This is a genomic window from Parasphingomonas frigoris (assembly GCF_036663815.1).
In the GTDB taxonomy this organism is placed as follows: Bacteria; Pseudomonadota; Alphaproteobacteria; order Sphingomonadales; family Sphingomonadaceae; genus Sphingomonas.
Map to the genome: position 1 here is coordinate 279504 of NZ_JAXOJQ010000003.1, position 219357 is coordinate 498860.

General features: G+C 66.8%; 242 protein-coding genes, 2 tRNA genes and 2 riboswitches (2 of these 246 running past the window's edge). Of the genes, 128 read left to right on the forward strand and 116 right to left on the reverse strand.

Going from position 1 to position 219357, the window contains the following annotated elements; genetic code table 11:
- From U1872_RS11575 to U1872_RS11610, 8 genes are all read right to left on the reverse strand, one after another.
- Positions 1-935 carry the 5' portion of a flagellar hook-length control protein FliK gene (locus U1872_RS11575; RefSeq protein ID WP_332793051.1) on the reverse strand. It extends 265 nt beyond the left edge of the window, so the window shows 935 of its 1200 coding nt (coding positions 1-935); its start codon is at positions 933-935; the stop codon falls past the left edge of the window.
- Between the two features lie 40 nt (positions 936-975).
- Positions 976-1401, reverse strand: coding sequence for a hypothetical protein (locus U1872_RS11580; protein ID WP_332793052.1), 426 nt, complete (start codon positions 1399-1401; stop codon positions 976-978).
- Between the two features lies 1 nt (position 1402).
- Positions 1403-2731, reverse strand: coding sequence for a FliI/YscN family ATPase (locus U1872_RS11585; RefSeq protein WP_332793053.1), 1329 nt, complete (start codon positions 2729-2731; stop codon positions 1403-1405).
- A 127-nt stretch (positions 2732-2858) separates the two neighbouring features.
- On the reverse strand, positions 2859-3611 hold the full coding sequence (locus tag U1872_RS11590) for a FliH/SctL family protein (RefSeq protein ID WP_332793054.1): 753 nt from the start codon (positions 3609-3611) through the stop codon (positions 2859-2861).
- Positions 3604-4611 (reverse strand): flagellar motor switch protein FliG, encoded by a 1008-nt coding sequence (fliG, locus tag U1872_RS11595; protein ID WP_332793055.1) that lies wholly within the window; start codon positions 4609-4611, stop codon positions 3604-3606. The genes U1872_RS11590 and fliG overlap by 8 nt, the downstream gene beginning before the upstream one ends.
- A complete protein-coding gene (gene fliF / locus U1872_RS11600) occupies positions 4608-6356 on the reverse strand; it encodes a flagellar basal-body MS-ring/collar protein FliF (RefSeq protein ID WP_332793056.1) in 1749 nt (582 codons plus the stop codon). Before fliF ends, fliG begins: the two co-directional genes overlap by 4 nt.
- Positions 6357-6359: 3 nt before the next feature.
- Complete coding sequence (fliE, locus tag U1872_RS11605; RefSeq protein WP_332793057.1) at positions 6360-6722, reverse strand: flagellar hook-basal body complex protein FliE; 363 nt, start codon at positions 6720-6722, stop codon at positions 6360-6362.
- On the reverse strand, positions 6719-7993 hold the full coding sequence (locus U1872_RS11610; protein ID WP_332793058.1) for a sigma-54 interaction domain-containing protein: 1275 nt from the start codon (positions 7991-7993) through the stop codon (positions 6719-6721). Before U1872_RS11610 ends, fliE begins: the two co-directional genes overlap by 4 nt.
- 248 nt (positions 7994-8241) lie before the next feature.
- On the opposite strand from U1872_RS11610, the gene U1872_RS11615 reads away from it, so the two are divergent.
- Positions 8242-9276 (forward strand): flagellin N-terminal helical domain-containing protein, encoded by a 1035-nt coding sequence (locus U1872_RS11615; RefSeq protein ID WP_332793059.1) that lies wholly within the window; start codon positions 8242-8244, stop codon positions 9274-9276.
- A gap of 164 nt (positions 9277-9440) precedes the next feature.
- Here the strand turns inward: U1872_RS11615 and U1872_RS11620 are convergent, their stop codons facing one another.
- The 3 genes from U1872_RS11620 to U1872_RS11630 all read right to left on the reverse strand — a co-directional run bounded on the left by U1872_RS11620 (position 9441) and on the right by U1872_RS11630 (position 12395).
- Entirely contained in the window at positions 9441-10454 is a 1014-nt protein-coding gene (locus U1872_RS11620; RefSeq protein ID WP_332793060.1) for an inorganic phosphate transporter, read from the reverse strand.
- Positions 10455-10466: 12 nt separating this feature from the next.
- On the reverse strand, positions 10467-11531 hold the full coding sequence (locus U1872_RS11625; protein ID WP_332793061.1) for a DUF47 family protein: 1065 nt from the start codon (positions 11529-11531) through the stop codon (positions 10467-10469).
- Between the two features lie 174 nt (positions 11532-11705).
- The gene (locus U1872_RS11630) at positions 11706-12395 is read right to left on the reverse strand and encodes a murein L,D-transpeptidase catalytic domain family protein (protein WP_443025374.1); all 690 of its coding nucleotides are present in this window, start codon (positions 12393-12395) and stop codon (positions 11706-11708) included.
- A 349-nt stretch (positions 12396-12744) separates the two neighbouring features.
- Between U1872_RS11630 and U1872_RS11635 the strand changes: the two genes are divergently transcribed.
- Complete coding sequence (locus U1872_RS11635; protein WP_332793062.1) at positions 12745-13296, forward strand: GNAT family N-acetyltransferase; 552 nt, start codon at positions 12745-12747, stop codon at positions 13294-13296.
- A gap of 70 nt (positions 13297-13366) precedes the next feature.
- Here the strand turns inward: U1872_RS11635 and U1872_RS11640 are convergent, their stop codons facing one another.
- From U1872_RS11640 to U1872_RS11650, 3 genes are read right to left on the reverse strand one after another with little or no spacing between them, the layout of a single operon-like run.
- Entirely contained in the window at positions 13367-14653 is a 1287-nt protein-coding gene (locus U1872_RS11640) for an arsenic transporter (protein WP_332793063.1), read from the reverse strand.
- Positions 14653-15078 carry an arsenate reductase (glutaredoxin) gene (gene arsC / locus U1872_RS11645; protein ID WP_332793064.1) on the reverse strand — a complete coding sequence of 142 codons (426 nt, stop codon included), beginning with the start codon at positions 15076-15078 and terminating at the stop codon, positions 14653-14655. Before arsC ends, U1872_RS11640 begins: the two co-directional genes overlap by 1 nt.
- Positions 15075-15428, reverse strand: a complete 354-nt coding sequence (locus U1872_RS11650; protein WP_332793065.1) for an ArsR/SmtB family transcription factor — start codon at positions 15426-15428, stop codon at positions 15075-15077. The genes arsC and U1872_RS11650 overlap by 4 nt, the downstream gene beginning before the upstream one ends.
- Positions 15429-15501: 73 nt before the next feature.
- On the opposite strand from U1872_RS11650, the gene U1872_RS11655 reads away from it, so the two are divergent.
- Entirely contained in the window at positions 15502-16299 is a 798-nt protein-coding gene (locus tag U1872_RS11655; protein WP_332793066.1) for a DUF72 domain-containing protein, read from the forward strand.
- Here U1872_RS11655 and U1872_RS11660 read toward each other — a convergent pair.
- Genes U1872_RS11660 through hemC form a run of 3 tightly spaced genes read right to left on the reverse strand, consistent with a single transcriptional unit; the run spans position 16296 to position 18974 of the window.
- The gene (locus U1872_RS11660; RefSeq protein ID WP_332793067.1) at positions 16296-17339 is read right to left on the reverse strand and encodes a hypothetical protein; all 1044 of its coding nucleotides are present in this window, start codon (positions 17337-17339) and stop codon (positions 16296-16298) included. The genes U1872_RS11655 and U1872_RS11660 overlap by 4 nt on opposite strands.
- A gap of 31 nt (positions 17340-17370) precedes the next feature.
- The gene (locus U1872_RS11665) at positions 17371-18057 is read right to left on the reverse strand and encodes a uroporphyrinogen-III synthase (protein ID WP_332793068.1); all 687 of its coding nucleotides are present in this window, start codon (positions 18055-18057) and stop codon (positions 17371-17373) included.
- Positions 18054-18974 (reverse strand): hydroxymethylbilane synthase, encoded by a 921-nt coding sequence (gene hemC / locus U1872_RS11670; RefSeq protein WP_332793069.1) that lies wholly within the window; start codon positions 18972-18974, stop codon positions 18054-18056. The genes U1872_RS11665 and hemC overlap by 4 nt, the downstream gene beginning before the upstream one ends.
- A gap of 83 nt (positions 18975-19057) precedes the next feature.
- Between hemC and tsaD the strand changes: the two genes are divergently transcribed.
- The 3 genes from tsaD to U1872_RS11685 are packed head-to-tail and all read left to right on the forward strand — an operon-like array spanning position 19058 to position 21590.
- The gene (tsaD, locus tag U1872_RS11675) at positions 19058-20089 is read left to right on the forward strand and encodes a tRNA (adenosine(37)-N6)-threonylcarbamoyltransferase complex transferase subunit TsaD (RefSeq protein WP_332793070.1); all 1032 of its coding nucleotides are present in this window, start codon (positions 19058-19060) and stop codon (positions 20087-20089) included.
- The gene (locus U1872_RS11680) at positions 20086-21057 is read left to right on the forward strand and encodes an NAD(P)H-dependent glycerol-3-phosphate dehydrogenase (protein ID WP_332793071.1); all 972 of its coding nucleotides are present in this window, start codon (positions 20086-20088) and stop codon (positions 21055-21057) included. Before tsaD ends, U1872_RS11680 begins: the two co-directional genes overlap by 4 nt.
- The gene (locus tag U1872_RS11685; protein ID WP_332793072.1) at positions 21054-21590 is read left to right on the forward strand and encodes a DUF1697 domain-containing protein; all 537 of its coding nucleotides are present in this window, start codon (positions 21054-21056) and stop codon (positions 21588-21590) included. The genes U1872_RS11680 and U1872_RS11685 overlap by 4 nt, the downstream gene beginning before the upstream one ends.
- Before the next feature lie 58 nt (positions 21591-21648).
- On the opposite strand, the gene U1872_RS11690 is transcribed toward U1872_RS11685, so the two are convergent.
- On the reverse strand, positions 21649-21828 hold the full coding sequence (locus U1872_RS11690) for a DUF1674 domain-containing protein (RefSeq protein ID WP_332793073.1): 180 nt from the start codon (positions 21826-21828) through the stop codon (positions 21649-21651).
- Positions 21829-21923: 95 nt separating this feature from the next.
- On the opposite strand from U1872_RS11690, the gene U1872_RS11695 reads away from it, so the two are divergent.
- Genes U1872_RS11695 through purH form a run of 4 tightly spaced genes read left to right on the forward strand, consistent with a single transcriptional unit; the run spans position 21924 to position 27290 of the window.
- Positions 21924-23198 (forward strand): RsmB/NOP family class I SAM-dependent RNA methyltransferase, encoded by a 1275-nt coding sequence (locus U1872_RS11695; protein ID WP_332793624.1) that lies wholly within the window; start codon positions 21924-21926, stop codon positions 23196-23198.
- Between the two features lie 45 nt (positions 23199-23243).
- A complete protein-coding gene (rpe, locus tag U1872_RS11700) occupies positions 23244-23906 on the forward strand; it encodes a ribulose-phosphate 3-epimerase (RefSeq protein WP_332793074.1) in 663 nt (220 codons plus the stop codon).
- Position 23907: 1 nt separating this feature from the next.
- The gene (locus U1872_RS11705) at positions 23908-25668 is read left to right on the forward strand and encodes a heparinase II/III family protein (RefSeq protein ID WP_443025387.1); all 1761 of its coding nucleotides are present in this window, start codon (positions 23908-23910) and stop codon (positions 25666-25668) included.
- A 56-nt stretch (positions 25669-25724) separates the two neighbouring features.
- Positions 25725-27290: a bifunctional phosphoribosylaminoimidazolecarboxamide formyltransferase/IMP cyclohydrolase gene (purH, locus tag U1872_RS11710; RefSeq protein ID WP_332793075.1), complete on the forward strand. Its 1566-nt coding sequence runs from the start codon at positions 25725-25727 to the stop codon at positions 27288-27290.
- Between the two features lie 81 nt (positions 27291-27371).
- On the opposite strand, the gene U1872_RS11715 is transcribed toward purH, so the two are convergent.
- Both U1872_RS11715 and polA read right to left on the reverse strand, forming a co-directional pair.
- Complete coding sequence (locus U1872_RS11715) at positions 27372-28862, reverse strand: lipopolysaccharide biosynthesis protein (protein ID WP_332793626.1); 1491 nt, start codon at positions 28860-28862, stop codon at positions 27372-27374.
- Positions 28863-28957: 95 nt separating this feature from the next.
- A complete protein-coding gene (polA, locus tag U1872_RS11720; RefSeq protein ID WP_332793076.1) occupies positions 28958-31714 on the reverse strand; it encodes a DNA polymerase I in 2757 nt (918 codons plus the stop codon).
- A 160-nt stretch (positions 31715-31874) separates the two neighbouring features.
- On the opposite strand from polA, the gene U1872_RS11725 reads away from it, so the two are divergent.
- Complete coding sequence (locus tag U1872_RS11725; protein ID WP_332793077.1) at positions 31875-32201, forward strand: hypothetical protein; 327 nt, start codon at positions 31875-31877, stop codon at positions 32199-32201.
- 6 nt (positions 32202-32207) lie between these two features.
- Here U1872_RS11725 and U1872_RS11730 read toward each other — a convergent pair whose 3' ends face one another.
- The 3 genes from U1872_RS11730 to U1872_RS11740 form a co-directional block, all read right to left on the reverse strand.
- Positions 32208-33311 carry a serine hydrolase gene (locus U1872_RS11730; RefSeq protein ID WP_443025375.1) on the reverse strand — a complete coding sequence of 368 codons (1104 nt, stop codon included), beginning with the start codon at positions 33309-33311 and terminating at the stop codon, positions 32208-32210.
- A gap of 150 nt (positions 33312-33461) precedes the next feature.
- The gene (gene nadB / locus U1872_RS11735; RefSeq protein ID WP_332793079.1) at positions 33462-35048 is read right to left on the reverse strand and encodes an L-aspartate oxidase; all 1587 of its coding nucleotides are present in this window, start codon (positions 35046-35048) and stop codon (positions 33462-33464) included.
- 112 nt (positions 35049-35160) lie between these two features.
- On the reverse strand, positions 35161-36087 hold the full coding sequence (locus U1872_RS11740; protein ID WP_332793080.1) for an ABC transporter ATP-binding protein: 927 nt from the start codon (positions 36085-36087) through the stop codon (positions 35161-35163).
- A 211-nt stretch (positions 36088-36298) separates the two neighbouring features.
- On the opposite strand from U1872_RS11740, the gene U1872_RS11745 reads away from it, so the two are divergent.
- From U1872_RS11745 to U1872_RS11775, 7 genes are all read left to right on the forward strand, one after another.
- Positions 36299-36532, forward strand: coding sequence for a zinc-finger domain-containing protein (locus tag U1872_RS11745; RefSeq protein ID WP_332793081.1), 234 nt, complete (start codon positions 36299-36301; stop codon positions 36530-36532).
- A gap of 18 nt (positions 36533-36550) precedes the next feature.
- The gene (gene tldD / locus U1872_RS11750) at positions 36551-37981 is read left to right on the forward strand and encodes a metalloprotease TldD (protein WP_332793082.1); all 1431 of its coding nucleotides are present in this window, start codon (positions 36551-36553) and stop codon (positions 37979-37981) included.
- Between the two features lie 98 nt (positions 37982-38079).
- The gene (locus U1872_RS11755) at positions 38080-39027 is read left to right on the forward strand and encodes a DUF5996 family protein (protein WP_332793083.1); all 948 of its coding nucleotides are present in this window, start codon (positions 38080-38082) and stop codon (positions 39025-39027) included.
- An 18-nt stretch (positions 39028-39045) separates the two neighbouring features.
- The gene (locus U1872_RS11760) at positions 39046-39624 is read left to right on the forward strand and encodes a pyridoxamine 5'-phosphate oxidase family protein (protein WP_332793084.1); all 579 of its coding nucleotides are present in this window, start codon (positions 39046-39048) and stop codon (positions 39622-39624) included.
- Positions 39621-39824: a putative signal transducing protein gene (locus tag U1872_RS11765; RefSeq protein WP_332793085.1), complete on the forward strand. Its 204-nt coding sequence runs from the start codon at positions 39621-39623 to the stop codon at positions 39822-39824. Before U1872_RS11760 ends, U1872_RS11765 begins: the two co-directional genes overlap by 4 nt.
- Before the next feature lie 145 nt (positions 39825-39969).
- Positions 39970-40308 (forward strand): P-II family nitrogen regulator, encoded by a 339-nt coding sequence (locus U1872_RS11770; protein WP_133191315.1) that lies wholly within the window; start codon positions 39970-39972, stop codon positions 40306-40308.
- A gap of 26 nt (positions 40309-40334) precedes the next feature.
- Positions 40335-41753, forward strand: a complete 1419-nt coding sequence (locus tag U1872_RS11775; RefSeq protein ID WP_332793086.1) for an ammonium transporter — start codon at positions 40335-40337, stop codon at positions 41751-41753.
- 95 nt (positions 41754-41848) lie between these two features.
- On the opposite strand, the gene U1872_RS11780 is transcribed toward U1872_RS11775, so the two are convergent.
- The 10 genes from U1872_RS11780 to U1872_RS11825 form a co-directional block, all read right to left on the reverse strand.
- Complete coding sequence (locus U1872_RS11780) at positions 41849-42334, reverse strand: protein tyrosine phosphatase family protein (protein WP_332793087.1); 486 nt, start codon at positions 42332-42334, stop codon at positions 41849-41851.
- Positions 42335-42350: 16 nt separating this feature from the next.
- A riboswitch (ZMP/ZTP riboswitch) is annotated at positions 42351-42430 on the reverse strand.
- A gap of 5 nt (positions 42431-42435) precedes the next feature.
- Positions 42436-42606: a hypothetical protein gene (locus tag U1872_RS11785; RefSeq protein ID WP_332793088.1), complete on the reverse strand. Its 171-nt coding sequence runs from the start codon at positions 42604-42606 to the stop codon at positions 42436-42438.
- An 18-nt stretch (positions 42607-42624) separates the two neighbouring features.
- Positions 42625-44211 (reverse strand): GMC family oxidoreductase, encoded by a 1587-nt coding sequence (locus U1872_RS11790; protein WP_332793089.1) that lies wholly within the window; start codon positions 44209-44211, stop codon positions 42625-42627.
- Between the two features lie 24 nt (positions 44212-44235).
- Positions 44236-45129 carry a sterol desaturase family protein gene (locus U1872_RS11795; protein WP_332793090.1) on the reverse strand — a complete coding sequence of 298 codons (894 nt, stop codon included), beginning with the start codon at positions 45127-45129 and terminating at the stop codon, positions 44236-44238.
- 58 nt (positions 45130-45187) lie between these two features.
- On the reverse strand, positions 45188-45589 hold the full coding sequence (locus tag U1872_RS11800; RefSeq protein WP_332793091.1) for a hypothetical protein: 402 nt from the start codon (positions 45587-45589) through the stop codon (positions 45188-45190).
- 10 nt (positions 45590-45599) lie between these two features.
- Complete coding sequence (locus U1872_RS11805) at positions 45600-46034, reverse strand: protein tyrosine phosphatase family protein (protein ID WP_332793092.1); 435 nt, start codon at positions 46032-46034, stop codon at positions 45600-45602.
- A gap of 26 nt (positions 46035-46060) precedes the next feature.
- The gene (locus U1872_RS11810; RefSeq protein WP_332793093.1) at positions 46061-46729 is read right to left on the reverse strand and encodes a DUF4272 domain-containing protein; all 669 of its coding nucleotides are present in this window, start codon (positions 46727-46729) and stop codon (positions 46061-46063) included.
- Positions 46730-46841: 112 nt separating this feature from the next.
- Positions 46842-48608 carry a DNA helicase RecQ gene (recQ, locus tag U1872_RS11815; RefSeq protein ID WP_332793094.1) on the reverse strand — a complete coding sequence of 589 codons (1767 nt, stop codon included), beginning with the start codon at positions 48606-48608 and terminating at the stop codon, positions 46842-46844.
- On the reverse strand, positions 48609-48935 hold the full coding sequence (locus U1872_RS11820) for a type II toxin-antitoxin system PemK/MazF family toxin (RefSeq protein ID WP_332793095.1): 327 nt from the start codon (positions 48933-48935) through the stop codon (positions 48609-48611).
- A gap of 9 nt (positions 48936-48944) precedes the next feature.
- Entirely contained in the window at positions 48945-49175 is a 231-nt protein-coding gene (locus tag U1872_RS11825) for an antitoxin MazE-like protein (RefSeq protein ID WP_332793096.1), read from the reverse strand.
- 128 nt (positions 49176-49303) lie between these two features.
- Here U1872_RS11825 and U1872_RS11830 point away from each other — a divergent pair, with 128 nt between their 5' ends.
- Positions 49304-49573, forward strand: a complete 270-nt coding sequence (locus tag U1872_RS11830) for a GNAT family N-acetyltransferase (protein WP_140850671.1) — start codon at positions 49304-49306, stop codon at positions 49571-49573.
- 3 nt (positions 49574-49576) lie between these two features.
- On the opposite strand, the gene U1872_RS11835 is transcribed toward U1872_RS11830, so the two are convergent.
- Positions 49577-51400, reverse strand: coding sequence for an ABCB family ABC transporter ATP-binding protein/permease (locus U1872_RS11835; protein ID WP_332793097.1), 1824 nt, complete (start codon positions 51398-51400; stop codon positions 49577-49579).
- A gap of 95 nt (positions 51401-51495) precedes the next feature.
- On the opposite strand from U1872_RS11835, the gene U1872_RS11840 reads away from it, so the two are divergent.
- Entirely contained in the window at positions 51496-51726 is a 231-nt protein-coding gene (locus tag U1872_RS11840) for a hypothetical protein (RefSeq protein WP_332793098.1), read from the forward strand.
- Between the two features lie 75 nt (positions 51727-51801).
- Here U1872_RS11840 and U1872_RS11845 read toward each other — a convergent pair whose 3' ends face one another.
- The 5 genes from U1872_RS11845 to crtY all read right to left on the reverse strand — a co-directional run bounded on the left by U1872_RS11845 (position 51802) and on the right by crtY (position 57173).
- Positions 51802-52575: a metallophosphoesterase family protein gene (locus tag U1872_RS11845; protein ID WP_332793099.1), complete on the reverse strand. Its 774-nt coding sequence runs from the start codon at positions 52573-52575 to the stop codon at positions 51802-51804.
- A 177-nt stretch (positions 52576-52752) separates the two neighbouring features.
- Positions 52753-53766 carry a phytoene/squalene synthase family protein gene (locus U1872_RS11850; RefSeq protein WP_332793100.1) on the reverse strand — a complete coding sequence of 338 codons (1014 nt, stop codon included), beginning with the start codon at positions 53764-53766 and terminating at the stop codon, positions 52753-52755.
- Positions 53763-54344, reverse strand: a complete 582-nt coding sequence (locus tag U1872_RS11855) for an LOG family protein (RefSeq protein ID WP_332793101.1) — start codon at positions 54342-54344, stop codon at positions 53763-53765. Before U1872_RS11855 ends, U1872_RS11850 begins: the two co-directional genes overlap by 4 nt.
- A 124-nt stretch (positions 54345-54468) precedes the next feature.
- Entirely contained in the window at positions 54469-55974 is a 1506-nt protein-coding gene (locus tag U1872_RS11860) for a phytoene desaturase (protein ID WP_332793102.1), read from the reverse strand.
- Complete coding sequence (gene crtY, locus U1872_RS11865; RefSeq protein WP_332793103.1) at positions 55971-57173, reverse strand: lycopene beta-cyclase CrtY; 1203 nt, start codon at positions 57171-57173, stop codon at positions 55971-55973. Before crtY ends, U1872_RS11860 begins: the two co-directional genes overlap by 4 nt.
- Positions 57174-57288: 115 nt before the next feature.
- On the opposite strand from crtY, the gene U1872_RS11870 reads away from it, so the two are divergent.
- The 6 genes from U1872_RS11870 (at position 57289) to thiC (ending at position 63918) form a co-directional block, all read left to right on the forward strand.
- Entirely contained in the window at positions 57289-58086 is a 798-nt protein-coding gene (locus U1872_RS11870; protein WP_332793104.1) for a sterol desaturase family protein, read from the forward strand.
- On the forward strand, positions 58010-58447 hold the full coding sequence (locus U1872_RS11875) for a DUF2141 domain-containing protein (RefSeq protein ID WP_332793105.1): 438 nt from the start codon (positions 58010-58012) through the stop codon (positions 58445-58447). Before U1872_RS11870 ends, U1872_RS11875 begins: the two co-directional genes overlap by 77 nt.
- Positions 58448-58554: 107 nt before the next feature.
- Positions 58555-59391 (forward strand): MipA/OmpV family protein, encoded by an 837-nt coding sequence (locus tag U1872_RS11880; RefSeq protein ID WP_443025388.1) that lies wholly within the window; start codon positions 58555-58557, stop codon positions 59389-59391.
- A 190-nt stretch (positions 59392-59581) separates the two neighbouring features.
- The gene (locus U1872_RS11885; RefSeq protein WP_332793107.1) at positions 59582-60667 is read left to right on the forward strand and encodes a ferritin-like domain-containing protein; all 1086 of its coding nucleotides are present in this window, start codon (positions 59582-59584) and stop codon (positions 60665-60667) included.
- Between the two features lie 42 nt (positions 60668-60709).
- Positions 60710-61756 carry a ferritin-like domain-containing protein gene (locus U1872_RS11890; RefSeq protein WP_332793108.1) on the forward strand — a complete coding sequence of 349 codons (1047 nt, stop codon included), beginning with the start codon at positions 60710-60712 and terminating at the stop codon, positions 61754-61756.
- A gap of 87 nt (positions 61757-61843) precedes the next feature.
- Positions 61844-61954, forward strand: a riboswitch (TPP riboswitch).
- Between the two features lie 41 nt (positions 61955-61995).
- Positions 61996-63918: a phosphomethylpyrimidine synthase ThiC gene (gene thiC, locus U1872_RS11895; protein ID WP_332793109.1), complete on the forward strand. Its 1923-nt coding sequence runs from the start codon at positions 61996-61998 to the stop codon at positions 63916-63918.
- A 68-nt stretch (positions 63919-63986) separates the two neighbouring features.
- Here the strand turns inward: thiC and U1872_RS11900 are convergent, their stop codons facing one another.
- The 9 genes from U1872_RS11900 to U1872_RS11940 all read right to left on the reverse strand — a co-directional run bounded on the left by U1872_RS11900 (position 63987) and on the right by U1872_RS11940 (position 73490).
- Entirely contained in the window at positions 63987-64769 is a 783-nt protein-coding gene (locus U1872_RS11900) for a class I SAM-dependent methyltransferase (protein ID WP_332793110.1), read from the reverse strand.
- A 26-nt stretch (positions 64770-64795) separates the two neighbouring features.
- Positions 64796-67312 (reverse strand): DNA topoisomerase (ATP-hydrolyzing) subunit B, encoded by a 2517-nt coding sequence (gene gyrB / locus U1872_RS11905; RefSeq protein ID WP_189676450.1) that lies wholly within the window; start codon positions 67310-67312, stop codon positions 64796-64798.
- An 85-nt stretch (positions 67313-67397) separates the two neighbouring features.
- The gene (locus tag U1872_RS11910) at positions 67398-68237 is read right to left on the reverse strand and encodes an SPFH domain-containing protein (protein ID WP_332793111.1); all 840 of its coding nucleotides are present in this window, start codon (positions 68235-68237) and stop codon (positions 67398-67400) included.
- On the reverse strand, positions 68230-68481 hold the full coding sequence (locus U1872_RS11915) for a hypothetical protein (RefSeq protein WP_332793112.1): 252 nt from the start codon (positions 68479-68481) through the stop codon (positions 68230-68232). Before U1872_RS11915 ends, U1872_RS11910 begins: the two co-directional genes overlap by 8 nt.
- Before the next feature lie 203 nt (positions 68482-68684).
- Positions 68685-69461: an OmpA family protein gene (locus U1872_RS11920; protein WP_332793113.1), complete on the reverse strand. Its 777-nt coding sequence runs from the start codon at positions 69459-69461 to the stop codon at positions 68685-68687.
- A gap of 85 nt (positions 69462-69546) precedes the next feature.
- Complete coding sequence (gene recF / locus U1872_RS11925; RefSeq protein WP_332793114.1) at positions 69547-70596, reverse strand: DNA replication/repair protein RecF; 1050 nt, start codon at positions 70594-70596, stop codon at positions 69547-69549.
- A 58-nt stretch (positions 70597-70654) separates the two neighbouring features.
- The gene (locus U1872_RS11930) at positions 70655-71443 is read right to left on the reverse strand and encodes a Coq4 family protein (protein ID WP_332793115.1); all 789 of its coding nucleotides are present in this window, start codon (positions 71441-71443) and stop codon (positions 70655-70657) included.
- 81 nt (positions 71444-71524) lie between these two features.
- Positions 71525-72652, reverse strand: coding sequence for a DNA polymerase III subunit beta (gene dnaN, locus U1872_RS11935; RefSeq protein WP_332793116.1), 1128 nt, complete (start codon positions 72650-72652; stop codon positions 71525-71527).
- Positions 72653-72812: 160 nt separating this feature from the next.
- Complete coding sequence (locus tag U1872_RS11940) at positions 72813-73490, reverse strand: outer membrane protein (RefSeq protein WP_332793117.1); 678 nt, start codon at positions 73488-73490, stop codon at positions 72813-72815.
- 137 nt (positions 73491-73627) lie between these two features.
- On the opposite strand from U1872_RS11940, the gene U1872_RS11945 reads away from it, so the two are divergent.
- Together U1872_RS11945 and U1872_RS11950 are read left to right on the forward strand one after the other, a co-directional pair.
- A complete protein-coding gene (locus U1872_RS11945; RefSeq protein ID WP_332793118.1) occupies positions 73628-74296 on the forward strand; it encodes a histidine phosphatase family protein in 669 nt (222 codons plus the stop codon).
- Positions 74296-74769 carry a hypothetical protein gene (locus U1872_RS11950; protein ID WP_332793119.1) on the forward strand — a complete coding sequence of 158 codons (474 nt, stop codon included), beginning with the start codon at positions 74296-74298 and terminating at the stop codon, positions 74767-74769. Before U1872_RS11945 ends, U1872_RS11950 begins: the two co-directional genes overlap by 1 nt.
- 55 nt (positions 74770-74824) lie before the next feature.
- On the opposite strand, the gene U1872_RS11955 is transcribed toward U1872_RS11950, so the two are convergent.
- Positions 74825-75223, reverse strand: coding sequence for a GFA family protein (locus U1872_RS11955; protein WP_332793120.1), 399 nt, complete (start codon positions 75221-75223; stop codon positions 74825-74827).
- Between the two features lie 113 nt (positions 75224-75336).
- Between U1872_RS11955 and rlmN the strand changes: the two genes are divergently transcribed.
- A complete protein-coding gene (rlmN, locus tag U1872_RS11960; protein ID WP_503654685.1) occupies positions 75337-76545 on the forward strand; it encodes a dual-specificity RNA methyltransferase RlmN in 1209 nt (402 codons plus the stop codon).
- A gap of 116 nt (positions 76546-76661) precedes the next feature.
- Entirely contained in the window at positions 76662-77417 is a 756-nt protein-coding gene (locus U1872_RS11965) for a TSUP family transporter (RefSeq protein ID WP_332793121.1), read from the forward strand.
- Here the strand turns inward: U1872_RS11965 and U1872_RS11970 are convergent.
- From U1872_RS11970 to U1872_RS11980, 3 genes are read right to left on the reverse strand one after another with little or no spacing between them, the layout of a single operon-like run.
- Positions 77408-77770, reverse strand: a complete 363-nt coding sequence (locus U1872_RS11970; RefSeq protein WP_332793122.1) for a cytochrome C nitrite reductase — start codon at positions 77768-77770, stop codon at positions 77408-77410. The genes U1872_RS11965 and U1872_RS11970 overlap by 10 nt on opposite strands.
- The gene (locus U1872_RS11975) at positions 77767-78966 is read right to left on the reverse strand and encodes a molybdopterin-dependent oxidoreductase (RefSeq protein ID WP_332793123.1); all 1200 of its coding nucleotides are present in this window, start codon (positions 78964-78966) and stop codon (positions 77767-77769) included. The genes U1872_RS11970 and U1872_RS11975 overlap by 4 nt, the downstream gene beginning before the upstream one ends.
- A complete protein-coding gene (locus tag U1872_RS11980; RefSeq protein ID WP_332793124.1) occupies positions 78959-79549 on the reverse strand; it encodes an NADPH-dependent FMN reductase in 591 nt (196 codons plus the stop codon). Before U1872_RS11980 ends, U1872_RS11975 begins: the two co-directional genes overlap by 8 nt.
- A gap of 263 nt (positions 79550-79812) precedes the next feature.
- Here U1872_RS11980 and U1872_RS11985 point away from each other — a divergent pair, with 263 nt between their 5' ends.
- Genes U1872_RS11985 through U1872_RS11995 form a run of 3 tightly spaced genes read left to right on the forward strand, consistent with a single transcriptional unit; the run spans position 79813 to position 83917 of the window.
- The gene (locus tag U1872_RS11985; RefSeq protein WP_332793125.1) at positions 79813-81957 is read left to right on the forward strand and encodes a transglycosylase domain-containing protein; all 2145 of its coding nucleotides are present in this window, start codon (positions 79813-79815) and stop codon (positions 81955-81957) included.
- Between the two features lie 44 nt (positions 81958-82001).
- The gene (locus tag U1872_RS11990; protein WP_332793126.1) at positions 82002-83003 is read left to right on the forward strand and encodes a threonine aldolase family protein; all 1002 of its coding nucleotides are present in this window, start codon (positions 82002-82004) and stop codon (positions 83001-83003) included.
- Entirely contained in the window at positions 83000-83917 is a 918-nt protein-coding gene (locus U1872_RS11995; protein WP_332793127.1) for a DMT family transporter, read from the forward strand. The genes U1872_RS11990 and U1872_RS11995 overlap by 4 nt, the downstream gene beginning before the upstream one ends.
- Here U1872_RS11995 and U1872_RS12000 read toward each other — a convergent pair.
- Together U1872_RS12000 and U1872_RS12005 are read right to left on the reverse strand one after the other, a co-directional pair.
- Positions 83827-84663 (reverse strand): Rossmann-fold NAD(P)-binding domain-containing protein, encoded by an 837-nt coding sequence (locus tag U1872_RS12000; protein WP_332793128.1) that lies wholly within the window; start codon positions 84661-84663, stop codon positions 83827-83829. The two genes, U1872_RS11995 and U1872_RS12000, sit on opposite strands and share 91 nt — an antisense overlap.
- A gap of 83 nt (positions 84664-84746) precedes the next feature.
- On the reverse strand, positions 84747-86348 hold the full coding sequence (locus U1872_RS12005) for a M20/M25/M40 family metallo-hydrolase (protein ID WP_332793129.1): 1602 nt from the start codon (positions 86346-86348) through the stop codon (positions 84747-84749).
- 104 nt (positions 86349-86452) lie between these two features.
- Here U1872_RS12005 and pepN point away from each other — a divergent pair, with 104 nt between their 5' ends.
- Entirely contained in the window at positions 86453-89056 is a 2604-nt protein-coding gene (gene pepN / locus U1872_RS12010; protein WP_332793628.1) for an aminopeptidase N, read from the forward strand.
- Between the two features lie 3 nt (positions 89057-89059).
- Here pepN and U1872_RS12015 read toward each other — a convergent pair whose 3' ends face one another.
- The 3 genes from U1872_RS12015 to pabB all read right to left on the reverse strand — a co-directional run bounded on the left by U1872_RS12015 (position 89060) and on the right by pabB (position 92412).
- Positions 89060-89197 carry a hypothetical protein gene (locus tag U1872_RS12015; RefSeq protein ID WP_332793130.1) on the reverse strand — a complete coding sequence of 46 codons (138 nt, stop codon included), beginning with the start codon at positions 89195-89197 and terminating at the stop codon, positions 89060-89062.
- A gap of 177 nt (positions 89198-89374) precedes the next feature.
- Positions 89375-90574, reverse strand: coding sequence for a pyridoxal phosphate-dependent aminotransferase (locus U1872_RS12020; RefSeq protein ID WP_332793131.1), 1200 nt, complete (start codon positions 90572-90574; stop codon positions 89375-89377).
- Between the two features lie 53 nt (positions 90575-90627).
- On the reverse strand, positions 90628-92412 hold the full coding sequence (gene pabB / locus U1872_RS12025; protein WP_332793132.1) for an aminodeoxychorismate synthase component I: 1785 nt from the start codon (positions 92410-92412) through the stop codon (positions 90628-90630).
- 80 nt (positions 92413-92492) lie between these two features.
- On the opposite strand from pabB, the gene U1872_RS12030 reads away from it, so the two are divergent.
- Positions 92493-93164, forward strand: coding sequence for an MBL fold metallo-hydrolase (locus U1872_RS12030; protein WP_332793133.1), 672 nt, complete (start codon positions 92493-92495; stop codon positions 93162-93164).
- A gap of 3 nt (positions 93165-93167) precedes the next feature.
- Here U1872_RS12030 and U1872_RS12035 read toward each other — a convergent pair whose 3' ends face one another.
- Entirely contained in the window at positions 93168-93605 is a 438-nt protein-coding gene (locus tag U1872_RS12035) for an MAPEG family protein (RefSeq protein ID WP_332793134.1), read from the reverse strand.
- A 202-nt stretch (positions 93606-93807) separates the two neighbouring features.
- Here U1872_RS12035 and rpmF point away from each other — a divergent pair, with 202 nt between their 5' ends.
- The 5 genes from rpmF (at position 93808) to U1872_RS12060 (ending at position 96847) form a co-directional block, all read left to right on the forward strand.
- Positions 93808-93987, forward strand: coding sequence for a 50S ribosomal protein L32 (gene rpmF, locus U1872_RS12040; protein ID WP_176497702.1), 180 nt, complete (start codon positions 93808-93810; stop codon positions 93985-93987).
- Positions 93988-94028: 41 nt separating this feature from the next.
- A complete protein-coding gene (gene plsX / locus U1872_RS12045) occupies positions 94029-95060 on the forward strand; it encodes a phosphate acyltransferase PlsX (RefSeq protein ID WP_332793135.1) in 1032 nt (343 codons plus the stop codon).
- Positions 95061-95068: 8 nt separating this feature from the next.
- Positions 95069-96046: a beta-ketoacyl-ACP synthase III gene (locus U1872_RS12050; protein WP_332793629.1), complete on the forward strand. Its 978-nt coding sequence runs from the start codon at positions 95069-95071 to the stop codon at positions 96044-96046.
- A 94-nt stretch (positions 96047-96140) separates the two neighbouring features.
- Positions 96141-96440 carry an integration host factor subunit alpha gene (locus U1872_RS12055; RefSeq protein ID WP_332793136.1) on the forward strand — a complete coding sequence of 100 codons (300 nt, stop codon included), beginning with the start codon at positions 96141-96143 and terminating at the stop codon, positions 96438-96440.
- An 8-nt stretch (positions 96441-96448) separates the two neighbouring features.
- Complete coding sequence (locus U1872_RS12060; protein ID WP_332793137.1) at positions 96449-96847, forward strand: MerR family transcriptional regulator; 399 nt, start codon at positions 96449-96451, stop codon at positions 96845-96847.
- Here U1872_RS12060 and U1872_RS12065 read toward each other — a convergent pair.
- The 8 genes from U1872_RS12065 to hisN form a co-directional block, all read right to left on the reverse strand.
- A complete protein-coding gene (locus tag U1872_RS12065) occupies positions 96844-98415 on the reverse strand; it encodes a peptide chain release factor 3 (protein ID WP_332793138.1) in 1572 nt (523 codons plus the stop codon). The two genes, U1872_RS12060 and U1872_RS12065, sit on opposite strands and share 4 nt — an antisense overlap.
- A 17-nt stretch (positions 98416-98432) precedes the next feature.
- Entirely contained in the window at positions 98433-99320 is an 888-nt protein-coding gene (locus tag U1872_RS12070; RefSeq protein ID WP_332793139.1) for an aldose 1-epimerase family protein, read from the reverse strand.
- 149 nt (positions 99321-99469) lie between these two features.
- Positions 99470-101833: a phenylalanine--tRNA ligase subunit beta gene (gene pheT / locus U1872_RS12075; protein ID WP_332793140.1), complete on the reverse strand. Its 2364-nt coding sequence runs from the start codon at positions 101831-101833 to the stop codon at positions 99470-99472.
- On the reverse strand, positions 101830-102906 hold the full coding sequence (gene pheS / locus U1872_RS12080; RefSeq protein WP_332793141.1) for a phenylalanine--tRNA ligase subunit alpha: 1077 nt from the start codon (positions 102904-102906) through the stop codon (positions 101830-101832). The genes pheT and pheS overlap by 4 nt, the downstream gene beginning before the upstream one ends.
- Before the next feature lie 174 nt (positions 102907-103080).
- Positions 103081-103446 (reverse strand): 50S ribosomal protein L20, encoded by a 366-nt coding sequence (gene rplT / locus U1872_RS12085; protein WP_133191094.1) that lies wholly within the window; start codon positions 103444-103446, stop codon positions 103081-103083.
- A 17-nt stretch (positions 103447-103463) separates the two neighbouring features.
- The gene (rpmI, locus tag U1872_RS12090) at positions 103464-103667 is read right to left on the reverse strand and encodes a 50S ribosomal protein L35 (protein ID WP_010184218.1); all 204 of its coding nucleotides are present in this window, start codon (positions 103665-103667) and stop codon (positions 103464-103466) included.
- A 124-nt stretch (positions 103668-103791) separates the two neighbouring features.
- Positions 103792-104130 carry a ribosomal maturation YjgA family protein gene (locus U1872_RS12095; protein WP_332793142.1) on the reverse strand — a complete coding sequence of 113 codons (339 nt, stop codon included), beginning with the start codon at positions 104128-104130 and terminating at the stop codon, positions 103792-103794.
- A gap of 38 nt (positions 104131-104168) precedes the next feature.
- Positions 104169-104951: a histidinol-phosphatase gene (gene hisN / locus U1872_RS12100; RefSeq protein WP_332793143.1), complete on the reverse strand. Its 783-nt coding sequence runs from the start codon at positions 104949-104951 to the stop codon at positions 104169-104171.
- Positions 104952-105188: 237 nt separating this feature from the next.
- Between hisN and U1872_RS12105 the strand changes: the two genes are divergently transcribed.
- From U1872_RS12105 to ung, 6 genes are all read left to right on the forward strand, one after another.
- The gene (locus U1872_RS12105) at positions 105189-106019 is read left to right on the forward strand and encodes a GGDEF domain-containing protein (protein WP_332793144.1); all 831 of its coding nucleotides are present in this window, start codon (positions 105189-105191) and stop codon (positions 106017-106019) included.
- The gene (locus U1872_RS12110) at positions 105986-106198 is read left to right on the forward strand and encodes a hypothetical protein (protein ID WP_332793145.1); all 213 of its coding nucleotides are present in this window, start codon (positions 105986-105988) and stop codon (positions 106196-106198) included. The genes U1872_RS12105 and U1872_RS12110 overlap by 34 nt, the downstream gene beginning before the upstream one ends.
- Before the next feature lie 397 nt (positions 106199-106595).
- Positions 106596-108062: a S41 family peptidase gene (locus tag U1872_RS12115; protein WP_332793146.1), complete on the forward strand. Its 1467-nt coding sequence runs from the start codon at positions 106596-106598 to the stop codon at positions 108060-108062.
- 193 nt (positions 108063-108255) lie between these two features.
- Positions 108256-108384, forward strand: coding sequence for a hypothetical protein (locus U1872_RS12120; RefSeq protein WP_268249508.1), 129 nt, complete (start codon positions 108256-108258; stop codon positions 108382-108384).
- Between the two features lie 2 nt (positions 108385-108386).
- Positions 108387-108689 (forward strand): alkylphosphonate utilization protein, encoded by a 303-nt coding sequence (locus U1872_RS12125; protein WP_332793147.1) that lies wholly within the window; start codon positions 108387-108389, stop codon positions 108687-108689.
- A 7-nt stretch (positions 108690-108696) separates the two neighbouring features.
- Complete coding sequence (ung, locus tag U1872_RS12130; RefSeq protein WP_332793148.1) at positions 108697-109398, forward strand: uracil-DNA glycosylase; 702 nt, start codon at positions 108697-108699, stop codon at positions 109396-109398.
- A gap of 23 nt (positions 109399-109421) precedes the next feature.
- Here ung and U1872_RS12135 read toward each other — a convergent pair whose 3' ends face one another.
- The 7 genes from U1872_RS12135 to U1872_RS12165 form a co-directional block, all read right to left on the reverse strand.
- Positions 109422-110477, reverse strand: a complete 1056-nt coding sequence (locus U1872_RS12135; protein ID WP_332793149.1) for a sensor histidine kinase — start codon at positions 110475-110477, stop codon at positions 109422-109424.
- Positions 110474-110923: a response regulator gene (locus U1872_RS12140; RefSeq protein ID WP_332793150.1), complete on the reverse strand. Its 450-nt coding sequence runs from the start codon at positions 110921-110923 to the stop codon at positions 110474-110476. The genes U1872_RS12135 and U1872_RS12140 overlap by 4 nt, the downstream gene beginning before the upstream one ends.
- Before the next feature lies 1 nt (position 110924).
- On the reverse strand, positions 110925-112448 hold the full coding sequence (locus U1872_RS12145) for a sensor histidine kinase (RefSeq protein WP_332793151.1): 1524 nt from the start codon (positions 112446-112448) through the stop codon (positions 110925-110927).
- A gap of 115 nt (positions 112449-112563) precedes the next feature.
- A complete protein-coding gene (locus U1872_RS12150; RefSeq protein WP_332793152.1) occupies positions 112564-113301 on the reverse strand; it encodes a 3'-5' exonuclease in 738 nt (245 codons plus the stop codon).
- Positions 113302-113367: 66 nt separating this feature from the next.
- Complete coding sequence (gene pgmG / locus U1872_RS12155; RefSeq protein WP_332793153.1) at positions 113368-114765, reverse strand: phosphoglucomutase/phosphomannomutase PgmG; 1398 nt, start codon at positions 114763-114765, stop codon at positions 113368-113370.
- A gap of 63 nt (positions 114766-114828) precedes the next feature.
- Entirely contained in the window at positions 114829-115080 is a 252-nt protein-coding gene (locus U1872_RS12160; protein ID WP_332793154.1) for a J domain-containing protein, read from the reverse strand.
- Entirely contained in the window at positions 115080-115874 is a 795-nt protein-coding gene (locus U1872_RS12165) for a division plane positioning ATPase MipZ (RefSeq protein WP_332793155.1), read from the reverse strand. Before U1872_RS12165 ends, U1872_RS12160 begins: the two co-directional genes overlap by 1 nt.
- 103 nt (positions 115875-115977) lie before the next feature.
- Between U1872_RS12165 and panC the strand changes: the two genes are divergently transcribed.
- Both panC and U1872_RS12175 read left to right on the forward strand, forming a co-directional pair.
- Positions 115978-116829 (forward strand): pantoate--beta-alanine ligase, encoded by an 852-nt coding sequence (panC, locus tag U1872_RS12170; RefSeq protein WP_332793156.1) that lies wholly within the window; start codon positions 115978-115980, stop codon positions 116827-116829.
- Between the two features lie 75 nt (positions 116830-116904).
- Positions 116905-117201, forward strand: coding sequence for a hypothetical protein (locus tag U1872_RS12175; protein ID WP_332793157.1), 297 nt, complete (start codon positions 116905-116907; stop codon positions 117199-117201).
- 3 nt (positions 117202-117204) lie between these two features.
- On the opposite strand, the gene topA is transcribed toward U1872_RS12175, so the two are convergent.
- The 4 genes from topA to plsY form a co-directional block, all read right to left on the reverse strand.
- Positions 117205-119850, reverse strand: coding sequence for a type I DNA topoisomerase (topA, locus tag U1872_RS12180; RefSeq protein ID WP_332793158.1), 2646 nt, complete (start codon positions 119848-119850; stop codon positions 117205-117207).
- Positions 119851-120099: 249 nt separating this feature from the next.
- Positions 120100-121995: an ABC transporter ATP-binding protein gene (locus U1872_RS12185; RefSeq protein WP_332793159.1), complete on the reverse strand. Its 1896-nt coding sequence runs from the start codon at positions 121993-121995 to the stop codon at positions 120100-120102.
- Between the two features lie 206 nt (positions 121996-122201).
- On the reverse strand, positions 122202-123311 hold the full coding sequence (gene dprA / locus U1872_RS12190; protein ID WP_332793160.1) for a DNA-processing protein DprA: 1110 nt from the start codon (positions 123309-123311) through the stop codon (positions 122202-122204).
- Between the two features lie 13 nt (positions 123312-123324).
- A complete protein-coding gene (plsY, locus tag U1872_RS12195; RefSeq protein WP_332793161.1) occupies positions 123325-123918 on the reverse strand; it encodes a glycerol-3-phosphate 1-O-acyltransferase PlsY in 594 nt (197 codons plus the stop codon).
- Positions 123919-124052: 134 nt separating this feature from the next.
- On the opposite strand from plsY, the gene murI reads away from it, so the two are divergent.
- Both murI and hemA read left to right on the forward strand, forming a co-directional pair.
- Positions 124053-124847: a glutamate racemase gene (gene murI, locus U1872_RS12200; RefSeq protein ID WP_332793162.1), complete on the forward strand. Its 795-nt coding sequence runs from the start codon at positions 124053-124055 to the stop codon at positions 124845-124847.
- Positions 124848-124917: 70 nt separating this feature from the next.
- Complete coding sequence (gene hemA, locus U1872_RS12205; RefSeq protein WP_332793163.1) at positions 124918-126159, forward strand: 5-aminolevulinate synthase; 1242 nt, start codon at positions 124918-124920, stop codon at positions 126157-126159.
- Between the two features lie 274 nt (positions 126160-126433).
- Here the strand turns inward: hemA and U1872_RS12210 are convergent, their stop codons facing one another.
- The 6 genes from U1872_RS12210 to U1872_RS12235 all read right to left on the reverse strand — a co-directional run bounded on the left by U1872_RS12210 (position 126434) and on the right by U1872_RS12235 (position 131063).
- A complete protein-coding gene (locus U1872_RS12210; RefSeq protein WP_332793164.1) occupies positions 126434-126874 on the reverse strand; it encodes a DUF3429 domain-containing protein in 441 nt (146 codons plus the stop codon).
- Positions 126871-127539 (reverse strand): class I SAM-dependent methyltransferase, encoded by a 669-nt coding sequence (locus U1872_RS12215; RefSeq protein WP_332793165.1) that lies wholly within the window; start codon positions 127537-127539, stop codon positions 126871-126873. The genes U1872_RS12210 and U1872_RS12215 overlap by 4 nt, the downstream gene beginning before the upstream one ends.
- Complete coding sequence (locus U1872_RS12220) at positions 127536-128801, reverse strand: BtaA family protein (protein ID WP_332793166.1); 1266 nt, start codon at positions 128799-128801, stop codon at positions 127536-127538. The genes U1872_RS12215 and U1872_RS12220 overlap by 4 nt, the downstream gene beginning before the upstream one ends.
- A gap of 272 nt (positions 128802-129073) precedes the next feature.
- Positions 129074-129628, reverse strand: a complete 555-nt coding sequence (locus U1872_RS12225; RefSeq protein ID WP_332793167.1) for a fasciclin domain-containing protein — start codon at positions 129626-129628, stop codon at positions 129074-129076.
- 86 nt (positions 129629-129714) lie between these two features.
- A complete protein-coding gene (locus tag U1872_RS12230; protein WP_332793168.1) occupies positions 129715-130473 on the reverse strand; it encodes an anti-sigma factor in 759 nt (252 codons plus the stop codon).
- Complete coding sequence (locus U1872_RS12235; protein ID WP_332793169.1) at positions 130470-131063, reverse strand: sigma-70 family RNA polymerase sigma factor; 594 nt, start codon at positions 131061-131063, stop codon at positions 130470-130472. Before U1872_RS12235 ends, U1872_RS12230 begins: the two co-directional genes overlap by 4 nt.
- A gap of 138 nt (positions 131064-131201) precedes the next feature.
- On the opposite strand from U1872_RS12235, the gene rpiB reads away from it, so the two are divergent.
- The 6 genes from rpiB to U1872_RS12265 all read left to right on the forward strand — a co-directional run bounded on the left by rpiB (position 131202) and on the right by U1872_RS12265 (position 134757).
- On the forward strand, positions 131202-131654 hold the full coding sequence (gene rpiB, locus U1872_RS12240; RefSeq protein WP_332793170.1) for a ribose 5-phosphate isomerase B: 453 nt from the start codon (positions 131202-131204) through the stop codon (positions 131652-131654).
- Positions 131651-132964: a serine hydroxymethyltransferase gene (glyA, locus tag U1872_RS12245; protein WP_332793171.1), complete on the forward strand. Its 1314-nt coding sequence runs from the start codon at positions 131651-131653 to the stop codon at positions 132962-132964. The genes rpiB and glyA overlap by 4 nt, the downstream gene beginning before the upstream one ends.
- A gap of 1 nt (position 132965) precedes the next feature.
- A complete protein-coding gene (locus U1872_RS12250; protein WP_332793172.1) occupies positions 132966-133220 on the forward strand; it encodes a hypothetical protein in 255 nt (84 codons plus the stop codon).
- 3 nt (positions 133221-133223) lie between these two features.
- Positions 133224-133685 (forward strand): transcriptional regulator NrdR, encoded by a 462-nt coding sequence (nrdR, locus tag U1872_RS12255; protein ID WP_332793173.1) that lies wholly within the window; start codon positions 133224-133226, stop codon positions 133683-133685.
- Positions 133682-134419: an RNA methyltransferase gene (locus U1872_RS12260; protein ID WP_332793174.1), complete on the forward strand. Its 738-nt coding sequence runs from the start codon at positions 133682-133684 to the stop codon at positions 134417-134419. Before nrdR ends, U1872_RS12260 begins: the two co-directional genes overlap by 4 nt.
- 71 nt (positions 134420-134490) lie before the next feature.
- Entirely contained in the window at positions 134491-134757 is a 267-nt protein-coding gene (locus U1872_RS12265; RefSeq protein ID WP_332793175.1) for a hypothetical protein, read from the forward strand.
- Positions 134758-134767: 10 nt separating this feature from the next.
- On the opposite strand, the gene U1872_RS12270 is transcribed toward U1872_RS12265, so the two are convergent.
- Positions 134768-135070: a chorismate mutase gene (locus U1872_RS12270; protein WP_332793176.1), complete on the reverse strand. Its 303-nt coding sequence runs from the start codon at positions 135068-135070 to the stop codon at positions 134768-134770.
- A gap of 207 nt (positions 135071-135277) precedes the next feature.
- Between U1872_RS12270 and rpsD the strand changes: the two genes are divergently transcribed.
- On the forward strand, positions 135278-135892 hold the full coding sequence (gene rpsD, locus U1872_RS12275; RefSeq protein WP_332793177.1) for a 30S ribosomal protein S4: 615 nt from the start codon (positions 135278-135280) through the stop codon (positions 135890-135892).
- A gap of 60 nt (positions 135893-135952) precedes the next feature.
- Here the strand turns inward: rpsD and U1872_RS12280 are convergent, their stop codons facing one another.
- Complete coding sequence (locus tag U1872_RS12280) at positions 135953-136216, reverse strand: alpha/beta hydrolase family protein (RefSeq protein ID WP_332793178.1); 264 nt, start codon at positions 136214-136216, stop codon at positions 135953-135955.
- Between the two features lie 5 nt (positions 136217-136221).
- Positions 136222-136476, reverse strand: a complete 255-nt coding sequence (locus tag U1872_RS12285) for a hypothetical protein (RefSeq protein ID WP_332793179.1) — start codon at positions 136474-136476, stop codon at positions 136222-136224.
- 179 nt (positions 136477-136655) lie between these two features.
- Here U1872_RS12285 and U1872_RS12290 point away from each other — a divergent pair, with 179 nt between their 5' ends.
- From U1872_RS12290 to U1872_RS12305, 4 genes are all read left to right on the forward strand, one after another.
- A complete protein-coding gene (locus tag U1872_RS12290; RefSeq protein WP_332793180.1) occupies positions 136656-138263 on the forward strand; it encodes a M28 family metallopeptidase in 1608 nt (535 codons plus the stop codon).
- A 3-nt stretch (positions 138264-138266) separates the two neighbouring features.
- Positions 138267-139241, forward strand: a complete 975-nt coding sequence (locus U1872_RS12295; protein ID WP_332793181.1) for an agmatine deiminase family protein — start codon at positions 138267-138269, stop codon at positions 139239-139241.
- Between the two features lie 78 nt (positions 139242-139319).
- A complete protein-coding gene (gene aguB, locus U1872_RS12300; RefSeq protein WP_332793182.1) occupies positions 139320-140183 on the forward strand; it encodes an N-carbamoylputrescine amidase in 864 nt (287 codons plus the stop codon).
- Between the two features lie 50 nt (positions 140184-140233).
- Entirely contained in the window at positions 140234-140800 is a 567-nt protein-coding gene (locus U1872_RS12305) for a DUF4337 domain-containing protein (RefSeq protein WP_332793183.1), read from the forward strand.
- A 21-nt stretch (positions 140801-140821) separates the two neighbouring features.
- Here U1872_RS12305 and U1872_RS12310 read toward each other — a convergent pair whose 3' ends face one another.
- Positions 140822-141484: a uracil-DNA glycosylase gene (locus tag U1872_RS12310; protein WP_332793184.1), complete on the reverse strand. Its 663-nt coding sequence runs from the start codon at positions 141482-141484 to the stop codon at positions 140822-140824.
- A gap of 23 nt (positions 141485-141507) precedes the next feature.
- On the opposite strand from U1872_RS12310, the gene folK reads away from it, so the two are divergent.
- Positions 141508-141984, forward strand: coding sequence for a 2-amino-4-hydroxy-6-hydroxymethyldihydropteridine diphosphokinase (gene folK, locus U1872_RS12315; protein WP_332793185.1), 477 nt, complete (start codon positions 141508-141510; stop codon positions 141982-141984).
- A gap of 36 nt (positions 141985-142020) precedes the next feature.
- Positions 142021-142096: transfer RNA gene (locus tag U1872_RS12320), tRNA-Lys, on the forward strand.
- Positions 142097-142427: 331 nt separating this feature from the next.
- Here U1872_RS12320 and U1872_RS12325 read toward each other — a convergent pair.
- The 12 genes from U1872_RS12325 to U1872_RS12380 all read right to left on the reverse strand — a co-directional run bounded on the left by U1872_RS12325 (position 142428) and on the right by U1872_RS12380 (position 147645).
- A complete protein-coding gene (locus tag U1872_RS12325) occupies positions 142428-142619 on the reverse strand; it encodes a helix-turn-helix transcriptional regulator (RefSeq protein ID WP_332793186.1) in 192 nt (63 codons plus the stop codon).
- A 432-nt stretch (positions 142620-143051) separates the two neighbouring features.
- Entirely contained in the window at positions 143052-144125 is a 1074-nt protein-coding gene (locus tag U1872_RS12330; RefSeq protein ID WP_332793187.1) for a tyrosine-type recombinase/integrase, read from the reverse strand.
- A complete protein-coding gene (locus U1872_RS12335; protein WP_332793188.1) occupies positions 144122-144313 on the reverse strand; it encodes a hypothetical protein in 192 nt (63 codons plus the stop codon). Before U1872_RS12335 ends, U1872_RS12330 begins: the two co-directional genes overlap by 4 nt.
- Positions 144310-144729, reverse strand: a complete 420-nt coding sequence (locus U1872_RS12340; protein WP_332793189.1) for a hypothetical protein — start codon at positions 144727-144729, stop codon at positions 144310-144312. Before U1872_RS12340 ends, U1872_RS12335 begins: the two co-directional genes overlap by 4 nt.
- On the reverse strand, positions 144713-145078 hold the full coding sequence (locus U1872_RS12345; RefSeq protein ID WP_332793190.1) for a hypothetical protein: 366 nt from the start codon (positions 145076-145078) through the stop codon (positions 144713-144715). Before U1872_RS12345 ends, U1872_RS12340 begins: the two co-directional genes overlap by 17 nt.
- Positions 145079-145131: 53 nt before the next feature.
- The gene (locus U1872_RS12350; RefSeq protein ID WP_332793191.1) at positions 145132-145530 is read right to left on the reverse strand and encodes a hypothetical protein; all 399 of its coding nucleotides are present in this window, start codon (positions 145528-145530) and stop codon (positions 145132-145134) included.
- Positions 145527-145685, reverse strand: coding sequence for a hypothetical protein (locus U1872_RS12355; protein ID WP_332793192.1), 159 nt, complete (start codon positions 145683-145685; stop codon positions 145527-145529). The genes U1872_RS12350 and U1872_RS12355 overlap by 4 nt, the downstream gene beginning before the upstream one ends.
- On the reverse strand, positions 145682-145942 hold the full coding sequence (locus tag U1872_RS12360; protein ID WP_332793193.1) for a hypothetical protein: 261 nt from the start codon (positions 145940-145942) through the stop codon (positions 145682-145684). The genes U1872_RS12355 and U1872_RS12360 overlap by 4 nt, the downstream gene beginning before the upstream one ends.
- On the reverse strand, positions 145942-146220 hold the full coding sequence (locus U1872_RS12365; RefSeq protein ID WP_332793194.1) for a hypothetical protein: 279 nt from the start codon (positions 146218-146220) through the stop codon (positions 145942-145944). The genes U1872_RS12360 and U1872_RS12365 overlap by 1 nt, the downstream gene beginning before the upstream one ends.
- Before the next feature lie 98 nt (positions 146221-146318).
- A complete protein-coding gene (locus U1872_RS12370) occupies positions 146319-146705 on the reverse strand; it encodes an HIRAN domain-containing protein (protein ID WP_332793195.1) in 387 nt (128 codons plus the stop codon).
- Positions 146684-146941, reverse strand: coding sequence for a hypothetical protein (locus tag U1872_RS12375; RefSeq protein WP_332793196.1), 258 nt, complete (start codon positions 146939-146941; stop codon positions 146684-146686). Before U1872_RS12375 ends, U1872_RS12370 begins: the two co-directional genes overlap by 22 nt.
- Before the next feature lie 17 nt (positions 146942-146958).
- Positions 146959-147645: an XRE family transcriptional regulator gene (locus U1872_RS12380; protein WP_332793197.1), complete on the reverse strand. Its 687-nt coding sequence runs from the start codon at positions 147643-147645 to the stop codon at positions 146959-146961.
- A 92-nt stretch (positions 147646-147737) separates the two neighbouring features.
- Between U1872_RS12380 and U1872_RS22865 the strand changes: the two genes are divergently transcribed.
- The 41 genes from U1872_RS22865 to U1872_RS12580 all read left to right on the forward strand — a co-directional run bounded on the left by U1872_RS22865 (position 147738) and on the right by U1872_RS12580 (position 181790).
- A complete protein-coding gene (locus tag U1872_RS22865; protein ID WP_443025376.1) occupies positions 147738-148028 on the forward strand; it encodes a helix-turn-helix domain-containing protein in 291 nt (96 codons plus the stop codon).
- A gap of 38 nt (positions 148029-148066) precedes the next feature.
- Positions 148067-148498 (forward strand): phage regulatory CII family protein, encoded by a 432-nt coding sequence (locus tag U1872_RS12385; protein ID WP_332793198.1) that lies wholly within the window; start codon positions 148067-148069, stop codon positions 148496-148498.
- Positions 148495-148791 (forward strand): hypothetical protein, encoded by a 297-nt coding sequence (locus tag U1872_RS12390; protein ID WP_332793199.1) that lies wholly within the window; start codon positions 148495-148497, stop codon positions 148789-148791. The genes U1872_RS12385 and U1872_RS12390 overlap by 4 nt, the downstream gene beginning before the upstream one ends.
- Positions 148781-149464: a hypothetical protein gene (locus U1872_RS12395; RefSeq protein WP_332793200.1), complete on the forward strand. Its 684-nt coding sequence runs from the start codon at positions 148781-148783 to the stop codon at positions 149462-149464. The genes U1872_RS12390 and U1872_RS12395 overlap by 11 nt, the downstream gene beginning before the upstream one ends.
- Positions 149461-150063: a ComEA family DNA-binding protein gene (locus tag U1872_RS12400; protein WP_332793201.1), complete on the forward strand. Its 603-nt coding sequence runs from the start codon at positions 149461-149463 to the stop codon at positions 150061-150063. The genes U1872_RS12395 and U1872_RS12400 overlap by 4 nt, the downstream gene beginning before the upstream one ends.
- Positions 150060-150323, forward strand: coding sequence for a hypothetical protein (locus U1872_RS12405; RefSeq protein ID WP_332793202.1), 264 nt, complete (start codon positions 150060-150062; stop codon positions 150321-150323). The genes U1872_RS12400 and U1872_RS12405 overlap by 4 nt, the downstream gene beginning before the upstream one ends.
- Positions 150323-151153 (forward strand): DUF6551 family protein, encoded by an 831-nt coding sequence (locus U1872_RS12410; RefSeq protein ID WP_332793203.1) that lies wholly within the window; start codon positions 150323-150325, stop codon positions 151151-151153. Before U1872_RS12405 ends, U1872_RS12410 begins: the two co-directional genes overlap by 1 nt.
- A complete protein-coding gene (locus U1872_RS12415) occupies positions 151146-152225 on the forward strand; it encodes a phage Gp37/Gp68 family protein (protein ID WP_332793204.1) in 1080 nt (359 codons plus the stop codon). Before U1872_RS12410 ends, U1872_RS12415 begins: the two co-directional genes overlap by 8 nt.
- The gene (locus U1872_RS12420; RefSeq protein WP_332793205.1) at positions 152222-152821 is read left to right on the forward strand and encodes an MT-A70 family methyltransferase; all 600 of its coding nucleotides are present in this window, start codon (positions 152222-152224) and stop codon (positions 152819-152821) included. The genes U1872_RS12415 and U1872_RS12420 overlap by 4 nt, the downstream gene beginning before the upstream one ends.
- Positions 152818-153069, forward strand: a complete 252-nt coding sequence (locus U1872_RS12425; RefSeq protein WP_332793206.1) for a hypothetical protein — start codon at positions 152818-152820, stop codon at positions 153067-153069. The genes U1872_RS12420 and U1872_RS12425 overlap by 4 nt, the downstream gene beginning before the upstream one ends.
- Positions 153070-153120: 51 nt before the next feature.
- On the forward strand, positions 153121-155979 hold the full coding sequence (locus U1872_RS12430; RefSeq protein ID WP_332793207.1) for a phage/plasmid primase, P4 family: 2859 nt from the start codon (positions 153121-153123) through the stop codon (positions 155977-155979).
- A 182-nt stretch (positions 155980-156161) separates the two neighbouring features.
- Positions 156162-156713 (forward strand): hypothetical protein, encoded by a 552-nt coding sequence (locus U1872_RS12435; RefSeq protein WP_332793208.1) that lies wholly within the window; start codon positions 156162-156164, stop codon positions 156711-156713.
- 155 nt (positions 156714-156868) lie between these two features.
- Complete coding sequence (locus U1872_RS12440) at positions 156869-157225, forward strand: HNH endonuclease (protein WP_332793209.1); 357 nt, start codon at positions 156869-156871, stop codon at positions 157223-157225.
- A 94-nt stretch (positions 157226-157319) separates the two neighbouring features.
- Positions 157320-157886 carry a hypothetical protein gene (locus tag U1872_RS12445; RefSeq protein WP_332793210.1) on the forward strand — a complete coding sequence of 189 codons (567 nt, stop codon included), beginning with the start codon at positions 157320-157322 and terminating at the stop codon, positions 157884-157886.
- Positions 157886-159646 carry a terminase large subunit gene (locus U1872_RS12450; RefSeq protein WP_332793211.1) on the forward strand — a complete coding sequence of 587 codons (1761 nt, stop codon included), beginning with the start codon at positions 157886-157888 and terminating at the stop codon, positions 159644-159646. Before U1872_RS12445 ends, U1872_RS12450 begins: the two co-directional genes overlap by 1 nt.
- The gene (locus U1872_RS12455; RefSeq protein WP_332793212.1) at positions 159646-161028 is read left to right on the forward strand and encodes a phage portal protein; all 1383 of its coding nucleotides are present in this window, start codon (positions 159646-159648) and stop codon (positions 161026-161028) included. Before U1872_RS12450 ends, U1872_RS12455 begins: the two co-directional genes overlap by 1 nt.
- Positions 161029-161030: 2 nt before the next feature.
- Entirely contained in the window at positions 161031-161744 is a 714-nt protein-coding gene (locus tag U1872_RS12460) for an HK97 family phage prohead protease (protein WP_332793213.1), read from the forward strand.
- 13 nt (positions 161745-161757) lie between these two features.
- A complete protein-coding gene (locus tag U1872_RS12465) occupies positions 161758-163014 on the forward strand; it encodes a phage major capsid protein (RefSeq protein WP_332793214.1) in 1257 nt (418 codons plus the stop codon).
- A 90-nt stretch (positions 163015-163104) separates the two neighbouring features.
- Complete coding sequence (locus tag U1872_RS12470) at positions 163105-163656, forward strand: hypothetical protein (protein WP_332793215.1); 552 nt, start codon at positions 163105-163107, stop codon at positions 163654-163656.
- Positions 163657-163658: 2 nt separating this feature from the next.
- On the forward strand, positions 163659-163853 hold the full coding sequence (locus tag U1872_RS12475) for a hypothetical protein (RefSeq protein WP_332793216.1): 195 nt from the start codon (positions 163659-163661) through the stop codon (positions 163851-163853).
- Positions 163853-164413, forward strand: a complete 561-nt coding sequence (locus U1872_RS12480) for a head-tail connector protein (protein WP_332793217.1) — start codon at positions 163853-163855, stop codon at positions 164411-164413. The genes U1872_RS12475 and U1872_RS12480 overlap by 1 nt, the downstream gene beginning before the upstream one ends.
- Positions 164410-164739: a phage head closure protein gene (locus U1872_RS12485; protein WP_332793218.1), complete on the forward strand. Its 330-nt coding sequence runs from the start codon at positions 164410-164412 to the stop codon at positions 164737-164739. The genes U1872_RS12480 and U1872_RS12485 overlap by 4 nt, the downstream gene beginning before the upstream one ends.
- Positions 164739-165188 (forward strand): HK97-gp10 family putative phage morphogenesis protein, encoded by a 450-nt coding sequence (locus tag U1872_RS12490; RefSeq protein WP_332793219.1) that lies wholly within the window; start codon positions 164739-164741, stop codon positions 165186-165188. Before U1872_RS12485 ends, U1872_RS12490 begins: the two co-directional genes overlap by 1 nt.
- A gap of 4 nt (positions 165189-165192) precedes the next feature.
- On the forward strand, positions 165193-165363 hold the full coding sequence (locus tag U1872_RS12495) for a hypothetical protein (RefSeq protein ID WP_332793220.1): 171 nt from the start codon (positions 165193-165195) through the stop codon (positions 165361-165363).
- A gap of 5 nt (positions 165364-165368) precedes the next feature.
- Complete coding sequence (gene gp17 / locus U1872_RS12500; protein WP_332793221.1) at positions 165369-165779, forward strand: tail completion protein gp17; 411 nt, start codon at positions 165369-165371, stop codon at positions 165777-165779.
- 14 nt (positions 165780-165793) lie between these two features.
- Entirely contained in the window at positions 165794-166237 is a 444-nt protein-coding gene (locus U1872_RS12505) for a hypothetical protein (protein WP_332793222.1), read from the forward strand.
- Positions 166237-166641, forward strand: coding sequence for a hypothetical protein (locus U1872_RS12510; RefSeq protein ID WP_332793223.1), 405 nt, complete (start codon positions 166237-166239; stop codon positions 166639-166641). The genes U1872_RS12505 and U1872_RS12510 overlap by 1 nt, the downstream gene beginning before the upstream one ends.
- Complete coding sequence (locus U1872_RS12515; RefSeq protein ID WP_332793224.1) at positions 166638-166907, forward strand: hypothetical protein; 270 nt, start codon at positions 166638-166640, stop codon at positions 166905-166907. The genes U1872_RS12510 and U1872_RS12515 overlap by 4 nt, the downstream gene beginning before the upstream one ends.
- Before the next feature lies 1 nt (position 166908).
- On the forward strand, positions 166909-169257 hold the full coding sequence (locus tag U1872_RS12520) for a phage tail tape measure protein (protein WP_332793225.1): 2349 nt from the start codon (positions 166909-166911) through the stop codon (positions 169255-169257).
- Positions 169257-169934, forward strand: coding sequence for a hypothetical protein (locus tag U1872_RS12525; RefSeq protein ID WP_332793226.1), 678 nt, complete (start codon positions 169257-169259; stop codon positions 169932-169934). Before U1872_RS12520 ends, U1872_RS12525 begins: the two co-directional genes overlap by 1 nt.
- On the forward strand, positions 169931-170563 hold the full coding sequence (locus tag U1872_RS12530; RefSeq protein ID WP_332793227.1) for a hypothetical protein: 633 nt from the start codon (positions 169931-169933) through the stop codon (positions 170561-170563). The genes U1872_RS12525 and U1872_RS12530 overlap by 4 nt, the downstream gene beginning before the upstream one ends.
- Positions 170563-170952 (forward strand): DUF6950 family protein, encoded by a 390-nt coding sequence (locus tag U1872_RS12535; protein WP_332793228.1) that lies wholly within the window; start codon positions 170563-170565, stop codon positions 170950-170952. Before U1872_RS12530 ends, U1872_RS12535 begins: the two co-directional genes overlap by 1 nt.
- Positions 170949-172991, forward strand: a complete 2043-nt coding sequence (locus U1872_RS12540; protein ID WP_332793229.1) for a phage tail protein — start codon at positions 170949-170951, stop codon at positions 172989-172991. The genes U1872_RS12535 and U1872_RS12540 overlap by 4 nt, the downstream gene beginning before the upstream one ends.
- A 104-nt stretch (positions 172992-173095) precedes the next feature.
- A complete protein-coding gene (locus tag U1872_RS12545; RefSeq protein WP_332793230.1) occupies positions 173096-175387 on the forward strand; it encodes a sialate O-acetylesterase in 2292 nt (763 codons plus the stop codon).
- A 30-nt stretch (positions 175388-175417) separates the two neighbouring features.
- Positions 175418-176251: a hypothetical protein gene (locus U1872_RS12550; protein WP_332793231.1), complete on the forward strand. Its 834-nt coding sequence runs from the start codon at positions 175418-175420 to the stop codon at positions 176249-176251.
- Positions 176252-176325: 74 nt separating this feature from the next.
- Entirely contained in the window at positions 176326-176859 is a 534-nt protein-coding gene (locus U1872_RS12555) for a hypothetical protein (protein ID WP_332793232.1), read from the forward strand.
- The gene (locus tag U1872_RS12560) at positions 176856-177257 is read left to right on the forward strand and encodes a hypothetical protein (RefSeq protein WP_332793233.1); all 402 of its coding nucleotides are present in this window, start codon (positions 176856-176858) and stop codon (positions 177255-177257) included. Before U1872_RS12555 ends, U1872_RS12560 begins: the two co-directional genes overlap by 4 nt.
- 39 nt (positions 177258-177296) lie before the next feature.
- Positions 177297-177833, forward strand: a complete 537-nt coding sequence (locus U1872_RS12565) for a lysozyme (RefSeq protein ID WP_332793234.1) — start codon at positions 177297-177299, stop codon at positions 177831-177833.
- Complete coding sequence (locus tag U1872_RS12570; RefSeq protein ID WP_332793235.1) at positions 177830-178258, forward strand: hypothetical protein; 429 nt, start codon at positions 177830-177832, stop codon at positions 178256-178258. The genes U1872_RS12565 and U1872_RS12570 overlap by 4 nt, the downstream gene beginning before the upstream one ends.
- On the forward strand, positions 178239-178487 hold the full coding sequence (locus U1872_RS12575; RefSeq protein WP_332793236.1) for a hypothetical protein: 249 nt from the start codon (positions 178239-178241) through the stop codon (positions 178485-178487). The genes U1872_RS12570 and U1872_RS12575 overlap by 20 nt, the downstream gene beginning before the upstream one ends.
- Positions 178488-178550: 63 nt before the next feature.
- A complete protein-coding gene (locus U1872_RS12580; protein WP_332793237.1) occupies positions 178551-181790 on the forward strand; it encodes a BNR-4 repeat-containing protein in 3240 nt (1079 codons plus the stop codon).
- Positions 181791-181820: 30 nt separating this feature from the next.
- Here the strand turns inward: U1872_RS12580 and U1872_RS12585 are convergent, their stop codons facing one another.
- Genes U1872_RS12585 through U1872_RS12595 form a run of 3 tightly spaced genes read right to left on the reverse strand, consistent with a single transcriptional unit; the run spans position 181821 to position 183421 of the window.
- The gene (locus U1872_RS12585) at positions 181821-182921 is read right to left on the reverse strand and encodes an acyltransferase family protein (RefSeq protein ID WP_332793238.1); all 1101 of its coding nucleotides are present in this window, start codon (positions 182919-182921) and stop codon (positions 181821-181823) included.
- A gap of 51 nt (positions 182922-182972) precedes the next feature.
- Positions 182973-183203 carry a peptidase S24 gene (locus tag U1872_RS12590; RefSeq protein ID WP_332793239.1) on the reverse strand — a complete coding sequence of 77 codons (231 nt, stop codon included), beginning with the start codon at positions 183201-183203 and terminating at the stop codon, positions 182973-182975.
- Positions 183200-183421 carry a hypothetical protein gene (locus tag U1872_RS12595; RefSeq protein WP_332793240.1) on the reverse strand — a complete coding sequence of 74 codons (222 nt, stop codon included), beginning with the start codon at positions 183419-183421 and terminating at the stop codon, positions 183200-183202. Before U1872_RS12595 ends, U1872_RS12590 begins: the two co-directional genes overlap by 4 nt.
- A gap of 126 nt (positions 183422-183547) precedes the next feature.
- Between U1872_RS12595 and U1872_RS12600 the strand changes: the two genes are divergently transcribed.
- The 6 genes from U1872_RS12600 (at position 183548) to U1872_RS12625 (ending at position 190124) form a co-directional block, all read left to right on the forward strand.
- Positions 183548-183712 (forward strand): hypothetical protein, encoded by a 165-nt coding sequence (locus U1872_RS12600; RefSeq protein WP_332793241.1) that lies wholly within the window; start codon positions 183548-183550, stop codon positions 183710-183712.
- A 204-nt stretch (positions 183713-183916) separates the two neighbouring features.
- Positions 183917-185215, forward strand: a complete 1299-nt coding sequence (locus tag U1872_RS12605) for an NRAMP family divalent metal transporter (RefSeq protein ID WP_332793242.1) — start codon at positions 183917-183919, stop codon at positions 185213-185215.
- A gap of 134 nt (positions 185216-185349) precedes the next feature.
- Positions 185350-186207, forward strand: a complete 858-nt coding sequence (locus tag U1872_RS12610) for a D-alanyl-D-alanine carboxypeptidase family protein (protein ID WP_332793243.1) — start codon at positions 185350-185352, stop codon at positions 186205-186207.
- A 75-nt stretch (positions 186208-186282) separates the two neighbouring features.
- Complete coding sequence (locus U1872_RS12615; protein ID WP_332793244.1) at positions 186283-186981, forward strand: phosphatase PAP2 family protein; 699 nt, start codon at positions 186283-186285, stop codon at positions 186979-186981.
- A gap of 159 nt (positions 186982-187140) precedes the next feature.
- A complete protein-coding gene (locus tag U1872_RS12620) occupies positions 187141-189321 on the forward strand; it encodes a TonB-dependent receptor (RefSeq protein WP_332793245.1) in 2181 nt (726 codons plus the stop codon).
- A 77-nt stretch (positions 189322-189398) separates the two neighbouring features.
- Complete coding sequence (locus U1872_RS12625; protein WP_332793246.1) at positions 189399-190124, forward strand: carbon-nitrogen hydrolase family protein; 726 nt, start codon at positions 189399-189401, stop codon at positions 190122-190124.
- Here U1872_RS12625 and galE read toward each other — a convergent pair.
- Positions 190121-191116 carry a UDP-glucose 4-epimerase GalE gene (galE, locus tag U1872_RS12630; RefSeq protein WP_332793247.1) on the reverse strand — a complete coding sequence of 332 codons (996 nt, stop codon included), beginning with the start codon at positions 191114-191116 and terminating at the stop codon, positions 190121-190123. The two genes, U1872_RS12625 and galE, sit on opposite strands and share 4 nt — an antisense overlap.
- Before the next feature lie 88 nt (positions 191117-191204).
- Here galE and msrA point away from each other — a divergent pair, with 88 nt between their 5' ends.
- Positions 191205-191750, forward strand: a complete 546-nt coding sequence (msrA, locus tag U1872_RS12635) for a peptide-methionine (S)-S-oxide reductase MsrA (RefSeq protein WP_332793248.1) — start codon at positions 191205-191207, stop codon at positions 191748-191750.
- A gap of 9 nt (positions 191751-191759) precedes the next feature.
- Here the strand turns inward: msrA and U1872_RS12640 are convergent, their stop codons facing one another.
- Positions 191760-192734: an L-threonylcarbamoyladenylate synthase gene (locus U1872_RS12640; RefSeq protein WP_332793249.1), complete on the reverse strand. Its 975-nt coding sequence runs from the start codon at positions 192732-192734 to the stop codon at positions 191760-191762.
- 63 nt (positions 192735-192797) lie between these two features.
- Between U1872_RS12640 and U1872_RS12645 the strand changes: the two genes are divergently transcribed.
- The gene (locus U1872_RS12645; protein WP_332793250.1) at positions 192798-194510 is read left to right on the forward strand and encodes an acyl-CoA dehydrogenase family protein; all 1713 of its coding nucleotides are present in this window, start codon (positions 192798-192800) and stop codon (positions 194508-194510) included.
- A gap of 10 nt (positions 194511-194520) precedes the next feature.
- Here U1872_RS12645 and U1872_RS12650 read toward each other — a convergent pair whose 3' ends face one another.
- The 4 genes from U1872_RS12650 to U1872_RS12665 form a co-directional block, all read right to left on the reverse strand.
- A complete protein-coding gene (locus U1872_RS12650) occupies positions 194521-194913 on the reverse strand; it encodes a type II toxin-antitoxin system VapC family toxin (protein WP_332793251.1) in 393 nt (130 codons plus the stop codon).
- On the reverse strand, positions 194910-195167 hold the full coding sequence (locus U1872_RS12655) for a type II toxin-antitoxin system Phd/YefM family antitoxin (RefSeq protein WP_332793252.1): 258 nt from the start codon (positions 195165-195167) through the stop codon (positions 194910-194912). Before U1872_RS12655 ends, U1872_RS12650 begins: the two co-directional genes overlap by 4 nt.
- Positions 195168-195270: 103 nt before the next feature.
- On the reverse strand, positions 195271-195627 hold the full coding sequence (locus U1872_RS12660) for a GntR family transcriptional regulator (RefSeq protein WP_332793253.1): 357 nt from the start codon (positions 195625-195627) through the stop codon (positions 195271-195273).
- A 40-nt stretch (positions 195628-195667) separates the two neighbouring features.
- The gene (locus U1872_RS12665) at positions 195668-196246 is read right to left on the reverse strand and encodes a nitroreductase family protein (protein WP_332793254.1); all 579 of its coding nucleotides are present in this window, start codon (positions 196244-196246) and stop codon (positions 195668-195670) included.
- A 118-nt stretch (positions 196247-196364) separates the two neighbouring features.
- Between U1872_RS12665 and U1872_RS12670 the strand changes: the two genes are divergently transcribed.
- Both U1872_RS12670 and U1872_RS12675 read left to right on the forward strand, forming a co-directional pair.
- On the forward strand, positions 196365-198158 hold the full coding sequence (locus U1872_RS12670) for a peptide MFS transporter (protein ID WP_332793255.1): 1794 nt from the start codon (positions 196365-196367) through the stop codon (positions 198156-198158).
- A gap of 16 nt (positions 198159-198174) precedes the next feature.
- Positions 198175-198876, forward strand: a complete 702-nt coding sequence (locus U1872_RS12675) for an NnrU family protein (RefSeq protein WP_332793256.1) — start codon at positions 198175-198177, stop codon at positions 198874-198876.
- A 158-nt stretch (positions 198877-199034) separates the two neighbouring features.
- On the opposite strand, the gene U1872_RS12680 is transcribed toward U1872_RS12675, so the two are convergent.
- Both U1872_RS12680 and U1872_RS12685 read right to left on the reverse strand, forming a co-directional pair.
- A complete protein-coding gene (locus U1872_RS12680; protein ID WP_332793257.1) occupies positions 199035-200027 on the reverse strand; it encodes an aldo/keto reductase in 993 nt (330 codons plus the stop codon).
- Positions 200024-201310 (reverse strand): dicarboxylate/amino acid:cation symporter, encoded by a 1287-nt coding sequence (locus tag U1872_RS12685; protein WP_332793258.1) that lies wholly within the window; start codon positions 201308-201310, stop codon positions 200024-200026. Before U1872_RS12685 ends, U1872_RS12680 begins: the two co-directional genes overlap by 4 nt.
- Before the next feature lie 70 nt (positions 201311-201380).
- Between U1872_RS12685 and glmM the strand changes: the two genes are divergently transcribed.
- From glmM to folP, 6 genes are all read left to right on the forward strand, one after another.
- Positions 201381-202721, forward strand: a complete 1341-nt coding sequence (gene glmM / locus U1872_RS12690; RefSeq protein ID WP_332793259.1) for a phosphoglucosamine mutase — start codon at positions 201381-201383, stop codon at positions 202719-202721.
- Between the two features lie 199 nt (positions 202722-202920).
- Positions 202921-203145 carry a DUF1272 domain-containing protein gene (locus U1872_RS12695; protein ID WP_332793260.1) on the forward strand — a complete coding sequence of 75 codons (225 nt, stop codon included), beginning with the start codon at positions 202921-202923 and terminating at the stop codon, positions 203143-203145.
- The gene (thiD, locus tag U1872_RS12700; protein WP_332793261.1) at positions 203142-203957 is read left to right on the forward strand and encodes a bifunctional hydroxymethylpyrimidine kinase/phosphomethylpyrimidine kinase; all 816 of its coding nucleotides are present in this window, start codon (positions 203142-203144) and stop codon (positions 203955-203957) included. The genes U1872_RS12695 and thiD overlap by 4 nt, the downstream gene beginning before the upstream one ends.
- Before the next feature lies 1 nt (position 203958).
- A complete protein-coding gene (gene rnhB / locus U1872_RS12705) occupies positions 203959-204582 on the forward strand; it encodes a ribonuclease HII (protein WP_332793262.1) in 624 nt (207 codons plus the stop codon).
- A 153-nt stretch (positions 204583-204735) separates the two neighbouring features.
- Positions 204736-205863, forward strand: coding sequence for a site-specific DNA-methyltransferase (locus tag U1872_RS12710; RefSeq protein ID WP_332793263.1), 1128 nt, complete (start codon positions 204736-204738; stop codon positions 205861-205863).
- Positions 205864-205968: 105 nt separating this feature from the next.
- On the forward strand, positions 205969-207030 hold the full coding sequence (folP, locus tag U1872_RS12715) for a dihydropteroate synthase (RefSeq protein WP_332793264.1): 1062 nt from the start codon (positions 205969-205971) through the stop codon (positions 207028-207030).
- A gap of 24 nt (positions 207031-207054) precedes the next feature.
- Here the strand turns inward: folP and U1872_RS12720 are convergent, their stop codons facing one another.
- Both U1872_RS12720 and U1872_RS12725 read right to left on the reverse strand, forming a co-directional pair.
- Positions 207055-207411, reverse strand: a complete 357-nt coding sequence (locus U1872_RS12720) for a hypothetical protein (protein WP_332793265.1) — start codon at positions 207409-207411, stop codon at positions 207055-207057.
- A gap of 98 nt (positions 207412-207509) precedes the next feature.
- Positions 207510-208934, reverse strand: coding sequence for a sigma-54-dependent transcriptional regulator (locus U1872_RS12725; protein WP_332793266.1), 1425 nt, complete (start codon positions 208932-208934; stop codon positions 207510-207512).
- A gap of 200 nt (positions 208935-209134) precedes the next feature.
- Here U1872_RS12725 and U1872_RS12730 point away from each other — a divergent pair, with 200 nt between their 5' ends.
- The 8 genes from U1872_RS12730 to U1872_RS12765 all read left to right on the forward strand — a co-directional run bounded on the left by U1872_RS12730 (position 209135) and on the right by U1872_RS12765 (position 214128).
- Complete coding sequence (locus U1872_RS12730; RefSeq protein WP_332793267.1) at positions 209135-209263, forward strand: aa3-type cytochrome c oxidase subunit IV; 129 nt, start codon at positions 209135-209137, stop codon at positions 209261-209263.
- Between the two features lie 2 nt (positions 209264-209265).
- Positions 209266-210387, forward strand: coding sequence for an NAD(P) transhydrogenase subunit alpha (locus tag U1872_RS12735; RefSeq protein WP_332793268.1), 1122 nt, complete (start codon positions 209266-209268; stop codon positions 210385-210387).
- A 9-nt stretch (positions 210388-210396) separates the two neighbouring features.
- The gene (locus U1872_RS12740; RefSeq protein WP_332793269.1) at positions 210397-210645 is read left to right on the forward strand and encodes a type II toxin-antitoxin system HicA family toxin; all 249 of its coding nucleotides are present in this window, start codon (positions 210397-210399) and stop codon (positions 210643-210645) included.
- Positions 210642-210857, forward strand: a complete 216-nt coding sequence (locus U1872_RS12745) for a type II toxin-antitoxin system HicB family antitoxin (RefSeq protein ID WP_332793270.1) — start codon at positions 210642-210644, stop codon at positions 210855-210857. Before U1872_RS12740 ends, U1872_RS12745 begins: the two co-directional genes overlap by 4 nt.
- Before the next feature lie 18 nt (positions 210858-210875).
- The gene (locus tag U1872_RS12750) at positions 210876-211184 is read left to right on the forward strand and encodes an NAD(P) transhydrogenase subunit alpha part 2 (protein WP_332793271.1); all 309 of its coding nucleotides are present in this window, start codon (positions 210876-210878) and stop codon (positions 211182-211184) included.
- 108 nt (positions 211185-211292) lie between these two features.
- A complete protein-coding gene (locus tag U1872_RS12755; protein WP_332793272.1) occupies positions 211293-212789 on the forward strand; it encodes an NAD(P)(+) transhydrogenase (Re/Si-specific) subunit beta in 1497 nt (498 codons plus the stop codon).
- A gap of 207 nt (positions 212790-212996) precedes the next feature.
- The gene (locus tag U1872_RS12760) at positions 212997-213959 is read left to right on the forward strand and encodes a hypothetical protein (protein ID WP_332793273.1); all 963 of its coding nucleotides are present in this window, start codon (positions 212997-212999) and stop codon (positions 213957-213959) included.
- A gap of 93 nt (positions 213960-214052) precedes the next feature.
- A tRNA-Val gene (locus U1872_RS12765) sits at positions 214053-214128 on the forward strand.
- Positions 214129-214385: 257 nt separating this feature from the next.
- Here the strand turns inward: U1872_RS12765 and U1872_RS12770 are convergent.
- The 4 genes in view from U1872_RS12770 to hsdR are tightly spaced (at most 5 nt apart) and all read right to left on the reverse strand, a layout consistent with a single transcriptional unit that may run on beyond the window.
- Complete coding sequence (locus tag U1872_RS12770; protein WP_332793274.1) at positions 214386-215516, reverse strand: SIR2 family NAD-dependent protein deacylase; 1131 nt, start codon at positions 215514-215516, stop codon at positions 214386-214388.
- Positions 215517-215521: 5 nt separating this feature from the next.
- Positions 215522-217267, reverse strand: coding sequence for a restriction endonuclease subunit S (locus tag U1872_RS12775; RefSeq protein ID WP_332793275.1), 1746 nt, complete (start codon positions 217265-217267; stop codon positions 215522-215524).
- Entirely contained in the window at positions 217264-218733 is a 1470-nt protein-coding gene (locus U1872_RS12780) for a type I restriction-modification system subunit M (RefSeq protein ID WP_332793276.1), read from the reverse strand. Before U1872_RS12780 ends, U1872_RS12775 begins: the two co-directional genes overlap by 4 nt.
- A protein-coding gene (hsdR, locus tag U1872_RS12785; RefSeq protein ID WP_332793277.1) for an EcoAI/FtnUII family type I restriction enzme subunit R crosses the window boundary here: on the reverse strand, positions 218730-219357 show its 3' end. 1721 nt of this gene lie beyond the right edge of the window; the window shows 628 of its 2349 coding nt (coding positions 1722-2349); its start codon lies beyond the right edge, outside the window; its stop codon occupies positions 218730-218732. Before hsdR ends, U1872_RS12780 begins: the two co-directional genes overlap by 4 nt.

Here is a 219357-nt window from a genome sequence, read left to right on the forward strand (position 1 = left end):
CTGCGCACCGAGACGTCGACGCTGCCCAGCGCATCGGGGACAAGGCGGATTCGCGTGTCGCGCGCGGTGGCGGCATCGCTGGCCTCGTCGCGCAGCGTCGCGATCTGGTCGATCATCTTCTGCAAGCCATGATCCTGCGTCAGGTCGAGCGCACTGCCCGCGCTGTCGCTTGTGGCGAGCACGGTCGCGCGCTCGGCATTGGCGATCGGCGCGGCGAGGCCGAGCACGCCGGGTGCGGCGGGTTCCTGCTCGGCGCGTTGCAGCGACCGATCGTGCCACGCGCTCGCCGCCATTGCCGCAGCGAAGAGCTGCCCGGCGGGTTGTGGGGTGGCGCTCACCGCCATCGCCGGGGGCGCATCGGCAATGCTGGCGAGCGCGACGGGGGCGTCGGGCGCTGCCACGTCGTGTCCCGCGGTCGCTTCGAGGCGCGGCGCGCGGGCGAGCGCATCGGCGATCAGCGTGTCGAGCGACGGATCGGCCTTGGCCGGTGGCAGCGGCGGGGCTGGCGCATCGGTCGGCGCGGGGGCGCCCGGGGTGGCGAGCGGCGTTGTCGGCAGCGAGGGCGTGCCGGGCGATACGGTTGCCGCTGCCGTCGCGCCGCCGGTGGCGATCGGCTGCGCCGGCGTTGGGGTGGCGACTGCCGGCGGTGTCACGGGAAGCCAGGCGGCCAGCGCGAGCGTCGGATCCGGGTCGGGCTCGGCTGGGTCGGGCTCGGCCGGGTCGGGCAGTGCTGGGTCGGGCAGGGGTTTGCCGTCGTCGGCAACCGCTTGCCGGTCGGCGCCCGGCGTCGGCGCGGCGTCTGCAGTGGCGTCACGCGCATCGAGAAACGCGCTGAGCGTCTGACCGAAGCGTCCCGACGGGGCTTTGTGCGCCAAAACCGCGGGTGGCGGCATGACGGTTGCAGCGCTGGACAGGCTGGATGGCGAATCGATCATTGCGGCTCCGGACGGGCCCCAACCGGCCCTTGCGCGGAGATCAGCAAGGATCGTGCCGGATCTTCCGGGTCGGCGGTGCCGCTTCCATTTCGCGGATCGCCTTGATCACCGCGGTGGCATCGGCGCGCGCGATCAGTTTCTCGACGGCGCTCTGGTCGCGGCGGGCTTCGCGCGTCGCTTCGACCGCGCGCGCGGCGGTGGCTTGCGCGGCGCGCAGCCGGCCTTCGGCGGCCTGCGCCGACTGGTGCAGCCGCTCGCGAAAATGCGCCGCCGCGACGAGCGAGAGGCCGGCGACGGGAGCAGGCGCCGGCGCCGGCGCGACACCGGCGGCGAGCTGCGCGATGCGTCCCTGCAACGCCGCTTCGCTCGCGGTGCGATCATGCGCGCGCGCTTCCTCGGCCTGGACCAGCCCGAGCTGGAGCGTGCGGACGCGCAGGATGCGCTCGAGCTTGGTCGGCTTGGCCATCTCAGTCGGCGCCGAATACGCCGATCAGCTCGACCGCGGCGTCGGCCAGCGAGACCATCTCGTCGGGGTCCTGCTTGATATATTCCATGATCGCGGGGTGGCAGGCGATCGCGGTGTCGATCGCCGGATCGGCGCCCGCGCGATAGGCGCCCATCAGCACGAGATCGCGATTTTCCTCATAGGTGGCGAGGTGGCGGCGCAGCGTGCGCGCGGCTTTCAGGTGCGGCTTGTCGACGATGTCGGTCATCACGCGGCTGACCGAGGGGCCGATGTCGATCGCGGGATAGACGCCGCGCTCGGCGAGCTGACGCGACAGCACGACGTGGCCGTCGAGGATCGAGCGTGCCGAATCGACGACCGGATCGTTGCCGTCGTCGCCATCGGCGAGCACGGTGTAGATCGCGGTGATCGATCCGCCCGAATGGACGTCGGTGCCGGCGCGTTCGATCAAATTGGGCAGCATCGCGATCGCCGAGGGCGGATAGCCGCGCGCGCTCGCGGGTTCGCCGAGCGCCAGGCCGATCTCGCGCCCGGCATGCGCGACGCGGGTCAGCGAATCCATGATCAGCAGCACCTTCTTGCCTTCGGCGCGAAACGCCTCGGCAATCGCGTGGGTGCGCAGCGCGCCGCGGATGCGCAGCACGGGGGAATGGTTGGCGGGCACGGCGATGACGACCGCACGTTTGCGCGCCTCGCCCGCGACCTTGGTCTCGAGGAAGTCGGCGACTTCGCGGCTGCGCTCGCCGATCAGGCCGATGACGATCACGTCGGCCTCGGCGGCGCGGACGATCATGCCGAGCAGCACCGACTTGCCGACGCCCGAGCCGGCCATGATGCCGATCCGCTGGCCCTGCCCGACGGTGAGCAGGCCGTTGATTGCCCGCACGCCGACATCGAGCGGATGGAGCACGCGACCGCGATCGAGCGGCGACTGCGCCTTGCCGGCCAGCGGCCAGCGGCCTGCGGCGCGGATCGGGCCAAGCCCGTCGATCGGCTTGCCGGCGCCGTCGACCACGCGGCCGAGCAACGCGGCGCCGACTTCGGCCTCGCCGGGCGGGCCGGTCGGGCGCACTGGGGCTTGCGGCAGCAAGGCGGCCGGGCCGCCGAGGTTCATCAGCAGCGTGCGGCCGTTGCGGAAGCCGATCACTTCGGCCTCGACGCCGGCATGGCGATCGCCGACCTGGCAGACGGTGCCGACCGGGAGCGTCAGTCCGACCGCTTCCATCAACAGCCCGTCGAACGAGGCGAGCCGGCCCGACACCTTGGGGGCGGGGGCGAAACCGGGCAGGCCGAGCGAATCGAGATAATCGCCGGTGAAGCGGTTCAGCATTTTTCTCCCCTCCCTGGAAGGGAGGGGGCGGGGGTGGGTCGGCCTGAGGCGGGCGTGGCGTTCGATAACGGGCCGACCCACCCCCAGCCCCTCCCTTCCAGGGAGGGGAGCGATACCGTGAAACCCATCACGCCTCCGGCACCGCGACGCGGTCGATCGCGTGCGCCAATTGCTCGAGCCACAGGTCGGGGCCGTCCTCGATGATCGTCGAGGCGCTCTCGAGCTGGAATGCGCCGCGCGCGATGGCGTCGTCGCCCACCGCGAAGATCTGCCGCGGCAGCTTGCCCTCGAGCAAGGCGACGTCGTCGGGGTGGACGTGGAGGATCGCCGATTCGGCGGCATCGCTGAGCAGGTCGGTCGCCGCCTCGATCCGACGTGCGAGCAGGTCGGGCGCGATGCCGACTTCGCCGACCAGCCGGGTGACGAGGTACAGCACGGTCTGGCGCAAGCGCCGCGCGACGGCATCGCGATCGATCCGGTCATCGGCCTGCAGCGCCTGCGCGAGCGTGGCGAGCAAGGTGCGGTCACGCTCGCCGGTCACCGCGATCTCGCTGAGCGCCGCTTCGACGCCAGCGGCATAGCCGTTGGCGTGCGCCACCTCGATCGGGTCGACGAACGGTGCGGGCTGGTTCGCCGTGCTCGGGTCGAACGGATCCCAGCCTTCGGTCGGGTTGCTGTCGGGGTCGGCCGGGGCGAAGTGGCGTGGGCCGCTTTCGCCGACGCCCGCACTCGACGCCTGCGGCGCGAACGACACCGGGCCGCGCGCGACACGGTCGCGCAGGTCGGCGGGGGCGAACCCGACGCGCGGCGCGAACGCCGCTTTGAGCGCTTCGGCGACGCCCTGGCCGCGCGCGGAAAAGCCTGCGGTGAACTCAGACATAATCGTCTTCGCCCGCACCCATCTGGATCGTGCCGTCCTTGGCGAGGTTGCGCGCGATCTGGATGATCACCTTCTGCGCCTCGAGCACTTCGGAGAGCTTCATCGGCCCGCGCGCTTCCATCTCGTCGCGGATGCCGTCGGCCGCGCGGCTCGACATGCAGCCGAGGAAGCGCGCGCGGATGCTCTCGTCGACGCCCTTCAGCGCGCGCGTGAGGATGTCGCTGTCGATGTTGCGGATCAGCGTGCCGAGGTTCTTGTCGTCGAGCTCGAGCAAATTGTCGAACACGAACATCGCTTCCTCGATCGCCTTGGCCACGTCGCGGTCGATCTTGAACAATTTGGGCATGACGCGCAGTTCGGTCGCCTTGCGTCCGCTCGACAGGATCTTGGCGGCGTCCTTGGTGCCGCCGAGCGTAACGCCGGCCTGCGCCTGTGACGAACCAGTGCGGTTCGCGAGCATCGTCTTGAGCGTCTCGACCGCCTCGGGTGTGATCGGCCCCAGCCGGGCGAGCCGGTGGAGGATGTCGGGCTGCACCGCGTCGGGCATCAGCTCGAGCACTTGCGCGCCAACCGCGGGATCGAGATTGGCGATCATCACCGCGGCGATCTGCGGATGCTCCTTCTCGATCATCGCGGCGATCTCGCCGGCGTCGAGCCAGTCGAGCAGGTCGAGCTGGCACGATTCCTGGGCCGGCACGATCCGCGCGAGCACGCTGTCGGCTTTCTCCTGGCCGAGCGCGCGCGTCATCACCGCTTCGATCCGCGGGCGCGGGTCGAAACCGATCGCGGTGCGTTCGCGGGCCTTGCCGACGAAATCGTCGAGCACGCCCTCGACCTCGAGCTCGCTGACGTCGGCGACGGCGAACATCGCCTTGCCGAGCTGGCGGACTTCCTCGGGATCGAGCTTCTGCAGGATCGCGGCGGCTTCCTCCTCGCCGACGAGCATCATCAGGACGGCGGCGCGTTCGACGCCGGTATAGATACGGGCTGGTGCGTTCATGACTTGATCATGTCCCGTACGGCGAGCGCGGCGCGCGCCGGATTGTCGCGGGTGAAGCCGCGCACCATGCCGATCCGGTCGTCATAGTTGCGGGCATTTTCGAGCGCGTCGATGCTGACCGGCTGGTCGCTGCGTGGCGGCGGGATCTGGCCGCCGTCATAGCCGTCGCGAGCGCCGATCTCGCGGCCGAGCGCGGCGCGCGGCTGGGCGGTATCGTCGCGTTTCTTGAGCAATGCCGCGGCCAGCGGCCGCACTCCGAGGAACAGGACGAGCAAGGCGATCACCAGGGCGGTCACGTTGCGCGCCACCACCGGCAGCCAGCCGGCATCATACCATGGCTGCTTGTCGTCGAGCGCGGTGGCGCCGGCGAACTTGCGGCTGATCACGGTGACCTGGTCACCACGGCCCTGGCTGTAGCCGACCGCGGTCTGGACGAGCTGCGTGATCTGCTGGATCTCGACCGTGCTGCGCGGCTTGCCGGTTTCAGGATCGCGCAGCAGCACCGCGACCGACAGGCGCGTGATCGTGCCGGGGGCGGTGCGGCTGACCGAGACTTCCTTGCCGAGATCGTAGGCGCGTGAATATTGGTCGCTCGCCTTGAGCGCATCGCTGACCGCGCCGGCCGCGGCCGCCACCACCGGGCCGGTCGTCCCCGGCGCCGTGACGCCAGATCCTGCGGCGGGCGACGGCGTGGGGGTCGGCGTCGGCTGCGGCGCGCTGAGCGTCGAGGCGGGCGGCGGCGTGTTCGACAGCGCGCCGGGGATCCCGCCGGGCGCCTGCCCCTCCTTGCCATTGCCGGTCCACTGGCCCTGCTCGACACGCAGCACGCCCTGCTTGTCGTAGCTTTCCTTGGTTGCCTGCGTTTCGTTGAGGTCGACGTCGGCCTGCACTTCGGTGGTGAAATTGCCCGCGCCGATCAGCGGGGTGAGCATCTGCACGACCTGTGCGCGATACTTCTCCTCGACGCGGCGCTGGAAGGCGACGCGCTCGTCGCTGGCGATGCCGAGCGCGCTCTGATTGTTGCCCTTGGTCAGCAGGCCGCCCATCTGGTCTACGATCGTCACGCCCTCGGGCTTCATGCCCGGCACCGACGAGGCGACGAGATTGACGATCGAGGAGACCTGCGCGTCGCCGAGCGAGCGGCCCGGCTGCAGCTTGACGATCACCGAGGCCGATGGCGCGGCATTGTCGCGCACGAACACCGACTGCTCGGGCGTGGCGAGATGGACGCGCGCTTCGGCGACGGCATCGATTTCCTGGATCGAGCGCGCGAGCTCGGTCTCGCGCGCCTGGCGCAGGCGCTCGCCCTCGACCGCGCGCGAGACGCCCATCGGGAGATTGTCGAGGATCGCGTAGCCGCCAGGTGCCGCCTTGGGCAGCCCCTGGCCGGCGAGCAGGATGCGCGCGCGCGCATAATCGTCCTCGTTGACGGTCAGCGATCCGGTGCCCGCGTCGATCTTCGAGGTGATGTTGGCGGCTTGCAGCGCGGCGGTGACCGACGCCTTGTCGGCATCGGCGAGGCCGGCGAACAGCACCTTCTGCGTCGGGGTGGCGAGCATCATCCAGGCGAGTGCGGCGGCGCCGATCAGGCCGACGAGCAGCGCCATCGGCAGGCTGCGGCGCACCGCGGGCTGCGCGAGCAGGCCCTGCAGCTGGTGGAGCGGGTTGGCGAAGCGTTCGGGCACCATGGCGGCGAGCCCGGAACCAGTCGACCCTTGCGGAGCGGGGGTGAGAGCGTTGCTCATCGATTATACCGGCATGCTCATGATGTCCTTGTACGCGGACAGGAGTTTGTTGCGGACCTGCAGCGTCGCCTCGAAGCCGACCGAGGCCTGCTGACGGGCGAGCATCACCTTGGCGATGTCGATCGTCTCGCCGCGCTCATAGCTTTCGGAGAGCTTGCTCGCCTCGACCTGACCCTGGTTCACGCTCTTCAGCGCATCTTCCATCGTCGTGGCGAAATTGGCGGGCCTGGCCGGCGCCGCCGGCGCCGCGGCGCCCGCGGTGCCGGCGCGGGCGAGCGCCTGGTTGCGTTCGAGGATCTGCGCGCGCAGCGCCATCACCCGGTCGACGCCCATCGCGCCACCACCACCGATTGCGTCGATGCTCATGCCCAGGCTGCCCGGTTGGCGGCGAGGACGATGTCGTCACCCTGTTCGCGCGCCTTGGCCAGACGGTAGCGCAGCGTGCGCTCGGAAATGCCGAGCCGCTTCGCCGTCTCGATCCGGCTGCCGTTGCAGGCGGCGAGCGTCTCGCGGATCGCCTGGAATTCGTGCATCTGGACGATATTGCCGAGCGTGACGGGTGCGGGCTGATCGTTGGCGGCGACCGCGGCGAGCGCGCTCGGCCGGTCGAATACGATGTGCTCGGCCGAAATCGTGTCGCCCCCGGCGAACAGCAAAGCGCGCTGAATGACGTTTTCGAGCTCGCGGACATTGCCGGGCCAGTCGTGGCGCAGCAGCAGGTCGATCGCCGACATGTCGGGCCACGGCACGATCGCGCGCGTGCCGGCGTGGCGCAGGATCAGCGTCGCGGCGAGCGCGGGGATGTCCTGCGGGCGATCGGCGAGCGGCTTGGTGGTCAGCGGAAAGACCGAGAGGCGATAATAGAGATCGGCGCGGAAGCGGCCGGCGGCGACTTCGTCCTGCAGGTCGCGATTGGCGCAGGCGATCACCCGGACGTCGATCGGCTGCGGCGTGGTCGCGCCGATCGGGACGATCTCGCGCTCCTGCAACGCGCGCAGCAGTTTGGCCTGGAGCGACAGCGGCAACTCGGCGACTTCGTCGAGCAGCAGCGTGCCGCCGTGCGCGGCGCGGAAGAAGCCTTCGCCGGTCGCCGATGCACCGGTGAAGGCGCCCTTCTGGTGACCGAACAACAAAGCCTCGAGCATCGTCTCGGGCAGTGCCGCGCAATTGATCGCGATGAACGGGCCCGCCGCGCGGTTCGACTTGAGGTGGATCGCGCGCGCGAGCACCTCCTTGCCGGTGCCGGTCGGGCCGTTGATCAGGACGGTGATGTCGGCGGCGGCGACGCGATCGGCGAGCGCATAGAGGGCGAGGCTCTCGGGGTCGGCGGCAGTCGGCATTTCGGGTTCGGCGAGCAGTGCGCGGACGAAGCCGGCGCCGACCGCGGCGTCGCGGCTGTCGAAGGCGACACGCGCCGGGCTGCCGTCGCGCGCGGGGATAATGGAGCGGCCGTCGCTGCCCAGCACGACGGTGCGTGCGGCGGCGGGCGGGGTCTCGCCTTCGGCGACCAGATAGAGATCGTCGCGCGCGAGCTTGCCGGCCTCGAGCGATCCGATTGCGAAGCCCTGCGCGCGCAGCGTGGAGACCAGCGCATAATGCTGGCGGAGTATCGCGGCTGACGGAACGATGGATCGCATGGAAGTCCCCCTGAACGAGCCTCCAATTGCCGTATTTTTGGTAAATGAGTGGTTAAGGATGTTGCCGGAGCGGCAAACTTTGACCGCCGCTAGGCGAAAGTGGCGGAAAGTTCCGAAAAAGACGCAAAAAAAAGCAGCGGTTTCGCAAAAGCGCTTAATCGCCGGCGCGACCGGTCGTTACCACCCTTGGCGGCTCGGCTCTCCGATAGGGGGCGGCGGGATTGCCGACCAAGATGGAGATTAGTACCATGACCGTTATCGGAACCAACGTTTCCGCCCTGAAGGCGACCAACGCTTCGAACTCGGCGAGCGCCGCGCTCGCGACGAGCATCGAGCGCCTGTCGACCGGCAAGCGCATCAACTCGGCCAAGGACGACGCCGCCGGCCTCGCCATCGCCTCGTCGCTGACCTCGCAGATCAAGGGCCAGACTCAGGCGATCCGCAACGCCAACGACGGTATCGCACTCGCCCAGACCGCCGATGGCGCGCTCGGCGAAGCAACCAACATCCTGCAGCGTATCCGCGAGCTGGCAGTGCAGTCGGCATCGGGCACCTATGGCGCCGACGATCGTACCAACATGCAGACCGAAGTCACCGAACTGCAGAAGCAGCTGACCAACATCTCGGCGACCAAATATAACGGCGTTTCGCTGTTCGGCGCCGCGCAGGCGATCAATATCCAGACCGGTTCGGGCTCTGCCGACAAGGTGGCCCTCAACATCAGCGCGCTCAATCTCGCAACCGTCAGCGGCGCGGTGACGGGCGCGACCACGGCGACGACCTCGACGATCGGTGCGGACGCGACGGCAGATCCGCGCTTCGGCACAGTCCACACCGTCACCCAGGAAGACGTCGCATACGGTGCGAAGTTCGGTGGTGGCGCGACCGCTGCGACCGCATCCGACATCGGCACGAACAAGACGCTGGCCAGCGGCGATCTGATCTACACGCCAGCGCAGCCGGGCGGCGGCATCTCGGGCGGCGTCTCGGTGACGACGACGGCGAGCGCGACCACGGCGCTCGACACGCTCGACACCGCGCTCAAGGCGGTCAACACGACGCGCGCTTCGCTCGGTGCCGGTCAGAGCCGTCTGACCTCGGTCGTCAACACGCTCACTTCGAGCGTCGCCAACCTGACCGATGCACGCAGCCGGATCGAAGACGTCGACTTCTCGACCGAAACGACCAGCCTCGCCAAGGCGCAGATCCTCAGCCAGGCTTCGACCGCGCTGCTCGCGCAGGCGAACCAGAGCCAGCAGGGCGTGCTCAAGCTGCTCGGCTAACACCTGACGGGCCCTGGCACCTGACCCCCTATCCAGGGTGCCGGGGCCGAGCGGGCCATCCCCTTCCCCGGCGGGGGACGGTCTACGGAAAACCCCGGTCCCCCGTCAGGGTGGCCGGGGTTTTTCGCATGGCGGCGGCGGCGCGAGGTGCCGCGTCGGACGGCTTAGAAGAAGGTCGTCAGCAGATAGAAGGCCGCGCCGACCGCGGCCGAGGCGGGGATCGTGATGATCCACGCGACCAGCACGTTCTGCGCGACACCCCAGCGCACCGCCGAGGCGCGCCGCGCGACGCCGGCGCCGATGATGCAGCCGGTGATGGTATGCGTGGTCGACACCGGAATGCCGAGCAGCGAGGCGGCGAACACCATGATCGAGCCGCCGAGCGAGGCGCTGAAACCCTGGTGCTGCGACAATTTGGTGATGCGCGATCCCATCGTCTCGATGATCTTCCACCCGCCGGTCAGCGTGCCGAGCCCCATCGCGACATAGCAGCTGATCGCGACCCAGTGCGGCACTTCGAACTCGCCCGTGTAATAGCCGGTCGAGAAGAGCAGCACGGTGATGATGCCCATCGTCTTCTGCGCATCGTTGAGCCCGTGGCTGAGCGAATAGGCGCCCGACGACATCAGGTGCAGCGCACGGAACGAACGCTCCGCGGTGCGATTGCTCGCGCGCGCGAACAGCCAGCTCGACACCAGCATGATCAGCATCGACAGGATCATGCCGAGCACCGGCGACAGCACGATGGCGATCAGCGTCTTGTTGAGCCCGGCCCACTGCACCCCGGTGATCCCGGCATGCGCCACGCCCGAGCCGATCAGCCCGCCGACCAGCGCGTGGCTCGACGAGGAGGGAATGCCTTTTAGCCAGGTGACGACGTTCCAGAACATCGCCCCGACCAGCGCGCCGAACACCACCCCGGGGGTGATCAGGTCCTGCGCGATCAGCCCCTTGCCGATCGTCGAGGCGACGGCGTGGAGGCTGGGGAAGGTGATCGTCAGGAAATAGGCGGCGAAGTTGAAGAAGCCGGCGAACAGCACGGCATGGACGGGCTTGAGCAGCCGCGTCGAGACGACGGTCGCGATCGAGTTGGCCGCATCGTGCAGGCCGTTGAGGAAATCGAACGCCAAGGCGACCGCGATGAGGCCGATCAGCAGGGGCAAGGCGAGGGAATGCATCTGTCGGATCGCTCAGGCGTGATCGATGACGATGCCGTCGATCTCGTTCGCGACATGCTCGAACGCATCGACGATCCGTTCGAGATGCTTGTAGACTTCGCGCGCGACGATGAAGCCGAGCGTATCGGTCGTCCCCAACTCCTTGAACGCGCGCTTGACGCCGGCGGTGTGGATCTCGTCGGCATGGCTCTCCATCCGGACGAGTCGTTCGGTCAGTTCGTGCAGTCGCGCGCCGTTGCGCCCGACATCGCGCAGCAGCGGCATCGCCTCGGCGGTGAGCCGCGCGGCGTCGACGATGATCGCCGCCATGTCGCGCATCTCGGGTTCGAAGCCGCGCACTTCGTAGAGGTCGATTGCCTGGACGGCGGCGTGCATCTCGTCGATCGAATCGTCCATCGCGCCGATCAGACTGGTGATCGCGCCGCGATCGAACGGCGTGAGGAAGGTGCGGCGCACCGTCAGCAGGACTTCGCGGTGGATGTCGTCGGCATCCTGCTCGCGCTCGATCACCTCGCGGATATGGTCCGACGCCGCGCCCGATCCGTCGTGCATCAAGCGCGCGACCGCGTCGGCGCCGGCCATCACCGCGACGGCGTGGGCCTCGAACAGCTCGAAGAAATTGCCAGTACGCGGCAGGAGACGCTGGAACCAAGCGAACATCGGACTGACTTTCGATTTCTGGGCTACGGTTGCCATCATACCTTGGCGGCTGGCGGCGGTCTTGAAGCTGGTGGGGCCAAAGGAGCGGATCAGGTCGCGCAAATCGGCTTCGTCGACCGCGTCCGCCGCCTCGGGCAGGACGAACCAGCGCCGTTCGCGTTGCGATTGCTCCTTCCAGGCATCGAGCTCTCGCGTGACCGCGAGCGGAAACACGTCGACGTCGAGCATCAGCGACGCGCCGTTGCGACGACGCTTCCGATAGCGATACGATCCCAGCGGTGTCGGGCAGACCAGCCCGCTCACGCCGGCCTCTTCCTCTGCCTCGATCGCGGCGGCGGCGTGCGGGAGCGAACCCGGCATCGGATTGCCCTTGGGAATGACCCAGCGCTTGCTCTCGCGCGAGGTGACCAGCAGCACCTCTACGGGCGCATCGATTGCGTTTCCATCGGTGCGATAGGGCAGGGCGGCGATCTGGCGGATGGGACACGACCTTTCTATGCCGGCCCCGTACAAGAGCCAGCCGCTGCCGCCAACCCACCCGCGCGCTTTCCTCGCGCGGTGCCCGCGGCGTGGCCCGCCGCCTGGCGCGCGTCAGATCTTGGCGGAGTAGACCATCCGGCCGGGCCCGAGGCGATCGAACACCTGCGCGAGATCGCGCTCGCCGACCGCAAAGCAGCCCTGGCTGCGGCCGAGTTGTTCGTGGAGGGCGAGCATCTCGGGATTGGCGTACCAGGCCGAGTGGATCACCAGCGCGCGCTCGAGCGCATTGTTGTTGGAGGGCTCGAGCCCGATCAATCGCTGCGACAGGCCATGTTTGCCGACATAATAATCGGCGGTGAGGAAAGCGCCTTCCGACGAAGCGTTCGACCCTGGTGTGTTCGAGAAGCGATGCAACCAGCCGCTATGGTCGGGATCGGACCCGCTGCCATGCGCGACGCGCAACGCCTGTGGCGTGCCACCGGCGAGATCGACCAGGTAGAAGCGCGGCTGCGCCGATGGCGCGTCGAAATCGGCGATCGCGATCCGGTCGCGACGCGGGATGGCGGTGCCCAGCCGATCGAGCGCGGTCAGCGCCTGCCGCAGCAGGGCAGGCCGCAACACGCCCGGGCGTGCAAGGGTGAGCGGCGAAAAGGCCGCGCGGAAGCCACGCGGGTCGGCTCCGTCTGCCACGGTCGCGGCGCTGACCAGCGATGGCAGGACGGTCGCTCCAATCGCCGCGGTGGCGACCCGCGCGCTCGTCTTGAGAAAGGCGCGGCGCGCCAGTATCGATTCGTCTTGCACCACGATAGCGTTTCGCTCTCGCCCGGCGTCGGCATGACAGCGCGGGGCCCCATTAGAATTATAGTCCAATGCCCGCGGCGGGGTAGCGGCTCGCGGTTCGCTTCGCCGTGCCCAGCGCGCACCCCGGCGCACCGCCGGGCGCGCCACGTCGCGAATCGACCTCGGCGCCATGCTCAAGGGACGCGCACATCCTGTTGCCGCGCGCCGAGTCGCGCGCGGCACCGGTGGTGCGGCACCCTGGCAATGCTCCGGGAATCCGTAATGTCCGAGGCTGGCCCTGCGCGCTGCGAAGCGTAGATGCGGGATCGGCCGGTGCCGGGTGGCCCCAGCCATCGCGAAAGGTCGTCCGATGAAGTCGCCGAGCCAGCGCCTCAGTACCCGCACGGGGTTTGCGTTCCACGTCCGCCCAGCGCGGCCCGACGACGATGGGACCGTCGCCGAATTCTTCACGCACGTCACGCGGCAGGACCTGGAGTTCCGCTTTCTTGCGCAGTTGAACGAAGTCGGCGCGAGCCAGATCAGCGCGCTGACGCATGTCGATCACCGCTGGTCCGAGAACTTCCTCGCCTTCACCGAAGACGGGGCGATGATGATCGCGACCGCGATGCTCGCCTGCGACGCGCGCTTCGATCGTGGCGAGGTCGCCATCGCGATTCGCAAGGATTTCAAGCAGCACGGTATCGGCTGGGCGTTGCTCGCCCATATCGCGCGCTTTGCGGATGCCAAGGGCGTGAGGACGCTCGAAGCGATCGAGAGCCGCGAAAACCATGCCGCGATCGAGGTCGAACGGGACATGGGCTTCACTATCGAACCCTATCCGGGCGACAGCACGCTGCTGCGGATCAGCCGCCGGCTCGACGTCGACGGCTTGCCCCCCGGCATCGCCAGCGCGGCGGTGTGAGCCCGGCTTGCGGTCCAAGACCGCCGCCGTGATCGTACCACACTGCGGGCCGGTTCGAGAAGCGGAGCGGTCAGGCCAGCGTCAGGCGCAGCGCCAGCGCCGCCAGCGTGACGAGCAGCACGGGCACGGTCAGCGTAACTCCGACCTTGAAATAATAGCCCCAGCCGATCCGTACGCCCTTTTGCTCGAGCACGTGGAGCCACAGCAGTGTGGCGAGCGACCCGATCGGGGTGAGCTTGGGCCCGAGGTCGCAGCCGATGACGTTGGCGTAGATCATCGCCTCGCGGACTGCGCCGGTCGCATGGCTCGCCTCGATCGACAGCGCGCCGACCAGCACCGTTGGCATGTTGTTCATTAGCGATGATAGTATGGCGACAGTAATGCCGGTGCCGAATGCCGCACCCCAGACGCCGCCGGTCGCCGCGAGATCGAACAGGCGCGCGACCTCGCGCGTGAGCCCGGCGTTGCGCAGGCCGTAGACGACGAGATACATGCCGAGCGAGAAGATCACGACCTGCCACGGGGCGCCGCGCAACACCGCGCCCGTCGCGATGACCTTGCCGCGGGCGGCGACCGCGAGCAGCAGCAGCGCGCCCGCCGCCGCGACCGCGCTGATCGGCACGCCGAGCGGATCGAGCGCGAAGAAGCCGACCAGCAGCAGGCCGAGCACGAGCCAGCCCGCGACGAAGGTCGCGCGATCGGTGATCGCCGCCGCCGGTTCGCGCAGGCAGGCAAGGTCGTAGCTGCGCGGGATGTCGCGGCGGAAATAGAGCGAGAGGACGAGCAGGGTGGTCGCGATCGATGCGAGATCGACCGGCAGCATCACGCGGGCATACGTGCCGAAGTCGAGCCGGAAGACATCGGCCGAGACGATATTGACGAGGTTTGAGACGACCAGCGGCAGGCTGGCGGTGTCGGCGATGAACCCCGCCGCCATCACGAAGGCGAGCGTCGCCTTGGGGCCGTAGCCGAGCGCGCGCAGCATCGCGAGCACGATCGGGGTGAGGATCAAGGCGGCGCCGTCATTGGCGAACAGCGCCGACACCGCTGCGCCGAGCAGCACGACCAGCGCGAACAGCCGCCGGCCGTGCCCGCCGCCCCAGCGCGCGACGTGCAGCGCCGACCATTCGAACAGGCCGGCGGCATCGAGCAGCAGGCTCGTGACGATGATCGCCACAAATGTCGCAGTGGCGTTCCAGACGATGCCCCACACGATCGGCACGTCGGCCAGCGTGACGACGCCGGCGAGCAGCGCCACCACCGCTCCGCCCGTCGCGCTCCAGCCGATCGGCAGCCCGCGCGGCTGCCAGATGACGAGCGTGATCGTCGCGACGAAGATCAGCAGCGCTGCGATCATCACGAAACGCGGCGGCCGTCGGTGTCGATCACGGCTTCGCCATCTTCCTTGGCAAAAGCGCCGATCTGCGGGTGGGGCAGGATGTCGAGCACCGCCTCCGACGGGCGGCACAGCTTGACCCCCAGCGGCGTGACGACGAGCGGCCGGTTGATCAGGATCGGATGCGCGATCATCGCGTCGATCAGCGCATCGTCGGACAGCGCAGGATCGTCGAGGCCGAGCGCGGCATAGGGCGTGCCTTTCGTGCGCAGCAGCGCGCGCGGCGTGATCCCGGCGCGCGCGACCAGATCAACCAGCTCGGCGCGGGTCGGCGGCGTCTTGAGATACTCGATCACCCGCGGCTCGGCGCCGCTGTTGCGGATCAGCGCGAGCACATTGCGGGAGGTGCCGCAGGCGGGGTTATGGTAGATCAGGATAGCGGTCATACGGGCTCCGGTTCGGCAGCGAGTTCGGCGGCAAGGTCGTCGAGCAGGGGTGCGCACAGATCGGGGCGGCCCTGGCAGCAGTCCTTGACGAGGAACAGCATCAGGTCGCGCAGCACCGCGACCTGCGCATGCTGGATCATCTGCCGCCCGCGCTTTTCGGTCACGACCAGCCGCGCGTTGACGAGCACCGCGAGATGCGTCGACAGCGTGCTCTGGCTGAGCGCCGTGGCGGCGACGAGCGCTCCGGTCGACAGCCCGTCGGGCGCGTGCGCGACGAGCAGGCGGAACGTGGCGAGCCGGGTCGGATGGGCGAGCGCGCCGAGCGCGGAAAGGGCATCGGCGGTGATCATCCATCGGGATTATCCGATGCTTTCGGAGCGGTCAACCGTCGATCCGAACGGCCGTCTGGGCTAAGCCGCGCGGATGACGAAGAGCGAGATCCGAATCGGCATTGGCGGCTGGACCTACGAACCGTGGCGCGGGACCTTCTTTCCCGAGAAATGGCCGCACAAGCGCGAGCTCGACTATGCCGCGGGCAAGTTCAGCGCGATCGAGGTCAACGGCACCTATTATTCATCGCAGAAGCCGGCGACCTTCGCCGCGTGGGCCAAGGCGGTACCCGATGACTTCGTCTTCGCGCTCAAGGCGTCGCGCTATTGCACCAATCGCAAGGTGCTGGCGGAGGCTGGCGAGTCGATCGCGCGCTTCACCGGGCAGGGGATCGTCGAGCTGGGCGACCGGCTCGGTCCGATCCTGTGGCAGTTCATGGCGACGAAGGCGTTCGACCCGGAGGATTTCGGCGCGTTCCTCGAGCTGTTGCCGCGCCATCAGGACGGCATCGCGCTGCGCCATGCCGTGCAGGTGCGGCATGCGAGTTTCCACGTGCCCGAATTCGTCGCGCTCTGCCGCGCTGCCGGGGTGGCGATCGCCTATGCCGATTCGACCGATTATCCTGCGCTCGCAGACGTCTCGGGCGATTTCGTCTACGCCCGGCTCGAGGCCGCGGTCGAGGAGGAGCCTGCCGGCTATGCGCCCGCGGCGCTCGACCGCTGGGCGGAGGTCGCGCATGGCTGGGCGGCGGGCGAATCGCCGACCGGGCTGCCTTATGTCGCCAAACCTGCGGCCAAGGCTCCGCGCGATACCTTCGTCTTCTTCATCAACGGCGCCAAGGTTCGCGCGCCGCACGGCGCGATGGCGCTGATCGAGCGGATCGGCCGCTAGCGGGTCGGCGCGGCAGCCGCCGGAGCGGTGGCGGTCGGCGTCGGCGCGGGGCTCTCGGCGGAATCGTCGCTGGCGGCCGGCAGCGGCTCGACCAGCGCGGCGGTCGCTGCGACACCCGGCACCTGGACCGCGGCGGTCTCGATCGTGTCGAGCGCGCGGCGCGCGTCGATGTAGCGCCGCGCGGCGCTGGTCCAGCGCTCGGCCTGCGCGGCACCGGGGGTGCGCGAAACCTCCGCCAGCGCGGCCTCGACCTGACCGGCTTCGAGCAAGCGCCGTGCCCGCGCGACCCGGTCAACCGGGAGCGGCGACGGCGTCCCCGCGCGCCGCAGCACGACGAGGTTGCCGAGTTCGGTGCGCAGGCTCTGCCACCAGCCGACGCTGGCGGCGCCGGTCATCAGTTCGGGCGCGACGCCATCGAGCCCGGCGCGCAAATCCTCGAGCGTGACGGGATCGCGCGCCGCCCGGACGATGGTCGCGACCGCGGCGGGGCGTGTCGCGCCGAAGCGTTCGCGCACCTGGCTTTCGAGAAAGCCGAGATTGAGCCCGCGATCGATCGCGCGGCGCGCGGCGAAGGCCACCATCAAGCCCTCGCTGCGCGTGGCATAGCCCGCCGCGCGCTGCGAATCGCGATCGATCGCGGCCGCGCGGGCCTCGAGATCGTCGATCTTCGCGGCGAGTTCGGCTTCGCGGCTCGACACCGCGGCGAGATCGATCGTCGCCGCCGGCACCGCGGTCTTGCTCGGCAGGATCACCAGCGGGGGTTGCCCGTTGCTGACCGGGAGCGTCACCGTCGCGGTCTTGCTATCGCTCGGCGCGAGGTATCGCGTGATGATGAAGGCGGCGAGCGCAACGCCGATCAGAAAGGTGAGCAGGCCGAGCGCGATCCCGGCGCGCCAGCTGATGCCCCTTGCCGCAGGCGGCGGCGGTGCCGGGGTATAGGGCGGCAAAAGGCGTGGCGGCGGCCGGTCGACAGGCGCCGAATCGACGCTGGCGAGTCCGGGCGATACGGCATCGGGAACCGGAAGGGCGGGGTCGTCCATTCGCACCTTATCGGGGCGGCGGGCCGGGCGGTCAATCGCCGGTCGTTACGGGGAGCGTCCGCACGGCGGCGAACAGCGCATCGTCGTCGGGCGCCGTAGCGGTCGCGATCGCGCGCCAGCCCGATCCGGCAGCCGCCATGATGGCGGGGCTGAACGCCGCGAGCGCGACCGCCGAGCGATCGATCCCGGCGTTCGCGAGCAGGGCACCGAGACGCCGCGCCGCGCGCGCCGAGTGCAGCAACGCTGTCGTGCCCGTCAGCTGCCGCGCCGCGTCCGAAGCGAGGGCGATTTCTGCGCTTTCGTAGACGGCGACGATGCTGGCGACGATCCCGCCGACCTCCAACGTGCGATCGCGCCCGGTCAGGTGCAGGGCGTGGCGCACGCCCTGCGCCGCCGCGAGCGCAACGATATCGGCGCTGTCGCCGCTCCCGCTTGCCATGACGTCAAACCCCGCCGCGCGCGCTGCGGCGGCGGTATGCGCGCCGACGGCAAGCACCGGGAGCGTCTGCAAGCCTGCGAGCGCCGGTCCGCCGAAGCGCAGCGCATTGGCGCTGGTGAGCAGCAGCGCATCGTACGCGGCGAGATCGGGCACCGCCCACGGCATCGCCTGCACCGCGAACAGCGGCAGCGACAGCGTCGCGAACCCCGCGGCAGCGGCGCGCGCGCAGGTCGCGGCGTTGCCGGGCTCGGGGCGCAGCACCGCCAGCGTGCGAGTCACGCCGCGAACAGCCGCCGCACCGTCTCGGGCGCCCGCGCGAGCAGATCCGCCGCGACCCGATCGGCGAAGGTGCCGTCGCCCACCACTCCGCGCATCTCGCCGGTCACATGCGCGCTGCCATCCTCGGCGAACAATTCGGCGCGCAGCAGGATGCTGTCACCATCGAGCGTCGCCAGCGCAGCAACGGGGGAATGACAGTCGGCCTGGAGCGCGGCGAGCAAGGCGCGCTCGACCAGCACGCACAGATGCGTCGCTTCATGGTCGATCGCCCCCAGCCAATCGCGCACGCGGGTGTCGTCGGCGCGCGCCTCGATCCCGACCGCGCCCTGCGCCGGCGCGGGGAGCATGACGTCAGTCTCGATTCCGACCCCGACGTCGGGGCGGCCGAGCCGGTCGAGCCCCGCCGCGGCGAGCATCGAGGCATCGACTTCGCGCGCCGCGACCTTGGCGAGCCTGGTATCGACATTGCCGCGAAACAGCACGGTCTCGAAATCGGGGCGCAGCCGCTTCAATTGCGCGACGCGGCGTGGCGAACTCGTGCCGATCACCGCGCCGGGGCGCAGCGCTGCGATGCTGGCGGCGCCGATCAGCCGATCGCGGACATCGGCGCGTGGCAGCATCGCGGCGATCGCGATCGCGCTCGGCCGCACCGTCTCGACATCCTTCATCGAATGCACCGCGAAATCGATCGCGCCCGACAGCAGCGCCCGGTCGAGTTCCTTGGTCCACAACGCCTTGCCGCCGATCTCGGCGAGCGCGACGTCCTGGACGCGGTCGCCGGTGGTCTTGATCGGCACGATCTCGATCGCGTCGATCTGCCATCCATGCGCGGTGCACAGCGCATCGCGCACCATATTGGCCTGGACGAGCGCGAGCGGCGATCCGCGCGTGCCGAGTTTGAGCTGGGGGTGCGTCACGAAACCGTCTCTCCCTTTTCGTGCCACTGTGGCGAAGCGTCCCGGCTTCGACAAGCCGTGCGCAAGTGGCTAAAGGCCTGCACATGGCATTGATCCTCGGCCTTGAATCGAGCTGCGACGAAACCGCGGCGTCGCTCGTCACTTCCGACCGCCGCGTCCTCGCGCACCGGCTCGCCGGGCAGGAGGCGGCGCATCGCCCGTTTGGCGGCGTTGTCCCCGAAATCGCCGCGCGCGCGCATGTCGAGGTGCTCGCCCCCTTGGTGGAGGCGGCGCTCGCCGATGCTGGCGTCACGCTTGCCGATGTCGATGCGATCGCGGCGACCGCCGGGCCTGGGCTGATCGGTGGCGTGATGGTCGGGCTCGTCACGGGCAAGGCGCTCGCGCATGCCGCGGGCAAGCCGCTGATCGCGGTGAACCATCTCGAGGGCCATGCGCTCTCGCCGCGGCTGTCGGATCCCGATCTCGATTTTCCCTATCTGCTGCTGCTCGTCTCGGGCGGGCATTGCCAGTTGCTGCTGGTCGAGGGGGTCGCGCGCTATCGCCGGCTCGCGACGACGATCGATGATGCCGCCGGTGAGGCGTTCGACAAGACCGCCAAGGTGCTCGGGCTCGGTTTCCCGGGTGGGCCCGCGGTCGAGGCCGCCGCCGCGCGCGGGCGTCCGATCGTGCCGCTGCCGCGGCCGCTCAAAGGCTCGGCCGAACCGCATTTCTCGTTTGCCGGGCTGAAGAGCGCGGTGGTGCGCGCGCATGATGCCAAGACCTGGGCGGTCGACGACATCGCCGCTTCGTTCCAGGCGGCGGTGGTCGATTGCCTGCTCGACCGTACGATCCGCGCGCTCGAACACGCCGGCGATGCGACCGCGTTGGTCGTCGCGGGCGGGGTTGCCGCCAATACCGCGGTGCGCACCGCGCTGAGCGGGCTGGCGAGCGAGCACGGTCTGCGCTTCGTCGCGCCGCCTTTGTGGCTGTGTACCGACAATGCTGCAATGATCGGCTGGGCGGGCGCCGAACGCTTTGCCGCCGGCCTGACCGATCCGCTCGACATCGCGCCGCGGCCCCGCTGGCCGCTCGATCCGGGCGCCGAGGCGGTGCGTGGGGCAGGGGTGAAGGCATGAAGATCGGAGTCATCGGCGGCGGCGCGTGGGGCACTGCGCTGGCGCAAGTGTTCGCGCAAGGTGGGCACGCGGTGCGGCTATGGGCGTTCGAGCCCGACGTGATCGCCGAGATCAACGCGCATCACACCAACGCTCGCTTTCTCACGGGTGTCACGCTGTCGTCGCGAATCGAGGCGAACCAGGACATAAGCTGGATCGGCGAAACCGAGATCGTGCTGATCGTCACCCCCGCGCAGCATATGCGCGGGATCGTGCGCGACCTGCCGAAGCATGGCCAGCCGCTATTGCTTTGTTCAAAAGGCATCGAAGCCGGGAGCCTCAAGCTGCTGAGCGAAGTCGCCGCCGAGGAAAATGCCGGATCGCCGATCGGTGTGCTGTCGGGGCCGACCTTTGCAGGAGAGGTCGCGCGTGGCCTGCCTACCGCAGTGACTCTGGCGATGGCCGACTTGGCGCGGGCGCAGGCGATGGCCGAACAGATCGCCTTGCCGAGCTTCCGGCCTTATGCTTCGGATGACGTCATCGGCGCGGAGATTGGCGGCGCGGTCAAGAACGTGCTGGCGATCGCGTGCGGCGTGGTCGAGGGCGCGGGGCTCGGGCAGAATGCGCGCGCCGCGCTGATCGCGCGCGGGTTTGCCGAGATGACGCGCTTCGGCGTCGCGCGCGGGGCGCAGGTCGAGACGCTGAGCGGGCTGTCGGGGCTCGGCGATCTCGTGCTGACCTGTTCGTCGACCGCGTCGCGCAATTTCTCGCTTGGGCTTGGGCTGGGGCAGGGCAAGCGCGCCGCTGATTTGCTGTCCGATCGGCTGACCGTCGCCGAGGGCGCCTTCACCGCGCCGGTGCTGCGCGAGGCGGCGGCCGAGGCTGGCGTCGCGATGCCCGTGGTCGAGGCGGTGTGTGCCTTGCTCGACGGCGCCGAGGTCCAGGCGGTGATCGGCGCGCTGCTCGCCCGCCCGCTGACGCGCGAATGATGCGCTGGGCGGCATTGCTCAAGGGGGTCAATCTCAACGGGCGCAAGCTGCCGATGGCCGATCTGAAGGCGCTGGTCGAAGCGCTCGGCTATCGTGACGTCACGACGCTACTCGCCTCGGGCAATGTCGTGTTCGCGTGCGACGAGATCGATGGCGCCAAGGTCGAGGCGGCAATCGAGGCGGCGTTGGAGGTGTACGGCCTCAAGACCGACGTGGTCGTGCGCAGTGCCGTCGATTTGCAGGCGATCCTCGCTGCCAATCCCTTTGCCGAAGCGACGCTCGCGCGGCCGAATCATGTCGTTGTGCTGTTCCACCGCGACTCGGTGCCCGTCGATCGGCTCGACGCGCTGCCCGAAGTCTATCACGGCCGCGAGACGCTCGTTGCGCGGGGTCGCGAGCTCTATGTCGATTATGTCGACGGGATCGGTGAGTCGAAGCTCCCGCAGGCGATGGCGAAGCTCAAATTTCCCAAGCTCGCCACGGCGCGCAACTGGAATACCGTGGTGAAGCTGGCGACGTTGCTCGCCACCTGACTTCGTCACCCCGACTCAAGGCCGGGGTGACGGTTGGAGGTCAAAACAGGCGCCCCGCTCAGAAATCGATCGCGATGCCCTTCATTTCCCAATCGCCATAACGCGTCGGGTCGAGCCCGTCGGGGTCGCCCTTGGCGCTCTGGCCCTTGGGCGCGAGCGGGACGGGATCGGGTTCGGGCACCGGCGGACTCTTGCTGAGATAGGCGGGTGGCTTCACATGCGGCGGGCGAACGGCCATGGAGTGTCCTTGATGCACGACAGGTGCGCCCCCGCTACATCGGCGGCCTTTAGACAGAGTTCAAGCTTTTGACCCTTCCGCCGCCGCGCCGCTACATGCCCAAACCCGAACCGGTCGACCCGCCCGGCGTCCCCGCACGCCGGGCCGCGCTGCGTTTGCTCGACGCCGTCTTGCGCCAGGGCCTCCCGCTCGAAGCTGCGATCGGCCGCGCCACCGCCGGGATCGAGCGCAGCGACGACCGGGCGCTCGCGCACGCGATCGCCGCCGAAGTGCTGCGCCGCCTGCCCGACCTCGACGCGCTGATCGATTCGGCGACCAAGACGCGGCTGCCCGATGACGCCAAGGCGCGCTTCGCGTTGCGTATCGCGCTCGTCCAGGCGCTGTCGCTCGGCACGCCGCCGCACGCCGCGATCTCGACCGTGCTGCCGCTCGTCGACGGCGGTCCGCGCAAGCTCGTCCACGGCGTGTTCGGCACGCTGATGCGCGGCGGCGACCAATTGCCCGAGCAGCCGACGCTGCCCGATCCCGTCGCGATCCGCTGGCACGCCGCGTGGGGCGACGACGGCATCGAGGCGGCCGAGCGCGCGATGGCCGCGCCGCCGCCGCTCGACCTGACGCTCGCCGACCCCGCGACGACCGACGCGATGGCCGAGACGCTCGGCGGCGTGTCGCTGCTGCCGGGGCACGTCCGCTTGCCCTCGGCGCATGTTCCCGAACTTCCCGGTTTCGAAGAGGGCAGCTGGTGGGTGCAGGACATCGCCGCCTCGCTTCCAGCCCGGCTGCTCGGCAAGGGCCCGGGCACCGTTCTCGACCTGTGCGCCGCGCCGGGCGGCAAGACGATGCAGCTTGCGAGCGCCGGTTGGAGCGTCACCGCGATCGATTCGTCGGAAAGTCGTCTGGCGCGACTTCACGAAAATCTCGAGCGCACCCACCTTGCCGCGACGGTGATCACCGCCGACCTGCTGCTGTGGTCGCCGCCCGCGCCGGTCGACGCGGTGCTGCTCGATGCGCCGTGCAGCGCGACGGGCATCTTTCGCCGCCACCCCGACGTGCTCCACCGCGTGCGCCCGTCGCAGATCACCGAGCTGGCCGCGCTGCAGGGCAAACTGCTCGCGCGCGCCGCCGATTGGGTCAGGCCTGGCGGCACGCTCGTCTTTGCGACCTGTTCGCTCGAACCCGCCGAGGGCGAGGCGCAGCTCACCAAATTCCTTGCCGCGCGGCCCGACTACAGTCTCGTCCCCGTGACGCAAGACGAACTGCCGGCGGGGATCGTCCCCAACCCCGGCGGCTGGGTGCGGACCTTGCCCGGCATGATCGATCCCGGCGGCAATGACGGCTTCTTCATCGCGCGCCTGCGCCGACAGGGTTAAGCGCTGCTTGCCCACGCCTGCGACCATGCTAGAGGCTGAACGACCATGAGCCAGCTTCCCGTCCGTATCGCCCCGTCGATCCTCTCCGCCGATTTCGCCAAGCTCGGCGAGGAGGTCCGCGCGATCGATCTCGCCGGCGCCGACTGGATCCACGTCGACGTGATGGACGGGCATTTCGTCCCCAACATCTCGATCGGGCCGGGCGTGGTGAAGGCGATCCGCCCGCATACGACCAAGCCGCTCGACGTCCATTTGATGATCGCGCCGGTCGACGCCTATCTCGAGGCGTTCGCCGAGGCCGGCGCTGACACGATCAGCATCCATGTCGAGGCCGGCCCGCACACGCATCGCAGCCTTCAGCACATCCGCCAGCTCGGCAAGCGCGCGGGCGTCGTGCTCACGCCGCAGACGCCCGCCAAGGCGCTCGACTATCTGCTCGAGGAAGTCGATCTGGTGCTGGTGATGAGCGTCAATCCCGGTTTCGGCGGGCAGGCGTTCATCGAAAGCTCGCTGCGCAAGATCGAGGCGATCCGCAAGATGATCGACAAGGGCGGCTACACCGTCGATCTCGAGGTCGATGGTGGGATCGACCACGCCACGGCGCCGCGCGCGATCGCCGCCGGGGCCGATGCGCTGGTCGCGGGCACGGCGACCTTCCGCGGCGGACCCGATGCGTACGCCGCCAACATCGCAGGCCTGCGTGGCTGAGATCGGCGATCGCTCGAATCCCGAAAGTCCGGCGCCGCCTGGCGACGGCGCGTTGCGCGACAGCATCGATGAGGGCAAGCGCCTCATCCGCCTCGGCGGGGACAAGGGCCTGTCGCTGGCCGAGCGGCTCTCCGAACGGTTTCACAGGCTCACCTGGAGCACCCCGATCCACGGCATGCGCCTCAAGGGCCGCCATCCGCTCAAGCTGATCGCGGTTCCCGACGATCCCTTTCTCGGCGACGCCAAGCGCGGTACCGCGCTGCTCGGCGGCACGCTGACTTTCCGCGGCGAAGCTCGCGAGATCGCCGCGCTCGATCTCACCAAACCCGATTTCTCGCGCGCCTTCAGCGAATATCTCCACAGTTTCCTATGGCTGCGCGATCTCTCGACCGTCGCCACGCGCGCGCAGGCGACCCCGGTGGCCGAGGCGCTGATGCGCAAATGGCTCGCAGTCCATGCCGAAAAGGTCAGCGAGCCCGCGTGGCGCGCCGATCTGTGGGGGCGGCGCATCCTCGCCTGGACGGCGCATGCCCCGCTGATCCTCTCGTCGGCTGATCTCGTCTATCGCAGCAGCGTGCTCAACACGCTCGCGCGCGGGGCGCGGCATATCGACCGCGGCGCCGACAAGGTCGCGCCGGGCGCACCGCGCGTCGCGGCGCTGTGCGGCGTGGTCGCGGCAAACTTGCTGATCGCAGGAGGCGATGCACGGCGCGGCGCAGTCGAGGCGGCGCTCGCCAAGGCGCTCGCCGCATCGATCTACGAGGATGGCGGCAACGTCGCGCGCGCGCCCAACGCGCAGGTCGATCTCGTCATGCTGCTCACCGCACTGCGCGACGTCTATGCCGCGCGGCGGCTCGAAGCGCCGGCGAGCATCGACGCTGCGCTCGCCAGCCTCGTTCCGGCGCTGCTCGGCGTGTGTCACGGTGACCGCGATCTCAGCAGCTGGCAGGGCGGCGGCCCGATCGGGGCCGAGACGCTCGACCAGATCATCGCCGCCTCGGGCGTGCGGACGCGCCCGCTGCGCCAGGCGCGCGACTGGGGCTATCAGCGGCTCGCTGCGGGGAGCGCCGTCGTGATCCTCGATGCGGCGCCGCCGCCGATCGCGCGGCTGGTCGAGGGCGGCTGCGCCTCGACGCTGGCCTTCGAACTTTCCGACGGGCGCCATCGCATCGTCGTCAATTGCGGCGGCGCGCGGACCGGGATCGCCCAGCTTCCGGCCGCGCTGAGCGAGGGGCTGCGCACCACCGCGGCGCATTCGACGTTGATCGTCGGCGACAGCAATTCGACCGCGATCCACGCCGACGGCACGCTCGGGCGCGGTGTCGGAGAGGTTGAGCTGGCGCGGCAGGAAAGCGATACCGGCAGCCGGATCGAGGCGAGCCACGACGGCTATGCCCGCCGCTTCGGCTTCCTCCATCGTCGCCAGCTGGTGCTCGCGCGCGACGGTCGCGAACTGCGCGGCGAGGACATGCTGCTCCCCGCGACCAAGCGCCGCAAGCTCGCCGCGACGGGCTTTGCGATCCGCTTCCATCTCGGGCTCGGCATCCAGGTCTCGCCGACCGCTGATGGCCTCGCGGCCCTGCTGCGGTTGCCCGGCGGCGGACTGTGGCAGTTCCGCTGCCGCGGCGGAACGCTGGCGGTCGAGGAAAGCGTGTGGATCGACGCCGAGGGGCGTCCGCACGCCACGATGCAGCTCGCCGTCACCGGCGAATCGCCCGCCGGCGGGGCGAGTGTCAGCTGGGCGTTCAAGCGCGCTGGTTGAATTTTGGAGGGTGAGCGGGCAGGGGACGCGCAAACGTCCCCCGGAGCCTGTACATCATGACCGAGATCCCCATCCGCCGCGCGCTGCTGTCGGTGTCCGACAAGACTGGCATCGTCGATCTCGCGCGTGAGCTCGCCGGCCGGGGTGTCGAGCTGGTCTCGACCGGGGGCACTGCCAAGGCCTTGCGCGACGCCGGGCTCAAGGTCCGCGATATCAGCGACCTCACCGGTTTCCCCGAGATGATGGACGGTCGCGTCAAGACGCTCCACCCCAATGTCCATGGCGGGCTGCTCGCGGTGCGCGATGACGCGGCGCATGTCGCGTCGATGGAGGAACATGGGATCGGCGCGATCGATCTCGTCGTCGTCAATCTCTACCCGTTCGAGGCGACCGTCGCCAAGGGCGCCGAGCGCGACGAGGTGATCGAGAATATCGATATCGGCGGTCCGTCGATGGTGCGCTCGGCCGCGAAGAACCACGCGTTCGTCGCGATCGTCACCGATCCGGCCGATTATGCATTGGTGTCGGGTGGCAGCACGACTCTCGCCGACCGCCGCAAGCTCGCCGCCAAGGCCTATGCCACCACCGCCGCCTATGACGGCGCGATCGCGACATGGTTCGGCACCGTCGACCAGGGCGAGGCCTTCCCCGAAACGCTGCCGATCACGCTCAAGCGCGGTCCCGAGCTCCGCTATGGCGAGAATCCGCACCAGTCGGCGGCCTTCTACACCGCGGGTGGTCCCGCCGCGCGCGGCATCGGCCAGGCACGGCAGGTGCAGGGCAAGGCGCTGAGCTACAACAATCTCAACGACGCCGATGCCGCGCTCGATCTCGTCAGCGAATTCCGCGACGCCGCGCCGACCTGCGTCATCGTCAAGCATGCCAATCCGTGCGGTGTCGCGACGGGCGCCTCGCTCGCCGAGGCCTATGCCACCGCCTTCGCCTGCGACACCGTTTCGGCGTTCGGCGGGATCATCGCGCTCAACCGTCCGCTCGACGGCGCGACCGCACGCGCGATCGCAGGGATCTTTACCGAGGTCGTCGTCGCGCCCGATGCCGACGAGGAAGCGCAGGCGATCTTCGCCGCCAAGAAGAACCTGCGCCTGCTGCTGACCGGTGAACTGCCCGATCCCGCGCGTGGCGGTCTCCTCGCCAAGGCGATCACCGGTGGCTGGCTCGTCCAGACCCGCGACAATGCCAGCAACCCCGAGCTGAAGGTCGTCACCAAGCGCGCGCCGACCGAGCAGGAGCTGATCGACTGCCGCTTCGCCTGGACGATCGCCAAGCACGTCAAGTCGAACGCGATCGTCTATGCCAAGGACGGCAGCACGGCGGGGATCGGCGCGGGGCAGATGAACCGGCTCGAATCCGCCCGCATCGCCGCGTGGAAGGCGAAGGACGCCGCCGACAAGGCCGGCTGGCCAACGCCGCGCACGATCGGGTCGGCGGTCGCCTCGGACGCCTTCTTCCCGTTCGCCGACGGCCTGCTCGCAGCGGTAGAGGCGGGGGCGACCGCGGTTATCCAGCCGGGCGGCTCGATCCGCGACGACGAGGTTATCGCGGCCGCCGACGCCGCCGGCCTCGCGATGGTGTTCACCGGGGTGCGCCACTTCCGGCATTGAGGCGCTTCATCCCAAACCGCGCTTCCCCGGCACAGGCCGGGGCCCAGGCGCGGAGGTCGTGGTAGGTAAGCAACGCGCTCGCTATCCGGCGTGTCGCTCCTGGCCCCCGGCCTGTGCCGGGGAAGAGTCGGGCAGTGCGGTGACGTCCGGCAAGGCGGCCGTCTCGCCCGGCTTCCGCCGGAACAAGGCGCGGTCCTCGGGGCCCGCCGCCCAGCGGTACAGCACGAAGAGATAGATCCCCGCCATCGCCGGCTCGCCGATCGCGAGCTGCGCCCATTCGAAGCGGTGCGGCAGCGTGGTGAAGAAGAAGCCGACCGCGCTGGTCGCGAGCACCGCCCACAGCATCGGCCAGCGCCACCCTGCCACCCCCGCCCCGAGCAGCCGCGACAGATAGGTCGACTTGATCACCGAGGTGATCGCGACCGACACGAACAGCGCCACCGCCGGCCCCGCTGCCTGGAACGCGACCGGCCAGCCGACCCACTGCATCGCGAAAATCAAGGCGAAGCTCAGCGCGACCTGGAACAGCAGCATCCCGATCGAGATCGCGACGTTCTGGACGCGCGCGATGTAGACCAGCGCCGATTCGCACACTGCGCCGGTCGACGCCGCGGCCTCGGCCCAGAGCAGGAAGGCGAGCGCCGCCGTGCCCGCGACGAATTGCGGGCCGACCGTGCCCATCACCGCTTCGCCCGGGATCGAGCCCATCAGCGCGAGGCCGGTCTGCGCGGCGAGGATCCAGAAGCCGACCTGTCGCACCTGGCTTGCCACGCCCGCGGTATCGCCGCGCGCGAGGCTCGAGGTGATGACGGGGCCAAGGATCGGGTCGAAGCTGGTCTTCAATTTGCCCGGGATCGAGGCGACCTGCTGCGCCATCCAGTAGATGCCGACGATGCGCGGCTCGAACATCAGGAAGAGAATCGAGCGGTCGACGTTGCGCGTGCCCCATTCGAGCGCATCGGCGCCGGCGAGCGGGGCATTGCGGCGAATCAGCGCGAGCGTCCGGCCCGGGTGGAGCCGCCAGCCATGCGGGCGGCCATAGCTGCGCATGAACGGGACGATCGACGCGAGGAGCGCCGCCGCCATCGACAGCATGTAGGCGAGCACCAGCCCGTCATGCGGCGCGACCGGATAGAGCACGCCCGCAGCGATCGAGATCGTCCACGGCTCGATCACCGCGCGCGCGGTGACCGTCGCCTGGACGTTGCGGCGATAGGCGAGCGCGGCGAGCATGATGTCCGACCAGGCGCTCGCGACGATGATGCACGGGAGCAAGCGTTCGAGCGCCGACGGGTTGCCGCCGTGGAACATTACGTCGGGCATCAGCAGCAGGATCCCGCTGGCGCACGCCGAGGCGATCGCCGCGACCACGAGGCAGTCCCACACGATCTGGACGTGCGGCCGGTCGCTCTGCGCGATCGCCTGCGCCAACCCGCGCTTCAAGCCGAAGGTCGCGAGCAACGCCGCGACTTCGACGAACAGGACGGCGCGGGCGAAGGTGCCGAGCGTGTCGGGCCCGTACAGCCGCCCGGCGATGAAAAGGAACGGCAGCCGCGCGACGAGCCGCATCATGAAGCCGATGATGTTGGTGCGCCCGCCCTTGGCGAGCGCGTCAATCTCGTCGGTGGTCCGTCCGTCGGCGCGGTCCACCGAGCCCCCAGCGATGGTCAATGCGCCGCGCCCCAGCTCAGTCCCGTACCGATCTCGATGCCGAGCGGAACGCTCAGCACGATCGCGGGCTCGGCAGCGGTCGCCATGACCTGCTCGATGATCGGCCTGGCCGCGGCAACGTCGCCCTCGGGCAGTTCGAACACGAGTTCGTCATGCACTTGCAGCAGCATGCGCACATGCCCCAGCCCGGCGGCTTCCAGCGCGGGCCCCATCCGCACCATCGCACGCTTGATGATGTCGGCTGACGTGCCCTGGATCGGCGCGTTGATCGCGGCGCGCTCGGCGCCCTGGCGTTCGTGCTGGAGCTTCGACTTGATCCGCGGGAAGTGCGTCTTCCGCCCGAACAGCGTCGAGGTGTAGCCGGTGTCGCGGACGAACTCGGTGGTTGCGGCGATATAGTTGCGGATGCCGGGGAAACGCTCGAAATAGCGATCGATCATCGCCTGCGCCTCGTCCGCGGTGACGTCGAGCCGACCCGCCAGACCCCAGCGGCTGATGCCGTAGAGGATCGCGAAATTGATCGTCTTGGCGCGTCCGCGCGTATCGCGATTGACCTCGCCGAACAGCTCCATCGCGGTCAGGCTGTGGATGTCGGCACCCTCGGAGAAGGCCTGCTTCAGCGCGGGGACATCGGCCATGTGCGCGGCGAGCCGCAGCTCGATCTGCGAATAGTCGGCGGCGAGCAGGACGTTGCCCGGCTCGGCGACGAACGCATCGCGGATCTGGCGGCCGATCTCGGTGCGGATCGGGATGTTCTGTAGGTTCGGATCGGTCGACGACAACCGCCCGGTCTGCGCGCCGGTCAGCGAATAAGAAGTGTGGACGCGCCCCGTCGCCGGGTTGATCTGCGCCTGGAGCGCATCGGTATAGGTCGATTTGAGCTTCGACAGCTGGCGCCACTCGAGCACCTTCGTCGCAATGTCCTTGCCGGGCGAATCCTTGTCGGCGGCGATGCGTTCGAGCTCGGTCACGTCGGTCGAATAGACGCCCGACTTGCCCTTGCGCCCGCCCTTGATCCCCATCCGCTCGAACAGCACGTCGCCCAATTGCTTGGGGCTGCCGATCGTGAAGGCGCCGCCCGCGAGCGCGTGGATCTCGACTTCGAGCGCGCCGATTTGCTGCGCGAAATCGTTCGACAGGCTGCTGAGCTTGGCGGCGTCGACCTTGATGCCGTGCATTTCCATCTGCGCGATGACGGGCGCGAGCGGGCGGTCGACCATTTCGTAGACGCGCGTCGCGCTCTCGGCGACGAGCCGCGGCTTGAAGCGCCGCCACAGCCGCAGCGTGACGTCGGCATCCTCGGCGGCGTAGCGCGTCGCAGCATCGAGATCGACTTCGTTGAAGCTGCGCTGCGACTTGCCGACGCCGACCACGTCCTTGAAGGCGATGCAGCTGTGCGAGAGGTGCGTCGCGGCAAGTTCGTCCATGCTGTGACCATGCAGGCCCGCATCGAGATCGAAGCTCATCAGGATCGTGTCGTCATGCGGCGCAACGCCGACGCCGAGGCGCCCGAGCACGATCATGTCGTATTTGAGGTTATGCCCGATCTTGAGGACGGCTGGGTCCTCGAACAGCGGCTTGAGCTTGGCGAGCGCAATGTCACGGTCGAGCTGCACCGGCGTTTCGGCAAACAGCCCCGATCCGCCATGCGCGAGCGGGACGTAGCACGCCTTGTTCGGCTGCAGCGCCATGCTCACCCCGACCAGTTCGGCGCGCGTCGCGTCGATACCCGTCGTCTCGGTGTCGATCGCGATCCACCCCTGGTGCCGCGCCGCGGCGATCCAGCTGTCGAGCGCGGCTTCGTCGACCACGGTCTCGTAGCCGTCATGGTTGCACGGCGGGTCCTGCTCGGTCGGCACCGATTTCGGCGCAGGCACCGGCGCATCGGCAACCGCCGACAGCTTGGCGAGCAGCGAGCGGAAGCCGTGATGCTCAAGGAAGGCGCGCAAAGGGGCGTCGGGAATGCCCTTGAGTTCGAGTTCGTCGAGCGGCTCGGGCAGCGCGACGTCGCATTTCAGCGTGACGAGCTCCTTCGACAGCCGCGCCATCGCAGCATGTTCGATGAGGTTATCGCGCAGCTTGCCTGCCTTCATCCCCGGCGCGGCAGCGAGCACCGCTTCGAGATCGCCATGCTCGAGGATCAACTTGGCGGCGGTCTTCGGGCCGACGCCGGGAACGCCCGGCACGTTATCGACGCTGTCGCCCATCAGCGCGAGCACGTCGCCGAGCTGCGCGGGCGTGATGCCGTGGAATTTCTCCGCGACATGCTCGGCGCCCAGCCGCCGGTTGTTCATCGTGTCGTACATGTCGAGCCCGGGCTCGATCAGCTGCATCAGGTCCTTGTCGGACGATACGATCGTGACTTCCCATCCCTGCGCCAAAGCAGCGCGAGAATAGCCGGCGATGATGTCGTCGGCCTCCAATCCCTCGGTCTCGATGCATGGTAGCGAGAAGGCGCGCGTCGCGTCGCGGATCATCGGGAACTGCGGGACAAGATCCTCGGGCGGCGGCGGGCGGTGCGCCTTGTACTGATCGTACAGCTCGTTGCGGAAGGTCTTCGACGATTTGTCGAGGATCACCGCCATATGTGTCGGGCCATCCGCGGCATGGACTTCGTCGGCGAGCTTCCACAGCATCGTCGTATAGCCATAGACCGCGCCGACCGGCTCGCCATGCTTGTTGGTGAGCGGGGGAAGGCGGTGATAGGCACGGAAGATATACCCCGAGCCATCGACAAGATAGAGATGCGGCATGCGGCGGGGATAGCCCAAGCTTGGGGAAGGACAAAGCCCCCGTATCGCCCCGCAGGATTTCGCTGCGACGAGCCGATTCCCTGGCAGCGTGGTGTCTCCGCACGGGGATGACTCGTCGCGCGCAAACCGTTACGATCGCGGTACGAATGGGAGCCGATCCATGCGCTATACGATCGATGTGCTCAATGTCCGGCGCGAAGACCGCGATCCGATGCGCGCCGTGATCTTCCAGCAAGCGCCGACCCCCGCGAATCCGATCTTCTCGGGCGCGTGGCGCATCGCGCACGATCGGGTTGCGAACGGTGAGCCCGTCTTGCCGATTCCCGGCATGGCGCCGATCGCCGCCTCCTATGGTTGGAGCGGCTATACCCCGGAGATGTTGCGCAACCCCGGCCCCGGCCCCGGCCCCGCTTTCGCCGGCACGGCACAGACGACGCTCGTCTTCACCATCACCGCCGCACCCGATCGCGCGAACGATTCCGACTGACGGTGCTCAGCCGCGATGGTTCGCGACGACGCTCGCCACCACCGCCTGCATCAGCGCCTGGCGCGCCGGGATCGGGCGCGGCGTATCGCCGATCATGATCGCGATCGCGTAGCTGCTGCCATCGGGCGCCATCAGCAGCCCGACGTCGTTATAGCCCGCGGTCCGCCCGGCGAGATCCTGCCCGGTGCCGGTCTTGTGGCCGAAGCTCCAGCCCGGCGGCACGGCGCCGCGCATCCGCTGCTTGCCGGTATGCGACGATTCCATCGTCCCGATCAGATAGTCGGTCGATTCGCGCGACAGCAGGTCGCCGCGCTTGAGCCTGGCGAGCGCGCCGGCGATCGCGACCGGGGCCGCACCGTCTGGCGGATCGGCGACATAGCGGTCGAACGCGGCGATGCGGTCGGCGCGCGGCAGGCGATCCCGCGCACGCTGGAAGCCGCCGCCGAAAGCATAGTCCGGTTGCCAGACGAGCCCTGCGGTCTGGCTCTGCAGCAGCCGCTCGCCCGGGCCGAAGCGGATGTCGCCCAGGCCCTTGCGCTGGATGAAATCGCGCACCGAATTGGGCCCGCCGACGTAGCGCAGCAGGCGATCGTTGGCGGTGTTGTCGCTCATCGTCAGCGCGCGCTGGAGCAATTCGCCGACGGTCGTCGGATAGCCCTGATCGCCCTTGATCAGCGCGGCGATCGGCTGGTGGAACAGCGTGATGTCGTCGCGCCGCAGGACGATCGGGTCGGTCAGCCGCAGCCGCCCGCGGTCCTTATAGTCGAGCACCGTCATCGCCACCCACAGCTTGCTCACGCTCTGCTGCGGCAATCGCTGGTCGCCGCCGCTGTCGACCGACCAGCCTTGCTCGACGCTGCGCACCGCGACCCCGACGCGGCCGTCGAAGGCGCGCACCAGCGTCGCGACATTGGCAGCCAGCGCCGGGGGGGGCGCCACGACGCGGGGCCTCGTCGGTGCGACGACGACCGGCACCGTCGCAAACGGGTACGAGACCGCCGGCGCGGGGCGCGCGACATGGACGTTGGCGTCGTAGCCACAGGCGCACAGCGCAATTGCCAGAAGCAAGGCCGCCGCGGGCTTGGGAAAGCGATAAGGAAGGATACGCAACACCGAGTTAGACCCCAATTCTTGTCCCGCACTCAACCTCGGCGATAAGGCCACAATGTGGTTGCGGAATTCCTGTCGCAGCATCGTGCGACAAAGCGCGCGGTGGGCACGACAGAACGATATGAGCGGCGCATTGGCTAGTCCGTTAGTCTACGGTGTCAAAATGGTATCGACCGCGTTGGGGAGCAAGTCCGGGTAATCGAGCGTGTAGTGCAGCCCGCGCGATTCGTGCCGGTGGAGCGCGGAACGAACGATCAACTCGGCGGTCTGGAGCAGGTTGCGCAGCTCGATCAGGTCGGGCGTGACGCGGAAATGCCCGTAATAATCGTTCACTTCATCGGTCAGCATGCGGATGCGGTGCTGCGCGCGTTCGAGTCGCTTGGTGGTGCGCACGATCCCGACATAATTCCACATGAAGCGCCGGATCTCGGTCCAGTTCTGCTTGATGACGACCTCTTCGTCCGAATCCTCGACGCGGCTTTCGTCCCACGCGCGGATCGGCGGCGGGGCGGGGAGGTCGTCCCAATGCTCGGCGATATGGTTGGCGCACGCCTCGCCGAACACGAAGCATTCGAGCAGCGAGTTTGACGCGAGGCGGTTGGCACCGTGGAGCCCGCTCTCGCTGCATTCGCCCGCGGCATAGAGGCCGGGGAGGTCGGTCCGCCCGTCGAGATCGACCACCACGCCGCCGCAGGTGTAATGCTGCGCGGGCACCACCGGAATCGGATCCTTGGTCATGTCGATGCCGAGGCCGAGCAGCTTTTCGTAGATGTTGGGGAAGTGCTCGCGGATGAACGCCTCGCCCTTGTGGCTGATGTCGAGGTGGACATAGTCGAGCCCGAGCCGCTTGATCTCGTGATCGATCGCGCGCGCCACGACGTCGCGCGGCGCGAGTTCGAGGCGGGGGTCGAAATCGGGCATGAAGCGATAGCCCGTCTCTGGGATCAGCAGATGCCCGCCCTCGCCGCGGACGGCTTCGGTGATCAGGAAGTTCTTGACCTCGAGATTGTAGAGGCAGGTCGGGTGGAACTGCATCATCTCCATGTTCGAGACGCGGCAGCCCGCGCGCCACGCCATCGCGATGCCGTCGCCGGTCGCGCCGCGCGGCGCGGTCGAGAAGAGATAGGTGCGGCCCGCGCCGCCGGTCGCGAGGATCGTCGCGCGTGCGGTGTAGACTTCGACGCGGCCGGTTGCGCGGTTGACGGCGTAGACGCCCCACACATGGCCGGCGCCCGAATAGCGCTCCTCATGCTTGCCCGTCGCGAGATCGATCGCGACCATGTCGGGGACGAGCGTGATGTTGGGATGCTCGGTCGCGGCGCGCTGCAGTGCTTCCTGCACCGCCCAGCCCGTTGCGTCAGCGACATGGACGATGCGGCGGTGGCTGTGCCCGCCCTCGCGCGTCAGGTGGAGCGCATTGCCCTCGGTCGCGAACGGCACGCCGAGTTCCTCGAGCCGCGCGATCGCGGCGGGTGCCTGCGTCACGACGAACTCGACCGTGGCGCGGTCGTTGAGCCCCGCGCCGGCGATCATCGTGTCCTCGATATGGCTCGCGAACGTATCGCCTTCCTCGAGCACCGCGGCGATCCCGCCCTGCGCCCAGGCGGTCGACCCCTCGTTCATCGCGCCCTTGGCGAGCACCGTGACCTTGAAGCGATCGGCGAGGTTGAGCGCGGCGGTGAGGCCGGCGGCACCCGAGCCGATGATCAGGACGTCGGAAATCTTGGTTTCGGGCACGCGCGTCTCTCTCATACCGTCGCCCCGGCGGAGGCCGGGGCCGCTCTGTTAGATGCGCGTGGCTGGCGTCTTGCGCAAACGCCAGCGGCCCCGGCCTCCGCCGGGGCGACGATCACGCCGCGTTCGACGCCCGCGTCAGATTGAGGAACACGTCCTCGAGATCGGCCTCGCGCGTCGATACGTCGACGATGCCGTAGCCATCGGCCTGCACCGCGGCGAGCACCTCGCCGGCATTCACCTTGTCCTTGGCGTAGGTGATGGCGAGCGTGCGCGTGCCCTTCAGTTCGATCTTCTGGAAGCAGACCGCGCTCGGCGGGACCGTGACGTCGCGGTCGACCGTTACCTCGACCAGTTTCTCGGTCGCCATGCCGACGAGCTCGCGCGTCGGCTTGTTGGCGATGACCTTGCCGTGGTTGATGATCGCGATCCGGTCGCAGAGTTGCTCGGCTTCCTCGAGATAATGCGTCGTCAGCACCACCGTCACGCCGGAATCGTTGAGCTGGCGGACATAGGCCCAGAGCTGCTGACGCAATTCGATGTCGACCCCCGCGGTCGGTTCGTCGAGCACGAGCACCGGCGGCGTGTGGACCATTGCCTTGGCGACCATCAGGCGGCGCTTCATGCCCCCTGACAGCGTGCGGGCATAGGCGTTGGCCTTGTCCTCGAGATGCACCGCGCGGAGCAATTCCATCGAGCGACGCTTCGCCTTGGGGACGCCGTAGAGGCCGGCCTGGATCTCGAGCGTCTCGATCGGCGTGAAGAACGGGTCGAACAGGATCTCCTGGTTGACGATCCCGATCGACGCCTTGGCGTTGCGCGGATGCTGGTCGGTGTCGAAGCCCCAGATCGTCGCGCTGCCGCTGGTCTTGTTGACGAGGCCGGCCAGGATGTTGATCAGCGTCGACTTGCCCGCGCCATTGGGGCCGAGCAGCCCGAAGATCTGGCCGCGCGGCACATCGAACGACACGTCGTCGAGCGCGCGCTTGCCGCCTTTGTAGGTCTTGCACAGGTTCGCGATGGAGATGGCGGCCTCGGTCATGAGAAGCGCATAGCGTGCGAACGCGGGCCGGTCATCCCCCTCCCGCTTGCGGGAGGGGTTAGGGGAGGGGCGTGCCGCAAGCGCGGCGCCCGTGGCAAGGGCCTCCCCCAGCCCCTCCCGCAAGCGGGAGGGGAGCAAGAAGGCGCCCCCCGCCAGACGGCAGGGACAAGGGGCGTTGAAGCGAAGCATCGACCTTGCTACACGCACGCCCATGATCGCACCGCCCGAAATCCTGCGCGTAACGCATGCCCGCAACATCTGTGACGGCGCGACCGACATTCCCGGTGGCGCAAGCCTCGGCCATCCGCGCGTTTTCCTCGAGATTGACGAGAGCGGCTATGTCGATTGCGGCTATTGCGACCGCCGCTTCGTGCTGATCGGCGGACCCGCCGATGGCGTCGATCCGACGACTTTGCATGATCACGGGGATGGCGCAGGGCTTTAACCTGCCTATATTCGTCGGATGACCAGTCCGACAGACCCCCGCGCGTTCCTGTATCATGACGGCCAGCTCGACCCGGCCGAAGCCCAGGCGCTCACCGCCGCCGCACTCGGCAAGGCCGACGATGGCGAGCTCTATCTGCAATATCGCAAGTCCGAGGCGTTCGGCTTCGACGACGGTCGGCTGAAGACCGCGAGCTACGACACGCATTCAGGCTTCGGCCTGCGCGCGGTGTCGGGCGAGATGACCGCCTTCGCGCACGCCAACGAGCTCAGCGCCGCCGCGATCAAGCGCGCTAGCGAGACGATGGCGCTGATCGACCCGTCGAGCGCGCCCAAGGCCGGCCCGCCGCGCGCGACCAACCGCCACCTCTATACCGCGTCCGACCCGCTCGATCTCGTCCCCTTCGCCGACAAGGTGAACCTCTGCCAGACGATCGACGCCGCCGCGCGTGCGCGCGATCCGCGCGTCGCGCAGGTCTCGGTCTCGCTGTCGGGCAGCTGGAATGTCGTCGAGATCGTCCGCGCCGATGGCTTCATCGCCACCGACGTGCGCCCACTCGTCCGCCTCAACGTCTCGATCGTGGTCGAGCAGAACGGCCGGCGCGAGACGGGCACCTTCGGGCTCGGCGGCCGCTACCTCTACGACGAGCTGATGGCCCCCGAAACCTGGAACCGCGCGATCGACGAGGCGCTGGCACAGGCCGTCGTCAATCTCGACTCGGTCGCCGCCCCCGCGGGCGAGATGACCGTGCTGCTCGGGCCGGGCTGGCCCGGCATCCTGCTGCATGAAGCCATCGGCCACGGGCTCGAAGGCGATTTCAACCGCAAGGGCACCAGCGCCTTCTCGGGGCGGATCGGCGAGCGCGTCGCAGCGCCCGGCGTTACCGTGGTCGACGACGGCTCGATCGCCGACAAGCGCGGCTCGCTGTCGATCGATGACGAAGGCACGCCGACGCAGGAAAACGTGCTGATCGAGGACGGCATCCTGAAAGGCTATATCCAGGACCGGCTCAACGCGCGGCTGATGGGTGTCGCGCCGACCGGCAACGGCCGCCGCGAATCGTTCGCGCACGCGCCGATGCCGCGGATGACCAACACGTTCATGCGCGGCGGCAAGGATGACCCCGCCGAGCTGCTGAGCCGGGTCAAGAACGGCATCTTCGCCAAGTCGTTCGGCGGCGGGCAGGTCGACATCGTCTCGGGCAAGTTCGTGTTCAGCTGCACCGAGGCGTACAAGATCGAGAACGGCCGCATCGGCGCACCGATCAAGGGCGCGACGCTGATCGGCGACGGCCCCTCCTGCCTCACCCGCGTCGAAGGCATCGGCAACGATTTCGCGCTCGACGAGGGCGTCGGCATGTGCGGCAAGGGCGGGCAGAGTGTGCCAGCCGGCGTCGGGCAGCCGACCTTGCTGGTCGCCGGGCTGACGGTGGGCGGGACCGCGATGTGATTGCGTCGCCCCGGCGCAGGCCGGGGCCGCTCGAATGCCGGGCGTATCGTTTAAAATCGTAGCGGCCCCGGCCCGCGCCGGGGCGACGGGAGAGCAGGATGACCGAACCAACGATCGCCCCCTGGCCCGAGCTCGACTGGTCCGCCTGGCGCGGAACTGCGATCGCGCTCCAACTCCGCACGCAGATCATCGGCAAGGTTCGGCTCGCGCTCACCCCGTGGCTCAACCATAGCTGGCACGTGCCGCTCTATGTCTCGGCGCGCGGGCTGACGACATCGGCGATTCCCGTGGGCGACCGGATCCTGGAGATCGAGTTCGACCTGCTCCACGACCGGCTCGTCTTCATGACCAGCGACGGGCGCAGCCGCGGGATAGGGCTGGGGCCGGGCAGCATCGCGCATTTCCACCAGACCGTGATCACCTGCCTGACCGAGCTCGACGTCCCCGCGCAGTTCGACGGCACACCCAGCGAAATGGCCGACGTCCCGCCCTTCGCCGAAGACACTGCCGAGCGCCCGTACGATGCCGACGCCGTCCGTGCTTTCTGGCGTGCGCTGATTCAGGTCGCGCGCGTCTTTGGCGAGTTTCGCACGGGCTTCCTCGGCAAGGCCTCGCCCGTCCATTTCTTCTGGGGCAGCTTCGATCTCGCCGCGACGCGTTTCTCGGGCCGCGCTGCGCCGCGCCATCCCGGCGGCTTTCCCGGCCTGCCCGACGCGGTTACGTGCGAAGCCTATAGCCATGAGGAAGCCAGCGTCGGCTTCTGGCCGGGCAGCGACGCCTATCCGCGTGCCGCGTTCTACGCTTACGCCTATCCTTCGCCCGCCGGTTATGCACAAGTGCACGTCGAACCCGCCGAAGCCGGCTGGAACGCCGATCTCGGCGAGTTCCTGCTCGACTATGATGTCGTGCGTGCGGCCGCCGACCCGAGCGCAACCTTGCTCGCCTTCTGCCAATCGACCTACGCCGCCGCCGCCGATCTCGCCGACTGGGATCGCGACGCGCTCGAATGCGCGCTCGGCCGCCCACGGATTCCCCGCATCGTCTGAAGGTGCTACACGCGCGGCATGGAAATGTTCTCGGCCATCGGCGATGCGCACCGCGCCTTCATCGCGAAGCAGCCCGTCTTCTTCGTGGCGACCGCCGCGGCGGGCGCGCGGGTCAACCTCAGCCCCAAGGGCATGGACAGCTTCCGCGTGCTCGGCCCCAATCGCGTCGCCTACCTCGACCTCGGCGGATCGGGCAACGAGACGCAGGCGCATCTTGTCGCCGATGGCCGCATCACGATCATGTTCTGCGCGTTCGACAATCCCGCGCTGATCCTGCGGCTCTACGGCACGGGCAGCTTCGTCGTCGCGGGCGAGCCCGGCTTCGACGCTGCGGCGGCGGAGTTCCCCCGGCTCGCGGGTGCGCGGCAAGTGTTCGATATCACGGTCGAGAGCGTCCAGACCAGCTGCGGTTGGGGTGTCCCGCGGATGACGCTCGATCGTCCACGCGACACGCTGGTCAAGTTCCATGCGCAGCAGGATCCCGAAGCGCGGCTCGCGCTGATCGCCGGGCGCTCGCACAGCATCGATGGCCTGCCGGTGCGCGTCCAGACCGTCTTGCCTGCCTTCGATCCGCTCGAAGTGACCAACAGGCGATGAGTCTGGTCGAGGTCGCTCGGTTCGCGCGCAACGAAGCCTATATCGTCGTCGGACGGCTCGAGTCGGAAGGCATCATGGCGCTCGCGCTCGACGGCAACGCCAGCATTGCCGATGGCAGCCAGTTCTTCATCCCCGTCCGCGTGATGGTCGACGAGGATGACGTCGCCGAAGCGCGGGCGATCATCGCCGACACTGCCTGATTCTTAGGCATCGTTTCGCATCTGCACAAAAATTTACGCTTTCCTAAGCCCGATCGACGCCACTGCGCGCCAAAGCGCGCCGCTTTGAGTCTGGCACGGCAATTGCGAGTGTTCTCCCAGGACCAATAACCAGGGGGGTTCTTGCGTGAAGCTCGTCATTGCCATCATCAAACCTTTCAAGCTCGACGAGGTGCGCGAGGCGCTGACCGAAATCGGCGTCGCCGGGATGACCGTTACCGAGGTCAAGGGTTTCGGGCGCCAGAAGGGCCAGACCGAAATCTATCGCGGCGCCGAATACAGCACCAACATGGTCCCCAAGATCAAGATCGAGGTCGTCTGCGGCTCCGACCTGGCGGGCAAGGTCGTCGAGGCGATCCAGGCCTCGGCCAACACCGGCGCGATCGGCGACGGCAAGATCTTCGTGCTCGATGTCGGACAGGCCGTCCGCATCCGCACCGGCGAAACCGATGAGATCGCGCTGTGAGCGGGTCCGTTTTTCAGGGGGTATCGATGAAGCAGTCGACAAAATTGGGTTTTGCAGGGCTTGCGGCCGCCGCGGCGTTCGCCGCGCTGCCGGCCTGGGCGCAGGCGCCCGCCGCCGCGGCGGTCAAGCCGTTCGTGCCGACCGCCGCAATGGTCAACAAGGGTGACACCGCCTGGATGCTGACCTCCTCGGTGCTCGTGCTGATGATGTCGGTGCCCGGTCTCGCGCTGTTCTACGGCGGCCTGGTGCGCACCAAGAACATGCTGTCGGTGCTGATGCAGGTCTTCATGATCGTCTGCATCGCGGCGCTGGTGTGGGTCAGCTGGGGCTATTCGATGGCGTTCACCGGCGGCTCGCAATTCGTCGGCGGGTTCGGCAAGCTGTTCCTCAAGGGCGTCGACGCCAATTCGCTCGCGGCGACCTTCTCGAACGGGGTCTACATCCCCGAATATGCCTATGTCTGCTTCCAGATGACGTTTGCGTGCATCACGCCCGCGCTGATCGTCGGCGCCTTTGCCGAGCGCGTGAAGTTCACGCCGCTGATGATCTTCATGGTGGCGTGGATGACGATCGTCTATTTCCCGATCGCGCACATGGTTTGGTATTGGGCCGGCCCGGACTTCCTCCCTGCCGCGCCGACCGATTACGGCTTCCTGTGGGGCAAGGGCGCGCTCGATTTCGCCGGCGGCACTGTCGTGCACATCAATGCCGGGATCGCCGGGCTCGTCGGCTGCATCGTGATCGGCAAGCGCGTCGGTCATGGCAAGGAGCCGATGCCGCCGCACTCGCTGACCATGACGATGATCGGCGCCAGCCTGCTGTGGGTCGGCTGGTTCGGGTTCAACGCCGGCTCGAACCTCGAATCGAACGGCCTGACCGCACTCGCCTTCATCAACACCTTCGTCGCAACGGCAGCAGCCGGCGTGTCGTGGGCGATCATCGACCAGGTCAAGCACGGCAAGCCGTCGCTGCTCGGCGCCGTGACCGGCGCGGTCGCGGGCCTCGTCGCGATCACCCCGGCCTCGGGCTACGCCTCGCCGATGACCTCGATCATCCTCGGGCTGCTCGTCTCGCCGCTTTGCTTCTTCTTCGTCACGACGGTGAAGAATTGGGGCAAGTATGACGACTCGCTCGACGTGTTCGGCGTCCACTGCGTCGGCGGCATCTTCGGGGCGCTCGGCACCGGTATCGTCGCCAACCCGGCGTTCGGCGGCCAGGGCTTCCTGGATTACACCGGCCCCGTCGCAAAGCCCGGCGTGTACGACATGGCCGCGCAGATGGTGACCCAGGCCGAAGCGGTCGGGATCACCCTGCTGTGGTCGGGCGGCGTCTCGGCCGTGCTCTTCCTGATCCTCAAATACACCGTTGGCATCCGCCCTTCGCAAGAAGTCGAGCACGAAGGCCTCGACATCTCCGAACATGGCGAGCGCGCCTACAATTATTGACCAGATTGGGGGGCGGGCCCCGAACGATCCGCCCCCCTCACGATGTTCCTCCTGCGGACAACCTAAGGCCGGTGCGGCAACGCACCGGCCCTTTTTTATGTCTGCGGAGGGGGCGCCATCATTTGGTGCGGCAGATCCGCACGCGCGGTATCGCCGATGAAGCGCGCCCAAACGCCACCCGGGCGCCAGATCGCGTCGAGCGCGGGGCGCGCCTGCGCTTCGTCCCAGCCGAGCACGTCGCGCCGATAGCGGTAGAGGAAGGCCGAAACGCGCGCGTTGACGATGCAATGGACGTGCACCGGCCGCGTGCCGCGATCCGCCATTGCCGCGCAGAACTGCTCGAAATCGGCCGTGGTCGGCGCATCGAACACGACCGGGATGTGGATATAGCGCATGCCCAGCGCGGCGACCGTGGCCGCTTCGTCGGGCAGCGCGCGCGGATGATCGTGCAAGGCGAGATTGATGACATCGCGCACGCCCAGCGCTGCGATCTCGGCGAGTTGTTCGCTGCTCGGCTGGCCAGATGTCGTCAGGCGATCGTCAAGGCGATACCAGTTAGGAATTTCGACCGGGTCGCGCATGCAGGCTCCTTTCAAGCGAGGGTGCCCAGGCGAGCGGCGGCCGGGTTCGCGCTCCACGGTGGTGCCCCACCTGCTTCGCCAGTCACGCGAACGCGGCTAGCCTAGTCGCGCGAGGCATTGCCCTCAAGCTGTTCGTCGGGCGCAACTTGCTGCTTGTCAGGTGCCATCTCACGCAACCGCCGCGCGGCGAGTGCGGCGCCGAGCAGAAAGCCGCCCGGCACCAGCAGCACTGCCGCCGCCAGCCCGATCCTGTTCCAATCCTTGCGGTCCATGCCGCCCGCTGTATCCGATCAGGCGAGGTCTGCGGCCACGAAATCGGCACAGCGTTCCCCGATCATGATCGACGGCGCATTGGTGTTGCCCGAGACGAGCTTGGGCATGATCGAGGCATCGGCGACATAGAGCCCCTCAACCCCGCGCACGCGCAGCCGCGGGTCGCACACCGCGGCATCGTCCGATCCCATCCGCGCGGTGCCGACCGGGTGATAGACCGTATCGGCGCGCGCACGGATCAGCCGTTCGAGCGCGTCGTCGTCGCGCAAGTCGATCGGATAGCGATCGCGGCCCTGGTGATCGCTCAGCGGCGGCGCCTCGAGGATGCGGTACATCGCGCGCACCCCGCGCATCATCGTCGCCATGTCGCGCGGATCGCTGAAGAAGGCCGGGTCGATCAGCGGCGCGGCGCGCGCATCGCCCGAGGCGAGCCGCACCGTGCCGTGGCTTTCGGGGCGGAGCACGCAGACGTGACACGAATAGCCATGCCCCGGCACCTGCGTACGGCCATGATCCTCGAGCGCGGCGACGACGAAGTGGAGCTGGACGTCGGGCGCGGGGGCGTGCGGATCGGTGGTGAGGAACGCGCCCGCCTCGGCGAACGGCGTCGTCATCATCCCCTCGCGCTTGCGCAGCCACTGGAACAGCGCCCCCGCCATATCGAGCTTGCCCTTGAGCGAATTGCCGACGAAGCCCTTCCCCGGCGTCTCGAACGCCGCGACATAATCGATATGGTCCTGCAGGTTCGCGCCGACCGCCGGACGATCGACCCGCACCGAGATGCCCTGCTCACGCAGATGCGCGGCCGGCCCGATCCCCGACAGCATCAGGATCTGCGGCGTCCCGAACACGCCCGCCGCGAGCACGACGCCCTTGCGCGCGCGGATCACCTTCGATTCACCGCCCTGCAGATAAGCGACGCCCCAGGCGCGACCGTCCTCGAACAGCACGCGCTCGACGGTGACGCCGGTCAGCACGTGCAGCGCCGGATTGGCTGGCGCGTCGCCGAGATACGCCCGCGCCGAAGTCCAGCGCTCGCCGCCCTTCTGCGTAACTTGGTAGAGCCCGATCCCCTCCTGCCGCGCGCCGTTGAAATCCTCGTTGCGCGGGATCTGCAACGATGCGCCCGCCTCGACGAAATCGCGGCTACCGGGATTGGCGTGGTGCTGCTCGCTCACCCACAGCGGCCCGTCGCCGCCATGATAGGCGTCGCCGCCGCGGACGTTATGCTCGCTGCGCTTGAACCACGGCAGCACGTCATCGTACGACCAGCCGGGGCAGCCGAGCGCCGCCCAATTGTCGTAATCCCATTTGTTGCCGCGGATATAGATCATCGCGTTGATCGCGCTCGACCCGCCGAGCCCCTTGCCGCGCGGCTGATGCCCGCGCCGGCCGCCGAGCCCGGCTTGCGGGACGGTCTCGTAATTCCAATTCGTCTTGTCGGTCTGGAACGCGAGGAAGGCGGGGATGCGCGTACGCAGCCCGGTGTTGCGACCGCCCGCCTCGAGCAGAGCGACCGAGACTTTCCCGCCGTCGCTCAAGCGCCCGGCCGCCGCCGCGCCGCCCGATCCGCCCCCGATGACCACGATATCGGCTTCTTCCACGCGCTCTCTCCTGCTCGCGGCGCTTTAGCGCGCCTTTGTATCGCTCGATCGCCACCGCGCCTTGATCGTCTCGGACGTGTCGCGACTGCCGTCGTGGCTCCACCCCGGCGGCATCACCAGATAGCCGAGCTTCGCACGAAGCCCAGGCGCCCGCCAGACGTCTTGCGCGATCCCGATCCATTCGTGCGTCGCGGCCCATAACAGATTGAACGAGCCCAAATTCTTGACGATCCCATAGCGCGGTCGGTCGTCGGTGCGCTCGGGTTCGAAGGTGCCGAACAGGCGGTCCCAGACGATGAAGACGCCGGCATAATTGGTGTCGAGGTAACGCGGATTGGTCGCGTGATGGACGCGGTGGTGCGACGGCGTGTTCATCACCGCCTCGAACCAGCGCGGCATCCGGTCGATCATCTCGGTGTGGATCCAGAACTGGTAGATCAGGTTGAGCCCGGCGACGAACACCAGCATCGCCGGCGGAAAGCCGATCAGCAGCAGCGGCAGGCGGAACACGAAGCCCAGCGAGACGAAGCCCGTCCAAGTCTGCCGCAGCGCGGTCGACAGATTATAATGCTGGCTCGAATGGTGGATGACATGGCTCGCCCAGAACCAGCGGACACGGTGCGCCGAGCGGTGGAAGACATAATAGAACAGGTCGTCGAGCACGAAGGCCAGCACGAACCAATACCAGGCATAGCCGATGTCGAAGAGCCGGAATTGCCACACCCAGAGCGACAGCGCGAAGACCAGTCCGACCGACAACGCGCCGGCGACGGTGCTGCCGAGGCCGAGCGCAAGCGACACGAGCGTGTCCTTGGGCTCGTAGCGGCTGCGATCCTTGATCCGCGCGACGACCATCTCGGCAAGGACGAGCGCGATGAAGCCGGGGACGGCGTAGTGGACGGGATCGGGCAGGTCCATTTCCACTGTTTACACCAGTGTCAGTGGGATCCGTAAAGAGGCAATATCGCGCGGCCGATCAGTGGTACGTCGTCCCGTGCGTAACGCTGTCCTCGATCGCGCGGACATCGGCTTCGAGCACGCCGAACAGCAGCACCGCGCCGAACTGGCGTTCGCCCGTCTCGACGCGCACACCCTCGATCGCCTGGGTCAGCCGCAATGGCGCGATCAGCCGCCGAACGGCGACCTTTGCACCGTGGCGTTTCAGCAGGGCGAGCGCTCCGTTTCCGGCGACCAGCGCGGCATTGCCGTCGGTGCCGATCACCGCACCATGCGCGACGAAGCCAGCGAGCATCTGCTCGGCGGTCTCGCGCGCTTGCGCTGTGCTCGAAATGCGAGCCTCACCGAGCCGCATCCAGCGCGCGACCAGCGCCAGGCCGAGCACGCCGGCGACGCTTAGTCCGAGTTGCGTCCAGTCCATCGCGCCGCGGTCACGCCGGCGTGGAAAGCGCGTCGAGCAGCGGGCGAAGTCCGGTGAGATCGTATCCCGCAGCTGCGGCCTTCGCCATCGCCGTATCGGGATGCATGCCGCCCTTGACCGCCGCGAGCGCCCAGAGGTTGCACGAGCGTGTTCCCGAGCGGCAGTACGCCAGCACCGGACCCTTCGCCTCGGCCAGCACCGCCGCCATCGCGTCGATCTGCGGGTGCGAGAAGCCGGCATGCGTCACGGGAATCGCGGTGTAGGTCAGCCCTGCGGCCTCGGCGGCAGCGGCAATCTCGGCGCCGGTCGGCTGGCCCATGTCCTCGCCATCGGGGCGGTTGTTGACGATCGCGGTGAAGCCGGCGGCGGCGAGCTCGGCCATCGCGTCGGGCGAGATTTGCGGGGCGACCGCGATGGTCGGGTCGATGGTGCGGAGGATGGTCATGGGCTCGCTTCTAGCCGCGCGGCAGATCATGTATCCAGCGTTATGTCGTCCCACGCTGTGTCGGAGTGGTAGAGAAGCCAGTTGAGCGCCTGATGTCGTTCCATCGCCACGTCGTTGCTCAAGCCTGCCGGGGGTGTCCGGCCGTTGATGCCCGCGTCGACCAGCGCCCAGCGATACCGATAGATCAGGTCGGCCTGATCGAGGATTTCGGCCGGCGACCGAAGCCGCGCCGCCGCGACGAACTGCGCGCGCGACCGTCCTTTGAGCAGCGCGACCAGCTTGCCCGGGTCGCACTGTTCCCGCGGCGCATCGAGCGTGGGGACATATCCAAGTGACCAGAGGAGCACGTTAGATGCCTCGTAGCGCCATAGATGGGTATCGCGCTCGCGCTGGCTGGGCCGCGCCTCGGCGAGAAATTTCCGTTCCTCGGGCGACAGCCAGCTGGTCAGCCCATAGGCGCGCACCACCGACTCGAGCGCGTCCGCTGGCACACCTTCCGCCTTGAGCGCGACGACGAGGGTTGCCGCGGCCCGCATCGCGACCTCCTCGGTCGAGGGCAGCCGCACCTCTGTTTGTGATTCGATCACCGGAAGTCCGGGATTTATGGGAACCTGCTCGCGCTGCAGGATCGCAGTGGAGCGCGCGCGGCGGGCTTCCGCGTCGTCCCTCAATATGGGGCGACGCTGCTCGGGCATCGGGCTTGCCAGCGCCTGTGTGTGGTGAACCACAGGCGAGATGCCGCATAGCGCTACCGCGATCACGCGTCGACGTAGCTGTCCTGCCATTTGCCCGCGCCCCGCAGCCGATTCAGGTACGTCGTATAACCGCCAGGAACGCTTCGCCATAGGCCTCGAGCTTGCGCGCGCCGACCCCAGTGATGTGCCCCATCGCCGAAAGCGAAGACGGCCGCGTCGTCGCCATCTCGCGCAGCACCGAATCGTGGAAGATGACATAGGGCGGCACGCTCGCCTCGAGCGCGATTTCGCGGCGCTTGGTGCGCAACGCCTCGAACAGCGGATCGCCGGTCGGGTTGGGCACGCTGCCCGCGCCGCCGCGCCGTCGCCGCTCGCGTTTGGGCGGGACGATCAGCGCGACCTGCTCGCCTTCCTTGAGGATCCCGCGTGCGCCTGGCCCGAACTCCAGCCCGCCGAAATCGTTGGCGCGCAGCGCATCGCGCAGCAGCAGCGCGCGCCCGACCGGCTTGATCAGCGCGGCCTCCTCGGGGCTCGAGGCGATCCCGAACACCGCGAGCGCCTCATGCCCGTTCATCAGGCTGCGCTCGTTCGACTGTCCGATCAGGATCTGTTCGATATAGCCCGCGCCAAAGCTCTGGCCTGTGCGAAAGACCGCGGAGAGGAACTTCCTCGCCACCTCCGTCGCATCGACCGCGGCGGGCGGGTTGAGGCAATTGTCGCAATTGCCGCAATTTTCGGGACTGTCGTCGCCGAAATGCTTGAGCAGGATGCGGCGTCGGCACCCGGCGGTTTCGGCCAGCGCGCCGAGGGCCGCGAGCCGCTGGCGCTCGCCCGGCTGGCGCGCCGGCTCGACCTCGCCGATCCGCTGGCGCGCGCGCGCAAAATCCTCGGCGCCCCAGAACAGATGCGCCACCGCGGGATCACCGTCGCGCCCCGCACGACCGGTTTCCTGATAATAGCTCTCGATCGATTTCGGCAGGCCGGCGTGCGCGACGAAGCGCACGTCGGGCTTGTCGATCCCCATGCCGAACGCGACCGTCGCGCACATCACCATGTCTTCGCTCGCGACGAAATCGGCCTGATTCTTCGCGCGGACATGCGGGTCGAGCCCGGCATGATACGCTCGCGTCGGCCGCCCGGTCTTGGCGAGCGCCTCGGCCATCTTTTCGGTGCCCGCGCGGCTCTGCAGATAGACGATGCCTGCGCCCGGCGTCTCGGCGATCAGGTCGGCGATCTGGCGCGTGGCATTGTCTTTCGGCGAGATGCGATACTGGATGTTGGGTCGGTCGAACCCCGCGACGATCATCCCCTCATGCGGGATGCCGAGCTGTTCGAGAATGTCGGCGCGCGTCACCGCGTCGGCGGTGGCGGTCAGCGCAAGCCGCGGCACGTCCGGGAATGCGTCGAGCAACGGCCGCAGCAAGCGGTAGTCGGGCCGGAAATCATGCCCCCATTCGGACACGCAATGCGCCTCGTCGATCGCGAACAGCGCGAGCGGCGCGCGCGACAACAGGTCGCGGAAAGCGCCGCCCGAGGCCCGCTCGGGCGCGACATAGAGCAGGTCGAGCTCGCCGCGGCGAAAGCGCGCGATCGTCTCGGCCTGGTCGGTATCGACCGAGGTCAGCGTCGCGGCGCGGATCCCGATCGCGGTCGCGGCGCGCAACTGGTCATGCATCAGCGCGATCAGCGGCGAGACGACGACACACGTCCCCTCGAGCACAACCGCGGGCAACTGATAGCAGAGCGACTTGCCCGCGCCGGTCGGCATCACCGCAAGCGTCCGCTCGCCGGCAAGCACGCGCTCGACCACCGACCCCTGCACGCCGCGAAAGGCGGGGAAGCCGAAGGTCGATTGCAGGACTGGGAGGGGATCGATCATTTACGCAAAACCGAGAATAAGGAGGAGTGCCTGATCGACACGCTGCATGTCGGTCTCGGACAAACGGCCGATCGCTCGGCCAAACTGCTCGTGATCCACGGTCACCAAAATGTCGACCGCGACTTCTGAAATCGCTTCAAGGGCGTTCTGCGCGTCGGGCAAGATCCGCGGGCGGAGGTCGCGTGCCTCCCCCGTTGCGGTCTGGCACAATGCCACGAGACGATGCGGCGTATCGCCGAACGCGTCGCTCTGCACGACCACGACCGGGCGAGGCTTGCCGCCATAGCCGCTTCCCGTCGCGGCACTCCAGATTTCACCCCGCTTCATGATCGCGCTTTAACGCTCGGTTTCGCGGTCGAGGCGTTCGAGCACGACGGCAGTCATCGCGCCAGCGAACGCCATCGCTTCGCGGTCGTCCTCGACACGCGCCCATAACCACTCTCGTGTCTTGCGGGCTTCCTCCTGAAATTCCGGCGTCGTGGTGTCCGGCAACCAGAAAGTCTTCGGTCGCAACCCCTGCGCGCGTAGGGCAGCGCGACGCTTCGCGACGCGCTCGGCGCTGGTCATCGGTCGTTCCACGCCCATCGCTTCGCTCCGTCCGTCAAGCGTTACATGTAACGCTGGATCCCGAAAATCACAAGATGTTTACCACTTGTTCTTGCGTGCGCCCACGCTCCCGGTGCAAGCGGCGGCGCATGGAAACAGTCCGCGACAACAAGGCCGAGCAGGAATTCGAGCTGACCGTCGGCCGTCACCGAGCGGTTGCGGCGTATCAGATGGAAGGCGAGACGATCGTCTTCACCCACACGCTGGTTCCGAAGGCGGTCGCCGGGCATGGCGCGGCCACCAAGCTGGTCCGCGCCGCGCTCGACAGCGCGCGCGACCGCGGGTTGAAGGTCATTCCGCAATGCCCGTTCGTCGCCGCCTATATCGACAAGCATCCGGAATATCGCGACCTGCTTTAGCCGCTACTCGGCCGCGAGTGTTTCCTCGGCGCGTTCTTGCGCCTGGCGGTTCCACATCTCGGCATAGAGCCCGTTCTGACGCAGCAGCGCGGCATGGCTCCCGCGTTCGACCACCTGCCCCGCTTCGAGCACGACGATCTCGTCGGCATGCACCACGGTCGACAGCCGATGCGCGATGACGATCGTCGTGCGCCCGCGTTCGATCGCCTGAAGCGTGTCGAGGATCTCGCCCTCGGTGCGGCTGTCGAGCGCCGACGTCGCTTCGTCGAGGATCAGCACCGGCGGATTCTTGAGCAAGGTCCGCGCGATCGCGACGCGCTGCTTCTCGCCGCCCGACAGCTTCAACCCGCGCTCGCCGACGCGCGTGCCATAGCCCTGCGGCTGGCGCTCGATGAAGCCGGCGATCGCCGCCCCGCGCGCGGCATTCTCGATCTCGTCCTGTCCGGCACCTTCGCGGCCATAGCCGATATTGTAGCCGATCGTGTCGTTGAACAGCACCGTGTCCTGCGGGACGATCCCGATCGCCGAGCGCAGTGATGCCTGCGTCACCTCGGCGATATCCTGCCCGTCGACGGTGATGCGCCCGCCGGTCAGATCGTAGAAGCGGTACAGCAGCCGCGCGAGCGTGCTCTTGCCCGCCCCCGACGGCCCGACCACAGCGAGCGTCTTGCCCGCCGGGATATCGAGGTCGATTCCCTTGAGGATCGGCATCCCCTTGTCATAGCCGAAGCGCACATTCTCGAAGCGAACATGCCCCCGCGAAACCGTGAGGGGCAGCGCGCCGGGCGCGTCGACCACTTCGGACGGCGTATCGATCAAATCGAACATCGCGCCCATGTCGATCACGCCCTGGCGGATCGTGCGATAGACCATGCCGAGCAGGTCGAGCGGGCGGAACAGCTGCGACAGCAAGGTCGAGACGAACACCACGTCGCCCGCCGAGAATTGCCCGCGGCCCCAGCCCCAGGCGACGAACGCCATCCCGCCGCCGAGCATCACATTGGTGATCAGCGCCTGCCCGACGTTGAGCCAGGCGAGCGAATTTTCCGAGGTCACCGCGGCATTGGCATAGGCCGCCATCGCCGCGTCGTAGCGCTTGCCCTCGCGCTCCTCCGCGCCGAAATATTTGACCGTCTCGAAGTTGAGCAGCGAATCGACCGCATGGCTCACCGCACCCGTGTCGAGATCGTTCATCCGCGTCCGCAAAGCGGCGCGCCAATCGGTCACCATCCGCGTGAACCAGATATAGGTCGCCACCATCACCACGGTTGCCGCGACCAGCCCCCAGCCGAAGCTCGAGCGAAAGATGTTGAGGACCAGCAGCAGTTCCAGGATCGTCGGCGCGATGTTGAACAGCATGAAATAGAGCATCGTATCGATGCTCTTGGTGCCGCGCTCGACTACCTTGGTGACCGCGCCGGTCCGCCGCTCGAGATGGAAACGCAGCGACAATTGGTGGAGATGGCGGAACACGCTCGCCGCCAGCCGCCGCGTCGCATCCTGCCCGACCCGCTCGAAGACGGCATTGCGCAGATTGTCGAACAGCGTCGTCGAGAAGCGCGCACCGGCATAGCCCGCGACGAGCGCGATCACGATCCACACCGCGCCGCGCTGCCCCTGCGCCATCCGATCGACCGCCCATTTCAGCGTATAGGCGCTTACGTAGACCTGCGTGACCTTGGAGACGATGACGAGCAGCATCGCGCCGACGATTCGCAAGCGCAGGATCGGCGCGTCGGCCGGCCACAGATAGGGCAGGAAGCGACGCAGCGTCGGGAGCATTGGCCGTTCGGGCGTGGACGAGGAGGTGGCGGTATCAGGTGGCATCCTGGGCACATGTAGGCGTGGTCAAGCGCCACCGGAAGCGTCTCATGGAACAAGTCGGGCAGTTCGTCGGTTTTTACCTTCGAACGGAGACGGTTATGGACCCGCTTTTCTACGTCATGGCGATCCTGGGATGTGGCGACGGTAGCACCGCCTGCCAGCAGGCTCGCGTCGAACAGGTCCAGTATCGCTCGATCGGCGAGTGCCAGCGTGCAATGCCGGCGGCGCTCGCCCGCAACGGCGATATCGACTATCCCGTCGTGGCAGCCGCCTGTCGCGCAAATGGCGCGCCGATGGCGCAAAACGCCCGGCCTGCGCCGCACGGCTGATACCCCGATTACGACGACCCCGCTTTGGTACCGGCCAGCGAGACTCTGCTTCCGATAGCGGCGTCGGTCGTGGGGTCAGGGCGAGTCGGTTTGCAGCACCCAGCGCCGGTCCTCTTCGAAGCCCATCGCCGTCAGCCGGCCCGACCGGTAGGCACCGGTGTCGAGCCCGATCCGATTGGCGCGTTCGTCGACATCGTCGGTCACGGTATGGCCGTGGACGATATATTTCTCGAACGCACTCTTCGCGTCGAGGAAATCGCCGCGGATCCACCGCAGGTCCTCGGATGTCTGCGCGGCCAGCGCGACACCGGGGCGTACCCCGGCATGAACGAAGGCATAGTCGCCAATCACGATCTGCTCCTCGAAGGCCTGCAGGAAACCCCGATGCTCGGCTGGCACCGCGGCGCGCAGCCGATCGAGCAATTCGCGGGACGTGCCCGCAGCATGATCGCCGACGTCGATCCCATAGCTGGCGATCGTCGCATCGCCGCCGATGCGGGTGAAGAATTTCAGGGCGTCGTAATTGCCGTCGAGCACGCTGAGGAACACTTCCTCGTGATTGCCGAGCAGGAAGCGCGTGTGCGGTTCGCTCGACGCCAGCCCCACCAGCCGCGCGATCACACCCGCCGACTCGGGTCCGCGATCGATCAGGTCGCCGAGAAAGATCAACTGCGTTTGTGCCGGTAGGCGCGCGGCAGTATCCGCGAAAATCCGGTCGAGCAGATCGGTGAGCAGATCGAGTCGGCCGTGAATGTCACCGATCGCATAGACCCGTTGCCCGGCGGGAATGCGCGGGCGCGGGACAACGGCTTCGCCGGCGCTGCGGCGGCTGAGCAACTTCTTCAACATCGAGCCGGCACTTGGGTGAGATACCTCGGAATTTCTGGGTTTCGCGAAATTCGGCGCAACCGCGAGCGCGGTCGGAGCAACGTCGCGCTCGCCCTTCTGTTGGCTCATAGGATAGCGATCCGCCAGCGCCTATCCGCGCGATGCGATCCGCGCCTTTTTACCCGAACGATGCAGCCTCTATCCCGCGGCCGGTGCGCCTGACCGGACGCGCGATCGGTCGGAGGCGGATTCCAGCTGGCTCGGTCGTGGGCGCGTCCACAGCATCGGGTCGCGCGGGGTGGGCGGATACAGCGTGGCGCGGCGCCGCGCCTGCTGCCACGCGCGCGCGATCAGCGCGAGCTTGGTTGCGCCCGAGGTCGACACGCGCCCGTCCCAGGCACGGGCCCCGAGCGCAGCGACGCGCCGCCCGATCGCGCCATAGATGTCGGCCGCCGCGAGCACCGCCCAGGCCGAGCGGAACGTCAGGGCAGGGGTGCCGAAGCGCGCACTCGCTTCATAAGCGAGCGCGCGCGTCGCCAGCCGCGTGCCGAGCTGCGCGAGCCGCTCGCGATGCGCCGGCGCGAGCAGGTCCTCCACGGGAATGCCGACCTCGTCGAGCCAGTCCTGCGGCAGGTAGCAACGGCCTGCGCGCGCATCCTCGGCAATGTCGCGCGCGATGTTGGCGAGCTGGAAGGCGAGCCCGAGATCGCACGCGCGGTCGAGCGTCGCGGTGTTGCTCGCCGCCACCCCCATCGCCAGCGCCATCATGCAGCCGACCGCGCCCGCGACATGGTAGCAATATTGGTAGAGATCGGCCTCGCTCTGCGGCCGCCACCCCTGCGCGTCGAGCGCGAAGCCGTCGATCAGGTCGCGCGCCAGCGCGGGCGGCAGCGCGGTCTCGGCGGCGAACAGCCGCAGCGCGTCGAAGGCGGGATCGCCGACCACCACGCCGGCGAGCGCCGCCTCGGTCTTTGCCGAAATCTCCGCCAGCCGCGCCGGACCGTCGGTGACGCCGGTCATCGCATCGCCATGTTCCTGGCCGTCGGCAATGTCGTCGCACGCGCGGCACCAGGCATAGAGCAGCCAAGCGCGTTCGCGCGTCGGCCGATCGAACAGCCGGCTCGCCGCGGCAAAGCTCTTGGATCCGCGCGCGATCGATTCCTGCGCCGTCGCGACGATCGCATCGCGACTGGGCAAGGCGGTGTCGCTCACAAGTCCTTCGCGCCGATCTTGGTGACCGTCACGATCGGCTCATGCGCCGCCATCTGCGCGAGCAATCCGTCGAGCGCGGTATCGATCAGCAGGATGCCGTGATGCTGCGGGCGCAGGAAACCCACCGTGCCCATGTGGTGATAGAAAGCGACGAGATGGTCGTAATAGCCCGCGATGTTGAGCAGCCCGACCGGCTTGGCATGATAGCCGATCTGCGCCCAGCTCAGCGCTTCCCACAATTCGTCCATCGTGCCGGTTCCACCGGGCAGATTGACGAAGCCGTCGGAGAGATCGGTGAAGGCCTGCTTGCGCTGGTGCATCGTGTCGACGACGTGGAGCTCGGTCAGCCCGCGATGCGCGACCTCGGCATCGACCAGTGCCTGCGGGATGATCCCGATCACCTCGCCGCCCGCCTCGAGCGCGCTGTCGGCAACCGCGCCCATCAGCCCCAGCTTGCCGCCGCCATAGACCACGCCAATCCCGCGTTTGGCAAGCGTGCGGCCGACCTGGCGGGCGCAGTCGACATAGACAGGGTCGGCCGGGGTGGCCGAACCGCAATAGATGGCGAGCCGCTTCATCACTGGCTCCCCTCCCTGGAAGGGAGGGGTTGTGGGTGGGTTGGCTGATGGAGCGAGGTCACGCCCGACAACGGGCCGACCCACCCCCGGCCCCTCCCTTCCAGGGAGGGGAGAATCTGCGTTTTCATCGTTCGCCTTCCAGCATCAACGTCGCGGTCGCCTTGGCACTGCCCACCACGCCGGGAATCCCCGCGCCCGGATGCGTGCCGGCACCGACGAAATAAAGGTTCGGGATATGGTCGTCGCGATTGTGGACGCGGAACCACGCGCTCTGCGTCAGGATCGGCTCGAGCGAGAAGGCGCTGCCGAGATGCGCGTTCAGGTCCGCCGCGAAATCGTTCGGCGCGTAATGGAATTTCGTCACGATCCGCGAGTGGATGTCGGGGATGAGCCGCCGCCCGATCTCGTCGAGGATGCGCTTTTCGAGGATCGGCCCGACCTCGTCCCAGTCGACCGGGAACTTGCCCATGTGCGGCACCGGTGCAAGCGCGTAAAAGGTCGACATCCCCTCGGGCGCCATCGACGGGTCGGTGACGGTCGGGTGGTGGAGGTAGAGCGAGAAATCCTCGGGCAGCACGCCGTGATCGTAAATGTCGCTGAGCAGACCCTTGTAGCGCGGCCCGAACAGGATGGTGTGGTGCGGGATGCCGGGCCAGGTGCCGGTGATCCCGAAATGCACGACGAACAGCGACGGCGAGAAGCGCTTGCGCACGAGCGCCTTGCGGGTGCGCTGCGCACTGCGCGACGAGGTGAGCAGGTCGCGATAGATGTGCATCACGTCGCCATTGCAGGCGACCATGTCGGCATCCTGGTGCCAGCCGCTCGCGGTGGTGACGCCGGTCGCGCGGTCGCCGAGCGTGGCGATGTCGACCGCTGCATCGTTCAGCCGCAATATGCCGCCGAGCCGCTCGAAATGCGTCACCATCGCGTCGATCAGCTTGCTCGTGCCGCCCATCGCGAACCACACGCCGCCGTCTTTTTCGAGCTTGTGGATCAGCGCGTAGATCGCCGAGGTGTTCATCGGGTTGCCGCCGACCAGCAGCGTGTGGAACGACAGCGCCTGACGGAGATGCTCGTCCTTCACGTAGGACGAGACGACCGAATAGACCGAGCGCCACGCCTGATATTTGGCGAGCGCGGGGGCGGCCTTTATCATCGCGGCGAAGTCGAGAAACGCGACATGGCCGAGCTTGCGATAGCCCTCTTCGTACACGCCCGCGGCGTATTCGAGGAACTTGGCATAGCCTGCGACATCGTCGGGGTTGAGCTTGGCGATCTCGGCATTGAGCGCGGGCTCGTCGTTCGAATAATCGAACACCGTGCCGTCGGGCCAGTTGAGCCGGTAGAACGGGGTCACGGGCACGAGCGTCACGTCGTCGGCCATGTCGCGCCCGGTCAGCGCCCACAATTCCTGCAGGCATGGCGGATCGGTGATCACCGTTGGGCCGGCGTCGAACACGAAGCCGTCCTTCTCCCAGACGTAGGCGCGCCCGCCGGCCTTGTCGCGCGCTTCGAGCAGGGTGGTCTGCACCCCGGCGGACTGCAGGCGGATTGCGAGCGCGAGGCCGCCGAAGCCGGCGCCGATGACGATCGCGCTACGTCCGGAGATCGGCAGCGGTTGCGAGCTCATGCCTTCACCCCGCCCGGCAGGACGCCGATCGCGCGCAATGCGCGCGAGATCGGCACCGGCGGCTTGCCGGTCAGGATCCGTGCCTTGTCCATCATCGTCGATCGTCCTGCGTAAAAGCGCCGCACCAAGCGCGGGTCGAGCCGGTAGAAGCGTTCGAGGACGCGATAGCGTTCCTCGGGTTCGGCGGCGCGAAACAGCATCCTGTCGAGCATACGGTAGAAGCCGCGCGCCTGCCATGTCCGTCGCGCATAGTCGTGCGTCAGCGTGTGGAGGCCTGCGCCCGACAGGTCGCTCGCCGTGGCGATCAGCGCGGCGATGCGGATCGCGTCGGGCAGCGAATAGCCCGTCGTCGGGTGGAACAGCCCGGCGCGCATCCCCGCCTTGGCGACCTTGTTGCCGCCCGATTGCCAATAGGCCTCGAAATCGCCGCCCATCGTCACCGGCAGCACGCCCGATTCCTCGCGCACCACGCTGTGCGTGTCCCACCCGTGCGCCGTGGCATAAGCGCGCACGCGGTCGGCGATCGGATCGGCGTTGCTGCCGCTGCCGGGCGTGGGACGGTACAGATCGGGCGTGTCGCTATAATAGGTGTCCTCGACGAACAGCCGCGTCGGCGCCAGCGGCAGCGTATAGACGAAGCGATAGCCGTCGATCTGCTCGACCGTCGCGTCCATCACGATCGGGCGGGTCAGGCCGTGCGGCGTATCGAGCGCAAACTCGATCCCGACGAACTTCTGCCAGCCGAGATCGAGCAGCCCGAGATCGCCGGGCCCGCGCGCGTCGATCACGCCCTTGGCTTCGAGCCGGTCGCCATCCTCGAACACCACCGCGGTCGGGCCCGCGGCGAGCACCTTGCGCCCGGTCATCAGCGCGTGGGCGGGCAATTCGCTGCGCAGCACCGCGTCGAGCCGTTCGGATTCGATCGAATGATACGCGCTGTCGAGCGTGCGCGAATGTGCCGGGAAGGCGATGTCGTAGCTTTGCCAGCTATGCACGACGAGCGGCGCGACGATCCAGCGGTCGGCATCGGCGACGTCGCTGGCAAAGAACGACCACAGATGGTTGCCGCCGAAGCGGTCCGAATGCTCGATGATGCGCACGTCGAGCCCGGGGCGCCGCTTGGCCAGCGCCAGCGCGATCAAGCCACCGGCCAGCCCGCCACCGACGATGGCGATGTCGCAGGAGAGGATTGCCGGCATGCTACCAAGCGATAGCCGAAAAGCGCGACGGCGCAAGCGCTCCCGCCGTCATCGGGCGTAGCGAATCTGCCTGACGGGGCCGCGCTTTGCCGCTACACAGCACGGCATGGTCCCCATGGTCCTTGCCATTCTCGCCTCGGCGCTCGCCATGTCGCTGATCGTCGGCGTGCGCTACCTGATCGTCTCGGGGGCGTTCGCCGCGGCGACGCGGGCGCGCCATCCCGGCCTCTATACCGGCCTGTCGCCGCAGATCCGCCGCGAGGTCGCCTGGAGTCTGGCCTCGGCGCTGATCTACGGCGTGCCGGCCGGCGTCGTTGCCTGGGGCTGGCAGAATCTCGGCTGGACGCGGATCTATGCCGATCTCCACGCTTTCCCCTTATGGTATGCGCCGCTGTCGGTTGTGCTCTATCTCGTCGCGCACGACACCTGGTTTTACTGGACGCATCGCTGGATGCATCAGCCGCGTCTTTTCAAGCTCGCGCATGCGGTGCATCATGACAGCCGACCGCCGACTGCCTGGGCGGCGATGGCGTTCCATCCGATCGAGGCGATCAGCGGGGCTGTGATAATTCCGCTACTGGTGTTCGTGATTCCCATTCATATCGGCTGCCTCGGCTTGGTCCTCGCGACGATGACGGTTATGGGGGTGACCAATCATATGGGGTGGGAAGTTTTTCCCCGGTTCATGTGGAACGGTCCACTGGGGAGGTGGCTGATCACGGCCAGTCATCACCAACGGCACCACGAGCTGTATCGGGGAAACTATGGTCTTTACTTCCGATTTTGGGATCGGCTTTGCGGCACCGACAAGGGTGTCGGCGATTTTGCCAAGGCCCATGCGCAAGCTCGCCTGCGTCAGCGGCGCGGCGGCGGCGTTGCTGTTGACGCTGCCGGGCGCGGTCGCGACGACTGAGCTGTCGGTCGACGTCACCAACCTGCGCTCGCACAAGGGCATGGTGCGGATCTGCCTGACCGCCGATCCCGACAATTTCCCGGCCTGCATCGACGATGCGCAGGCGGTCACGCGGTCGATCCCCGCGTCGGAGACCAGTCTGCGCTTCGACGGGCTGCCGCACGGCGATTACGCGGTGGCGGTGATCCATGACGAGAACAACAACAAGAAGCTCGACACCTTTGCCGGGATCCCGCGCGAAGGCTTCGGTTTCTCGCGCAATCCCGCCGTCAGTTTCGGCCCGCCGCGCTTCGCGGCTGCCCGCTTCGCGTTGACAAGTGATGCAGATCGGCAACAGATCAAAATGCATTACTTACTCTGACGTCTGCGCGCGGACCCAAAGCGTTGCGCCTGCGTTACGGCCTCAAATTCTGCAATTCGGAGCCGCTCGTGATCGACCGTCGTTTTCTTCTCTCTGCCGCTGCCCTCATGCTGGCCAGCGCCGCGCCCGCTTATGCGCAGAGCGCGTCGCCGGCGCCTGCCGACAATGATCAGCTCGCCGCTGATCTTGCCAAGGACAATGTGACGGTCGGCGTCGCCGGCGCGTTCCTGCCCGATTATGACGGCTCGAACGACTATCGCTTCGTGCCGGCACCCGCCGCGATCGGCTCGGTCGGCGGCTTCAACTTCTCGGTGATCGGCAATCGCGCCAGCGTCGATCTCATCCCCAATCGCCCGGGTCAGAAAATCGATCTGCAGTTCGGCCCGATCGGCGTGATCAACTTCGATCGTTCGAGCCTCAAGAATATCGACGACGTCCGCGTCCGCGCGCTCGGCAAGCGCAGCACCACGCTCGAGCTCGGCGGCTACGTCGGGATCGGCAAGACCGGGATCATCACCAGCCCGTACGACAAGCTGTCGGTCTCGGTCAGCTATCGCAAGGGCGTGACCGGTGCGCACAATAGCGAGATCTGGCAGCCGTCGCTGACCTACCTCACCCCGCTCAGCCGCAAGGCCGCAGTCGGCATCCTCGCTTCGGCGCAGCATGTCGGGCAGGGCTATGCCGACACCTATTTCAGCATCACGCCGACGCAGAGCCTCGCCAGCGGCCTGCCGACCTACAATGCGCGCAAGGGCTGGAAGAACTATTCGGTCGGCGGCTTCGCCACCTATTCGCTGACCGGCGATCTGCTGCACGGCTTCAAGGTCATCGCAGGGGGCACCTATTCGCGCTCGCTTGGCGATTTCTCGTACAGCCCGATCGTGCGGATCGCGGGGTCGCCCAACCAGTGGCTCGGCGCCGCGGGGATCGCCTACACCTTCTGATCCGAGCGGGTTTCACCGGTCGCGCGAGGCCCGTCGTCGCCTGCTTGGTTGCAGTGCGGCGGCGGGCTTCGGCGTGTCGGTGGAACCGCGCGAAGTTGCGGTAAACCGGTAATTCTCGGCTTGCGTCGTGGCGCGCGAGGTGCCACGCCAGCCGCGCAATCTGGCGTTTCAAGCAAGAGGGTTCGCCCCAATGACCGATTTCTCTCCATCCGCGGGCGACCATGATGGCGATGCCCTGATCGCGCAGCTCGAAGCGCGCGCCGACCGGCGCAGCGAGCGCCGCGAGTTCTTCCGCACCGCGCTCGGCGCCGGCGCGGTCGTCGCGGCGGGTGCCGCCGCGGTCGCGATCGGCAGCAGCGCGTCGGCCGACGCGACCAGCGACGCCGCGATCCTCAACTTCGCGCTCAACCTCGAATATCTCGAGGCGCAATTCTATTCGTTCGCAGTGTTCGGCACCGGCCTGCCCAACAGCCAGCTGACGCCGGGCAGCGCCAGCACGACGACGCAGGGCGCCGTCACCGGCGGTCGCCAGGTCAGCTTCCGGGACCCGCTCGTCGCGCAATATGCGCGCGAGATCGCCGGCGACGAGACGCAGCATGTCGCCTTCCTGCGCGCGCAGCTCGGCACCGCGGCGGTCGCCATGCCCGCGATCGATATCGGCAGCACTGCGACCAGCGCGTTCACCATCGCTGCGCGGGCGGCGGGGCTCGCGACCAATGCCAGCGGCGCGATCGACAATACCAACGGCACCTTCGATCCTTACGCCAGCGACGAGAATTTCCTGCTCGCGGCCTATCTGTTCGAAGACGTCGGCGTGACCGCCTACAAGGGCGCGGCGCAGGCGATCACCACCAAGACCTATCTCGATGCCGCCGCCGGCATCCTCGCCGCCGAGGCGTATCACGCCTCGATCATCCGCACCGTGCTCTATAGCAAGGGGCTGGCGACGCCGTCGCTGCGCACCTCGGCCGACGCGATCTCGGACGCGCGCGACAAGCTCGACGGGCTGGTCGACGACGATCAGGGCATTTCGCCGGTCAAGTTCGTCGCACCTGGGACGGCGGTGACGGCGGGCACGCAGCTGTCGGCCAATGCCCCGGCGCTGGTCGGCCTGACCGCGTCGAACATCGTGCCGACCGGGCCCGAAGGGCTCGTCTACGGCCGCGCGATCGGCAACGTCCTCAACATCGTCTATCTCAACAGCGCGGCGGTGAGCAAAGGCGGGTTCTTCCCGAACGGTCTCAACGGCACGTACGCCACGAGCACCGCCAACTAATCCGATTCTGTAGTCCAGAATGCCCGAACGGGAGTTCCCCCAGTGATCGATACCGACATCCTCCTGCAGGTCCTCGACGCGAGCGAACGCCGCCGCGCCGAACGCCGCAATTTCCTGCGCAGTGCCGGCGTCGCGACGCTCGCGGTCGGCGGCGCCTCGCTGGTGTCTGCCTGCAGCGGCAGCGGCTCGAGCAGCACCGACCCTGGCGCGACGGCCACCGCCACCGCGACGCCGAGCCCGAGCTCGACCGACACGCTGAAGGACCAGGACACCCTCAACTTCGCGCTCAACCTCGAATATCTCGAGGCGCAATTCTACAGCTTCGCGGTCACCGGTGCGGGGCTGCCCAACGCGTTGCTCGCCAAGGGCGACGGCAACCAGACCGTGCAGGGGGCGGTCACCGGCGGGCGCAAGGTCAATTTCACCGATCCGATCGTCCAGCAATATGCGACCGAGATCGCGAATGACGAGATTTCGCACGTCGCCTTCCTGCGCTCGGCGCTGGGGCCGGCAGCGGTGGCGCAGCCCGCGATCAACATCGACGGCGGCGCGAGCGGCGCGTTCACTGCACTTGGCCGGGCGGCTGGGATCGCGACCAACGCCAGCGGCGCGGTCGATTCGGTCAACGGCACGTTCGACCCTTACGCCAGCGACGAGAATTTCCTGCTCGGCGCGTTCGTCTTCGAAGACGTCGGGGTGACCGCGTACAAGGCCGCCGCGTCGCAGATCAACACCGTGCTGCTGCTCGACGCCGCAGCCGGGATCCTCGCGACCGAGGCCTATCATGCCGGCCTGATCCGGACCGTGCTCTACAGCAAGGGGCTGACGCTCCCCAATCTGCGCGTCCAGGCGGGGCTGATCAGCGATGCGCGCGACCGGCTCGACGGCTCGGTCGACGACGATCAGGGCATCGTCGGCGATGCGGTGACGTCGAACCTCGTGCCGGTCGACGGCAACGGTCTGGTCTATGGCCGCACCGCAGGCCAGGTGCTCAATATCGTCTATCTCAATAGCAATGCTGTCGTCGGCGGGGGATTCTTCCCGAACGGCCTCAACGGCAACATCAAGACCAGCGCCGCCAGCGCATGATCGCCTGTCCGCGGTGGCCTTGCCGCCGCGGACGCATCGAACGACGTCTACGGCGGCTTTCCTTTGTCGCCGCGGACGCCTAGAACGCAATATTCCCCGGGGGGCTGCTGATCGGCGGCTGAGAGGAGGGCACGAGCCCTCGACCCGTATCAACCTGATCCCGTTAGCACGGGCGGAGGGAGGGAGCGGTCGCCGGACTTTCGGAAACCGTCCTCGCTCCTCACTTTGGAGCGAAACGCATGGCCGACATTCCCGCCCGTACCGAGATCGGCGTCACCACCGGCGCAATCCGTGGCAGCCGCAAGATCCACGTTCCCTCCCCCAACATTCCCGGTGCGGGCGTAGCGATGCGCGAGATCCTGCTCGAGCCGTCGTGCGGCGAGCCGCCCTTGCGCGTCTACGACACGTCGGGCCCCTACACCGACCCCAAGGCGGCGATCGACATCAACGTCGGCCTGCCGCAGCTCCGCCGCGAATGGATCCTCGCGCGCGGCGACGTCGAGGAATATGACGCGCGCGCGATCAAGCCCGAGGATAACGGCCTGACCGGACCCGACCGCTCGGCCGGCGTGCCGCAATATCCCAACGTCGTGAAGCGTCCGCTGCGCGCCAAGGCCGGCGCCAACGTCAGCCAGATGTACTATGCGCGGCGCGGGATCATCACGCCCGAAATGGAATATGTCGCGATCCGCGAGAATCTCGGGCGCGCGGCGGCCAAGGAAGCGCTGATCCGCGACGGCCAGGATTTCGGCGCGTCGATCCCCGATTACGTGACCCCCGAATTCGTCCGTGACGAGGTCGCGCGTGGCCGAGCGATCATCCCCAACAACATCAACCACCCCGAATCCGAGCCGATGGCGATCGGCCGCAATTTCCTGGTCAAGATCAACGCCAACATCGGCAATTCGGCGGTCGCGAGCAACGTCGCGGCGGAAGTCGATAAGATGGTGTGGTCGATCCGCTGGGGCGCGGACACGGTGATGGACCTGTCGACCGGCCGCAACATCCACGACACGCGCGAGTGGATCATGCGCAACTCGCCCGTGCCGATCGGCACCGTGCCGATCTACCAGGCGCTCGAGAAGGTCGGCGGCGTCGCCGAGGACCTGACCTGGGAGATCTTCCGCGACACGCTGATCGAGCAGGCCGAGCAGGGCGTCGACTATTTCACGATCCATGCCGGCGTGCGGCTCGCCTACATCCCGATGACCGCCAAGCGCGTCACCGGGATCGTCTCGCGCGGCGGCTCGATCATGGCGAAATGGTGCCTCAGCCACCACAAGGAGAGCTTCCTCTACGAGCGCTTCGACGAGATCACCGAGATCATGAAGGCGTATGACATCGCCTACTCGCTCGGCGACGGCCTGCGCCCCGGCTCGATCGCCGACGCCAACGATGAGGCGCAGTTCAGCGAGCTCTACACGCTCGGCGAGCTCACCCACCGCGCGTGGAAGAGCGACGTCCAGGTGATGATCGAGGGCCCCGGCCATGTGCCGATGCACAAGATCAAGGAAAATATGGACAAACAGCTCGAGGTCTGCGGCGAGGCGCCCTTCTACACATTGGGGCCGCTCACCACCGACATCGCGCCGGGTTACGACCACATCACCAGCGGCATCGGTGCGGCGATGATCGGTTGGTATGGCACGGCGATGCTCTGCTACGTCACGCCCAAGGAGCATCTGGGCCTGCCCGACCGCGACGACGTCAAGGTCGGCGTGGTGACCTACAAGCTCGCCGCGCATGCCGCCGATCTCGCCAAGGGGCACCCGGCCGCCAAGATGCGCGACGATGCGGTCAGCCGCGCGCGCTTCGAATTCCGCTGGCGCGACCAGTTCAACCTGTCGCTCGATCCCGATACCGCCGAGCAATATCATGACGAGACGCTCCCGGCCGAGGGCGCCAAGACTGCGCATTTCTGCTCGATGTGCGGGCCGAAATTCTGCTCGATGAAGATCACGCAGGAAGTCCGCGATTTCGCCGCCAAGCAGAATGGCCCGGCCGACAGCTTCCTCGCCGCCGGTAGCGCGCAGGTCGCCGACGCGGACCGTGCCGCCTTCGCCAAGGGCACGACGCATGCCGATGCCGAGGCGGGGATGGCGGCGATGAGCGAGGTGTTCAAGGAGAAGGGCAGCGAGCTCTATCTGCCCGCCGCCGAGTAAGCGCACCGCATCAAAAAGGCCGCCCGGACGATGTCCGGGCGGCCTTTCTGTGTCCGCGCCCGCGCCGATCAGCGCGGTTTGCGGAACTTGAAGACGAACTGGTCGGTCTTGCCGCGGATCGCCGGGTCGAACACCTTGGCGGTGTGATCGTCGGCCGGATTGCGCAGCACGTCGCTCTCGCCGACGAAGACGAAGCCCGCCTTGACGACCTGCGCCTTGACCACGGCCGGGTCGATCCGGTGCGTCGTCGCGGTCCCGGCGAGGCCGGTGCCGGCGGCGTCGGCATGGTCGATCACGACATAGGTGCCGCCGGGTTTCAGCGCGCGCAAAGCCTCGGCATTGAGCCGGTCGAGCGCCGCTTCGCCGCCGCCGTCATTGGCGACGTCATGGTAATTCTGCACGGTCCAGACGAGGTCGACCGGCTCGGACGCGGCGACGATCCCGCTTCCGCCGAGCACGCGCGTCGTGACGTTGGACAGGTGTCGTTCCTCGAGCGCGGGCGCCGCCTTGGTGGCATATTTCGCCGCCGCTGCCGGCCACACCGCATAGACATGCCCGGTCTTGCCGACGACGCCTGAGAAGATCCGCGTCCAATAGCCGTTGCCCGGCAGCAGATCGAGCACTTCGTCACCCGGGCCCACGCCCGAGAAGGTGAGCACTTCGGCAGCCTTGCGGCGGGCGTCGTCACCCGCCTGGTCTGCACGCGCGGCGTTGGCGAGCCCGGCGGCAACGGCCCTCTCGGACTGCTTTACACTGTGGGTGGAGGCCGGCACTCCCGCGGCGCCTGCTGCCGAAACGCCCCCCGTCACGATCAATGCCGTTACCGCTACGCTCGTCAGAAATGCCCGCATGCCCGGTCTCCCCCTTGGTTCAGATATCAGACGTCCAGATTGGCGACGTTCAGCGCATTCTCCTGGATGAATTCGCGGCGCGGCTCGACCACGTCGCCCATCAGCCGGGTGAAGATCTCGTCGGCGACATCGGCCTGTTCGATCTCGACGCGGAGCATCGAGCGGACCTGCGGATCGAGCGTCGTCTCCCACAATTGCTCGGCATTCATTTCGCCCAGCCCCTTGTAGCGCTGGATCGCCAGACCCTTGCGGCCCGCAGCGAGGATCGCATCGAGCAGCTGCGACGGCCGTGCGACCATCGTCGACCCCTTGGCAGCGGTCGCCACCGGCGCCTGCGCGGGCGCCTCGGTTGCGGCGGTTTCATCCTCGGCCGCATCGGCTTCGGCCTGCGCGGCGGCGGCGGCCTTGGACGACACGATCCGTGCGGTCTGTTCGTAGGCTTCCTGCTGCTCGACCGCGAGGCCGTGGAGCTTCCGCGCCTCGGCCGAGCCGAGGAACGCGCCTTCGATGATGTGATGATCGGTCACGCCGCGCCACACGCGCTCGACATGGAAGCCGCCATCCTCGGCGAGCCGCGCCGACCAGCGCGCCTCGGGATCGCCGGCATCGAGCCCGCGCACGACCTGCACGACGACTTCACGCCGCGCCTCGAGATCGAGCGCCGGATCGAGCGCACCACCCATCGCCAGTGCCTCGACGATCGTCGGATCGTAGCGCCGCGGGATGTAGCGCATCAGCGTGCGCATCCGCCGCGCATGGTCGACCAGCATCCGCAGATCCTGGCCCGAGCGCGAACCGCCCTGCACGCCCTCGAGCACGGTGCCGGCGACGCCCGCCTCGACGAGATATTCGTCGAGCGCGCTGTCGTCCTTGAGATACACTTCCGACCGCCCGCGCGTCGCTTTGTAGAGCGGCGGCTGCGCGATGTAGAGATGCCCGCCGGTGATGATCTCGGGCATCTGGCGGTAGAAGAAGGTCAGCAGCAGCGTGCGGATATGCGCGCCGTCGACGTCTGCGTCGGTCATGATGACGATCTTGTGGTAGCGCAGCTTTTCCACGTTGAAATCGTCGCGGCCGATGCCGGTGCCCATCGCCTGGATCAGCGTGCCGATCTCCTTCGACGACAGCATCCGGTCGAAGCGCGCGCGCTCGACGTTGAGGATTTTCCCGCGCAGCGGCAAGATCGCCTGGAAGTGGCGATCGCGCCCCTGCTTGGCCGAACCGCCGGCCGAGTCACCCTCGACCAGGAACAGTTCGGACTTGGCGGGATCGCGCTCCTGGCAGTCGGCGAGCTTGCCCGGCAGCGAGGCGATGTCCATCACGCCCTTGCGCCGCGTCAGCTCGCGCGCCTTCTTGGCGGCTTCGCGTGCGGCGGCAGCGTCGATGATCTTGGCGACGATCGCCTTGCCGTGCGCAGGGTTTTCCTCGAGCCATTCGGCGAGCTTGTCGGCCATCAGTGACTCGAGCGGCTGGCGGACTTCGGACGAGACGAGCTTGTCCTTGGTCTGCGAGCTGAACTTCGGATCGGGCAACTTGACCGAGACGATCGCGGTGAGCCCCTCGCGCATGTCGTCGCCGGTCAGCGTGACCTTCTCCTTCTTGAGGAGCCCCGACTTCTCGGCATAATTGTTGAGCGTGCGCGTCATCGCCGCGCGGAACGCCGCCATGTGCGTGCCGCCGTCGCGCTGCGGGATGTTGTTGGTGAAGGCGAGGACGTTCTCGTAATACGAATCGTTCCACTCGAGCGCGACGTCGATCGTCACGTCGTCGCGCGTGCCGGAAATCGCCACCGGCTCGGGCATGAGCGGCACCTTGTTGCGATCGAGATACTTCACGAACGCGGCGATCCCGCCCTCGTAATAGAGCTCGACCGTCTTGAGATCGGCATGGCGCGCATCGTTGAGATACAGCCGCACGCCCGAATTGAGGAAGGCGAGCTCGCGGTAGCGGTGCTCGAGCTTGTCGAAGTCGAACTCGGTGATCTTGAAGGTGGCCGGGCTCGGGAAGAAGGTGACGCGCGTCCCCTTCTTGCCCGGCGCCGGGCCGACGATTTTGAGCGGCGCGACGGCATCGCCGAACGCGAAGCGCATGTAATGCTCCTGCTCGTCGCGGAAGATCGTCAGGTCGAGCCATTCGCTGAGCGCGTTGACGACCGAGACACCGACGCCGTGGAGACCGCCCGAAACCTTGTACGCGTTGTCGTCCGATGTGTTCTCGAACTTACCGCCGGCGTGGAGCTGGGTCATGATGACCTCGGCGGCGGACACGCCCTCCTCGGTGTGGATGCCGGTCGGGATGCCGCGGCCGTTATCCTCGACCGAGACCGAGCCGTCGGCGTTCAGCGTGATGTCGATCCGGTCGCAATGCCCGGCGAGCGCTTCGTCGATCGCATTGTCGGAAACCTCGAACACCATGTGGTGGAGGCCCGAGCCGTCGTCGGTATCGCCGATATACATGCCGGGGCGCTTGCGAACGGCGTCGAGGCCTTTGAGCACCTTGATCGAGTCGGCGCCGTAATCATTTGTATTTGGGTCTTCTGCCATGCCCAGCATATAGGGTCGATGGCCGGAAAACGGAAGCAAAATGGCATTTCCCGGCCCGGGACTCGCGCTCCCGGGCCGGATGCGCTCACTTCTCGACAATGAACGGCAATTGCCCGCCGCCCGCGCTATAGGTCGGCAGCTTGCCGTCCCATTTCTCGATCGCGCGCTGGCGCAGGATCTCGGGGTTGGCGCGCAGTGCGTCGCCCTCGATCTGCGACGACTTCGCCTTGCCTTCGGCGTCCGCGATGCGCGCATCGGCATTGGCCTTCACGGTCGCGACGTTCGCCTGCGCGGCGAGCGCCGCCTGTTCGTTGGCGATCTTGGTGTTGATCTGTCCGAGCACCTGATCGGGCACGCGGATGTTCGATGCCCAATAGAGCTGCTCGACGTGCAGCCCGACCGGTTCGAGATAGCGATCGACGTCGCGCTGCACCAAGGACAGCAAGGCGGCTTTCTTGGGCCCATAGATTTCCTCGACCCCGAGCGCGGCGGCTTCCTCGTTGAGTGCGCTGCGCACCGCGTTGCGCAAAGGTCCTGCAACGATCCCCGCCATGTCGATGCGATATTTCTGGAACAGGATCGGCGCCTTCACCGGATCGACGCGATACGCCACCGACACGTCGGCCGACAGGTTCAGGCCATTGCGATCCTGGAAGGGAAACTCCTCGTCGATGCCGGTCTGTTCGGTGGTCGACTTGGTCCAGGCATAGGTCGAGGTGTAGATCGGATATTGGTAGATGTTGGTGCCGAACGGCGTGAAATACCAGCCGACGCCGAGCGCATGATCGGCGACCCCCGCCGCGCTGCCGAAATTGCTCACCTTGATGCCGACATGCCCCGGCTCGACGCGACTGCACGAACTCATCGGCAGGATCGCGATCAACGGGATCAGCAGCAGGGGTGCGAAACGAACGAGTTTAGTCATGGTCCCTATCCTTGTCATCGTTTGGGTCCAGCAGGAGGAGAGTGAATTCGCGCGTCAGCGCGGTGACCGACAGGAAGCCGGCGACGAGCGCTGCGAGCGCGATCAGCGCGGCGGCGACATCGGCCGCATCGCTATGCAGGTTGAACAGCGTGGGGATGATGAAGCCGAAACAGGCCAGCTCGCAGACGAGCAGCCCCGCGCAGCGCAAGCCAAAGCCGACGAGCCACAGATCCAGCGATTTCATGAGGGAAGTTTGCCTTCGGACGCCCCCGATAGGATGCCGGGGCCGCAGTGCATCGCCTGATGCGCGAGGCGGAATATCTGCTCGTTACGGGAGCGCTACAACGGGAATCGGCATCCGCGCGGCGCAATCATGCGTGCGTCTGTTGCACGATGAAAAACGGCCCCGGCGAGGATCGCCGGGGCCGCAGGTTGGAGGGAAAAGGATCAGAAGCGGTCGGCGCGCTGGCCGAGCAGGGTGACCTCGACGCGGCGGTTCTGGCGCATGCCGTGCGGCGTGGTGTTGGGCGCGACCGGATTGGCCTCGCCATGCCCGACGACCGAGAAGCGCGCGCGCGTCACGCCCATCTGGTCGAACGCGGTGCGCACCGCATCTGCACGGCGCTCGGACAGCGCCTGGTTGTGCGCATCGGTGCCACGCGAATCGGTATAGCCGTCGATCGCGACGCGCACGCCCGACTCGGCGCGCAGATAATTGGCGAGCCCGCGCAGCTTGTCGATCGCGCCGGGACGCAGCACCGCGCTGTCCGTCGCGAACAGCACGTCTTCGTCGAGCCGCATCATCGCGCCGCGCGACGTCTGGCGGAAGCCGTAGCCGCGCATCGCGCCGCGATCCCAGCCGCCGCCCTGCGGGCCGCGCTGCTCGACGACGACGACACGATCGCGCGCTTCCCAATCGAAGCGGTCGCGGCGCGGTCCAGCGACCTGGGCGAAGGCGCGGTTGGCAGCGTCGGCCTCGCGCGGCTGGATGCGACCGTCGCGGTTATAGTCGAAATTGCGCATCACGAACGCGCGACCACGGTTGGTCGAGCGCAATTCGGGATAGAGGATTGGCACGCCAGCGCCGATTAGGCGGTACTCGCGGTCACCGTGGCGGCCGCCGCCCCAGTCCCAGCGGTCCTGCGCGGATGCGGGGGCTACGCCTGCGCCAAGCGCGATCGCTGCGGCAGTTGCGGCGAGAATGGTCTTGCGAAATGTCGTCATCGGATACTCTCCATGGCCCCCGCCAAGGGAGGTCAGATGCCCCCGAGCGCTTGAACGCCGCGTGAGTTCCGCTGACAGGCGCGGTTCAGCCGCCGAGCGTCAAGCGCACCGCCGGCGCGCCGAGATCGGCGAACAGCGCATCCTCGGTCCCGGTCATCCACACCTGGCCCTTGCCGGCGAGTCGCTCGAACAGCGCTGCGCGACGCACCGGATCGAGATGCGCGGCGACCTCGTCGAGCAGCAGTACTGGCGGGCTGCCGGTGCGCTCGGCGACGAGATCGGCATGGGCGAGGATCAGCCCGAGCAGCAGCGCCTTCTGCTCGCCGGTCGAGCACAGCCCGGCCGCCTGCTGCTTGCCGAGATGCGTGACCACGAGATCGCTGCGATGCGGCCCGACCAGCGCGCGGCCGGCCGCAGCATCACGCCCGCGTCCGTTCGCCAGGTCAGCGGCGAGCGTTGCGCCGCCGCCGGTCCAGCCTTCGAGCGCGAGTCCCGCACGCGCGAACGGGCCGTCGACCTGCGCGGCAAGCCGTTCGGCGAGCGCGGAGACGGTCTCGCGGCGCGCGGTGTCGATCGCGACGCCATGCTCGGCCATCTGCGCCTCGAGCGCGGTGAGCCAGTCGCGATCGGGCGGCAGATCGTCGGCGAGCAGGCGATTGCGCGCGCGCATCGCCGCTTCGTAGCGATTGGCATGGACCGCATGGCCGGGCGCGAGCGCGAGCGTGAGCCGATCGAGAAAGCGCCGCCGCTCGCCGGCGGGCTCGACGAACAGCCGGTCCATCGCTGGCGTGAGCCACAGCACCGTCAGCCATTCGGCGAGCGCGGTCGCCGCGACGGGCGATCCCTGGACGCGGACGATGCGGCGTTCGGGTGCGGCGGGCTGGGTGCCGGTGGCGATCGCGACGTCGCCGATCAGGTCCGCGGCAACGCCGAAGCCGCCGCTGCCGCCTTGCCGCGCCATCTCGCCCAGCGCCGCACGCCGCAGCCCGCGGCCGGGCGAGAGCAGGGATACCGCCTCGAGCACGTTGGTCTTGCCCGCACCATTCTCGCCGGTCAGCACGACGAAGCCGGGGGCGGCGGCGATCGTCAGGTCGCGGTGGTTGCGAAAGTCACTCAGGATCAGGCGCGTCAGCATTGCTCAGCGCCTTAGCCGGTTTTGGCGCGACGCCACCCGCCTTTTGTCATGGGCGCGGCTAGGCGGCGAGACGCTCGGCCGGCGCGGCGGCATCGCGGCGCGCGCTGAGATAGGAAGCCATCGCCGGGCCGAGCTCGCGTTGCGCGGTCAGATAGGCGGTCGGCGTCGCGATCCGCAGGCGCGACCGCGCCGCGGCGAGCGGTTCGGCAAGCAGGCGCTGATAGTCCTCGCCCGAGATCCAGCGCGCGCGCCGGCCGTTGCGATAGCCTTCCCACACGGCGCGGGCGAACAGCGTCCCGCGTGTCACGCGCAGGCTCTTGAGCGCTGCCGCACCGCCGATGAACGCCCAGCCGAGGCCACCGACCTGCGCATAGGAAAAGGCGACGAGGCACGCCTCGCCCAGGCTCTCGTCAGCCTGATAGCCGGTCAGCACATGCCAGATGTCGTGCGTGTCGCGGACACGGCGCCCGAACCAGGCATAGGGATGGCGGACCTGATCCTCGCTGATCACCTGGCTGACCTGCACCAGCCCGTCGGCGGAATAGCCGGTCGTCTCGAGGAAGTGGCGATAAGCCGCGCCGACGGTGCCCGGCGCGAACTGCGCGACGAACGCCGGATCGGACAGCCGCTCGGCGAGCTCGACCTGCTCGCACGCCAGCCGCCCGCCCTCGGCGGTCGCGATCAGCCGCGCATAGTTCATCGGTGCATTGCCGACGTTGAGCGCGCGCATGATGCGGAAGACCTGCGTCGTGTCGTCGCCATCCGCCATCAACTTGCGGATCGCGTCGAAGGCGGTGCGCCAATCGCGGCGACCGCTCGTGCCGGGAAAAGCGGGAAGCTTGGCCATCGACTCGACTCCTTACTGACACTGCTGTCAATAAAGACGCCCGCGCGATCGGTCAAGCCGGGCGCGCGGACCGCTCGCCGCTCAGACGCGCATCGGCATCAGCACGTAGAGCGCGGCCGACTTGTCATTCTCGCGGATCAGCGTCGGCGCGGCGGCGTCGGCGAGGTGGACCTCGATCGTGTCGCCGTCGAGCTGGCCGAGAATGTCGAGCAGATAGCGGCTGTTGAAGCCGATCTCGAAGCCCAATGCGACATAGTCGCCGGGCACTTCTTCCGCCGCGGTGCCGTTTTCGGGCGAGGTCACCGACAGGATGATCTTGTCGCGATCGAGCGTCATCTTGACCGCGCGCGTCTTCTCGGTGGCGATCGTCGAGACGCGGTCGACGCCCTCTTCGAAGCTGCGCGGATCGATCTTGAGGATCTTGTCGTTGCCGGTCGGGATGACGCGGCTGTAATCGGGGAAGGTGCCGTCGATCAGCTTCGAGGTCAGCAGCGCCTGGCCGAGATCGAACCGGATCTTGGTCGGCGACAGCGACACGCCGACCGAGCCGTCGACCTCGTCGAGCAGCTTGCGCAGCTCGGCGATGCACTTCCGCGGGATGATCACGTCGGGCATGCCCTCGGCGCCATCGGGGCGCGGCATCGTCACGCGCGCGAGGCGGTGACCGTCGGTCGCGGCGGCTTTCAGCACGGGGCCCGCCCCGCCGGCGCCGCTATCGTCCGAGACGTGCCAGAAGATGCCGTTGAGATAGTAGCGCGTTTCCTCGGTCGAGATCGCGAAGCGCGTCTTGTCGATGATCTGCTTGAGCGTCTCGGCGGGCAGTTCGAACGACACGGGCAGCTCGCCCTCGGCGATCACCGGGAAGTCGTCGCGCGGCAGTGTGCCGAGCTGGAATTTCGCGCGGCCCGCCATGATGGTGAGCTTGCCCTCGGCCGCGGCGAGCGACACCTGGCTGCCTTCGGGCAGCTTGCGGCAGATGTCGAACAGCGTGTGCGCCGACACCGTCGTCGCGCCGGGCTGGTCGACCGCGGCGGCGATCGTCTCATTGATCTGCAGGTCGAGATCGGTCGCCATCAGCTTGAGGCCACCCTCGGCCGTCGCCTCGATCAGCACGTTCGACAGGATTGGAATGGTATTGCGCCGCTCGACCACCGACTGGACGTGGCTGAGGCCCTTCAACAGGGTCGCGCGTTCGATCGTCGCCTTCATGTCGTTCCCCCGGGCCGAATTCGCCCAATCTTCCCACCGAATCTGTGCGTTTTCAGCACATCCGGGGGCAATACGCCGTATCCCTTTCCTTAAACATAAAAGGGGCCGGAGCAAGCGCTCCGACCCCCTTCATCAGCCGGCAAAATCTTGCCGTTCTGGATCAGAAACGGACACCCAGGCCAACGACGACCTGATGGCGGTCGGTGTTGACGTCGAAATTGTTGGTGTTCGCGCCGTTGGCATATTCCAGGCGCGCATCGCCATAGTTGGAATAGCGATATTCGACCTTGGCGTAGGTGGTGTTGCCGATCTTCTGCTCGACACCGGCGCCGACGCGGTAGCCGTCGAGGTTGTAGTGGTTGCCGGTCGTGGTCGTGCCGTCGTTCGCGGTCAAGTCGAGCCGCGCGTTGGTGTAGCCGCCCTTGGCATAGATCATCGTCTTGGGGGCGACGACATAGCCGAGGCGGGCGCCGGCATAGAGATCGCGGCCTTCCTTGACGCGGCCATAGCCGAGCGCGCCGGCGCTGGCCGGAGCGTTGCTGACGTTGGCGGTCGAGCCGGTGATTTCGCCTTCGACGCCGATCACGACGCCGTGGAACGCCGCGTCATAGCCGATGTCGCCACCGTAGGTGAGGCCGTCGGCCTTGCGGTCGCTGCCGATGTCCGAGTTCGGACCGCGGCCCGGCTGGAGCTTGTCATAGCCGAGGATGACGCCGGCGCGGGGACCGGTGAAGGTTGCATCGTCACGCGACGGCGGCGGGCCGTCCTGGGCGAAGGCGGGGGCGGCCAGGCCGAGCGTGAGGGCTGCGGTTGCAGCGGTGAGAGCGATCTTGCGCATTGGGGTAACTCCGTTGGTACACATCCACCGATCCCTGGTGGGGATGCTCAAATAGGCGGCGGCGACGGGAGTTGCATGAACCTCAGACAACAAGGAAAACCGTTGCTTTTGCGCCACACGGGGTTGAAAGCCGGGCCATGGAATCCAACGCCCCATTGCGACCACGAAGCGGCCCCAAAAGAGCAGGGCGGGATTTCATCGCGCGACATGGCGAGACGGTATTCAATGCCGCCGGGCGGCTGCAGGGCGACCATCCGCACACCCCGCTGACGCGCGCCGGTTTCGCGCAGGCCGACGAAATGGGACGGGCGTTGCGCGCGCAACTGGGGGCGCGGCCGGCGCTCACCTTATGGGCCTCGCCGACCGGGCGCGCGCTGCAGACTCTGGCGGTGATCGCCGAGCATCTCGAGCTCGACTGGCACGCCGCGCGGACGGACCCGCGGCTGGTCGAGATCGGCACGGGAAGTTGGGGCGGGCGCTATTATGCCGCCCTCGCGGCGGAGGGCGCCAAGGTCGTCGATCGCGAGCATGGGCTGCTCTTCCCGGCAGAAGATGGCGAAACCTATCCCGAAATTGTGGCGCGTGTGTCAGGATGGCTGTCCGACACCGACGGCGATTCCGGCGACCGGCTCGTCATCATGCACGGAATTTCGAGCCGCGTTCTGCGCGGCGTGATGACCGGTGCGCCCGATCTGGCCGGTTTCGGAGCGCCCGCGGCGCCGGGTTTGCCGCAAGGATCGGTGGTGTTGATCGAGCAGGGCGTCGAGTCGGTCGTCCACCGCGGCGCGGGACACGCGCCAGCGTGATGCGCTGGGGAGCCCTCGCGCTGCTGCTCGCGAGCCCGGCGGCGGCGCGCGACTCGCTCGGCATCTTCGATCGCTGGGGCGCGTTCAGCGATCTTCCGCAACGCTGCTACGCGATCGCGCAGCCAGCGCAGGCCGGTGGCGCCTCGCGCTGGCGGCCGTTCGCCAGTGTCTCCACCTGGCCGGGCCAGGGGGTCCGCAACCAGTTGCACATCCGCCTCAGCCGCGAGCGCAATCCGCAGTCGCGCGTCACGCTCTCGGTCGGCGAGCGCCGCTTCGAGCTGGTCGCGGGCAGCGCCGACGCCTGGGCACCCGATTCGCGCACCGACGCCGCGATCGTCGCGGCGATCCGGTCGAGCCGCAGCATGAGCGTCGAGACGCTTGCGCGGACCGGCACGCCGTTCGCCGACGTCTATACGTTGCGTGGCGCGGCGACCGCGATCGATGCCGCGGCGTTGGGGTGTGTCGCGCGGTGATGCGCCCACGCCACCTGCACGGGCGGATCGCTGTCGCGGCTCAAACCCAATCGCGCTACGGCGTATAATTGCCGTCGAACTTTTTTAGGTCGTCATCGATCTCATACCAGGCCGGTTTCGACGCGACGTTCAAATGCGCCGTTGGGCGAAGCCCCGGATCATCGTCCAGCGCCGATGCGGCGACGACGTAGATCGACCCCGATTGCAGTTCGCCCAGCGCTGATCCGCATGCCCGGCAGAACGCCCGGGCGTGAGTCCACGGTTCCTGCGGCGGTATCCGCGCGATCTGACCCTCACCACGGATCAAATGGAAGTCCTCGGCAGCGCCGATCAGCACCGCCGCGAACACCCCCTCTGCCTTGCGACATCGGCTGCAATGACAATAACTGAGGGAGCGCGGCAGGCCCGAAATCTCGAAGGCCACCGCGCCGCAAAGACAGCTTCCATGGATCATGAGCACCCCCTCAATCTCGGAACATAAAGCGAACATGCCGAGTGGTCAATCAGACGGCGGTGTAGCCTGCCACGCGGGTGGAAAAATTTTTGCAAATCGACTATATCGGCACGATGCCCAACTCTGCGACGACTTTGATGGCCATTCCCGGCCATATCGACCCCGTGCCCGTGCCCCGCGCCTTCGTGCCGCGCAGCGATGGGCGGATCGACTTGCTCGGCCTGTCCAAGGCCGATCTGCGGCTCGCGCTCGAGACCTCGCAGCTCGAGCCCAAGCAGGCGAAGCTGCGCGCAAAACAGCTGTGGCACTGGATCTACAATCGCGGCGTGCGCGACTTCGCGCTGATGACCGACATCGCCAAGACGATGCAGCCGTGGCTCGAGCAGCGCTTCGTCATCTCGCGCCCGCAAGTGGTCGAGGCGCAGGTGTCGACCGACGGGACGCGCAAATGGCTGCTGCGCTCGGACGACGGCAATGATTACGAGATGGTCTTCATCCCCGATGCCGATCGCGGGACCTTGTGCGTATCGAGCCAGGTCGGCTGCACGCTCAACTGCCGCTTCTGCCACACCGGCACCATGCGACTGGTGCGCAATCTGACGGCAGGCGAGATCGTCGGCCAGGTGATGCTCGCGCGCGACGCGCTCGGCGAATGGCCGAGCCAGCCCGAGGGGCGGATGCTCACCAACATCGTGATGATGGGGATGGGCGAGCCGCTCTACAATTTCGACAATGTCCGCGATGGCTTGAAGATCGTGATGGACGGCGACGGGCTCGGCCTGTCGCGACGCCGCATCACGCTCTCCACCTCGGGCGTCGTGCCGCTGATGGCGCGCGCCGGCGAGGAGATTTCGGTCAACCTTGCCATCTCGCTACACGCAGTGACCAAGGAGGTCCGCGACGAGCTGGTGCCGATCAACAAGAAATACGGCATCGAGGAATTGCTCCAGGCGTGCGCCGATTATCCCGGCGCCAACAATGCGCGCCGCATCACCTTCGAGTACGTCATGCTCAAGGACAAGAATGACAGCGACGCCGATGCGCGCGAGCTCGTGCGGCTGCTCAAGAAGTACGATCTGCCGGCCAAGGTGAACCTCATCCCGTTCAACCCGTGGCCCGGCGCGCCGTACGAATGCTCGACGCCGGAGCGGATCAAGTCCTTCTCGAACATCGTGTTCGACGCCGGGATCAGCGCGCCGGTGCGCACCCCGCGCGGGCGCGACATCGATGCGGCGTGCGGCCAGTTGAAGACCGCGAGCGAGAAGATGAGCCGAGCGGAGCTCGATCGCCAGGCCGAGGCGAAGCTGGCGGCGCTGGGCTGACCGAACGCTCGGCCACCGTCCGTTCTTGCTGAGCCTGTCGAAGCACGGCCTTCCTTTTTCCGGCGTTTGAGGAGAAGGACAGCCCTTCGACAGGCTCAGGGCGAACGGATATTGGTGTGACGGCTTCCACAATCGCGCTCGCCGCGGGCGCGGGTATTCTCGGCGGGGCGATGAACGCGCTCGCCGGCGGCGGCACCTTCGCGACGCTCCCCGCGCTGATCGCGCTCGGTCTTCCCGCCAACACCGCCAATGCGACCTCGAACGTCGCGCTGCTGCCGGGGGCTGCGACCAGCGCCTGGGCGTTTCGCGACGAACTCGCGCCGATCGGCGGCGTGCGGCTGCGCATTCTGTCGGCGATCACCTTCGGCGGCGGGCTGGCGGGCAGCGCGTTGCTCGCGCTGACGCCGACGCATGTCTTCGACCTCGTCATCCCCTGGCTGCTGCTCTTTGCGTTCGGCGTGCTCGCCTTCGGTGCGAGTGCGGCGGATGCGCTGCGGCGACGCGTGGCGATCGGCGCGCGGACGCTGATCGTCGCGCAAGGGCTGCTCGGCATCTATGGCGGCTATTTCGGCGGCGGCGTCGGGCTGATGACGACCGCCATCTATGGCTTGCTCGCCGGAGTCTCGCCGCGCGCCTTGTTCGCGCCGCGCACGCTGATGCTCGCGGTCGCCAATGCCGCCGCGGCGATCGTGTTCATCGCGGTCGGGCTGGTCGCGTGGAGCGCGTGCCTGCCGATGCTCGCGGGCGGGATGCTCGGCGGCTGGGGCGGGGCGCATATCGGCAAGCGCCTGCCTGCGGGCGTGGTGCGCGGCTGGACCTTGCTCGTCACAGCGGTGACGACGGGCGTGTTCTTCTGGCGCGCCTACGGCTGAGCGGGCGCGCCACCCTGCAGCGCGACCAATGCCGCGACGAGCTTGGGATCGTCCGATTCGGCGATCGTCGCCTTGTAGGCGCCACGCATCTTGGTCACTTCGGCGGCCCACTGCTCAGGGGTGAGCTTGGGTTGCGTCAGGATCAGCTCGGCCGAGTGGCACGCGGTGCAGTTGGTCGTGATGATGTCGGCGCTGGCGGGCAGGGTGACCGTCTCGGTCGGCAGCGTGATGCTCTGCGAGCTGATCGCGATGCTCTGCGGCGTATCGCCGCCGCGCATTTCGTGCGGGGCGGCATAGCGCTGGCAGCCAGCAAGCGTGACGAGCAGGGCGATAGCTGGGATGACGCGCTTCATGCGATGGAGACCTTCGCGGTTTCGATCACGTTGCGCATATAGCCGCCGGGGTTCCAGATCGCGTCGGACTGCTGCGTGATCCCCTTGGCGTTGGTCGCGCGCACCGCCACCAGATGATCACCGTGCGGCAGCGTCGCGGCCCAGCGGCGGAAGCCATACTGCCCGTGATCGCGCCCGAGCTGCGCTGCGTGCCAGCGCGTGCCGTCGATCGACCATTCGACCTTCGCCACGCCGGCATCGCCGCCCATCGCGATCCCGCGGACGGCCTGCGCATCGGCCTTGGTGAAAAAGGCGCGCGGCAGCATCCGACCGATCGGCGTGGTCGGGAAGTCCTTCGCGCCGGGGGTGACGCTCGCGCGCGGTGCGGTCGGGACGCGGTAGGCCTTGTCCATCCAATAGCCGGTGTCGGGCGCGGTCAGCAGCTCGATCGAATCGAGCGCCTTGACCCAATAGGTCGAATAATAGCCCGGCACGATCAGCCGCAGCGGGAAGCCGTTGAGCAGCGGCAGCTGCACGCCGTTCATGCCGTAGGCGACGATCACGTCGGCGCTGCGCGCCTGTGCGAGCGTGAGCGTCTTGGCGAACCACGGCGCGTCGCCCGGTGGCCGGTCGAGCCCGGCGAACTTCACGTGGCTGCCCTGCGCCCCAGCGCGATCGAGCAGGTCGGCGAGGCGGACGCCGGTCCACACCGCATGGCCCATCGCGCCATTGCCCCATTGCGCGCCGGGCACGCGCGGCGCGAAGAAGCCGCGCGAATTGCCCGAACATTGGTTGACCGCGGCGATCTCGACCGCCGGCAGCGCCTGGAGCTGGTCGAGCGACAGCGACAGCGCGCGTTTGACCGCACCCTTGATCGTCAGCCGGAACGCCGCGGCATCGACCGACAGCGGAATGTCGGCATAATGCCAGCGCACGAAGAACCGGTCGTTGGGCGTCGCCGGATCGTCCGACAGCGCGCCGTCGAACGCCGCCATCGGCGTTTCGAGCAGCGGCCCGCGCGTGCGCTGCAGGATCATCCCGGTCTTGCCAGGGAAGGCGTCGGTCAGCGCACGCCGCCCATTATGCTCCGACAGGCCGAGATCGATCAGCGATTGCGCCCACAAGGGGCTGCTCGCCAGCGCGCCTGCGCCGAGCGCCCCAGCTCCGAGAGCAAGCGCACCGCGACGGCCGACCGGCTGGCGGAGCAGGTCACCCATGCTGGATCGCCAGCGGCGCGAAGCGCGCGACCTGCTTGCCGACCATCCGCAACTGCTCGACCACGGCGGGATCGTTGGCGCCGCCGGCTTCGTCGAACTTGGTGACCTGCGAATTGACCGCGGCGGCAAACGGCGTCGGCCAGCCGCGCAGCGCGTGGACGATCGAGCGCAATGCCGCGATCGTGCTACCCGTCGCCTGCCAGCCATAGGCCGTCGCGATCAGCCCGACGGGCATGTCCGCCAGATAGGGACGGGCTTCGTCGCGCGCGGTTTCCTCGAGCAGGTCGAGCGCATTCTTGACCACGCCCGAAATGCTGCCGTGATAGCCGGGCGAGGCGATGATCAGCGCGGACGCCGAGCGCACGGTGTCGACGAAATCGCGTTCCTCGGGCGTGCGGCTCGTCGCCTTGGGGTCGTAGAGCGGCAGCGCGCCCATCTCCGCGCCGCCGAACAGCCGGGTGCGGAAACCCTCGGCGCCGGAAGCTTCGAGTGCGATCGCCAGCGCGCGTTCGGTCGAGGAAATCCCGCCGATCGTCCCGCCGATCCCGACGACGAGCGGCAAAGCGGAAGAGGCGTCGGACATGATCATGGCTTTCGGCAGACGGGCAGGAGCGGCCTGACGCGCGTCTGATAGCGGTGTCAGGTCGGTGCCTCAAGGAGGAAGTGGCGCGCGCGCGACCCTATCCCGCGACGTGCGCTTCGGGCAAGGGAGTGGTCACGATGCGGTCGGCAACTTTCCTCGCATGCCTGCCGCACGGCTGCTAGGGCGCTGGCGATGCACCGGCTGCGCTTGCACCTCCTGTCATATACACCTAATACACGCTTTCGCCGTTGCGGGATCTGATCATGCGTTTCTTCTCCTCCGATCGCCGCGCCCGGACGCCCGACGCCGACGACGCGCTCGAGCTGACCGACGGCCTGCCGCCACCCGATCGTCGCGCCGATTCGCCCTACGCGCCGAACGGCAGTTTCGATTATGCGCGCTATGCCGCGGCGATGCCGGTCGCTGCGCGTCGCAATTATTTCCGATGGGTAATGCGCGCGATCGCCGCGCTGATCATCCTGTTCGTCTTCGCGGTCGGCTGGCTCGCGGTTACCGCGCCGTTGTCGAAATCGCTCCAGCCGCCGACGCCGCCGAGCGTCACCTTGCTCGCCGACGATGGCAAGCCGTTCGCGCGGCGTGGCGCTGTGATCGACGCGCCGGTCGACGCCGCCAAGCTGCCCGCGAACGTCACCAACGCTTTCCTCGCGATCGAGGATCGGCGGTTCCGCTCGCATTGGGGGGTCGACCCGCGCGGCATCGCGCGCGCCTTCTTCCACAACGTGACGTCGAAGGGACGCGACCAGGGCGGCAGCACGATCACGCAGCAGCTCGCCAAGAATGCCTTCCTCGATTCGGACCGCACCGCCGCGCGCAAGATCCGCGAGGTGATGATCGCCTTCTGGCTCGAGGCATGGCTGACCAAGGACCAGATCCTGTCGCGCTATCTGTCGAACGTCTATTTCGGCGACAACGTCTATGGCCTGCGCGCCGCCGCGCGGCACTATTTCGCGCGCAAGCCCGAGAATCTGTCGATCGGCCAGGCGGCGATGCTCGCCGGGCTGGTCAAGGCGCCGTCGAAGCTCGCGCCGACCACCAACCTGGCGGGCGCGCGCGCGCGCGCGAAGCTCGTCGTCGCGGCGATGGTCGATGCCAAGTTGCTCGACCGCGACGAGGCCGCCGACGTGCGCCCGGCGCGCGTCGTGCCCGAGGCCAAGGCGCCGCTCCCCAACGGCACCTATTTCGCCGACTGGGTGCTCCCCGCCGCGCGCGACCATGCCGGCGAGATCGCGACCGAGACGACGGTGCAGACGACGCTCGACCGCCGGCTGCAGGCCGCCGCCGAGCGCGCGGTGAAGCGTGCCGGGTTGCGCCAGGCGCAGGTCGCCTTGGTCGCGATGCGGCCCGACGGGCGGGTCGTCGCGATGGTCGGTGGGCGATCGTATAGCGAGAGCCCGTTCAACCGCGCGACGCAGGCGCAGCGCCAGCCGGGCTCGGCGTTCAAGCTGTTCGTCTATCTCGCGGCGATGCGCCGCGGCATGACCCCCGATTCGGTGATCGACGACAAGCCGATCACGATCGCCAACTGGTCGCCCAAGAATGCCGACGGGCGCTATCTCGGCCCGATCACGCTGCGCCAGGCGTTTGCGCGCTCGTCGAACGTCGCGGCGGCGCGGATCACGCAGGAGGTCGGCGTCGCCAAGGTGATCCAGGCGGCGCGCGATCTCGGCGTGACCTCGCCGATCCCGAACGAAGCGACGATCGCGCTCGGCACGTCGAGCATGTCGCTGCTCGAGCTGACCTCGGCCTATGCCGCGGTCGCTGCCGAGCAATATCCGGTGCGCGCGCGCGGGCTCGAGGATCCGCCCGAGCGCGGCGTGCTCGCGACGCTGACCGATCGGACGCATGCGCTTGACGGTACCGTGCACGACGAAATGCTCGACCTGCTCTCCGCCTCGGCCGAGACGGGGACGGGGCGGGCGGCGGCGCTGTCGGTCAAGACTTACGGCAAGACCGGGACGACGCAGGACAGCCGCGACGCGCTGTTCATCGGCTTTGCCAATGGAATCGTCGCCGGGGTGTGGGTCGGCAATGACGACAATACGCCGAATGCGGGCCTGTCGGGCGGCGGGATTCCCGCGCGCGTCTGGCGCGACTTCATGCAGCAGGCGCTCGGCGTCGGCGCGGCGGTGGTGGCGCCGCCGCCCGAAGCGGACATCGTCGATCCCGACGCGGGCAACGGCTTTGGCGAAACGCTCGACAATTTCCTCGACCCCGCCAACATCCCGCCGGTCGAGGGCGAGATTCCGGGGATCGGGCGCGTGCGGCTGCGCGGTGGCGAACTGGATTTCCAGCCGAATCGCCCCGACGAGCGCGATCGGCGGCGGCGCGACCGCTATGACGATCGCGCGCCGCCGCGCGATCCGCGCGAATATGACGACGAGGGCTGATCGCGCGAGTTGACGTGGTGCGAGGGGCCCCGCAAGAACGGGGCATGCGCTTCTTCTCCGACAATGCCGCCCCGGTCCACCCCGCCGTCCTCGCCGCGATGGCCGACGCCAACGTGCTCGACACCGCTTATGACGGCGATGGCTGGAGCAAACAGCTCGACGCGCGCTTCTCCGAGCTGTTCGAGACGCCGGTGCGCGCCTTGTGGGTGCCCTCGGGGACGGCGGCGAACTGCCTCGCGCTCGCCGCTCTGTGCCCGCCGTACGGTGCGATCGTGTGCCACCGCGACGCGCACATCCAGAATGACGAAGCCGGCGCCCCCGAATTCTACACCCACGGCGCCAAGCTGCTGCTCGCCGAAGGGACCGGCGCCAAGCTGACGCCCCAGACGATCTCCGCGGTGCTCGATGCGACGCGCAACGACGTCCACCAGGTTCAGCCGCACGCCATCTCGATCACCAACGCGACCGAATATGGGCTGGTCTACACCCCCAACGAGGTCGCCGCGATCGGCCACCTCGCGCGCGAGCGCAAGCTCGGGCTGCACATGGACGGCGCACGCTTCGCCAATGCGGTCGCGCATCTCGGCTGTGCACCGGCCGACGTGACGTGGCGTGCGGGCGTCGACGCGCTGAGCTTCGGCTTCGTCAAGAATGGCGGGATGAGCGCCGAGGCGCTGATCTTCTTCAAGCCCGAACTCGCCGACGCGACGCTCTATCGCCGCAAGCGCGCCGGGCTGCTGCTGTCGAAGGGCCGCTATCTCGCCGCGCAATTGCTGGCGATGCTCGAGGGCGGGCTGTGGCTCGATCTCGCGCGGAACGCCAATGCCGGGGCGGCTTTGCTCGCCACCGCCGCGGGCGACCGGCTCATCAACCCGGTCGAGGCGAACGAGATGTTCCTGCGCGTCACCGCCGCCGAGGCCGAGAAACTGCGCGCGCTGGGCTTCGACTTCTACGATTGGGGGCCGGGCGAGGCGCGACTGGTGACGTCGTGGAACCAGCGGCCCGACGACATCCGCCCGCTCGCCGACGCGATCGCGGCGCTTTGAGCGCGCAGGCACAGCCTAACTCGAGCAAGCTGGCGATCCTCATCCCGTTCGGGATCGTCACGCTGATCTGGGGCTCGACCTGGCTGGTCATCCGCCATCAACTGGGCGTGGTGCCGCCGAGCTGGTCGGTCACCTACCGCTTCCTCGTCGCCGGGGTGGTGATGCTCGCTTATGCCGCGATCAAGCGCGAGGGCATCCGGCTCGACGCGCGCGGGCTGGTCTTCGCGACTTTGCTCGCGCTCGCGCAATTCTGCCTCAACTTCAACTTCGTCTACCGTGCCGAGCAATTCGTCACTTCTGGGCTGGTCGCGGTCGTCTTCGCGCTGATGCTCGTGCCCAATGCGGTGTTCGGGCGGATCTTCCTCGGCCAGAAGCTCGGGCGCCAGCTGGTGATCGGCATGGGCGTCGCGATGGTCGGCGTCACGCTGCTATTCGTGCGCGAGGCGCAGGTCGATCCGCACGGCCCGCGCCAGGTGCTGACGGGGATCGGCTTCACGTTGCTCGCAATCTGCTCGGCGTCGAGCGCCAACATCATGCAGGGGACGCAGACCGCGCGCGCCTATCCGATGGCGCCGATGCTCGGCGTGGCGATGCTGATCGGCGCCGCACTCGATGCCGCTGTCGCCTGGACGCTGACCGGCCCGCCGGTGGTCGAGCTCAGCTGGAGCTATCTCGCGGCCACGCTGTATCTCGGCGTGTTCGCCTCGGCGATCGCCTTCACGCTCTATTTCGGCGTGATCCGCGTGATCGGCCCGGCCAAGGCGGCCTATTCGGGGGTGATCACCCCGGTCATCGCAATGCTGCTGTCGACGCTGTTCGAAGGCTATGTCTGGTCGTGGCTCGCCGCGGCGGGGTCGGCGCTGGTGATCGGCGGGCTGGTCATCGCGCTGAGGGCACGCAGGCCGGCGCGGTAATCGCGATAGACCGGGCGCCAGCCGAGCACGCGCCTGGCCTTGCCGTTCGCGATCCGGCGGTTCTCGGCATAGAAACCGCGCGCCATTGCCGACAGCGACTCGAGCGCGACGAAATCGGGGGCAGCGCGCCCGAGCAGCCGCGCGGCGAAGGCGACGACGTCGTTCTGGCTGGCGGGAAGATCGTCGGCGAGATTGTAAGCGCCCGCCGGCCCGTCGAAGCCCGCGATCACCCCCGCCACGATATCGGCGACATGGACGCGGCTGAACACCTGCCCCGGCGCGTCGACGCGGTGCGCGGCACCGCTCGCGACGCGGTCGAGCGGCGAGCGGCCGGGCCCGTAGATGCCGGGCAGGCGGAAGACGCGGGCGCCGAGCGCCAGCCACGCCGCGTCGGCATCGGCGCGCGCGCTGCGCCGGCCCGTCCCGGTCGGTGCGCTTTCGTCGACCCACGCTCCGGCAGCATCGCCATAGACGCCGGTCGAGGAAAGATAGCCGAGCCAGGCGTCGCTTCTGGCGAGCGCGTCGCCGTAGCCGACGAGCACCGGGTCGCGCTCGTCCGCGGGTGGGACCGACGACAGGATGTGCGTCGCCATCGCGATCTCGCGCAGCACCGCGGCGCTGTCGTCGAAGCGTATCGTTCCGTCGCGACCGTCGCGGGTGGTGCCGACGACGGCATGGCCATCCGCACGCAGTTCGGTCGCCAGCGCTTGGGCGGTGTAGCCGAGCCCGAAAATCAGTAGCCGCATGGGTTCATCGCTTTCCGCTCCGCCCTATCACTGCGCTTCCCGACCTTCGCCGGGGAAGCGCAGCCAGAGCGCAAGCGCGCTCCTCACTTCGCGCCATAGCCGTTGTAGAGCAGCCCGAAAAAGTCGCCCTTGTTCCAGCGCGGCCGAGCGTCGCCGTCGGCGATCTCGCGGGCGATCGCATAATTGGCGTCGACGAAGCGGATGCCCTGCGCCCAGTCGATCGGCTGCGACACGTCGTCCGACGGCTTGTGATAGCGATTCGCCATGAAGTCGGCGGTGGCGGCCTTGCCCGGGCCCTTCTGCCCCGGCCACAGGAAGACCGAGGGCACGCCCTGCTGGACGAAGCGGTAATGGTCCGATCGCACGAAGATCCCCTGGCCGGGGTCGGGATCCGGCGACATCGCCACGCCGAGCGTCGCGACCGCCTTGGCGACGATCGGCCCGAGCGTCGAGCGATCCGCGCCGAACACCGTCATGTCCTCGAACGCATAGGTCAGGATCGGCATGTCGAGATTGACGTCGGCGACGATCCGCTCGATCGGCACGGTCGGATGCTTGGCGAAATAGTCCGAGCCGACCAGCCCCTTCTCCTCGGCGGTGACCGCGAGGAACAGGATCGAGCGGCGCGGGCGCTTGCCCGATGCCTTGAAGCGGCGCGCTTCCTCGATCAGCGCGGCGATGCCGACGGCATTGTCCTCGGCGCCATTGTAGATGGCGTCGCCCTTCGCGTCGGGCGTGCCGACGCCGAGATGGTCGAGATGCGCGGACAGCACGACCACCTCGCGCGCGAGCTTGGGGTCGCTGCCCGCGATCATCCCGGCGACATTGCCGCTGGCGGCGGGCTCGAAGCGCGTTTTCAGCGCGACCGCGGCGGTGATGTTGAGCGCTTCGGCGCGAAAGACCTGATTGCTGTCGGCGACACGCGCGGCGATCGTCGCCCACGGCGTCTTGGCGCGCGCGAACAGCTTGGCCGATCCGCTCGCGCTGAGCGTCGCGAGGATCGGGACGCCGGCCTGCTCGCCAGTGCCGTCGGGTCGCGCCCAGGTCGTGCGGGTCCGGTCGAACCCGGCGCCGGCTTGCCACAAGGGCGCGCGGGTCAGCACGATCGCGCCGACCGCGCCGTGCGCCGCGGCAATCGCCGCCTTGGTCGCGACGCTCTGGAAATGCGCGCGCTCCTCGCTCTGGAAGCGCAGCGGCGCGCCGCCGAAGAAGGCGACGATCTTGCCGCGAACGTCGACCCCGGCATAATCGTCGCGCTGATAATTGGGCGCGACCAGCCCGTATCCGACGAACACCACCGGCGCGTCGCGCACCGTCTGCGCCGCGCTGGCGACGACGCCGGGGGTGTAATCCTCGCCGAACACCAGGCTCACCGGCGCCGTGCCGGCATGCGTCAGCACGACATCGCCCTTGTCGGCGGCGCGGTAGCCGACCAGCGGGACCTTCTGGATATAGCTGCCGCGATCGCCCGCCGGCGTGAGCCCGGCGGCGAAGAATTGCGCCGCGACATAATCGGCGGCGATCATATATTCGGCGCTGCCGGCCTCTCGGCCGCGCAGCGAATCGGCGGCGAGGAACAGCACATGCGCCTTGAGCGCGGCCTGGTCGTCGGGCAGCGGCGCATCCTGCGCCATGCTCGCGCTCGCCATCATCAGGGCTGCTACCGCCAGAAACCGCACCCGCATGTCGATCCTCATCTCAAGTCGCGGTGCGGTACCACAGCGCGGCGCGCGCACAAGCGCAGCGATTTCGGTAGCGAGCACCGGGCGTGCATCCTACATCGAGCGGGATGCTCGATATCCAGACCAGCTCCGCCTTGCCCCATGTCACCCACCGCGCGGACTATAGCCCGCCCGACTGGCAGGTGCCCGAGATCGCGCTCGACTTCGATCTCGACCCGGCGGCGACGCGCGTCCGCGCCACGCTGCATGTCCAGCGCGGCGATCTCCACGACCGGCCGCTGCGGCTCGACGGGGCGGGGCAGACCTTGCTGTCGGTCAAGGTCGACGGCGTCGCGACCAACGACTGGACGATCGAGGACACCGTGCTCGTCATCGCGCTCGCCGGATCGGCGCATGTCGTCGAGACCGAGGTCGAGATCGTGCCCGAGCGCAACACGCAGCTGATGGGGCTCTACGCCTCGGGCGGCATTCTGTGCACGCAGTGCGAGGCCGAGGGCTTCCGCCGGATCACCTATTTCCCCGATCGCCCCGACGTGCTCAGCCGCTACAGCGTGCGGATGGCGGCGGACAAGGCGCGCTATCCCGTGTTGCTCGCCAATGGCGATCCGATCGCATCCGGCGACCTGCCCGACGGGCGGCACTGGGCCGAGTGGCGCGATCCCTTCCCCAAGCCCTGCTATCTGTTCGCGCTGGTGGCGGGTGATCTCGCGGTCAATCGCGGCAGCTTCGTGACGATGTCGGGGCGCGACGTGGAGCTCGGCATCTGGGTCCGCGCCGCCGACCTGGCGCGCACCGAGCATGCGCTCGAGGCGCTCAAGCTGTCGATGGCGTGGGACGAGCGCGTCTATGGCCGCGAATATGATCTCGACGTGTTCAACATCGTCGCGGTCGACGATTTCAACTTCGGCGCGATGGAGAATAAGGGCCTCAACGTCTTCAATTCGCGCTACATCCTGGCCGATCCCGACACCGCGACCGATTATGATTATGACGCGATCGCCGCGGTCGTCGCGCACGAATATTTCCACAATTGGTCGGGCAACCGCGTCACCTGCCGCGACTGGTTCCAGCTGAGCCTCAAGGAAGGCTTCACCGTCTATCGCGACCAGACCTTCTCGGCCGACCAGGGCTCGGCCGCGGTCAAGCGGATCGAGGACGTCCGGGGCTTACGCGCCTCGCAATTCCAGGAGGATGCCGGGCCGCTCGCGCATCCGATCCGCCCCGACGAATATCAGGAAATCTCGAACTTCTACACCGCGACGATCTACAACAAGGGCGCCGAGATCATCCGGATGCTCGCGACGATCCTCGGGCCCGACAAATTCCGCGCCGGCACCGATCTCTATTTCGACCGCTTCGACGGCACGGCGGCGACCTGCGAGGATTTCGTCGCCAGCCTCGAGGAAGCGAGCGGGATCGACCTGGTGCAGTTCCGCCGCTGGTACGGCCAGGCCGGGACGCCGCGCGTCACCGCCTCGCTGGAACATCATATCGGATCGGGCCGCGCCGAACTGGTGCTGCAGCAGCGCACGCCGCCGACGCCGGGGCAGGAGCAGAAGCTGCCGGTCGTGCTCCCGCTGCGGCTCAAGCTGTTCGGTGCGGAGACCGGCCATGCCGTCGCGCCCGAGCAGACGATCTTGCTGACCGAGGCCGAAACGCGGATCGTGTTCGAGGACGTCGTCGAGCGGCCGGTGCTGTCGATCAACCGCGGCTTTTCAGCGCCCGCGATCCTCGAGACCGATCGCAGCGCCGCCGATCTCGCCTTTCTCGGCGCGCATGACGATGATCCGTTCGCGCGCTACGAGGCGCTGCAGCAGCTGATGCTCGACACGCTGGTCGCTGCCGCCGGCAACAGCCGCGCTGACACCGCCGCGGTCGTCGCGGCGGTCGCGGGGACGCTCGCCAATCCGCAGCTCGATCCGGCCTTTGTTGCCGAGGCGGTGTTGTTGCCGTCCGAAAGCTTCATCGGCGACCAGATGGCGGTGGTCGATCCCGAGGCGATCTTCCGCACGCGCGAGGCGTTGCGGCGCGAGATCGGGCGCACGCTCGCGCAGGACTGGCGTGCCGCCTATGACGGCGCGCGCGCGCCGACACGCGGCTATGTCTATTCGCCAGAGGCCAAGGGGTTGCGGCGGCTCAAATCGGTGGCGCTCGGCTATATCGCGGCATCGGGGGCGGCGGATGCCGGCGACCTCGCCTTTGCGCAGTTCGAGGCGGCCGACAATATGACCGATCGGCAGAGCGCGCTGACCACTCTGGTGGCGGGCGATTCGGCGCAGCGGACGCCGGCGCTCGACATCTTCTACAATCGCTACAGCGACAATCCGCTGGTACTCGACAAATGGTTCTCGGTGCAGGCGATGGCGCCGCGCGACGACACCGGCGCGATCGTCGCCGAGTTGCTGCGGCACCGCGACTTCACGCTGTCCAACCCCAATCGCGCGCGTGCGCTGATCGGCGCGTTCGGCGTCAACCAGCGTGCGTTCAATGTCGCGGATGGATCGGGCTATCGTTTCTTGGCCGACCAGTTGATCGCGCTCGACCGGATCAACCCGCAGACTGCGGCCAAGCTGATCCCGCCGCTCGGGCGCTGGCAGCGCTACGATGCGGCGAGGGGGGCGTTGATGCGGGCGGAACTGGCGCGGATCGTCCGGACGCCGGGATTGTCGAAGGATATGTTCGAGCAGGCGTCGAAGAGCCTCGACGCCTGAGGATCAGCGTGCGGCGGCGACGTGGCTCGCCGTCGCGGCGTGCGCCGATTCCATCGGGTGCAGCGTGACGAGCGCGAGCGCGCCGAGCGCGAACCCACCGACGAACTTCCACAGGAAATCGGACTTCAAGACGCTACGCATTGCTTCTGACCTTTCGCGTCCGGCCCCGTGCCGATTCGCTGCAGCGCGGCAATCGGCTTCTCGGGGTCGTTTCGCAAGCGATCTATCGGCAACCCAGCGTTAACAGAAACTGACTGTTGGCGCGTTGTACGCGGTGCCCCGTTCCAGCCAGAACGGGGTTGAGAGCCGCCAGCGACCCTAGCGCAGCGCGGCGCAGGCGGTCTGGATCCGCTCGCATGCCTGCGTCAGCAAGGCGTCCGAGGTCGCGTAGGAAATCCGCATCGCCGGCGACAGGCCGAACGCCGCGCCCTGCACCGCCGCGACCTTGGCGTCGTCGAGCAGATAGCCGACGAACGCCTCGTCGGTATCGATCAGCTTGCCCCCGGGCGTCGACTTGCCGATCAGCCCGGACAGCTCGGGATAGACGTAGAACGCACCCTGCGGCCGCGGGCAGGTGATGCCGCTCGCCTGGTTGAGCATCGACACGACGAGATCGCGGCGGCCCTGGAACACCCGCGCCCACTCGGCGAGGAAGCTCTGGTCGCCGTTGAGCGCGCCGGTCGCGGCGGCCTGGGCGATCGAGCAGGGGTTGCTGGTCGATTGCGACTGGAGCTTGGCCATCGCCTTGATCAGCCACGAGGCGCCACCGGCATAGCCGATCCGCCAGCCGGTCATCGCATAGGCCTTCGAGCAGCCATTGGCGGTCAGCGTGCGCTCGTAGAGCGACGGGCAGACCTGCGCGATCGTCGCGAACTCGAAACCGTCATAGAGGATATGCTCGTACATATCGTCGGCGAAGATCCACACGTGCGGGTGGCGTTCGAGCACGTCGCCGAGCGCCTTGAGCTCGGCCGCGCTGTAGGCGGCGCCGGTCGGGTTCGACGGCGAGTTGAGGATCACCCACTTCGTGCGCGGGGTGATCGCGGCCTCGAGCTGCTCGGGCAGCAGCTTGTAGCCCTGCGATGCGCCCGCCGCGACGAACACCGGGGTGCCGCCCGCGAACAGCACGACGTCGGGGTAGCTCACCCAATAGGGCGCCGGGATGACGACTTCGTCGCCGGCATCGAGCGTCGCGACCATCGCGTTGAACAAGGTGTGCTTGCCGCCGACGTTCACCGTGATCTGGTCAGGCGTGTAGTGCAGACCGTTGTCGCGCGCGAACTTGGCGACGATCGCGGCCTTCAGCTCGGGCGTGCCGTCGACATTGGTATATTTGGTCTTGCCGTCGCGGATCGCCTGGATCGCGGCGTCCTTGATGAAATCGGGCGTGTCGAAGTCGGGCTCGCCCGCGCCGAGGCCGATCACGTCGACGCCGGCGCGCTTCAGTTCCTGCACGCGCGTAGTGATCGCGAGCGTGGGCGAAGGCTTGATGCGGGCGAGCGCGGCGGATGGCTGCATGAGAAAGACCTTAGCGGAAATGCCGCGATGCGGCGATGGCGTCGCGCGAGCGCTTATCGCGCCGACGCCGCCCCCGCAACCGCCAGTCGCGCACGAATCAGTCCGCGCAGAGCATTGCCGATGAAAAATTCCTGCGCGAGATCGGCTGCAAACACTGCTCCCTCGACTGCGAGGCCCCGCGCCAGCAGGTCGGCGCGCAATATGCCGGGGAGCAGCCCGTCGGCCAGCGGCGGGGTCACCAGCACGTCGCCGCGTTGCACGAACAGCGAGGTGAAGCTGCCTTCGGTCAGCCGCCCGTCGGGCCGCGCGAAGACGACTTCGTCCGCCCCGCAGGCACGCCGCGCGGAATCGTAGAAGCCGCGGTCGCTGGTCTTGTGGCGCAACCGGATGTCCGCGGGGGGCACGGGCAGCGGGGCGATTGCGACGGTCATCGCGGCCTCGTGCGGCGCGGGCAGCGGCGCGACCTCGATTGCGACTGCGCCGCTCGGGGCGAGCATCAACCGGACCTTGCGCGCGGTTCGCAGTCGGAAGGTCGCCGCCTGCAGTTCGTTGCGCACGCCGTGCCGGTCGAACGCGAACCCGAACGCCGTCGCGCTCGCCGAGAGGCGCTGCAGATGCAGGTCGAGTCGCACGATCCCCTGTTCGGGGTCGAACGCCATCGTCTCGATCAGGTCGAAATGGCGCGGGCTGGGGGCGAGGAAGGCGGTCTTGGCCAGCGCTTCGTCATATTCCTCGGCGACGCGCGAATCGGCGACGATGCCGCCGCCTGCGCCAAAGGTCGCCGCGCGCGCGCCGTGCGGCAGCGTCAGCGTGCGAATCGCGACGTTGAACATCGCGTCGCCCCCGGCATCGAAGCGCCCGATCGCGCCGGTGTAGAGCCCGCGCGGCGCGGCTTCGATCTCGGCGATCGCCGCCATCGCAGCGATCTTGGGCGCGCCGGTGATCGACCCGCACGGGAACAGCGCAGCCAGCACGTCGACCGCATCGGTGTCGGGCGCGATCCGGGCGGTGACCGTGGAGACCAGTTGGTGGACGGTCGGATAGCTTTCGACCGCGAACAGCTGCGGCACCGCGACCGATCCGGCGCGCGCGACGCGGGCGAGATCGTTGCGCATCAGGTCGACGATCATCAGATTCTCGGCGCGCTGCTTGGGGTCGGTGGCGAGCGCTTCGATCGCCTGCGCATCCTCGGTCGGCGTTGCGCCGCGCCGGGCCGTGCCTTTCATCGGGCGGCAGGTCAGCGTCTCGCCGTCGAGCGCAAAGAAAAGTTCGGGCGAGAGCGACAGGATCGTCTCGGCGCCGGTCTCGATCAGCGCGCCAAACCCCGCGCGAGCGGTCGCGCGCAGCCGGGCGTAGAGTGCGCGCGAGTCGCCCAGCACCGGCAGCTCGCCGCGAAAGGTGAGATTGGCCTGATAGAGATCACCGGCGGTGATGTGCGCCTGCACCGATGCGAACTGCGTGGCGTAGCTGGCATGGTCGATCGCGGGCGCGGGGGCACCGCTCCACGCGCCGGCCGGATCGGGCAGCAGCGCAGGCACCATGTCGGGCGCGATCTCCTCATAGCCCGCGAACAGGCCGAACCACAGCAATGGCGCGCCCGTCGCCAACGGCGGGGAGCCGAGCGCCGGTTCGAACGCCGCACCCGCTTCGTACGAGAGGAACCCGGCGGCGTGCAGCCCCGAGTCGCGCGCGACGCGGATCGCTTCGAGTGCCGGGGCGACCTCGACGAGTGTCCGCGCGGCGACGATCCGCACCGGATCGCGATAGAGCCGCGCCGGCGCGGCGCCGTCACGGGCATCGTCGAGCAGGACGTAGGGAGGGGAAAGGCGAGAAATCATAGGCTCAATCGCAGATGCCCCGGCGAGGCGGTCGGGGGCAACCCTTGGTTTTCCGCGGCACCCGCCGTATCTCGGGCGATATGAGCACCCAACCCCCCGTTCCGCCGCTGCGCGCCGCCATCATCCCGGTCACGCCGCTTCAGCAGAATTGCACCTTGCTGTGGTGCACCGCGACGATGCGCGGTGCCTTCGTCGATCCCGGTGGCGATCTGCCCAAGCTGCTCGCGGCGGCGCAGCAGCATGGCGTGGCGGTCGAGAAGATCATCCTGACGCACGGCCATATCGACCATTGCGGCGAGGCCAAGCCGCTCGCCGACCAGCTCGGCGTGCCGATCGAGGGGCCGCACGAGGAAGACCGCTTCCTCACCTGCAGCCTGTCGGAGAGCGGCGCGGACTATGGCATCCCGGGGGTCAATTTCGAGCCAGACCGTTGGTTGGTCGAAGGCGACACGGTAACGGTCGGCGACCTCGTGCTCGACGTCTACGAGACGCCCGGTCACACGCCGGGCCATGTCATCTTCCATCATGGGCCATCGCAGCTGGCGATCGTCGGCGACGTGCTGTTCGCCGGATCGGTCGGACGCACCGACTTTCCGCGCGGCAACCATCCGCAGCTGATCGAATCGATCGTCACCAAGCTGTGGCCGCTCGGTGACGATACCGTCTTCCTGCCCGGCCACGGCCCGGCAAGCAACTTGGCGCATGAGCGGCGCACCAACATGTTCGTCAGCGACGCCGCGCTCGCCGCCTGAGCGTCAGCCGGCCGGCGCCGCGCTGACGGCGGGGACGCTGTGCGTCGGCGGCGCGATGAACGGGAGCGTGACGGCATAGCCGCCGAGGCCGAGCAGCAGCAGGAAGGTGATCGCCGTCCCCGCCTCGCGGCCGAATCGCACGCCGTCCATGCCGAAGGCGTGCGCGAGTCGGGCAAGCAGGAACAGTGCGCTCGCGACCCACAGCCAGATGCTCGAGCGGGTGGTGAATTCGATCAGGCCGATCAGCATCACGATGAAGGGCGCATATTCGACGAAATTGGCATGCGCGCGCATCCGGCGAATCAGCAGTTCGTTGCCGCCATCGCCGATGCTGACCTTCGCCTTGGTACGGACAGCGCCGGTGCGCATCGCCAGCCACAGATTGATGATCGCCGCGGCGCCGGCCGTCACCAGCGTGATCGGCAGCATGATCGAGCCCATCGGTCTTCCCCCATAAATGTCGTTGCGATGGCCCTGGCATTCATTCCCGAAGCTTGCAACGCCGCGCAGAATCGCTATAGCCCGCCATCTTCGCGATTTGTCTGGCATCGGTGCCGCTTGCGCGGCCAACCTCAGGCGTTGGTTGTGGAGAGCCCGGTTCGGGCATATCGCACCTGTCAGACAAGAATAAGGTTTCGCCGAAATGGCCGTCCCCAAAAGAAAAACCACGCCGTCCAAGCGCGGCATGCGTCGCAGCCACGATTCGCTGACGGTCGCCTCGTTCCAGGAATGCCCGAACTGTGGTGAGCTCAAGCGTCCGCACAATCTGTGCCCGTCGTGCGGCCACTATAACGGCCGCGAGATCATCTCGGTCGAAGGCTGATTCGGCGCATCGCTCGAACACGTGAACGGGGAGCGGCCAGCGTGACGAACAGCTCCCGGATCGCGATCGATGCGATGGGTGGCGACGAAGGGTTGGCCGTGATGCTGGCCGGGGTGGCGCGTGCGCGCCGCCGCTTCGAAGACATGCGCTTCATTCTCGTCGGTGACGAAACGGCGGTTGCGGCGGGGCTCGAGCGCCATCCCAATCTGGCCGCCTATTCCGAAATCGTCCACGCCCCCGACGTGATCGGCTCGAGCGACAAGCCGAGCCAGGCGCTTCGTCGCGCCAAGACCACGTCGATGGGAATCGCGATCGACATGGTCAAGCAGGGCCGTGCCGCGGCGTGCGTCTCGTCGGGGAACACCGGCGCGCTGATGGCGATGTCGAAACTGTCGCTGCGGATGATCCCGGGGATCGACCGTCCCGCGCTCGCCGGGCTGATGCCCTCGCTCGGCCCGAACGACACCGTCGTGCTCGACCTTGGTGCCAATACCGAGTGCGATTCGCGCAATCTCATCCAGTTTGCCGTGATGGGCGCAGCCTATGCGCGCACCACGCTCGATCTGGCGCGTCCGCGCGTCGCCTTGCTCAACATCGGCAGCGAGGACCAGAAGGGCACCGAGACGATTCGCGACGCGGCCACCGCGCTGCGCGCCGCGACGCATCTGCCGCTCGATTTCACTGGCTTCATCGAGGGTGACAAGCTCTCGCGCGGCGATGTCGACGTGATCGTCTGCGACGGTTTCTCGGGCAATATCGCGCTGAAGACCGCCGAGGGCACCGCGCGCTTCGTCGCCGATCTGCTCAAGCGCGCGTTCCAATCCTCGACCCGCTCGAAGATCGGCTTCCTGATCTCGAAGCCCGCGACCGATCTGCTGCGCCACCATCTCGACCCCAACAATCACAATGGCGCGGTCTTCCTCGGGCTCAACGGGCTCGTCGTGAAGAGCCATGGCGGCGCCAGCGAGATCGGTGTGTGTACCGCGATCGCCGCCGCGGCAAAGATGGTGCGCGACGATCTGACCCGGCGAATCGCGCAGGATCTGGGCGCGTTCGAACAGAAGGCAGCGTAATGCCCCACATGTCCTTGCGTAGCGTCATCATCGGCACCGGCTCGGCCTTGCCCGCGCGCCGCGTGTCGAACGCCGAACTGGCCGAGACCGTCGACACGTCGGACGAATGGATCGTCGAGCGCACCGGCATCCGCTTCCGCCACATTGCCGGCCCCGACGAGACGACCGCAACGCTCGCCGCCGATGCATGCCGCGCGGCACTCGGCGCGGCGGGCATCTCGGCGCAGGCGATCGACCTGATCGTACTGGCGACCGCGACCCCCGACCAGACCTTCCCGTCGAGCGCGACCAAGGTGCAGGCGATGCTCAGCATCGACGATTGCGTCGCCTTCGACGTCGCCGCGGTGTGCTCGGGCTTCCTCTACGCGCTCCAAGTCGCCGACAGCATGATCCGTTCGGGTGTCGCTACGCGCGCGCTGGTGATCGGCGCGGAGACCTTCAGCCGCATTCTCGACTGGGAGGATCGCGCGACCTGCGTGCTGTTCGGCGACGGCGCGGGCGCGGTCGTGCTCGAGGCGCAGGAGATCGATTCGGCCGATCCCTCCGGGCGCGGCATCCTCGCGACCAAGCTCCATGCCGACGGGCGCCACAACGAATTGCTCTATGTCGATGGTGGCCCCTCGACCACCGGGACCGTCGGCAAGGTCCGGATGAAGGGCCGCGAGGTTTTCCGCCACGCCGTCGTCAATCTCGCCGCGGTGATGACCGAGACGCTCGGGCGCGCCGGGCTGACCGCCGCCGACGTCGACTGGGTGGTGCCACACCAAGCCAATGCCCGTATCCTCGATGCGACCGCCCGCAAGCTTCACCTCGCTCCCGAACGCGTCGTCGTGACGGTCGACCAGCACGCCAATACCTCGGCTGCGTCGGTCCCGCTCGCGCTCGACACCGCTGTCAAGGACGGGCGGATCAAGCAGGGCGACCTGCTGGTACTCGAAGCGATGGGCGGCGGGTTTACTTGGGGTGCCGCGGTGGTACGCTTCTGAAAATTGAGGTTACGGTCTGAAAGTAAGCGCTTTCCCTAGTTAGGGAGCTTGTGGTAACATGACCGAAACGGCCATATTTGAGGAAGGGTAGCGAATGACGACTGCGGGGACACTGACGCGCGCGGACCTGGCGGAAGCACTCCACCATCAGGTCGGGCTGTCCCGAACCGATTCGTCGAAGATGGTCGAACAGATCCTGGGCCACATGTGCAACGCGCTGGCCAAGGGTGACAACGTCAAGATCTCCGGCTTCGGCACCTTCGTGCTGCGCGACAAGGGTGAGCGCGTCGGCCGCAACCCGAAGACGGGCATCGAAGTGCCGATCGCTCCGCGCCGCGTGCTCACCTTCCGCGCCAGCCAGATGATGCGCGACCGCATCGTCGAAGCCGACTGAGCAGTGCCGTGGCGGTGAAGCCCGAGGAACCGGGCTCGCCGTCCGCGGCGGACGCCGGCTCTGACAAAGCCGCGGGCGCGTATCGCACGATCGGCGAGCTGGCGCGCGAGACCGGCCTGGCGCAGCATATCCTGCGCTATTGGGAAACGCGCTTCCCGCAATTGCGCCCGCTCCAGCGCGCCGGCAACCGTCGCTATTACCGGCCCGAGGACGTCGCGCTGGTTCACCGCATCGCCAAGCTGCTCTCGCAGGACGGCTACACGATCCGCGGCGTCCAGCAGGCGCTGTTGGCCGAAGGCAAGCGTGCCGTGTCCCCTGCAATGGGCGCGGCCGATTCGAGCGCGGCGATCGTCGCGGTGCGCGATCGGCTCGCCGCCGCGCTGGCCGACGATTCGCGCGGCGGCTAGCGCTCGCGCGTCGCCGCAAACTTCACCTTGGGATAGCGGTCGGCGACATAGCCGACGTCCCACGCGGTCTTCGCCAGATAGACCGGATTGTTGTCGCGGTCCTTCGCCATCGCCGTACGGTTGAGGTCCATGAACGCCTTGAGGTCAGCCGGATCCGCCGCCGAAACCCAGCGTGCGGTGTCGTACGGCGCCATCTCCAGCCCCGCATCGACCTTATACTCGGCCTCGAGCCGACTGAGCAGCACCTCGAGCTGGAGCTGCCCGACCACGCCGATGATCCAGTTCGAACCGATCTCGGGATAGAAGACCTGCGTCACCCCCTCCTCGGCCATGTCGTCGAGCGCTTTGCGCAACTGCTTGGTCTTGGTCGGGTCCTTCAGCGCAACGCGCCGCAGGATTTCGGGCGCGAAGTTCGGCAGCCCGGTGAAGCGCACGTCGGCGCGCTCGGACAGCGTGTCCCCGACCCGCAGCGTCCCGTGGTTGGGGATGCCGATGATGTCGCCCGGGAACGCCTCGTCGGCGAGCTCGCGCTCGCGTGCGAAGAACAGGATCGGCGAGTGGATCGCGATCGGCTTGCCGTGCCCCGTTGGCGTCAGCTTCATGCCGCGCTTGAAGGTGCCCGAGCACAGCCGCATGAAGGCGATGCGGTCGCGATGGTTGGGGTCCATATTGGCCTGGACCTTGAACACGAAGCCGGTGACGTCGGCACGCTCGGGTAGCACCTCGGCGGGCTCGGCCGGCTGCGGGCGCGGACCCGGCGCGTGGCGGCCGAGCGCATCGATCAGCTCTGCAACGCCGAATTCCTTGAGCGCCGATCCGAAATAGACCGGCGTCTGGTCGCCGCCGCGATACGCCTCGACATCGAACGCGCCATAACCGCCGAGCGCGAGCTCGGATTCGTCCTGGAGCAGCTTCAGGCCCGCCGGGCTCAGCGTCTTGGCGAGCTCGGGATCGTCGAGCCCGGTGAAGCTCAGCGCCTTGCCCATGAACTCGCGGCTCGGCCCCTCGGGCTGGCTCAGGCTGTTGGCGTGGAGATCGTAGACGCCCTCGAAATCGCTGCCCATGCCGACCGGCCAGCTCATCGGCGTGACATCGAGCTGGAGCATCTCGGCAATCTCGTCGAGCAGGTCGAACGGCGGGCGACCCTCACGGTCGACCTTGTTGACGAAGGTAATGATCGGCACCGAGCGCAGCCGGCACACCTCGAACAGCTTCCGCGTCTGCGCCTCGATACCGCGCGCGGCGTCGATCACCATGACGGCCGAATCGACCGCGGTCAGCGTGCGATAGGTGTCCTCCGAAAAGTCCTCGTGGCCCGGCGTATCCAGCAGGTTGAAGGTGAGGCCATTCCGCTCGAAGGTCATCACCGACGAGGTGACCGAGATGCCGCGCTGCTGCTCGATCTTCATCCAGTCCGATCTCGCACGGCGGTTCTGCCCGCGCGCTTTGACCTCACCGGCCAGATGGATCGCGCCGCCGAACAGCAGGAGCTTTTCGGTCAGCGTGGTCTTGCCGGCGTCGGGGTGGGAGATGATCGCGAAGGTGCGGCGGTCGGACGTGTGATTCATCTGCGCGCGATAGCGGTTTACGGCTCCAGCGTCACGTGGATCGCGATGGTCTTCGTTTTCGCGGGTGCGAGCGCGAACACGCCGGGCTTGGCGGTGAAGTCGCCGGTGAAGCCCTCGGGGTCGGCGATGCCGTGCCACGGCTCGATGCAGATGTACGCCGCGCCGGGCTTGGTCCATATGCCGAGCATCGGCGTATCGGGGAAATCGACGCGGAGTTGCGGGCCGGTCTCGGCGCCATAGCGCACGCTCTGCGCGCGGACGCCATCCCAGATCAGCGCGTCGTCGGCGAAGAGGTCGTCGCGCAAGTGCAGCGTGCGATCGGCGTCGAGCGGTGAGGGGCGCTCCTGCGCGGTGATCAGCCCGCCGGGGGTGAGTTCACGCAAGGGCTCGGGCTCGTCGGCGGCGAAGACGATGCGGTGCTCGGCGCGCGATTCGCCATAGGGCAGCGGCCAGGCGAAGGCGGGGTGGAAGCCGAAGCTTGCCGGCAGGGTGCGCTCGGTCTCGCGATTTTCGATCTCGGCGGTGATCGACAGCGTCGCGCCGTCGATCGAAAAGGTGAGCCGCAGCGCGAAGGCGCGCGGATAGACGGCGCGCGTCTCGGCGCTGTCGTCGAGCAGGAACACCGCGCGGGTCGCGCTCTGCTCGACGACCGCGAAGGTGCTCCGCCGCGCGAAGCCGTGCTTGCCCATCGTGTAGCTCTCGCCATCGAGGCGGAGCGTGTCGTCGTTGAGCGCGCCGACGATCGGGAACAGGATCGGCGCATGGCCGGTCCAGAAGGCCGGGTCGGCGTCGGTCATCAGTTCGCGACCATCGGCGTCGCGGAGATGCGTGAGCTCAGCGCCGTAGGGGTTGATCGCGGCGGAGAGTTCGGCCGAGCCGATTTCGATCAGGGCAGCTTCAGGCATCGACAGCATCCTTGATGAGACAGAAGATAGACCTTCCACCGTCACCCCGGGCTCGTCCCGGGGTCCACCGTGCCGCTAACGCAGCAGCCGAAATGTTCGGACGGCGGTGGACCCCGGCACAAGACCGGGGTGACGGCGGAGCAATAGGTTCAGCCGCGCAAGCTCGCGCCGAGCTTGGCGGCGGCGGCCACCACCTTGTCGGCAGTCGCCTTCAGATCGGCTTCGGCAAAGCTCTTCTCGCCCGGCTGCAACGTCACTTCGACGCCGAGGCTCTTATGCCCCGGCTCGACACCTGTCCCGGTGAAGACGTCGAACAGCCGCGCCGCGACGATGCTCGCCTTGTCCGCACCCTTGACCGCGCGCACCAGCGCCTCGGCGGCGAGCGTCTCGGGGACGAGGAAGGCGAAGTCGCGCCGCACCGCCTGCAACGCCGGCGGGGCATAGGCCGCGCGCGCGAAGCCGGTCGAGCGCTTGGCGGGAAGCGCATCGAGATACAGCTCGACCGCCGCGACCGGGCCGTCGAGATCGAACGCGCGCAGCGTCAGCGGATGGACCATGCCGAACGCCGCGAGCACGGTCTTCGGCCCGAGCCGGAGCGTACCCGACTGGCCCGGATGCCACGCTTCGCCCGCATCCCCCATCACCTGCAGATTCTCGACCGGCGCGCCGATCGCGGCGAGCAAGGCGAGTGCCTCGGCCTTGGCGTCGAACGCGTCGAACGCTTTCGCCTTGCCCTCCTGCCAGCCGCGCGCGCGATTTTCGCCGGCGAGGACGACGCCGAGCGTCGGATGCTCGCCACCTGCCAAATAGCGGCGACCGATCTCGAACAGCCGAACGCCCGCAGCACCGCGCTTCATGTTGCGCTCGGCCGCCGAGAAGAGACCGGGCAGCAGCGAGGGGCGCATAACCTTCAGCTCCTCGCTGATCGGGTTGGCGAGCGTCCAGGCGCCGCCACCGATCGCGGTCGCCTGCGCGTCCGAGAGGAAGCTCCAGGTCAGCGTCTCGTTTAGCCCACGCGCGGCGGCCGCGCGGCGCGCACGGCTCTCGAGGCGCTGCTCGGGGGTTGCGGTCGGCTTGGCGACACCGGCCGCGCGCGGGAGCGGGACGGGGGCGACCGAGTCGATCCCCTCGATGCGGATGATTTCCTCGACCAGATCGGCGGGGCCATCGACGTCGCGGCGCGCTGGCGGCGGGAGCACGGTCCAGTCGGCCTCGACGGTGAAGCCGAGCGCCGTCAGGATCGCGCGCTGGCGATCCTCGGCAACGGCGAGACCGCCGAGCGTTTCGGCGAGCGCCGGATCATAGGCGATCCGCTTCCGCTCCAGCGGCGGCCCACCCGAATAGGTCGGCGCGCTGGCGCTGCCGCCGCACAGATCGAGCACCAGCCGCGTCGCGATCGCGAGGCCTTCTTCGAGAAACGCCGGATCGACGCCACGCTCGAAGCGCGAACGCGCGTCCGAGGTCAGCATGAGCGCCTGGCCGGTGCGCGCGATGCGCTCGGGGTCGAAATAGGCGCATTCGATGATGACCTCGGTGGTCTCGGCCGAAACGCCCGAATCCTCGCCGCCCATGATGCCGCCGATGTCGTGGACATGCGCCGCGTCGGCGATCACCGTCATCGTCTCGGCGAGCGTATAGGTCTTGCCGTTGAGCGCGACGACCTGTTCGCCTGCGGTCGCCTTTCGCGCGACCAAGCCGCCCGAGAGCTTAGCGCGGTCATAGACATGCAGCGGCCGACCGAGGTCGAACATCACGTAATTGGTGATGTCGACCAGCGTCGAGATCGGCCGCTGGCCGATCGCGGTGAGGCGGCGGCGCATCCACTCGGGCGCCTCGCCATTGGTGAGGCCGCTGACGCTCTGTGCGAAGAATGCGGGGCAGCCCTGCGCATCGTCGGTGCGCACGTCGGGGCCTTCGCCCACGCCCTCGACCGGCGCATAAGCGAGCGGCTTGGCCGTGCCGAGCCCGGCGACGACCAGGTCCATCGCGATCCCGCGCACGCTCATGCAATCAGGCCGGTTGGGGAGCACGTTGATGTCGATCACCGCGTCATTGAGACCGGCATAATCGGGATAGGCCATCCCGATCGGCGCATCGGCGGGAAGCTCGATGATGCCGTCATGGTCCTCGCCGAGCTCGAGCTCGCGCGTCGAGCACATCATGCCGTTCGATTCGACGCCGCGGATCGCGGTGACCTTGAGCACCATGCCGTTCGACGGCACCGTCGCGCCTGACGGGCCGAACACGCCGACGAGGCCTGCGCGCGCATTGGGCGCGCCGCAGACGACCTGGAGCGGGCCGTCCCCGGCGTCGACCGAGAGCACCTGCAATTTGTCCGCCTGCGGATGCGGCGCGGCGCTGAGCACCTTGGCCACCCTAAACGCGGCGAGTGTCGCGCCGCGGTTCTCGACGCCTTCGACCTCGAGGCCGATGCGGGTCAGCGTCTCGACGATCGTGTCGAGCGATGCATCGGTGTCGATATGCTGCTTGAGCCAGTCGCGGGTGACCTTCATGCGCCGACTCCCTGGCTCAGCGTGGGCACGTCGAGTGCCGAGAAACCGTAATGCTTCAACCAGCGCGCATCGCCCTCGAAGAACGGCCGCAGATCGTCCATCCCGTATTTGAGCATCGCGAGCCGATCGACCCCGACCCCGAAGGCGAAGCCCTGCCACTCCTTGGGATCGAGCCCGCACGCCTCGATCACCTTGGGATGGACCATTCCACTGCCGAGCAGCTCCATCCAACCCTCCGAGCCGCCGAGCGTACGGCGGCCCTTGACCGTGGTGTAGCCGACATCGACCTCGGCCGACGGCTCGGTGAAGGGGAAATAGCTCGGGCGCAGCCGGAGCACGATGTCGTCGCGCTCGAAGAACGCCTTGAGGAAGGTCTCGAGCGTCCATTTGAGATGGCCGAGCGTGATGCCCTTGTCGATCACCAGCCCCTCGATCTGGTGGAACATCGGCGTGTGCGTCGCGTCCCAGTCCGAGCGATAGACGCGGCCCGGCGCGATGATGCGGATCGGCGGCTCCTGGCTCATCATCGTGCGGATCTGCACCGGCGAGGTGTGCGTGCGCAGGACCTTGGCCTCTTCACCCTCGGCAGCGTTGAGATAGAAGGTATCGTGCATCGCGCGCGCCGGATGGCTCTCGGGCATATTGAGCGCGGTGAAATTGTGCCACTGATCCTCGATCTCGGGACCGGTCGCGACCGCGAAGCCCAGATCGGCGAAGATTTCGGCGAGTTCGTCCATCACCTGGCTGACCGGGTGGACCGAACCGTGCGGCGCCGCTTCAGCAGGAAGCGTCATGTCGAGCGTCTCGCTGGCGAGCCGCGCGTCGAGCTCGGCGCGGTCGAGCGCAGCCTTGCGCGTCGTGATCGCGGTCGTGACCGCCTCGCGCAAGCCCTGGATGCGCGGCCCCTGCACCTGGCGCTCGTCGGGCGACATGCCGCCGAGCGTCTTGAGCAGCGCGGTCACGCTGCCCTGCTTGCCGAGGCCCTGCACCCGCACCGCGTCGAGCGCATCGAGCGTCGCCGCCGCATCGATCGCGGCGAGCAGGTCGGTCTTTATCTGGTCGAGGTCGGTCATCGCTTGTCCGTTCGTGCTGAGCCTGTCGAAGCACCGCTCTTCGTCAGGCTGGCGTTAGAAGAAAGAACAGGGCTTCGACAAGCTCAGCCCGAACGGGAGTTGGGATCGCGTGCAAAGAAAAAGGGCGCCGGTGTTGCCACCGACGCCCCGATCTTGTCTCGCAACAGGTCGCCGTTAGGCGGCCTGGGGCAGAGCCGCCTTTGCCTGCGCGATGATGACGCTAAACGCGGCACCCTCGTGCATCGCCAGATCGGCGAGGACCTTGCGGTCGAGTTCGACGCCGGCGAGCTTCAGGCCGTGCATGAACACGCCATAGGTGAGGCCCTCGACGCGGACAGCCGCGTTGATGCGCTGGATCCAGAGCGCGCGGAAGTTGCGCTTCTTAACCTTGCGATCGCGATAAGCGTACTGGCCGGCCTTCTCGACAGCCTGACGGGCGATACGGATCGTGTTCTTGCGACGGCCATAATAGCCCTTCGCCAGATTGAGGATCCGCTTGTGCTTTGCGTGGGTGGTTACACCCCGTTTTACGCGTGCCATTCTCTAATTCCTTCCGCTCAGCCGAGACCGTAAGGCGCCCACGCCTTGACGGTTGCCGTATCGGCCTTGGACAGCAGCTTGGTGCCGCGGTTCTGACGGATGTACTTGCTGTTGTGGCTCATCAGTCGGTGACGCTTGCCGGCGACGCCATGCTTCAGCAGGCCGGTTGCGGTGAGCTTGAAGCGCTTCTTGACGCCGCTCTTCGTCTTGAGTTTGGGCATTTTCGTCCTTTCCAAATATGCGACGATCTATGAACGGCCACGGCAGCCCATACCGGCCGGGCAGTTCCTCTTACTCGCAGGAGGAGCGGCGCATACGGGAGAGTCGCGCGAAAGGCAAGCTGCGCTAGCGCCGCCGATATGCGGCGATCGCGCCTTCCGCCAGCAGCACGGTGACCGCCCCGATCGCATAGGCCACGAAATCGCGGGGATCGTAGTGCGTGCCGAACAGCACGCGCGCGACCCGGCTGTGCCCCAGGCCGATGCGATCGACCAAGTGGAACGCCTGCCCTACCTCGATCGCGCAGGCGATCGCGAACGCCACGCCAGCGGCGAGTGGCGCCCGCACCGGCAGCGCCGCGCGCAGCAGCAGATAGACGAAGGCGACCGCGAGGCTGTCGCCGAGATAGGGTCGGATCACCGCGTCGTTCAGGTACAGCGCGATCACCACCTCGATCGCGAACACGACGAGGGCGGCAAGCGCGTACCTCGTGCGCTGCCCGCTCAATGCCCGCGGCAGGCGAGCGCCTCGAGAATTTCCTCGATCCGCGCCGGGTCGCCCGCCGCGACGACCTCGCCGACCGAATCGGCGGTGAGCGGATCGCCCTGCCAGTCGCACATCCGCCCGCCCGCGCCCTCGACCACCGGGACCAAGGCGGCGAAGTCGTGGAGCTTCAACTGCGCCTCGACCACCACGTCGAGCCAGCCGCTCGCGACGCAGCCATAATTGTAGCAATCGCCGCCGAGCACCGTGCTCATCACCGCGCCGTCGAGATGCTCGAAGGCATGGAGTTGCGAATCATCGAACAGAGCGGGCGAGGTCGTCGCGAGCAACGCCTTGCCGAGATCGGCGCAGCGCCGCGTCGCAGCGGGCTTGCCGTTGAACAGCGTCGGCTTGCCCATCACCCCGGTCCAGCGCTCGCGCAGGATCGGCTGGTCGATCACCCCCATCATCGGCCAGCCCTCGATCACCAAGGCGATCAGCGTACCGAAAATCGGCCGCCCTGAAATGAAGGCGCGCGTCCCGTCGATCGGGTCGAGCACCCAGGCGCGACCGCTGGTGCCCTCCTTGACGCCATATTCCTCGCCGATGATCGCGTCGGCAGGAAAGGCGCGCTCGATCAGCGCGCGCATCGCCCCCTCGGCGGCGCGATCGGCGAGCGTCACGGGCGAGGCATCGTCCTTCGCCTCAAGTCCGTACTCGCTGCGGTAAAAGGGGCGGATCGCCGCGCCCGCCGCATCGGCAAGGGCGGCGGCAAGGGCAAGATCGGTGTCGGTGACGCGCATCGCCTGTGCCTAGAGCCGCCGGCCGCGTTTCGCCAGCCCGCGCGTGTCGTCGTCGGCAGTTTGGGGGGGGGCGCTTCACTCCGCCACTATGGGTATCCCGTTTCTGCCCCGACCGGCCCCGCGTCGCTTTTCTGCGCGGGCGGTCACCCAAATTTAGCAGTTTCGTCGTAGCTCAGCGATGCAAGCGCGCAGCAGGGCCTGCAGCGCTTGTAGCAGGTATTGAGGGACTGGGAGTCGATGGAGCTGGCAAGCGAGACACGGCTGGTTGCGGTCGAGCACCGTCTCGAGCAGGTCTTCGACCGCATCCGCGCATTTCTCGCGCTGCACCGGCTGAGTGCGGATCCGGCGCATTACGCGTTCGCGCACGACGTCATATGCCAGCCAGAGGGCGCGCTGGCGCGCTCGGTCGCGGCACTGACGGAGGGCGGGATCCGCCTGACCGCGCGCGACATCCAGATGCTCGGCGGCACGGTGCCGACCTCGGAGGCAAGTTACGTGGCGACGCTGTCCGACGGCCTCGTCGCGCAGACGCAGATGCAGGTCGAAGGCTTCAACGACATGGTTCGCTCGATGCGCGCGGAGACCGAGGGCTTCGGGCGCGATCTCGCCGCCAGTGCCGATGCGCTGCGCGGTGGCCAGAGCAGCGACGAGCTGGCGCGCCTGACCTCGGTCATGCTCAGTCGGGTGCAGGCGGCCGAAGCGCGGTTGCAGGAGGCCAATAGCGAGGCCGAGCAGCTGCGGGCCAAGCTCGAGGAGGCGCGCGGCGATGCGCGCCGCGATCCGCTTACCGGCTTGCCCAATCGGCGCGCGTTCGAAGAGGCCTTTGCCCGGCACAGTACCGCCCCGGTTCCGCTGTGTTTGGCGGTGTGCGATGTCGATCGCTTCAAGCGCGTCAACGATCAGTTCGGCCATTCGGTCGGCGACCGTGTACTCAAGGCGATCGCCAGCGCGTTGCAGGAGGCGTGCCCGGGGCACTTCGTCGGCGCTATGGCGGCGAGGAGTTCGTCATCCTGTTCATCGACATGGATCTCGCGATGGCGCAGGCGACGCTCGAGGCAGCGCGGCTGACTGTCGCGGCCAAACGCTATCGTCTGCGCGAAAGCGATGTGCCGCTCGGTGCGGTAACCTTCTCGGCCGGCCTTTCGCCGGCGGTTCCGGGCGAGTTGCTCGGGTCGGTGTTCGGCCGTGCCGACAAGCTGCTCTATGCGGCCAAGGATGCCGGTCGCAACCGGATGTGCGCCGCATAGCAAAAATTACCGACTTTTGGTGCGATGTGCCGATCGCTAGTCGGCGTCAGTCGGTGAAGCGGTAGAATATCCCTATAAAACAGTATATTAGAAAACTGGCACGGTCTCTGCAGAACTCTTTGTATCGGCGGCCGGATGGTCCGGATCGCCAGATAGCAAAGGGAACAGTCTCATGTCGCTCAACTTCGAATCGCTCCAGCGCGTCGCCGTCTCGCTCGTCGCTGCGCTCGCCCTCACCGCCGTGCTGGCCTCGACCGCCGTCTCGCTCGCTCCGATCGCCTGATCGGAGCGGGTAACCGCTGGCGCGCCGAGACGGCCCCAATCGCTTAAAAAGGCACTGCAATGTTCCGCTGACAAACGCTCCAACTCCGCTTAGGCTGCGGGTCGGAGAGTGTGTATGTTCCGATCGCGTCTTTCGACCGTCCTTGCGTTGGCCATGGTGCTGACCGGCTGTAGTGGTGGAGGCGGGGGAACGAGTGGATCGACCCCGACGGCGACAACGCCGACGCCCGCGCCAAGCGCCAGCGCGACCAGCGTCGCGAGTTGTACACTGCGCGATCGCCAGGATTGGGCCGCTGCGCAGCTGCGCGAATGGTACCTCTTCCCCGACACCTTGCCCGCCACGCTCGATCCGACGCCCTACACCAGCGTTTCTGCCTATATCGATGCCCTGACAGCGACCGCACGCGCGCAGCGCAAGGATCGCTTCTTCACCTATCTCACCTCGATCGCCGGGGAAGACGCCTTCTACGCCAGCGGATCCAGCGCAGGCTTCGGCTTCCGCCTGTCGATCGACGCAACCGCACGCCGCGCGTTCGTCGCCGAAAGCTTCGAGGGCACCTCCGCGCTCAACAACGGGGTCGACCGCGGCGCCGAGATCATCGCGATCGGCACCAGCGCGAACGATCTGCGAACGGTCGCTTCGATCATCGCGGCACAAGGCGGCGCCGGGGTGACCGATGCGCTCGGGCCGAGCACGACCGGCACGCTGCGCGTGCTGCGCGTGACCGACGCTTCCGGGACACGCGATGTCACGCTCAGCAAGGCCGACTATGCGCTGGCCCCGGTGTCGATTCGCTACGGCGCACAGATCCTCACCGATGCCGGACAGAAAGTCGGCTATCTCAACCTGCGCACCTTCATCTCGACCGCAGACCCCGCGTTGCGCTCCGCCTTCGCATCGTTCCGCGCGGCCGGTGTGACGAACGTCATCGTCGACATGCGCTACAATGGCGGCGGGCTGGTCTCGATCGCCGAGTTGATGAGCAATTTGCTCGGCGCCAACCGATCGACCGCCAACGTTATCGACTACATGACCTTCCGGCCCGAGAAGTCGTCGAACAACACCACCGCCTTCTTCGTGCCGCAGCCCGAATCGATCGCGCCGACGCGGGTCGCCTTCATTGGGACGACCAGCACCGCCTCGGCGAGCGAGCTCGTGATCGCGGCGCAGATTCCGTATCTGCGCGCCAATGCCGGGCTGATCGGCACCAATACCTTTGGCAAGCCGGTCGGCCAGATCGCGCTCGACCGGGCACAATGCGACGATCGGCTGCGTGTGATCGCCTTCGCGCTGCAGAATGCCGATCGGCAGGGGGCCTATTATGACGGGCTTGCCAGCATCGTGCCGGCGAGTTGCCAGGCGGGCGACGATCTCACCCATCCGCTTGGCAGCCCGCTCGAAAGCTCGACGCGCGCCGCGCTCGATTTCATCGCCGGGCGCAGCTGCACGCCGATCGCAGGCACGGTCGCGGCATCGTCGTCGGCGCGCTCGCTCCGCGCCGGCGCGCCGTCGAGGCCGCTCGAACTGCTGACGCCCGACCATCCGGACACGGTGCAACGCGAGGTCCCGGGCGCATTTTGAGGAGGGGGTTCGCCGGACGCGAAGGGGGGCACGTCCGGCGTGCTGCATGAACGGCCTTGCCGCTTAGAGGTTGCCGCCCGCGTGAATAAAATCGCGTTAACCTCGCTCAATCCGCCCGCGCGCTTTGATGCGGACGCCGACGGGCATTCCGGCTAGAGGGGTGCGGGGCCTTCCGCCCCGGTCAGGAACGATCATGGCCAAGAGCCAGAAGAAATCGAACAAGGAAGTGCGCAAGCCCAAGGCCGAGAAGGCGCCCAAGGCCAATGCCTCGAACCCGACCAGCAAGGGCCAGCCGGTCCCGATGGTCACGATCAAGAGCTGATCATGAGCGAAACAGACAGCTATGTGTATGACGAGGCGAGCGGCGAGTGGGTCGCTGCCGCCGGGGCTGCGGTCGCGACCGACGACGAGAGCGTCGTCGTGCGCGATTCGGTCGGCAACATCCTGGCGGATGGCGATCAGGTCACGCTGATCAAGGACCTCACCGTCAAGGGCGCCGGGCAGACGCTCAAGCGCGGCACGCTGATCAAATCGATCCGGTTGACCGGCGACGCGCAGGAAATCGACTGCCGCTACGACGGGATCAAGGGCCTGGTGCTGCGGGCCGAGTTCGTCCGCAAGCGCTGAGCCGGCGATGATCGACGCCACGATGCTCGATCCGAGCTGGCGCGCGGCGTTGCGCGATGCGCTCGCCGCGCCGTCGATGGTCGCGCTGGAGCAGTTTCTCGAGCGCGAGGCGGCGGCCGGGGGCGCGCTGTTCCCCGCCGCCGACGACCGGCTGCGCGCGCTCGCGCTGACCCCGCTCGATGCGGTGCGCGTGGTGATCCTCGGGCAGGATCCCTATCATGGCGCGGGGCAGGCGCACGGGCTGAGCTTTTCCGTCCTGCCCGGCGTCAAAGTCCCGCCGAGCCTGCGCAACATCTACAAGGAGCTGGCGAGCGATCTCGGCATCGCGCCGCCCGACCACGGCTTCCTCGAGCCTTGGGCGCGGCAGGGCGTGCTGCTGCTCAACGCGGTGCTGAGCGTTCGCGCGGGCGCTGCCGGATCGCATCAGGGCAAGGGGTGGGAGGATTTCACCGACGCGGTGATCGCGCAGGTCGCCGCGAACGACGCACCGACGGTGTTCCTGCTGTGGGGCAGCTATGCGCAGAAGAAGGCGCGTTTCGTGCGCGACGTCAGCGAGGGCGGGCGGCATCTCGTGCTCAAGGCGGTCCACCCGTCGCCGTTGTCGGCCTATGCGGGCTTCTTCGGCAGCCGTCCCTTTTCGCAGGCCAATGCCTTCCTCGTCGCGCACGGCCGCGCGCCGATCGACTGGGCGCTGCCGCCGCTCGCCTGACGGCTGTGCTTAACGCGTGTGGGTCAGTCGACCGCTGCGCGCAGCGTCGCGCGCACGCCCGCGCGGCCGGTGTCATATTCGACATTGCTCTGCAGGCTCTGCGCCATCGCGCGGATCAGCTTGGTGCCGACCCCGGTCCCGCGCGGCGCGGCATCGGCGACCATGCCGACGCCGTCATCCTCGACCGCGAGCCGGAAATGCCCGTCACCGTCACCCGCGAGCGAGACGCGCACTTCGCCGCCGCTCGCCGGATAGGCATATTTGCAGGCATTGCTGACGAGCTCGGTAACGATCACGCCGAGCGACACCGCGCGATCGGTCGACAGCCGAATTGGATCGGCGGCAAGCGACAGCCGGCGCGGCGCGGCGGGCGTCGACCAGGTCTCGCCCAGCTCGTCGACCAGTGCGCCGAGATATTCGCGCATGTCGACCTGCTCGACATCGTTGCTGGTGTAGAGCCGGCGATGGACCTGCGCGATCGCCGCGATCCGCCGCTGCGTATCCTCGAGCGCACGCCGCGCGCTTTCGTCGGCGAGCGCGGTCGACTGCATCCGCACCATCGCCGAGACGATCTGCAGCGAGTTGGCGACGCGGTGATTGACCTCGCGCAGCAACGCCTCGAGCCGGGCGTTGCTCGCGCGCAGCTGGTCCTCCGCCGCGGCCTTGTCGCGCTCGAGCGCGGCGCGTTCGAGCACCTGGCCGAACGCGCTCGCCAGCAAGTCGAAGAAGTCGGCGCCGACGGTCTTCACGACATAATCGGCCGCGCCCGATTTGAGCGCGGCGACCGCGATGCGGCCCTCTTCGGACCCGGTGACATAGACCACCGGCGGCATCCCCGGCAGGATGCGGAGTCGCTCGAGCGTCTCGAGCCCGTCCATTCCCGGCATATAATGGTCGACCGCGATCAGGTCGAACGGCTGCCCCGCGGCAAGCGCGGCCTGCGCCAGCGCGATCCCCTCGGCGCCTCCCTCGGCGACGGTCAGCCGATAGCCGTGGCGCGCGAGCGTGCGCATCGCGAGCCGCCGCAACCCGGCATCGTCGTCGATGTAGAGGACCGCAGGACCGGCCGTCTCGCTCATCCCTTGGGCTCGAGGTCGGGCACCTGGATCACCGACAGGAACAGCCCGAGCTGGCGGATCGCCTGCGCGAAGCTCTCATAATTGACCGGCTTGGTGATGTAGACGTTGCAGCCCAGATCGTAGCAGCGCTGAATCTCGACCTTGTCGTCGGTGGTCGTCAACACCACCACCGGCGTGCGGCGCAGCGGGCCGTCAGCCGACTTGATCTTCGCCAGAATGTCGGTCCCGCTCATGTCGGGCAGGTTGAGATCGAGCAGCACCAGCGCCGGGCCGTTATGCTGCGGCCCCTCGTCGCTGTTGAACAGATAGTCGAGCGCGGTCGTGCCATCGGTGAAATGGGTGATCGCGTTGAGGATTCCTGCGCGCCGGATGTTCTTCTCGATCAGGCGGGCATGCCCCTCATCGTCCTCGATCATCACGATGCTGACGCTCTTGTGGTCGGTCATGTCAGGTTTCCCGCGAGTCGGATTGGGCTGGGTCGACGAAGATTTTGGGCACGTTCAGGCGGAAGGTCGTCCCGCGCCCGAGCTCGGACGACAGGTCGATAACGCCGCCGAGACGATACGCCAAGGCGCGCACATGCGCGAGCCCGATCCCCTCGCCGGGTTGGTCCTGGTTTCCGGCACGGCGGAACAGGTCGAACACGCGCTGGTGATCGCCCGGCGCAATGCCACGGCCATTGTCCTCGATCTCGAAGATCACGCGCTTGCCCTGCGCTTTGCCGCGCACGACGATGTGGCCGGGGCGATCGGGGCTGAGATATTTCACCGCATTCTCGATCAGGTTCGAGAAGATCTGTTCGATCGCGAGACGGTCGCTGACCAGTTTGGGCAACGGCGCCTCGATCAGCAGCGTCGCGCCGCGCTGTTCGAGCTGCGAATGCAGGCTCGCCTTGATCCCTTCGGTCATCGCCGTCAGGTCGAGCGGTTGCGGCGCGATCACGCGGCGCCCTTCGCGCGACAGCTTGAGGATCGCGTTGATCAGCCGATCCATCTTCTGCGTCGAGGTGCGGATGAAGCCGATTGCCTCGGGCAGATCCTCGCGCGCGGCGAGCCTGGCATCCTCGGTGACGATATCGGGGGCCTGCGCTTCGGCGCGGTCGATCAGCGCGGCAATCTCGCGGGTCGCGCTTTCGAGCTCGGCGGTGAAGCCCATGACGTTGACGAGCGGGCTGCGCAGATCGTGGCTGACGATGTAGGCAAAGCGCTGGATCTCGTCATTGGCCCGCGTCAGGTCGGCGGTCCGCTCGCGCACCTGATCCTCGAGCGTGTCGGCGAAGTCGCGCAGGCTGTCGCGCGAGGCGGCGAGATCGGTCGTATAGCGCCGCACCGTGATCATCGAGATCAACGCGACCAGCACCAGCAGCAAGCCGGCGACCAGCAACGTTGCGTAAAACACGCGAACGCTCGCCTGCTGCGCGGCATCGCGGATCGCCAGCAGGCGTTGTTCCTCGGCGACCATCGCATCGCTGAGCGCGCGCACCGCCAGCATCCGGCGCGCGCTGCTCTCTCCCTCGAACACCGCCAGCGCCCCGGCGCGATCGCCGCGGCCGGTCAGCACGATCGTCCGCGCGCGCGCTTGCGTCAGCGTCGTGACCAGCGCGCGCAGCTGCACGAGGTTCCGCTGTTGGCGCGGATTGTCGCGCGTCAGCGTCGCGACGCGCGCAATCGCCGCGGGAACCTTGTCCACCGCCTTGCGATAGGTGTCGAGATAGAGCGGCTTGGCGGTCAGCACATAGCCGCGCCGCGCGGTTTCGCTCTGTTCGATCAGGATCCGCGCCTGCCCGATTGCGAGTTCTACTTCGTAGGTATGGTTGACGTCGCGCGTGTGACCTTCGTTCTGCGCGGTCGACCAGGCTGCGGCGATTCCGGCGATGATCAGCGCGCCGAAGCCCAACCCCATGCAAAGGAGCAGAAAACGGCCCATTCGCCCCTCGTTGACGCCGAAATCGAGGAGCGAACGCTTGAACATGGGGCAATCCTTACGCAGCGCAACAAAGTGTGACCAGCGCCGCTGTGTTAATTCAGATCAATTTCGTTACGGGTGGCAACCGATGCGAGGAGAGGCGCGCAGTCGGGCGCTGCGCTCAGCTGCTCGCGCCGCCGCCGCGCCGACGCGCCCGTTCGGTTTCGGCGGTGAAGCGCACGTTCTCGTCGCGATCGCCGAGCATGATCGCCAGCGAATCGTCGCTCAGCTCGTGCCAGTCCTTGCCGCGATCGGGCCCCGGCCGGATCACCCGCGGCAGCAGCCCTGGGACGCGCGACCAGGCGATCAGCTGGTCGACGCCGACGAGGTTGAGCATGTCGCGCAGGTGGAAGGCGGTGACATAGGCATCGGGGAAGGCGCGATGCGCGGGCAGGCCGCGCTCATGCTCGAGGCCTGCGGGCTTGCGCCAGTAGCGCAGCATCTGGTTCGAAAAGCCCGGCGTGTCGGGCCACAGCCGCAGCGCGCATTTCCACGTGCAGATCCAGGGCGCGTTGCGGGCCAGCGCAGGCGTGCAGAACTGCTCCTCGGCGGCCGAGCGGTGCGCCGCGAGCGCGACGCGGCGCGGATAGGGATCGAGCACGCCGCGTGCGACGTCGTGCCAATAGGGCGCGTCGGCGACCTGTTCGTCGAGGATGTGGTGGATCGCCTGCGTCAGGGGCGGGATCGGGCGGCCCGGATTGACCAGCCGCGCGCCGCCTTCGCCCTCGATATCCCAGTGGCCGTCGGCGCCGCGGGCGACGTCCTGCCAGCCGATCTCGCACACGCCGTGCAAGGGCGGGGCCTCGCCGGTGGTTTCGAGGTCGATGACGCGGATGATCTGGGGAGGCGGGGGAGGCATCGCGCCTAGGTGGCGGTTCGGGGCTGGGAATGCCAGCCCCGTTGGTGGGATGCCGCCGCCGGTGCCTCAGTGCGCCGCCTGCTCGCCGCGGACGATACCGCTTTGCGCGAGCTGGTCGTCGATCATCGCGAGCAGCCGGTCGAGCGCAGCCTGATCCCTGGCTTCGGCCCGCGCGACGAGGACATCCTGCGTGTTCGAGGCCCGGAGCAGCCACCAGCCATCCGGCGTGTTGACGCGCGCGCCGTCGGTGTTGTTGACGTCGGCGCCCTCGGCCTCGAGCCGCGCGAGCACTTCGTCGACGACCGCGAACTTGCGGCTCTCGTCGACCTGGAAGCGCATTTCGGGGGTGTTGACGAGCGCGGGCATCGCGCCGCGCAGGTCAGTGATCGACGTGCCGATCATGTGCGCCGCGCGGATCAGGCGAACGGCGGCATAATGCGCGTCGTCGAACCCGTAGAATTCATGCGCGAAAAAGATGTGGCCGCTCATCTCGCCGGCGAGCGGACTGCCGGTTTCCTTCATCTTCATCTTGATCAGCGAATGGCCGGTCTTCCACATCACCGGCGTGCCGCCGAGTTCGCTGACACGGTCGAACAACATCTGCGACGCCTTCACATCGGCGATGATCGTCGCGCCCGGCAGTTCCTTCAGCACAGGTTCAGCCAGAATGGAGAGAATCTGGTCACCCCAGATCACGCGGCCCTGACCGTCGATCGCGCCGATCCGGTCGCCATCGCCATCGAAGGCCAATCCGAAATCGAGCTGCTTCTCGGCGACGAGCGCCTTGAGATCGGCGAGGTTCTTTTCCTCGGTAGGATCGGGATGATGGTTGGGAAAATTGCCGTCGACATCGGTGAACAGCAGATGATGCTCACCCGGGAGCAGCTTGACGAGCTTCTCGATGATCGGGCCCGACACGCCGTTGCCCGCGTCCCAGCCGATCTTGTAGCTGCCGCCGGCATAGCCCGCGACGAGCCGGCCGACATAATCGTCCTCGATGTCGGCGGTCGAGACCACGCCCGTGTCGGCGGCGTCGGCGACCACGTCCCAGTCGCCGTCCGCCGCCATCCGGCCCAGCTCCTGAATGTCCGCGCCGAAAAACGGCTTGTGCTGCAGCACCATCTTGAAGCCGTTATACTCAGCGGGATTGTGGCTGCCGGTTATCTCGATGCCGCCATCCACTTCTAGCGTCGCCTCGGCATAATAGAGCATTGGCGTCGGCCCCATGCCGATCCGCACGACATCGACGCCGACCGCAGTGAGGCCGCCAATCAGCGCCGCCTCGAGCTCGGGCGAGGAGAGCCGGCCGTCATAGCCGACCGCGACGCGGCGGCCGCCGGCACGGCGCACGCGCGTGCCAAAGCCGCGGCCAATCGCGTCGGCGTCGGCAGTACCAAGCGTCTTGCCGACGATACCGCGGATGTCATATTCGCGCAGCGACGTGGGATCGAAACGATGCGTCATGGGGGCTCCTACTCGCCGTGCCTCGCGCCGAGGCGGCGCGAGATCTGAAAATGGTCGGGGATGTTACCGCTGCAGCAGCACGTCGCGCGCCGCGTTGATCCGCCGCGTCAGGTCTGCCGAGCCGCCCCGGTCGGGATGCACCGCGCTGATCAGCCGGCGATGCGCCGCGCGGATCGCGTCGGCATCGGCGCCGGCATCGACCCCCAGCACCGCGCGTGCCTCGGCTTCGTCGACCCGCACCGGCGGTTTCGGGCGCGGCCGCAGCAGCAGCCAGCCGCCGATCAGCAACGCGGCGATGAGCAGGAATTTGCCCATCAGGCGAACACGGGCAACACGGTTTCGGGCAAGGCGAGCGCGCCCATCATCTCGCGCAGCTCCTGCCGCGCCGCGACATGCGCCAGCCCCATCGACCCGAACTCGCCCGAATCGAGCATCGTGAGCCCGGCCGGAAACAGTTCGCGGTAGATGACGCGTTCGCCAAGGCCCGGGACGATCCGGAAGCCGACGCGCTTGGCGAGCTGGTCGAGCGCTTCGGAGACACGGCGCATGTTGCGCGCCTCGATGTGCTGGACGCGGTTGCGCAAGACCACCCAGTCGATCGTCGAGCCGTCGGCCTTGGCGCGCGCCTTGCGTGCTTCCCAGATCAGCTCGGCATAGAAGCTCGGGCGGGTGACCTTGTAGGTTTCGGGATGGACCTGGCCGATCAGGTCGAAATCGACGAAACTGTCGTTCATCGGCGTGACGAGCGTGTCGGCGCGGCTCGCCGCCAGCCGCGCGAACGGGTCGTCGCGGCCGGGGGTATCGATCACCAGGAAGTCGGCGCCCTGCGACAGCGAGTCGAACACCTCGGCGAAGCGGTCGTCGCTCTCGCCGTCATGCGTAGCGTGGCGCGGGATCGGCAATTCGCGCCCGGTGCGCTGCACCGTTGCCGCGCGATTGTCGAAATAGCGGCCCATCGTGCGTTGGCGATGGTCGAGGTCGAACGCGGCGACCTGTGCGCCGCGCGCCTGCAGCGCGATCGCGACGTGGACCGCGGTCGTCGATTTGCCCGTGCCGCCTTTTTCGTTGGCAAAGACAATGATGTGTGGCTTTCGCGCAGCAGTCGCCAACGTGATGTCTTCCCATATTGTCCGGTGGGGGCGAGCCTCATAGAAGGCGCGCCCATCTATCGCCCGTTTCGTCAGACGCGTCCTTACCGAAGGCCAAAGCCCCGTGCAAACCATCCGTACCCTCGAAGCGCTCCGTTCTGGGATTGCCGGCTTTCGCGAAGCAGGCGCGAGCATCGCGCTGGTGCCGACGATGGGCGCGTTGCATCGCGGCCACATCGCGCTGATCGAGGCGGCCAAGCGGCCCGGGCGCAAGGTCGTCGCGTCGATCTTCGTCAATCCGATGCAATTCGGCGCGAACGAGGATCTGTCGCGCTACCCGCGCCGCGAAAGCGCCGACGCGCGGATGCTGACCGAGGCGGGCTGCGACCTGCTGTGGCTGCCGTCGGTAGAGCAGATGTATCCGGCGGGCTTCGCCACGACGATCTCGGTCGGCGGGGTCAGCGAAGGACTCGACGGTGCCGCGCGGCCGGGACATTTCGACGGCGTCGCGACCGTCGTCGCCAAACTGTTCAACCAGGTCCGGCCCGACATCGCCTTGTTCGGCGAGAAGGATTTCCAGCAGCTCGCGGTGATCCGGCGGATGGTCGCCGATCTCGATTTCGGGCTCGAGATCCAGGGCGTACCGACTCAGCGCGATGATGACGGGCTCGCGCTGTCGTCGCGCAACATCTATCTCGACGATGCGCAGCGCGGCGCGGCGGTGGCCTTGCCGCGCGCGCTCGGCGTCGCGGCGCGCGCAATCGCGCGCGGCGACGCGCCCGATGCCGCGCTGGCGACGGCGCGCGAGGCGTTGGTCGCTGCGGGTTTCGTCGTCGATTATGTCGCGCTGGTCGATGCCGAAACGCTCGCTGCCGATCCCGACCCGGGCCGCGAACGGCGCTTGCTCGCCGCCGCCAAACTCGGCGCGACCCGGCTGATCGACAACCTTGCCGTGCCACCCCGGGATCATGCCTAACGCCCGTTAACCTTTTGGTGACGTTGCTTCGTCATGGTTGGTCCGACAGCAATGGTTAACGGGGGGTTTTACGACATGGCCAGCGGCCAGAAACACGCGCAATTCCTCATGGAAAGTCGTGCCGTCGACGCGGCCCTTGGCGATGCCGATGCCTGCTACGAACTCGGCATGGTCTATTCGAGCGGCGCCGCCGGGGTCGGTATCAACCTGGTCGAAGCGCACAAATGGTTCAACCTCGCGGCCGTCGCCGGCAGCGAGATCGCCAAAGACTGCCGCCGCGACATCGCCGAGGACATGACCGCGCGCGAGATCGCCGCCGCGCAGGCCGCGGCGCGTGCCGTGCTCGTCAGCCGACAGCGCCGCGCGGCCTGATCCTCACTCCGCTGCTGCCACGACCTTCTTGGCAGGGGCTTTCTTCGCCGCGGGCTTTTTCGCCGCAGGCTTCTTCGCGGGTACCTTCTTGGCGGCGGGCGCGCTCGCCGCGGCGGCTTCAGTCGCAGGCTTCTTGGCGGCCGCCTTTTTCGCAGGCGCCTTCTTGGCCGCTGCCTTCTTCTTCCCCTTCGCCGGTGGCGCGGCCGCCGCGCGCGCGTCGATCAGTTGCGCCGCTTCCTCGAGCGTCAGCGCATCCTTCTCGATCGATTTGGGCAATGTCGCGTTGGTCGTCCCGTCGGTGACGTACGCGCCGTAACGCCCCTCCATCAGCTTGATCTCGGCCTCGGTGCGCGGATGCGGCCCGAGCACCTTCAGCGGCGCCTGGGCGCCGCGCTGCGGACGTCCGCCCCCTGCTGCGGCTTCGGCGAGCTTGACGACCGCGGCGTTCATGCCGGTTTCGAACACGTCCGCCGTCGAGGTCAGCCGCGCATATTTGCCGGCGTGCTTCAGATACGGGCCATAGCGACCGATCGCCGCCGTGATCGGCTCGCCGGTTTCGGGGTGCGTGCCGACGGTGCGCGGCAGCGACAGCAGTTTCAGCGCCCATTCGAGATCGAGCTCGCCAATATCCTTCGGGATCGACGCCATCTTGCGCGTCTCGCCCTCGCCGATCTGGATATACGGCCCGAACCGCCCCGATTTGCGCTCGACCGGCAGGCCGCTTTCAGGATCGTTGCCGAGCGTTTCCGGCCCCGTATCGACACCCTCGCCATCGGCGCCCGGCTGGCCGAAGCGGCGGGTGTATTTGCACTCCGGATAATTCGAGCACGCCACGAACGCGCCGAACTTGCCGCCGCGCAGGGCGAGCTGCCCCTTGCCGCAATTAGGGCACAGCCGCGGATCGCTGCCATCGGCCATCGGCGGGAAGAGATAGGGGGCGAGGAACTTGTCGAGCTCCGCGGTCACTTCGGACGGCTTCTGCTCCATCACCTCGGTGGTGCGCGGCTTGAAATCGCGCCAGAACGCCTCGAGCACCGCCTGCCATTCGGCGCGCCCGCCCGAGACTTCGTCGAGCTCGTCCTCGAGGCCCGATGTGAAGTCATAGCTGACGTAGCGCTCGAAGAAGCGCTCGAGGAACGCCGTCACGAGGCGACCCGATTCCTCGGCGAAGAAGCGGTTCTTCTCGACGCGGACGTATTCGCGGTCCTTGAGCGTCTTGATGATCGAGGCATAGGTCGACGGGCGCCCGATCCCGAGCTCTTCGAGCCGTTTGACCAGCGACGCTTCGGAAAAGCGCGGTGGCGGCTGGGTGAAGTGCTGCTCGGCGGTGACGCCCTTCTTGGCGGGGGCGTCGCCTTCGCGAAGCCGCGGCAGGCGGCGCGCGTCCTCGTCCTGCGTATCGTCCGAGCCCTCTTCGTAGAGCGCGAGATAGCCGGGGAAGAGCACGACCTGGCCGGTCGCGCGCAAGCCCGTCTGGCCGGTGCCGTCGAGCATCTCGACCGTGGTGCGCTCCATCCGTGCGGACGCCATCTGGCTGGCGAGCGCGCGCTTGAAGATCAGGTCGTAGAGCCGGGCGTGGTCGCCGCCGCCGGCCTTGTCCTTGCCGAAATCGGTGGGGCGGATCGCCTCATGCGCTTCCTGCGCGTTCTTCGCCTTGGTCTGATAGACGCGCGGCTTGTCGGGGACGTAGCTCGCGTCATAGCGGTTGGCGACGGCGAGGCGTGCGGCCGAGATCGCGCTCGAATCCATCTGCACGCCGTCGGTTCGCATGTAAGTAATCGCGCCGTCTTCGTAGAGCCCCTGCGCGATCCGCATCGTGTGATCAGCCGAGAAGCCGAGCTTGCGCGAGGCTTCCTGCTGGAGCGTCGAGGTGGTGAAAGGCGGCGGCGGGTTGCGCGTCGCGGGCTTCACTTCGACCGTCTGCACGGTGAAGCGACCGGCTTCGACCGCGGCCTTGGCGCGCATCGCGGTGCCCTCTTCGCCGATCGACAGGCGGTCGAGCTTCTTGCCCTCGAACTGGACGAGCCGTGCCTGGAAGGGCGTGCCGTCCTGCTCCATCTCGGCCACGACCGACCAATATTCCTGCGCGCGGAAGGCTTCGATCTCGCGCTCTCTGGAGACGATCAGCCGCAGCGCGACCGACTGGACGCGGCCGGCCGACTTGGCGCCGGGGAGCTTGCGCCACAGCACCGGCGAGAGCGTGAAGCCGACGAGATAATCGAGCGCCCGGCGCGCGCGGTAGGCGTCGATCAGATCGGTATCGAGCTCGCGCGGATGCTTCATCGCCTCGGTCACCGTCGCCTTGGTGATCGCGTTGAAGGTGACGCGCTGAACGTCCTTGGGGAGCGCCTTGCGATTGCGCAGCACTTCCTGGACGTGCCAGCTGATCGCCTCGCCCTCGCGATCGGGATCGGTCGCGAGGATCAGGCGGTCGGCGGTCTTGGCGAGATCGGTGATCGCCTTCAGCTGCTTGGTCTTGTCGGCGTAATTTTCCCATTCCATCGCGAAGCCCTCGTCGGGGTTCACGGAGCCATCCTTGGGCGGGAGGTCGCGGACATGGCCGTAGGAGGCGAGGACGCGATAGTCCGAACCGAGATATTTCTCGATGGTCTTCGCCTTGGCGGGCGATTCTACGATGACAAGCTGCATGGTGGTTCAAAGCGTCCTTACGTGTACGCGCGAGGATGGAGAGCGAAATGGGGCGGCGTCAAGCCGTCGGGCGGCCGCGTCGAATGCTCCGATGCGGTCGGGCGTGACGCCGGAGCGCCGAGGACTCGCACGCGGCGAGAGGGAGCAGGGCGCGCATCACGGGGGTCCTCTGCCATAGCCGCGGCGCCGGGGGATAGCGATTTGTGGGGCCCGTCGCGTGAACGCGCCGCGCGCGCCGCAGGCCAGGGGTCACCCGCGGTCGCGCACGGCCCGGTTGCTCCAGGCGGTCATCATCGCGCCACCCCATTTGCGGCCATGGAAGATCGACATGTCGCGCAGCCGCTCGCCCGCCGCGGCCAGATCGAGCGACCGGCTGGAAGGCCGATCGAGCCCCTCGACCTGCATCAGCCAGAGCTGGCGGAAGGCGCCGCCTTTCTGGCGCAGCAATTGCTGCGGCGGGCCGTCCTCGACGATCCGGCCCTTGTCGACCACGATCACGCGGTCGAACCCGACGATCGTCGACAGGCGATGCGCCACCGCGATCACCGTGCGGTTGCGCACCAGCGCGTCGAGCCCGGCCTGCACCTCGAGCTCGCTTTCCGAATCGAGCGCGCTGGTCGCCTCATCGAGCAGCACGACCCGCGCATTCTTGAGGAAGGCGCGCGCGATGCCGATGCGCTGGCGCTGCCCGCCCGAGAGATTGGCGCCGCGCTCGCCGACGACGGTGTCGTAGCCGTGCGACAGGCGGCGGATGAAGTCGTCGCAGCCGGCGGCATCGGCGGCGGCGTGGACGTCCTCGTCGCTCGCATCGGGCCGTGCGATGCGGATATTGTCCATCACCGAGCGGTGGAACAGCAGCACCTCCTGCGGCACGACGGCGATTGCGTCGCGCAGCGATTCCTGCGTGACCTGGTCGATGCGTTGCCCGTCGATCGCGAGATGGCCGATCTGCGGGTCGTGGAAGCGCTGGATCAACTGGAGCAGCGACGACTTGCCCGCGCCCGACGCGCCGACGATGCCGAGCTTCTGCCCGGCGGGCACGCTCAGCGACAGGTCATGGACGATCGGATCGCGCGCTTCGTAGCCGAAGGTGACGTTGGACAGATCGATTCGCCCCTCGCCGACGCGCAGCCGCGCGGCGCCGGGGGCGTCGCTCAACGTCTGGGGCACGCCGATGATGTCGAGCGTCTCGCGCAGATAGCTGAACTGCTGGCTGGTATCGATCACCGCCATGGCGAGATCGCGCGAGCCGTGGAGGATGCGGAAGGTCATCGTGCTGATGATGACGACGTCGCCGGTCGAGATCGCGCCGGTCGACCAGCGCCCGATCGCCCAGATCAGCGTGCCGCCGACCAGGATCGCCAGCGCCAGATCATGCAGCCCGCGCATCTGCTCGACGAAGAACCAGCCGCGGCGCTGCGCATCGGCTTCCTTGTCGAGAAAGCCTTCGAGCCGATCGAGCTCGCGCTCGCGCGCGGCGAACGCCTTCACCACCCAGATGTTGCCGATCATGTCGATCAGCTCGCCGCCGGCGGTGCCGGCATGCTGTGCAAAGGCGGTGTGATGGACATGGCCGCGCAGGCCCAGCAGGACCAGGCCGACGGTGACGACGACGAAGACCGCGCCGAGGATCGCGGCCATCCTCGCGTCGATCGTGACGAAGATCAGCATCGCGCCGGCAAAGGTGATCAGCGGCGGCGTTACCTCGCGCAGCAGGCGATGCATGATCGCGCCGAAGATCCCGGCCAGCCCAGAGATGCGGTGCCCGAGCGAGCCGGCACGCTGATTCTGGAAGAAGGGCATCTGGTGCCCGGTCAGATAGTTGACCATGTCGAGCCGGATGCCGACTCCGGAGCTGACCGTCGCTTGGCCGAGCGACAGAGCCGCGGCGCGCTGCAACAGGCTCTCGCCGATCACCAGCGCGAGAAACAGTGCAAGTGCAGCATAAACCGTGCTGCGCGTGCGCAGACCGCCGGTCATCGCGTCGATCAGCAGCTTCATCGCATATTGCACGCCGATCGAGCTGATCGACGCTGCGGCCACCAAAAGCCCGAGCGTAAGGAAGATCCACGGCCGCGCCGCGACATAGTGGATCAGGAAGCGGGTCGGACTGTGAAGGAAAGGCAAGCTGTCGTCTCGGGCCATGGCGGCTTGCTGCGCTGCCGTAACAATCGGCGCAAGCCGAAGTCTCCGAGCCGGGCCTCAGGCGCGATGATCTGTGCTGCGGACCGTGCGAAGGGCGCCGAATTGCGGCTTGATCGATGCGAGGGTGCCTCGTTGCCTTATGCTGCGGTAGCGCAAGAGGGCGAATTCTCGGCGATTCGATCCTTCCGTCAGCGCGCTGCCGCGTGTCAGCTGAGCGACACCCGACCGCCGGCATGCCGCTCCAGTCGCCCCGCCAGCTCGAGTTCGAGCACTATGGTCTGGACGATCGCGGGCGAATGGCCCGATTGGCGGATCAGCTCGTCGATCGCGACCGGAATCGGCCCGAGCAGGTCGGTCACCGCGTCCCGCTCGACGTCGCTCGCATCCTCCGGCGGGGGCGCGGCAAAGGGCGTGCGGCCACTGCGCACCATCCGCCCATCGATCGGGCGCACCGTCTCGAGCACGTCGGCGGCACTCTGCACCAGCGTGGCACCGTCGCGGATCAGCCCGTTGCAGCCGTGCGCGCGCGGATCGAGCGGGCTGCCGGGCACCGCCATCACCTCGCGCCCGAGCTCGCCCGCCAGCCGCGCGGTGATCAGCGACCCCGATTTCGGCGCGGCCTCGACCACGACGGTGCCGAGCGCGAGCCCGGCGATGATGCGGTTGCGATAGGGGAAGTGGCGCGCGCGTGGCTCGGTGCCGGGTGGTTGCTCGGCGATCAGCAGTCCCTCGCATGCGATCCGTTCCTGGAGCGCGGCGTTTTCGGGCGGATAGGCGACGTCGATTCCGCCGGCGATCACCGCGATCGTGCCGCTGGCGAGCGACCCGACATGCGCCGCGGTATCGACCCCGCGCGCCAGCCCGGAGACGATCGTCAACCGCTCCTGGCCGAGTTCGGCGGCAAGCTGGCGCGCGAAACGGCACGCCGCAGCCGAGGCATTGCGCGCGCCGACCATCGCGATCGTGGTACGCGCGAGCAGATCGGCATTGCCGCGCACGATCATCACCGGCGGCGCATCGTCGAGCTCGGCGAGCAGGGCGGGATAGTCCGCGTCGTCGCGGAACAGGTGGCGCGCGCCGAGCCGGGCGACCATCGCGCATTCGCGCTCGGCCACGGCAATCGGGGCGACCGGCGGGGGTTTGCCGCCGCCACGCGCGGCAAGGCCGGGAAGCGCGTCGATCGCGGCCTCGGCGCTGCCGAAGCGGGCGAGCAACTGGGCATAGGTCACCGGGCCGATCTGCGCGGTGCGGATCAGGCGGAGCCGTGCGATCGCCCCGGCATCTCCCCGGCTCGTTTCGCGTCGTCCGTCAGCCACCCCGCTGTGCCATCTACGCTGCCCCCGATGTGCTCCCGCCGATCCGCGGCTCGACCCCACTGAACAGCCGCTCGATATTGGCGCGATGTTTCCACACCACGAGCAAGGCGAGCGCCAGCAGCAGCAGAACGATGTCGAACTTGGAAAAATAGGCCGCGCTGAGCGGTGCGCTCGCCGCCGCGAGCATCCCGGCGACCGAAGAGATCCGGAACAGCGCGAGCAAGGCGATCCACAAGGCGGCATAGACCAAGGCGACCGGCCAGTGCAGCGCGAGCACGATGCCGAGCAGCGTCGCGACGCCCTTGCCGCCCTTGAAGCCGAGCCATACCGGGTAGCAATGGCCGAGGAACGCCGCGGCGGCGGCGATCACGCCATTGCCGCCGAGATAGCGGTCGGCGATCCACACCGCGGCGAAACCCTTGAACGCATCGAGCAGCAGCGTCGCCGCCGCCAGCCCCTTGCGCCCTGTACGCAGCACGTTTGTCGCGCCGATGTTGCCCGAGCCGATCTGGCGCAGGTCGCCCGCGCCGGCTAGCCGCGTGAGCAGGACGCCGAACGGGATCGACCCGAGCAGATAGCCGAGCACGAGCGCCGTAGCAGGCATCATCCAGAGATATTCGGTCGGCAAGTTTCGAGACCCCCCAAGGCGCCACCGCTATAGCATGGCCGCAGGCATTGCCGACACAATCTTGCTCAAGCGGCCGGTTTGTCAAAGCCGGTGGCTGGGCTATGGCACGCGGCATGGATACACGCCCGGTCTTGTTTTTCGATTCCGGGGTCGGCGGCCTGTCGGTGCTGGGTGCGGCCCGTGCGCTGCTGCCGCAGATGCCGGTCGTCTATGTCGCCGATTCGGCGGGTTTTCCCTATGGCACGAAGAGCGAGGCGGAGATTGCCGGGCGCGTGCCCGCCTTGCTCGGGCGACTCGCCGAGCGCTACCAGCCGCGGCTGATCGTCATCGCCTGCAACACTGCGTCGACGATCGCGCTGGCGGCGGTGCGTAGCGCGCTCGATCTGCCGGTGGTCGGCACCGTCCCCGCGATTCGCCCGGCCGCTTTGCACAGCGTGACGCGCGTGATCGGCGTGCTCGGCACCGATGCGACGGTGCGCCAGCCTTATGTCGACGATCTCGCCGCGCGTTTTGCCGGCGATTGCCGCGTGCTGCGCCACGGCTCGGCCGAACTGGTCGCGCTTGCCGAGGCCAAGCTGCACGGGCAGCCGATCGATCCGGCGCGCTACGCCGCGATTCTGGACGGCCTGTTCGGTCAGCCGGGGGGCGCCGAGATCGACACGATCGTCAACGCCTGCACGCATTTCCCGCTCGTCGCCGACGAACTGGCGGCCGCCGCGCCGCACCCGGTGACCTTTGTCGACGGTAGTGCCGGGATCGCACGGCGCATCGCCTTCCTGACGCAAGGGCAGGCGTGGCCCGAGTCGCCGGGCGCGGGGCGGGCGGTGTTCACCGCGCCCGGCGCAGCGGGCGCGGCGCTCGAACAGGCGCTCGCGCGCTTCGGGCTCACGCGGACTGAGACATTATGACCACCCGTCCGATCACCGTGATCGCGTAAAGCCGCTGGAATTTCGCGCGTTCAGTCGCTAGATCGCGGCGATGGACGTGGACACACCGCCTCGCGGAGTCGATTACTCCCGGATCTTCTCGCAGGCGATCGATCGCCTGCATGTCGAAGGGCGTTACCGCGTCTTCATCGATATCCTGCGCAACAAGGGTGCGTTTCCCAACGCGCGCTGCTTTGCCGGGCATAACGGCCCCAAGCCGATCACCGTGTGGTGCTCGAACGATTATCTCGCGATGGGCCAGCATCCCGATGTGATCGCGGCGATGGAAGGCGCGCTGCACGACGTCGGCGCGGGTTCGGGCGGCACGCGCAATATCGGCGGCAACACGCATTATCATGTCGATCTCGAGGCCGAGCTTGCCGATCTGCACCGCAAGGAAGGCGCGTTGCTGTTCACCAGCGGCTACGTCTCGAACGAGGCGACGTTGGCGACGCTCGCCAAGGTGCTGCCGGGCTGCGTGATCTTCTCGGACGAATTGAACCACGCGTCGATGATCGCCGGGATTCGCAATTCGGGGTGCGAGAAGCACGTCTTCCGGCACAACGACGTCGTGCATCTCGAGGAACTGCTGGCGGCTGCTGATCCTTCAGTGCCCAAGCTGATCGCGTTCGAGAGCGTCTATTCGATGGACGGCGACGTCGCGCCGATTGCGGAAATCTGCGATCTCGCCGACCGCTACAATGCGCTGACCTATCTCGACGAAGTCCATGCCGTCGGCATGTACGGCGCGCGCGGTGGCGGCATTTCGGATCGCGATGGCGTTGCCGATCGGCTGACGATCATTGAGGGGACGCTCGGCAAGGCGATCGGCGTGATGGGCGGCTATATTAGCGCCGACCAGACGATCATCGACGTGATCCGCTCCTACGCGCCGGGCTTCATCTTCACGACCTCGCTGTCGCCGGTGCTCGTCGCCGGCGCGCTCGCCGCGGTGCGCCACCTCAAGGCGTCGAGCGTCGAGCGTGACGGGCAGCAGGCGTCAGCCGCATTGCTCAAGCGTCTGTTCGCCGAGGCTGGGCTGCCGGTGATGGATACCACCACGCACATCGTGCCCTTGATGGTCGGCGATCCCGTCAAGGCCAAGAAGATCAGCGACATCCTGCTCGCCGAATATGGCGTTTACGTCCAGCCGATCAATTACCCGACCGTCCCGCGCGGCACCGAGCGGCTGCGCTTCACGCCGGGCCCGGCGCATGATGCCGCAATGATGCGCGATCTGACCGATGCGCTGGTCGAGATCTGGAGCCGGTTGGAGATGCGCAAGGCGGCCTAAGCGACGACGATCCTCTTGATGGTGCCCTCACCATCCGGCCGCACATAGTCACGTCGTGTGCATAGAGTCGCTGAGGTGGACAGCGACCGACGGTTCCCGGATGGGGTCTCAGCGCAGAATCACAGGACCCGCGAGTGCCCTGGAACCGCCCGCTACCCGCTTCGTTACCTCCTTGATAAAAGAGGAGGAATCTATGGGTAAGGGCTGCATCTTGTGGATGATCGGGGTGCCGATCCCGGTGATCCTGCTGCTGTGGCTTCTGTTCGGCCGCTGATCAGGCGACGCCGATCGCCAGCGTCAGCAGCCCCAGGCCAAGCGACAACGGGATCCGCAATCGCATCCACCATGCGGGCACGAGGCCGCGTCGGGCGAGGAGCAGATCCACGCCGAGCGCGGCGATCAATGCCACGCCGAGCAGCAACAGCGAAGGGCCGGGCCACGGCTCGCCCACCGCCCACGGAACGGCGCTGGCCAAAGCGATCAGCGACGGCACGATCGCCGCGACCCACAACCATTCGGGCGCGCGCGCGTGGCTGGCCGCAATGCCCCACCACAGCCCGCCGAGAAAGCTCAGGATCAGCGCGGCATAGGCATAGCCGAGCGACAGCGCCGAGAAGCGCAGCGTGTCGTCGCCGCCGAACACCACCGCCGCCGCCGCCAGTTGCGGCAGCAGCCCGGCCAGGCCGAGCCAGCGCGGCAGTTGCGGCGGGTTCATCCGGCGGGCCGCGAGATACTGCCCGACCAGGCATAACCGCGATAGAGCGGCTGGAAGCGCGCCGCGCCGCCGGTCTCGCTCGCCGCCTCGATCAGCGCCGGTTGGAGCGTCGCGCGCGGCGCGACGTCGAATTTGGCGAGCCAGGCGAACAAAGCGGCGCGGAAGGGGCGCGGCAGGCGCTCCTGCTGCCCGAAATCGACGACGTCGAGCCGCCCGCCGGGTGCGAGCTTGTCGGCACCCTCGCGGATCGCGCCGCGCCAGTCGGGGATCATCGACAGCGTATAGCTCTGGAAGATCCGGTCGAACGCCGCCACGCCGAACAGTGCCGCCGCGTCGAACGCGGTCGCGTCGCCCTGCGCGAGCACGATCTTGCCCGACAGCCCTGCCGCGGCGACTTTCGCGCGCGCCGTCTCGAGCATCGCCTCGGAAATATCGATCCCGAAGAAGCGCGCCTCGGGCCACGCCCGCGCTGCCGCGATCAGGTTGCGGCCGGTGCCGCAGCCAATCTCGAGCACGGTGCCGCCCGGTGGCGGCGCGATGCCGGCGATCACCGCATCGCGCCCGAGCAGATAATATTTGCGCGTCAGGTCATAGATGTGCCGCTGCGAGCGGTAGATCGCATCCATGTGCCCGGCGTGCCCCGACGCCATCACGGGCTCGCTCATCCGAGCACGTAGAGGTGGACGCCGCCATAGATGGAGGAGCGGTCGCGCTTGGTATAATCGAGCGAATCCTCGGCGCGATACTGCCACTGGCCAAGGATCGCATCGGGCACGCGGCCAGGCAGGATCGTCGGGTTGCCCGCAGTGCGGAACAGCACGCGCGCGCCGGGCTTGGCGGTGCGCGTGATTTCGCTCCACAGGTCGGTCAGCTGGACGTCGGTCATCCAGTCCTGCGCGTCGAGCAGGATGTAGCGGTCGAGCGAGGCATCGCCCTGCGCGCGCAGATAATCGGTGAAATTGGTGTGGCGCACCTCGATCCGCGAGGCGCGCTCGACGATCTCTTCATAATGTTCGCGCTGCAGATAGGGCGGCAACGGCGCCGCCGGATCCTTGCCATAGCCGCGGCCAAAGGCCTGCCACGCAAAATAATTGTCCTTGATGTCGAAGTCGCAGGCGAGCTTCTCGAGCCGCTCGCGCAGCACCACCGCCATCTTCTCGTCGCCGGCGAGCGCTTCATATTGCGCCGGCGGAATGCCCAGGCCGAACAGCGATGCGGGCTGGTCGGTGATCCACTTGATGAAACCCTTGTCGAAGAAGGGCGCGAACTCGCGGTCGAAGATCTCGCGCTGTTCCTCGAGCGACTTGGCCGTGAGCAGGATGTTTGGGTTCACCCCGTTCAGGCGCGCGAGCAGATGCGCGACACCGATAAAATTGCCGAGCAGCCCGCGCTTGTAGACGTTCTTGGCGAACCCGCCGATCCGCCGCCGGCCGATCATGTCGCGGCCTTCCCAATATTCGAGCGTCGCCGCGTCGAGATGCGGGCGGATATAGGTACGATAGGCCAGCACGTTCTGGCGGCTGTTCGCTTGCGCGAAGAAGCGATGGAAGGCGTCGTAATCGGGCAGATGGCGCGCCGCGACGAGCTTGAGCTTGTTCAGCGCGATATGTGCGGTGTTGAGGTCGACCGCGGTGATCGCGCGCGGATTGGCGGTCAGGTACGACATCATGTTGCAGCCGCCCGAGGCGATCGTCACGACATGGCTGTCGGGCGTGATCGCCAGCGCCTCCATGTCGACCGCGGGATCTTCCCAGATCTGCGCATAGACGAGTCCACGGAACGCGAAGGTGAACGCGCGCTCGAGCAAACCCTGCTTGGTCAGATGCTTGTGCTGCAGCACCGCACTGCGCACCGCACGATTCTTCGGCGTGCGCTTGCCGGGTTGGCGCGCGACGCGGTCCTTGAGCGATCGAATGGCACTGGCCATGAACTTACTCTCCTGCCGGACGTCCAAGCCAGAAAGCGGCGCGCGGGCGGCGCGCACGCAGTACGACGATCCGATGACGCTTCCATGACGCGCTTGCGTACAAATGAAAAGGACCTGCCGGCACAAAGGAAGGCCGGCAGGTCCTGTTACGCTCACCATTCGCCGCAAAGGAGGGGATCCGGCGACTGGCGTTACACGTCCCTGCCGGGGGGCAGGGACAGCAGCAGCTACGCGCCCGGTTGCACCAAAGATGCACCGGCCGCAGACTTTCTTTAGGGCATCATCACCGTGTCGATGACGTGGATCACGCCGTTCGACTGCATCACGTTGGCGATCGTCACCTTACCCTTGTGGCCCTTGGCATCCATGATGCCCCAGCCATTGCCGGACTTCATGAAGGTCAGCGTGCCACCCTGGACGGTGGTGTAGGTCGCCTTGCCCATGTTGGCCTTCGCCTTGGCGGCGATGTCCTGCGCGGTGATCGTGCCGGGTACGACATGATAGGTCAGCACCGAGGTCAGCATCGCCTTGTTCTCGGGCTTGAGCAGCGTCGGCACGGTCGCCTTGGGCAGCTTGGCGAAAGCGGCGTTGGTCGGCGCGAAGACGGTGAACGGACCCGGGCCGCTGAGCGTCTCGACCAGGCCGGCGGCCTTGACCGCGGCGACCAGCGTTGTGTGGTCCTTCGAATTGACGGCATTTTCGACGATCGTCTTGGTGGGGTACATCGCGGCGCCGCCGACCATCGGGTTGGTCTGCGCATAAGCGAGCGATGCGCCGCTGAGCGCGAGCGCGGCGGCGATGATCGAGGCACGAACGGTGCGGGACATGGCAATTCTCCTGCTGTTATAACCCGAAGATCAGGTGTTGCGGAGATACGCCTGCGCATCGGTACGGGATGCAATCGGCCCTATTTTTAAACGCGCGAGAGCGCACCCGCAGCGACCACGGGTCCCGTTGGCGCGCCACTGGGCGATCCGCCGAGCGGCTCGAGCGAGACCGCCAAGGTTGCTCCGGCCAGGATTCGCGCGCGATTGGCCGGGGTGAGCGTCAGCGCGGTGCCGCCCTGCGTCTGCAGCAGGCCGAGCGAATGCGGCGTGCCGCCCGCGGGGATGATCCACAATTCGGCGCTGCGGCCGGCATCGGCGAGCTTTGCCTCGGTCAACCGGATCGCGCCCGCTTGTGCGTCGTAAATGGCGGTGACGGGGGTGCCTTTGGCGGTCGGCGCGATCGACGCGACCAGCGTCGGCAGCGGCGCCTGCGCCAGCGTGGTCGGTTGCGGTGCCGGCGTCGGAGGCGCCGACAACGGACGCACGAACAGCGTCACCAGCAACGCGGCTGCGGCGATGCTCGAGAGCGCGGCGATTCCGGGCCAGAACTTGCTCGGCGCGCGCACCGGTAGCGCGGTTACGCCGGCCGGTGCCGTGGCATCGAGCGCCTGCTCGATCCGTGCGAAGCCGTCGGGTGCGGGCATCGCGGGCCACAGGTCGAACAATTGTGCAAGGTGGACGCGCCACGCCTCGACTTCGCGCGCGAAGCGCGGGTCGGCGAGGACACGGCGGATCGCGCTGGCGCGCTCGTCGCCCTCGAGCAGGCCGAGTGCGAACTCACCCGCGGTCATGTCGGGCGCGTCGCCGGAGCCGGCGAGCGGATCGGGAGGGAGCAGGTCGCTCATCCTTCGAGGCACGTCTTGAGTTTGGCGAGGCCGCGGCGGACCCAGCTCTTCATCGTGCCGACCGGCACCGCCTGGCGCTCGGCCAGGTCGGCATAGGTCACGCCGTCGAAGAAGGCGGTGCGGATCGCATCGCGCTGGCGCGGCTCGAGCGCGTCGAGGCACCCGTAAAGTTGATGCGACGCCTCGTCGGCGAGCATTGTCTCGCTGGCCAATGGCGCGGCGTCCAGAATCTCCGGTGCATCCTCGATCGGGGTCGAGCGACGGACGAACTGTGCGCGCTGCCAGTCGATCGCGCGATTGCGCGCGATCGTCGCGAGCCAGGTGATCGGGCTCGCGCGCGACGGTTCGTACGCCCCGGCACGCTTCCAGATGGTGAGGTATACGTCGTGCAACACGTCTTCTGCAGCCTGCCTTTCGCCGCAGATACGGTAGCAGATGCCGAATAGCTTCGCCGACGTGAGAGAATAGAGATCGCGGAACGCCGCGCGATCTTCCTCGCCCGTCGCGATCAGCGCCTCGACCAGCCGCGCACGCGCCGCATCGGTCGTTGCGGCATCCGGCTTAACCGATGCTTGGGGCGTCGAATCCATCACCGCTCAAGGTGTTAGCCCGGTGCGCGGCGCACCGCAATTGCCCTGTGGCAATTCTGCACGGTTGTGTGTGGCAATCGCCGACATGCTTGGCTAAAGGCAGCGCATTCGCTCAACCGAATTGGGAGCGCGCCCGCTTTGCGCATCGCCATTGCCTCCGATCACGCCGCCTTCGCGCTCAAGGCCACGCTTGCTGCCTGGTTGGCCGGGCAGGGCCATGTCGTCGTCGATCTCGGCCCCGACAGCGATGCGCGCGTCGACTATCCCGATTTCGGCTTCAAGCTGGCCGAAGCGGTCGCTGCTGGCACGGTCGAGCGCGGCGTCGCCTTGTGCGGCTCGGGCATCGGCATCTCGATCGCGGTCAATCGCAATCCGGCGGTGCGCTGCGCGCTCGTCTCCGAACCGCTGTCGGCGGCGCTCGCGCGCGAACATAACGATGCGACCGTCGTCGCGCTCGGCGCGCGGCTCGTCGGCGAGGACATGGCCAAGGCCTGCATCACCGCTTTTCTCACCACCGATTTCGCCGGTGGCCGCCATCAAACCCGCGTCGACAAGCTCGGCGCTCCAGCTCCCGCAAAGGATCCGGCATGAGCACCAACCCCACCACGCTCCACGACGTCCAGCCTGACGGCTTCTTCACGCGCGGCCTGGCCGAGGCCGACCCCGCGGTGTTCGCCGGCGTCCAGCACGAGCTGACGCGCGAGCAGACGCAGATCGAGCTGATCGCCTCCGAGAACATCGTGTCGAAGGCCGTGCTGCAAGCGCAGGGCTCGGTGTTCACCAACAAATATGCCGAAGGCTATCCCGGCAAGCGCTATTACCAGGGCTGCCACCCGTCGGACGAAGTCGAGCAGCTGGCGATCGACCGTGCCAAGCAGCTGTTCGACTGCGCCTATGTCAACGTCCAGCCGCATTCGGGCGCGCAGGCCAATGGTGCTGTGATGCTCGCCTTGGTCAAGCCGGGCGAGACGATCCTCGGCATGAGCCTCGATGCCGGTGGCCATCTGACGCACGGTGCACGCGCGGCGATGTCGGGCAAGTGGTTCAACGCGGTGCAATATGGCGTAGATCCGGTCAGCCACCTGATCGACTTCGACGAAGTCGCGAGCCTCGCGCGCGAGCATAGCCCCAAGCTGATCATCGCGGGTGGCTCGGCCTATCCGCGGCAGATCGATTTCGCCAAGTTCCGCGCGATCGCGGACGAGGTCGGCGCCTATTTCCTGGTCGACATGGCGCATTTCTCCGGGCTGGTCGCGGCCGGCCTGCACCCCTCGCCGCTGCCGCACGCGCATGTCGTGACGACCACCACGCACAAGACGCTGCGGGGCCCGCGTGGCGGCATGATCCTCAGCAATGACGAGGCGCTCGGCAAGAAGTTCAACTCGGCGGTGTTCCCCGGGCTGCAGGGCGGTCCGCTGATGCACGTCATCGCCGCCAAGGCGGTCGCGTTCGGCGAGGCGCTCGAGCCCGGCTACAAGAGCTACATCGCCGCGGTGATGGAGAATGCCAAGGTGCTCGCGGCGACGCTCAAGGAGCGTGGCGCCGAGATCGTCTCGGGCGGGACCGACACGCATCTCGCGCTGATCGACCTCACCCCGCTCGGCGTCACCGGCAAGGATGCCGACGAAGCGCTCGAGCGCGCGAACATCACCTGCAACAAGAACGGCATCCCCAACGATCCGCTCCCGCCGACCAAGACCAGCGGGATCCGTGTCGGTACCCCAGCGGGCACGACGCGCGGCTTCGGCCCCGCCGAGTTCCGCGAGATCGGCAATATGGTCGCCGATGTGCTCGATGGCCTGCGCCAGAAGGGCGAGGGCGGCGACCCTGCGGTAGAAGCCGCTGTACGTGAGCGTGTTATTGCACTATGTCACCGGTTCCCGATCTATCCGGAGAGCTGACATGACCGAGCACACTGGCGACGACAAACCCGGCACCACGTTCGAAGACACCGCGCGCGCTTTCGGCGAAGACGTTGTCGAGGTGCTCGACAGCGCCGTCGACCAGACGAGCAAGCTGCTCGGCGGGGAGGACGGCAACCGCATCGTAGGCGGCGCCGTCGTCGGTGCGCTCGCCGCGATCGTATTGCCGTTTTCGCTCGTGACCGGCGCTCTGCTCGGCGCGGGCTACGCCGCCTATCGAAAGTTGAACAAATAAACGATGCGCTGCCCCTTTTGCGGACATGAAGACAGCCAGGTAAAGGATTCGCGTCCGACCGAGGACGCCGGCGCGATCCGCCGCCGGCGGCAATGCGAGGGGTGCGCGGCGCGCTTCACCACGTTCGAGCGGATCCAGCTGCGCGAGCTGACCGTGATCAAGAGCGAGGACAAGCGCGAACCGTTCGACCGCGAGAAGCTGCTGCGCTCGGTCTCGATCGCGGCGCGCAAGCGTCCGATCGAGGCGGTCCGCCTGGAAAAGCTCGTCTCGGGAATCCAGCGCCAGCTCGAGACGCAGGGCGAGAGCGAAGTGCGCTCGGGGCGGATCGGCGAAATGGTGATGGAGGGCCTCAAAGGCCTCGACTCGGTCGCCTACATCCGCTTCGCCAGCGTCTACAAGGACTTCACCGAGGCGCGCGATTTCGAGGAATTCGCCGGCACCGTGAGCGAGGTCGGCAAAGGGTGAGCAGCGTTCCCGTCACTCCGCCGCCCGTTCTCGTCCTCGTCCGTCCGCAGCTTGGCGAAAATATCGGCAAGGCCGCGCGGGCGATGCTCAATTTCGGGCTGGTCGAGATGCGCCTCGTGTCGCCCCGCGACGGCTGGCCCAATCCGTCGGCTGGGCCGGCGGCATCGGGCGCGGACATCGTGCTCGAGCGCGCGCAGGTCTACGAAACCGTCGCCGATGCCGTCGCCGACTGTTCGCATGTCTATGCCACGACGGTGCGCAAGCGCGGCGTGACCAAGCCGGTGGTGACGCCCGAAGAAGCGGCTGCGGCGATCCATACCGGGCCGGGCCGCGCCGCGATCCTGTTTGGCCCCGAGCGCTCGGGGCTGGAAACCGACGACGTTGCGCTCGCGCGGACGATCATCACCGTGCCGATCAACCCCGAGTTCGGCTCGCTCAACCTGGCGCAGGCGGTGATCCTGGTCGCCTATGAATGGTCGAAGGGCATGGGGCTCGCCCAGCCGCCTGCGGTCGACCTGCACGAACCCGCACCGCAGTCCGAGCTAGACGGGATGATCGGCCAGCTCGACGCGATGCTCGTCGCGACCGATTTCTTCTACCCGCCCGACCGCACGCCGGTGACGCGGCGGACGCTGCGCACCTTGCTGACCAAGCCCGGCTGGTCGGCGCAGGAAGTGCGCACGCTGCGCGGGGTGTTGTCGGCATTGTCGGGGAAGACGCCGCGCGGGTCTTGAGGGCTTCGCTCGTGCGGGCGGACCCGACGACCGGTTCACGATCCTGCCTTGCCAGCGATATCGCATGTCCTATGCTGTCGAGAATCCTCGAATATGAAGGGCATACGATGCTGCTGATGTTTGCCACGGCTTTGCTGGTCGCTCCCGTGATGGCGCAGACCCCCGATCCGGCACCGACGCCCAAGGTGAAGGAAAAGAAGATCTGCCGCGCCGACGCCAACACCGGGACGCGCCTTTCGACCAGCACGTGCCATACCAAGGCCGAATGGGACGCCATCGCACAGCAGAATGCGCGCAATGTCGATTCGTACCGTCAGCAGGGATCGTCGCCCCGCTGACCGCACAGGATCATCGCCGATCGAACGCTTCGAGTTCGTAGGCGATCGACGCTTCGACCAACTGCTCCCACAGGTCGGCGACCACACGCTCGGGCGCGCCGGCGGCCTCCGCCGCGGCCACCGCATTGGCGATGACCTGCGCCTTGCGATCCTCATCGCGCACCGCGCCGCGCGCGGGTTTGATCCGCGCGGCGGCGTCCATACAGGCAAAACGCCGCCCCAGCAGTGCGACCAACTCGCGGTCGACCTGGTCGACGCCGGCGCGGACCTCCGCCATGGTCGTGCAGTCGGGGCCGGGTGTGATCTCGGTCATGCCGCCGATCTTGGCGGGGCGCGCGATCGCTGTCTAGCTTGACTCGGTGCGCCCCTCCCGCTAGGCGCCCACCTTCGCAAATGGCCCCACACCCCGGTGAAGTGGTGGCCCTGCCTCGATCCTCACAGATCTGGATAGAGCGATACCGGGTATCGATCGTCTGCTTGCAGGCGGTCTTGTCACGAAGCACTTGCCAAGGAATATCACATGTCGAAGCGTTCAAGCGCAAAGTACAAGCTCGATCGCCGGATGGGCGAGAACATCTGGGGTCGTCCCAAGTCGCCCGTCAACAAGCGTGAATATGGCCCAGGCCAGCACGGCCAGCGCCGCAAGGGCAAGGTCTCGGACTTCGGCATCCAGCTGCGCGCCAAGCAGAAGCTCAAGGGCTATTATGGCGACGTGACCGAGAAGCAGTTCCGCGCTTGCTACACTGAAGCCGCCCGCATGAAGGGCGACACCGGCCAGAACCTGATCGGCCTGCTCGAGCAGCGTCTCGACATGATCGTCTATCGCGCCAAGTTCGCACCGACCGTGTGGGCTGCGCGTCAGCTCGTTTCGCATGGCCACATCCGCGTCAATGGCGTGAAGTGCAACATCGCGTCGCGTCGCTGCTTCGTCGGTGACGAGATCACGCTGGGCACCAAGGCCAAGGAAATGGCGCTGGTGCTCGAAGCACAGCAGCTCGCCGAGCGCGAAATCCCCGATTATGTCGCGACCGACGGTGCCGCCAAGGTCACCTTCACGCGCGTGCCGGCACTCGACGAAGTGCCCTACCCGGTGAAGATGGAACCGAACCTGGTCGTCGAATTCTACTCGCGCTGATCTTTCGATCGACTCGCGACGAACGAAGGGCGGTCCCGCTGGGGCCGCCCTTTTTCGTTGCTACTGGATTCCCAGTTTCTCGCGGAGGAAGGTGTCGCTGCGGTCGAGCAGCGTGGTGCGCGCTTCGCCGTCGTCGAGCTGGTGGCTGAGGCCCTTGAATTCGACGAGTTCGACCGACTTGCCTGCGCCGCGCAGGCGGCTCGCCATCATCCGCGATTCGCCGATCCCGACATTCTGGTCCATGTCGCCGTGGAACATCAGCACCGGCGCGGTGATGCGCGCGGCGGCCTGAACCCTCAGATCAGCCGCTCGTCGCTGGCCCATTGGCACTAATCGAGGTGCTCCTTTTCCCCCGCCGACGCGATGAGCGCCAACGGCGGCGCAGTGGTGTCGACCGTGAAGACGGCAGCCCGTGCCCCGCGTTTCGGATCGCTCAGCAGCGCGACGAAGCGCTTGCCGTCGGGCGAGAGGCTGATCTGCTGGACATCCTCGCGCGCGCCGATTTTCTTCGCCGCATCGCTCGCCGCATGGACCGGCGCGGCAAGCGCTACGCCCGCTGCCGCGAGACACCAATATTTCGACATGTGCAGACCCCCGTCCGGCGCCAGAGCGGCGCGATTACCGCAGCATAGAGAAGCTTCTTGTCGAGGAAAGGGGTGGCTTGCGACGCGGTTGCGCGATCGCCGGGCGCCTGCCAGAACCGGGCGCAGGCTTATCAGGACGGGACGGCGGCATGCGGACATCTGCGATAGTGGCTCTGGCAATGGTGGTGGCCCCGAGCGTCGCGCTCGCGCAGGCGTCGTCCCCTGCGATCGCGGTGCAGACGCTCAATGACGTCACCAAGACGCTCTCCTCCGACGCGTTCGAGGGGCGCAAGCCGACCACCGCGGCCGAGGCCAAGACGACCGACTATATCGTCGAGCGGTTCAAGGCGGCGGGGCTCAAGCCCGGCAACGATGGCAGCTGGTTCCAGGCGGTGCCGCTGGTCGAGCTCACCGCGCAGGGCGTGACGCCGCTCAGCTTCAGCGGCGGCAAGAGCCCGGTTGCGCTGACCTATCGCAGCGATGTCGTGCTCGCGACCTATCGCGTCACGCCCAAGATCAGCATCGCGAACAGCCCGGTGGTGTTCGTCGGCTACGGCATCACCGCGCCCGAGCGCGGGTGGGACGACTATGCCGGCATCGACGTGCACGGCAAGACCGTCGTCATCCTCGTCAACGACCCCGACTGGCAGAGCCCGGCGCGCACCGGCCTGTTCGAGGGCAAGGCGATGACCTATTATGGCCGCTGGACCTACAAGTTCGAGGAAGCCGCACGTCACGGCGCGACCGCAGCGATCATCGTCCACGACAGCGAGCCCGCCGCTTATGGCTGGGGTGTCGTCCAGTCGAGCTGGACCGGGCCGCAACTCGAGCTCGACGAGGCCGGCGACCATGCCGACCAGAGCGAGGCGATCGGCTGGATGCAGCTGGCCAAAGCCAAGCAGGTCTTCGCCAGCGCGGGCAAGGATTTCGACGCGCTGAGCGCCGCCGCCAAGGTCAAGGGCTTCAAGGCCGTGCCGCTCGGCGTGACCGCCTCGGTCTCCTTCGCCAACACGATCAAGCGCCAGGCGTCGAAGAATGTGATCGGCATCCTGCCGGGCACCACGGCGCCTAACGACTACGTCTTCTACACCGCGCATTGGGACCATCTCGGGCATTGCGATGCGGTGAAGGGCGATTCGATCTGCAACGGCGCGCTCGACAATGCCAGCGGCGTCGCCGGGCTGGTCGCGCTCGCCGAAGCCAATGCCAAGGCCGGGCCGGCCAAGCGCTCGCTCGTCTTCATGTCGGTGACGTGCGAGGAATGCGGGCTGCTCGGCTCGCGGTATTATGCCGAGCATCCGGTCTATCCGCTCGCGCGGACCGTCGGCGGGGTCAATATGGACGGGCTCAACGTCAAGGGCCGCGCGAAAGACTTCGTCGTCGCGGGGGCGGGCAAGTCCGAGCTCGAGGATCGCATGAAGCGGCTGGCGGCGGCGCAGGGCCGCGTGCTCAAGCCCGAACCCAATCCCGAGCGCGGTGGCTATTTCCGCTCGGACCATTTCAGCTTCGCCAAGCTCGGCGTGCCGATGTTCGATGGCGGGTCGGGCGAGGATCTGCGCGTCGGCGGTGTCGCGGCGGGACATGCCGCGGCGCTCGATTACATTCAAAACCGCTATCACAAGCCGCAGGACGAATATAATGCGGCCTGGGATTGGTCGGGCGCGGTCGAGGATCTCCAGCTCTATTACGGGCTGGGGCGCGAACTCGCCGATGGCACCGACTGGCCCAATTGGTACAAGACCGCGGAATTCCGCGCCATTCGCGACAAGAGTCGCGCAGGACAATAAACGATGACGCATCCGCTTCCCCCGGCCGAATGGGCGCCGCACCAGGCCGTCTGGATCGGCTTCCCGAGCCATCCCGAGCTGTGGGAAGACGATCTTGAGCCCGCGCGCGACGAAGTCACCGCCTTCGCGCGCGCGGTCCATGCCGAGGGCAAGGGCGAACGCGTCATCCTGGTCGCCGCCGACGAAGAGGCTGCCGAGGCCGCGCGCGCGATGGCGGGCGACTGTGCCGAGGTGGTAGTCGAGCCGTTCGGCGACATCTGGCTGCGCGATACCGGCCCGATCCTGCTGTCCGACGCCAGCGCGCGCGACTTCGGCTTCAACGGCTGGGGCGGCAAATATGATCTGCCGGGCGACGACGATGTCGGGCTGCGGCTCGCCGCTTCGCGGCAGATCGCGGTCGAAAGTTGCGACTGGGTGCTCGAGGGCGGTGCACTCGACGGCGACGGCACCGGGCTGGTCGTCACCACCGAGCAGTGCCTGCTCAACCCCAACCGCAACCCCGCGCTGAGCAAGGTCGAGATCGAGCGGCGGCTGCACGACGATCTCGGTTTCACCGAGATACTGTGGCTCGGCGATGGCCTGATGCACGATCACACCGACGGGCATGTCGACAATCTCGCGCGCTTCGTGGCGCCGGGCGTGCTGGCGATCCCGCAGGCTGCCGAGAACGACCCGAACTGGCTGGTCTACCAGCATGCCGCGCAGGCGGCCGAAGCGATCGCGGGGCTGACGGTGGTGCGCATCCCGTCGCCCGGCCGCGTGCTGCGCGACGAGGAGATCGTGCCGGCGAGCTACATGAACTTCTACATCGGCAATGCTGCGGTGGTGGTGCCGCTGTACGGTGCGCCCAACGACGAATCGGCGGTCGCGGCGATTCAGGCGCTGTTCCCCGATCGCACCGCAGTCGGCCTGCGCGCCGACGCGATCCTGACCGGTGGCGGCAGCTTCCACTGCATCTCGCAGCAGATCCCGGCCTGACGCCTGCCGCGCGGCGTTTTGGCGTCGCGCGGTTGATTGCTGTTTGAATCCGCGGCGCGAAGCACGATATGGCGGCGCATGACCCAGATCACCGTAGCCGCGCTGCAGCTCGCTTTCTCCGCCGATATCGACGCCAATATCGCGCATGTCAGCGAATTGGTGCGCGAAGCCGCAGCCAAGGGGGCGCAGGTGATCCTGCCGCCTGAACTGTTCGAGGGCGAATATTTCTGCCGCGTCGAGGATGAGGGGCTGTTCGCCAACGCCAAGCCGACCGCGTCGCACAAGGCGGTGCTGGCGATGCAGGCGCTCGCCAAGGAGCTCGGCGTGTTCATCCCGACGAGCTTCTTCGAGGCCGACGGCCCGCATCACTACAATTCGCTGGCGATGATCGGCGCCGACGGGGCAGTGATGGGCGTCTATCGCAAGAGCCACATTCCCGACGGCCCGGGCTATGAGGAGAAATTCTATTTCCGCCCGGGCAATACCGGCTTCAAGGTGTGGCCTGGCCCATCCGACTCCGGGCGCGCGACGACGCTCGGCGTCGGCGTGTGCTGGGATCAATGGTATCCCGAGACGGCGCGCGCGATGATGCTGATGGGCGCCGAGATCCTGTTCTACCCGACCGCGATCGGCAGCGAGCCGCACGATACCTCGCTCGACACCGCCCGGCTGTGGCGCCGCGCGATGGTCGGGCATGCCGTGTCGAACGTCGTGCCGGTGGTCGCCGCCAACCGCATCGGCGTCGAGCACGACCAGACATTCTACGGCACCAGCTTCATCACCGACGAGCGCGGCGACATCCTCGCCGAGCTTGGCCGCGAGGAAACGGGCGTCATCACCGCGACGCTCGACCTCGATCGCGTCAAGCGCCACCGCGCCGCATTCGGCTTCTTCCGCGATCGCCGGCCCGATCTGTACGGGCGGCTGGTCCAGGATATCTGATGACGCAAACGTCACTCGCCGCAGTCGCGGCGGGGGCGTAAACGCGCCGCATGGAAATCGAAGTCAGCGCCGAAGCCAAGGACAAACGCCTCAACCGCATGGTCGCGATCACCGTCGTCGCGTTGTCGGTGTTCATGGGGCTGGGCAACATCAAGGACGGCAACATCGTCCAGAACATGGCGCAGGCGAAGGCCGATTCGGTCGATCGCTGGGGCGAATATCAGGCGACCAAGACCAAGATCCACATCGCGCAGACCGCGCGCGCCGAGATGACGGTGATCGCGACGACCCCCGCCGCGCATGCCGCCGCTACGGTGGCGATCGCCGGGTTCGATCGCGACATCGTCAGATATTCGGCCGAGGTTCCCGCGCTCGCCAAGCAGGCGCAGGCCTTTGCCGATCGCTACGATGCCTACAACGTCCATGACGATCAGTTCGACGCGAGCGAGGCGCTGATCGCCACCGCCATCTCGATGGCGGCGGTGGCGGCGCTGGCGGAGAGTTTCTGGCTGCTCGCCGCCGGCTGGGCGTTCGGCCTGTGCGGCATCTTCATGGGGGTGTGCGGTTTTGCCGGATGGGGCTTCCATCCCGACGTGCTGAGCACGTTTCTCGGCTGAGCACGGGCCTAGGCCGTGCCGTCACCCCGCGTCGCGCAGTTCCAGCGCGCGGGCGAACACCGCCTCGAACATTTCCGACGTCAGCCGCCCGGTGCTCTGATTGTAGCTCGAGCAGTGATAGCTATCGAGCAGGATCCGACCGTCGGGCATGCGATGTTCGGCGCCGTGCGCGAAGCGGCATTTGGGCAGCTTGCCGCCGAGCACCTTGACCGCCGATTGATGCGCCACCTGCCCGAGCGCGATGTAGACACGCGCCGACGGGAGCGCATCGGCCTGGCCTTCAAGGAACGGGCGGCAGGTGCGGATTTCCTCGGGCGTCGGCTTGTTTTCAGGGGGGAGGCACTTGACCGCGTTGACGATGATCGCCCCGGTCAGCACGATTCCGTCGTCGGGCTTGCCGAGATAGTCGCCGGTCGCGAGGCCGAACTTGCCGAGCGTGTCGAACAGCAAGGGCCCCGAGCGATCGCCGGTAAATGGCCGTCCGGTGCGATTCGCGCCGAACTGGCCGGGCGCGAGTCCGACGATGCCGAGCCACGCCTCCGGATCGCCGAACGCGGGGACGGGGGCGTTCCACCAGTCGGGATGTTCGCTGCGGAGCGTTTCGCGCAGGGTGACGAGGCGGGGGCAAAGCGGGCAATCGCGCGGCGCTTCGGTTTGCGGGATCGGGCTGGGTGCGAAGTTCATCGCGGTGCGATAGGCGTGTTTGCATGCGCAACTCAACCTATGCCCTCGCGATCGGATCGAACCGGCGTGGCCGCCACGGCAGCCCGAGCGACGAAGTGCGCGCGGCGATCGCGGCGCTGCCCGGCGTGATCGCGCAGTCGCCGATCGTGGCGAGCGCCCCGCTCGGGCCCTCGATCCGGCGCTTCGCCAATGCCGTCGTGCTGGTGGAGAGCGCGGCAGCGCCGCCCGTCCTGCTCGCGCAGCTGAAGGCGATCGAGCAGGCGTTCGGCCGCCGCCGCGGCGCGCGCTGGGGGGCGCGGGTGATCGACCTCGATATCGTGCTATGGTCGGGCGGCACGTGGCGCAGCAAGCGGCTGATCGTCCCGCACATCGCCTTTCGCGAACGCGATTTCGTGCTGCGGCCGTTGCTGGCGATCGCGCCCGATTGGCGCGATCCGCAGCGCGGACTCAGCGTGGCACAATTGCACGCGCGGGCAACCAGGCGTGCACGGCTGGCTTGACCCGCCCGGCGCCCGCTCCTAACGCGAGCGCGGTGTGGGCCCATAGCTCAGTTGGTAGAGCAACGGACTTTTAATCTGTAGGTCATGGGTTCGAGTCCCATTGGGCCCACCACCACCTCCAAAGAATGGCGGATTTCTGCGGCTTCTCGCGAGGTTAGACAAACCTCGCGTCCGATGGTTAGCCAATCTCCGTTCCCAAAGCGACAGGATTGGACAGCCTTAACTCGCGCAAATGTGCCGCCCGGCTATCGGCCGAGCGACACATCTGTTGCTCACGCCCTAATTTTTAGGGCCGTTTTTGTTGGTCTTATATGTTTCAACGACCGTCGTTCGAGGACGTCGCTCTGCTTCTTTGACGGGAATGAACTGGCCACTGCCAGCATCGCGCCCGCGTTCGTGAGTTGCCAAGGTAATCACCCCCTTTCTGCGGCAGGCAGCCGAACTCAGAAAGGAAATGCGCCTTGAGCTGGGGGCACTTCGGGGTGAACTTTACCGTTCACGATTTCCGAAATTCGCCCTTGATTGACGCCAACCAGTGCGGCCGCCTGATGCTGGAATAGCCCGCGTTCCCTGATCAGGAATTTGATGTGAGCTGCCATTTCAGGCGATATCGGAGGAGAAAATTCACGCTTCATGGTCTTGGAGCTTTCTAAAAAGCTCTAGCCAGAGTTGACGCCGATTCTCGATGAGTGTAGAAAATACACCGTGATCACGACGCCGCCAGCTGGCCAGAGCTGGAGGCACTTTCAACGAAACGGGCCAGTTTGGTGTTAGCGCACCTTGCTGGCCCGTTTTTGTTATACCGCCGATTCGATTTCGTGCCAAGCCACTGATGCGTTTTTTTGGGCGTGAGACCTGTCTTACGTTTTTTGCGCCAAAACAGCCAAAAACGTTAACCATGCGCTGTAGGCCATCTGAGGGCCTCGTAAGCGGTGTTTGACCCGGTGTTCTGTATTTGTTGGAGGCATGATCGGGAGATATAACGATATCGTTATATCGTCGGCTGTTCCGCGGTGTCTGGATTAGGGTATACCGACTGGAACGCAGCTTATCGAGGTTCGTAGCGCTTAGTTGTCGCCGCCCGTCGAATAGCGCTGGTCGATTCGATCGATCATGCCCTTAGCCAAGGCTTCCTGCTCAACCGCCTCGGTGTAGAGCCTGACTTCGGCGGACTGTTTCCAGCCGCCGACAGCCATCATTTCCGCGTCCGTCCCGCGTGTCTGCGCCATGCGTCGCGAGATGGCTTTGCGAAGGCCGTGCGCCGTGCACTGCGGCAGGCCGGCGGCGTCGCACCACTCCCGGAACTTGTTGCCGAAGCCATCCTTGGTGAACGTCTTGCCATGCTCCGTGACGATGAATGTCTTTATGCCGACGCTCGGCGTGGCGTCGATCGCACGGCGCAGATCGCGCGCGACGGGCATCCAGAGGTCCGCGCCGTTCTTGCCGGCCTGAAAATTGATTTTGCCGTCGACGATATGTTTGGGACCGAACAGCCGCGCGTCACCGCGGCGCTGGCCGGTCCACAGGATTATCTCGAGCGCCAGTCGAGCCTTGCTGCCGAGTGGATGCCGCTGCTGATATGCCGCGATGTCGGCTTCGGTCCACGAGTAGAACCCTGTCAGCTTCCGCTGGCCGACCTGGTCGGCATCCTCGACCGGGTTGCCGGGGATCCACTCCAGCTTCTTCGCCAGTGCGAACAGCCGGCGTAGCTGCTTGCGCAGGATGGTGGCCGCCACCTGACCGCCGACGATGCGTCCCTTCGCGTTCGCCTTCTTCTCGGTCTTATTGATCAGGATCGCTTCGATGTGTTCAAAGTTGAAGTCGGCGACCATGTCGTTGCCGTACTCCTCGCGAAACCCTTCAATGATGCCACGCCGGCGTCGCTTGTCGTCTGCACCGCCCTTCGCCGCGAAGTCGGCCGAGCGGTAATAGCGTGCAACCAGATCATTGACGCTGCGCGGCATCACGCGCGGATCGCGGATCGGCTGCGCGGCGGTGATCGCCTGAAGCTCGGCCTCAAAGCCGGGTTGGTCGGGCAGCGTCTTTAGGTACACGACGGGATGGCCTGCCTTACGGAAGCGGGCACGCAGCTTGCCGTGCCGATCGGCGCTGACGGTGACATTTGCGTAGCGCGTCTTCATCGATTGCCTAGCAGCCTGTCCAAGGGGTTTGCGCGAATCGGCTGCAACACCTCTGGCTCATCGCTGGCATCGACCACGATATTGCCGGATGGGTCAATGCCGACGCGGACTCGAGCGTAGCCGGCCGCTTTGGCGCCCTTCATGACCCGAGTGATGTCCTGCTGAGTGAAGCGAGCTGCAGCGGTCATAATGGATCGAACCCCTGGCGAACGCGCAGGATCATGAAGGCCGGCCATTCCATGCGGCCGGCCTCGCGATCCTCGTCGCGATAGCGTTGGATTAAGGCGTTGTGGTGCGACGAGGCCACCCGGCCAGCCTCGCGCGCTTCCGGCGTGCCGCGCGTCCCGTTTCGCGTGACGCGCGCGACGATCGACAGCGGGGTCAGCACCCGGCCGCGCTTTGTGGCACGGTTGTTCCAATCGGCGTTGTGCTCCGGTTTGCAGAATAGCTGATTGGACACCTTGGGCTCAAAGAGCCGCATGCACTCCGGGCAGTGCCGAGGCGGCCAGTCCCCGGCCTGCTGACCGGGCATGCGGTTGTCGCCCTTCTGAGAGCAGCCTTGTAACAAGGCTGCTGCGGGCGTCGAATCAGGCCGCTTGCGCATTGGTGTTCCAGCAAGCTCGCTCGGCAGCGAGGGCGATCTCGGCATGCCACAGCAGCGCCGCGACGGCGGCGGCGCGATCGGCCTTTCGCGCATCGTCGGGAGCGTTCGCTGCAATCTGGGCAGTGCGCGCACTGGCCGCGATCAGCGTGTCGCGCTGCTCGCGATAGCTCGCGCCGCCACAACATGCACAGCGTTCGGGTGCGGGTGTGCCGTCGACCATGGCGCGCCAATGATCGGCGACTCCGCGCATTGTGCGGATGCCTGTGTCGGCGTTCGCTTGAGACATTCTCCCTGCCGCCACCATGGCCGGATACTTCGCGACACGCTCGGCGAGCAGGCGTTCGGCCACGGCGTTAAGCGCTGACGTTTGATCGGCATATTGTGGTCGGGTCGCGGTGCTGATCACCGCTGCACCTGGCGGGCCAAAAGATAGGCCGGTGGCCGCTGGCACCAGCCGTATCGTGCCATCTGCCTGTCTGCGAGATCAGCCCAGCCGTCGAGGCGTTTGATGCGGCGGTGCAAAGTGTCCAACCGAGTGCGCAGGTCGTCTCGGCGCTTCAGCAGTGAAGGGTCGATCCAGTTGGCGCGACGCGCCTCGAGCGCACGGATCGTCGCTCGCGCGCTGCGCAGGGCGCCCTCGGTCTCGCGGGCGACCTGACGTAGACGGTCGTCGTTCTCCTCAATCGGGACGGCGCCAGCACCAGCACAAGGGAGGCCTCGAACGTGGTGATATACAATCGTACCGTTCTTGCGCAGGCCTTTCCTGCGGCCGCAAATCTGACAGCGATACGGCGATCTCATCGGACTGCTCCGATGCCGATCTCGATCAGGAAGCCGAGCCATTGAAAGACAATGCAGCGGCCCTCGACCGCGTCCTCACGTTGGCAGTCGTCGAACGTCAACGCGCCGCCCCCCCATGGGCCGAAGTCGAAATGGGGAATGAGGTGGCGCATCATTGCGGGCGCCTCAACTCGGCAACGATCGTCTCGTGATTGCGCTCGCGGGCGAAGCGCTCGACATCATCGGCGCCTTTGTCTGCACGATCCCAGCACCGCGCCTCGACAATGCAGAAGCTGTTTCCTGCGGGTGTTTCGCGCTGCCCGGCGAGGATGGCCTCGTCACGAGACCGGCATTGGTCGATCTCGTAGGTGTTCTCGTTTTCAACGGCCTCCATGGAGCCGACCCACCACATCCATTCGGTAAGGCGGGCCATCAGAGGCGACCCTCGATCCACGCGCGGACGAACTGGAGCACCATATAGAGGACGAGCAGCACGACGACGCCGAGCGTCCCGCGCTCGAGCATCTGGAAATCGGGATCATCCTCGATCGTCACCAACGGAGCGCGAGGCTCCGGAAGGTCGAACGGTGGCAGCGGATGCCGGCCGACCGTTCGCAGGAGCGTGTTACTATGGGCTTCGGTTGCCCAGGCCGGCGGCGTGTAGGCGGTTGGTGCGCCCAACGGTGATTGCGTGTGATCGGTGGTTTGCATGATCGCCTCCATCGCCCAGATCGGGCTGACGTCGGCAAACTATATGCGCGTAGGAATAATCTCAAGTGCAAAAGATGCGCATGAGAATATGTGTCGCCTCAAAACTCGTCCGGATAATCTGGATCAGCGAAAAATTCCGGGTCGACCACTGGGATGTCGTTAGGGGCTGGCAGTTCTAGTGTGGCGCCATCGAACGCGATTCGGACCACCGCGCCATAGTCGGTCGAGGATTGAAAGATCGCGTCGACCCTTCGGCCTTTATCCATCAAGCCCCCGATCCAAGGGGCGCGCTCCGCCGACAGGTATCCCATCTGGATACCAATGGCGTTAAATACCGCCACGGCGTGCGGATCTTTCGGGTTTGTAGGCTCGCGCTTGAGTTCGACCTTCTCGCCGGGTCGACACAGCGATATCGCGAAACGCCGAGTAGGTCCTTTGGCGTTCGGATGCTGTGCGCCGACAACTACTGCCGAGAGGGCGCGCACTTTAATCTGCCAACCATGTAGCCGTTCGCGGCACCGGTGAAGAATTCGTCGGTGATCGCGCAGCCGGTCGCGGTCTGAACTGCCGTGCGCATATTGTCGCGTCGCGCGAGTGTGACGGCTTTCAGCGAGCGTTTGGGTATCACCCTGACCTCTTCGCCCTCCACTTCGACGCGAAAGCCTTCTCCCCCGATCTGAACGGTTTTATCGAGCGGCGCCGCCTGGACGAGGATCGCCATCGCAATAAGAGAAAACATCACAATTCCCGTGCAAACCAGATCACCCGGCCTTCAATGCGCAGATCCTCGGCATCGACCTCAAAGTCCTCTTCGCCGGGATTGTCCGAGATAATTCGGACACGCTGCCTGCTCGCAGGCCTCAATCGCTTGATGCCATGAGAGCCATGATAGTCGATCCAGTAAATTCCGCTGATTTTGGAAAGTGATTTCTCATTGATGTCGATCAGCACATGGTCGCCTGTTCGAAGTGTGGGCTCCATACTGTCGCCAATACCTTTGACCAAACGGAGGCGGTCTGACGGTGTGCGGGTGATGCCTTGCACCAAAGCAAGATCCATCTTGATCGTCTCGCTCTCGACGAAATCCTCGATCAACGTTCCTGGCCCCATGGATAGGGATAGATCCAGCGAGACGATTTCAACGACATCATCCTCGAAAACCGGTGCATTAATAGCCGGGAGCGTGGAGGCAGACGGACGGGAACCTTCAAGCGGCGACCATGGCGTATCCATGAATTCGATCGGATCGACACCGGCCAGTGCTGCGACTGCGATCAGGGTGCGGGCGGTCGGTTCTTGGCCTAAGGTTTCCCACTTAGAGACCTGAAATTGTTTCGCGCCGACGCGCTCTGCGAATTCCGCCTGATTGAGCCCCAAGTGCTCACGCAGCGTGCGGATGTTCGCCGATAGGATATCGCTGCTCATGCGCTGCGCATATCGCGAAGCTTCGCGCGCTGCTAATTCCTGTGCGCATATTGCCGTTGACCTAGATATGCTCACGTGCATATAAACGCGCCATGGACGACATCCGAACAGCCCGGCAGACCCTCGCGGTCACTCAATCCGAACTCGCGGGGATGCTTGGTCTCCATCAGTCTACCATCTCACGGTTCGAGAACGGTGATCTGGCGGTCGATGAGCGGACCCGCTTGGCATTGGACGCGCTTATTATGCGGCGGCACGCCGCGGCTGTGGCCGAAGTAGATGGTGGTGGGCCACGCGGTGAGCATGTCACAAGTAATAGTGCCGACCGCAATGCCTCGTCATCCGGAACGATTTCCGCAATTTCCAGTGTGGCGCTTCGATGACCCCAGAGGTCATCCGCCTCAAGCAGGCGACTGCCGAAATGATCAAAGGCTGCGGTGGCCTCGAGGCTTCCGCCAGTTTCTGTCGTGTCGGAAAGTCGGCGCTAGGTGATAATCAGTCCGTCAACCGCGCGGACAGCTTCGTGGCTATCGATGTGGTGCAGGATCTTGAGCCGCTCGCCCGCGACCGCGATGGCTGGCCTCACGTCACGCGCGCTCTGGCGGCAAGCATGGGTTTCGCGCTCGTGCGCCTGCCCGAATCTCTTCCGAGCGACAGCGATCTCCTGCTGCTGCTCGCCAAACTGACCAAGGAAGGCGGGGACATCGCCAGCGCGATCTGCGCGGCGCTTTCCGACCATATCGTGACGCCGACCGAGGCGCGCGAAACGCGCCGCCAAGTGCGCGAACAGATCGAGGTCGCGGTGCAACTCGACGCCGTGCTCGCAGCAATCGAAGCGGAGGGTGGACGATGATGAAGATGCACCTCGTGGCATGCGTTCCGAACGAAGGCGCGCGCCGTCTGGCGAATTGGATTGGCCGCGAGTGCGGTGGCGATCTCCACAAGGCGGCGTGGCGGCTTCATATCGAGGCGATCCAGCTCTCCTGCTTGCTGGATGGCTCGATGCTTCCCGGCGAAATCCTGCTGATCGACCTGTTGCGGCGCACTGCGCGCGCGATGAGTCCGCGTGATTGGTATCGCGAAGCGGTAGGCGGGTGGTTCGATGCCATCGCCGAGCGCGCAGCCGGGATGGCCGATGCAGCATGAAGCCTCGCCACAGTCCCGAGCCCTCGACGGTGCGCAAGCTCGACGCCGCGACAGGCGTGGCGCGCGGGTTGGCTTTGGCGACTTTGCTTTGGGCACTGGCCTGGTTGGTGTTGTGATGGGACAGGAATCTTACGTGGAGCATCGGCCGTTCGAAGGCGCGGAATGCCTCATATCCACCGCTGGCCCGTTCGCAGCCTCGGCCGATAGCTTGAATGGCTGGGTCGCCCAAGCCGCGTCGGACCGCATGTGCATCTATGCGCGCGGTCAATCGGTACCTCGCGGCGTTGGCGCGCGTGCCATGATGTTGATGGCGCAAGGGCTGATCCATTTGCGCCGGACGCGCCATGCGGTCGGCGGTCCGCTGTTCGACTATGCGGCCCGACGGACCGCGCTGCCTTTGGACAAGGCGCGGATCGTCCCGATCAGCACGACGTTGGCGGCGGAAACGCGGCACCTATTCGATATCCTTGCCCGACTGGCGGACGATGCTGCGCGCTGTCCGAGCAACGAAGAGCTGGCTGCGCTGATCGGGGTTCGGGGCGCGAAAGCCGCGCACAAGCATCTGGCGAAGCTTAGCGAGGCCAACATGATCTCGATCCGGTGGGACGCAGACTTCGCGATCCGTCAGGTCGAGATCCTCGAGAGCGGCGCCAAGACGGGAATGGGCCTGTGAGCAATCCGAGCGGTCCCGAGCTGGCGCGCGAGATTGTTGCTTATCGCAATCGCCTTGGCGTGTCGGAAACCGAATTTTCGCGGGCCTCTGGCATCTCGGCCCAGACGATCTGCTCGCTCAAGCATTCGGCGTACCCAACGGCGCGCACGATCGCGCGGGTGCGGGACTTCATCGCAGCGCACTATGATGGCTTTCCGCCTCGGCACGTTGCTGTGCCGCCCAACGGGCGCGGGCCCGGTATGGCGAATGCAGGCGCAGCGGGACTCGTCACGGCGCGCGCGGCCAGCATCGCGCCGGCACGGCCGTCGATCAGCGACGCCGCTGCGCGCGAAGCCGATGAGGCGGCCCGGCGCCGGGCGGCCGCGCGGAGCGGGTCGCAGCGCGCGCCGGTGCCGCATGCGCTCCCGGCCGACGCCGCCCCGGCCGAGATCCTCGCGACCGGCCTGATCGAGACGCCGGCCGATCTGATCACGCGCGTGCGCTCCGCCTGGCCCGAACTGTGGGCAGGCGTGGTGCGCGCGTCGCGGGCTCGCGGGGAACCGGCTGGTGCAACGCTGATGCAGGTCATCTCGCGTGGGCTCGAAGGGATTTCCGCGTGACCGACGAGCGCAGCATCGCCGATGTCGAGCGCGAGACGATAGTCGCCGAGCGCGCGGGCGTGCTGGCGCTGGCGCGCAGCTACGTGGGCGCTGTCGATGCGGCGGTCTCGAAAGACCGAATTGAGGCGGGCGAAGCAGCTTTTTTGAAGAGCTGGGCGAAAGCCTTCGCCGACATGGTCGCGACCGGGCTTCACCGCGAAGGCGCGGATCCGACTGGGGTGCATGCCGCGATGCGTGCGATCGTAAAGGGAGGTACGTGATGGTTGGGGTCGCCGCTAAGCCGCTCAAGGTCAATCCGCAGCTCGGGCGCCGCCCGGTGCTGGCGAATTGCACGATTGCGGAGCTGAAGATCGACCCGGCCTATCAGCGGTCGATCGCAACTGGGGAAAGCCAAGGGCTGATCCGTCGCATCGCCGTCGAGTGGGATTGGTCGCTATGCCAGCCGCTGGTGGTGGCGCGCCGGAACGACGACAGCCTGTGGGTGATCGATGGGCAGCATCGCCTGGCAGCGGCGCGGGCACGGCGCGATATCTACGATCTGCCCTGCGTGATCGTCGCCAGCCAAGGCGCGCGCGAAGAGGCCGCTAGCTTCGTCGCCCTCAACCAGCAGCGGCGCCCTCTCGCGGCGTTGGATATCTTCCGCGCGGCGCTCGCGGCCGGCGACATGGACGCGCTCGCGATTATGCAGTCGATCGAGCATGTCGGTCTGAGCCTCGCGCCGCACCAGAACTATGTCAGCTGGAAGCCCGGCATGATTTCTAACGTCAACGGCGTCCGCGCTGCCTGGCGTCAACACGGCGATGGCGCGACCCGGCGTGCGCTGGATATTCTCGCGCGCGGGTTCAACGGACAGGTGCTGCGATATTGCGGCACGATGTTCGCGGCGATCGTCGCGGTCTGCGCGCAGGAAGGTGCGGCCCTTGAGGTCGATCTCTTCGTGTCCGTGGTTGGGGGGGGCAGTCAGGAGGATTGGCTGCGCGATTTCGCGCGCGGGTTTGCTGCCAACGAAAATCAGTCGCGCCCGGCCGCAGCCGCGAATGTGATGCTCGCGGCCTATCGCGAAGCGCATGCGGAGGCCGGCGATGAGTGATGGCACCAAGATCGAATGGACCGATGCGACGCTCAACGTCGTCAACGGCTGCACGGTGATCTCGCCGGGCTGCACAAATTGCTATGCTATGCGGGCAGGGGGGCGGAATCTGCCGGGGCACCCAAGCACCGGACTGACACAGCCTAGTAAGGCCGGCCATGTGTGGACGGGCGAGGTGCGCTTCAATCAGACGGCTCTGTTGCAGCCGCTCGGGTGGAAGCGTCCGCGCCGCATCTTCTGGAACGCGCATGGCGACCTGTTCCATGAGAGCGTGCCCATCGCGTGGATCGACAAGGTGTTCGCCGTTTGCGCGCTGACGCCGCAGCACTCGCACCAGATCCTGACGAAACGGTCGGCGCGGATGCGGGAATATATGAACGACCCTGCGGTGGTTGGGCGCGTCGCCGCAATTGCAGCCGAGATCGTGCCGGACGGCCGGGATACCTATGAAACCGGGTTGAGGTTCGTCCCCGGCTCTGGATTTGGCTTCGCCTCGTGGCCCCTTACGAACGTTTGGCTCGGCGTCTCGGTCGAGGATCAGCGGCGCGCCGACGAGCGCGTACCCGACCTGTTGGCGACGCCGGCGGCTGTGCGCTTCATCTCCGGTGAACCTTTGCTTGGGCCGATCGCTCTAACGCACATCGATTTGCGCAAGTTTGGCGATCGACCGACCGATCTGTCCAACCGCCTCGGCGACTACGTGCAGCCATTGCGGGGCAACTTCACAGACAGCCCCAAGATCAATTGGGTGATCGTCGGTGGCGAGAGCGGCCCCGGAGCGCGGCCGATGCATCCGGATTGGGCGCGATCTCTGCGCGACCAGTGCGCGGCGGCGGGCGTGCCGATGCTGTTCAAGCAGTGGGGCGAGTGGACCCCCGGTGACAATGCCGAGTCCACGCTCGATCGCCGCACCGTCGATACCGCGACCTGGTTCGACGAGCGCTGGTCATTCGAGACAGTCCGGGGCGACTTCAACTTTCACAGCGACGACGAGCCCGACATGTACCGCGCCGGCAAGAAGGCGTCTGGCCGCAAGCTCGACGGCGTCCAGCATGATGGGATGCCGGCATGACTCGAGCATGGCCCTTCGGATCGCTGCCGATGTTCCGGCACAACGTGATCCTAGCCGATCCGCCGTGGGGGTTCGAGAATTGGTCGGAAGCCGGGGAGGGGCGCAACCCGAACCAGCATTACGACACGATGACGGCCGACGAGATCATCGCCATGCCGGTCGGCGATCTCGCTGCGCCGGACTGCGCGATCTTCCTGTGGTGTGTCGATCCGCTGCTCGATCGCGGTTTCGACGCGCTGCGTCGCTGGGGCTTCCGCTATGTGACCGTCGCGTTCGAGTGGGCGAAGCTCAACAAGAGCGGGCAAGGTTATTTCATGGGCACCGGCTATTGGACCCGTGCCAACCCGGAGATCTGCCTGCTCGGCATGATGGGCCGGATGGAACGCGCCAGCTGCGCCGTGCGCCAGCTTATCGTCGAGCCGATCCGCGAGCACAGCCGCAAGCCCGATCGCGTCCGCACAGACATCGAGCAGCTGCTCGGCGGGCCGGAGCGCGGGGTGCACGAGCGCTGTGAGCTGTTCGCGCGCAGCTCGCGGCCGGGCTGGACCGCCTGGGGGAATGAATCGTCCAAGTTCGACCGGGAGTTGGTCGCATGAAGCGCCGGACCTTCGCTTGCCCGGTAACGGGCTGCGGGAACGCTCGAGGCCGTTGGCACGCGGTATGTCAGTCTTGCTGGGACCGTCTGCCCGGAGATCTGCGCAACCGCATCAACACAGCCAGGGCGCAACGCTCGGTTCGCCTCGAGGCGAACGCGTCGATCGACGCGTCGAACTGGCTGACCGAGCATCCGCCTGGCTGGAATGTCGCCCGCGTGACGGGCGAAGTGGGCGCCGCGCCGCCTTGAGGGCCTTCAAGTCCTATCGATCACAAGCAATTTTCCGGGGGTGCCAATCCAGTGTCCGTTGCCAGCCTACCGTCGCCGATGTGCTCGGCGGCGCTCCAATATGCGCGCCGCGGGTGGGCGGTGTTCCCATGTCGGGAGCGCGACGAAACGCGCGTCATCGGCGGAGCGGGCGGCAAGGAGCGCACCTTCAAGGCCAAAGCACCCTACACCGGCCAAGGCCTGAAGGATGCCACCTGCGATGAGCAGCGGATCCTCGCATGGTGGAAGCAATATCCGAATGCGCTGATCGGCCTGCCGATGGGCGTGAACGGATTTTTCGCGCTCGATTTCGATCCCCGCACTGATAACGGCACCGGCGAGGTTTACACTCTCGAGCGATTGAAGGGCGACCTCGAGACGCAGATGGGGTGCCCGCTTCCCCAGTCGGTCACGTCGCTCACGCAGAGCGACGGCGTCCACGTCTACCTCCGCCAACCGTCAGGGGAGCCGATCCGCAATCGCGGAAACCTCCCGGCCCATGTCGATGTGCGCGGGCTCGGCGGGTATGTCATCGCGCCGCCTTCAGTCATGGTGGACACCGGTGCGCGCTATCGGTGGCTTGACCGTGGCGATTGGCGCGACGACGCGGCCTTCGCCGATGCTCCGGCCGCGCTGATCGAGATCCTGCGTGCGCCGAAGGCGCGCCCTGCGCCGTCGACTGAGCGCGCGCCCGCGCGATCGGCGCCGGCGGGCGCGGCGGCCGAGGTCGACGTCGACGTGCGGAAATACGCGATGGCCGCGCTCGACGGTGAATGCCGCACGATTCGCAGCGCGCCGCACGGCAACCATAATCCGCAGTTCAACATCTCGTCGCTCAAGATCGCGTCGCTGGTCGCAGCCGGTGCGCTCGACGCCGGCATTGCGCGCGCGGCGATCGAGGCCGCATGCCTGTCGAACCCTGGCAGTGACAGCGATCGTGAGGTGATGGCCACGATCAACAGCGGATGGACAGCCGGGCTAGCAAGCCCTCGCGATCTCTCCGAGATCGCGGCCGCCTCGCGTTCCCGCCGGGAACGCGCCCCTTCTCGATCCTCCCGGCTTTCTCCCCCCGCCCCCGACACTGAGAATGGCAAGCCAAGCTCCCATCCGGGAGGCGGGGGTTCGGTGAATGATAAAATGGGGTCCGGGGGGCGCTCCGAGCGCGAACTGACGCAGGGTTGCGCGATCCTGCCACAGACCGACCTCGGCAACCTCGAGCGCTTCCTGAAGCGTTACGGGCGCAATTTCCTCTACGTCGACGCTTGGGGTTGGCTGGCGTGGGATGGCACGCGCTGGAACCGGGATATGGCGCTCGCGCTCCTCGGCCGCGCGATCCAGACGACGATGCGCGCGATACAGGAAGAGGCGGAATTGGTGCGCTCGAGCGGCGTCCCTTTCCCGCCCGAGGGCGGCTTCCCGGTCGACGACGAAGAGGATCGCGACGAGGACGACGACATGTTCGCGCGCAGCAAGAGCGGACAGGCGCAGCGTAAGCGCAAAAGCGTGCTGTGGTTCCTCCAGCGACAGCAGGCTCGGCAGTCGGACAATCCCGGCGAGCGCTTCGATTACATCGCGAACGTCAAGAGCAACGGCGACATCGTGCTGTTCTCCGACAAGATCAACGCGTGGGGCCGCACGTCGGAGAGCGCGGGGCATATCAACTGCATCGCCGGTCTCGCGCAATCGCGCCTGGCTGCGCGGCCCGAGGATTTCGACGCGGATCCGCTGATGCTCAACGTCGCCAACGGCACGCTGGTCTTTGCGCGCGGCGATGCCGGCGCGACCGTCGAGTTGCGACAGCATCGGCGCCGCGATCGTATGACCAAGATCGGTACGGCCGAATACCTGCCCGACGCAGCCAGCCCGAGGTTCGATTCCTTCCTCGCGGACGTCCAGCCCGATCCCGAGATGCGCAACTTCCTCGACGTCTGGTCGGGCTATGGTGCGCTCGGCACGGCCGATGCTCAGAAGATGGCGGTGTTCTACGGGCAGGGATCGAACGGCAAGGGCGTTTGGATCAACACGATCGCCCATATCCTCGGCGACTATGCCTGGGCCGCGGCGATCGAGACGTTCATCGACCAGGGCAAGTATCGCAAGGGATCGGATGCGTCGCCGGATCTGGCAGCGCTTGCCGGTAGGCGCATGGTCTATGCGAACGAGCCCGAGGAAGGCTCGAAATTCTCGGACGGCCTGATCAAGTCGATGACGAGCGACGAGCCGCTCAACGTGCGCGAGCTGCTCAAGCCTCCGTTCCAGCTGCTGATCGGCTTCAACAACACCGTGTCGGCGAACCATCGCCCGAAGATCGGCACCGATCACGGTATTCAGCGCCGCGTCGAGATCGTGCCGTGGGATGTGATCATCACCGACGACAAGGTTGATCCGATGCTCAAGTCCAAGCTGAAGTCAGAGGGGAGCGGCATCCTCAATCGGATCGTGCGCGGTGCCCTGGCCTACCTGACAAGCGGCTTGCCGCGCCCTGAGGCCGTGCGGGAGGCGACGCAGGCCTATCAGGCCGAGAACGACATCCTCGGTCAGTTCGTGCTGCTGTGTATCAAGCGGATCGAGGGGCAGCAGATCGGGTCGACCGCGCTGCACGACGTGTTCGCCGCATGGCAAACATGGGCGCAGCAGCTGCCTGCGTCGGGCAAGCCGTGGTCGCCGAAGTATCTCGCCGGTCAGATGGAAAAGAAGGGCTTCAAGAAGCGGAAGTCCAGCACAGTGTGGTGGGACGACATCGCGCTGCAGTTCGATCGCCGCGACTTCGTGGACGAGAATGGCCGCGCCGTAACCCGCGATCTCCCCGCACCCCGCTACCCAGATGGCACGGTTCCTACCGCAAAAGCGGCGTCGCCCTCGATATTCGACGACGACGATCTACCGCCGTGATGCTCCCATGCTCCCCATTGCGGGAGGATCGCGAGGCGCCGGGAAGCGCGGTTTTCTGCGGGGGCGGGAGGATCGCGGGAGCTTGGGAGCCAGATTGCGGCCCTTTCACATAGCATGTGCGCGCGGGTGCGCATGCGGGATTACCCCGCACATTCACTCCCATGTTCCCGAAAGAATAGTAAATGACTGATATCTATAAATTCTATCCTCCCATTGAAGCTCCCATTGTTGGGAGCGAAGGTGATCCAAGAGAGGAAAGGGCGCGCGGCGGCCTGTTATCCTTCGGCGATGTAGAAGAGCGCTTGATCGAAGCGATGCTCGTCTGCTGGCGCAACCCGGATCGTGAGCGCGGATGGATGCGCATTCGGTCGGCATGGCCCGACGTTGCAGCCGAGCCCGGTGACTATGATGCGCGGGGCGGCGATCAGACCAGCTCGGACGTGGAGATCCGGCCCGCCTCGCTGACGCGCCTCGAAGTGGCCGAGATGGAAGAGGCGTTCGGGTGGGTCGATTGTCTGACGCCGATCGATCGCAAGCTGGTCGGGCTGGTGATCAGTCAGCTCGCGCGTGGTGCCAAGCAGGTGCCATGGATGAAGCTGCGCGGTCCTATGGGTCTGACGCGCGGCGCGGAAGGCCTACGCAAGCGCTATGAGCGCGCCATCGGTGCGGTCTGCCGTCGCGTGAATGGCGGATTTCTGGCGTCCCCTTGCGTCAAGCCGGTAAATCATCCGTGATGCAAATATTGAATGTCCACATTGAAGGCGTTTTCAGGCTATTCCACGTCACACTGGGTCGGGCCTTCGGACACGGCGCAGCATACTCTCCCGAACCTTGGAACGACCGGCGAGCCTCGCGGCTTAGCCGGTCGTTCCGCGTTGTAGGCATACCAATGGCGAAGCTCAGCAGTCTCAAGCCCGTGCTTGGTGGCCTGCGGCCGATCATCGGACGCCTCCCCGGTCAGGAAGCGTACGAGCGCGAGCGTCGCACCGTGTCATCGCGCGGATGGTACAAGCTCGCCCGTTGGAAGCGCCTGCGCATGGAAGTGCTCGTGCGCGATCACTTCACCTGCCAGTGGCCAGGCTGCGGCAAGCTGGAAGGCGATACCTCGCAGTTGGTCGCCGACCATCGCAAGCCGCATCGCGGGGACGAAGCGCTGTTCTGGGACATCCGCAACCTCTGGACCCTTTGCAAGCCCTGTCATGACGGAGCGAAGCAGCGCGAGGAGCGCGGTATTGGCGGTACATAAATTCCGGTAACTCGCAATAAAGTTACGCGCAATAAAATTTCAAAATCAACGAGACCCTTAAATTCTGAAAAATTTCACGACGTAATAATATTTCATGAAATTTTCGGTCAGGGGGTGGGGGCGGGTCAAAAGTCAGAACCGGTCGATGCTTGGGGACCGCTGTCCATCTCACGCAGAGGAATTTTTTCTGGCGAACGTTTTTATAGAGGGCCTGACCGACCTCTTCGGCGATCCGGTGCCAGCCTCGCGCGGGAAGCGGGGGCGTCCGCCGCACGTGCCAACCGCAGAAAACCGCCGGTTCGTGCAACTCGCCTTGGCGTGCGGGCAGGGCGAAGACGACATCGCGACTGCGCTCGGCATCAACGCCCGAACGCTCAACCGCCATTATTTTCATGAGCTGTCGGGGAAACGGTCGGCCCGTATGCGTCTCGACATGAAGAACATGGCCGCGATCGTCGGCCAGGTGGAGGCCGGCAACGTCGCCGCGATGGCGCTTCTCGAAAAGAAGATCGCCAAGCTCGACATGAAAGCACTCGCGCAGCGAGCGGCGCATGTCGATCGCAAGCCGAAGCCCCTCGGCAAGAAGGAAGCGGCGAAGGAAGCGGCCGCCGATGTCGCCGGCAAGTACGCGCCGCGACCGTCTCCGACCCTGTATAACTGATGCTCGCGCCCGTCTGGTCGACCGCCTGCACCGATTGGGAAGCGCGGATCGTCGAGCGGCGCAGCCTGATCCCGTTCCCCCCGCTCTTCGCCGATGAGGCCGAGCGCGCGCTGGAGATCTTCAAGGGCCTGCGCATTGTTGACGTGCCCGGCCAACCGACTTTCGGCGAGGCCTGCGACCGGTTCGTGTTCGACTTCGTCGCCGCGATCTTCGGTGCGTACGATGCCGGGAATGCCCGCCAGCTGATCAACGAATTCCTGCTGCTCATCAGTAAGAAGAACGCCAAGTCGACGATCGCCGCAGGGATCATGGTCACCGCCCTGGTGCTCAACTGGCGACATGCCAACGCGCTGCTCGTGCTGGCGCCTACGAAGGAGATCGCGAACAACGTTTTCACCCCGGCGGTTGGCATGGTGCGTGCCGACCCCGAGCTGGTGCTGCTGCTCAAGCCGATCGAGCATCTGCGCACGATCAAGCACCTCGGCAACAATGCCGAACTGAAGGTCATCGCCGCAGATTCGGAAGTGCTCGGCGGCACCAAGGCCGGGTTCGTTCTGGTCGAAGAGCTATGGCTGTTCGGCAAGAACCCTAAAGCCGCCGCGATGCTGATGGAGGCGACCGGTGGCTTGGTGAGCAGGCCCGAGGGCTTCGTCGTGTTCCTCTCGACCCACAGCGATGAAGCCCCGCGCGGAGTCTTCAAGGAAAAGCTCGACCTGTACCGCGGCATCCGAGACGGGACGATCGTCGATCCCCGCAAGATCGGCATGCTGTACGAGTGTCCGCCAGCGATGGTCGAAAGCCAAGGGTATCGCGACCCGGCGAACTTCTACGTCACGAACCCCAACATCGGTCGCTCGGTGGATCCCGAATGGATCGCCGAGAAGCTGGTCGAGGCGTCGCGAGGAGACGAGGGCGCGCTGCAGATCTTCCTCGCGAAGCATCTCAATATCGAAATCGGCACGCGCTTGAGTCGGGATCGCTGGACCGGCGCCGAGTTCTGGGATGCCGCGGCGGATATGACGCTCGTCTCGGTCGCCGAGCTGATCCGCCGCTCCGAAGTGATCGTCGCCGGGGTGGACGGCGGTGGCCTGGACGATCTGCTCGGGCTCTGCCTGATCGGCCGCGAGAAGGGGTCGAAGCGCTGGCTGGTGTGGTGCCATGCCTGGGCATGGTCGATCGTATGGATGCGCCGCAACGATATCGCGACCAAGCTCAACGAGCTGATCGCAGAGGGTTCGCTGACCCGCTGCGAGCTGCCCGACAACGCCCTCGCGATCGACCCGGCGGGCGGCGACGAAGAACAAGACGACGATCTAACCGAAGATATCCGCGGCGTCGTGGAGGTCCTCGTGCAGGTGCGAGACGCCGGGCTCTTCCCGGAACGCGACGCGATCGGGCTCGACCCGGTCGGCGTCACCGCCTTGGTCGACGAACTATCGACCCGAGAATTTACCGGAGAGCAAATGACCGCGATCATGCAGGGGTTCAAGCTGAGCAGCGCCGTGAAAGGCTCGGCGCGCAAGCTGGCCGCCCGCACCATGCGGCACGGCGGCACCAAGCTGATGCAATGGTGCGTCGGCAACGCGAAGATGGAGCCGCGCGGCGCGAGCGCCGTCGCGATCGTCAAGTCGGCGCCAGGCGCAAAGATTGATCCGCTCGCCGCGATGTTCAATGCCGTCATGCTGATGACCCGTAACCCTGAAGCCAGCGATGCCGGCGGCGGCGTCGATGACTTCATCGCCGCGATGAAAGCAGCCTGATGGCGAGCTGGCTATCGTCTGCCTGGTCGTTCGTCAGCGGCGCATCATTCGGCGCAGGCGTCCAGTCGGAAAAGCTGAGCGGCGGTTCGGCCGACGTCGCGACCATGCAGAAGATCGCGCTCGGGTCGGGCAACACCGCGGGACAGCGGGTCGATCCGTCGAGCACGCTAGGCCTCGCGACGGCATGGGCGTGCATCTCGCTTAAGTCCGAACTGGTCGGGTCGATGGGGACCGGCGTCTTCAGCAAGGCGGTCGGCGGCGGTCGCACGTCGCGCGATGACCATTGGCTCTACGATCTGCTGCACGAGCAGCCGAACGCGGACCAGACACCGGCCGAGTTCTGGGCTGGGCAGATCGCGGCGATGGACCTTTTCGGCAACGCCTATGCCGAAAAGGAGACGCTCGGGCAGCGCGTGACGACGCTGACGCCGTTGCGGCCCGACAAGATGGAGGTCGTTCGCAAAAACGGGGTGAAGGTCTATCGGTACAACGATCGTGGCAAGACCGAGGAAATGCCGGCCGAAAAGGTGTTCCACCTGCGCGGCATCACGCTCGGCGGTGACGTCGGCCTATCTCCGATCGACATGGGGCGCCGCACGCTTGGCACCGCAATGGCGGCAGGCCGCACAGCAGCGGACGCATTCGCGAGCGGCATGCAGAATTCGGGCTTCATCGAGACCGGTTCGGGCAAGCTGACTGCCGAGCAGCGGCAGGACCTGGTCGAGATCTTCGAGCGCTTCACGGGCGAGGGCACGCGCGGCAAGGTCATGCCGCTTGAGAAAGACTTCAAATTCGTCCCGCTTCAGATGAGCGCGGCGGATGCGCAGCTGCTCGAAAGCCGGCGCTGGGATGTCGAGGAAATCTGCCGCCTGTTCGGGATGCTGCCTGTCCTGATCGGTCATTCCGCACAGGGGCAGACGATGTGGGGCAGCGGCATCGAGCAGCTGCTGCTCGGCTGGCAGACCTTGCGGCTCAACCCGCTGCTGCGGCGGATCGAACAGGCGACCAAGCTGCAGCTGCTGACGCCTGCCGAACGCAAGCTGGTCTATCCCGAATTCAACCGCGAAGCCGTGATGGCGACCGACAGTGCCGGCCGGGCGGCGCTTTATTCCGCCTTCGGGCAGAACGGCGTGATGGATCGCAACGAGATGCGCTCGCGCGAGAATTTGGATCACCGTCCGGGTGGCGAATATCTCACGGTGCAATCGAACCTCGTACGGCTCGACCAGCTCGGCGAGGCCGGTGCGCTGACGTCCGATCAGCAATTGCGCTCGGCACTCTTCGGTCTGCTCGGCGTCGAAGGAAACGATCTCGAGGCCGCGATAGGGGCCAAGGTAACCGAAATACTCGGCCACAATGGCCGGCCACGACTGGAGGACTGACGATGCAGATCAACGGAGCCTTCGGGCGCAAGCATAGCGGTGCCCTGAAGGTCCGCGATTTCGACCTGTCGGTGAAGTCGGTCGGCGAGGATGGCAGCTTTTCCGGTTACGGCTCGGTATTCGGCGTGCTCGACAGCTATCAGGAAGTCGTCGCACCCGGCGCGTTCATCGACAGCCTCGCCGAGATCAAGGCCAAGGGCCGGCCGGTGCCCGTTCTGTGGCAGCATCGTAGCGACACGCCGATCGGCATCTGGGACGATCTTGAGGAAGACGATCACGGCCTGAAGGGCTCGGGCACGCTCCTGATCGCCGACGTGGGGCAGGCGCGGGAATCGCATGCCTTGATGAAAGCGCGCGCGGTCACCGGGCTGTCGATTGGCTATTGGGTGCGCGAGAGCAGCTATGACGAGAAGACCGGCGTCCGCACACTGACCAAGCTCGACCTGGTCGAGATCAGTCTCGTGACCTTCCCTGCGAACGACGATGCGCGGGTCGAAGCGGTGAAGTTCAAGCTCGCGCACGGCGAACTGCCGACCGAGCGCGAAATGGAGAAGTACCTGCGGGAGGTAGGCTTCTCGAAGAGCCGGGCCGCGGGCGTCGTCGCCCACGGCCTGACCGAAATGCGCCGGAGGGAGTCCGAGCGCGATGTGCGTAGCAACCCGGGGCTTAAGGCCCTGTCGGACACCCTGGCCGGCTTCTCCCTGAAGTCCGCCTAACAAGGAACCTATCATGAAGACCCCAGCCATGCTGGCCGCCGTCGCGGCCAGTGAAATCGCGTGCGCTGCGCGCACCGTCCCCGAATTCGGACGCAAGCATGACGCGGCAGATCCCGCCACGCTCGACCAGCGCCTCGCGAGCGCGCTCGATGAAGTGAAAGGCTTCGCGACCGAGTTCAAAACCAAGAGCGAGGCCGGCGAGAAGGTCTCGACCGAGACCAAGGAAAAGGCGGACAAGGCCCTTGGCGAACTGGCGGGCATCCGCGGCGAAGTGACCGAGCTGTCGCAGAAGCTCGCGCAGCTCAAGCGCGGCGGCGGTGATGACAATGCGCCCGAGCTGAAGTCGCTCGGTCACGAGGTCGCCAATCACGCCGACATCAAGGCCTATGCCGAGGGTGGCTCGAAGGGCACGATCGGGATCAGCGTCAAGGCGATCACCAGCGCGAACGGTTCGGGCGGCAGTCTCATCCGTCCCGACCGGCAGACCGATATCGTCGGCCTGCAGCGAATCGGGCTGCGCATCCGCGATCTGCTGACCCCCGGCCGCACCGAAGGCAATGCGATCGAGTATGCGTATCAGACGGCCCGCACCAACAACGCAGCGGGCGTCGCGGAAACCGCGCAGAAGCCCGAATCGGCCTATGCCTGGGACGTGGCGGCCGCGACCGTCAAGACGATCGCGCATTGGGTGCCGGTTTCGCGCCAGGCGATGGACGATATCCCTCAGCTCGAAAGCCTGATCGATGGCGAGCTGCGCTTCGGCCTGGATGATGCCGAGGATACCGAGCTGCTGCTCGGCGATGGCACCGGTCAGCATTTGAACGGTCTCTATACGCAGGCGACGCCGTATGCCGCACCGATCGTGATCCCCGGCGCGACGCGGATCGACCAGCTGCGCCTCGCGCTGCTGCAGGTCGAGCTTGCCGACTATGCGCCGGATGGCATCGTCATCCATCCGACCGCATGGACCGGCATCGAGCTGACCAAGGATGCGGCTGGCGGCTACATCTTCGCCAACCCGCAAGGCCTCGCCGGGCCGATCCTGTGGGGCCGCCCCGTCGTCTCGACCAAGCGGATCGGCTCCGGCAACTTCCTGACCGGCGCGTTCAAGCTCGCCGCGCAGATCTTCGATCGCATGGAGACCGAGGTCCGCATCTCCGATCAGGATCGCGACAACTTCATCAAAAACATGCTGACCGTTCGTGCGGAAAAGCGCCTCGCGCTCGTCGTGCGGCGTCCCGGCGCGCTGGTGAAGGGCGCGCTGCTCTAATCGGCAGTCCTGTAATCGGGCCGGGTGACACCGGCCCGGTTCACCGAAGCCGCGGTGCGCCGCGGTTTCGATGAACCGAGGAGACCAACCATGAAAAATGCTTTCGTGCTGCAGCATCACCACGGTGATGACGGCAGCGTGTCCGAAAGGATGATCCTGATGGATATGTCCGAGAAGCGCTTCAGCGAGCTGGAGAAGAGGGATCTTGTCCGCGAGGCGACCGCCAAGGAAGTGCGGGACGGCTATCAGCCGGATTTCGCGCGCGATACCAGCGGCGACGACCAGGGCGCGCCGTCGCTGCTCGATCTCGCGGTCGCCGCTGCGCGCGACGAGGCCGCAGATCTCGCCAAGGCCGAAATCGATCGTCTCGTCGCCTCGCACGATGCTGCCCTTGCCGACCAGTTCCGCGAGCTGAGCGACCGTGCAGCCGACTTCGTTGCCCGGCTGAAAGAAGCGCACGACGCTGCGCTCGAGCAAGCCCGTGATCGTGCATCGAAAGCCGAAACGGCGCTCGCCGCGTCACAAAAGGAGATCGAGCGGTTGACCAGCGATGCGCAGAAGCAGCTTCCGCAGGGCGACGAGAAGAAGGCGCCCGAGCCGGGCAACAAGAAGGCGGCCGATCCCGCCAATAAGGGCGCCTGACCATGGCCCGCTCCGCAGCTCGGTCGCGCGGGTTCGTTTGTGTCCCGACGTTCACGATCGCGCCGTCGATCACCGGCACGCCGCAGGCGGCAGACATCGGCGCCCGGCTGACCTTTGAGGTGACCGCAACGAATGCTCTCAATCCCGCCAAAACCGCGTCGGGCGCATCGTTGCAGACGGCGACGGTCATCGCCTGATGCGCACGTTCGTCGTCGTTCCGCCAGAGCCGGTCGTCACCTGGGCCGAGGCTGACGATCATCTCAAATTGGAAGGGGACGAGGATCAGAAGTCGATGGTCGAGGCGATGATCGCAGCCGCGACCGGGATGATCGACGGCCCGACCGGTTGGCTTGGCCGGGCCGTCGGTGTCCAGACGCTGGAGGCACGGTTCGACCATTTCGGTTGCGGCGTCGTGCGCCTGCGATATCCGCCGATCGTCGATGTCACGTCGGTGAAGGTGATCAGCGAGACCGGCAGCGAACTGACGATCGCCAACGATCTGTATGAGCAGCTCGGCGAGAAGCTCGTGCCCGCGTTCGACGCTTCATGGCCGGTGCCGCAGTTCCAGCGCGAGGCGGTGCGGATCCGCTACCGTGCAGGGTATGAGACCCTGCCGGGGCAGATCCGCGCCGCGATCCTCCTGATGGTCGGCGATCTGTATCGTTTTCGCGAGTCGGCGGCTTCCGGGCAGATCGGGGAGGTGCCGATGTCGACCACTGTCGAGCGCCTTCTGGCGCCCTTGCGGGTGTGGATGTGATCGGGCTCGATGCTGGCGAGCTGGACCGGCGCGTCGTTGTCGAGCGCGCCACGACCGAGACAGACGATTACGGTGGCGAGGTGAAGACGTGGTCGCAATGGTGCAAGCCGTGGGCCAAGATCACCTATGGGCGCGCCGAAGAACGCCGGCAGGCGGCACAGGAAGAAGCCTCGCTCGTCGCGACCTTTCGCGTTCGTGACAATGCAAAGACGAGCGACATCAGGACAACTGATCGCATCGTTTATGAAAACGCTGTGTGGGATATCTCGTCGAACGTGCCGTTCAATCGAACGGGCCGCGACATCACCGCGATTCGGAAATCCTGATGTCGGTCAAAGTTAAGATCGAAGGACTTGCCGAACTCGACTTTGCACTGACCGAGTTGCCGAAATCGACTGCCAAGGCGACGCTGCGACGAGTGCTAAAGCAGGCGGCGGCGCCGATCGAGGCCGCGATGGTGGCGAAAGCGCCGAAGCTGACCGGGGCTCTCAAGATCTCGATACGGTCAGGAACGAAGCTCACCAAGCGCCAACAGCGCTTGGCGAAGAAGGAAGGAAAATCTTCCTCGGAGATATACGTCGGCACGGCGGACCCGGCTGGCATCCCGCAAGAGTTCGGCTGGATTGAAGGTGCGGCTCATCCGTTCGCGCGACCAGCGTGGGAAGAGACGCAGGATCAGGCTCTCGCGATCATCCGCGAGAACCTTGCGACAGAAATCGAGAAATCACGAAGTCGGCTGGCGGCGAAAGCCGCGCGGCTCGCAGCGAAAGGATAGCGTCATGGCAACAGTCTCCTCGATCTCGATGGGCAAGGCAGCTCGCAACGTGACGATGACGTTGAAGGTGAAGCACGTGAAGCGCACTCGCGCGCGGCTATGGGCATTTACCGCCCTTTTGCGAGTTGCATGCTTCATCAATCCGTGCGCCGTCGTCGTCGAAGACGACAGCTAAGCCCGATGGACATGGAAGGTGCCTTGCGGGCGCGGCTGCTCGCCGCAGCGCCCGTCACGGATCTCGTCGAGCGCCGTGTCACATGGATCGACCGGCCGCAAAAGGACGGCTTGCCCGCGATCACGCTGCAGATCGTCACCGACGAGCGGGTGCAGACCTATTCCGGCTTTGCTGGACTGCAGCCCGGATACGTCCAGGTCGATGTCTGGGCGCTGACCTATGCGGCTGCAAAGGCGCTGAAGGAGGCGATCATCGGCACCGACGCTAGCCCCGGCGCTCTCGTCTCGGGCGGCACCTTCTACGGCATCCGCTTCACCCGTGCCTTCGTGACCGCGCGCGACCTGAGCGAGCGGACCGACACGCAGTTCATCTACCGCCACAGCATCGACCTGAATTTTCACTACGCGACCGCCTGAAGGAGGGCACATAAATGTCTGAAGAATCCACCGGCTTCGGCTCGACGTTCAGCCTCGGCAATCCGATGACGCTGCTCGAACTGGCCCTCATCACCGACATGGGCGACCTGCCATCGTTCGTGCGGGACCTGATCGACACGACCAACTTCAAGTCGGCCGATGGGATCAAGACCTACATCACCAGCCCGGTGCGGGATGGCAACGAGGTCGATTTCGTGATGAACCTCGTGCTCGGTTCGCCGAGCGATCTCGCCTGCAAGGCTGCCATGGCCGACGGCAAAGCGCGCCCGTACAAGATCGTCTGCACCACGGCGACCGGAAGCTATGAGGTTTCCGGCAACTGCCTCGTGCGCGATTACAAGCGCACAAATCCGATGGAGGATGTTCGGAAGGGCACGCTGACGATCAAGTATATCAGCCTGCCGACCGAGGCAGCGGGCGCCGGCGGCGGCGCCTGATGCTGCATGCCTTCTACCATGAGGAGGCGGTGAAGGTTGGCGACGAGGTGTTGCGGCTGACCCTGGACTTCCGCGCGCTCGACGCGATCGAGAGCCACACGAACCGCGCGTTCGATGAGATCCTCCACCAGCTGACTGCGCGGCGCGCCGTCCCGCCCAATTCGCTTGTCGCGCGGGTCGTGTGGGGGCTGCTGCGCACCCACCACCCCGAGGTCGACATCGACCAGGCGATGGGCGTGGTGAACGGCCCGAGCGCGGGCGCGGTCGGCATCGCGATGGGAACCCTGTTCGAGAAGGGTTTCCCCCGCGCCAAGCCGGGGGATGCAAAGGCCAAACCGGCGCACCCCCGGAAGCCGCGTGGAGCATCGAAGCCTTCTTCGTCGCATGGTGCGGCGAAGGATTGAGCCCAGATCGCTTCTGGACTCAGTCGCCGCGATCGTTCGTCGCGGTGATGAAGGGGCGCGCCCACGCGGCCAAAGCAGCATACGAAAATGCCATCGCGGCCGGATATTACAGCGAGCTTTTTGCCCGCCAGAAGAAGTTGAAAACGCTGAGCGCATATCTCGCGCCGGTGGATGACGCGGCGCCGGTGGCGCCCGAACTGGTGCTCGACGCCATGCTGACGCTGCAGGCGCAAGGCGTGCCCATGAAAATCAGGAAAGTGGAGTAACATGGCGGGAGGGTTAATCGGCGCGTTGCGTGTGACGCTCGGCATCGACACGGCAGCATTCGAGGCCGGGTCGAAGCGCGCAGCCGTGACCGCAAAGCGCGATGCGGGCTTGATCGAAAGCAGCTTTTCCAAGGCGTCGAGCGGCGTCAAAACGGCCATGGCCGGCCTCGCCGCAGGCCTGTCGCTCGGTGCCCTAGTCGCTGTCGCGCAGCGTGCGCTCGACTATGCGAGCTCGTTGGACGAGGTCTCGCAGCAGCTCGGCGTGACGTCGAAAGACCTGCAGGAATATCGCTACGCCGCGACGCAGGTCGGTATCTCGCAAGAGGAAATGGACAAGGGGCTCGCCAAGCTCACCGTCACCATGGGCCAGGCGCGCGCGGGTGTGGAAGGGCCGAAAGCCGCTTTCAAGCAGCTGAGCGACTTGCTCGGGAAGGACGTCCTGAAAAGCGCCGCGACCGCGGGCGACGCAATCCCGTTGATCGCCGATGCACTCGAAAAGGTGAAAGACCCCGCACAGCGAGCGGCGCTGGAGGTGTCGCTGTTCGGCAAGACTGGCCAAAAGCTCGACACGTTGCTGGCACCAGGCTCCGGCGCCATCAACGAGATGCGCGACGCCGCGCAACAGTTTGGGCTCGTCCTCTCCGATGACGACATCCAGAACGCCGACAAGACGGCCGACAAGATCGCCGAGGTCAAGCAGGTCCTCGAGGCGAGCATCGCGAAAGCGGTCTCCGAGAACGTCAGCGCGATCTACGATCTGGCCAATGCGCTCGAGGCGCTGATCACCAAGATCCCGTCGGCCATCAACGAGATGGGCAAGTTCTTCGATTATGTGTCGATCGGCTGGAATCGCCTGCAAGTCATGCAGGGAATCGGGGCGGGCAACGCAAATCAGGTCGGCAATAGTCTCGTCAACATTGCCGGCGCTCGCAACGATCTTCAGACGCGCGCCAACTACGGCAAAAAGGGCTGGATGGATGCGCAGCAGAAGAGCGTGCGCGACTATGCCGGTCAGGTGGGCGCCCATGGCGCTGGTGCAGGAACTTCCGATGCTGCCCGCGCATCGGCTGCATCTAAGGCCAAGTCGGACGCTCAAAAAGCGGCCCGCGCTGCGAAGAAGGCTGAAGACGACCGCCAGAAAGAATTGGAACGCTACAACCGTGAAATGTCGGGCCTCCACAAGGATCAGTGGAGCCTTGAAAGCGACCTGACGACCGACATTGAGGCGCGCGCCGAATTCGAGCGCAAGCGGATCCATGAAGCCGCAGCAGCCTACGCCGAAGAGCTGGCATCGAAGGTCGCGCTCGGCGAACTGAGCGCCGCCCATGCGAAGCGCCTGCAGCTCGGTAAGAACTACAACACCAACCTCGAACTGGATCTGGTCGACCAGAAGCTCGACGACGATCGGACGCGGCAGGCGCTGGATCTCAAGGATGCGTCGCTAAGCCTGCAGTCCGATCTTAATCGCGGTGAGCTGGGCGAGGCGAAAACTCAGGCAGAGCGCCGCGTTCTGCAGCAGAACCTGCTCGACATCGAATACGACCGCCAGCGCGCCGCCCTGGAGGCAGTTCTGGCGCTCAACAGCTCCACCCAAGCCGAAAAGGACATCGCGACCGCGCGCCTTGCCCAGCTCCCGACGTTGAAGGCCCAAGATGCCGAGAGCAATCGACGCGCTACGGCCGGTCCGCTCGAGGCCTTCGGCGACAGCCTGCACCGCACCGCAGGGCAAATCGCCGAGGACTTCCAGCAGATCGAGGTCGACGGCATCAAGTCGCTCAACGACGGCCTGATCGATGCGATCGTCAATTCGAAGAGCCTCGGCGACGTCTTCAGCAGCGTTGCCAAGCAGATCCTGGCGGACCTGCTTAAGATCAGCCTGCAGTCGGCGGAATCGTCGCTGTTTGGCAAGGGGTCGGGTGGTGGCGGCGGGTTCCTCGGTTCGCTGCTCGGCGGCATCACGTCCATCTTCGGCGGCGGCCACACGCTCGGCGGATCCAGTATCAGCAGTTCGCTCTTCAAGGGGCTGAGCGCGGGCAACGGCATCAAGGGTCTCGCCGGCGGCGGCACTGTCCAGGTGGGCGGCAGCGGTGGCATCGACACCAACTTGATGAGCATCAACGGCATGCCAGCGGCGCGCGTCAATCGAGGGGAGCATATCAAGGTGGTCCCGAACAAGGAAAGCGATCGAACGGCTGCGCCGATCATCATGCACAACGATTTCCGTGGCGCGGACGCCGATGCTGTGCCGAGGATCGAGGCCAAGCTCGATCAGCTTGATCGAAGTCTCGAGCGTCGTGCGGTTACCGCGGTCGGTGATGCAACCGATCGTCGCGTCCTTCGGAGAGGGTGATGATCATGATCACCTATCCTCGCGCCATGCCCAAAGTCGGCGCCGATTCGATTTCGTTTGAACCGCAACAGGTCGATTACATGAGCCCCGAAAACAGCGGTCGCATCGGTGCGGTCGCGGCGGGCTTCCCGCTATGGCGCATGAAGGTCAGTCTCACCAACATGGCCGAGGCGGACTCGGACGAGTGGCGCGCCTTCATCGCCAGCATGCGAGGCTCGCGGCGGACCTTCTACGCGCGCGATCTGAGCCGACCCTATCCGCGACTGCACAGCGATGGTCGGCCGTTCGGCCCCGCGCCGTCGTCATGGTCGCAGGCGATCACGTCGGATGGCGACGCACTGCTGACGCTCAATGGTATGCTCCCCAACGTCGTGCTCTCGCGCGGCGACTATGTCGGCTTCCGCTGGGACGCTGCCGGCGCGGTAGCAGGATCGCTCGGCCGGCGCGCGCTCGTGCGCGCGGTCGAGCGCGGTATCGTCGGTGCGGACGGTTCGGTGACCCTCACGGTCGAGCCGCCCGTGCCGACGATCGTGCCACCTGGTGCCGCTGCCTACATCGATCACGCATCCTGCCTGATGCGGATCGTCAGCAGCTCGACGCAGCTCGGGGTGCAGGTACCGGGCGGATACACCCCATCGGGCGGCGTGATCGAAGCCGTTCAGGATCTTCTCCCATGAAGCTGTTTTCCGATGATGCCGTCGCTGCGATCCTGAAGGGGGACGCCATCACGACCGGCGCGGTCGAGATCATGACCGAGGAACCGATCCGCGTATGGGGCGGCTATGGCGTGCAGACGCTCGATGGGGAGGATTTCGACGGCATCGGGGACGCGGGGCTCGCATCGGTCTCGGGTGGGGCTCTCGGGGGCGCTGAGCAGAACGTCACGCTGGAATTGTCAGGCGTCGAACCGGAAGTCGTGGCCATGTTCGACGCCTCGACGCTCCGGCGCGTTGTTGCAGTGCTTCGACGGCTGATCTTCGACAGCTCGGGTCACACGCTGTTGCATGCCGAGGTGTTCACGCGCGGGACACTCGATCAGGTTCCGGTGGAGGAGACGCCGGGCGGTGCGTCGACCATCAAGGCGATGGTGGAGACGGCCGCGCGCGGCTTGGGCCGGCGCGGCGGGCGGATGCGCACCGACGCTGACCAGCGATTGATCAAGGCCGACGACGGTGGCTTCAAGTCGATCGCCTATGCCGGGCAGAAGAACCTGTATTGGGGCGGCAAGCGCCCGGCGACCGCTTCCAGTGCGCTACCTGGCGGGGGCGCGGCCGGCGGCCGTTTCTCGCTCGAGGAAGCGCAGTAATGCGCGATTTCGCCGGCCTTCACGAGTTCTTGACCGCGCGCCAGTCGATGCCGTTCGCCTGGGGTGACCATGCGAACGATTGCGTCAGCGCAGCTGCTGCGGCGATCGTCGCGCAGGGGGGCGTGGATCTGCTCGCAGGGATGCACTGGTCGAGCGAAGAGGAAGCCTATGCCGCCCTCGATGCCGCTGGCGGACTGGAGGCGGCAGTCGACGCCTACCTCGAGCCCATCGTGCCGGCTCTCGCAAAGCGCGGCGATATCGGCGGGATCACCGCGGGGAATGGGCTGATCCTCGTGGTTGTCGAAGGTGACACGATTGTCGCACCGGGGCCTGATCGGCTGCGACGGATGCCGCGCTCGATGCTGGTGAAAAGTTGGTCTTCGATATGAAGAACCTGCTCCCGCTCCGATCGCGGATCGGCATCTCGATCGCCAATGGTCTGGCGATGGCGAGCACACCGGCATACGGCGACCCGATTACGGTCGCCGTTTTCGGAACGGCCTTCGCTGCGACCCTCGGCGGTGCGATCGTGACGGCGGTAATATCGTTTGCCATCACTACGATCGCCTCAATGGTGCTGACCAAGCTGTTTGCTCCCAAACAGAATGCGCAGGACCGCCAGGCATCGGTTCTGCAGATCTCCATCGGCGAGGGGCCGCGAGAGGCGTTGTTTGGAGAGATCGCGACCGGCGGATCGTTCGCGGACGGCTTCAACTATGGTGGATCGGACGGCACCGACTGGGAGGCGTTGGTCATTCCGGTCGCCGATCATCGCTGCCATTCGCTCACCGGCTTCTATATCGGCGACGTCTATGTAGCCTTCGCGGGCGATGGGCCGGTCGCGGGCTATGGCGGGCAGCTCGAAGTCTACTGGCGCGAGGGCACCGAAGATCAGGTGATGCCGTCGATCGTCACCACCAATGGCGGCTGGGCGCCGTCGGACAACCTCGCCGGGATCGCGACGGTGATCGTCGCGTACAAGGCCGACAAGCCGGACTCGAAGACGCCGATCTGGACATCTGGCCGGCCGTCGTTCCTTTGGGTGGTGAAGGGGGCGTTGCTCTATCTACCGCGCTTCGACTCGAGCGTTGGCGGTGCGGGTCCGCATCGGTGGGACGATCCGTCGACCCGCGAGTGGTCCGACAATCCGATGGACTGCCGGTATAACTGGGTACGCGGCATCCACGCCTGCGACCGGATCGACGAGCCGGGAATGCTGCTGATCGGTCGCGGCCTGTCGGCGATCGAGGCGCCCCCGGAGGACAGCTTTTCGTTCGCGAACACCTGCGACGAGCCCGTAGCGCTGAAGAACGGCGGTTCCGAAAAGCGCTACCGCTGCAACCTCGTCGTGCGAGCGAACGACGATTACATCTCGACCGAGGAGACCTTTGCCGCGTGCTGCGCCGGCATCATCATCCAGCGGCAAGGTGGCGTACAGGTGGAGCCCGGCTCGGCGCGCAGCGTGGTCGCCGAGATCACCGACGACGATTTCGTCGTGGGCGAGACGATCACCTTCAATGCGTTCGAGAGCGACACGCAGCGGATCAACAGTGTGGTGCCGCGCTATGTCGAGCCGGCGCAGCGCTGGGCGGATCATGCCGCCCCGCTGCGCCGCGACCTCGCCGATCTCGCGATCGATGGCGGCCCGCGCGAGGAACCGCTCTCGCTGATCGCCGTCACGTCGAACACGCAAGCCCAGCGCTGCGGGGAGATCAGGCGGCGCCTGGCGCGGATGGAGCGAACCGCTTCGTTCACGCTCGGCCCGCGTTTCGCGCACCTCGAGGAAGGCGACTGGATCGGCTGGACCTCGGCCCGGCACCTTCGCGGGCAGCGCGTGGTGTTCCGGATCAACAGCTACAGTCTCGCCGCGAGCTGGCGGAACACGCTCTCGATCAAGGAGATCGCGGCGCAAGCCTTTTCGTGGAACCCCGCGGTCGACGAACTTACGCCGGGCGCGGTAGCGGTGCAGCAGACGCCGCCCACGCGTGGAGCCCCTATCGCCTCGGATTGGTCCTTCACCGGGGAGACGATCGCCTCGATGAGCGGATCGCAACCCGCGATCGTCTTCGCTGGTGCCGCAGGCAGCGACTATGTCGAACAAATCGTGTTCGAATACCGGTTGGCAGGCGGCACTGATGCCGATTGGATCGGATCGGAGTTGGCTGGGCCGGGGGTCCGTCGGCGCGAGATTTCCAGCGTGAGCCCCGGTACGTCCTATGACGGTGCGATCTCGTACATCATCGGCGGGGTGCCGACCGAGCGTCTCGTCCTAGGCCCTGTGACCGCCGGTGACCTCTCTGTCGCGGGGGTCGCTACCGCTGGCGACCTCGCGGCCGCCCAATCTACACTGGAGGCGCAGCGAGCCCTGATCGATGCGCAGGCAGCGACCCTGCACGCCTATGACGAGCGCCTAACCGCGCTCGAGTAACCCTTCGCAAAGATTGTGACCGACCCCGCTGGGTGACGCCCGTCGCTCGGTGCCGCCTCTGCCTGTCCGCGAGTGCAACAGTCTATCGCCCCTAGGAGCACAGTATGATCAAGCCCGCGCTGGTGACGCTTGTCGCCAACCGATGGACCCCCTTTGCCTATGTGATCGCGTTTCGCGGTGCAGATCTGTCCGGCGCCGATCTGCATGCGCAGGTGCGGATCGCGAACGACGCGGCGGGGGTGCCACTGATCGACCTGCCGAAGGTCGACAGCGCCACGGCGATCGGCGTGCGTCTCATGGATGTCGACGCCAGCGGGGTTTTGCCGGTCTCCTATGTCCGTCTCCAAATTCCGGGAGACAGGCTCGGGGCGACCCTCCCGGCTGGCAACGAGCTGGGTGCCGATGTCGCACTCGCCTGGGATCTGCTCGTCACGCCGGTCGGGCGCACGCAAGGGCGCTGGATGGGGGGCACGTTCTTCGTCGCGCCTGGCGCGACGCAGCTGGCAGCCGCATCGCTCGCCGACGATCCTTCGCCAGGCGCGGCCGATGCCGTTGCGACGCTGGACGGGGAAGCGCTGTCGGTGACGTTGAGCGGTATCGAGCAGTTCGAGCCGCTGCTCGCGCGCGCTGAAGCGAACGCGAAGATCGCACGAGCTGCTTACCGGATCGTCAGCACCGATGCCGACCTCGCCGCGATCCCGGATGATGAGCGAACCTATGGCCTGCAGGTCTACGTGTTCAATTCGGGCCGGAAGTATGAGTGGGGGCACGGTGCCAGCGGCGATGCGTGGATCGACCTCGGCAGGATCCATACGGGCGGGGCAATGGTCGACGGCCGAGAACCCCTCCGGACATGGGCAGTGGAGGACGCCGACGGGGTAATGCGCCTGTTCCTGGCGATGATGGCGGATAACGGCGCGTTGCGCACCTCGATCCTCGAGGCAGGCCAGATGGAGGTCGCGGGCATCACGTATGACGCTCGTCGCGCGGCGGGCTGGCAATGGGTTCTGGTGAAGATCGATGATGACGGGCGCGCATGGGCTGTCGCTGGCGTGCGCTCGGAAGGCACATGGTTCCCCGCCGCGGCCGAGCCTGCTCGATCCGTATCGACCTACGTCGCCACGCCCACGATTGCCGCGCGCAAGTTCGCGTGGTTCGTCGAAGACGGCCGCTGGATAATCTTTATCGGGCTCGGCCAGTCGCCGGTGGAAGCGTTCAACGGCGATGCCAGCGACGTGGCGATCTCCACCGTGCCGCTCCATCCCTCCGACAGTCTCATGCTCGACGGCACCGACGGGCCGCGGCGTCGTGGTCAGGCGCGAACCACGACGCTCGTCCCGCTGGTCGAGCATACCAACACCACACCGGGCGTTCCGGGCTCATCGTGCAAGGAAACATACTGCTCGAGCTTCGCAAACCATCTGATCCGAGACGTGGCGGCAGCGACCGGCAAGACGCCCAAGATCGTCAGCATGGTCGCGGCATTCGGCGGCCAGTCGATCGCGGGCCTGTCGCGTGGTCAGGATGTCTGGAACGATGCGATCAACTCGGTCGAGGATGCGGTCACGGCAATCCGCGCACTCGGCGGAACGTCGATCCGCACCGTGATCGCTTGGGATCAGGGTGAGGGCGATACAGGCGGCTCGCCGCTCGATCGCGCGGCGGGCGGGACCGGGAAAGGCGCCTGGGTCTACAAGATGATGGTGCAGAAGCTGTTCCGTGAGCTTCGTGCCGACATCATGGCGCGCACCGGCGAGGTCGAGCCGCCCGTTGTGTTCGCGATGCAGCACAGCAGCACCCCGCCCGGCGCGGAGTGGGAGAACAGCAGCCGCTTCGGAATCGTCGAAGCGCATGGGGCCGACAACATCCGCCTGGTCGGCCCGCGATATCAGCTCCCGTACGCCGACGTGATCCACAACACGAGCCGGGGCCGCTATCTGGTCGGTCAGCTTATCGCCAACGCTGTGTCGGAAGAGCACTGCGGCATCGGTTACGCACCTTTGCTCCCGGTCGGCTGGTACTGGACCAGCGCAACCACGCTGGTGGTCGAAATCTCGGTCCTGTCCGGTGCGCTTGTCATCGACACCTCGGACACCGTCGTGAAGACCGCCGGTCTCGCCAATCAGGGCTTCGCGTTCGACGATGGCAGCGGCTCTCCACCTGCGATCACGAATGTTCAAGTCTGGGGAAGCCTGATCGGATTCACATTTGCGCGCGCTCCGACTGGTCCTCGCCCCCGCCTTGCCCCGGCGATCACGCGCAACAGCGGAAACACGGCGCAGGACGGCCCGGTGATCGGCGCGCGCTGCACGATCCGCAACGACGTCGCGCTCCCGACGATCGGCGGCGGCAATCAGTACCAGTGGCTTTGCGCCTTCCCGCTCAACCTCTTCTGATAGGAACGATCCATGTTTTCAGGTCCCGCTATGATCCTGTCTCGCGACAGGTCGGCCCCTGCGCTGCAAACCGAGGAAGTTATCCTTCTTCATGCGAGCGGCTTCGTCGATCGTGGCTTGGCCGCCCTGTATATGTTCGGCGAAAGCGGCGGCACTTCGTTCGCCGATGCGCTGGGCGGTCCGCCTGGCAATCTCGACTTTCTCGTCGACAGCAACAACGCCTTTTCGCGGCTTCCGAAAGGCGGCGTATCACTGTCCGGCGCCCAGTTCATCAGCTTCCCGGCATACGAAGCTAACGCGCCCTGGACCTTGCTCACCGCTGGCGCGATCGTCGGCGACGCTGGGGCCGAGTTCGAGAAGATTACCGGCTACATCGGGCACCGCACGGCATACGGTGCCAACGCGCGCGGCACCTATCTCTATGCTCGTGGCGCAACGAGCTGGGGCGCGCCGGCCAATGTGACCGACTATTTCCAGCACCGGACCAACGGCGGCGGTGAAGCGGTCGACGTTGCGCTTTCCCCGATCGATCAAAATGCTGCGTCGGTGCATCACCTGATCGCACATTCGTACGATGGCGCAGGTGCGCTCATTTCGACGCTCTACGATGCCGCGGGAACCGTTGTGGCAACCGTCGAGACGCCGGTAACGCCAGCGCAGCTTTTCGGCATCTCGGGCGCGATCATGTCGATGCTTCAGCCGGTAATTGGTGGCCTAAGCGAGGTCTTTGACGGTGCCCGGCAGCATTTCGAGTTCGTAGCTCGGTACACTCGCGCGCTGACGGACTTCTCTGCCGCCGAGCTGCAGATTCAGGTTGCCACGGCCGTGCGGCTTGGCGCCGCGCGCATGCGTCCGTGGGCCTAGCCCGGACCTGATCGGTATACTTCTGCCGGCCGCGCGGGACGCCGGCCGAGGCCATCAAGCATCGGAGGGAATTGATGTCGAACGATAGCATCGCGGCGGAAGCCGTCGCGAGCGGCCCCCGCACGGCCGCGCCTCCCAGCTTCGACGGCCACGGCTGGCTCGTCGTCGTCAACCTCGCCTTCATGACGGCATGCTTCGTCCTGTTTTCGATGCTGGCGGTCAACATGGCGGTGTCGATGTGGAATAACCGCGCACAGGACAGCTGGCGGCATCCGGTAACGATCTGGCGGATGATCGGCTTCCTGCTCGGTCTCGCCGGCTTCATCCGGTTCGGGCTCGCCGCTGCGGTGCTATGGGGATGGAACCCGGATTATCCCAGCGCGACGGCGCTCCTGTTGACGCTCCAGCGCGTGTTCGATCCGGTCGCGGCGCTCTGCGGGGTCGCTGCCATCGCCACGTTCAAGGTCTCCGAGCGCGGCATGGTCGAGCAGCTGCGCCGTCGGCCGTTCCCGATCGACATGTGGGCGTCGCTGCCGATGCTCAAGCGCCCTGCCGCCATCGCGCTGCTCAGCCTGATCGCCGCGATCGGTGTGGTGTCGACGCGATGATCTGGAAGGCTGTGCTGCCGCTCGCGGCGGCGGCGCCGATCGCGGTGACGGCTGCGGGAACCAAGGGGGCGATGGTGGGCGAACCGACGATCTGGATCGTGCTGGGCTATCCGTTCGAGGCGGGCAGCATGATCGCGGCGCTGTGCGCGTGCCTGGCGGTCCGCTTCTGGGCGGTCCAGAAGGACTATGTACGGCATCGCTGGTCGCTCGATCTCCCGGTCGCTGCGATCGCGCTGATGTTCACCGCGGCGGCCGTCATCGCGGTGCGCCCGACGCCGCTGGTCGCGCTGCTGCTGGGCACTGGCCTGGGCGTGCTCGGCGCCGGAATCATCGCGATTGCCAAGAAATACGTCGACCGGTGGCTCGGCGACATCACCGGCACGACACCCGCGCAGTAACCGGTCGCGCCTCGACGCGGCCATTTCAAAGGAAGTGCTATGACGAAACCGCCACAAGCAGCGGCCGACCCCGTGCGTGCGCCGCAGAAGAAGCCCCTGACCGCGCTCGCTGCCGCGATTGGCATCGCGGGCGCCGCGATCCTCGCCCCGTTCGTCTCGGGCTGGGAGAGCGGCGGACAGCAGCACCTTGTCCCCTATCTCGACATCGTCGGCGTCTGGACGCAGTGCGATGGCGAAACACTCGGCGTGACGGCCCGATCGCCGAAAGAGACGCCGGAAGGGTGCGCGGTCAAGCTCGACAAGCGCCTCGCCGGCTTCGCGCAGGCGGTTGCGGCCTGCTCGCCTGGCCTGCGCGGTCACGACTATCAATGGTCGGCTGCGACGAGCCTCGCCTACAATATCGGGACGACTGCCTATTGCGGCTCGACGGTCGATCGTCGGTTCGACGCCGGCCAGTGGGCGGCGGCCTGCGACGCATTCCTGATGTGGAACAAGGCCGGCGGCAAGGTGGTGGCAGGCCTCGCGAACCGGCGCCGCGCCGAGCGCGCGCTCTGCCTGACGGGGCTGCCGAAGTGACCGGGCTGCTCACCGAGCTCAATCCGGTGTCGGCCTCCAGGCTGAAGCGGCTCGGCGCCGTGCTCCTGGTCGTCATCGTCGCGGCGGCAATCTTCGGCCTGGTCGTGTTCGCGCTGGCGAAGGTCTGGCCGCGCACCGATCCGACACCGGTCGCCGTCGCGCGCAAGGACGAAAAGACCGCTCAGCACACCGCGAACGCGATCGGCGCTGAGACCGAGGCCGCGACTACGGACGCGACCGTCCATATCGATCTGACGACGAAGGAAATCCATGATGCGTTTTCGACCCTGCAAGCGCCGCAGCCCGTTGCTGGTGGCAATCCTCGCTATCTCCCTGCCGCTCCTGTCGACCGGCTGCGTAACCGCCTCAATGAAAGCATCGCGCGCGCGAACCGCGCGGCCGGAGATGCCGCAGAGAGCCGCTGAACTGGCGCAGACCGAAAGGCTCGAGCCGCTCGGCGCGCGCGCCGCGCCGGGTGACGATGTGGCGATCAGCGGCGCCGTGCTCGAGGAACTCTACGACAGGCTCGGCGAAGCCGTCGGCGCGGTCGAGAAGCTCAACACCCGCATCGTCGCGAACACGCGCCTTTGGGTGTGTACCGATGCGATCTTCAAGACCGGCAAAGCGCCGGCGGGCTGTCCGCAGCCGAAATAGACTGACCCTCGCCGGGCTTCGCCGCCCCCGCACCCTGACCACTTTTCATCGAGGATAATTTCTATGGCACGCACCCCCGGCGCACGCGCGCGCGGCTACGTCACCGTCAATCCGAGCAAGGCCATCTTCCCACCTGGTGCGCCGGTCGGCCCTTATCCGGGCAGTGGCGGGCCGCTTGCTCCTATCAATTTGTCCCGGCCTGCAGTTTCGGGCACGGCTCAAGAAGGTCAAATCCTGACGGCAACGGCCGGCGTGTGGTTGGGATCGCCAACGGGATACTCTTATCTTTGGTATCGTGGTGGTGTAGCGATCGCCGGGTCGGTCAATTCGACACGCACGTTGACGGCTGCCGATATCGGCGCAGTCATGACATGCGTCGTGACCGCAACCAACGCTGGGGGTTCAACTGCGGCGACCAGCTCCGGAACGGTGGCCGTGATCGCAGCGGCAGTGCCTGTTCCGGTGAACTCTGTCGCACCGGTGGTCACCGGCAATGCTTTGGTGGGTTCTGTCCTCACGACTGGCAACGGTACCTGGAGCGGCTCGCCGACGGGCTACGCCTACGCCTGGCGCCGCGACGGCGTTGACATCAGTGGCGCGTCGAACGCGACCTATACCCTGGTAACCGCGGACGCGGGGCATAGCATCACTTGCCGCGTTTACGCCACCAACACCGGTGGCACCGCTGGAGCAACGTCGAATGCCGTCGCAGCGAGCGCGATGCCGACAGTCACGATCTCCGCAGCCCAGTCCAAGTCCGAAGGCAACAGCGGCGCCTCGCTCTACACCTATACCGTGACCCGCTCGACGGCGATCGGCGCGGCCTTGGTGCCTTGGTCCTTCACCGCGGGTGGGACGGATGCGACCGATTACACCGGCGGCACCCTGCCAGCGGGCGGCAACGTCAGTATGGCCGATGGCGTGGCGGCCGGCACGATCGTGATCAGCGTCAACGGCGATACTGTCGTCGAGGGCGACGAGACGTTCACGGTGCTGATCTCGACGCCGGCCGGGTATGTCGCGGGCGCGGCAACCTCGGCTACGGGGACGATCTTGAACGATGACACCGGGTCGTCGCTGGTCGATTATATGGCGGCTGACGGCAGCACGTTCGCTTTCTACGGTATCGCGACCAATCCGAATGCGGTTTACGACGCGACGGCGAATAAGACCTTCGCCGCTTGGGAGCGATGGGATGGCATCCAGCGCGTCTGCCAGGTCGACACCTATGACCACGCTGCGCAGGCTTGGGCAGGGTCTGCCGTTGCCGGCACCAGCGTGCTTCGGAACGATGATCACGGGTGCCCCGCCTTGGCCGTGAGCCCGGCCGGTTACCTGTTCGCGTTCTTCGGCCCGCACAGCAACAAGATGCGAGTGCGGATCAGCCAAAATTCGCGCGACGCAAGCTCGTGGAAGGCCATCGGCGATCTCGGCGCGACGCTGACCTACCCGCATCCGGTCTTTGTCGGCACCGATCTGCATTTCTTTGCCCGCTCCGAAATCGGCGCGTCCAACAAAATGACCCTCGTCCACTATCTCGCGCCAACCGTGACGGGAAACTCGCCGGTATTCGGCGCGGAAGAGACACTCGTCGATTACGGGGTCGATACCCGCTTCTACATCGGCAACACCAAGCTCGGTCCCGATGGCTTCATCTGGATCGTGGGCACGCGCGGCAACTACGGGGACGACTATCGGCGCGATATCTACCTGTACCGGTACAACCCAGCGAACGGCGATGTCGCCAATATGGACGGATCGGTGGTTACCCCGATCGCGAGCCGCCCGATCTCGCTGGCGACGGCACAGGCAAGCTATCGCGTCGTCACCACTGACGCGACCACGAACGTCAACCCCGCGAGCAGCGCCAATATTCCGCAAATTTGCTGGGACTCGGCGGGCAATCTCCATCTGATCTGGGGCGACGGCTCGACGGCGACGAACACCATTATTTATCATTCAATCCGCGCCGCTGCCGGCGGGGCGCTCAGCGCGCCGACACCGATCGCGCTTCAACAAAACCGGTATAATGGCTATGGCATCCGCGCCAGCGGAACGGGCCTCGAGGTTTTGGCCTCGATCAGCCCGGACGGAACGCGAGGGGGGACCATCTATCAGTATACTCGCCCTTCGGGCGGCGCTTGGTCTACGGGCCAGCTTGTCCGTGCGCCTGCGACGGGATACCCGCTCGACGAGCCGATGGCGGTCTTCAACGGCACCGATGAACTTTCCTGGATGTTCGCGGAGGTCGCGGGGGGTGGCGCGAGCAGCAATTCGTCGGTTAGCTCTGACGACAATGCCGGATTTCAGCGTGTCTTTGGGTGGGGTTCGGGTGGCTACAAGCAGCGCAGCCCCGACCCGCAACTGGCCCTTAACCGAACGAGCGTGAAGGCTGGCCTGGCCGTTGGCGACCTCGTGGCGTTAATCACTTCTCGCCAGCCCCGTGAGGCGCTTTCCATTACCGATGCGAGCGGGAAATTTGCTATTTCCGGCCGCAAGGTGGTGGTGGCTGCGAGCCTGACTCCTGGAACCTACCCGATCACCATCACGTCGGTATTCCGGGGCTACACGGCCTCGGCCAACTTCAATCTGACGGTAGCTGCAGCGGTGGACGTGACCGACATCGCGCTTGCCCGGTACGACCTGCTTGAAGGTTCGGGGCAGACGCTGCTCGACACGTCTGGCCATGGGCTTAACGGGTTCCTGGGTATTTCGACCAGCGAGACGGCGACGGATATGATCCGCGTCGCGACCGGCCTGCAGAACAATAGCGCAGGCCAGTTGGGCACGACATTCCCGTACCAGCCTGTGATGAACCAACCGGCGATGCACGTTCTGGCCGCGGTGCAGCTTCTTACGAGCACCGGGGGCGGCATCATCGTCGCGCGGCGAAACGGGTTTCTCAACCAGCAAGTTTTCGGTTTCGACATACTGACCGGTCGTCTCCGCTGGACCAACTACGATAAAACCGGAAGCGCGGTAGCCGCGCTTAATCCGACCGCCACTCTTGCTGTCAATCAGTGGGCCTTGGTCGAAGCCGAAGTGTCGGGCACCTCTGTCATTTTGCGGCAAGATGGGGTCGATATCTATTCGGCTACCCTATCCACGGCGATGGTCCCGGCCAATTCAGCTGACCTCTCAATCGGGTCGGTGATCGGGGCAGCTGGAACGCTAGGAACTTCGCTCCGCGGTTCGATCGGGTGTGTCCACGCTTACCCGCGTCCGCTGGGTACGTCCGAAGCGGCGGCGGCTCGCACGGTGATCAAAAACCTGATGGCGGCGCGTGGAGTGACGCTGCCTTAATTTGCACAGGCCTGCCGCTAACGCCTTCGACTAAAAGCTTGCCGCGGTGTCTGGCGGCTCTGGCTTGTCCTTCGGGTCGAGCCAGAGCCGAATTTTATCGCGGCTAGGCTTTTCGAGGAAGCGATAGGTAAGTGTCGAGACAGCGAACGTGATCGGCATCACCGTCAACACCAGAGCTACGAACGAATATTCTAGACCGAAACGGCCAAGGATCGGACGCAGAGCTTCGATCACTAGCATGTGCATGAGATAAACCGAAAACGATATATCCCCGAGATATACGAGCCTCGGCCCGGACAATGCGGCAGCGCTGATTGAGCGCCCTGTCGCGAGGCCGGCGACCAGGAGTGGGAAGAGCGGGATGAGGATCCATGGTTCAATGTGGGTCACCGGCACTGAGCACAGCGTCGCGACGGTCGCTAGTGCGAGGGCATCCGTCCGCCAGCCTCGCATGGGATTTTTAGACGACTTCCAGATCAGGTAGGCTGCCCACCCGCCAGCAAACTCGATCATTGCCCGAGCTAAGGCCAGCCATCCGCGATGCGGGGGCACACTCAAAGGCAGTATGTACAGGGCGACTGTGAGGCCGACCAACAAGACGGAAACCGTGAGAATTATCCACGGAACACGGACCCTCCGGCTTGCAGCGACGATGATCGGAAACAGGAGAATGTAGGTCCACACCTCGACGCTGATCGACCAGGAAGGGCTGTTCCAGAACAGGTTGCGCCCGACGATCGGCATCGCGGTCAACATGCTGAACTCGCGTATCCCTTGTCCAATCGTGAGCGACGGGTCTCGGGGTGAACCGCCCAATTTCCATTGAATGACGAGGATGAGCGCCATCGCCAGCGCGGTGACGATGTGCAGGGGATAGATTCGAGCAAACCGAGCGACCGCAAACTTCCGCCAGTTGATCGGGCGGCTCAGGTAGCTCAGGGCGAGAACGAAACCTGAGAGAACGAAAAATAGATCAACCGCCCACTGACCAGGTATACCGCCCGTCGCCGTGCGATCAGCGAGCGACCATCTCCAGCAATGATGCAGTACCACTGCGGCGGCTGCTACGCCGCGCAGGCCGGTCAACGAGTGAATGGTCTGCCTCGTGCCGGCTGGCGGTATTGTCGTCATGACCATTCGGTAGCTGGAGGCGAAGTGCGCAGCAAGCGTCTGCGATCCTCCCTAGACCTCAACAGGATCCTCCCCGAACCACCACGCTGGAACGCGGAAGAGCGCGGCAAGCAGGTTCCGGTCGATCGCCGGCAGCGTCGAGGGATGCCCCTCACGAACGAAGTCGGCGAGGTATCCGCGGCGCCGACGGAGCATGCGCGAGAGGGCGGCGAAGCTGAAGTCCTGTTCGCGTGCTAGACGCTCAAGGATCTCGGCCGGCGTGCCGATCGGGCCGGGCTTCACGCGGCCACCCGATGGCGCTCAAGCATGGCGTCGACCGCAGTGGAGCCGAAGTCGCGAAAGATGCTCTGCCACATCGCCCCGGCCTCGGCCCACGTGCGATCGTCGAGCGTGCCGTGCCGACGGCTCTCCCATAGCGCCTCAGCCATTTCCTCGCGGAGGCCCTCAAGGTCGTTCGCGGTGCACAACCGGCACCGGCCATCGTGAGTCGTATCGTCCATAAGGCCGATATAGGCTTTCGCATTTGTTCTCACAATGTTCTAGCTGAGTCGCGACAAGTTTCCGTCGATAATGGCCAATGCGTTGAGGCGAATTCGTCCCTATTATAGCGCCGAAGGAGACCTTCGATGGATCTGCAAAAAGCGATCGAGGCGGCAGCGCGCGCACTCTGCCGACTGGCCGGCATCCCTGAGAACTCTCGGTTCGAGGGTAGGGCGATGTGGGAAAGCTATGTGCCGGAGGCCACGGCCGCGATCGACGCAGCGCTTCCGCATCTTATCGAAAAAAGTTAGACAAGATCGCAAGGTCGCGAGGGGGATTTAAACGTTAAGTTAGGCGGTTAGACAAACTAAGCGACTGTAATTTGGTGGTTATGCCTATCCCATTGGGCCCACCACCTCCGGAATTCGTGTCGCGCTATTCACGGGCGGTTCGCTGCCGCACCTGTTACGCAGGGCGCGCGTGAGCCGCGCCGTTCCGGCTCGAGGAGCCCGTGAGTGTCCGATCCCGCCGCGACGGTGCCGATCCCCTCGGTTCTCGAGGATGCGCAGCCGCGTCCGGCCGGGCTGCTCGGCGCGCTCGGGCCCGGACTCGTGACCGGGGCGGCCGACGACGACCCGAGCGGGATCGCGACCTACAGCCAGGTCGGCGCGCAATTCGGCTACAGCCTCGGCTGGGTCATGCTGTTCAGCTACCCGCTGATGGTCGTCACGCAGGAGATTGCGGCGCGGATCGGCTGCGTCACCGGGGTCGGCATCGCGCAGAACCTGCGGCGGCATTACCCGCCTGCGCTGTTGCGCGGGGTCGTGCTTCTGCTGGTGGTCGCCAACGTCATCAATCTCGGCGCCGATCTCGGGGCGATGGGGGCCGCGGTCGGCTTGCTGATCGGCGGGCCGGAACATCTCTACACCGTGCTGTTCGGCATCGTCTGCGTGCTGCTCGAAGTGTTCATGGACTATCCGCGCTACGCCGCGGTGCTCAAATGGACGACGCTGTCGCTGTTCGCCTATGTCGGGGTGGTGTTCGCAGCGCACGTCTCGGTCTGGCCGGCGCTCAGCGCGACGCTGATCCCGCATTTCAGCTTCGATGCCGCGCACGCCACCGCGCTGGTCGCGATCCTCGGCACGACGATCTCGCCCTATCTGTTCTTCTGGCAGAGCGGGCAGGAGGTCGAGGAGCAGCACCGCCGCCACGCCAAGCCGCTGTGCATCGCACCGCGGGATGCCGGCCCCGAACTGGCGCGGATCCGCACCGATACGATCGTCGGGATGGGGTTTTCCAACCTGATCGCCTGGTTCATCATCCTGGCGACCGCCGCGACGCTCAATGCGCACGGCATGACCGACATCCAGACATCGTCACAAGCCGCCGAGGCGCTGCGGCCGATCGCCGGGGTGTTCACCTTCGGCCTGTTCGCGCTCGGCATCATCGGCACGGGCATGCTGGCGGTTCCCGTGCTCGCCGGGTCGGCGGCGTACGGTGTCAGCGAGATGTTTGGCTGGACCTCGGGCCTGCGCCGCAAGCCGCGCGAAGCCCGCGCTTTCTATGCGGTGATCGCGGTCGCGACGCTGGCCGGCGCGGCGATCAATTTCACGGCGATCGACCCGATCAAGGCGCTCTACTGGAGCGCGGTGGTCAACGGCCTGCTCGCCGCGCCGCTGATGGCGGTGATGCTGCTGATCGCGCTCAACCGGCGGATCATGGGGCGGCTCACGCTCGGCCGGCCGATGGCGTTGCTCGGCGGGGTGGCGACGCTGGTGATGGTGGCCGCGTCGATCGGTTTCTTCCTTCTATAGGATCTGTCGAACGGTTGGGCGCAGCGCGGGGGACGCGTTCAGCTGCGGTTCGTACAGCCATGTCCAATGCGCCCGCAGCACGACGCGCTCGCGTCGCCCAACAGACGAGACGACATAGAAACGATGACATGCGGATGAAGGCGCTGACGAAAGCGCTCCAAGGGACGATCACCGCCGCCACGCTCGCGGCAACGCTGGCCACGGCGCCTGCCGAGGCGCGGAAGCCCGCGCGGGTGTCGGCGCTGGTGCTCAACGCGGCGAGCGGCCAGACGCTCTATGCCGACGCCGCCGGCACGGTGCGGGCGCCCGCCTCGCTGACCAAGATGATGACCCTCTATCTCGCGTTCGAGGCGCTGGCGGACGGGCGCCTGCGGCCGACAACGCCGATCCTGATCTCGCGCCACGCCGCGCGCCAGCCCGCCTCGCGGCTCGGCATCGCGGCGGGCAAGACGCTGTCGACGCAGACCGCGCTCGGCGTGATCGCGGTCGATTCGGCCAATGACGTCACCGTCGCGCTGGCCGAGACGCTCGGCGGCACCGAGCAGCGCTTCGTCGCGCAGATGAACGCGACCGCACAGCGGCTCGGCCTGCGCGACACGCAGTTCGCCAATGCGACCGGCCTGCGCAATCCGGGCAACCGCACCACCGCGCGCGACGTGGCAATGCTGTCGATCGCGCTGCTGCGCCGCTTCCCGACCGCCTACCGCACCTTCGCGACGCGGTCGGTCACCTGGCAGCGGCGCAGGATGGTCAACCACAACCATCTGCTCGGGCGCGTCACCGGGGTCGATGGCATCAAGACCGGCTACACCAGCGACGCCGGCTACAATCTCGCCGCCTCGGCCAAGCGCGGCAACAAGCGGATCATCGTCGTGGTGCTCGGCGAGCGCAGCGCCGCCGCGCGCGATACCCGCGTCGCCAACTTGCTCGAGCTCGGCTTCGGCCCGCCGGTGGCGGTACGCGCGCCAGCCCGGGGGCGGCAGCGCTCCTAGCAACTCGCGCCGCGCTCCGGCGTTGCAACGGATCCCCAGCTTGTGTCGGCGCGAGCGCGCGGCAAAGGAGAGTGCATGACGTTGCCCGAATCCGATCCGCGACATCCCCCCTGGCCGATCATCGCGGTGGCCGCCACGGCGCTGGCGGGGGGCATGCTGCTGCTGGTCGGCGCGCTGTTCGATCACGGCGTGCAGTTCCGCTTCGATCGCGCCCTGCTGCTGTGGGTGCGCGGCGGGGTCGCGCACGGCGTGCCGCCGGGGCCGGCGTGGCTGACGCAGACCGCACTCGACGTGACCGCGCTCGGCGGACCGACCGTCCTGCTGCTAATCGCGGTATTGGCGGCCGGGTTGCTCATACTCCAGCGGCACTGGTTGACGCTCGGGCTGGTGCTGAGCGGGACGATCAGCGGCGCGCTGGTGGTCACAGCGGTCAAGGCGCTGGTCGGGCGGACGCGGCCCGAAGTGACCGACCACCTCGTCCAGGTCTACAATGCCAGCTTCCCCAGCGGCCATGCCGCCAACAGCGCGTGCGTCTATCTGACGCTCGCGCTGCTGCTCCAGCCGATCACCGATCGTCGCTCGGTGCGACGCTACATCGTCGGCGCCGCAGTCCTGCTCGTCACCGCGATCGGTTGCAGCCGCGTCTATCTCGGCGTGCATTGGCCAAGCGACGTGCTGGCCGGCTGGACCTTCGGCGGGTTGTGGGCGGTCGCGTGGTGGGCGCTCGGCGCGGCGCTGCGGTTGCGGATCGCACGAGGTACGACCGGCCGCTGACCGCCGTTCCGCGCACCGTTCATCTGCCCGCAAGGTTGTACAGGGCACCGCTGACCACGCAGAGCCGAATCGTTTCCGGGAGTCGACGAAAGGGCCTTGTGATAATATCTCATCACATATAGTGCGCTGCACAACGAAGTTTGAAAGGCTGCCTCCCGCATGATCCGAGCCACTCTGTTGTCCAGCGTTGCCCTCTTGGCATTCACCCCGGTCGTCGCTCTCGCCGCCCCCGAAGCCGCGCCCGCGCCGATCACCGACGCCGCCGCGACCGCTGACGATGGCCAGGGTGCGTCGGGCGCGGCCCGAACCGGCCCCGACATCGTCATCACCGGCCGTCTCGACGCGGCGCGCGCCTCGATCCAGCCGAGCCTCGGCGCGACGACCTACACGATCACCAGCGAGACGATCAAAGCGCTCCCCGGCGGCGAGAATTTGCAGCTCAACCAGATCCTGCTGCAGTTGCCGGGTGTCGTGCAGGATGGCGGCGGCCAGTTCCACGTCCGCGACGACCACAACAATCTGCAATATCGCATCAACGGCACGATCCTGCCCGAGGGCGTCGCGGTCTTTGGCCAGACGCTGAGCCCGCGCCTGGTCGAGCGGTTCGACCTGCGCACCGGCGCGCTCCCCGCGCAATATGGCCTGCGCACCGCCGGCATCATCGACATCACCACCAAGAACGGCTTCAAGAATGGTGGCCAGGTGTCGCTCTATGGCGGCACCAACGACACGGTACAGCCAAGCTTCGACTATGGCGGCTCGACCGGCAACACCAACTACTTCGTCACCGGCAGCTTCAAGCACAGCAACATCGGGATCGAAGCGGTCGATGGCAGCCGCACCCCGCTGCATGACCAGACCAACCAGTATCAGGGCTTCGCCTATGTCGATCACACGCTCAACGAGAACAATCGCGTCTCGTTCATGGGCGGCTATTCCGACCAGAGCTTCCAGATCCCCAATCCGCGCGGGCTGACGCCGAGCAACGGCTATAATGTGGGCGGCGTCACCAATTTCCGCAGCGAGGATCTCGACGAGCGCCAGCACGAGCGCACCGCGTTCGGGCTCGCCAGCCTGCTCCACGATGCCGGCCCGGTGACGCTGCAAGCCTCGCTGTTCGCGCGCTATTCGTCGCTGCGCTACACCCCCGACGTGACCGGCGAACTGCTGTTCAACGGCATCGCGCAAAAGGCGTTCAAGCAGGACTTCACCTTCGGCGGGCAGTTCGAAGGCGTCTATCGCGTGTCCGACGCGCACACGTTGCGCGCCGGTGCGATCATCTCGCGCGATCGCAGCAATTCGCAGACCAGCAGCCAGGTGTTCCCGCTCGACGCCAACGGCGCGCAGGCGGGCCAGCCGATCACGATCGTCGACAACAATGCGACGACCGAGATGGCCTACAGCGTCTACCTGCAGGACGAATGGAAGATCGCCGAGCCCCTGATCGTCAATTTCGGCGGCCGCTTCGACCATTATGACGGCTTCCGCTCCGAATCGCAGTTCAGCCCGCGGGTCAACGCGGTGCTGACGCCATCGAAGGGGCTGACGCTGCATGCCGGCTATGCGCGCTATTTCTCGCCCGCGCCCTTCTCGAACGTCGCGACGACGAGCGTTCTCAAGTTCCGCGGCACCAGCGCGCAGGCACCGGGCGACGACGGTGTCACGACCCCGCTTGCCACCGCCCCGTTCGCCGAGCGGCAGGATTATTTCGATATCGGCGCGCAGCAGAAGCTCGGCAGCTTCACGATCGGCATCGATGCCTATCATCGCCGCTCGCGCAATCTCGTTGACGAAGGCCAGTTCGGCGCGCCGATCATCCTGACGCCGTTCAACTATGCGCGCGGGCGGATCGACGGGATCGAGGGCAACGTCTCGTACCAGCACGGGCCGTGGCTCGCGTACGCCAATTTCGCCTACGCCAAGGCACAGGGGCGCGGGATCGCCTCGGGGCAGTTCAACTTCGATCCGGCCGACGTCGCGACGATCGCCAAGACCTACATCTATCTCGACCATGACCAGACCTACACCGGCTCGGCAGGGGCGTCGTATCGCTTCGACCAAGGCGTCCTGCGCGACAGCAAGTTCGGCGGGAGCATGATCTACGGGTCGGGGCTGCGCAAGGATGGCGACGTGCCCAACGGTGGCAAGCTGACGCCGTACGCGGTCTTCAACCTGACCGCGAGCCATGACTTCAAGGCGCCGGGGATCGAGGTGCGCTTCGACGTGCTCAACGTCGCCGACCGCGTCTATGAGATTCGCGACGGGTCGGGCGTCGGCGTCGGGGCGCCGCAATTCGGCGCACGGCGTGGCTTCATGTTCGGCATCAGCAAGACGATCTGACGATCGGCCCTCCTCTCTCGCGTGCGGGAGAGGAGGAAGCACCTCGCATGTGACGCCCGCGTCGTTATCGTCGGGCGATGCGAATCGCCGTCGTCCAGCCCGTCCCCCTGTTCGACGACCTCGCCGGATCCTGCGGGGCCATTGTCGACCGGATGCGCTGGGCCGAGACCAACGCGATCGACCTGCTGCTGTTCCCCGAGGCGTACCTTCTCGGGCACAGCTACGATCGCGCGACGATCCGCCGCCGGGCCGCGGCGATCGGGCAGGGCGGATTGGCGACGCTGTGCGATCGGCTACGCGGCTTCGCGCCGACACTCGTCGTCGGCGCGTTCGAGTGCGACGGCGATATGCTGTCCAACCGGGCACTGGTGATCGAGCGCGGTGTCGTCCGTGGCCGCTACGCCAAGGCCTTTCCCAACGAGCCGGGCGTGACCGCAGGCGTCGATTTCCCCGTGTTTGAGCGGTCGGGCGTGCGCTTCGGCATCAATATCTGCAACGACGCCAACCATGCCGCGCCCGCCGCGAAGCTCGCGGCACAGGGAGCGACGCTCTTGCTCTACCCGCTCAACAATATGTTGCGGACCGACACGGCGCAGCGCTGGCGCGAGCGGAGCCTCGACAATCTCGTCTTGCGGGCACGGCAGACCGGGTGCTGGATTGCCTCGGCGGATGTGGTCGGCACGGCCGGTGCGTTGGTCAGCCACGGCTGCAGCGCGATCGTCAGCCCGGCGGGGGAGGTCGTTGCGCGCGTGCCCGAGGATGAAGCGGGCGTTGCGCTGTTCGACCTCCCCCCGGCCGCCTAGGCGCGCTCGCTCAGTTTGCGCTCCCACGCCAGCGCATCGCGGACGATGCCGTCGAGATCGGCGCGCTGCGGCGTCCAGTCGAGCGTGGCGAGGATCGCGCTATTGTCGGCGACGAGCTCGCCGGCATCGCCTGCGCGGCGCCCTTCGATCACGCGATTCAGTTTCATGTTGGTCACGCGATCGACGGCGTCGAGCACCTCGAGCACCGAGAAGCCCTTGCCGTAGCCGGCGTTGAGCGTGTGGCTCCTGGTCGGTTCTGCCTCGAGCAGGTCGAGCGCGGCGACATGCGCGGCGGCGAGATCGGTGACGTGGATGTAATCGCGCACACCGGTGCCGTCGGGCGTGGCATAATCGGTGCCGTAGACGCCGACCGAGGCGCGCTTGCCGAGCGCGGCCTCGACCGCGATCTTGATGAGATGCGTCGCGCCGACGGTCGACTGGCCGGTGCGCTGCTGCGGGTCGGCGCCGGCTACGTTGAAATAGCGCAGCACGGCGTAGTTCATCGGATAGGCCGCGGCGACGTCGCGCAGCATCGCCTCGGTCATCAGCTTCGACATGCCGTATGGGTTGATCGGCACGGTCGGGTCGCCCTCGGCCACCGGCACCCGCTCGGGCGTGCCATAGGTCGCCGCAGTCGACGAGAAGATGAAGTGCTTCACGCCCGAGGTGACCGCGCTTTCGAGCAAAGCGCGGCTCGCGACCGTGTTGTTGCGATAATATTTGAGCGGGTTCGAGACCGATTCTGGGACGATGATCGATCCGGCGAAATGCATCACCGCCCGGACGTCGTGCTCGCGCATCGTCGCGCGGACGAGGCCGTCATCCTCGATCTCGCCGCGCACCAGCGTCGCGCGTGGGTCGACCAGCCAGTCGAAACCGGTCGAGAGATTGTCATAGACGACGACCCTGTGGCCCGAATCGAGCAGCGCCAGCACGGCATGACTGCCGATATAGCCCGCACCGCCCGTCACCATCACTGATCCGTCGTGCATCTTCGTCTCCTTGCCCCTCGCCCCACGCGGGGAGATTGCGTCGCGCTACCGCATTCCTATCTAGGAAGCAGCAATAAAGGATTCGAAAATGGCAAGCGAAGTCGCAACCCTGGCCGGCGGATGTTTCTGGTGTACCGAGGCGGTGTTCAAGGATGTGATCGGGGTCGAGACGGTCGAGAGCGGCTACATCGGCGGCACCGTGCCCGATCCGACCTACAAGCAGGTCTGCGGCGGCGACACCGGCCATGCCGAGGCGATCCGCGTGACGTTCGACAAGGACCAGGTGTCGTACGGCGAGATCCTCGACATGTTCTTTGCAACGCACGATCCGACCCAGCTCAACCGCCAGGGCAACGATGTCGGCACGCAATATCGCTCGGCGGTGTTCCCGGCGGATGCGGCGCAGCGCGATGAAGTCGTGGCGGCGATGGCGCGCGCGGCGGGCGACTGGCCCGCGCCGATCGTCACGACGATCGAGCCGATGAGCGAATGGTATCCGGCCGAGGATTATCATCAGGATTATTGGGACACCGAAGGCCGCGGCAATCCCTATTGCCTCGCGGTGATCCCGCCGAAGCTCGCCAAGCTGCGCAAGAGCTTTGCGGCACGGTCGAAAGCGGCGGCAGCGGCGTAACGCCGCTGCTCAAGCGTCGCGGTGCGCCGCGCGTTTGAGCCGATCGTTGATGGCAGCGCCGATCCCCTCGCTCGGGATCGGCGCTATTGCGATCCGTGCCGATGGTGATGCGTCTGCGGCGTGCAGCGCCGCGAAGAGGTTGGTCGCGGCGTCGACGAGGTCTGCGGTCGGCGATAGAGTGGCGGTACCCGCGATGGTGCCGAAGCCGATCAGATATTCATCGGGTGCCGCCGTGGTGGCGTTGAGGCGCAGTGGCTTGCTGGGCGCGTAATGGCTCTCAAGCTGGCCGGGGGCGGTGATCGCTGGGGCTGCCAGGCTATCTGCTTTTTCAGTTACCGGTGAAAGCGTTCCGAACCTCGCCAGCGCCTCGGCCGTGATCGGTCCTGGCCGGAGCACGCGCAGACCACCCGCAGTCGCGACGATCGTCGATTCCAGTCCCGATTCGGTCGCGCCATCGTCGACGACCAGCGCAATGCGGCCATCGAGGCTAGCGACCACATGCGCCGCCTGCGTTGGGCTGATCGCGCCGCTGGCATTGGCGGACGGCGCCGCCAGGGGCTTGCCCGACGCCGCGATCAGCGCGCGCATCGCGCGGTGCGCCGGCACGCGCAGTGCGATCGTCGGCAGCCCCGCCGTCACCGCCGCGGCGATCCCGGCACCCACGCGCAGCGGCAGCACGAGCGTCAGCGGCCCCGGCCAGAACGCCTCGGCGAGCGCGCGCGCGACCGGATCGAACTCTGCGATCGCCTCGGCCGCCGCGAGATCGAGGACATGGACGATCAGCGGATTGAAGCTCGGCCGGCCCTTGGCTTGGTAGATCCGCGCGACGGCGGCCGAATCGGTCGCGTCGGCGGCGAGCCCGTAGACCGTCTCGGACGCGATCGCGACCGGCTGGCCGGTCAGGATCAGCGCAGCGGCGGCGGCGATCGCGGCCTCGCCGTAGGGTAAGGTCTGCGTCGTAAAAGGTGGGTTTGGCGGGATCATCTGAGAAGGCTATAGCCCGGCGCAGCAGCCCCGATAAGGGGCACCGACGTCAGAGGATCCGCCATGTTCACCCCCGCCACCGCCGACCAGCGTTTCGTGCTCGATCACATCGTCGGGATCGCCGATCTCGCCGCGACCGAACGCTTCGCCGCCGCCAGCGACGATGTCGTCGACGCGGTGCTCGAAGGCGTCGGGCAACTCGCGGCGGGCGAATGGGCACCGCTGCTGCGCGCGGGCGATACGGTCGGCGCGAAATGGACCCCCGAAGGCGTCGTCATGCCCGACGGTTTCGTGAAGGCGTATCACGATTATGTCGAGGGTGGCTGGGGCACGATCGGCGTTCCCGAAGAATTCGGCGGGCAGGGGCTGCCCTTCGCGATCCAGACCGCGGTGCTCGACACGCTCGGCTCGGCGAACATGGGTTTCGCGCTCGCCCCGACGCTGACCGTCGGCGCGATCGAGGCGCTGGCGCATCATGGCAGCCCCGAGCAGCAGGCGCTCTATCTCCCGCATCTCGCGACCGGCGAATGGACCGGCACGATGAACCTCACCGAGCCGCAGGCGGGCTCTGACGTCGGCGCGCTGCGCTCGACCGCGACGCCGCTGGGGGACGGCAAGTGGAGCATCAAGGGCACCAAGATCTACATTTCGTTCGGTGACCATGACATGGCGCCCAACATCGTCCACCTCGTGCTCGCGCGCACGCCCGGGGCGCCTGCCGGCACCAAGGGTATTTCGCTCTTCCTCGTGCCGAAATATCGCCTGAACCCCGACGGCACGTCGGGCGATTTCAACGACGTCCGCGTCGTCTCGATCGAGCACAAGATGGGCCTGCACGCCTCGCCGACCTGCGTGCTCAGCTTCGGCGATAACGACGACTGCGTCGGCGAGCTGATCGGCGGCGAGTTCGGCGGGATCCGGGCGATGTTCACGATGATGAACAATGCGCGGCTCAACGTCGGTCTGCAGGGTGTGCAAGTCGCGGAAGCCGCGACGCAGGCGGCGGTGACTTATGCGCTCGATCGCGTGCAATCGCCGCGCGCCGGCGCCGCGAGCAAGGAATCGGTCAAGATCGTCGAGCATCCCGACGTCCGCCGCATGCTGCTGCGGATGAAGGCGCAGACGCAGGCGGCGCGCGCGCTGGTCTATTACGCCGCGGCGCAGGTCGATCGCGCGGCGCTCGGCGAAGCGGGCGCTCAGGACCGGCTCGAGATCCTGACCCCGCTTGCCAAGGCGCACGGCACCGATCTCGGCAACGAAGTCGCCAGCCTCGGCATCCAGGTGCATGGCGGGATGGGCTATATCGAGGAGACCGGTGCGGCGCAGTTCTTCCGCGATGCGCGCATCACGCCGATCTACGAGGGCACCAACGGCATCCAGGCGGCCGATCTGGTCGGGCGCAAGCTGTCGATGGCCAATGGCGGGGTGTTCGCCCAGCTGATCGCCGACATGCGCGCCGAGGCGCAGGACACCGGTCTGATCGCGCTGATCGACGCGTGCGACGAAGTCGGGCGCGGCATGGCCGGGCTCGATGCCGACGACAAGCTCGCGGCGAGCTATCCGTTCCTGACGATGCTGTCGGTCGCGACCTGCGGCTGGCTGATGGAGCGGTCGGGGCGGATCGCGACGGGCGACGATTCCTTCTCGGCGATGAAGCGCGCGGCCTGCGCCTTCTACGTCGCGCAGATCGTTCCCGAGGCGATGGGGCTCAAGGCGGCGGCGACGGCGAAGGCCGACGTGCTCTATTCGGTCCCGGCGGAGGCGTTCGCCGCGTAAGTGGGACGGCTCACGCTACCGGCAGAGCTGGCCGCACGTCGGTTCTGCCGAAGTCGTTTCCGACATACAGGAGCGATGCCGATCGCTCGGCGGCCAAGGCATAAGCGAAGCAATCGCCGAAGTTCAGGCCCGCCACATCGACACCCTTGCCCCACCGCGCATAGGCGTCGGCAACGCTCCGTGCCGCCGCCGCGGTAATGCTTGTGACTTCCAAGCCCAATCCGTCCAGCAATTGGCGCATCTCATCACCGCACCCGCGCCGGTCCGCAACGATAAGAGCTTCGGCCATGGTACCTGCCGAAATCGCGAGCGCATCCGCGGTCGACAGCGCGTCCATGCAGGCATCGGCTTCGGGCTCATTGAGCAGGATCGCCATCAACGCTGACGTATCGGCGACAATCATCGCGGTAGGCCGTCCTCACCGTAGAGATCATCCTGGCTGCGTGCGGCGCTTGGCCCTGGCGTGATTCGCAACGCAGCGGCGCGGCGGACCTGCTCGATCAGCGCGCGGCGGCTGGCTGCGCTCCGACTGCACTCGACTGGCACCAATCGGACGGCTGCGCGGCCGTGGTGCGTGAGCACGATCTCGTCGCCCGCCTCCGCGCGCCGCACCAAATCGTTCAATTGACCCTTCGCGTCGGTTACGGACACCTGCACGGAAGACTCCTCGCAATAGCGTGTTCAGCCGTTGGCACTATTAAACAGCCAACCGGACAGCATCAACGCAGGCGCATTGAACGCAGCAGCGCTCTACCAGCGCTCAGGCCTTCTCGCGCTCCAGCAGGTCGGCAACGTCGAGCCCGAGCAATTCGATATGCGCGGCGATCCGCGGCCAGCTCGTCGTGACGAAATGCGCACGCTCGGCGGCGCGGAGCTTTTCGGCGGCGCCCGGCAGCACGAACATGCCGACCCCGCGGCGGACCTCGACATAACCGTCGTCCTGGAAGCTCTGATAGGCCTTGGCGACGGTCAGCGGGTTGGCGCCATGTTCGGCAGCGAGCGCGCGGACCGAGGGAAGCTGGTCACCCGCGCGAAATTCACCCCGCAGGATCGCGGCGGAGATCGTCCCGCGCAGCTTGATATAGACCGGGCTGTCTTCACTGTTCAAAGCTGTCATGCTGACCTAATACAGCAACGATCATGGCGTGTCCAGTCTTTCACTCGCCCCATTTTGAAACGATCGTGCTCTGATCGGGGCGCGGGCGTTCCTCTAATTGCCTGGCGGGGGTTCCGAGGAAGAAAAAGCCGACGATCCGTTCCGGCGCCGCGCCGAACGCATCGCGAACGGCGTCCGACGTGCTCGCCCAGCCGGTCAGCCACCCGCCGGCAAAGCCCAGCGCATGCGTCGCGTTCAGCAGGTTCATCGCCGCGGCGCCGGCTGAAAGCTCCTGCTCCCACAAGGGGATATGGCTCGCGGTGCGTGGCGAGAAGAGGATCACGACCAGCGTCGGCGCCTGATGCGCGAACTGTTCGAACGCCTCGAGCTCTTTCACGCGCGCTTCCGGCCGCTCGATTCGATAGGCATCGGTGATCACCGTCGCGAGCGCGGCGCGCTGCTCGCTCCCCACGATGACGAAGCGCCACGGCGTGATCTTGCCGTGATCGGGCACGCGCGCGGCGACCTGCAGGATCGTGTCGAGTTGGTGGCCATCGGGGCCCGGCGCGACGAGATCGCGCGGCTTGCCCGAGCGGCGCGTGGCGAGAAGCGAGAGCGGGCTGGACGAGTCGTTGAGCATCGCCGCGCTGTAGCGGCACCGCTCGCATATTTACACCTCCGTCCAAGCCGCTAGTCTCATCGGTAACAAGTCGGCGCCGAAGGTAGCGGCGCACGGGCATTCAGGGAGCTTTTCGTACATGGTGGACACCCCGACCGCGGATACCCCGCGCGAGCCGGATATTTCGCACGTCAATCCGGCGACGGGCGCGACCTGGTTCGGGCATCCGCGCCAACTCGCGCGGCTGTTCACTACCGAAATGTGGGAGCGGTTCGGCTATTACGGCATGCGCGCGCTGCTCACGCTGTATCTCACCAAGCATTTCGTGTTCGGCGATCGCGCGGCGACCGGCCTCTATGGCGGGTTCACCGCCTTGGTGTATCTCACCCCGCTGGTCGGCGGCTATCTGGCGGACCAGTATCTCGGCTCGAAGCGCTCGGTGAAGTTCGGCGCGATCATGATGGCGGTCGGCTATTTCACGCTCTGCTTCGGCGGCCAGACCGCGGTGCCCTATGCGACGATCGACGGGCAGCGCTACAATGTCTCGGTCGAAGCCAAAGGCGGGACCGAACAGCGCTTCATCACCGACCAGGGCAAGCGGCTGCAGGTCAAGGGCAATGACGACGGCACCGTCTCGCTGCTCAACACCGACGGCAGCACCGCGCGGACGATCGTCAAGGACGGCTTCAAGTCCGACGCCGAGCGCAGCCCGCTTTACGTCACGATCATGCTGCTCGCGCTGAGCCTGATCTCGGTCGGCAACGGCTTCTTCAAGCCCAACATCTCGACGATGGTCGGCGAGCTCTACGCGCAGGGCGACCGACGCCGCGATTCGGGGTTCACGATCTTCTACATGGGGATCAACCTCGGCTCGCTCGGCTCGCAGATCCTGTGCCCGATCCTGGCCGAGACGTTCGGCTGGTGGGCCGGCTTCGGCCTCGCCGCGATCGGCATGCTGATTTCCTATACGCTGATCCAGTTCGATGGCGGCAAGCTCGCCGGGTACGGCGAGGCGCCGGTGCGCAGCGGGCCCGATCGCGCGATCCCGATCTATCTGGGCGCACTGGTCGCGGTGCCGGTGCTCTATTTCCTCTTCACCAACCTGATGAATTCGGTACCGCCGGTGCCGGGCTCGGGCTTCGTCGGCTATCTCGCGTCGCTGTCGCTGATGGGCAAATTGCTGTTCGGCACCTTCCTCGTCTCGATCCCCGGCATCCTGATCTGGTCGTTCGTCGTCGGCGACAAGCGCGAGTTCCAGATGATGCTCGCCGCGATGGTGCTGATCGTCTTCAACGTCGTGTTCTGGACGCTGTTCGAGCAGGCCGGCTCGTCGCTGACGCTGTTCGCCGATCGCAACACCGACCTGCGGCTGTTTGGCAATTTCGCGATCTCGGCGCCGCAGACGCAATTCTTCAACGCCTTCTTCATCGTCACGCTCGCGCCGATCATGAGCATCCTGTGGACTACGCTCGCCAAGCGCGGGCTCGAGCCGTCGATCCCGGTCAAGTTCGGCATCGCGCTGATCGGCGTGGGGGCGGGCTTCCTGTTCCTCGTGCTCGGCGCAGGCTTTGCCGGGCCGAACTTCCAGGTCGGCATCTGGTGGCTGGCGGGGCTCTATTTGATCCACTCGATCGCCGAATTGTGCATTTCGCCGGTCGGCCTGTCGATGATCACCAAGCTGTCGATCGCACGGATCGTCGGGTTGATGATGGGCGTGTGGTTCCTGTCGATTTCGTGCGCGCAATATGTCGCAGGGATCGTCGCGCAGTTCGCCAGCGTCGAGACGGTCGGCGGGCAGGTGACCAACCTCAAGGTCAGCCTCGACACCTATACCGGCACCTTCACCACGATCGCCGAGCTGGCGATCGCGCTCGGCGTGCTGCTGCTGTTGCTGTCGTGGCCGCTCAAGAAGTGGATGCACGGGGTCAAATAACCGGGGGGAAGACGGGATGGACGGCACGGAAATGGTGATCGCCGCGGCGGCGGCGTTCGTGGGGACGCATTTTCTGCTGTCGCATCCGCTGCGCGCGCCGATCGTCAGGGCGATCGGTGCGGGCGGTTTCATGGGGCTCTATGCGCTCGTCGCCTTCGCCACGCTCGGCTGGCTGGCGCATGCCTATCGCACCGCGCCGCCCACGCCGCTGCTGTGGCCGGTCGGCGAGGGCATCTGGGGGCCGGTGACGCTCGTCATGCTGGTCGCGAGCATCCTGCTGATCGGCTCGTTGATCGGCAATCCCGCTTTGCCCGGCCCGCCCGATCGTGCGGTCGCGGTCCCGGCCGCGGCGCGCGGCGTGTTCGCGGTGACGCGGCATCCGATGCTGTGGGCGTTCGCTTTGTGGGGGCTGTGCCACATCGCGGTCTATCCGGTCGCCGCCAACATCGTCGTCGCGGTGGCGATCATCCTGCTGTCGCTGGTCGGTGCCGCGCTGCAGGATCGCAAGAAGGAAGCGCTCCAGGGCGAGAGCTGGCGCGCGTGGGAGGCCAAGACGAGCTACTGGCCGTTTCTCGCCATCGCCCAGGGCCGCGCCCGCTTCGGCGGCTTCCGCCCGCATGATCTGGCGGGCGGGGTGATCGTCTGGCTCGCCGCGACCTGGGCGCATCTGCCGATCGCCGGGGTTGCGGCCGGGGTGTGGCGCTGGATCTACGGCTGAGCGCCGGGTCGCTTCTCGCGGCGGGCGGGGCACGCCCTTCACAATTCCGTTCGCCCTGAGCTTGTCGAAGGGCCGTCACCGCTTGCGTTGGGCGCGCGAGGGGAGGGCAGGGCTTCGACAAGCTCAGCCCGAACGGCCGGGTGGGGTCACGCTGTCGGCTACAGCCGCACCATCTTCATGCCGCGCGCGGTGTAGCGCGGCCCCGCCGTCCCGCCGCGCGGTGCGGCGGCGTCGATCTCGGCGAGATCCTGCGCGCTCAGCTCTACGTCGGGCGCGCCCGCGCTGTCGGTCAGCGTCGCGCGGCGCTTGAAGCCCGGGATCGGCACGATCGTGTCGTCCTGTGCGAGCAGCCAAGCGAGCGCGATCTGCGCGTTCGAGACGCCGTGCCGCGCCGCGACGCCTGCGACCGCATCGACGATCGCGAGGTTGGCAGGCATGTTCTCGGCCGAATAGCGCGGATCGTTGTGGCGCCAGTCGTCGGCGGGCAGATCGTCGAGGCTGCGGATGCTCCCGGCGAGGAACCCTCGCCCGAGCGGCGAATAAGGCACGAAGCCGATGCCATGCTCGCGGCACACGCCGAGGATCTCGTCCTCGACGTCGCGCTCCCAGATCGAATATTCGCTCTGCAGCGCGGTGATCGGGTGCGTCGCGGCGGCGCGGCGCAGCGTGTCGGGGCCAGCCTCGGACAGGCCGATATAACGGATCTTGCCCTCCTTCACGAGCTCGGCCATCCCGCCGACGGTCTCCTCGATCGGCACGCCGGGATCGACGCGGTGCTGGTAGAACAGGTCGATCGTGTCGATCCCGAGCCGCTTGAGCGACGCCTCGCAGGTCGCGCGGGCATTGGCCGGGCTGCCGTCGACGCCGGTGATCTGCGTGCCCTCGAAGCGGAAGCCGAACTTGGTGGCGATCACCAGCCCGTCGCGCTTGCCCTTGATCGCCGCGCCGAGCAGCTCCTCATTGGCGAACGGGCCATAGATCTGCGCGGTGTCGAAGAAGGTGATGCCGAGGTCGATCGCGGCATGGATCGTGGCGGTCGATTCGTCGTCGGTCGCCGCGCCGTAGGAGATGTTGCCCTCCCGGATCATCGGCATGCAGCCGACGCCGATCGCGGAGACTTTTAGGTCGGATCCAAGCGTACGATATTTCATCGGTGCGTCTCCTGTAGCAGGGTGTCGGCGGCGGTCATCGGCGCGGCATCGCTGCGCGCGGCGACGGTCAGCGTCACGGCAAGGTCGAAGATGACATTGCCGAGCGTACGGAAGATATCGGGCATCGTCTCGACCGCGACAAGCAGGCCGAGCGGCGCGACCGGCACGCCGAGCGTCACCGCGAGCGGCGCGATCGCGCTGATGAAGCTCACTTGGCCGGGTAGGCTGACCGAGCCGAGCGAGGTCAGCACCGCGATCGCAGTGGCGGCGGCGAGCGTCGGGAAAGTCAGCGGCACGCCGAACCAGCCCGCGACATAGATGGCGACCGCCAGGTTCATCGCCGGGCCGGTCGCGCGCAGCATCGCCACCGCGAGCGGCAGCACGACGCCCGAGGTCGCGACGGGAACGCCCATCGCCTCGGTGCTCTTGAGCATCGCGGGCAGGCTGGCGAGCGAGCTCTGCGTGCTCAGCGCGACCGCCAGCGGTGGCAGCGATTCGCGCACGAAGCGGCCGAGCGCGATCCGCCCGCCCCACACCGCGACCGGCAGCGCGAACAGCGACATGATGATCCCGACCGACGACACCGTCGCGACATAATGGAACAGCGCGCCAACCGCGGCGGTGCCGGTCTTGGCGGCGACCGTCAGCGCGAGCGCGAACACGCCGATCGGCGCGATCCAGATGATCCAGCCGATCATCACCAGCATCGCATCGCGGATCGCCGCGAAGAAGGCGGTGAGGATGTCGCGCCCCTGCCGGTCGATCTTGGTCAGCGCGAAGGCGAAGACCAGCGCGAACAGGATCAGCGACAGGAAGGCGCCGTTGGCGGCGGCGGCGACGACGTTGCTCGGCACCATCCCGGCGAGGAATTCGCCGAGCGGCGGCACCGCGCCCGCCGGGGCTGCGTCGACCAATGCGCCGCGCAACGCGGCGGCCGAGGCGGCGGGCATCGGCGCGAGCCCGAGCAGCAGCGGCGTGACGAGCGCCGACAGGACTGCGCTCGCGCTCATCACCACCAGGATGATCGCGATCGCCCGCGCGGCGATCGCCCCGCTCTGCGCGGCGGCGGTGGTCTCGGCGATGCCGGTGACGAGCAGGGCGAACACCAAAGGGATCACCGTCATCTGCAACCCATTGAGCCACGCGGTGCCGATCGGCTGCGTCACCGCGACGACCCCGGGCACCGCCGCGGGCAGCCCCGCCGCGAGCGCGACGCCAAGCAGCAGGCCTGCGACGAGCGCGAGCAATATTCGGGTCGATGGCGTATTCAGCTTTGGGGACATACTCGCCCTTTGGAATGGCGGGCGCTATCAGCAACCCAGGATATCGGCATAACCGAACGGACGCGCGCGCATGGCAAGAAAATATTTCGGCACTGATGGCATTCGTGGGCGGACCAACGCCACCCCGATGACGGCGGCGATGGCGATGAAGGTCGGCATGGCAGCGGGCGCGCACTTCCTGCGCGGCGAGCACAAGCATCGCGTGGTGATCGGCAAGGATACGCGCCTGTCGGGCTACATGCTCGAATCGGCGATGGTCGCGGGCTTCACCAGCGTCGGGATGGACGTCGTCTTGCTCGGCCCGATGCCGACCCCGGCGGTGGCGATGCTGACGCAGTCGATGCGCGCCGATCTCGGCGTGATGATCTCGGCCAGCCACAATCCCTATTCGGACAATGGCATCAAGCTGTTCGGGCCCGACGGCTACAAGCTTTCCGACGCCGACGAATTGGCGATCGAGGCGCTGATCGACGGCGACATCGCGCTGTCGGCCGCCCCCGACATCGGCCGGGCGCGCCGCGTCGACGATGCGCAGGGGCGCTACATCCACTTCGCCAAATCGACCTTTCCCGAGAATATGCGGCTCGACGGGATGAAGATCGTCGTCGATTGCGCCAACGGCGCCGCCTACCGCGTCGCGCCGACCGCGCTGTGGGAATTGGGCGCGGACGTCGTCGCGATCGGCGTCAGCCCCGACGGCAAGAACATCAACGACGGCGTCGGCTCGACCGCGCCGCAGACGCTGTGCGAGACGGTCGTGGCATCGGGCGCACAGCTCGGCATCGCGCTCGATGGCGATGCCGACCGGCTGATCGTGGTCGACGAAAAGGGCAATGTCATCGACGGCGACCAGCTGATGGCGACGATCGCGAGCGGCTGGGCGCGCAGCGGGCGGCTGCGCAACGGCGGGCTGGTCGCGACGGTGATGTCCAACCTCGGGCTCGAGCGGCATCTGGCGGCCCAGGGCATCGGGCTGGTGCGCACCGCGGTCGGCGATCGCCACGTGCTCGAGGCGATGCGCGCGCAAGGGTACAATGTCGGCGGCGAGCAATCGGGGCACATCATCCTGTCGGATTATGCGACGACCGGCGACGGGCTGGTCGCGGCGCTGCAGATCCTCGCCGAGCTGGTGTGGGCGGGCGCGCCGGCGAGCGAATTGCTGCACCGCTTCGAGCCGCTGCCGCAATTGCTCAAGAACGTGCGCTTCGCCGGCGGCAAGCCGCTCGACGACGATGCGGTCAAAGCGGTGATCGCGGCGTCCGAGGCCGAATTGAAGGGCCGGGGTCGGCTGGTGATCCGCCCGTCGGGCACCGAACCGGTGATCCGCGTTATGGCCGAGGGCGACGATCCCGCGCAGGTCGAGCGCGTGGTCGATCGCATCTGCGACGCGGTGCGCGTGGCGGCGGGGTAAAGGTTTTCCCGCACGCCCCTTCTTTCTCCCCTCCCGCTTGCGGGAGGGGCTTCTTCTTACTCCCCTCCCGCTTGCGGGAGGGGCTGGGGGAGGGCAGTGCGGCACGGGATCTGCCTCGGTGATGCGACAGGCCCTCCCCTAACCCCTCCCGCAACCGGGAGGGGAATAAGGAAGAAGTGGAAGGGAAAAGGAAGATACGATGCTCGAAATGCGCCCCGATTGCGAACGCTGCGGCGTCGATCTTCCCGCCGACCAGGCCGGTGCGTTCATCTGCTCGTTCGAATGCACTTTTTGCGCCGAATGCGCCGAGAAGGCCGACGATCGCTGCCCCAATTGCGGCGGCGAACTGATGGATCGGCCAGCGCGCGTCGATGATCTGCTCGAACGCTATCCCGCCTCGCTCGAGCGCCGGTTTAAGCGATGACGCCGCGCGTCCTGATCATCGCCGGCTCGGATTCGGGCGGCGGCGCCGGCATCCAGGCCGACATCAAGACGGTGACGATGCTCGGCGGCCACGCGATGACCGCGATCACCGCGCTCACCGCGCAGAATACGCTCGGTGTGCAGGCGGTGATGCCGGTGCCGGTCGCGATGGTGATCGCGCAGATCGATGCGTGCATCTCCGACATCGGCGTCGATGCGGTCAAGATCGGGATGATCGGCTCGGCCGAGATCGCGCATGCGGTGGCGGATGTGCTGGAAAAGAACGACGTCCCGATCGTGTTCGATCCCGTCATGGTCGCGACCAGTGGCGATGTGCTAGCCGATGCGGCGACGATTGCGGCGTTCGAGCGGCTGATGCGCATATCGGTGCTGACCACGCCGAATCGGCACGAGCTCGCGGTGTTGGGTGGCAAGGAGGCGATGTGGCAGCATTGTGGGGCGCTGTTGCTCAAGGGGGGGCACGGCGACGGTGACGACATTTCGGACACGCTGGTCGAGAGCCACGGCAAAACCGACTGGTATGCGCGTCGCGTTGACACGCGCCATACCCACGGCACGGGTTGCACGCTGGCAAGCGCCATCGCCACCGGGCTCGGCCAGAACATGACGATGCAGGATGCCGTCGATCGCGCGATCCTGTTCGTCAGAACTGCTTTGGCCCATGCACCCGGTGTCGGCGCAGGGCAGGGGCCGATGGGGCATGCGATGGGGCGGATTCCGTTCTACGACGCCTTGGCCGCAACGGACGCCAGTGGCTGGGATGCCGCTGCTTTCGCCGCGCGCTGGTCCTGACATGCCTAGCCTCAGACACGAGAAGCTCTGCCTGGCCCCGGTAGCGGGCGTCGATGAAGCCGGCCGTGGCCCGCTCGCCGGCCCGGTCGTGGCGGCCGCCGTCATCCTGCCCGCCAAGGGCGTCCCGCGTGGGATCAACGATTCGAAGAAGCTCCCGCCGCACGAGCGCCAGCGGTTGCACGATCGGCTGCGGGCGTGTGCGATCGTCGGGATCGGGATCGTTGAGGCGGACGAGATCGACACGCTCAACATCTATTGGGCGACGATGAAGGCGATGACGCTCGCGGTGGAAGCGCTCGGCTGCGCGCCGGGCCACATCCTGGTCGACGGCAATCGCCTCCCCAAATGGGGTTTCGCCGCGACGCCGATCATCAAGGGCGACGCGATCAGCCTGTCGATCGCCGCCGCTTCGATCATCGCCAAGCATACCCGCGACACGATCATGCTCGCGCATGCCGAAGCGCATCCGCATTACGGCTGGCATGCGAACAAGGGGTACGGCGCGCCCGATCACCTGCGCGCTTTGCGCGAACATGGGCCGTGCGCGCTCCACCGGCGCAGTTTTCGTCCCGTCGCCGAAGCTTATTTGGTGAACGAGTCTTTGGCGCCACACACCAGCGCTTGAGCCTGTGGATAACTCCGGACTCAATATCTGGGTCGTTTCCCGAAATGTTCTGCGAAATTGACGGAATCTCAAGGGCTTTCGTTAACCAATGTTCGCTTGACGCGAGTCCCTTTGCTGGCAGGGATGCGCTCCACACACGAAGGGGCGACGACGATGGGGGTTTTGGAGAAGATCAGGAAAGCGGCGCCGCGCGCGGTCGAGGCACCGGTGCAGCTCCCGCTCGATCAGATCCTGCGGGGCGATTGCATCGCGGCGATGCGCGCTCTGCCGGCCAAGTCGGTCGACCTGATCTTTGCCGATCCGCCCTATAACCTGCAGCTCGGCGGCGATCTGTCGCGCCCCGATGGCAGCCATGTCGATGCCGTCACCGACGAATGGGACAAGTTCGATTCGCTCAGCGCCTATGACAAGTTCACGCGCGAGTGGCTCGCCGAGGCGAAGCGCATCCTCAAGGACAATGGCGCGATCTGGGTGATCGGATCGTACCACAATATCTACAAGGTCGGCGCGGCGATCCAGGATCTGGGCTATTGGATCCTCAACGACATCGTCTGGCGCAAGACCAACCCGATGCCCAATTTCAAGGGCACGCGCTTCACCAACGCGCATGAGACGCTGATCTGGGCGTCGATGGGCGAGAAGTCGCGCTACACCTTCAACTATCGCAGCATGAAGACGCTCAACGATGAGCTGCAGATGCGCTCGGACTGGGAATTCCCGACCTGTGGCGGGCAGGAGCGGTTGAAGCGCGACGGCGTGAAGGTGCATCCGACGCAAAAGCCCGAGGCGTTGATCTATCGCATCCTGCTCGCCTGCACCAAGCCCGGCGACGTGGTGCTCGATCCGTTCTTCGGCACCGGCACGACGGGCGCGGTCGCCAAGCGGCTCGGCCGGCACTGGATCGGGATCGAGCGCGAGAACGATTACATCGCGGCGGCGGAAGAGCGCATCGCGGCGGCGCTGCCGCTCGATGAATCGTCGCTCAAGACGATGCAGAGCCCCAAGGCCGCGCCGCGCGTCGCCTTCGGGACGATCGTCGAGAATGGCATGTTGGTTGCGGGCGCAGTGCTGGTCGATGCCAAGCGGCGCTACAGCGTCACGGTGCGGGCGGACGGCTCGGTGATCAGCGGCGACCAGACGGGGTCGATCCACAAGCTCGGATCGGTGTTGCAGGGGGCGCCCGCCTGCAACGGCTGGACCTTCTGGCATTATGAGACGCCCGAGGGGCTGAAGCCGATCGATACGCTGCGCCAGACCTATCTGCTCGCGACGCAGATCTGAATGCGTCGCCCCGGCGAAGGCCGGGGCCGGTCCGCTGTTGCGCGTGACGTGGGTTTCGCGTCAAACGCAGCGGCCCCGGCCTCCGCCGGGGCGACGGGATAATCTATGAGCACCCTCCACCTCCGCCCGATCCAGTTCGCCGACACGCCGATCGACCGCGACGGCGAGGTCGCCCGGCTGGCGGGCGGGATGCTGTGGTTCTCCGCTTATGCGGTGACCGAGGACGGCCACCGCCGCACCGTGCCGATCACCGCGCTCGACGCGCTGTTGCGCGACGAGCGTGCCGCCCGGCTTCACGCCGCGATCACCGCGCCGCGCGCGGCGCTGACGCTCGGCGCGCGGACGCTGCGCTTCGATCAGCCGTCGGTGTGCGGTATCCTCAACGTGACGCCCGACAGCTTCTCCGACGGCGGCACGCTGCAGGACGACCCGGTTGCCGCGGCGAGTGCTGGCGTGGCGATGGCGGCGGCGGGCGCGGCGCTGATCGATGTCGGTGGTGAATCGACCCGGCCCGGCGCGCCGACGGTGTGGGAGGGCGACGAGATCAAGCGGATCGTCCCCGTGGTCGAACGCCTCGCGCGCGCGGGCACGCTGGTGTCTATCGATACGCGCAAGGCCGGCGTGATGGAGGCGGCGCTCGCCGCGAACGCGGCGATCGTCAACGATGTCGCCGCTTTACTGTGGGACGATCGCGCGCTCGAGGTCGTCGCCAAGGCGGGATGCCCGGTGGTGCTGATGCATTCGCCCGATCCTGCGAAGGGGCCGCATGGCGGCAATGGCTATCGCGACGTCGTGCTCGACGTGTTCGACTGGCTCGAGGCGCGGATCGCTGCGGTGGTTGCCGGCGGGGTCGATCGCTCGCGGATCATCGTCGATCCCGGGATCGGCTTCGGCAAGTCGCTCGCTGACAATCTCGCTCTGCTCAACGACCTGGCGATCTTCCACGGCCTGGGCCGCCCGATCCTGCTCGGGGCCAGCCGCAAGCGCATGATCGGCGCGCTGTCGAACGAAGCGCCGGTGACCGATCGGCTCGGCGGCTCGATCGCGCTGGCGATGGCCGGGATGATGTCGGGGGTGCAGTTGCTGCGCGTCCACGACGTGGCGGAGACGGTGCAGGCGGTGCATGTGTGGCGGGGTCTGCGCGACCGCGCGCTGGTCGGGCGGTAGCCTGAGGCTACCGCCCTGGATGGCTCAGCAGCCGTTCTTGCGATTCTGCGCGGCGTCGTGGCGCTTGTCGAGCGTCTTGCCGAGCAAGGCGCCGCCGACACCACCGGCGACCGTGCCGAGCAACCCGCCACCGAGCACGTTGCCCGCAACCGCGCCACCGACGCCCCCGGCAATCGCGCCGGTCGTCCCGCTGCTGCGCTTGCACGGATAATAGCGACCGTCATTTCCACGATAGGTGCGCTCGTCGCGGCGATCATACCGGCGGTCGTCGCGACGATCGTAGCGGCGGTCATCGCGATCCTGCGCGAAGGCGGTGGCCGGGACGACGGTCGGGACCATGGCGAAGGCGGTCAGGGCCGCCAGAACGATTTTCTTGCTCATCGGAAATACTACTCCTTTGCAGCAACAACCCGCGGGCGGGCGCAGGTTTCCCTAACGCGCCGATAATTTGCGGTGAAACGTTCCCGCCACAGGGGCGCTCACGCTGCCGCGTTGTCGATCCCCAGCTCGCCGAGCTTGCGATAGAGCGTCGAACGCCCGATCCCGAGCCGCCGCGCGACCTCGGTCATGCGGCCGCGATAATGGCCGATCGCGAGCCGGATCACGTCGGCCTCGATCTCCTCGAGCGCACGCAAGTTACCGTCGGCGTGGAACAGCGTGACGCCGCCGCTGGTCGCCATCGGCACCGGTGTCGGCGTGGTGTGGCGCTGTCCGCCAAGCGCCGCGATCTGCGGAAAATCGGCGCGCGTCAGCGCGGCACCGTCGCACAGCACGGCGGCGCGGAACAAGGCGTTCTGCAACTGGCGGACATTGCCCGGCCAGTCGTAGCGGCCGAGCAGAGCGAGCGCGTCGTCGGTGATGCCGAGCGGGCGCAGCCCGGGCTGCTGCGCGATCCGCGCGAGCAGATGGCGCGCGAGCGCGGGAATGTCGCCGGTGCGTTCGCGCAGCGGCGGGATCGTCACCTGGACGACGTTGAGCCGGTAATAGAGATCCTCGCGGAAGCGCCCGGCCTCGACTTCCTCGATCAGCCGCTTGTTGGTCGCCGCGATCACCCGCACATCGACCTCCTTGGTGTGGCGCGCGCCGATCGGCTGGATCTCGCCCGACTGGAGCACGCGCAGCAGCTTGACCTGCGCCTCGAGCGGCATCTCGCCAATCTCGTCGAGGAATACGGTGCCGCCATCGGCCTCCTGGAAACGTCCGATCTTGCGCTCGAACGCGCCGGTGAAGGCGCCCTTTTCGTGGCCGAACAGTTCGGATTCGATCAGATTGGGTGGCAATGCGCCGCAATTCACCGCGACCATCGCCTTCTTGCCGCGCGGGGAGGCGGCATGGATCGCCTCGGCGACGACTTCCTTGCCGACGCCGCTTTCGCCCTCGACCAGGACGGGAACGCGCGCGCGCGCCGCCTTCGCCGCGATCGCCAGCGCGGCGCGGAAATCGGGCGCCGAGCCGACAATCTCGTCGAAGGCGAGCAGCGCCGGGATCTTCTCGGTCAGCGGGCGCAATTCGCCGGCCGTCATGCCGGCGACCGCGGTGTCGAGCGCGGTCAGCAGGCGCTCGGGGGCGAGCGGCTTGACGAGGAAATCGGTCGCGCCGCTGCGCATCGCTGCGACGGCCTGCGCGACCGACCCGTTGGCAGTGAGCAGCAGCAGAGGCAATGCCGGGCGGCGGCGGCGGATCTCGTCGATCAAAGCGGTCGGGTCGGATTCGGGCGCCCACTGGTCGAGCAGGATCGCGTCGAGCTGCATCCCGTCCTGCGTGCCGAGCATCGCGATCGCCATCTCGCCATCGGCGGCAAAGACGGCCCGCCAGCCGCGCCGTGCCGCGATCGCCGCGACGAGGCGCCGTTGCGCCGGTTCGTCGTCGATCAGCATCAGCAGCCGCTGTCCGTTACGCGTCATGCGTTCTTCCCATTCGTCTCGAATCCGACGCAAACGATACCGACAAGGTGTGAAAGCGCCCTTAAACGCCCCGGCGTGGGACGCGCGGGACACGCAGCGGTGGGCATCCGGGCGTTAGGGGCGGGGCTTGAGGCGAAGCGCCAGCCAAGCTAAGCACACGGACGAACCGGGGGACTACCCCGTCTGCAGGGGATGGAACGATGGCTGCCGACAACGAGTTGCAGGTCCACCGCGCGACCTATGACAAGGTCATCAACGTCATGAAATATGGCGCGGTCGCGGTCTTCATCATCGCCTTCGTGGTGGTGTGGCTGGTCTCGGGCAAGTAGGCGTGAAGATCGCCGTCCTCCGCGAAACCGTCGAGGGCGAGCGCCGCGTTGCCGCGACCCCTGAGACGGTCAAGAAATTCCTTTCGCTTGGCGCGACCGTTGCGGTCGAGGCCGGCGCCGGCGCGACCGCCTCGATCGCCGACGCCGATTATGCCGCGGTCGGCGCGACCGTCGCCGACCGCGCGGCGACCTTGGCGGGTGCCGGGATCGTGCTCGGCGTGCAGGGGCCTTCGGCCGATGCGCTGGCGGGCGTCGCGCCGGGCGCGTGGCTCGTCGCCGGGCTGAACCCGTTTGCCGATCGCGCGCGGATTGACGGCTATGCCGCTGCCGGGCTCGAGGCGCTGGCGATGGAGTTCATGCCGCGCATCACGCGCGCGCAGTCGATGGATATCCTGTCGTCGCAGTCGAACCTCGCCGGCTACAAGGCCGTGCTCGATGCCGCCGGCGTCTATGGCCGCGCCTTCCCGATGATGATGACCGCGGCGGGCACCGTTTCCGCCGCGCGCGTGTTCGTGATGGGCGTCGGCGTGGCTGGCTTGCAGGCGATCGCCACCGCGCGGCGTTTGGGCGCACAGGTCTCGGCGACCGACGTGCGCTCGGCGACCAAGGAGCAGATCCAGTCGCTCGGCGCCAAGCCGATCTTCGTCGAGAATGTCGCGGGGATCGAGGGCGAAGGCTCGGGCGGCTATGCCGGCGAGATGAGCCCCGAATATCAGGCGGCGCAGGCCGACCTCGTGTCGGGACATATCGCCAAGCAGGATATCGTCATCACGACGGCGCTGATCCCGGGGCGCCCCGCGCCACGGCTGATCTCGGCGGCGCAGGTGGCGAGCATGAAGCCGGGCTCGGTGATCGTCGATCTCGCGGTCGAGGCGGGCGGCAATGTCGAGGGCGCGGTTGCGGGCGAGGTGGTCGTGGTGAACGGCGTGTCGATCGTCGGCTATCGGAACGTACCGTCGCGGTTGGCGGCGGATGCGTCGGCGCTGTTCTCGCGCAACCTGTACAATTTCCTCAACGCCTTTTGGGACAAGGAGGCCGGCAAGCCCGTGCTCGACGCCGAGATCGGCGATGCGATCCGGCTGACGCAGGGCGGCAAGGTCGTCAACGCGCGGTTGCTGGGATGATGCGGGCTCGTGGCCAATGCCGGCAAACTCCTCGAGCGCATGCACGCCAACCCGCGCGACTGGCGGATCGAGGATGTGGTGGCGGTGTGCGACGGGTTCGGGATCGCTTGCACGCCACCGCGCAAGGGGTCACATTATAAGGTGAAGCATGTCGAGCGGACCGAAATCCTGACGATCCCGGCGCATCGGCCGATCAAGCCGATCTACATCCGGGAGCTCGTGCGGTTCATCGACGCAGTGCAGGGGCTACGGAGATGAATCCGTTCGATTACGAAGTCGACATCCTGCCGCTCTCCGCCGCGGATGGCGGCGGCTATACTGCGGTTGCCCCGGAACTTCCGGGCTGCCGTTCCGATGGCGAGACCCCGCAAGAGGCGCTCGACAATATCTACGACGCGATCGGGTGCTGGATCGAGGCGGCGCAGGAAATGGGGCGTCCCGTCCCGCAACCCCGCCGCGCCGCCGCCTGACCGACTGGGGGACTGACTATGGACTTCATCTCGATTCTCTCGATCTTCGTGATGGCCTGTTTCGTCGGCTATTACGTCGTCTGGTCGGTCACGCCGGCGCTCCACACGCCGCTGATGGCGGTGACCAATGCGATTTCCTCGGTAATCATCGTCGGCGCGTTGATCGCGGCTGCTGCGGCGGGGATCGGTGGCGGCGGGGCGACGTCGAAATGGCTCGGACTGCTCGCGGTGGTCTTGGCGAGCGTCAACATCTTCGGCGGCTTTGCGGTCACCGCGCGGATGCTCGCGATGTACAAGAAAAAGGCGCCGAGCGCGGCGAAGCACTAATTTCGTCACCCCGGTCTCGTGCCGGGGTCCACTCATCCACTGACGCTGGGGCAAATGGCGCGGTGGACCCGGGAACAGGTCCGGGGTGACGGTAAGGGGTTTAGACAAGTGGAACATTTAACGGTCAATCCCTGGGCATCGCTTGCCTATCTCGTCGCCGGGGTGTGCTTCATCCTCGCGCTGCGCGGGCTGTCGAGCCCGGCGACGTCGCAGCGCGGCAACCGCATGGGCATCATCGGCATGACCATCGCGGTGGTGACGACGCTGGTGACCCATGTGCCGGGCGTGGTGGGCGGCACTGGCTTTGTCGTTCATGTTGAGACGGTTGCCGAAATCTTGATCGCCATCGGTATCGGCGCAGCGATCGGAATTACCACCGCACGCCGCATCGCGATGACCGACATGCCGCAGCTTGTCGCGGCGTTCCACTCGCTAGTCGGCTTGGCCGCTGTGCTGGTGGCATGCGCGGCGTTTCTCAACCCGATGGCTTTTGGCATCGCTGAAGTCGCCAAGGGTTGGACGCTGTATGCGCCGCTCTCTGATGTCGATATGGGTCAATTTCCTCGCATCTTTGTCCAGAGCCGCATCGAAATGGGCCTCGGCGTGGCGATCGGCGCGATCACCTTCTCGGGCTCGGTCATCGCCTTCCTCAAGCTCAACGGCAACATGGGTGGCAAGCCGATCATGCTGCCCGGGCGCCACGTCATCAATCTCGGCGTCCTTGCCGCGATCCTCGGCCTGATCGCCTATTTCACGCAGGACCAGAGCCCGTGGATCTTCTGGACGATCACGGCGCTCAGCTTCGTGATCGGCTTCCTGCTGATCATCCCGATCGGCGGCGCGGACATGCCGGTCGTGGTGTCGATGCTCAATTCCTATTCGGGCTGGGCGGCCGCGGCGATGGGCTTTACGCTGCACAACACGGCGATGATCATCACCGGCGCGCTGGTCGGCTCGTCGGGCGCGATTCTCAGCTACATCATGTGCAAGGCGATGAACCGCAGCTTCATCTCGGTGATCGCGGGCGGCTTCGGTGGCGACAGCGCAGGTGGTGCCGCGGCGGCGGCGACCGACCGGCCGTGGAAGCGCGGGAGCGCGGAGGACGCCGCCTTCCTGCTCGGCCAGGCCGAACAGGTCATCATCGTGCCCGGCTACGGCATGGCGGTGAGCCAGGCGCAGCATGTGCTGCGCGAGATGGGCGACAAGTTGAAGGAACACGGCGTCCGCGTGAAATATGCGATCCACCCGGTCGCGGGCCGTATGCCGGGGCACATGAACGTGCTGCTCGCAGAAGCCAACGTGCCGTATGACGACGTGTTCGAGCTCGAGGATATCAACTCCGAATTCGCGCAGACCGACGTCGCCTTCGTGATCGGCGCCAACGACGTCACCAACCCCGCGGCGAAGACCGACAAGAGCTCGCCGATCTACGGCATGCCCGTGCTCGACGTCGAAAAGGCCAAGACCGTCTTGTTCATCAAGCGCTCCATGGGCGGGGTCGGCTATGCCGGCGTCGACAATGACGTGTTCTACATGGACAATACGATGATGCTGCTCGGCGACGCCAAGAAGATGGTCGAGGAAATCGTCAAGTCGCTCGACTGACACCCCCGGTCGCGGTTCAAGTGTCTCCACTTGGGCGTGATGCGCATCGTGCATTGCGCCGTTTTGGAGGCGATTGCGCCGCCATCTCCCTGTGATCTACGGGATTTCGACCGAAACGGGTGGGACTTGCGCTACCCCATTTCGGTGTAATGCGTAATTTCCGGATTGCGCCGCGGTCGCCCGCTGGCTGCGGGGGGAGCATGGCACATGGGGATCACGGGAACTGCGGACGGTTCGGGGGCGGACGGGTGGCGCGACCTTGGCGCACCCGCCATGCTGGTCATCGGCGAAGCGGCGATGGACTCTTGCGCCGAGCAGGCGATCCACGCGGCAGGCGGACGGTCGCTCGGTCGGGTGGCGTGGCAGGATGCCGGCGCTCGGCTCGCCCAGCAGGGCAGCGTGCGCGTCATTCTTGCGGAGCTGGGCGGCGCGACCGATGCGTGCGTCGCACCGATCCTGCCGTTGCTCGACGCGATGGCCCGCGTCGGCGATGTCCGGATCGTCGCCAGCTGTGGGTTCGAGCAGATCGATCTGCTCGCCGCCAATCTCACCGCCGCGGGTGTCGAGCTGTTGTGCGCGCCGTCGCCGGGCGAGCGCTTCACCGCGCTGCGGCTGGCAGCGCTCTCGAGTGGCAGCGCGGTGCTCGAGAGCGGTCGCGACGCCGAGGCGATGCGCCTGCAGCGGCTCCACGAGGAGGTCGCGCGGATCGCCGAAACGCTGACGCGGCTGACCCGCACCGAGCAGGATCCGCGCGGCGATGGCCGCGCGGTCGCCGAGCCGGGCCTCAGCTACCGCCTGCCCACCCCCGAACCGGCCGCGCCGGTCGTCACCGCGCGCGAGATCCGCGACATGATCCGGGCGCGGCGCGTGCGCGATCAATATTTCGGCGCCGGGCTGTTCGAGGATCCGGCGTGGGACATGCTGCTCGACCTGTTCGCCGCCGAGCTCGAGCGTGCGCAGGTCTCGGTGTCGAGCCTTTGCATCGCCGCGGCGGTCGCGCCGACGACCGCCTTGCGCTGGATCGCGCGGATGACCGACGCCGGCCTGTTCGAGCGCCAGCCCGACCCGTTCGACCGCCGCCGTGCCTTCATGGGCCTGTCACGTCGCGCCAGCCACGGCATGCGCAGCTATATCGGCGCGATCCGCCGCCTGCGCCCACTCGGCGTCTAGCGCCGGCGTGACGCATGCCGCGTGCGGGTTGGGCTTGCCGTGCGCGCGCGGGAATGGCAAAGCGCCGGTCATCGATTCCGCACTCGCGGGCTCGGGCGATTAGCTCAGTTGGTAGAGCGTCTCGTTTACACCGAGAATGTCGGCGGTTCGAGCCCGTCATCGCCCACCATTCCAGACCGCGGAAAACCGCCATTTTTTGGGGTTTTGGAAGGTCTCGAGCCGGGTATGGCTTTAACTGGTCAGAACGCTGTGTATCCACTGTGTATCCGTACAATCGACTCGGTCAGTGATGTCACCGCATCTGTCTCGGCAGGTTGCGAACCGCGCAGGACTTATTGGCAATCTTGCTAAGCCCACTTTTGTCGAAAACTTCCAATAATCATCTTTCGCATTCCTCTCGGCCCAAATTGACACCGGACGACCTGGTTAATCCCGCCGGAATCGCAGCTCGTTACGCGCTAGCCGCAGGATGCCTTCGACGAAATCGAACCCGCCAGCCGGGAACCAGATCGGCGTCACGCCGATGCGCAGCAGGTATTCGTTGCGGGCGATCAGTGCGGCTTCGTCGCCGGGGCATTGCTCGATGGAGAAATGCTGCGGCAGATCCGCGCCGTCCTCCCTCGCCTTAATTTTGATAGCCTCGAACACGCGGACGGTTCGGTCCTGATTGAGGCCGCAGCCAAGGAAAAGCAGGCTGCTATTGCGGAAGTAATAGTCGAGCGCCTGCGGGATTGGCAGGGCAAGGTCGATGGCGTCGGTGCCATAGGCAGCGGCATATTGGCCCTTGCTCAGGATGCAAGAGCCGGGGGCACTGACGTTACCATGCAGCTTGATGACCGTCACTTTGGCCGCGTCGGGCAATTGCGAAATCGTTGCAGGGGTAAGCACCTCCACCGCCTTGCCATCGCCGAAGTCGAACGACTGTTCAATCAGGCGATCATAGTTGGTAGTTATCAGAGTATCCTGAAACAACTCGGCAACCAGATAATCGGCTGGCGGAATGACCCCGTTTTTAGCGAAAGCGTCGCGCAGTTCTTGTGTGAAGACGTCGTTGCCGCGCTGCTGCTCGATCTGATCGACAATCTCCTCATAGAGGCCTTGGGCCAACAGGTCCTCAACGGCGGCGGACTCCATTCCCGCCGTGCGCCCTTGCTGGCGAAGGTGATCTTTCCATGTCGGAAAGCCACCCGGCGCGGACAGGCCTGCGCCGACGAAGGGCACTACATCGCCCGATGCCATCCGGTCGCAGAGCTGATCGAACCGTGCCACGTTCCGCTCGGACCAATGGGCATCACCGCAAACGTCCTGCAAGGCGTCGGCGCTCAGCCATTCGTTGCGACGGTCGAGCCGGAACCCTTCGAGCGTGGCGAGATAGGCTCCTCGGTCGCCCGCGAAGAATGCCTTGCTGGGATTTGCCAAGCCTTCGACCAACGCTTGAACGCGAAGTTCCCCAGCCTCGGGGCTATCGAACCATTCGTTGAAGTCAGCAAAATCCTCATATTTGCGGTGGCCGTCTTCATCGCACCAGATTTTTGGGATTTCGGGGGCGGTGGCCATCGCGGTTAAGCTGCTGCACGTTCGATGATTGCGTCGGCGAGGTGTCGTCGGGTGACGTTAGTGTCCGTTACGCAATATTTCAGGGCATCGCACAGGGCCATGAGTTCATCGACCTTGGCGACGATGCGCTGCTGTTCGGCAATTGGCGGCAAAGGAAATGCAATCTTTTTCAAATCTCGCAGATAAATGGCACCTTGGGCAGTCGCACCGGATGCACTCACGAGCGCCTCGAAAATGCGTGGCGATTTTAGCGCAATCTCTAAATAGTGGTTGTTAATAAGGCTTGAGGGCTTCAAAAGTATCACGCTGCCTAGAAGGCAGAATACTTCATCTATATCCACCTTGCAAATCCGGCCACATGTTGCACCGCGACTAACGATCAGCAAATCACCTAATTCTGGATCGCATCGGTTTCTGGCTTTGTCAGCGGTCTCCTGTGAGATGAAGAGCGGATCAGCCAAACTTACGCCATTTTCACGAATATCCTTCGCCGACAGAAAGTAGACTCCGGATGAGGTTGTTACTGGTCGAAAATGCTCACCGTCAGTTATTTTGATCGAGAACTCGTCTGGTTGGCTCCAAACCCAGCCGCTTGGTAGGTTAAGCGACGCTTCAGAACCTTTTTTGGGAGGAAGGGGCTTATCACGCTTAATATTTCCGTCTTTGATTAACTGCGTCTTCTCAAGCTTTATTCGCCTCAACAGATCTGACGCAGGCTCATCACTCGAACTCTGCGGCACCAGTTGCCCCCGCACGGCGAATTCCAGTACTCCTTGTTTTAGAGAATCGACGCTGGCTTCGGTTGTGAAGAGGGTGTCGAAATGCACCTCCAACCGAGTCCAATTGGCGGCGAGGTCGGCAGCGTCGGTGCTGGCGGTCAGGGTGGCGAGCAGGGCTTCGACCAGCGCCTGATGCGCGGCCATCGCCGCCGCGCTTTCCGCCTCCAGTGCATCGCACAGAGCCATGAGTTCATCGACCTTGGCGACGATGCGCTGCTGTTCGGCACGCGGGGGGAGAGGGAACCAAGCGGAAAAGAATTGCTTATCGTTGATTGCCGGGTAGGCGATGCCCGTTTGGCAACCTTCGACATACGAAATAAACGAAGCCGAGCGAAGGTAACGGTAAAGGAAACCCGCTGACACGCCCTCGAACGGATGCAATATGGCAAAGGCAGTGCTTGCAATCGGCTCCGGCTCAAACTCCTGATCGACGATGGCAATATTGAGCAGATATGGGCGGACAGTGGAGTAAATAACGGTTCCGACGCGCACAATTTTGCGCGCTCGCGACGGCGCTTCGCTCGCAGCTAGAACGCTAGGTGACCGAATTACACCAGCCCTTTGGTCAATTGAACTGACATCAACATATGTAAAATCGCCAGAAGGCTCCTTTTGCCCCCAGTCATGGCCAATATCGGCAAGTTTGGTCCAAGCCCATCCTTCGGGAACGGGATAAGGCGTGTCGCCAACGTTATTCTCTGAGGCTCGCCGCTTTCCAATCGAACCGGCTTTCGTCAGTCTTGCCCGCTCCGCTCCGATCCTTTTGAGCAATGTGGAAGCCGGTTCATCAGCCACGTCCTGCGGCACCAATTTCCCGCGCACGGCGAGGTCGAGGATCAGGGCGCGAAGGCGATCAATGCCATACAGGCTGACGCGCTTCCCACCGCCTCGCCCAGCGCCAGATTTGCGCTCAGCTGCCGTGGTCCAGATGTCGAGATTATCGCTAACCAACGACGCAACACCGACCGTCATGCGTCGCTCGCCAGCGCATCGGATAGGATTGCCTTCAACTGATCCCGCAGGGACTGGATGCCCGCTTGCTGCGCCGCATAGCGCGCCAGCAACTCATCGGGGTCATGGCTTTCCCGGTCGGCGATGTGCGGGTTCTTGAGATCTAGATTATAGCCGCGTGCGGCCACGTCCTCCGCGCTGATCTTCCACGCATGTTCGGTTTCGCGGCGATGCTTGAAGCCATCGGCCTCATCGCCCCACCATTCGCGTTCGGGTTGAAACTCCTCGAACTGCATAGGCCGGGTCTTGTTGTAGCTAGTGACGCCCGACGGATAGGGGTGTTCGTAGAACCACGTCTGCTTGGTCGGGGTGCCCTTGGTGAAGAACAGGATATTGGTCTTGATGCCGGTATAGGGATTGAACACGCCATTGGGCAGACGGACGATGGTGTGCAGACTGCACTCCTCGATCAGGCTCTGCTTAAGCGTGGTCTTGACGCCTTCGCCAAAGAAGAAGCCATCGGGCAGCACTACCGCCGCGCGGCCACCGTGCTTGAGCAGTTTGATAATGAGCGCCATGAAAAGGTCGGCGGTTTCACGGGTGCGCAGATTGGTGGGGAAATTTCCCTCGATGCCATCCTGCTCTATGCCTCCAAAGGGTGGGTTGGTGGCGATCACGGGTACGCGGTCGCGCTCGCCATAATCGCGATAGGGCTTTTCGAGGGTGTTGCCGTGGACGATGCTGGACGGGGTGTCGATGCCATGCAGGATCATATTGGTGACGCACAGCATATGTGGCAGCGCCTTTTTCTCGACGCCCCGGATGGTCGATTGCAGCAATGCCTCATCATCCGGTGATTTCACGAACTGCCGCTTGTAGTCGATGGTGCAGGCAAGGAAGCCGCCCGTGCCGCAGGCGGGATCGAACACCACCTCGCCAAGCTGGGGTGCTAACCGGTCGATGATAAATTTGGTGACAGCGCGGGGGGTATAAAACTCGCCAGCGTTGCCCGCGCTCTGGAGGTCTTTCAGAATCTGCTCATAGATCGCGCCGAAGGTGTGGCGATCATGGGTGCTGTTGAAGTCGATCTTGTTGATCTTGTTGACCACCTGCCGCATCAACGTGCCGGATTTCATGTAATTGTAGGTATCCTCGAACACGTCGCGGATGACCTGCGCACGCTTGCCCACGTCGCCGATGATGGGAAGCTGGGTCTTGAGGGTGACGAACAACTCTTCCACGAACTTGACCAGCGCATCGCCGGTGATGCCTTCGCGGTCCTGCGCCCAATTGCGCCAGCGGAATTGTTCGGGGATAGGGGAAGTGAAGCCGTCCTCGGTCAGTTCCAATTCTTCTTCGCGGTCGTCGTAGATTTTGAGGAAAATCATCCAGACCATCTGGCTGATGCGCTGCGCGTCGCCATCAACACCAACATCCTTCCGCATGATGTCCTGAATCGATTTAACCGCGCCGGAAACGTTGCTCATTCGTTGGATGCCTGTTCGTAAATCTGGTGTTCTAGCTCGCTGAGGGCGGCCTCGTATCCGGCCTTGCCGCCGAACGCACCCTTGATGATTTCGAGGGGGGTGCCGATGCCGTCGAAGGGCTTGAGCCGCAACACCTTCGTATCTTCGATGGTGGAGATGCCTTCGTCCGCATATTTGTCGAGCAGCGCCTCCAGCACGGCCCGCGCCTTGTCGCCATATTTGGTGAAGTAGTTGCGCTTCTTAACCTGCTCTGCCCGTTCGCGCCGGGTCAAAGGCGGCTGGTCGTAGGCGATGTGTGCCAGCAGATCGAAGTCGCCAATGTCGCGACCCACTGCCTCCTGAAGATTCGCGAGGACAACCCCATGTTCCTCCAGTTCGTCGATGATCGCCTGTTTGCGGTCAGCGTCGTTCCACCGCTGGATAAAATCATCCAGTGAGCTGAACTCCGACATGATCGCTTTGCGGGCGTAATCCCGATAGCTTTCGGTAATCAGCTTCCCGTCGCTGCCGACATATTCAATCCGCTCAGCAATGATGCGCACCGTGACACCGGACACGACAAGCTTGGTCCTGCCGCCGGAATCGTCGTCCTCATCGTCGTCATCATCGCCCGGGTCTTCCGGG

What these genes read in the sequence shown, in the direction of transcription:
- U1872_RS11580 (WP_332793052.1), bottom strand. Translation starts at nt 1,401, where the DNA reads ATGGCCAAGCCGACCAAGCTCGAGCGCATCCTGCGCGTCCGCACGCTC.
- U1872_RS11585 (WP_332793053.1), bottom strand. Translation starts at nt 2,731, where the DNA reads ATGCTGAACCGCTTCACCGGCGATTATCTCGATTCGCTCGGCCTGCCC.
- U1872_RS11590 (WP_332793054.1), bottom strand. Translation starts at nt 3,611, where the DNA reads ATGTCTGAGTTCACCGCAGGCTTTTCCGCGCGCGGCCAGGGCGTCGCC.
- fliG (WP_332793055.1), bottom strand. Translation starts at nt 4,611, where the DNA reads ATGAACGCACCAGCCCGTATCTATACCGGCGTCGAACGCGCCGCCGTC.
- fliF (WP_332793056.1), bottom strand. Translation starts at nt 6,356, where the DNA reads ATGAGCAACGCTCTCACCCCCGCTCCGCAAGGGTCGACTGGTTCCGGG.
- fliE (WP_332793057.1), bottom strand. Translation starts at nt 6,722, where the DNA reads ATGAGCATCGACGCAATCGGTGGTGGTGGCGCGATGGGCGTCGACCGG.
- U1872_RS11610 (WP_332793058.1), bottom strand. Translation starts at nt 7,993, where the DNA reads ATGCGATCCATCGTTCCGTCAGCCGCGATACTCCGCCAGCATTATGCG.
- U1872_RS11615 (WP_332793059.1), top strand. Translation starts at nt 8,242, where the DNA reads ATGACCGTTATCGGAACCAACGTTTCCGCCCTGAAGGCGACCAACGCT.
- U1872_RS11620 (WP_332793060.1), bottom strand. Translation starts at nt 10,454, where the DNA reads ATGCATTCCCTCGCCTTGCCCCTGCTGATCGGCCTCATCGCGGTCGCC.
- U1872_RS11635 (WP_332793062.1), top strand. Translation starts at nt 12,745, where the DNA reads ATGAAGTCGCCGAGCCAGCGCCTCAGTACCCGCACGGGGTTTGCGTTC.
- U1872_RS11640 (WP_332793063.1), bottom strand. Translation starts at nt 14,653, where the DNA reads ATGATCGCAGCGCTGCTGATCTTCGTCGCGACGATCACGCTCGTCATC.
- arsC (WP_332793064.1), bottom strand. Translation starts at nt 15,078, where the DNA reads ATGACCGCTATCCTGATCTACCATAACCCCGCCTGCGGCACCTCCCGC.
- U1872_RS11650 (WP_332793065.1), bottom strand. Translation starts at nt 15,428, where the DNA reads ATGATCACCGCCGATGCCCTTTCCGCGCTCGGCGCGCTCGCCCATCCG.
- U1872_RS11655 (WP_332793066.1), top strand. Translation starts at nt 15,502, where the DNA reads ATGACGAAGAGCGAGATCCGAATCGGCATTGGCGGCTGGACCTACGAA.
- U1872_RS11660 (WP_332793067.1), bottom strand. Translation starts at nt 17,339, where the DNA reads ATGGACGACCCCGCCCTTCCGGTTCCCGATGCCGTATCGCCCGGACTC.
- tsaD (WP_332793070.1), top strand. Translation starts at nt 19,058, where the DNA reads ATGGCATTGATCCTCGGCCTTGAATCGAGCTGCGACGAAACCGCGGCG.
- U1872_RS11680 (WP_332793071.1), top strand. Translation starts at nt 20,086, where the DNA reads ATGAAGATCGGAGTCATCGGCGGCGGCGCGTGGGGCACTGCGCTGGCG.
- U1872_RS11685 (WP_332793072.1), top strand. Translation starts at nt 21,054, where the DNA reads ATGATGCGCTGGGCGGCATTGCTCAAGGGGGTCAATCTCAACGGGCGC.
- U1872_RS11690 (WP_332793073.1), bottom strand. Translation starts at nt 21,828, where the DNA reads ATGGCCGTTCGCCCGCCGCATGTGAAGCCACCCGCCTATCTCAGCAAG.
- U1872_RS11695 (WP_332793624.1), top strand. Translation starts at nt 21,924, where the DNA reads ATGCCCAAACCCGAACCGGTCGACCCGCCCGGCGTCCCCGCACGCCGG.
- rpe (WP_332793074.1), top strand. Translation starts at nt 23,244, where the DNA reads ATGAGCCAGCTTCCCGTCCGTATCGCCCCGTCGATCCTCTCCGCCGAT.
- purH (WP_332793075.1), top strand. Translation starts at nt 25,725, where the DNA reads ATGACCGAGATCCCCATCCGCCGCGCGCTGCTGTCGGTGTCCGACAAG.
- U1872_RS11715 (WP_332793626.1), bottom strand. Translation starts at nt 28,862, where the DNA reads ATGATGCGGCTCGTCGCGCGGCTGCCGTTCCTTTTCATCGCCGGGCGG.
- polA (WP_332793076.1), bottom strand. Translation starts at nt 31,714, where the DNA reads ATGCCGCATCTCTATCTTGTCGATGGCTCGGGGTATATCTTCCGTGCC.
- U1872_RS11725 (WP_332793077.1), top strand. Translation starts at nt 31,875, where the DNA reads ATGCGCTATACGATCGATGTGCTCAATGTCCGGCGCGAAGACCGCGAT.
- U1872_RS11740 (WP_332793080.1), bottom strand. Translation starts at nt 36,087, where the DNA reads ATGACCGAGGCCGCCATCTCCATCGCGAACCTGTGCAAGACCTACAAA.
- U1872_RS11745 (WP_332793081.1), top strand. Translation starts at nt 36,299, where the DNA reads ATGATCGCACCGCCCGAAATCCTGCGCGTAACGCATGCCCGCAACATC.
- tldD (WP_332793082.1), top strand. Translation starts at nt 36,551, where the DNA reads ATGACCAGTCCGACAGACCCCCGCGCGTTCCTGTATCATGACGGCCAG.
- U1872_RS11755 (WP_332793083.1), top strand. Translation starts at nt 38,080, where the DNA reads ATGACCGAACCAACGATCGCCCCCTGGCCCGAGCTCGACTGGTCCGCC.
- U1872_RS11760 (WP_332793084.1), top strand. Translation starts at nt 39,046, where the DNA reads ATGGAAATGTTCTCGGCCATCGGCGATGCGCACCGCGCCTTCATCGCG.
- U1872_RS11765 (WP_332793085.1), top strand. Translation starts at nt 39,621, where the DNA reads ATGAGTCTGGTCGAGGTCGCTCGGTTCGCGCGCAACGAAGCCTATATC.
- U1872_RS11775 (WP_332793086.1), top strand. Translation starts at nt 40,335, where the DNA reads ATGAAGCAGTCGACAAAATTGGGTTTTGCAGGGCTTGCGGCCGCCGCG.
- U1872_RS11780 (WP_332793087.1), bottom strand. Translation starts at nt 42,334, where the DNA reads ATGCGCGACCCGGTCGAAATTCCTAACTGGTATCGCCTTGACGATCGC.
- U1872_RS11785 (WP_332793088.1), bottom strand. Translation starts at nt 42,606, where the DNA reads ATGGACCGCAAGGATTGGAACAGGATCGGGCTGGCGGCGGCAGTGCTG.
- U1872_RS11795 (WP_332793090.1), bottom strand. Translation starts at nt 45,129, where the DNA reads ATGGACCTGCCCGATCCCGTCCACTACGCCGTCCCCGGCTTCATCGCG.
- U1872_RS11800 (WP_332793091.1), bottom strand. Translation starts at nt 45,589, where the DNA reads ATGGACTGGACGCAACTCGGACTAAGCGTCGCCGGCGTGCTCGGCCTG.
- U1872_RS11805 (WP_332793092.1), bottom strand. Translation starts at nt 46,034, where the DNA reads ATGACCATCCTCCGCACCATCGACCCGACCATCGCGGTCGCCCCGCAA.
- U1872_RS11810 (WP_332793093.1), bottom strand. Translation starts at nt 46,729, where the DNA reads ATGCCCGAGCAGCGTCGCCCCATATTGAGGGACGACGCGGAAGCCCGC.
- recQ (WP_332793094.1), bottom strand. Translation starts at nt 48,608, where the DNA reads ATGATCGATCCCCTCCCAGTCCTGCAATCGACCTTCGGCTTCCCCGCC.
- U1872_RS11820 (WP_332793095.1), bottom strand. Translation starts at nt 48,935, where the DNA reads ATGAAGCGGGGTGAAATCTGGAGTGCCGCGACGGGAAGCGGCTATGGC.
- U1872_RS11825 (WP_332793096.1), bottom strand. Translation starts at nt 49,175, where the DNA reads ATGACCAGCGCCGAGCGCGTCGCGAAGCGTCGCGCTGCCCTACGCGCG.
- U1872_RS11830 (WP_140850671.1), top strand. Translation starts at nt 49,304, where the DNA reads ATGGAAACAGTCCGCGACAACAAGGCCGAGCAGGAATTCGAGCTGACC.
- U1872_RS11835 (WP_332793097.1), bottom strand. Translation starts at nt 51,400, where the DNA reads ATGCCACCTGATACCGCCACCTCCTCGTCCACGCCCGAACGGCCAATG.
- U1872_RS11840 (WP_332793098.1), top strand. Translation starts at nt 51,496, where the DNA reads ATGGACCCGCTTTTCTACGTCATGGCGATCCTGGGATGTGGCGACGGT.
- U1872_RS11845 (WP_332793099.1), bottom strand. Translation starts at nt 52,575, where the DNA reads ATGTTGAAGAAGTTGCTCAGCCGCCGCAGCGCCGGCGAAGCCGTTGTC.
- U1872_RS11855 (WP_332793101.1), bottom strand. Translation starts at nt 54,344, where the DNA reads ATGAAGCGGCTCGCCATCTATTGCGGTTCGGCCACCCCGGCCGACCCT.
- U1872_RS11860 (WP_332793102.1), bottom strand. Translation starts at nt 55,974, where the DNA reads ATGAGCTCGCAACCGCTGCCGATCTCCGGACGTAGCGCGATCGTCATC.
- crtY (WP_332793103.1), bottom strand. Translation starts at nt 57,173, where the DNA reads ATGCCGGCAATCCTCTCCTGCGACATCGCCATCGTCGGTGGCGGGCTG.
- U1872_RS11870 (WP_332793104.1), top strand. Translation starts at nt 57,289, where the DNA reads ATGGTCCTTGCCATTCTCGCCTCGGCGCTCGCCATGTCGCTGATCGTC.
- U1872_RS11875 (WP_332793105.1), top strand. Translation starts at nt 58,010, where the DNA reads ATGCGCAAGCTCGCCTGCGTCAGCGGCGCGGCGGCGGCGTTGCTGTTG.
- U1872_RS11880 (WP_443025388.1), top strand. Translation starts at nt 58,555, where the DNA reads ATGCTGGCCAGCGCCGCGCCCGCTTATGCGCAGAGCGCGTCGCCGGCG.
- U1872_RS11885 (WP_332793107.1), top strand. Translation starts at nt 59,582, where the DNA reads ATGACCGATTTCTCTCCATCCGCGGGCGACCATGATGGCGATGCCCTG.
- thiC (WP_332793109.1), top strand. Translation starts at nt 61,996, where the DNA reads ATGGCCGACATTCCCGCCCGTACCGAGATCGGCGTCACCACCGGCGCA.
- U1872_RS11900 (WP_332793110.1), bottom strand. Translation starts at nt 64,769, where the DNA reads ATGCGGGCATTTCTGACGAGCGTAGCGGTAACGGCATTGATCGTGACG.
- gyrB (WP_189676450.1), bottom strand. Translation starts at nt 67,312, where the DNA reads ATGGCAGAAGACCCAAATACAAATGATTACGGCGCCGACTCGATCAAG.
- U1872_RS11910 (WP_332793111.1), bottom strand. Translation starts at nt 68,237, where the DNA reads ATGACTAAACTCGTTCGTTTCGCACCCCTGCTGCTGATCCCGTTGATC.
- U1872_RS11915 (WP_332793112.1), bottom strand. Translation starts at nt 68,481, where the DNA reads ATGAAATCGCTGGATCTGTGGCTCGTCGGCTTTGGCTTGCGCTGCGCG.
- U1872_RS11920 (WP_332793113.1), bottom strand. Translation starts at nt 69,461, where the DNA reads ATGACGACATTTCGCAAGACCATTCTCGCCGCAACTGCCGCAGCGATC.
- recF (WP_332793114.1), bottom strand. Translation starts at nt 70,596, where the DNA reads ATGCTGACGCGCCTGATCCTGAGTGACTTTCGCAACCACCGCGACCTG.
- U1872_RS11930 (WP_332793115.1), bottom strand. Translation starts at nt 71,443, where the DNA reads ATGGCCAAGCTTCCCGCTTTTCCCGGCACGAGCGGTCGCCGCGATTGG.
- dnaN (WP_332793116.1), bottom strand. Translation starts at nt 72,652, where the DNA reads ATGAAGGCGACGATCGAACGCGCGACCCTGTTGAAGGGCCTCAGCCAC.
- U1872_RS11940 (WP_332793117.1), bottom strand. Translation starts at nt 73,490, where the DNA reads ATGCGCAAGATCGCTCTCACCGCTGCAACCGCAGCCCTCACGCTCGGC.
- U1872_RS11945 (WP_332793118.1), top strand. Translation starts at nt 73,628, where the DNA reads ATGGAATCCAACGCCCCATTGCGACCACGAAGCGGCCCCAAAAGAGCA.
- U1872_RS11950 (WP_332793119.1), top strand. Translation starts at nt 74,296, where the DNA reads ATGCGCTGGGGAGCCCTCGCGCTGCTGCTCGCGAGCCCGGCGGCGGCG.
- U1872_RS11955 (WP_332793120.1), bottom strand. Translation starts at nt 75,223, where the DNA reads ATGATCCATGGAAGCTGTCTTTGCGGCGCGGTGGCCTTCGAGATTTCG.
- rlmN (WP_503654685.1), top strand. Translation starts at nt 75,337, where the DNA reads ATGCCCAACTCTGCGACGACTTTGATGGCCATTCCCGGCCATATCGAC.
- U1872_RS11970 (WP_332793122.1), bottom strand. Translation starts at nt 77,770, where the DNA reads ATGAAGCGCGTCATCCCAGCTATCGCCCTGCTCGTCACGCTTGCTGGC.
- U1872_RS11975 (WP_332793123.1), bottom strand. Translation starts at nt 78,966, where the DNA reads ATGGGTGACCTGCTCCGCCAGCCGGTCGGCCGTCGCGGTGCGCTTGCT.
- U1872_RS11980 (WP_332793124.1), bottom strand. Translation starts at nt 79,549, where the DNA reads ATGTCCGACGCCTCTTCCGCTTTGCCGCTCGTCGTCGGGATCGGCGGG.
- U1872_RS11985 (WP_332793125.1), top strand. Translation starts at nt 79,813, where the DNA reads ATGCGTTTCTTCTCCTCCGATCGCCGCGCCCGGACGCCCGACGCCGAC.
- U1872_RS11990 (WP_332793126.1), top strand. Translation starts at nt 82,002, where the DNA reads ATGCGCTTCTTCTCCGACAATGCCGCCCCGGTCCACCCCGCCGTCCTC.
- U1872_RS12000 (WP_332793128.1), bottom strand. Translation starts at nt 84,663, where the DNA reads ATGCGGCTACTGATTTTCGGGCTCGGCTACACCGCCCAAGCGCTGGCG.
- U1872_RS12005 (WP_332793129.1), bottom strand. Translation starts at nt 86,348, where the DNA reads ATGCGGGTGCGGTTTCTGGCGGTAGCAGCCCTGATGATGGCGAGCGCG.
- pepN (WP_332793628.1), top strand. Translation starts at nt 86,453, where the DNA reads ATGCTCGATATCCAGACCAGCTCCGCCTTGCCCCATGTCACCCACCGC.
- U1872_RS12015 (WP_332793130.1), bottom strand. Translation starts at nt 89,197, where the DNA reads ATGCGTAGCGTCTTGAAGTCCGATTTCCTGTGGAAGTTCGTCGGTGGG.
- U1872_RS12020 (WP_332793131.1), bottom strand. Translation starts at nt 90,574, where the DNA reads ATGCAGCCATCCGCCGCGCTCGCCCGCATCAAGCCTTCGCCCACGCTC.
- pabB (WP_332793132.1), bottom strand. Translation starts at nt 92,412, where the DNA reads ATGATTTCTCGCCTTTCCCCTCCCTACGTCCTGCTCGACGATGCCCGT.
- U1872_RS12030 (WP_332793133.1), top strand. Translation starts at nt 92,493, where the DNA reads ATGAGCACCCAACCCCCCGTTCCGCCGCTGCGCGCCGCCATCATCCCG.
- U1872_RS12035 (WP_332793134.1), bottom strand. Translation starts at nt 93,605, where the DNA reads ATGGGCTCGATCATGCTGCCGATCACGCTGGTGACGGCCGGCGCCGCG.
- rpmF (WP_176497702.1), top strand. Translation starts at nt 93,808, where the DNA reads ATGGCCGTCCCCAAAAGAAAAACCACGCCGTCCAAGCGCGGCATGCGT.
- U1872_RS12050 (WP_332793629.1), top strand. Translation starts at nt 95,069, where the DNA reads ATGTCCTTGCGTAGCGTCATCATCGGCACCGGCTCGGCCTTGCCCGCG.
- U1872_RS12055 (WP_332793136.1), top strand. Translation starts at nt 96,141, where the DNA reads ATGACGACTGCGGGGACACTGACGCGCGCGGACCTGGCGGAAGCACTC.
- U1872_RS12065 (WP_332793138.1), bottom strand. Translation starts at nt 98,415, where the DNA reads ATGAATCACACGTCCGACCGCCGCACCTTCGCGATCATCTCCCACCCC.
- U1872_RS12070 (WP_332793139.1), bottom strand. Translation starts at nt 99,320, where the DNA reads ATGCCTGAAGCTGCCCTGATCGAAATCGGCTCGGCCGAACTCTCCGCC.
- pheT (WP_332793140.1), bottom strand. Translation starts at nt 101,833, where the DNA reads ATGAAGGTCACCCGCGACTGGCTCAAGCAGCATATCGACACCGATGCA.
- pheS (WP_332793141.1), bottom strand. Translation starts at nt 102,906, where the DNA reads ATGACCGACCTCGACCAGATAAAGACCGACCTGCTCGCCGCGATCGAT.
- rplT (WP_133191094.1), bottom strand. Translation starts at nt 103,446, where the DNA reads ATGGCACGCGTAAAACGGGGTGTAACCACCCACGCAAAGCACAAGCGG.
- rpmI (WP_010184218.1), bottom strand. Translation starts at nt 103,667, where the DNA reads ATGCCCAAACTCAAGACGAAGAGCGGCGTCAAGAAGCGCTTCAAGCTC.
- hisN (WP_332793143.1), bottom strand. Translation starts at nt 104,951, where the DNA reads ATGCGCGTCACCGACACCGATCTTGCCCTTGCCGCCGCCCTTGCCGAT.
- U1872_RS12105 (WP_332793144.1), top strand. Translation starts at nt 105,189, where the DNA reads ATGGAGCTGGCAAGCGAGACACGGCTGGTTGCGGTCGAGCACCGTCTC.
- U1872_RS12110 (WP_332793145.1), top strand. Translation starts at nt 105,986, where the DNA reads ATGGCGCAGGCGACGCTCGAGGCAGCGCGGCTGACTGTCGCGGCCAAA.
- U1872_RS12115 (WP_332793146.1), top strand. Translation starts at nt 106,596, where the DNA reads ATGTTCCGATCGCGTCTTTCGACCGTCCTTGCGTTGGCCATGGTGCTG.
- U1872_RS12120 (WP_268249508.1), top strand. Translation starts at nt 108,256, where the DNA reads ATGGCCAAGAGCCAGAAGAAATCGAACAAGGAAGTGCGCAAGCCCAAG.
- U1872_RS12125 (WP_332793147.1), top strand. Translation starts at nt 108,387, where the DNA reads ATGAGCGAAACAGACAGCTATGTGTATGACGAGGCGAGCGGCGAGTGG.
- ung (WP_332793148.1), top strand. Translation starts at nt 108,697, where the DNA reads ATGATCGACGCCACGATGCTCGATCCGAGCTGGCGCGCGGCGTTGCGC.
- U1872_RS12135 (WP_332793149.1), bottom strand. Translation starts at nt 110,477, where the DNA reads ATGAGCGAGACGGCCGGTCCTGCGGTCCTCTACATCGACGACGATGCC.
- U1872_RS12140 (WP_332793150.1), bottom strand. Translation starts at nt 110,923, where the DNA reads ATGACCGACCACAAGAGCGTCAGCATCGTGATGATCGAGGACGATGAG.
- U1872_RS12145 (WP_332793151.1), bottom strand. Translation starts at nt 112,448, where the DNA reads ATGTTCAAGCGTTCGCTCCTCGATTTCGGCGTCAACGAGGGGCGAATG.
- U1872_RS12150 (WP_332793152.1), bottom strand. Translation starts at nt 113,301, where the DNA reads ATGCCTCCCCCGCCTCCCCAGATCATCCGCGTCATCGACCTCGAAACC.
- pgmG (WP_332793153.1), bottom strand. Translation starts at nt 114,765, where the DNA reads ATGACGCATCGTTTCGATCCCACGTCGCTGCGCGAATATGACATCCGC.
- U1872_RS12160 (WP_332793154.1), bottom strand. Translation starts at nt 115,080, where the DNA reads ATGGGCAAATTCCTGCTCATCGCCGCGTTGCTGATCGGCGGCTGGCTG.
- U1872_RS12175 (WP_332793157.1), top strand. Translation starts at nt 116,905, where the DNA reads ATGGCCAGCGGCCAGAAACACGCGCAATTCCTCATGGAAAGTCGTGCC.
- topA (WP_332793158.1), bottom strand. Translation starts at nt 119,850, where the DNA reads ATGCAGCTTGTCATCGTAGAATCGCCCGCCAAGGCGAAGACCATCGAG.
- U1872_RS12185 (WP_332793159.1), bottom strand. Translation starts at nt 121,995, where the DNA reads ATGGCCCGAGACGACAGCTTGCCTTTCCTTCACAGTCCGACCCGCTTC.
- plsY (WP_332793161.1), bottom strand. Translation starts at nt 123,918, where the DNA reads ATGATGCCTGCTACGGCGCTCGTGCTCGGCTATCTGCTCGGGTCGATC.
- murI (WP_332793162.1), top strand. Translation starts at nt 124,053, where the DNA reads ATGGATACACGCCCGGTCTTGTTTTTCGATTCCGGGGTCGGCGGCCTG.
- hemA (WP_332793163.1), top strand. Translation starts at nt 124,918, where the DNA reads ATGGACGTGGACACACCGCCTCGCGGAGTCGATTACTCCCGGATCTTC.
- U1872_RS12210 (WP_332793164.1), bottom strand. Translation starts at nt 126,874, where the DNA reads ATGAACCCGCCGCAACTGCCGCGCTGGCTCGGCCTGGCCGGGCTGCTG.
- U1872_RS12215 (WP_332793165.1), bottom strand. Translation starts at nt 127,539, where the DNA reads ATGAGCGAGCCCGTGATGGCGTCGGGGCACGCCGGGCACATGGATGCG.
- U1872_RS12220 (WP_332793166.1), bottom strand. Translation starts at nt 128,801, where the DNA reads ATGGCCAGTGCCATTCGATCGCTCAAGGACCGCGTCGCGCGCCAACCC.
- U1872_RS12225 (WP_332793167.1), bottom strand. Translation starts at nt 129,628, where the DNA reads ATGTCCCGCACCGTTCGTGCCTCGATCATCGCCGCCGCGCTCGCGCTC.
- U1872_RS12230 (WP_332793168.1), bottom strand. Translation starts at nt 130,473, where the DNA reads ATGAGCGACCTGCTCCCTCCCGATCCGCTCGCCGGCTCCGGCGACGCG.
- U1872_RS12235 (WP_332793169.1), bottom strand. Translation starts at nt 131,063, where the DNA reads ATGGATTCGACGCCCCAAGCATCGGTTAAGCCGGATGCCGCAACGACC.
- glyA (WP_332793171.1), top strand. Translation starts at nt 131,651, where the DNA reads ATGAGCACCAACCCCACCACGCTCCACGACGTCCAGCCTGACGGCTTC.
- U1872_RS12250 (WP_332793172.1), top strand. Translation starts at nt 132,966, where the DNA reads ATGACCGAGCACACTGGCGACGACAAACCCGGCACCACGTTCGAAGAC.
- nrdR (WP_332793173.1), top strand. Translation starts at nt 133,224, where the DNA reads ATGCGCTGCCCCTTTTGCGGACATGAAGACAGCCAGGTAAAGGATTCG.
- U1872_RS12265 (WP_332793175.1), top strand. Translation starts at nt 134,491, where the DNA reads ATGCTGTCGAGAATCCTCGAATATGAAGGGCATACGATGCTGCTGATG.
- U1872_RS12270 (WP_332793176.1), bottom strand. Translation starts at nt 135,070, where the DNA reads ATGACCGAGATCACACCCGGCCCCGACTGCACGACCATGGCGGAGGTC.
- rpsD (WP_332793177.1), top strand. Translation starts at nt 135,278, where the DNA reads ATGTCGAAGCGTTCAAGCGCAAAGTACAAGCTCGATCGCCGGATGGGC.
- U1872_RS12280 (WP_332793178.1), bottom strand. Translation starts at nt 136,216, where the DNA reads ATGGGCCAGCGACGAGCGGCTGATCTGAGGGTTCAGGCCGCCGCGCGC.
- U1872_RS12285 (WP_332793179.1), bottom strand. Translation starts at nt 136,476, where the DNA reads ATGTCGAAATATTGGTGTCTCGCGGCAGCGGGCGTAGCGCTTGCCGCG.
- U1872_RS12290 (WP_332793180.1), top strand. Translation starts at nt 136,656, where the DNA reads ATGGTGGTGGCCCCGAGCGTCGCGCTCGCGCAGGCGTCGTCCCCTGCG.
- U1872_RS12295 (WP_332793181.1), top strand. Translation starts at nt 138,267, where the DNA reads ATGACGCATCCGCTTCCCCCGGCCGAATGGGCGCCGCACCAGGCCGTC.
- aguB (WP_332793182.1), top strand. Translation starts at nt 139,320, where the DNA reads ATGACCCAGATCACCGTAGCCGCGCTGCAGCTCGCTTTCTCCGCCGAT.
- U1872_RS12305 (WP_332793183.1), top strand. Translation starts at nt 140,234, where the DNA reads ATGGAAATCGAAGTCAGCGCCGAAGCCAAGGACAAACGCCTCAACCGC.
- U1872_RS12310 (WP_332793184.1), bottom strand. Translation starts at nt 141,484, where the DNA reads ATGAACTTCGCACCCAGCCCGATCCCGCAAACCGAAGCGCCGCGCGAT.
- folK (WP_332793185.1), top strand. Translation starts at nt 141,508, where the DNA reads ATGCGCAACTCAACCTATGCCCTCGCGATCGGATCGAACCGGCGTGGC.
- U1872_RS12325 (WP_332793186.1), bottom strand. Translation starts at nt 142,619, where the DNA reads ATGAAGCGTGAATTTTCTCCTCCGATATCGCCTGAAATGGCAGCTCAC.
- U1872_RS12330 (WP_332793187.1), bottom strand. Translation starts at nt 144,125, where the DNA reads ATGAAGACGCGCTACGCAAATGTCACCGTCAGCGCCGATCGGCACGGC.
- U1872_RS12335 (WP_332793188.1), bottom strand. Translation starts at nt 144,313, where the DNA reads ATGACCGCTGCAGCTCGCTTCACTCAGCAGGACATCACTCGGGTCATG.
- U1872_RS12340 (WP_332793189.1), bottom strand. Translation starts at nt 144,729, where the DNA reads ATGCGCAAGCGGCCTGATTCGACGCCCGCAGCAGCCTTGTTACAAGGC.
- U1872_RS12350 (WP_332793191.1), bottom strand. Translation starts at nt 145,530, where the DNA reads ATGAGATCGCCGTATCGCTGTCAGATTTGCGGCCGCAGGAAAGGCCTG.
- U1872_RS12355 (WP_332793192.1), bottom strand. Translation starts at nt 145,685, where the DNA reads ATGATGCGCCACCTCATTCCCCATTTCGACTTCGGCCCATGGGGGGGC.
- U1872_RS12360 (WP_332793193.1), bottom strand. Translation starts at nt 145,942, where the DNA reads ATGGCCCGCCTTACCGAATGGATGTGGTGGGTCGGCTCCATGGAGGCC.
- U1872_RS12365 (WP_332793194.1), bottom strand. Translation starts at nt 146,220, where the DNA reads ATGCAAACCACCGATCACACGCAATCACCGTTGGGCGCACCAACCGCC.
- U1872_RS12375 (WP_332793196.1), bottom strand. Translation starts at nt 146,941, where the DNA reads ATGGCGATCCTCGTCCAGGCGGCGCCGCTCGATAAAACCGTTCAGATC.
- U1872_RS12380 (WP_332793197.1), bottom strand. Translation starts at nt 147,645, where the DNA reads ATGAGCAGCGATATCCTATCGGCGAACATCCGCACGCTGCGTGAGCAC.
- U1872_RS22865 (WP_443025376.1), top strand. Translation starts at nt 147,738, where the DNA reads ATGGACGACATCCGAACAGCCCGGCAGACCCTCGCGGTCACTCAATCC.
- U1872_RS12385 (WP_332793198.1), top strand. Translation starts at nt 148,067, where the DNA reads ATGATCAAAGGCTGCGGTGGCCTCGAGGCTTCCGCCAGTTTCTGTCGT.
- U1872_RS12390 (WP_332793199.1), top strand. Translation starts at nt 148,495, where the DNA reads ATGATGAAGATGCACCTCGTGGCATGCGTTCCGAACGAAGGCGCGCGC.
- U1872_RS12395 (WP_332793200.1), top strand. Translation starts at nt 148,781, where the DNA reads ATGCAGCATGAAGCCTCGCCACAGTCCCGAGCCCTCGACGGTGCGCAA.
- U1872_RS12410 (WP_332793203.1), top strand. Translation starts at nt 150,323, where the DNA reads ATGGTTGGGGTCGCCGCTAAGCCGCTCAAGGTCAATCCGCAGCTCGGG.
- U1872_RS12415 (WP_332793204.1), top strand. Translation starts at nt 151,146, where the DNA reads ATGAGTGATGGCACCAAGATCGAATGGACCGATGCGACGCTCAACGTC.
- U1872_RS12420 (WP_332793205.1), top strand. Translation starts at nt 152,222, where the DNA reads ATGACTCGAGCATGGCCCTTCGGATCGCTGCCGATGTTCCGGCACAAC.
- U1872_RS12425 (WP_332793206.1), top strand. Translation starts at nt 152,818, where the DNA reads ATGAAGCGCCGGACCTTCGCTTGCCCGGTAACGGGCTGCGGGAACGCT.
- U1872_RS12435 (WP_332793208.1), top strand. Translation starts at nt 156,162, where the DNA reads ATGACTGATATCTATAAATTCTATCCTCCCATTGAAGCTCCCATTGTT.
- U1872_RS12440 (WP_332793209.1), top strand. Translation starts at nt 156,869, where the DNA reads ATGGCGAAGCTCAGCAGTCTCAAGCCCGTGCTTGGTGGCCTGCGGCCG.
- U1872_RS12445 (WP_332793210.1), top strand. Translation starts at nt 157,320, where the DNA reads ATGAAATTTTCGGTCAGGGGGTGGGGGCGGGTCAAAAGTCAGAACCGG.
- U1872_RS12450 (WP_332793211.1), top strand. Translation starts at nt 157,886, where the DNA reads ATGCTCGCGCCCGTCTGGTCGACCGCCTGCACCGATTGGGAAGCGCGG.
- U1872_RS12455 (WP_332793212.1), top strand. Translation starts at nt 159,646, where the DNA reads ATGGCGAGCTGGCTATCGTCTGCCTGGTCGTTCGTCAGCGGCGCATCA.
- U1872_RS12460 (WP_332793213.1), top strand. Translation starts at nt 161,031, where the DNA reads ATGCAGATCAACGGAGCCTTCGGGCGCAAGCATAGCGGTGCCCTGAAG.
- U1872_RS12465 (WP_332793214.1), top strand. Translation starts at nt 161,758, where the DNA reads ATGAAGACCCCAGCCATGCTGGCCGCCGTCGCGGCCAGTGAAATCGCG.
- U1872_RS12470 (WP_332793215.1), top strand. Translation starts at nt 163,105, where the DNA reads ATGAAAAATGCTTTCGTGCTGCAGCATCACCACGGTGATGACGGCAGC.
- U1872_RS12475 (WP_332793216.1), top strand. Translation starts at nt 163,659, where the DNA reads ATGGCCCGCTCCGCAGCTCGGTCGCGCGGGTTCGTTTGTGTCCCGACG.
- U1872_RS12480 (WP_332793217.1), top strand. Translation starts at nt 163,853, where the DNA reads ATGCGCACGTTCGTCGTCGTTCCGCCAGAGCCGGTCGTCACCTGGGCC.
- U1872_RS12490 (WP_332793219.1), top strand. Translation starts at nt 164,739, where the DNA reads ATGTCGGTCAAAGTTAAGATCGAAGGACTTGCCGAACTCGACTTTGCA.
- U1872_RS12495 (WP_332793220.1), top strand. Translation starts at nt 165,193, where the DNA reads ATGGCAACAGTCTCCTCGATCTCGATGGGCAAGGCAGCTCGCAACGTG.
- gp17 (WP_332793221.1), top strand. Translation starts at nt 165,369, where the DNA reads ATGGACATGGAAGGTGCCTTGCGGGCGCGGCTGCTCGCCGCAGCGCCC.
- U1872_RS12505 (WP_332793222.1), top strand. Translation starts at nt 165,794, where the DNA reads ATGTCTGAAGAATCCACCGGCTTCGGCTCGACGTTCAGCCTCGGCAAT.
- U1872_RS12510 (WP_332793223.1), top strand. Translation starts at nt 166,237, where the DNA reads ATGCTGCATGCCTTCTACCATGAGGAGGCGGTGAAGGTTGGCGACGAG.
- U1872_RS12520 (WP_332793225.1), top strand. Translation starts at nt 166,909, where the DNA reads ATGGCGGGAGGGTTAATCGGCGCGTTGCGTGTGACGCTCGGCATCGAC.
- U1872_RS12525 (WP_332793226.1), top strand. Translation starts at nt 169,257, where the DNA reads ATGATCATGATCACCTATCCTCGCGCCATGCCCAAAGTCGGCGCCGAT.
- U1872_RS12530 (WP_332793227.1), top strand. Translation starts at nt 169,931, where the DNA reads ATGAAGCTGTTTTCCGATGATGCCGTCGCTGCGATCCTGAAGGGGGAC.
- U1872_RS12535 (WP_332793228.1), top strand. Translation starts at nt 170,563, where the DNA reads ATGCGCGATTTCGCCGGCCTTCACGAGTTCTTGACCGCGCGCCAGTCG.
- U1872_RS12540 (WP_332793229.1), top strand. Translation starts at nt 170,949, where the DNA reads ATGAAGAACCTGCTCCCGCTCCGATCGCGGATCGGCATCTCGATCGCC.
- U1872_RS12545 (WP_332793230.1), top strand. Translation starts at nt 173,096, where the DNA reads ATGATCAAGCCCGCGCTGGTGACGCTTGTCGCCAACCGATGGACCCCC.
- U1872_RS12550 (WP_332793231.1), top strand. Translation starts at nt 175,418, where the DNA reads ATGATCCTGTCTCGCGACAGGTCGGCCCCTGCGCTGCAAACCGAGGAA.
- U1872_RS12555 (WP_332793232.1), top strand. Translation starts at nt 176,326, where the DNA reads ATGTCGAACGATAGCATCGCGGCGGAAGCCGTCGCGAGCGGCCCCCGC.
- U1872_RS12560 (WP_332793233.1), top strand. Translation starts at nt 176,856, where the DNA reads ATGATCTGGAAGGCTGTGCTGCCGCTCGCGGCGGCGGCGCCGATCGCG.
- U1872_RS12565 (WP_332793234.1), top strand. Translation starts at nt 177,297, where the DNA reads ATGACGAAACCGCCACAAGCAGCGGCCGACCCCGTGCGTGCGCCGCAG.
- U1872_RS12575 (WP_332793236.1), top strand. Translation starts at nt 178,239, where the DNA reads ATGCCGCAGAGAGCCGCTGAACTGGCGCAGACCGAAAGGCTCGAGCCG.
- U1872_RS12580 (WP_332793237.1), top strand. Translation starts at nt 178,551, where the DNA reads ATGGCACGCACCCCCGGCGCACGCGCGCGCGGCTACGTCACCGTCAAT.
- U1872_RS12585 (WP_332793238.1), bottom strand. Translation starts at nt 182,921, where the DNA reads ATGACGACAATACCGCCAGCCGGCACGAGGCAGACCATTCACTCGTTG.
- U1872_RS12595 (WP_332793240.1), bottom strand. Translation starts at nt 183,421, where the DNA reads ATGGACGATACGACTCACGATGGCCGGTGCCGGTTGTGCACCGCGAAC.
- U1872_RS12600 (WP_332793241.1), top strand. Translation starts at nt 183,548, where the DNA reads ATGGATCTGCAAAAAGCGATCGAGGCGGCAGCGCGCGCACTCTGCCGA.
- U1872_RS12610 (WP_332793243.1), top strand. Translation starts at nt 185,350, where the DNA reads ATGAAGGCGCTGACGAAAGCGCTCCAAGGGACGATCACCGCCGCCACG.
- U1872_RS12615 (WP_332793244.1), top strand. Translation starts at nt 186,283, where the DNA reads ATGACGTTGCCCGAATCCGATCCGCGACATCCCCCCTGGCCGATCATC.
- U1872_RS12620 (WP_332793245.1), top strand. Translation starts at nt 187,141, where the DNA reads ATGATCCGAGCCACTCTGTTGTCCAGCGTTGCCCTCTTGGCATTCACC.
- U1872_RS12625 (WP_332793246.1), top strand. Translation starts at nt 189,399, where the DNA reads ATGCGAATCGCCGTCGTCCAGCCCGTCCCCCTGTTCGACGACCTCGCC.
- galE (WP_332793247.1), bottom strand. Translation starts at nt 191,116, where the DNA reads ATGCACGACGGATCAGTGATGGTGACGGGCGGTGCGGGCTATATCGGC.
- msrA (WP_332793248.1), top strand. Translation starts at nt 191,205, where the DNA reads ATGGCAAGCGAAGTCGCAACCCTGGCCGGCGGATGTTTCTGGTGTACC.
- U1872_RS12640 (WP_332793249.1), bottom strand. Translation starts at nt 192,734, where the DNA reads ATGATCCCGCCAAACCCACCTTTTACGACGCAGACCTTACCCTACGGC.
- U1872_RS12645 (WP_332793250.1), top strand. Translation starts at nt 192,798, where the DNA reads ATGTTCACCCCCGCCACCGCCGACCAGCGTTTCGTGCTCGATCACATC.
- U1872_RS12650 (WP_332793251.1), bottom strand. Translation starts at nt 194,913, where the DNA reads ATGATTGTCGCCGATACGTCAGCGTTGATGGCGATCCTGCTCAATGAG.
- U1872_RS12660 (WP_332793253.1), bottom strand. Translation starts at nt 195,627, where the DNA reads ATGACAGCTTTGAACAGTGAAGACAGCCCGGTCTATATCAAGCTGCGC.
- U1872_RS12665 (WP_332793254.1), bottom strand. Translation starts at nt 196,246, where the DNA reads ATGCTCAACGACTCGTCCAGCCCGCTCTCGCTTCTCGCCACGCGCCGC.
- U1872_RS12670 (WP_332793255.1), top strand. Translation starts at nt 196,365, where the DNA reads ATGGTGGACACCCCGACCGCGGATACCCCGCGCGAGCCGGATATTTCG.
- U1872_RS12675 (WP_332793256.1), top strand. Translation starts at nt 198,175, where the DNA reads ATGGACGGCACGGAAATGGTGATCGCCGCGGCGGCGGCGTTCGTGGGG.
- U1872_RS12680 (WP_332793257.1), bottom strand. Translation starts at nt 200,027, where the DNA reads ATGAAATATCGTACGCTTGGATCCGACCTAAAAGTCTCCGCGATCGGC.
- U1872_RS12685 (WP_332793258.1), bottom strand. Translation starts at nt 201,310, where the DNA reads ATGTCCCCAAAGCTGAATACGCCATCGACCCGAATATTGCTCGCGCTC.
- glmM (WP_332793259.1), top strand. Translation starts at nt 201,381, where the DNA reads ATGGCAAGAAAATATTTCGGCACTGATGGCATTCGTGGGCGGACCAAC.
- U1872_RS12695 (WP_332793260.1), top strand. Translation starts at nt 202,921, where the DNA reads ATGCTCGAAATGCGCCCCGATTGCGAACGCTGCGGCGTCGATCTTCCC.
- thiD (WP_332793261.1), top strand. Translation starts at nt 203,142, where the DNA reads ATGACGCCGCGCGTCCTGATCATCGCCGGCTCGGATTCGGGCGGCGGC.
- rnhB (WP_332793262.1), top strand. Translation starts at nt 203,959, where the DNA reads ATGCCTAGCCTCAGACACGAGAAGCTCTGCCTGGCCCCGGTAGCGGGC.
- U1872_RS12710 (WP_332793263.1), top strand. Translation starts at nt 204,736, where the DNA reads ATGGGGGTTTTGGAGAAGATCAGGAAAGCGGCGCCGCGCGCGGTCGAG.
- folP (WP_332793264.1), top strand. Translation starts at nt 205,969, where the DNA reads ATGAGCACCCTCCACCTCCGCCCGATCCAGTTCGCCGACACGCCGATC.
- U1872_RS12720 (WP_332793265.1), bottom strand. Translation starts at nt 207,411, where the DNA reads ATGAGCAAGAAAATCGTTCTGGCGGCCCTGACCGCCTTCGCCATGGTC.
- U1872_RS12725 (WP_332793266.1), bottom strand. Translation starts at nt 208,934, where the DNA reads ATGACGCGTAACGGACAGCGGCTGCTGATGCTGATCGACGACGAACCG.
- U1872_RS12730 (WP_332793267.1), top strand. Translation starts at nt 209,135, where the DNA reads ATGGCTGCCGACAACGAGTTGCAGGTCCACCGCGCGACCTATGACAAG.
- U1872_RS12745 (WP_332793270.1), top strand. Translation starts at nt 210,642, where the DNA reads ATGAATCCGTTCGATTACGAAGTCGACATCCTGCCGCTCTCCGCCGCG.
- U1872_RS12750 (WP_332793271.1), top strand. Translation starts at nt 210,876, where the DNA reads ATGGACTTCATCTCGATTCTCTCGATCTTCGTGATGGCCTGTTTCGTC.
- U1872_RS12760 (WP_332793273.1), top strand. Translation starts at nt 212,997, where the DNA reads ATGGGGATCACGGGAACTGCGGACGGTTCGGGGGCGGACGGGTGGCGC.
- U1872_RS12770 (WP_332793274.1), bottom strand. Translation starts at nt 215,516, where the DNA reads ATGGCCACCGCCCCCGAAATCCCAAAAATCTGGTGCGATGAAGACGGC.
- U1872_RS12775 (WP_332793275.1), bottom strand. Translation starts at nt 217,267, where the DNA reads ATGACGGTCGGTGTTGCGTCGTTGGTTAGCGATAATCTCGACATCTGG.
- U1872_RS12780 (WP_332793276.1), bottom strand. Translation starts at nt 218,733, where the DNA reads ATGAGCAACGTTTCCGGCGCGGTTAAATCGATTCAGGACATCATGCGG.